The sequence below is a fragment of the Janibacter cremeus genome (assembly GCF_029395675.1).
Classification (GTDB): Bacteria; Actinomycetota; Actinomycetes; order Actinomycetales; family Dermatophilaceae; genus Janibacter; species Janibacter cremeus_A.
In genome coordinates, this window is the sequence record NZ_CP115184.1 from 2,161,914 (window position 1) to 2,383,623 (window position 221,710).

Here is a 221,710-nt window from a genome sequence, read left to right on the forward strand (position 1 = left end):
CGAGCCGGTTGCCGAGGCACTGCGCAAGACCGCGACCCCCTTCGGCGTCAACCACCTCGCGCAGGTGGCCGCCGTCGCGTCGTTGGAGGCGAAGGGGGAGCTGGACGAGCGCGTGCAGCGGCTCGTGGCCGAGCGGGCCCGGGTGGTCGACGGACTGCGCTCGGCCGGGTGGGACGTCCCCGCGACGCAGGCGAACTTCGTGTGGTTCCCGCTCGGGGAGCGCACCCCGGACTTCGTGGCGGCCTGCGACGAGGCGGGGCTGTCGGTGCGGCCGTACGGCACGGACGGCGTGCGGGTGACGATCGGCGAGCCGGAGGCGAACGACCGCCTGATCGAGGTCGCCGGGCAGTTCCTCCGGGGAGCCTGAGCCGGTCAGTCGTCGTCCGGCTCGGGCAGGATCCAGCTGAGGATCATCGCGACGATCGTGACGATGAGGGCACCGAGCACGGCATCCCACCAGAACTCCTCGATGACGAAGCTCAGACCCAGCGGCTCGGAGATCCACTCCGTCAGCTGCAGCAGGAAGGCGTTGACCACGAAGGTGAACAGCCCGAGCGTCAGGACGATCAGCGGGAACGCGAGCAGCTTGGCGATGGGCTTGACGACCGCATTGACCACGCCGAAGATCAGCGCCACCAGGACGATGGTCGCGAAGTTCGAGGCGAACGTCGTGCCGTCCTCGGCGAGGACGATGCCGTCGATGAGCCACGCGGCGACCCACAGGGCCACCCCGTTGACGGCCGTTCGGATGAGGAAATTGGTCATGCGGACAGCATGGCAGGTCACCGGAGGGTGACGTCCGCTACTTGTGGGTCACAACGAGCCCACACGAGCAGTCCGTGGGCCATACTTGCGCGCGGCTGGTGACGACCGGCGACGAAGGAGTGCGACACATGAGTGCCCAGGACCGACCAGGTCGGCGACGCGACGTCTGGGACGACGACGAGGACAGCACCTCGTCGAGTCCGGCCACCCCCGAGCCCACCACCGCCGAACGCTCGTCACTCGACGGGAGCACGGGCGAGGCCACCAGCCGCCGCACCCTCCACCGCGGCCGGCGCCGCCGCCTCCCCTGGTGGGTCGTGCTGCTCGTGCTCCTCCTCGTCGCACTGCTGTGCCTGGGCGGCGCGTGGTCCTTCCTGCGCGGCGAGGGGTCCGCCTCCTCCTCGTGCGGTGACCCGCTGGCCGTCTCCGCGGCGCCCGAGATCGCCGAGCCCCTCGAGGAGGCCCTGGAGAAGGTCGAGGGCGAGTGCACCGATTACCGCGTCAGCGCCGTCTCCGCCTCCACGGCCACCAAGAACATCAACGAGGGCATGGCGCCCGACGTGTGGGTCCCGGACAGCTCGACCTGGATCGACGCGATCGACCAGGAGACCACTCCCGGCCAGTGGCTCGAGGGCCAGTCCATCGCCTCCTCCCCCATCGCCCTGGCCGCCGGGTCGGAGACGGAGGGCGCGCCGAGCGAGGCCTCGACGTGGACGCGGATCATCGACGACGAGGGCGACCTGCAGATGGCCAACCCCGACGTCGACACGGCCAGCCGACTCGCCTTCCACGCCAGCCGCGTCGGCCAGCCCGCGCGGATCGGCCTGGAGACCGGCGAGCGCCTGATCTTCCTGTCGCGCTTCGCCGCTCCGTCGGTCAACAAGCTCTTCGAGGACTACGCGAGCGACCCGAGGAAGAACACCCCCTTCCCCGCGTCCGAGCAGGAGATCGCCACCTTCAACAAGGAGCACGACGACCTCCCGCCCCTGCGCGCGGTGATGCCCGAGAAGGGCACGCTGTCGCTCGACTACCCGTGGATCACCAACCCGGAGCTGACGGGCGAGGCCCTCGAGGCCGCCGACAGGGCACGCACCGAGCTCGGGACCATCGACGTGCGGGAGTCGCTGACGAAGGCCGGGTTCCGTGACGCCAACGGCCAGGACGGCCCGACGATCGCAGGGCAGGAGGCCGCCCCGGTCGAGGAGCTCGATGCGCCGGGCCGCAACGAGCGGGTCGCACTCGTCGAGCAGTGGGACATCATGCGCACGGACATGCGCATGCTCGCCGTCGTCGACGTCTCCGGCTCGATGCAGTGGGACAGCCCCACCCCGGGCAGGTCCCGCTGGGACGTCACCCAGGGTGCGCTCACCACCGGCACGGGCCTGCTGCCCGCCGGCAGCGAGGTCGGCGCGTGGGTCTTCAGCACCGACCGCAAGGGCGGCCGGGACTACGAGGAGGTCGCCCCGGTCAAGCCGATGAACTCCGCGCGCGGCAAGGGCACCCACCGGGACCACCTGGCCCAGCTCGTCGCGGACGGCGACAAGTGGCTCGGCGGGGACACCGCTCTGTACGACACGATCTGGGCCGCCCACCAGCAGATGGTCGACAGCTACGACCCCGAGTTCGTCAACTCGCTCGTCGTCTTCACCGACGGGGAGAACGACGACCCCAACGGCGGGCTGTCCCTGACCCAGCTGTTGAACAAGCTCGACGAGTCCTACGACGCGCAGCGCCCGGTCCGGGTCATCACGATCGGCATGGGCGAGGCCGACGCCTCGGCCCTGCAGAGGATCGCGGACGAGACCGGCGGCACCTCCTACATCGCCGAGACCCCGGAGGACATCGAGCGGGTGTTCGTCGAGGCGCTGCTCGCCCGCGGCTCGGGCTGATCCGCTCCCTACGCTCCTGCTCCACCTCGTGGGCATGTCCCACGAGGTGGAGCAGGAGCGTAGCGACGTCCACGACCGAGCGCGCGCACGAGATTCGCGTGTCGGCCCACGCGAAGGGGGGCGGCTAGGGTGACGCGGTGCGTCGCCTGAGGGCCCTGCTGGCCGACACCCGCCCCCTGCGGGTACCGGCGTACCGCAGGCTCTTCACCGCGCAGATCGTCACCGTGATCGGCGCCCAGCTGACGGTCGTCACGGTGCCGGCGCAGATCTACTCGATGACCGGGTCGAGCGCCTACGTCGGCCTGACGGGCGTCTTCGGTCTCGTGCCCCTCGTGATCTTCGGCCTCTACGGCGGCTCGCTCGCCGACCACGTCGACCGGCGGCGGCTGCTCACCTTCACCACGTGGGGCCTGATCGTCACCTCGTTCGTGTTCTTCCTCCAGGCCGCGCTGGGCAACACCAACGTCTGGCTGCTGCTGACGATCTTCTCGATCCAGCAGGCCTGCTTCGGCATCAACCAGCCCACGCGCTCGGCCGTGCTGCCGCGGATCGTCCCGCACGAGATGCTCCCGGCGGCCAACGCCCTGAACATGACCGTCTTCACCGGCGGCGCCATCGCCGGCCCCCTCGTCGGCGGAGCGCTCATCCCGGTCCTCGGCTTCTCGTGGCTCTACCTGGTGGACACCCTCTTCCTCTTCGCCACCCTCTGGGCGGTGATCTCCCTCCCTTCGCTCCCGGTCGAGGTGGTGGCCGGCTCCTCCCCCGGCCTGCGCTCGGTCATCGACGGCTTCCGCTACCTCGCGACCCAGCCGGTGCTGCTCATGTCCTTCGTCATCGACCTCATCGCGATGGTTTTCGGCATGCCGCGTGCGCTCATCCCGGAGATGGCCGACATCGACTTCGGTGGGCCGGCCGAGGGCGGGCTCGCCTTCGCGGTCCTCTTCGCCGCGATGCCGGCCGGGGCCTTCCTCGGCGGAGTCCTCTCGGGGTGGGTCTCGCGCGTGGAGCGGCACGGGCTGGCGGTCGTCGTCGCCGTCCTCGTCTGGGGTGGGGCGATGGTCGGGTTCGGCGTGGCGGTGGCCCTCGCGGACGGTCGCGCCGGCGGCTGGCTGGCCCTGGCCGTCGTGCTCTTCGCGGCCGGCGGTGCGGCCGACGTCGCGTCCGCGGCCTTCCGCTCGACGATGCTGCAGAGATCGGCGACGGATGCGATGCGCGGGCGGCTGCAGGGCGTCTTCATCGTGGTCGTGGCCGGCGGCCCGCGCCTGGCCGACGTCCTCCACGGGCTCGTCGCGAGCAGCCTCGGCGCGGCTGCGACGACGATCCTCGGCGGCGTGCTCGTCATCGTCCTCACCATGGCGGCGTCGGCAGCGGTGCCGGCCTTCGTGCGCTACCGGGTCGCGCGTGCGGGATGAGGACCCGCCGGGTGAAAACTCAGGAAGCACGCGTATCATCAACTACATCGTGTCGTACACCCTGCCGCGGACAGACCACGTGGATGCGACCCGACGATCGGGAAGGAGCCGGACATGCCCAAGAACGCGATACTGGGTGACCTCGAGCAGGCGATCATGGACGTGCTGTGGACCGACGGCGGGGCGCTGACCGTGCGGGAGGTCCTCGACCGCCTCACGGCCCGCGACCTCGCGTACACGACCGTCATGACCGTCCTCTCCCGCCTCGAGACCAAGGGCGTGACGACCCGCGAGCGCGATGGTCGCGCCTGGCGCTACCGTGCGGCGGCCACCCGCGAGTCGATGACCGCGCAGGCCATGCGCGGCCCGCTGGACGATCTGAGCGGCGAGGACCGGCAGGCCGCGATCCTGCACTTCCTCTCCGAGGCGAGCGCCGACGACCTGGACGCCGTGCGGGCCGCGATGGCCGAGGTGGAGGCGAAGGGGGATCGCCCGCGCCGTCGCCGCTGATGGGGATGCGGCAGACTCCACTGTGTGATCGCTGCACTGTTGCTGCTCTGCGCGGCAGCACTCATCGCCGTCCCGCACGTGCTCGTGCGGGCCGAACGGCTGCGCCGCAGCCCGCGTGCGGCGCTCATCCTGTGGCAGGCCCTCTCGCTGTCCGCGGTGCTCTGCCTGCTCGGCGCGGGGCCGATCGCGTGGCTGCGGCCACGACCACTGCCCCCGGTGCCGGGTGGTGTCGTGACCGCCCTGGCCACCATCGCCTCCCTCGGCGTCCTCATCCACCTGCTCGTGCGCACCCACGACGTGGACCGTCGGATCCGGACGGCGCGGGACGAGCACCGGCAGCTCGTCGACCTCGTCGGCCGCCACGAGGGCGAGCACACCCGGGTCCTGAAGTCCGAGCAGGTGGCCGCCTACTGCGTCCCGGGCGCCCGCTCGCGACTGGTCATCACCGACGCGCTCACCGCCCTGCCCAGTGACCAGCTGGCCGCGGTCGTCGCCCACGAGGAGGCGCACCTGCGCGAGCGGCACGACCTGGTCCTCGAGTTCTTCACGGTGCTGCACACCGCGACGCCGCGCTTCATGCGCACGGACGCCGCGCTGACGGAGGTGGCCCTGCTCATCGAGATCATCGCCGACCGGGCCGCGTGGCAGGAGGTCGGCGAGGTCTCGCTCGCGCGGGCGATCCTCTCCCTCGCCGAGGCGGCGGGCGAGCAGGTCCCCACGGGCATCTCCGCCGGAGCCGGTGCGGCGGCGACGAGGATCCGCCTCCTCCTGAGCGACGAGCCGGCGCCGTGGCAGACCCTCGCCCTCTACCTCTTCTGCGTCGCCGCGCCGACGACCCCACCGGTGCTGTCGGTGCTCGTGGCCGGCTGATTCGCCGGGCAAGTGCCCATGGCCCGGGCAGGGTCGTCGGCCATACAGTGATCGGCAGGCACCCACGGGGGGATGTCATGAACCAGAGAGGATCCACCATGCCCATCCACGGCACGCTGTTCCAGGAGTTCAAGGAGGAAGCGACCTCCGACCAGTTCTCGCTGCAGAACAAGAAGATGCTCAAGGTCCAGATGGGGCACGGCCCCGTCATGGCGAAGAGCGGCTCGATGGTCGCCTACCAGGGGGACGTCCGCTTCGCGAACAAGGGCTCGGGAGGCCTGGACAAGTTCATCAAGAAGGCCGTCACCGGCGAGGGCGTCGACATGATGACCTGCTCGGGGCAGGGCGAGCTCTTCCTCGCCGACTCGGCGAGCGAGATCCAGGTGATGTACCTCGAGAACGACATGATCTCGGTCAACGGCAACAACATCATGGCCTTCTCCGCGTCGATCGACTGGGACATCCACCGCATCCAGGCCCGCGGTGCGGCGATGACCGGCGGCCTGTACAACGTCACCCTCCGCGGCACCGGCTACGTGGCGATCACGACGAAGGGGGACCCGGTCGCCCTCGACGTCTCCGGTGCCCCGACCTTCGCCGATGCGCAGGTGGTCGTGATGTGGACGGCCGGCGTGCGGATGGACATCAAGGTCGACACGGGTGGCCTGAAGTCGATGATCCGCGGCGGCACCGGGGAGATGCTGCAGATGGCCTTCGGCGGCGAGGGCTACGTCCTCGTCCAGCCGGCGGAGTCGGTGGCCGACGGCGGGCACCAGCAGTCCTCGGGGAGCAGGGGCTCCGGCCTGAGCGACTTCCTCGGCGGCTGACCCACGCCGGCGAGGACTCCTCGTGCACGAACCCCGCTGCGCGCGCAGCGGGGTTCGTGGTCGTTGAGCGGGGTTCGCGGACGGTGAGCAGCCCTCCGTGACACGGCTCCCGACCACCCGCGTAGTATCTCTTACATCTTGTCGTACTAAGAGCCGTAGGAGATGCCGATGGACGTGCTCGAACTAGCTCGGTGGCAGTTCGCGATCACCACCGTCTACCACTTCTTCTTCGTGCCGGTCACCATCGGACTGTCCGCGATCGTCGCCTGGTACCACTCGCGGTGGATCCGCACCCGCAACGAGGAGCACCTGCGGATGGCGAAGTTCCTCGGCAAGCTCTTCACGATCAACTTCGCCCTGGGACTCGTCACCGGCATCGTCCAGGAGTTCCAGTTCGGCATGAACTGGTCGACCTACAGCCGCTTCGTCGGCGACATCTTCGGCGCCCCGCTCGCCCTGGAGGCGCTGCTCGCCTTCTTCCTCGAGTCGACCTTCCTGGGCCTGTGGATCTTCGGCTGGGGCCGGATCCCCGAGCGGCTGCACGCGGCGACGATGTGGATCGTGCACATCGGCACCGTCCTGTCGGCCTACTTCATCCTCGCGGCCAACTCCTTCATGCAGAACCCCGTCGGCTACCGGATCAACCCGGACACCGGCCGTGCCGAGATGGCCGACTTCCTCGCGATGCTGACCAGCCCCGTGCAGCTCGTCGCCTTCCCCCACGTGATCACCGCCTGCTACATGGTCGGCGGCGCCCTCGTCATGGGCGTCGGCGTGCACAAGCTCCGTCAGGCGAAGGGGGGCGCGCTCGCCGATCGCAGGATGTACCGCCACGCGGCCCGGCTCGGCGCGGTCGTCACCCTCGTCGCCGGCCTCGGCGTCACCATCAGCGGTGACGTGCAGGGCAAGGTCATGACCGAGGTGCAGCCGATGAAGATGGCGGCCGCGGAGGCCCTGTACGAGACCCCTCCGGAGGGTGAGTGCGCCCCCTTCTCCGTGCTGACCGTCGCCGGCCTCGGCGGGGAGGACCCGACGCACGTTCTCGAGATCCCCTGCCTGCTGTCCTACCTCGGCACCGGCAGCTGGGACGGCCAGGTGCAGGGCATGGTCGAGCTGGAGAACGAGTACCGCGCCTCCTTCGGCGACAGCGAGCTGACCCGGGCCGACACCTACATCCCCCCGATCGCGATGACCTACTGGAACTTCCGCCTGATGATGGGCGCCGGCTTCTTCGCCATGGCCGTCGGCGCGTGGGTGCTGTGGGCCACCCGCAAGGACCGGGCCCCGATGCAGCGCTGGGTGGGGCCGCTCATGGTCCTCGCGCCGATCGCGACCATCCTCGGCCACAGCTTCGGCTGGATCTTCACCGAGATCGGGCGCCAGCCGTGGGTCGTCTTCGGCGAGATGGCCACCCACACCGCGGTCTCCCCGTCCGTCGGGTCCACCGACGTGTGGATCTCGATGGGGGTCTTCACCCTGCTCTACGGGGCACTGGCCGTCGTCGAGGTCCGCCTCCTGCTCGAGTACATCCGCCGCGGCGCCGAGCCCTTCGAGGAACCCCGCCTCGTCACGGACGACGAGCCGCTCGCCTTCACCTACTGATCCAGGAGTCTCGCCATGGACCTCGTCCTCATCTGGTTCGTCCTCATCGCCGTCCTGTGGACCGGCTACCTCGTGCTCGAGGGCTTCGACTTCGGTGTCGGCATGCTGCTGCCCCTCCTCGCACGTGACCGGGGCCCCGGGTCCGCACCCGCGGTCCCCGGCCAGCGGTCCACGAGCAGCGAGGACCGCCGCCGCACCCTGCTGACCACGATCGGCCCCCACTGGGACGGCAACGAGGTCTGGCTGCTCACCGCGGGCGGGGCGACCTTCGCCGCCTTCCCGCACTGGTACGCGACGATGTTCTCGGGGATGTACCTGCCGCTGCTGCTCCTGCTCGTGACGCTCATCCTGCGCAACATGGGGCTGGAGTACCGGCACAAGCGCACCGATGCCGCGTGGGTGCGCCGATGGGACGTGGCGATCGTCGGCGGGTCGGTCATCGCCCCCTTCGTCGTCGGCGTGGCGCTGACCAACCTCGTCGTCGGGATGCCGATGAGCGAGCACCTCTCCGGCACAACGGCGTACACCGAGTTCTCCGGGTCGGTCCTCGACCTCTTCACCCCGGTCACGCTGCTCGGTGGGCTCGCCCTGACCGCGCTGTGCCTGACCCACGGCGCCCACTTCGTCGCGCTGAAGACCAGCGGTCCGCTGCGGCAGGAGTCGCGCACCCTCGCCAGGCTCGCGGGGGCCGTGGCGGCCGCGCTCTCGGTCGTGCTGCTCCTCGTCCTCGGCGCCGACCGCGGCACCGTGGCCTCGTGGGTGGCCGCGGGCGTCGCCGTCGTCGCGCTCGTCGTGGCGATCGCGGCCAACACGAAGGGGGCGGAGCGCCTCGCCTTCGTCGGCTCCTCCACGACGATCGCGATGGTCGTCGTCGGGTACTTCCTCATGCTCTCGCCCAATGCCATCAACGGTCGCGACGCCGGCCCGGCGCTCACGCTCGAGGCGGCGGCAAGCTCGTCGATGACGCTGACGATCATGACCTGGGCGGCGCTGGTCTTCACGCCGATCATGCTCGGGTACACCGTCTGGAGCTATTGGATCTTCCGGCGTCGGCTCTCGGTCGACCACATGGCCCGCCCGGACACCCGCACGGAGGAGATGGTGGGGTGAGGCCCTTCGACCCCCGGGTCCTCCGCGTCGCACCGGCCACCCGCGCACCGATCGCAGCGCTGGGTGCCATCGGCGTCGCCCAGGGTGTGGCGACGATCGCCACGGCGTTCGCCCTCGCGCACCTGGTGGTGGCGGTCGTCCGTGGCGAGCCGCTCGTGGGGCCGCTCGTGTGGACCGGGGGGCTCTTCGCGGTCCGTGCCGTGCTCGGGGCGCTGTCGGAGCGGATCGCCGCTGCTGCAGGGGCGCTCGTCGCCACGCAGCTGCGCGACCAGCTCCTCGACGCGTGGTCGCGGCGCACGGTCGAGGAGCGGCCACCCCGTGATCGGGCGCTGACCCTGGCGACGCAGGGCACGAGCGCCGTCGAGCCCTACATCGCGAAGTACCTGCCGGCACTCATCGCGGCCGCGGTCGTGCCGGCACTCGCCATCGGCTGCCTGCTGCTCGTCGACTGGCCGAGCGCCGTGGTGGTCATCCTCACCGTGCCGCTGCTGCCGCTCTTCGCCGCGCTCATCGGGGCGACGACGCAGGAGGACACCGACCGCAGGTGGCACGCGCTGAGCGACCTCTCCGGGCACTTCCTCGACGTGATGCGCGGCCTGCCCACCCTCGTCAGCTACGGCCGGGCGACGCGTCAGGTCACGACGATCAGCGCCGTCAGCCAGCGGCACCGGCGGGCGACGATGCGCACGCTGCGGCTGGCCTTCCTCTCCGCGGCCGCGCTGGAGCTGCTCGCGACGATCTCGGTGGCGATCGTGGCCGTCGTCGTCGGGCTGCGCCTGACCACCGGCTCGATGGAGCTGCTCGTCGCGCTGACCGCGATCCTCCTTGCGCCGGAGGCGTTCTGGCCGATCCGGCGGGTGGGTACCGAGTTCCACTCCGCCGCGGACGGATCGGCGGCCCTGTCGACGATCCTCGCCGAGCTCGAGGCGGGCGAAGGGAGGCCACACCTCCCTGCGGACACGCGGGTTGGTGCGCACGACCATGGGGAGGTGCGGCTGGTCGGGGTCGGATACGCCCACCCCGGCGCCGGGCGCCGGGTGCTCGGCGACGTCGACCTCACCGCCACCGGACCCGGTCTGACCGTGGTCACCGGGCCGTCCGGGTGCGGCAAGACCACCCTGCTCGAGGTCATCACCGGCACGCGCGCCCCGGACCGCGGCACGGTCGTCACGCCGCAGGTGCACCTGGTGACCCAGCGGCCCTTCCTCGGCGCGGGGACCATCCGCGCGAACCTCACCATCGGTGGCCCGCAGACCAACCAGGCCCTGTGGCAGGCGCTGCGCACGGTCGGCATGGACGGTGCCGTCGCCGCCCTGCCGGAGGGGCTCGACACCACCATCGGGGATGACGGCTTCGGCCTGTCGGCAGGGCAACGCTCCCGTCTCGTCCTCGCCCGTGCGCTGCTGTCGACCGCGCCCGTCGTGCTGCTCGACGAACCCACCGCCCACGTCGACCCCGACTCCACCGCCGTGCTCGGTGCCGTGATCACCGAGCTCGCCCGTACCCGCACGGTCATCGCCGTCAGCCACCAGCCCGAGCTGGTCAGCCGCGCGGACCAGCACATCGACCTCGGTGCGGTGGCGACCGACGCGCCCGGTGAGGCGGTGGTGTCCCGGTGATCCGCCCCCTTCGCCTCACGCCCGGGCTGCTCGTCGCCGGCCTCCTCGGCGGGGTCGCGACCGCCTCCGGCATCGCGCTCACGACCACCTCCGGGTGGCTCATCGTGCGCGCCGACGAGGGCCCGCAGATCATGCTGCTGCTCACGGCGATCGTCGCGGTGCGCACCTTCGGCCTGGCGCGGCCGGTCTTCCGGTACTGGGAGCGGCTGCGCAGCCATGACGCCGCCCTGGCCGACCTCGCCGAGGCGCGTACCCGCACCTATGCCGATCTCGTCCCGCTCACCCCCGCCCGGCTCGGCTCGCGCGGCCGCGCCGACGTCCTCACCGGCGTGGTCGACGACCTGACCGACGTCGTCGAGGCGTCCGTGCGCGTCACGGTCCCGGCGCTGTCCGCCCTGCTCGCGGGGGTCGGGGCGGCGGTGCTCACCGTGCTCGTCGACGCCCGGGTCGGTCTGACGCTCGCGGCGATGCTCCTGGCCACGGCCGGCGTCGCCGTCCTCGCCGACCGCCTCGAGGCACGCTCCCAGGCACGGGTCCTCGCAGCCCGCGCCGAGGTCGCCCGGGTGGCCCAGCTGACCACCGACCACGCCGACGAGCTGCGCTCCATCGGCGGCACCGACACCGCCACCGGGTGGTTGCGCACCGCGCACGAGGCGTTGCGCGACAGCGTTGCCCGTCAGTCCCGCGGCCGCTCGCTCAGCGCCGCCGCCGTGCTCGTGATCACCGGGGCGGCGACCCTGGCGAGCGCGGCCTTCGCCGCCACCTCGACGGCGAGCGACCCGGTCCGCGCCCTCCTCGTCCTCGCCCCCGTCGCCGTCGGCGAGACGCTCGGTGTCCTCACCGACGCCACCCGTGCGCTCGCCCGGGCCCGCGCCTGCGCGGAGCGCCTCGACGACCTGCGCAACCGGGTCCCGGCCGTGACCGACCCGGCCGGGGCGGACCCCCTTCGCGTGGAAGGGATCCCGCGGCTGCGGCTGAGCGGGCTCACCGCGGGCTGGCACCCCGGGCGCACCGACATCGGGCCGCTCGACCTCACCATCGGCCCCGGCGAGCGGATCGCGATCACCGGGCCGAACGGCAGCGGCAAGTCCACCCTCCTGGCGGTCCTCGCCCGCCACCTCGACCCGACGGCGGGCAGCTACACGGTCGACGGCACCGACGTCACGAAGGCCCCGTTGGAGGACGTGCGGGCACTCTTCGCCCTCGTCGACGACGAGCCGCACGTCCTCGCGGGCAGCCTCCGCGCCAACCTGGCCCTCGCCGCCCCCGAGGCCGACGACGCGCAGCTGGTCTCCGCCCTTCGCCGGGCAGGTCTCGGTGGGTGGCTCGACGACCTCCCCGACGGCCTCGACACCCGGCTGGGCGCCGGCGGCACCGGCGTCTCCGGGGGCGAGCGGACGAGGCTGTCGATCGCCCGCGCCATCGCCAGCGGTCGGCCGGTCATCCTGCTCGACGAGCCGGTCGCCCACCTCGACCACCCGACCGCCACGGCGGTCATCACCGACCTGCTCGAGCACGCGGGCGACCGCTCGGTGGTCATGGTGACCCACCACGGCGTCGGTCTGGAGCGGATGGACCGCATCGTGACCACGACGAGCGAAGGGAGGACCAGCCATGCCGAAGCACGCATCCCTGGGTGACCCCGAGCAGCGGCGGGTCAGTGCACGACGACGGTGGTCCCGAGGGGCATGAGGTCCTGCGACCAGATCAGGTCCATGGCCGGATTGCTCACGCGCGCGCACCCGTGCGAGGCGGGGTAGCCCGGGACCGACCCGAGGCCGTGGACGGCGATGCCCCGGTTGAAGTAGCGCGGCCGGTAGAGCGTGCCCAGCTTGGCCTCGTCCCACCCGTCGACGAAGCGGAAGACCGAGAACGTCCCGGGCCGCGTGGTCGCGATGGCAGGTGTGCCCTGCGAGGAGATGTACCGCTCCCCCGAGCCGGTGCTCGTGTGCAGGACGTACTTCACGGCGCCGCCGCGGACGACGAGCAGCACCTGGCGGGCGAGGTCCACCTCGATGCGGTTGGCGGGTCCACCGTGGACGGGCGGCCGCACGCCTCGCTCGAGCGCGGACAGCGTGCGCGGCCCGGCGAGGCCGTCGCGGCCCAGGCCGGCGGAGCCCTGCAACGCCATGACGGCCTGGGTCGTCAGGTGCCCGTAGCCACCGTCGGGGGTCCCCAGCCAGTACCCGAGGGAGGACAGCTGCCGCTGCAGCTCGAGCACCGCGGGACCGGAGTCGCCGGGGCGCAGGGTGGTCTCCTCGGGCGTGGGCTCCGGCGTCGGCTCCGGCGTGGGGGTCGGCTCGGGGCTCGGTGGCGGGGTCGACGGCTCTTGGGTGGGCGTCGGCTCGGCGGTGGGTGTCGTGGTGCTCGGCTCCGACGTCGTGGGCGTCGGCGTCGTGGGCGTCGGCGTCGTGGGCGTCGGCGTCGTGGGCGTCGGCGTCGGTGGGGCCGTCGGCTCGGGTGAGGTGGTCGTGGTGCGCGTGGAGGGCTGCGTGGAGGAGCTCGTGGTGGTGGACGACGAGCTGGTGGACGACGACGAGCTCCTCGTCGTCTGCTCGCTCGGGGACGTGCTCGTCGAGCTCGTCGGCTCGGGGTCGCGTGCCTCCGGCGCCCCCTGCGCGCCGCACCCCGCGAGCAGCGCTGCCGTCGCGAGCGCTGCCGCCGCCCTGCTGGTCCGCATCGTCATGTGTCCTCGTACCCCTCGTCCTCGTCCGCGTGCAGTCTCCTGACCCCGGACGCCCTCTCCCCCGCCCTTGTTGCGTGTCGCCGCAGACTGTGACCGTTGCGTGACCCGCGCCCACGGTCGGGGGCGAGCGGGGGCAGGGGCACGGTTCGCAATCCCCTCGTCGCGCACTATCCTCGCTACGCCGGTGTGTTACCGGGCTCACGCTCGGCGGCCCCGGCGCGAAGGACGACCGGCTCGGTGGACCCCTGCCGTGATCGTCGACAACGCCCTCGCCACACACGGGCTTGCCCCGAGGAGGACCACGCTGTGCTTGATGACCTGCAGATGACGCACTCGTCCCTGGACGTGAGCCTGTGATGAGCGACCTGCCCGCTGCCGGCGACTCCGGCTGGAGCGACCCCGACACGCTCGGCGCGATCCCTCCGGTCCGCACCATCACCTACTGCGGCCACTGCGGTGAGTCGGCATCGAAGAAGAGCCACGTGCTCTGCCGCCAGCGCCTCGAGCAGGGTCCGCCGCAGTACTGCCCGACCTGCCGGCGCCGCCTGACGGTGAACGAGACCGGGGAGGGCTGGGTCGCCCAGTGCAAGAAGCACGGGGAGACGTCCGGGACGATCACGCGGGCCTGAGGCAGACCAGTTCTGCATACTTGTGCCCTACCTCGTGTGGTGGGATGCATCCCGTGACATGAGGTAGGGCACAAGCCCCGACGCACGCGGGGCGAAGGGGGGAAGCCCCCCCTTCCCCCTGCTCAGCCGCGCGGACGGAATCACCCCAGCACCCCGGCGTTCGGTCAGATGGTTGAACTTGCTACTATTTTTGTTGAACCTTCATCTTCACTGACCACCCCACAAGGGAGCCTCGTATGAACGTCATCGTCCTCGTCGGCAGCCTCCGCGCCGACTCCACGAACCGCCAGCTCGCCCAGAACGCGATCGCCCAGCTCCCCGAGGGCAGCACCGCCCGGGTCTTCGACCGCGTCGCCGAGCTGCCGCACTACTCCGAGGACCTGGACGCCGAGGGTCGCGCCCCGGCCGTCGCCGAGGAGCTGCGCGGCGCCATCGCGGACGCCGACGCACTGATCGCCGTGACGCCGGAGTACAACGGCACCCTCTCGAGCGTCATGAAGAACGCCATCGACTGGGCCTCACGCCCCTACGGCCAGGCCTGCGTCACCGGCAAGCGCACCATCGTGCTCGCGGCCTCCGGCTCCCCGTACGCCGCGAAGTGGGCCCGCACCGACGCCGTGCGCGCCCTCCAGGGCGCCGGCGCCGACGTCGTCGAGGACACCTTCGGGGTGGGGACCTCCCACGAGGCCTTCGTCGACGGCACGCTGGTCGACGCCGAGGCCCTCGCCGAGCTGCGGGCCCTCGTCGGCCGCCTCGCCCCCGCCCCCGTCGCCTGACGCACCGCACCGCTTGACCGAAGGGCCGTCGTCCACCGCGGACGGCGGCCCTTCGGGTTGTCTGCCGCAGACGATTTTGCACCATCGGCGAGATAGTGCAGAATGCACTCCATGGCGAATAGTGCAACCCTGGGGCGTCGGCAGACGATCATCGCCGCCGCCCAGCGCCTGGCCGTCAAGCGCGGCTACTCCGGCTTTACCGTCGAGGACCTCGCTGCCGCGGTGGGGTGCTCGCGCCGCACCCTCTTCAACCACGTCTCCTCGAAGGAGGAGGCCGTCCTCGGCGTCCTCCCCGAGATCACCGAGGAGCAGGTCGGCGTCCTGCGCGCCGGCGGCCCGACCGGCGACCTCGTCGAGGACCTCGTCGCGACGATCATCGACTGCCTCGGCGGCGACGACGCGACGGCCGAGGACTGGCAGCGCCTCCAGGACGTCGTGCGCCGCAACCCCGAGCTGCTCGTGCGGGTCCAGGACCACCTCGACGAGCTGCGCGACTCGCTCGTCACCCACCTCGCCGCCCGCGACGGCGTCAGCGAGGAGCAGGCCCGCATCACCCTGTCCGTCACCGCCGCCGTCGTCGGCCTGGCCGTCGAGGGCCTCATCGAGGACCCCGGCGCCGGCAGCCTGCGCGAGCGCACCCACCACAACCTCGCCCTCGCCCGGGAGGTCCTCTCCCCCGCGGGCCGGCCCGGCACCACCGCGCGCCGCTCCACGCAGCCCGGCTGACCCCCTTCGTCCTCCTCCGGCCCCGACGACGTGGCCACCACCCACACGCCCCGAAAGGCACCCACCATGGCCCACGCCCTCTACCGGCTCGGGCGGCTCGCGCACCGGCGCTGGCCCGCCTTCCTCGTCGGTTGGCTCCTCGTCCTCGTCGCCATCGGCGGCGTCGCCACGACGATTGCCAAGCCGATGTCCGACTCCTTCACCATCCCGGGGATCCCCTCCGAGCAGGCCATGGAGCTGCAGCAGGAGCTCTTCCCCGGCGCCGACGACCCGCTGACGACCCCCGCGGGCACCGTCGTCGTGGCCGCCCCGGAGGGCGAGCGGCTCTCCGACCCGGCCAACGCCAAGGCCGTGGAGAACCTCCTCACCGAGCTGCGCCAGGTGCCGCAGGCGGGCGACCCGGAGCAGTTCGTCAACCCCGTCGCCGCGGACCAGGGCGTGACCCAGCAGTACCTCGCGGCGGCGCAGGAGAACGGCACGCCGAAGGAGGTCGCCGAGGCCAACGCCGCGGTCGTCTCCCCGCTGTCCGAGGACGGACGGGCCGGCCTGATCCAGTGGACCTTCGACGCGAAGTCGGTCACCGACGTCGAGCCGGCCACCAAGGACGCCGTCCACGCGGCCGTCGAGGACGCCCGCGACGCCGGGCTCGAGGCCGCCGCCACCGGGTCCGGCCTCCAGGGCATGCCCGAGATGGGTGTCACGAGTGAGCTCATCGGGATCGGCGTGGCGCTGCTGGTGCTCGTGCTGACCTTCGGCTCGCTCGTCGCCGCCGGCCTGCCGATCCTCACCGCGCTCGTCGGTGTCGGCACCGGCGCGCTCGGCGTCGTCGGCGCGACCGCCTTCTTCGACCTGTCGACCACCACCCCGATCCTGGCCACGATGCTCGGCCTGGCCGTCGGCATCGACTACGCGCTCTTCATCCTCTCCCGCTACCGCACCGAGCTGCGGGAGACGGGCGACCGCGAGCACGCGATGGGTCTGGCGGTCGGCCGTGCGGGATCGGCCGTCGTCTTCGCCGGCCTGACGGTGATCATCGCGCTCGCCGCGCTCGCCGTCGTCAATATCCCCTTCCTCACCGCCATGGGCCTGGCGGCCGCGGGCACCGTCCTCGTCGCCGTGCTCGTCGCGCTGACCCTGCTGCCGGCGATCCTCGGCGCGCTGGGCGGGCGCGCCTTCGCCGGGCAGATCCGCAAGGACCGGATCGTCGAGGAGGGCGCCACCACCGACAACGGCGGCACCCGCTGGGCCCGCGCCATCGGCGCCCACCCGGTCGTGGCCGTGCTCGTCACGGTCCTCGCCCTCGGCGCCCTGGCCATCCCGGCCAAGGACCTCAGCCTCGCCCTGCCGACCGACTCGACCGCCGCGGAGGGCACCTCCCAGCGCGAGGCGGGCGACCTCATCGCCGAGCACTTCGGCGAGGGCCAGGAGGCCCGCATGGCGGTCGTCGTCGATGCCCGTGAGGTCGAGGACCCGCGTGCGGCCGGCGCCGCCTTCGGCGAGGTCGCGGCCGAGCTCGGCGCGCTCGACGGCGTGGCCAACGCCCAGGTCGTCGGCGTCAACGAGTCCGGGCAGGGCGGGCAGGTGCTCGTCACCCCCACCACCTCGGCGAGCGACCCCGCCACCGAGGAGCTGCTGCACGAGGTGCGCGACCGGGTCCCGCAGTTCGAGGAGGCGACCGGCACGACGATCGGCGTCACCGGCCTCAACGCGATCCAGGTGGACGTCTCGGAGAAGCTCCAGGACGCGCTCGTCCCCTACCTCGCGGTCGTCGTCGGGCTGGCCTTCGTGCTGCTGATGCTCGTCTTCCGCTCGGTCCTCGTGCCGCTCACCGCGACGCTGGGCTTCGTCCTGTCGACGCTGGCGACGCTCGGGGCGACCGTGCTCGTCTTCCAGGAGGGCCTCTTCGGCCTCGTCGACGGGGCCCCGCTGATCAGCTTCCTGCCGATCCTGATGATCGGGATCGTCTTCGGCCTGGCGATGGACTACCAGGTCTTCCTCGTCACCCGGATGCGTGAGGCGTACGTCCACGGGGACAGCGCCCACGAAGCGGTCGTCGACGGCTTCCGCCACGGGGCCCGGGTCGTCACGGCGGCCGCGGTGATCATGATCTCGGTCTTCGCCGCCTTCGTGCTGCAGCCGGACAACCTCATCAAGTCGATGGGCTTCGCGCTGGCGACCGCCGTCCTGCTCGACGCCTTCGTCGTGCGCATGGTGCTCATCCCGGCGCTGATGTACCTGCTGGGTGACCGGGCCTGGGCGATGCCGCGCTGGCTCGACCGTCTGCTGCCCGATGTCGACGTCGAGGGCGAGGCGCTGACCCGGCGCACGAGCGCGGCACCGGCCGAGGAGAGGGTGCCGGTCTAGACCTCCCGTCGCCCCTCATCCGCTACGTGTGCAGGTGGAGGGCGGAGGGGGGCCCGACACAGGCTGCGACGTGGATACGATCGGGCGGAGGACCACCGAGGCGTCAGGAGGGGGTGAGGCGGTGCGCCGCACGCGTGTCGCGATCATGGGAGCCGGCAGCATCGGCTGTCATCTCGGGGGCTGGCTCGCCTCCTCCAGCGACGTCACCCTCATCGGTCGCGCCCCGATCATCGACGCCATCGAGCAGCAGGGCCTGACGGTCAGCGACCTCAAGGGCCGCAGCCGCACCGTGCCGCCCGAGCGCGTGACCCTGGCGACCGAGGCCAGCGCCGTCGTCGACACCGACTACGTGCTGATGACCACCAAGAGCAGCGGCACCCTCCGGGCCACCCGGCAGATCGCGCCGTACCTCGACCACGACTCGGTGGTCGTCTCCTTCCAGAATGGCCTGCGCGCCGCATCGATGATCGACGAGGCACTCGGCTCGGCCTTCCCCAGCCGAGCCTCCCGTCCGCTCGCGCTGTCGGGGATGGTCCCCTTCAACGTCGTGCGCGTCGGCGAGACCCACTGGGCGCAGACGGTCAGCGGGCGGATGAAGGTCAAGGACCACCCGCGCATCGACCCCTTCATCCGGGCGGCCCACGGCGCCGGCCTGCAGATCGAGGTCGAGCCGGACATGCGTGGCGTCCTCTTCGGCAAGCTCCTGCTCAACCTCAACAACGCCGTCAACGCCCTCACCGGTGAGCCGCTGGCGGTCCAGCTGCGCGACCGCGACTGCCGCACCGTGCTCGCCGCCTGCCAGGAGGAGGCCCTCTTCCTCGCCAAGCGGCTCGGCGTGAGCCCGGCGGGGATGACACCGCTGCCACCGGCCCTCGTGCCCACGCTGCTGCGCGCCCCGAACCCGGTCTTCGCCGGGCTCTCGCGGGCATCCCTCAAGGTCGCGCCGGAGGCCCGCTCGTCGATGGCCGACGACCTGGCCGCGGGGCGCCCCACCGAGATCGACGAGATGCAGGGCGCGGTCGTCGCGCTGGCCGAGACCCACGGCACCACCGCCCCGGTGTGCGCCCGGGTCGTCGAGCTCGTCCGCGAGGCCGAGGCGGCCGGTCCCGACCGCCGCCGCTGGACCGGCGCGGAGCTGCGCCGCGCCGTCGGCCTGTGAGAGGCCCCGAGGACCGCCGGGTCGATGTATCGGCGAGCGCCGGGCGACGCGCGGACGCATCGACCGAGGAGACGACCCCCGAGTGGTTCTCCCCGGCCTCGTGGGCGACGATGTCCTCATGACGTATCGGATCACGGTGGTGTGCACGGGCAACATCTGCCGCTCGCCGATGGCCGAGTTCGTGCTGCGGGAGCGCTTCGAGGAGGCCGGTCTGTCCGACCAGGTCGTCATCGACTCGGCCGGGACGACCTCGTGGGAGGAGGGCAACCCGGCCGACCCGCGCACGATCGACGCGCTGGAGCGGCACGGGCACACCGGCGACTACTCGGGCCACCGCGCCCGCGTCTTCGACCGGCGCTCCTTCACCGATGTCGACCTCGTCCTGGCCGCCGACCACGAGCACTACTCGGTGCTGCGCCGGCTCGCGGCCGTGCCCGAGGCCCAGTCGAAGATCCGGATGATCCGGTCCTTCGACCCCACGAGGCCCAAGGGGCACGCCCTGTCGATCGACGACCCGTGGTACGGCGACGACGCCTCCTTCGACCGCACCTACGCCGAGGTCGTCGCGGCCGCCGACGGCGTCGTCGACTTCGTCCGTGAGCAGCTCGCGTCGCGCGACTGAGCGCTCGCGCGCGACGCGCCACGTCCAGCGGGCGCCCAGTTTCGTGTCAGACGGGGCGGGTAGCCTCGCTCGCATGCCACGCCGCCGGACCGCCACTGCCGCAAGCGCGCTGATCGCGTCCGCGGCACTGGCCCTCACCGCGTGCGGCGGTGACGCCAACGGGGGTCCCTCGTCGAGCTCCCCCTCCGAGACCAGCTCTTCCTCGTCGACCAGCAGCTCGACCTCCTCGTCGCCGACCTCGACCACCCCGACCGACCCGGCGACGCCCGACCCCTACGCGATCAACTGCAACCTGATCCCGCAGAAGGTCGTCGACCGATGGACGACCGACGGTGAGCCCGGGACGGTCGAGGCCACCGATGACGGCTGCCGCGTCGTCAGCTCAAGCCCCGAGGGAGCCCTGATGGTCCAGTGGCGCTACCTCGACGTGCCTGAGTCCTCCGACGACCAGGACCTGGTGCAGGACGTGAGCGAGTCGAGCGAGGCGGTCGAGATCGAGGAGGGCGTCACCGCCGTGCGCAGCGACTCCGACGTCGACCCGACCCGCAAGACGCGGCTCTACGTCACCTTCGACAACGGCCGCACGCTCTACGCCGAGGCGACGGCGACCCTCGACCGGCCGCGGACCATGCCGGAGCTGCACCGCATGACGAGCACGGTCGTCAGGACCTACGCCGACCAGCCGCCGCTGCCCACCCCGCCGGTCGACCCGGAGTCCTCCACGACCTCGAGCTGACCACCGCGACGCGGTGCCGCGCCCGACCGGGCGGGGGTCCCCCTTCGCCTGATGGGAAGATGTGCGCATGCAGAGCCTCGCTGACGCCACCCCCCAGATCGCCCTCGGTGCGCTCGACGGCCGCTACCGGCCCGCCGTCGCCCCGCTCATCGACCACCTGAGCGAGCCGGCGCTGAACCGGATGCGCGTGCACGTCGAGGTCGAGTGGCTGATCCACCTGACGACCCACCAGGTCGTCCCGGGCGTGCGCGCCCTGACCGGGGACGAGCAGGCCGCGCTGCGGCAGGTGGTCGAGGACTTCGGCCCCGAGGACATCGCCGAGATGGCCGCGACCGAGAAGGTCACGCAGCACGACGTCAAGGCCGTCGAGTACTTCCTCAAGCAGCGCCTCTCCCGGATCGTGCCGGATGCCCAGGACAGCGGCCTGGCCGAGTTGATCCACTTCTGCTGCACCAGCGAGGACATCAACAACCTCTCCTATGCCCTCATGGTCCAGGGCGCCGTGACGCGAGTGTGGCTGCCGCGCGCCGAGGAGCTGGTCGCCGCCCTGGCCGCCATGGCCGACGAGCTGCGCGAGGTGCCGCTGCTCGCGCACACCCACGGGCAGCCGGCGACGCCGACGACGATGGGCAAGGAACTGGCCGTGCTGGCGCACCGCCTGCAGCGCCAGCTGCGCCGCATCCGCGGCGCGGAATACCTCGGCAAGCTCAACGGCGCGACCGGCACCTACGGCGCCCACCTCGCGGCCGTCCCGGAGGCGGACTGGCCGCAGATCTCGCACGCCTTCGTCACCCACCTGGGCCTGACGTGGAACCCGCTGACCACGCAGATCGAGTCGCACGACTGGCAGGCCGAGGTCTACGCCGACATCGCCCGATTCAACCGCGTGCTGCACAACCTCTGCACCGACATGTGGAGCTACATCTCGATGGGCTACTTCGCCCAGGTGCGCGGGCAGGGCACGGTCGGCTCGAGCACGATGCCGCACAAGGTCAACCCGATCCGCTTCGAGAACGCCGAGGCCAACCTCGAGGTGAGCAACGCCCTGCTCGATGTGCTCGCGACGACGCTCGTGCAGTCCCGCCTGCAGCGCGACCTCACCGACAGCTCGATGCAGCGCAACATCGGCACCGCCCTGGGCCACTCGCTGCTCGCCCTGGACAACGCCAGCCGCGGGCTCGCCGGCCTGGACGCCGTGCCGGAGGCGATGGCCGCCGACCTCGACGCCAACTGGGAGGTGCTCGGCGAGCCGATCCAGTCGGTGATGCGGGCGCTCGGGGCCCAGGGCGTCGAGGGGATGGACGAGCCCTACGAGCGGCTGAAGGAGCTCACCCGCGGTCGGCGCATCGGCCAGCCGGAGCTCGTGGACTTCGTCCGCGGCCTCGGGCTGCCGGCCGAGGTGGAGGAGCGGCTCGCGGCGATGACCCCGCAGACCTACATCGGCCTGGCGCCGAGGCTCGTCGACATCGTCCAGCAGGACAACGCGTGAGCGCCGCGCCGCAGACCCACAGCGACTCCGCCGTCAAGGAGATCGCCTACGTCGCGGTCTTCGCGGCGCTCATCGTCGCGCTGACGCTCTTTCCCGCGATCGACATCGGTCCGGTGCCGATCACGCTGCAGACCTTCGCCGTCGCGCTCGCCGCGATGGTCCTCGGTGCGCGTCGGGGTGCGCTGACCGTGCTGACCTACCTGGCGCTCATCGCGATCGGCCTGCCCGTCGCCGCGGGGTACGTCGGTGGGCTCGGGGTCTTCGCCGGCCCGACCGGTGGCTTCCTCGTCGGCTTCGTCCCGACGGCGCTCGTCGTCGGGGCCCTCGCGACGTGGGCCGTGCGCCGCGAGGTCTCGGTGCTGCGGCTCGTGCTCGCCGGGATCGCGGGGATGCCGGTGCTCTACGTCCTCGGCACCGCGTGGTTGATGGCGGTGACCGGGATGGGCCTGGGCGCGGCGCTCGGTGCGGCCGTGCTGCCCTTCCTCGTCGGTGACGTGGTCAAGAACGTCCTCGCAGCGATCGTCGCCGCCGGTGCCCTGCGCGCGCTGCCCGACCTGCGCCGCCGCTGAGTCGGGCCCGAGCCGATCCTGCGCCGATGAGCATCCGATTCGAGGAGGTCCACCTCGACCTCGGGGACCGCACGGTGTTGCGTGGGATCGATGCCGAACTCACCGAGCGACGGGTCGGCGTCATCGGAGCGAACGGCTCGGGCAAGTCGAGCCTCGCCCGCACGATCAACGCGCTCGTGCGGCCGACCCGTGGTCGGGTGCTCCTGTCGGGCCGGGACGTGGCGCAGGATCCGAAGGGGGCCCGCCGCGCCGTGGGTTTCCTCTTCCCCGACGCGACCTCGCAGATCGTCATGCCGACGGTGCGTGAGGACCTCGCGTTCTCGGTGCGGGGACTGCCCCGCGCCGAGCGCGAGGCGAAGGTCGAGACGGCACTGGCCGACGCGGGTCTAACCGACCACGCCGACCACCCCTGCCATCTGCTCTCCTCGGGTCAGCAGCAGCAGTTGGCGCTGGCCGCGGTGCTGCTCGTCGACCCGGAGATCATCGTCGCCGACGAGCCGACGACCCTGCTCGACCTGCGCAACCAGCGCGCGGCCCGGGAGCGCTTCGCCGCGCTGCGCCAACAGCTGGTGCTGGTCACCCACCACCTGGAGCTGCTCGAGAACTTCGACCGGGTGCTGCTGATCGCCGACGGGGTGATCGCTGCGGACGGGGCACCGGCCGAGGTGATCGGGCACTACGAGCGGATGATGGCGTGAACCTCGTCGGTGTCTACCGCTCCGGTGACTCGTGGGCGCACCGGCTGCCCGCCGGGGTGAAGGTCCTCGCGCTCGTCGTCGTCACGATCGGGGCGCTGCTCATCTCCTCGCCGTGGGTCGCGCTCGGGCTGCTCGCGGCCTCGTTGCTCGCACTGCTGTCGACCGGGGTGCGGCTGCGCGCACTGGCCAAGCCGCTGCGCTTCGTCGGCATCGCCGCGGTCGTGCTCGCCGCGATCATGTGGTGGCAGCAGGGTCCGGGCGCCGCGACCGTGACGGTCGGGCGGCTGCTCTCCCTCGTGCTGCTGGCGTGGACCGTGTCGTTGACCACCCGGGTGAGCGAGATGCTCGCCACCCTGCAGCGCGGGCTCTCCCCGCTGCGACGGCTCGGCGTCAACACCGAGGTCATCGGCATGACCATCGCCCTGGCCGTGCGCAGCGTGCCGCTGCTCATGGCGACCGTCGAGACCGCCCAGCAGGCGCGGCGGGCGCGCGGGCGCGGGTGGTCGATCACCGCACTCGGGGTTCCTGTTGTCGTGCGGTCGGCGCGTGTCGCCGAGGAGCTGGGGGATGCCCTCATCGCGCGGGGGTATGACCCGGGCGAGCGCCGTGTTGACTGAACGACCACCCAACGCACCCGGGTGGTGGCCCGCGGGCCGCCCGATGAGCCTCCAGATCAGCTGAAGGCGACCATCATCTTCAACGCGACCGGACCCAGCAGCACGATGAAGAGCACCGGCAGGATGCACAACATCAGCGGGAAGATCACCTTGACCGGGATCTGCATGGCCTTCTCCTCGGCACGTTGGCGCCGTTTCATCCGCATCTCGGCTGCCTGCGTGCGCAGCACGTCGACCACGGCGACACCGTAGGCGTCGGCCTGGATGATCGAGCGTACGAAACGGCGCAGGTCGGGTACATCGGTCCGCTGGGCGAGCGCGTCGTAGGCATCCCGGCGGGACTGTCCGAGCTGGATGTCCTGCAGGGTGCGCACCAGCTCCTCAGCCAGCGGCCCCTCCCCGTTCTTCCCGGCCCGGGCCATGGCGGAGTCGAAGCCCAGTCCGGCCTCGACGGCGATCATCATCTGGTCCAGGGTGTCGGCCAACGACAGGGTGATCTCCTCGCGTCGTTCCAAGCCGCGGCTGTACAACAGCAGCTCGGGCACGAAATAGCACACCAGCGTGACCGCGAGCCCCAGGACGATCAGGAGCGGCTTGCTGGTCACGAGCAGGGTGACGAGCACGCCGAAGACCGGGAGGACCGTCTTGACGACGAGGAGCCTGTCGAGCTGCCAGGCCGCCGGGCGCCCCGCCCGTCCGTGCAGCAGGTCCAACCGCCTGATGACCCCTGTAGGAGTGAGTCGGCGGGCGAGCACGGGAAGGGCAGCGGCGGCGGGCTCCCGCGCCCCGTCGTCCTCTCCATCGGCGTCCTCGGTGGGGAGGCCGCGATGGAGATTGGTCACGACGCGTCGGCGGGTCACGTCCGGGCCGGCCACCACGGTCCAGACGAGCACGCCCAGGCAGAGGCCGGTGACGACGGCGGTCAGCAGGATGATCGGTGGCATGCTCGCCCTCCTTCCGGGTCCATGACGGCCATCAGAACTTGATGCGCGCGGTCTTGCGGAGCCACACGCCTCCGATGACGAACATCACGAGCGACAGGGCGAGCAGCCCGTAGCCGAGGAGGCTCTGCGTGAACGGAGCCAGATACGCGGGGTTGGTGAGCCAGAGGAAGCTCGCGATGCCGACCGGCAGGGCCATGAGGACGTAGACGGACATCTTCCCCTCTGCCGCCAGGACCTTGACCTGACGGCGGATCTGGTTGCGCTCGCGGATGGTGTGGCCGACGCCGTCGAGCACGTCGGCGAGGTTGCCGCCCACCTCACGGTTGATGACGATCGCCTGCGTGACCCAGTTGAAGTCCTCGCTGCCCATGCGTTCGGCGGTCTCGTCGAGGGCCTCGTTGAGCGGACGGCCCACTCGCGTCTCGTTGATGATGCGGGCGAACTCGGTCGAGGTCGGCTCCTCGGCCTCGGTGGCGACGGACGCCAGGGCCTGCAGGAGGCTGTGACCGGCCCGCAGGCTGGATGCCATGAGCTGGAGGGAGTCGTCGAGCTGGTCGGCGAACGCGACCCGGCGCCGGCTCGCCAGGACGCGGAGCGCGATCTTGGCGATGAGGGGGGCCGACACGGCCAGCGGGAGGGCGAGCAGCGGGCCCCCCAGGAGCAGGCCGATCGTCGCGGCGACCAGGGCACCGATGCCCACCAGGAAGGCGAAGTCCTGGACTCGCGTGGTCAGTCCGGCGTTCTCCAGAGCGGCAGCGATGCTGTTGTCGGCGCCACGGCGGCGAAGGATCGTGTCGACGAGTTTCGTCGCCGTGTCGGTCGCACCGGTCAGGGCACTGGGACGCGCGCTCGGCGGTCGCCGCCGATCCCTGGGCAGGCGTGCCGGTCCGGGGCTGAGCAGCAGGTAGGTCAGCACGAGGAGCGCGAGGGCGAGGGCGATCACACCCGGCCCGGCGCCAGACGTCAGGACCCGGGTCACCGGTAGGCACCGCTCTGGGGTGCACCGAAGACGCTCGGCGACAGGGTGATGCCCAAGTCGGCGAAGCGGTCGGTGAAAGTGGGTCGGATCCCGGTCGGCACCGGCTTGCCGAGGAACCGGCCGGAGGCGTCCACGCCGGCTGAGTAGTCGAAGAGGAAGGCGTCCTGGAGTGTGACGGTCTGCCCTTCCATGCCCTGCAGCTCGGTGACCGCGGTGACTCGACGGGTGCCGTCGCGCAGACGGGTCAGCTGGACGATCACGTCGACCGCGGATGCGATCTGCTCGCGGATGGCCCGCAGCGGCAGGTCCATGCCGGCCATGAGCACCAGGGTCTCCAGACGCGCCACGGCATCACGAGGTGAGTTCGCGTGCACGGTCGACAGCGAGCCGTCGTGGCCCGTGTTCATCGCCTGCAGCATGTCCAGGGTCTCCCCGCCGCGGACCTCGCCGACGACGATGCGGTCGGGGCGCATGCGCAGCGAGTTGCGCACCAGCTCGCGGATGCTGACCTCGCCCTTGCCCTCGATGTTGGACGGGCGGCTCTCCAGGCGCACGATGTGCTCCTGCTGCAGCTGCAGCTCCACCGCGTCCTCGATGGTGACGATCCGCTCCCCCTCGGGGATGAAGGAGGAGAGCACGTTCAGCAGGGTGGTCTTCCCCGTGCCGGTGCCACCGGAGACGATGATGTTCAGCCGTGCCTCGACGCAGGCCTGGAGCAGTTCTGCCATCTCGTGACTGAGGGTGCCGAACCCGATGAGGTCGTTGACCTTGAAGGGATCCTTGGCGAACTTGCGGATCGTCAGCGTCGAGCCGCTGAAGGCCAGCGGCGGGATGACCGCGTTGACGCGGGAGCCGTCGGCCAGCCGTGCGTCGACCAGTGGGGAGGACTCGTCGATCCGGCGACCGACCCGGGAGACGATGCGTTCGATCACCCGCCGCAGCTGCTCCTCGGAGGTGAACCGCGCATCGCTGCGGGTGAGCTTGCCCTGGTGCTCGACGTAGACCATCTCCGGGCCGTTGACCATGATCTCGGTGACCTCCGGGTCGTCGAGCAACCGCTGCAGCGGGCCGTGGCCGAGGACGTCGTCCTGCACCTCGCGGATCAGTCTGCGGCGCTCGTCGCCGGAGAGGGGCACCTTCTCCTCCTCCACGACGTGGTTCAGCTCGGTGCGCACGATCTGGTGGAGCTGGTCCTCACCCAGCGAGGGGTCGTTGAGTCGGGCGCCGATCCGCTCGAAGAGGGTCGCGGTGGCGCGGTCCTTCAGCTTGGTGAGCGCATCGCCGCCCGCCGAGACGGTGGCCGGCGACGTGCGGGGGGACTTCCCCGGGGACGTCTTCCGGGGCGAGGCGGGCGCGGTCGTCGCCCGGGCACTCGTGTCCTCCGCGCGCGTCTTCGCCGGCTGGGCCATCGCCGGTCGTGGCACGGATGGCGGGGCGCTCTCGCTCCCGCTCGCGCTCGGGGGGCTCGGGGCCACAGGCGGGATCACCGGGCGCTGCGGAGCGGCGGCGGAGCCCGGGACAGCGGGCCGCCCGCCGCCCTGCTGGTCACGTGCGGCCTGCAGGCGTTCGGACAGGTTCATCGTCCTCTCCTTCGTCCGTGACGGGGCGGGCGCGAGTCGGGGTCCGGCTGCGCGGTGACGGTCTCCGGGATCGTGAGTCGCTCGACGAGGCGTCGCAGCTGCTTCGTCACGGGGTCGCGTCCCCCCGACTGCAGGAGCGGCACCCCCTTGTTGGTCGCGACCCGGGTGGCAGGCGATACGGGAAGCCGGAGGTCGACCTTGGTGCCGATCGTGGCCTCCACGTCCGCGACCGACAGCCCCCCGCGCTTGTCAGCGAAATTGACGACGACGTGCCGGGCGGGAGTGAGCATCCCGAGCTCTGCCAACGTGTCCAGCTCCTTGCGCAGGCCCCGCACGCCCGGCACGTCCATGCTGGTCAGCAGGACGTGGTCGGTGGTTCGGTCCAGCGCGGCGAGAGTGTGCTCGGACAGACCCGGAGCGGTGTCGACGACGACGTAGCGGAACTCGAGAGAGAGCATCTGCAGCAGCTGCGACACGTCCTCGCTCGTGATCGTGTCGGCCGCGGCGGGCGAGGGCGGACCGCAGATGACATGCAGGCCCGTCTCGTGGAGGGTCAGGAAGGTCTTGAGGACCATCGAGTCGCGTGCCGCCGAGCCGTGGACGACGTCGGCCAGGGTGAACTCCGGGGCCAGGTCCAGGGCGGTGGCGACATCGCCGAACTGCGCGTCGAGATCGACGAGGACGGTGGAGTTGGGGGCGGTGCGCGCCAGCCCGACGGCCAGGTTGGTGGCCACGGTGGTCTTGCCCACGCCCCCCTTGGGGGAGAGCACGCTGATCACCCGTCCCGTCGCCGGTGGGGCGTCCGAGCTCGCGGGCGCGACGGTGTGCGCGAGTGCCTGCGCTGCGAGCGCGGCCCGGTCGAGGACGGACTGGATCTCGGCGATCTCGGCCTGCGGGTGGAGGATGTCGCGGACGCCGGCGCGCATGGCGGCCAGCCCGAGGTCGGGCCCGTGCTCGGCGACCAGGACCACGGCGATCTGCGGGCACTGCTCGTCCAGCAGCGTCGCCAGGTCGAGGGCGTGATCCACGGCCAGCTCGGCGTCCAGCACCACCACGTCCGGTGCGGGGGCGCCGTCGAGCTGGGCGAAGAGGTGCGCCGGGTTGCTCGGCAGGGGCGCCGGAGGCAACGGGAGGAATGCCCCTCCGGTCGCGGCGCGGAACCGGGCCTCCAGGTCCGCGGAGGCGGTGGCCAGTGCGATGCGGGTCATTTGTACAGGCTCTCCCGCGTCGCAACGGCGGCGCCGCTGGCGTCAGCCTTCGCACCCTCCAGCGAGAGCCAGATGCGCTCGTACTCGGCCGCGTAGACGACCTTCTCCGCCGCAGGCGCGTCGAGTGCCAGCGTGACCAAGATGGTCTCGGCCGGCGGTGCGGCAGCCGCCGGCTCGGCGGCTGGCTCGGCTGCCGGGTCAGCCGGCGGGGCCACCCCTCCCTGAACCCTGGTCACGAGTACGTTGTGGTCCATCAGGTGGGTCTTGCCGTCTTGGGCCTCACCCTCGAGCGAGACGAAGATGCCCACCTTCTCACCGGCGAGCAGATGACCACCGACCACACGGGTGCGGTCCAACCGGACGGTGATCTGGTGCATCCCGGCGGGTGCCTCGACCTCCCCCGCCGCGGCAAGCGCGTCAGGCTCGACGAAGCGATGGGCCGGCAGCTGCTCGCCGGTCGCCAGCTCGGTCTCGACGACCTGTCCCGAGACCTCGTCCAGGGAGGACAGGGCACCGGGCGCCTTCGCGGAGGCCGGAACCGTCTCGAGGGCCACCCGATCGGCCAGCTGGCCGGCCGACGTGCCCTTGGGGATCTCCTCGGTGACCACGAGCACCTTGACGGGTTCGAGGTCGGACATGGCGCGCTCGTCCGCACCGGCCACGTAGGAGACGATGACGAGGGTGCCGATGATGGTCAACACGAGGGCCACTGCTGCGGCGAGAAGACGACGGGACACGGGGGCGTTCCTCTTATTCGGTCAGGGCGACGACGGCGGCACCGAGCGTCGGCGCTGTCATGCTGTAGTCGAAGGCGTCGGAAAGGTCCACGAACTGGGTGAAGTACCCCCGGATGCACCGAGCGTCACCGCTGCACGGAGCGTTCCACTTGTACTCGCCGTTGAAGCTGTACCCGGTGAGCCTGAAGGCCGCGTAGCCGTACACGCGGTACGTCGCGGATGAGCCCGTGCCCGTCGACTTGTCGAAGATGGGCAGGAGCACCGTGGTGTCGTGCAGGGCGACGAAGTCCTCGGGAGTACATCCGCTGGAGACCGAGACACCGGTGTCCGTCAGGAGGGTCTGGAGGATCACCGAGGTCGCGTTGCAGCTGGTGGACCCGTCGGTCTTGAGCCAGCCGAACCCGCCGGGCACGTTGCCGGACGGCCCCGGGCACGGCGTGGCGGCGCCACTGGTGCCGGACAGATAGATCGTGCGCGGCGTTGTTCCCGAGGGAATACCCCCGCCGGTCTGGCTGTCCCACTCGCAGTAGGACAGGGCCAGGGGCAGCATGGCGGTACCACCGCTCGGGTAGCCCCAGCCGGCCGAACTCTTGGCCGAGACCACGGCGCTGTCGTCCTGCCCGAGCACGGGGGCAAACCAGTGCTCACTCGTGCCTTGGTTGTTCACGGTGACCCGGCCGACGGTGGGGTCGAAGTGGGCAAGAGTCGCCGCGGGGTCCGCGTCGTTGCTGTTGGGGACGGCCAGCTCCTGGGCCGTCTGGGCGGGGTCGCCACAAGCCTCGCGCGCGCAGTCCTGGGCGATGGCCAACACGGCGGCGTCGGCGCCGGTCTGCAGCTGCTGGCGCTCGGCGTACATGGCGGCGACGTCGATGGATATGGCCGCGAAGCCGATCAGCGGCACCATCATCAGCGCCACGACGACGGCGACGGCACCGCGCTCGCGCTCCTCGCGCCGGATCAACCGTTGCATCGCATGGTTCCTTGGCCGGTGAGGGTGACGGTGAGCTGCTCGGGGAAGAGCATCAGGCTCAGCTCCTGGGTGATCGTGACGGTGGCCGTCTGCGCCATATCTGTGGTGGTGGCACAGGTCGTGGGGGTGACACCGATGTCACCGTCCGTCAGCGTCAGGAGCGGCGACGCCGAGGCCTTCGCCACGGCGCGGGCGTCGGTGGGGCTGTCCTGCAGGGCCATCACTCGGACACCGTCGCGGGCCGCGGCCGACAGCATGGTCTGGACGTGGTAGGCGCGCCCGAACTCCGCGATGCCGAGCACCAGGACCACCAGCAGCGGGAGCACAAGAGCGAACTCCACTGCCGCCACACCACGATCCTGCCGTCGAGATGTCATGCACCCTCCAGATGTGCGACCGGCGCAGCAGCCGCTGGCTGCTGCGCCGGTGACGGATCAAGCGGAGATCAGAGGACGGGCTCGGTCGTCCCACCCAGCTTGGTCCCGATCGTCGTGAACATGTCGTTCAACTCAGTTCCGAGAGTGGTGACCGCGACGATGATGACAACCGCGATCAGGCCGACGAGAAGCCCGTACTCGACGGCGGTGGCGCCGCGCTCCTTGCGACCCTCGAAGCGGTCGCCGACGAGCGTGTAGATGGTGGCCAGGTAAGCGGCTGCACGGTTCATGACTTTTCCTTCACTAGGTCTGCGGGTCGTCTGACCCGATCAGGGGGAGGCCCAGTTCCTGTGATGAACCAGCGCCACGAGAAGGATGGCAGATGATTGCCGTTCACGCAAACTCGCGCAAAGCACGAGTTTTCTCGTTGTGAATATATGCAGTGCCCTGGCCACTATGGCGGCGTGAAACCCGCACTCAGAGAACGACATTCGGATTCTGGTCGCGCGAGCCGCCACCGCAACATGGACCCCTCTGGTGTGCGCGACCGGCTCCGGTGCCGTAGGTTCCCTAGGGCCGACAATTTTGCAGATCAAGAAACTCCGCAGGCAGGGCACTTCGTGTATAGTAAGGAAATGGTCAAGGAAGAGCTGGGCCTCAGAGAGCTGAAGAAGCAGATGACCCGCGAGTCGATCGCGGACGCCGCGCTTCAGCTGACCCTGGAAAAAGGGCTGAGTGACGTCACGATCGAGGAGATCGCGCAGGTGGCCTTCGTCTCGCCGCGCACGGTGTCGAACTACTTCTCGTGCAAGGAAGAGGCAGTCGTGACCGCCGGCGGTGATGCCTCGACGGACCTGATCGAGGAGTTCGCACAGCGCCCGGAGGACGAGGCACCCCTTGAGGCCCTGCGCCAGGTGGTGACGAACTTCGTGGCCTCGACCACCCCCGAGGATCTGCGCCTGAGCGTGCAGAAGATGCAGCTGATCGACGACAACCCTTCCCTGCGCCCGTACCAAGTGGCACAGCACGCGCACATGGAGGAGCTCCTGCGCTTGAAGATCGCCGAGCGCACTGGTGGCGACGTCGACAGGGACCTCTACCCTTGGCTCGTCGCCGCTGCCGCCGTGACCGCCGTGACCGCCGCCATGCGGCTGTGGGCGAAATCGGACAGCTCGCCTGACGAGCTCACGCGGCTGGTGCAGACTGCCTTCACTCTGACCTCCGACGGCTTGGCATCGCCCACCCTCGGCGACTCAAGCGATCCTTCCAGCCACGTCGACTGACTGAGCCCAGTGGGGGCGCGTGTTATGCGTTCAGAGGTCACGAAGGACAAGGCGGAACCGTCGAGAACCTTCGGCTTGAGCTACAGCGCCCCACCCGAGCCGAACATGTTTTCCATCATTCGGATCGCACCGGGACCGATGATGACGACGAACATGGCCGGGAACATGCAGAAGAGCAGCGGAAAGAGGATCTTGACGGTGACCTTCTGCGCCTGTTCCTCGGCCTTCTGCCGGCGGACCACCCGCATCGACGAGGTCTGCTCTCGCAGAACCTTGGCGACCGGGATGCCAAGCCGGTCGGACTGCACGATCGCCGAGACGAAGTTCTTCACCTCCGGCAGCACGACCCGCTGCCCCATCGAGGAGAAAGCCTGAGCGCGGGTCTTGCCGAGTTGGATTTCGGACAGCACCCGGGCGAACTCCCCCGACAGCGGGCCGTCGGTGGTCCGGGCCACCCGCAGGATGGCTCCGTCGAAGCCCTGCCCCGCTTCAACGCATACCGTGAGCACGTCGAGGACATCGGCGAGGTCCTTCGAGGTGCGCTCCTGACGTCGCAGCGCCGCGTTGTACAGCAAGATGTCTGGCAGGTGGAAGAGCGCCGCCGCGAGGCCCACCGCCACCAGGACTCCGACTACGGTGAGGCCACCGAAGCTCAGTCCGAGGGCGAGCCCCAGCAGCAGGCACATCCCCTTGACTCCCATGATCCGATCGACCGTCCACGGCGGGGGATTCCCGGCGCGGTCCAGTCCGCTGGCCAGCCGGTCGACCCTCCCGCTCGGGGACAGCCGGCGGGCCAACCCGCGCGAACCGGCGAGCACGGGCCCGACGAAGCGCTCCGAGGCCGGCAGTTCGCTGCGCACGACCGACCTCGAGGACACCGTCCCCTCGATCAGGGCCAGGCCGCGTGCCACCCCGGTCGGTTCGGACGGTCGGAGCGTGAAGGCGAGCACCAGGACGAGGACGAGCAGGGCGAGCGCGATCATCGCGACCCCGACGAGAGCAATGGTCATGTCACACCTCGATCTTGACGACGCGGCTCATCCAGAAGATGCCGATGGTGATGCCTACGAGTGCTCCGATGGACATGAGCAGTCCGAAGGCAGTGGTCCACAGCAGTTGCACGTACTCGAAGTTGACCAAGAGCATGTAGAAGAAGAGTGCGAACGGCAGGGCGATGAGGATGTACGCCGACAGCCGCCCCTCAGCCGAGAGTGCCTTGACCTGGCGGAAGAGCACCTCGCGCTCGCGCAGCGTGTGGGCCGTTGTCTGGAGGGTCTCCGCGAGGTTGCCGCCCACCTCACGCTGGATCCGGATGGCCATGACCGCCATCGCCATTGACTGACTGCCCATGCGCTCGGCCAGCCGCTCCAGCGCGTCCGCGATGTCGGTACCGATGCGCGTCTCGGCGAGGGCGCGGGCGAACTCCTTGTCCACCGGGGGTGCGGAGTCCTGCGCCACGGCGTCCAGGGACTGCATCAGGCCGAACCCACTCTTCAGGCTCGTCGCGACGAGCACGAGGGAGTCAGGGAGGGCCCGCTCGAAGGCGCGAGCCCGGCGCGCAGCGAGCACCCGAAGCAGAACCTGCGGCACGATCAGCCCGACGACCAGACCGACGAGGACACCGACTAACCAGGGGCCCGGCAGGACCACCATGAAGACGGCGATCGCGACGATGATCGCCACGCCGCACAGCACGTACCACTCCCCCGCGCGCAGCGGCAGGTCGGCGCGGTTGACCAGCTGCATCGTGCGGGCGGTGGAGCCTCGCTTGGCCATCCGGCGCTCACCGAAGTCGACGAGTCGCTCACTGATCGCCTTGCTCTCCTCCCGCCCTTCCCTGCGGGACCACTGCTTGGCCGGGACGACGTAGGCATCGATTCCGGCGAGCCTCAGCTCGCGGCGGGATCGGACCGTCGGGGTGAGGGTTCCGAAGGCGAGCAGGAAGATCGCCGTGCCGATGGCGAAGGCACCGAGCCACGGCCACGGTGAGGATGCCAACCACCCGCTGGCGGCCGGTTCGGCGTGGGCGGGCACCGCCCCTGGCTCTGTCTCATCGGGTTGCGCTTCAGGTGACCCGTCGAGGGTGACCATCCGCTCGACGGCGAAGGGGTCACCGTTGGCGCTTCCTTCCAGTCGGACCACATGGCGACCGGACAGCTGCTCCGGGGTCGTGATCTCGAAGGGAGCCTGCGAGTTCAGCGCACGGGCTGCGCTCTGGAAGGCGTCACCGACCGCCTCGGCGTCGTCGGCAGCCAGGACCGACCCGTCTCCTGCCTCGGCGAAGCCGTCGAGGGCGTTCATCGTGTCCTTGTCCTCGGTCCGGAAGCGCACGACGTCGACGCGGACTCCGCGCTCGCGCACCGCCTTCGTGGCCTTGACCAAGTCGATCTTGGGTCGGGTACTGACCGTGTCGGCCCCATCGCTGAGCAGAACCATGCTGCGGTCGCCATCGTTGCCCAATGCCTTGGCCGCGGCGAGCACCCCGGCGTAAAGGCTGGTCTCGCCCCGCGCGGCGAGGCCGTTGACGATGCGCCGGACCTGCTGCCGGTCGGCGGAGGGCCTCAGGTCCACACCGGCGGTGTTGGCGAAGGTCGCCACCCCGACCTTGACGTCCTTCGGCACCTCGGCCAGGTAGGCACGCGTCGCCGCCCTCACCGTGGCCATCCCGTCGACACCCATCGACCCGCTGGTGTCGATGACGAGCATCGACGACCGCTGGACGCTCGTGGAGCTCGCGACGTCGGCGTCGCGCTCTCGCCCGTCGATGGTCGCGGTGAGACTCCCCGGGTCGACCTGGATGACCTCGGACCCGCGGAAGGTCAGCACGCCGGTCAAGGAATCACCTCGCGACTCGACGTCACTCATCGAGACGTCCGGAGCAGCGCTCGCCGAGGTGCCTGACAGGGCAGCGAAGACCACCGCAAGCACCATTGCGGCAAAGATGCGCTGGACGAGGCGGATCACGGGGTGATCCGCGCGAAGAGGTGTACCGGTAGCTCGACCCCCAGGTCGGCGAGCTCCTGGACGAAGGCGGGCCGGATGCCGGTGGGCACCAATTGTCCAAGGTAGCGACCGTGCTCGTCACGTCCGGCTGCATAGTCGAAGGTGAAGATGTCCTGCAGGGTGACCACGTCCCCCTCCATGCCGATCACCTCGGTGACGGCCACGATGCGGCGTGAGCCGTCCTTGAGCCGGGCCTGCTGGACGATGAGGTCGATGGCCCCGGCCACCTGCTCACGGATGGCCCTAATGGGCAGGTCGACACCCGCCATGAGCACCATTGTCTCCAGACGGGAGAGGCTGTCGCGAGGTGAGTTGGCGTGGGCGGTCGTCAGCGATCCGTCGTGGCCGGTGTTCATCGCCTGCAGCATGTCCAGGGCGGCGCCGTCGCGCACCTCGCCGACGATGATCCGGTCAGGGCGCATACGCAGCGCGTTGCGCACAAGATCGCGGATCGTGATCGCCCCGGTGCCCTCGATGTTCGCCGGGCGGGACTCGGTGCGCAGTACGTGCCGTTGGTGCAGCTGCAGCTCCGCCGCGTCCTCGATGGTGACGATCCGCTCATCGTCGGGCAGGAAGGAGCTGATGACGTTAAGCGTGGTGGTCTTGCCGGAGCCGGTACCGCCGGAGATGAGAATGTTCCGCCGGCCTCGTACGCAGGCCTCGAGGAAGTCGCGCACCGACGGGGACATCGTGCCCATCGAGATGAGGTCATTGTCGGTTAGGGGATCCTTCGCGAACTTGCGGATGGTCAGCATCGAGCCGTCGAGCGCGACGGGAGGCAGCAGCGCGTTGACGCGGGAACCGTCTGGCAGGCGGGCGTCGACCATGGGGCTGGACTCGTCGACGCGGCGCCCGACCCGGGAGACGATCTTGTCGATGGTGCGACGCAGGTGTGACTCGTCAGCGAAGCGCGTCCCGGCGGCGAGGATCTTTCCTTCCTTCTCGATGTAGATGTCCTCGGCGCCGTTGACCATGATCTCGGTGACCTCGGGGTCGCGCAGGTACGGCTCGAGGGGACCATGGCCGAGGATGTCGTCGGAGACGTCCTGGGCGATCTTCGTCCGATCGGCTTGGGACAGCGGGGTGTTCTCGGAGTCGATGACCTGCTGCAGGGTGTGGCGCACCTGGGTCGCCAGCTCCTGCTCGGACAGGTGCGGGTCGTACAGACGCGGCCCGAGCGAGGCCACCAGGGACTGGTGGACGCGGTCCTTGACCTCGGCGAAGGGGTCCTGACCCCGCCTGTGCGTCTTGGCCCGCCGTTCCGGGCTCGCCTGTCGAGGAACCTCGCCGGCCCGGGCACTACGGGCCTGATCCAATCGGTCGGCCAGATTGCTCATACCTTGCTCCTTCGCCGCCCGAGCCCGCGCCGCGGGCTCTCCTGGATCAATTCACCGAACCGGGTCCGCACCTCGCGGTCGGCCAGCTCCCGTATCGCCACGGCTGCCGGATTGCGCGGGTCCTGGACGACGATCGGGTACCCGCGGTTGGTTGCCTTGGGCACGCCGAGATCATTAGGGATGCTCGCCGAGATCGGTTGTTTCAGTGCCGTCTCGACCTCGTCACTGTCCAGTCCCACCTTGACCCCGGCACGATTGAGGACGACGACCCGGCTCTCTGCGGAGGCACCCAGGGTGTCGAGGGTGTTGATCGCCAGCCGCAGGTTCTTCACCGCCGGTATGTCGAGGGTCGCGACGAGCAGGGTGAGGTCACTGACGTCGAGAGCGGTGAGCACGTGCTCCGTGAAGGAGGGCGGAGTGTCCACGACGACGTACGCGTAGTGGGAGCGGGCCGTGCGCAGCAGCTCGAGGATCACGTCGGCCGGGACCCGCTCGGCCTCACCCGGATCACTCGACGGGGCGATGACGTCCAGGCCCGTGTCCTCATGGGTGGCCACCACCGACTCCAGACCCGCCCGGTCGAGGTGCCCTCGCATGGACACGAGGTCGCTCACCGTCCCGGAGGGAATCAGCTGGAGGCTGATCGCCACGTCGCCGAACATCAGGTCGAGGTCGACGAGAAGGGTTCGTGCGCCACTCGCCGCCAGGTGGGCGGCGACATTGGTCGACACTGTCGTCTTGCCGACCCCGCCCTTCGCCGAGAAGACGGTGATGACCTTGCCCTGACGAGAGCCGCCCGACCCCTCGCCTTCGTCGCCCTCCCGAACGAGCTGCGCGGTCAGCGCCTCGCTGCGACGCGCCGCCTCCGCCAGGGCCGTCTGGTCGTCGACCTGGACGACCTCGCGGATCCCGCTGCGCAGGGCCAGGCTCATGACGTTGACGTCCAACCGGTGGCGCAGCAGCAGAACCCCCACCTCGGGACGCTCGACGCGCAGTCTCTCGGCAAGCTGGCAGGCGGACTCGATGTCAATGTCCGCACCGATGACCACCATGCGGTGACCGACGCCATTCTCGGCGGCCTTGAGGATCGACGGGCCGTGCGACATCACCTCCGGTGACTCACCGAGGGCGTAGCGGTAGGTGTGGTGCGCCTCGGGATCGAAGTCCCACAAGATGGTCATTCCTGCACCTCCCTCAGCAGGTCACCCATGTCCTGGGGGAAGATCGTCATGTCGTTGGCGTGCGAGTCCTCGTCGATTTTCACGTCGGAGCCGCGCAGGCCTGCGTAGAGGGTGTACTCGGTGATGCCGTGTGCGAGTCGGGGGGCGTCCTTCGGCGTGACCGCAAGTGTGACGAGGAAGCTCGGCGCGTCTGCGGCTTGCTCGTCACCCTTCTCTCCCTCCTGCTCCTTCGGCGTGGACAGAGCCGTGTCGCCCATCGCGATAACTTGCACGTCCGGCAGGAGGACGGTCGTCCCCTGGACGTCGAGGTCGTTGAACGCCTTGGTCTTGTCCTCGTCGCCGCCGACGGCCTTGATCTTGTGGGTGGCGTACACCGCGATGTGCGTACCGGGGGTCACGAACTGTCCCACCCGAGCCGGATCGGACAGCTCGACGGACATCGCGATCATCCCGGAGGGAACGGTGATGGCCTTCTCCCCTGTCGGTGTGGTCCCGAATCGGTCATTCATGAGGAACTCACCCGGTTGCACGTCGGCGAGCGCCAGCAGCGAGCTGTTGTCCGGCCCGACCTCTTGCAGGGCGCCCGTGGGCAGTGCGCCGGCGGCGACGTTCGTCTTCGTAACCAATTCGGTGCGCACCGCGTCCTTGAGCGTCGTACCCGAGGGGACGAACTGTTCGGCGACATACACGGGCACCGCCTTTGCATCGGCGATCGCCCGGGCGTCGGACCCGCGGACGTAGTTGATGACGAGGCCGGCCCCGGCAAGGGCCAGCACGACCGCGACCAGCACGGCGATGACGCGACGGTTCATAGTGGACGCTCGCTCTCGTTCAGGATTGGTGGCATGGCCGACTCAGCCGGCGGGTTTGATGGCGACGACCCCGAAGTCCCCGTCCAGGGGATCTCCCGGGGGAGCGATGGATGGCGCGTCCGAGATTGTCCCGGTGACAAACCATCCGGTGAGGCACTTCTCCGAACCTGAGCAGTTGTATCCGCCCGGGAGTGAACTGCCACCACTGGTGTTTCCAGGGAATGAGTAGCCGCTGACGTAGAACTTGGCCCATCCCGCGAGGTGATACCACGTGTTGTTCCCACTCGTATCCGGATTCGTGGGGTCGCACACGCCCTCGGGCGTGGTTGGTGGGTCACCCACCGCGAGTGCCGCATCCCCGACGATGCAGTCGAAGATCGGGATGTCGATCACGGACTCGTGGAGGTTCGGCAACTCGCAGGGGGCGGGCACGTTGGCACCGACGTCGATGTGCACCCAGTCGTCATCGGAGACCTCGGTCTCGCAGGTGGAGCCGCCGTCCAGCCACCCGAAGCCACCGGAAGTGTCCTTACCGTTCCAGTCACAGTCGGAGTCGTCGTCCCCGGGGTCGTGCTGCTGGATGACGATTTCCCGAGAGGGGTCCGGCCACGGGTTGCTCGCGTCGTAGCCGGGCTTGGCGCCGACCGGACCGTTCGCGACGAAGTCATCACCGCTGTTGGTCTGCAGATCCCACTCACACGACGAGATCGTCAGGGGGAGTGAGGCAGAGTGCCCCACCGGGATCCCCCAGGCGGCTCGGGCGCACGCGCTGGTGCCCTTGTCGCCGGAGGCACTTCCGAGCAGCACGCGGGAGAAGGGCAGGAAGAGTTCGCTGTCGCCGCCATCCGTCTGGGTGGCCGAGTACGTCTCGACGTACGGGATGGCCGGCTCGGCAGCGAGCCAGTCCGGCAGCTCAGGGCATTCAGCGAGATCGTTGATGTCCCCCGCGGTGACGCAGTCGACCCCGTCGAGTGGGCCCACTTGGTCGGCGGTCCCGCGGGCACACACGCCGGGGGTGTATCGATCGGTGCGGTACCGGCCGGCGGTGTCGTGGGAGTTCGCGCCGAGCAGGTCCTCCACCTCAGTTGGGTCACAGTTGGTCGCGTCAGCGGCGCACTCGGACGCCAGCGCCAAGGACGTCGCGTCGGCGCCGTTCTGCACCTGGCGGCGCTCGAAGGTGAGATTGCCCAGGTCGATGCTGATCGCGAGCATCCCCAGCACCACGCTGCTGCCGACAAAGAAGGCGACGACGGTGACCGCGACGCCACCACGCTCCCCATCTGCGCGACTTCGGCTACGGAGCCGGTTGAGGACCGGGAGTCTCATCAGACTTCACACCTCATCGCGGCGGTGGACTCAGCGTCCGGAAGTGACGTGGCCGAGCCGCCGAAAAAGCTCATGGCCGGACCGAGGAGGATCCAGTCGAAGTCCGGATCCGCGACCGTGATCTCGATGGTCGTGCCGGCCCCGGCGCAGGCAGGGGCAGCAGGGTCCATGGTCAGGGCCGGGATCCCGGGGGCCGCCGCCTGGACACGCAGGAAGACATCCGCCTCCCCAATGACCGCCACCCGGACACCCTCACGTGCAGCGTTCGTCAGCTGGACTTCCTGGAGGAAGTACCGACCGAAGTCGACTATCCCTCCGATGACGAGCAGTAGAAGAGGGAGCATGATCGCCATCTCGACGGCGGCAGCGCCGCGCTGCTGCCACCCAGCTCGTGAAGTCGCTCGCATCGGAAATCCCCTCCGCATTCTTGCAGTCTTGATACCGGGGACCACCTGGCGCACAGGTCAGGGGATCAATGATTGGTGATGAAGGGACATCCGTGGCGGAGGCGCGAAGTAGCGGCACCTCCGCCACGGATCATGCCGGTAGCTCGATCAGGTGGTGAGCTCGGTGAGGACCGTGTTGAACTCGATCAGGAGCTGGTCACCGATGGCGGCAACAGTCCCGATGATGACCGCGGCGATGAGGGCGACCATGATGCCGTACTCGACGGCGGTCGCGCCCTTCTCGCGCTGGGTCATGAGGCTCTGGAGGCGAACGAAGATCTCGAGCATGGTCTTTCTCCTTCTTGAGGTGCCACGTGCCCGCGGCACCTGTGGCGTTCGAGTGGTTTTGCACGGAACTGCACTTGCATCCGACGCCGGGGACAACTGTCGGCGGTGAAGCAGGTGGGTGACCTTCGTGCCGACATCAAGGCAGCACTGGATCGCGGTCCGCATCCATCTCGAACCCCCCGGATCGAAACCTCACCATCGTGCTTTCCCCGTGAGTCCGATCCCCCACCAGAGACATTAAGGGAGAAGTAAGGATTGCACCAGACCTTTGCCAGAGAATTCGAAAAATTTCTCACCCGGTACCCTTGCCGGCGCGGATAGGGTGCTCGTGTGTCTGCGACCTTTGCCCTGATCGCCTCTCTCGCAACGGGAGCCGCCGTCGGGGTGGTGTTGCGGCCACGACTGGCGACGACGCGCTACCGCCTTGCGGACGAGCTGGACCTGCCCCGCCCCGCCTCCTGGTGGGTCGTCCCCGTGACCGCGGCGGTAACGGCACTCGTGTGGTGGGCCATCGCCCCCGGCCAGCCGATCGTCGTCCCGGCCGTCTACGTCCTGGCGGTGTGGACGATGGTCGTGCTGGCCTTCGTCGACCTCGACGTCCAGCGACTACCGGACGCGATCCAGCTGCCCGCATACCCGGTGCTGACCGTGCTGCTAGCGGTGTGCAGCAACGCGATTGGTGACTGGTCCCCCTTCGGCCGTGCCCTGCTGGCCGGGGTGGCGCTCTTCGTTCTCTTCCTCGTCCTGGCGATCCTGCCCGGTGGCGGGATGGGATTCGGTGACGTCAAGCTCGCCGGCCTGCTCGGGATGCTGCTCGGCTGGCTCTCCTGGACCCAGGTCATGTGGGCGACGCTGGCGACCTTCCTCATCGGTGGCGTCGTCGCCGCCGCGATCGTGCTCGTCTCGCGAAGGGGTCGAAGGCACGAATTCGCCTACGGCCCATCGATGCTCGTCGGTGCCGTCGGGGCGCTGGTCGCACCCGCCGTGCTGCGGCTCCTGCTCAGCTGACGCCTGCCCGGTGCCTACCGACCGGACGTGCGCTCGAAGCCTCGTCATCCGGCGCCATCCGCCCGTCGCCCGGCCACCAGATCCGGTTGCCGACGTCCGCGACGATCGCCGGCACGAGGATCGAGCGCGTGACGATCGTGTCCAGCAGGACACCGAAGGCGACGACGAAGGCGATCTGCGCGAGGAAGAGCAGCGGGATCACCCACAGCGCCGAGAACGTCGCTGCCAGAACGACGCCCGCACTCGTGATCACCCCACCAGTCACCGCGACCGCACGCGGGATGCCGCGTCGCGTGCCGACCGCGAGCGCCTCCTCGCGGGCACGGGTCATGAGGAAGATCGAGTAGTCGACCGCGAGCGCGACGAGGAAGACGAAGGCCAGCACCGGGGTCGACGGGTCGGCGCCCGGGTAGTCGAGGACGTGGTTGAAGAGCACCGCGGCCACCCCGAGCGTCGCGGCGAAGCTGAGCACGTTCACCGCGACGAGCATCAGCGCGGCGGCGACCGAGCGCAGCAACCCGATGAGGATCAGCGTGACGACGAGCAGGATCGCCGGGATGACGACCACGTAGTCGCGCTGGCTCGCGTTGTCGGTGTCGACGGTCGTCGCAGCGGCACCACCGACGAGGGCGTCCGGGCTGACCGGATCGAGCTCGTCACGCAGCTCCCGGACCGTCTCCCGGGCCTGGTCGGACTCGGAGCCGACGGTCAGCGGCGCGCTGAGCAGCACGTCGCTCGAACCCTCCTGCGAGGGCATCTCCTCGACGCGGTCGGCCACCTGCGGGTGGTCGGCCAGCACCCCCTTCGCCTCGGCCACACCGGACTCGGGGACGATCACCTGGACCGGCCGCTGGTCACCGCCACCGAAGTGCTCGTCGACGATCTCCTGCCCCTGCACCGACTCGACGTCCGTGGTGAAGAACTCCGCCTGCGTGATCCCCGAGGCGTTGAAGGTCGTGGCGGCACCCGCCGCGACGAGCAGCGCTGCGGCAGTGACGATCCATGTGCGGCGCGGACGGCGCGTGACCCGGTCCGCGACACCCGACCAGAGCCGGTGCTTGGGCTCGTCGCCCTGCTTGGGGATCGAGGGCCAGAAGGCGGCGCGGCCGAGCAGCGCCAGTGCCGCCGGCAGCAGGGTCAGGGCCGCGACCATCGCGCCGACGATGCCGAGCGCACCGATCGGCCCGAGGCTGGAGATGTTGCCGAGGTCGGACAGCAGCAGGCACAGCAGGCCGGCGATGACCGTCAGCCCGCTCGCCGCGACCGGCCCGAAGGTCTGCCGCCACGCGACGCGCAGCGCGGGCAGCGGGTCGGCGCGGTGCAGCTCCTCCCGGTAGCGCGCGACGAGCAGCAGCGAGTAGTCCGTCGCCGCGCCGACGACGAGGATGAAGAGGATGCCCTGGCTCTGACCGGACAGCTGGATCCAGCCGGCGTCGGCCATCGGGTAGATGATCAGCGCCGCGAAGGCCAGACCGAAGATGCTGGTCGTCAGCACGACGAAGGGCAGGATCGGACTGCGGTAGACCACCACGAGGATGATCAGCACGACCACGAGCGCGACGAGGAGCAGGATCCCGTCGATGCCCGCGAAGGCCTCCCCCAGGTCCGCGACGAACCCGGCCGGTCCGGTGACCGCGACCTGGGCGTCCACGTCCGGGGCGAGGTCGGCGCGCAGGGCCTCGACGATCAGCGTCGAGATCGCCGTCTCGTCGACGGTCTGCTCCGCCTCGGCCGCGTCGAGAGTCAGCGGGACCAGCACCGCCTCGCCGTCCTCGGCGGGGATGACCGGGACCTGCGACTCGGCGAGGTAGTCCCCGACCGTGCCCGGCACGTCCTCGATGCTCTGCTGCGGCAACTGCTTCGCCCAGCCCTGCAGCTCACCGATGGTGGCGCGGTCCACGCCGCTCTCGTCCTCGACGACCAGGAGGAGCGGCAGCGTGCTGTCGGCGCCGAACTCACCGAGCCGCGCAGCCACCTGCGTGGACTCGGCGTCGTCGGGCAGGAAGGAGGCCTGGTCGTTGTTCTGCACGCTGGTCAGCTGACCGACGAGCGGGCCCCCCACCCCGGCGACGGCCAACCACACGAGGAGGAGCACCCCCGCGAGAAGACGCGCCCTCCACCGTGACCCCGCCGCTGCAACCATGGACAAACCTTATACGACTGTTGAGGCTCGGCGCGACGAAGGGGGCCGCGCGGCCCCCTTCGTCCGCCGAGATCGGTCAGTCGATCGCCGAGAGCAGCGCGTCGGCCGAGGCCCGGTAGCCCTCGACCGTCGGGTGGACCCACTCCGGGATCTGGGCGCCCGGCGCGCCGACCGGGACCAACCAGGCGTCGCTGTTGTCCGGCGTCCTGCGCGGGTCGAGGCCGTGGGTGTGCCCACCCCACGCGGGCTTGACGTCGACGAAGGTGAGGTCACCGGGCCCGTCGAGGCTGGAGTCCAGCATCGCCATGGCCTCGGCCATCGCCCCGTCGCCCCGATCCTGGAAGGCGGCGAGGGCCGCACCCGCGTCGTAGGTCGGAGCCGCCTCCGGGATGCCGTAGCTGTCGGTGTTCAGCAGGAAGGGGTAGCCGAGCAGGTAGATGTCCGCCTTGCCGTTGGAGCGCTCGTGGACGGCGGCGAGCGCCGCCTCGATGTCGGTCTGCAGCTGGGGGATCCGGGCGTTCGCGGCGTCCAGGGACTGCTGGCAGGCGGCGGCGTTGCGCGCCGCCATGCACCACAGGACGATCGTGGAGAAGCCGACGTCGTTGCCGCCGATGGTGAGGAAGACCGCGTCGGTGTCCTTCGTGACCGCGTCGATCTGCGGTGCCGCGGTCAGCTGGCACTCGACCGTGGCGGTCAGGCCGCGGTTGGTGCCCGTGCCCTTGACCAAGGTGCTGTCGGTGATCGTGTAGTCGAAGTACCAGTCGTCCTGCGCGGGCGTGCCGCACAGCTGCTGCCTCTGCGCCTGGCGCAGCCAGTGGCGCTCGACGTTGGCGGCCCTGCCCGGCAGCTCGTAGGTGGCGGTGCGCGTGGTGGAGCTGCCCAGCGGACGCGGCTCGAGGATGTCGGCAACGACGGCGCCGCTGCACGCGACGTTGTCGTAGGCGGCCCCCATCTGCTCCGCGACGCGCGCGCCGTAGTTGTCCGGCGAGCGCCAGCACCTCTGGTCGGTGTAGGTGCCCGCGCCGTTGCCGGCGGAGTAGGAGTCGCCCAGCTGGACGACCTCCGGCTCAGGAGACGCGGCCGTCGCTGCGGGTGCGCTCACCCCCACGCCTGCGACGACAGCGGCGACGCACGTGGCGACGGACAGGGTGCGGCGAGTGCGCATGCGGACCTCCAGGGGGTGGGCCGGCCTCGTCGCCGGCACCGATTACCGCACGGTAGCCGCCCGGAGCCGTGGGGGCCACCCCCTTCGCCCTCCGACGACGAACTACTGCAGGCAGCAGTTCGTATCGTCTGCAGCACCTCGAGCTACGGCAGGCGATACCAGGTACTGCCTGCAGTAGTTCGTATCAGGGGAGGCGGACGAGGGCGCCCGAGTCCTCCTGCGGCAGGTCGCCCTGCTCCAGCGAGGCCGTGACGACCTGGCGGTTGAAGGTCGTGCGGCCGCCGCGGGTGGTGAGGAAGGCGGTGTCGGCGGCATCACGGCCTGTGGCGATGCGCACCATCGACTCGCGGGGGGCCAGGCGGGTGCCGTCGGTGATGTGCCAGGCGCCCTCGACCCACACCTCGGCCACGGCGTGGAAGTCCATCGGCTGCAGCCCCGGCGCGTACGCCGAGACCAGCCTGGAGGGGGTGCCCAGGGCCCGCAGCAGCGCGACGACGACGTGGGCGAAGTCCCGGCAGACGCCCTTCGCCTGCAGGATCGAGTCGATGGCGCCGTCCGTGCCGCGGCTCGACCCGGAGATGTAGGCCATGTGCGAGTGGACCCACTCCGTGACCGCCTGCACCCGCTCGACGCCGGCCTGCGTCGGGAAGAGCTGTGCGGCCATCGGCGCGAGCCGGTCGGACTCGGCGTAACGGCTCGGGCGGTTGAAGACCCAGCGGTCGGCAAGGATCTCCCGACCGACCTGCTCACCGGTGGGGCGGGTGATGTCCACCAGGGCGTTGTACGTGACCTCGAGCCAGCCGTCGCCGACCTCCTCGACCAGGTGCAGGCGGGTGCCGTGGCTGCCGGCCAGCTCGATCGGCTCGACCTGCCGGCCGGCTGCGTGGATGAGGATCTCCTCCTCGAGCACCTCGTGGGCGCTCGAGACGGCGAAGGACAGCAGCGCCTCACGCACGCCCCGGGTGCCGTAGGCGAACTTCGTGCCGACACGCGCACGAAGGGGGGTCGGGTCGGCGGCGACGATCGCGAGGTCGGTCATGGGTCAATAGGACGCCCCGCAGGGGGCCCGCGTCAAAGGGAGGTCGTTTCGAGGGCGGTCAGGCCGGCTCGGTCACGGCCAGCAGGGCGGACAGCGCCGCGAGTGCCTCGGGGTTGATCCAGTAGTAGACGTAGGTGCCGCGGCGCTCGCTGCCGACGATCCCGGCCTCGCGCAGCAGCCGCAGGTGGTGCGAGACCGTGCCCGACGACAGGTCGAAGGCCGGGGTGATCTCGCAGACGCACAGCTCGGGCTGGGCCGCGATCATCGACGCCATCCGCAGCCGGACCGGGTCGCCGAGCGCCTTGAAGACCGGTGCGAGCCGGGCCGCGTCATCCTCGGAGACGGGCGAGGTGGCCAGCCCGCAGCAGGTGACGGCCCGCTCCCGGGGCTCGGAGTCGATAGCGCTCATGCGGCTATCTTGACATACTTCAAACCAAGGGTCACGCTGTTCCTGTCACCTGATTCGACGGACATCAAAGCAGGAGCGGTCATGACACAGCAGGACACCCACGACGTCGTCCGCGACCGGTACGCCGCTGCGGCCCGCCAAGGACTCGACTCCCCCACGGGCGGGACGTCGTGCTGCGGCCCGACCGCCGAGTCGTGCTGCAGCCCGCAGGCGACCGACCCGATCACCGTCGGCCTCTACGAGGGGACGGACGCCCCTTCGGACGCCGCCCTGGCCGCCTCGCTCGGGTGCGGCAACCCGACCGCCCTGGCCGAGCTCGCCCCCGGTGAGGACGTCCTCGACCTCGGCTCCGGCGGTGGGCTCGACGTGCTGCTGTCCGCCCGACGGGTCGGACCGACCGGCACCGCCCACGGCCTCGACATGACCGACGAGATGCTCGAGCTCGCCCGACGCAACCAGGCCGAGGCCGGGATCGAGAACGCGCAGTTCCACAAGGGCACCATCGAGGAGGTGCCGATGGCCGCCGGCTCCGTCGACGTGATCATCTCCAACTGCGTCATCAACCTCTCCCCCGACAAGGACGCCGTGCTCGCCGAGGCGCACCGCGTCCTGCGGCCGGGCGGTCGCTTCGCGGTCTCCGACATCGTGCTCCTGCGCGAGATCCCGGACGCCCTGCGCGGCATCGTCGGCCTGTGGACCGGGTGCGTGTCGGGGGCGCTGCTCGACTCCGACTACGTGACCAAGCTCGGCGACGCCGGCTTCACCGACGCCTCCGTCGAGGTCACCCGTACCTTCGACCGGGAGGAGCTGCAGCGCATGTCCGACATGGTGGGCGAGCACCTCCCCGAGGGCTGGACCCTCGATACCATCATCGATGCGCTGGACGGGGCCTTCGCCAGCGCCTTCGTCCGTGCCCGCAAGGAGAACTGAGTGTCCGTCACCACCCACGAGGCGCCGGAAGCCGCGCGCCTGTCGACCCTCGACCGCTACCTCGCCGTGTGGATCGGTCTGGCCATGGTCGCCGGGCTGCTGCTCGGCCGGGTCGTGCCCGGCCTCGGCGAGGCGCTCAGCGCGGTCGAGGTCGACGGGATCTCGCTGCCGATCGCCCTCGGGCTGCTCGTCATGATGTACCCGGTCCTGGCGAAGGTCCGCTACGACAAGCTCGACACCGTCACCAGCGACCGCCGCCTGCTCGGGTCATCGCTCGTGCTCAACTGGCTCGTCGGCCCGGCCCTGATGTTCGCCCTGGCCTGGACCTTCCTGCCGGACCTGCCCGAGTACCGCACCGGCCTGATCATCGTCGGGCTCGCCCGCTGCATCGCCATGGTGATCATCTGGAACGACCTGGCCTGCGGCGACCGGGACGCCGCTGCCGTGCTCGTGGCGATCAACTCGATCTTCCAGGTCGTCGCCTTCGCCGCGCTCGGCTGGTTCTACCTCGCCGTGCTGCCGGGCTGGCTCGGCCTGTCCCAGACGGGCCTCGACGTCTCCCCGTGGCAGATCGCGAAGTCCGTGCTCATCTTCCTCGGCATCCCGCTGCTGGCCGGCTACCTCTCCCGCCGCATCGGCGAGCGCCGGTGGGGTCGGGAGCGCTACGAGGAGTCCTTCCTGCCGAAGGTCGGGCCGTGGGCCCTCTACGGGCTGCTCTTCACGATCGTGCTGCTCTTCGCCCTCCAGGGCGAGGCGATCACCTCCCAGCCGCTCGACGTCGCCCGGATCGCCGTGCCGCTGCTGGCCTACTTCGCGATCATGTGGGGCGTCGGGTACCTCACCGGACGCCTGCTGCAGATGAGCTACGAGCGCACCACCACTCTCGCCTTCACCGCCGCCGGCAACAACTTCGAGCTGGCCATCGCCGTCGCGATCGCGACCTTCGGCGCGACCAGCGGCCAGGCCCTCGCCGGTGTCGTCGGGCCGCTCATCGAGGTCCCCGTCCTCGTCGGCCTGGTCTACGTCAGCCTCGCGCTGCGACGGCGATTCCCGCACTCGTCACCCGAGGCGTCCCCCGTCCAGCAGCGCGCCCTGTCCGAGGAGTCCTCGTGAGTGCCGACGGCACCTCCCCCTACGACCAGATCGTCGAGGACCTGACCTACGCCTACGAAGGGGTCTTCTCCCCCGAGACGGTGGCCGAGGTCGTCGCGGAGGCCGGTGCGCTGCTCGGGCCGCGGGCGAGGATCACCCGGTACCTGCCGATCTTCGTCGCCCGGCAGGCCCGCGAGCAGCTGATGGCGGTGGCCCAGGCCGAGGGTCGGGTGGCCAAGCAGGTCCCCGAGCTCCTCTTCCTCTGCGTGCACAACGCCGGCCGCTCCCAGATGGCCGCAGCACTGGCCGAGCACCTGTCCGCCCGGCGGGTCCACGTGCGCTCCGCGGGCTCGGAGCCGGTGGACGAGGTCAACCCCACCGTCGTCGAGGCCCTCGCCGAGCGCGGAATCGACCTGACCACGCCCTACCCCAAGCCGCTGACGCACAGCGCGGTGCAGGCCGCCGACGTCATCGTCACCATGGGGTGTGGGGACGCCTGTCCGGTCTTCCCCGGCAAGCGCTACGAGGACTGGGACGTCGCCGACCCGGACGGCCAACCCCTCGAGGTCGTCCGCGACATCCGCGACGACATCCAGGCGCGGGTGACCACGCTGCTGCGCGAGGTGCTCGCATGACCACGACCCCCCACCATCCGGAGTCCCCGATGACCGATCGCTCCTCCGTCCTCTACGTCTGCGTCCACAACGCCGGCCGCTCCCAGATGGCCGCCGCGTACACGCGCGTGCTGTCCGAGGGCGCGGTCGAGGTGCGCTCGGCCGGCTCCGCACCGGCGGACTCGATCAACCCCGCCGTCCACGAGGCGATGCTCGAGGAGGGCATCGACCTGTCCGCCGAGTCGCCGAAGGTCCTGACCGCCGACGCGGTGCAGGCCTCGGACGTCGTCATCACGATGGGCTGCGGCGACGCCTGCCCGATCTTCCCCGGCAAGCGCTACGAGGACTGGGAGCTGGCCGACCCGGCCGGCCAGGGTGTCGACGCCGTGCGCCCGATCCGCGACGAGATCAAGGGGCGAGTCCGCGAGCTGCTGGCCTCCCTCTGACGAAGGGGGTCGGCCCCCTTCGTCAGTGCCCGTCGCCGAGGCGCCCGGAGAGCAGCTCGTGCCGGTCGGCCGAGGCCTGGTTGAGCCCGACGATCTCGACCCTCTTGCCGAGGCGCCCGTACTTCGCCTGCACGGCGTCGAGGGCGGCCACGGTCGACGCGTCCCAGATGTGGCTGTCGGACAGGTCGATGACCACGCGCTCGGGGTCGGCGCTGTAGTCGAACTGGTAGACGAGGTCGTTGCTCGTGGCGAAGAACAGCTCGCCGGTGACCTTGTACACCCGCACGTCCGGCTCCCCGTCACCGTCGACATCGGTCTCGGTGATCCGCTCGACGTAGGCGAAGTGCGCCACGCGGCGGGCGAAGGCGATCATCGCGGCCACGACGCCGACGATCACGCCGTAGGCGAGGTTGTGAGTCGTCACGGTGACGATGACGGTCAGGGCCATGACGACGGTCTCGCCGCGCGGCATCCGGCGCAGCGTGGCCGGCTGGACGCTGTGCCAGTCGAAGGTCGCGACCGAGACCATGATCATCACGGCCACGAGCGCGGCCATCGGAATCATGCCCACCAGCGGTCCGGCACCCACGACGAGGGCCAGCAGGAAGGCGCCGGCGAGGAAGGTGGAGATCCGGGTACGGGCGCCGGAGACCTTCACGTTGATCATCGTCTGGCCGATCATCGCGCAGCCGCCCATGCCGCCGAAGAAGCCGGAGGCCATGTTGGCCACGCCCTGGCCCCAGGTCTCGCGGGTCTTGTCCGAGTGGGTGTCGGTGATGTCGTCGACGAGCTTGGCGGTCATCAGCGACTCGAGGATGCCGACGAGGGCCATCGCCAGAGCGAAGGGCCCGATGATCTGCAGCGTCTCGAGGGTCAGTGGCACGTTCGGCAGGAACAGCTGCGGCAGCGACTGCGGCAGCTCACCCTGGTCGGAGACGTCCGGCAGGCTCCACCCGCCGGCCCACACCACGGCGGTGATGGCCACGATCGCGACCAGCGGCGCCGGCAGCACGGTCGTCACCCGGGGCAGGCCGACCATGATGAGCAGGCCCACCGCGACCATCGGGTAGACCAGCCACGGCACCCCCAGCAGGTAGGGCAGCTGCGCCATGAAGATGAGGATGGCCAGCGCGTTGACGAAGCCGACCATGACCATCCGCGGGATGAAGCGCATCAGCTTGGCCACGCCCAGCAGCGACAGCACGACCTGTAGGACACCGGCGAGGATGACCGTCGCGATGAAGTAGTCCATGCCGTACTCGCGGGCGACGGGCGCGATGACCAGCGCGATGGCCCCCGTGGCCGCCGTGATCATGGCGGGACGGCCGCCGACGAAGGCGATCGTCACGGCCATGATGAAGCTGGAGAACAGACCCACCCGCGGGTCAACCCCGGCGATGATCGAGAACGAGATCGCCTCGGGGATCAGGGCGAGCGCGACGACGAGCCCGGCGAGGATCTCTGTCCGCAGTCGGCGCGGGTCACGCAGCGCGGCCCGGGTGGAGGTCTCGCGCGCGCCCGCCTCGGGCACCGCCGAGAAGTCGGGGCCTGCGGGCACGGTTCGGGTGGAGGAGGTGGGCACAGAGGGGTCCTAGGGTCGACTGTCGTGGCGAAGGGGGTCGACGACCGTGTCGACCGGGGTGCGCCGCGGCGCACCGCCCGCGCAAGGGAAGACGGTCTGCGGCCGCAGCGCGTGGCCAACTCTACCGCAACGTTAGAGTGGTCCGGTGCCACTTCCCCGCCCCACCACCTGCCCGCATTGCGGCACCGAGGACGACGTCACCGGACGGGTCGACGACCACACCGGGGAGGTCGAGCTGACGTGCGGGGGCTGCGGCCGCTCCTGGTGGCGGGGCGAGCGCCGCTGCGCCAGCTGTGGCGGGCACGACCTGACCACCCGGCCGCAGGTGATGCGCCGCCACTCCCGCGGGAACCAGCTGTCGATCATGGGCTGGCGCGACGTCACCCTGTGCCGCGCGTGCGACGCCGCAGTGCTGGACACCACCCGCGACGATCACACCCCCATCCCGGAGGAGTACGTCTCCGCCGCCCTCATCGACGTCAACGCCGCGCCGGCTCCGCCCCCTTCGCCTCCTCCCGCGGTCCGGCCGAGGAGCTCCCCGGCGACCAAGCCCCCTTCGCGCGCCGCCCCCTCGCCGAGACCGCCATCGCGCCCTCCTGAGCCGGCCCCTCCTCGCCCACCCACGACCGTGCGGCAGGCCCTGGAGAGGTCCCAGACGACCCTGGCCGCTGACGGAGCGGCCCTCGACCCGACCGTGGTCCTGCTGCTGGGGCAGCGCCTGGGGCCCGCGACCCGACTGGACGGGCTGACTGCGGCAGGTCACGACCCGGCGTCGCTCCGCGCCTGGGCTGAGGGTCTGTGGGGTACCGGAGCCGGTGCGGCGAGCGCCCGTCGCACCCTCACGGCACTGGCCGACCACTGGCAGCGTGAGAGATGGACCACCACCGACATGGCCGCCGAGCTGCGGCCGCAGGAGGACGCATGAGCAACGAGGCGACCGCCGAGGCGTCACGACGGCGCACGTTCGCGGTGATCTCCCACCCGGACGCCGGCAAGTCCACCCTCACCGAGGCCCTCGCGCTGCACGCGCACGCGATCGCCGAGGCCGGCGCCGTGCACGGCAAGGGGTCCCGCCGCGGCGTGGTCTCGGACTGGAACGAGATGGAGCAGGCACGCGGGATCTCGATCACCTCGGCAGCACTGCAGCTGAGCATCGACGACGTCGTGCTCAACCTCCTCGACACCCCCGGCCACGCGGACTTCTCCGAGGACACCTACCGCGTCCTGGCCGCCGTCGACTGCGCGGTAATGCTCCTGGACGCCGCCAAGGGGCTCGAGCCGCAGACGCTCAAGTTGTTCGAGGCCTGCCGGGTGCGCCGCACCCCCGTGATCACGATGATCAACAAGTGGGACCGGCCCGGCCGCGAGCCCCTGGAGCTACTGGACGAGATCAGCGACCGGCTCGGCATCCACCCCACCCCGTTGAACTGGCCGGTGGGGATCGCCGGGGACTTCCGGGGCGTGACGGATCCGCAGACCGGTGGGATGACTGAGTTCACCCGCACCCCGGGAGGTGCCACGATCGCCGTCGGGGAGCCGCTGGACGCGCACGAGGCGGCTCGCCGCCACGCGGACGACTGGTACCGGGCCGCCGAGGAGTTCGAGCTGCTCACCGCCTCCGACCACGCCCACGACCAGGCGGAGTTCCTCGCCGCCCGGACGACACCCGTGCTCTTCGGTGCGGCGGTGCTGAACTTCGGTGTCGCCGAGCTGCTGCGCACCGTGGTCGACCTGGCGCCCCCACCGAGCGCGTGGACGGATGTCGAGCAGCAGCCGCGGCCGGTCGACGCACCCTTCTCCGGCTTCGTCTTCAAGGTGCAGACCGGGATGGACCCCGCCCACCGGGACCGGTTGGCGTTCATGCGGGTGTGCTCCGGGCGCTTCGAGCGGGGGGCGGTCCTGACCAACGCCCGCACCCGCCGCCCCTTCCAGACCAAGTACGCCCAGTCGGTCTTCGGGCGGGAGCGCAAGACCATCGACGAGGCCTGGCCGGGTGATGTGGTCGGGCTGGTCAACGCCCAGGCGCTGCGGGTGGGCGACACCCTGTACGACTCCCGCCCGGTCACCTACCCCGGCCTGCCACGCTTCACCCCCGAGCACTTCGCCGTCTTCCGGCCCCGCGACGCGGGCCGCGCCAAGCAGTTCCGGCGCGGGATCGAGATGCTCGACCAGGAGGGCATCGTGCAGGTCCTCGTCTCCGACCGGCGGGGCGCCCAGGCCCCCGTCCTCGCCGCGGTGGGACCGATGCAGTTCGAGGTCGCGGCCCACCGCCTCGAGCACGAGTTCGGCGCCCCGGCCAGCCGCGACCCGCTGCAGTACGGCGTCGCCCGCCGGACCACCCCCGAGTCGGCGCCGGTCGTCGACCGCCAGCGAGGCGCCGAGGTCCTCGAGCGCACCGACGGCGTGTCCGTCGCCCTCTTCACCGACAAGTGGCGCATGAGCACCATCGCCCGCGAGCTGCCGGCAGGTAGCCTTCCGCCCATGTTCGGTGACGACGACGGGGTGGACCCGTGAGCCAGGCCCATGTCCACATCGGTGAGGTGGTCACCCGCACCGGCCTGTCGCACCGCACCATCCGCTACTACGAGGAGATGGGCCTGCTGACCCCGTCCGCGCGGACCGAGGGCGGCTTCCGGCTCTACGGCGAGGCCGACATCGAGCGACTGCTGCTGATCAAGCCGATGAAACCGATGGGCTTCTCGGTCGAGGAGATGCGGCTGCTCGTGGACGCCCTCGATGTCCTCGCCGACCCCGACGCGAGCGCGGCGGACTCCTCAGCGGCCCGGGCGCAGCTCGACGCCATCCACGAGGACGCCCTCACCAGGGTCGCCGAGCTGAAGGAGGCCACGGCCCGCGCCGAGGCCTTCACCCAGCAGCTGACGCAGCTCTCGTCACCGGCCGCCGAGCACTGACCCCGGGGCCGCCCGACCTCCCGCCCCTCTCCCCATTTCGCAACTGCTTAGGCTCTTGCGGTGGGTGCCCCCGGGACTCGCCCCCTCAGACCCCCCGGTGCCCGGCGTCTTGGTTGACCTCCGCGGCCCGGATCTGCCGACTGCGGACCGCCAGGAGCGTCCCGCCGATCACGGCCGCGGTGAAGGAGCCCAGGAGCACACCGATCTTCACGTGCTCGTCCGCGACACCGCTGCTGCCGTAGGCCAGCTCGCCCACGAGCAGCGAGACGGTGAAGCCGATACCGGCCAGGAAGCTCGCCCCGACCAGGTCGCTCCAGCGAAGTGAGGCGTCCAGGCCGAAGGACGGCAGGCGGCTGAGCGCGAAGCTCGTGCCGACGATGCCGATCGGCTTGCCGATGACGAGACCGGCCATGATCCCCAGCGTGATCGGGTCGGACAGCGCGCTGCGCAGGCCCTCGACGCCGCCGACGGCCACCCCGGCGGCGAAGAAGGCGAACACCGGCACCGCCACGAGTGTCGAGACGAGCCCCCACTGGTCGGCCAGATGGGCGGTGAGGCCGTCGTAGATCGGCTCGCCGTCATCGGTCGTGCCCACCTGCACCCAGGCGCGCTTCGTGGCCAGCACCGGCACGGTGAAGCCGAGCAGCACACCGGCCACGGTGGCGTGGACGCCCGCGGCGTGCACGAGGGCCCACGTGATGACGGCGAGGGGCAGCAGCAGGTACCAGGAGTAGTGGCCCCGCTGCGCGAGGAGGGCGAAGAGCGCCAGCGGCACCACGGCCAGCAGGAGCCACTGCAGGTGCAGGCCCTCGGAGTAGACGACGGCGATGATCGTGATGGCGATGAGGTCGTCGACGATCGCCAGGGTCAGCAGGAAGACCCGCAGCGCCGGGGGCAGGAAGCGCGCGACGACGGCGAGCACGGCGACGGCGAAGGCGATGTCGGTCGCGGTCGGGATCGCCCACCCGCGCAGCGCCTCACCCCCGGCGGACATCGCGATGCCGGCGAAGATCAGCGCCGGGACGATGACGCCGCCGACGGCCGCGGCGATGGGCATGGCCGCCTGTCGCGGGTCCCGCAGCTTGCCGGCGACGAACTCCTCCTTCAGCTCCAGGCCGACCACGAAGAAGAAGATCGCCAGCAGGCCGTCTGCGGCCCACTCCCCCACCGTCAGGTCGAGGTGCAGCGCCGACGGACCGAAGGAGAAGTCACGGACGGCCTCGTACCAGCCGACGGCGGGCGAGTTGGCCAGGACGAGGGCCAGGACGGTGGCGCCGAGCAGCAGCGCGCCACCGAAGGCGTCGCTGCGGGCGCTCTCGCGCACACCCCGCCACAGCTCGTGGGGGGCGCGGCGCACGGGTAGGGACGGTCGGTTTTCGGGCATGGGGGAACTCAGCTCTCACGGGGTACCGGAATGGGCTACGCGTGCGTCGCCGTGGACGCGCGGCTCATGCCGGTGGCGGGCAGCCGGCGATCTCCCCGTGGGCGTTGGTGCCCCACTCGCTGGTCCAGCCGTTCGTGCCCGGGTGGCGCATGGTGCGCATCAGTGCCCGCATGCGTGCGGCATTCGCCTGCACGCTGTGGGTGGTCACTGGAGTCGGCACGTCCACGAGTCTACGGGGGACCCGAGCGGGCCGACGACGTCAGGACAGCGCGAGCGCCAGCACCTCTGCGGAGGGAATGGAGGTCAGCTCGGCCGCGTCGACGAGCAGCTTCGAGCCGCGCACCCCGGAGCCGATGACGACCTCGCCGGCGCCGGCCACGCCCTCGTCGACGAGGACCGGCCACGCGTACGGCAGCCCGATGGGGGTGATCCCGCCGTACTCCATCCCGGTCAGCTCGACGGCCTCGTCCATCGGGGCGAAGGAGATCTTGCGGGCGTCGATGTGCCGGCGCACGACGTTGTTGATGTCCGCCCGGTCCGTCGCCAGGACGAGGACGGCGGCGTACTTGGTCTCCCCACCCCTTCGCCCGACCACGACGACGCAGTTGGCCGAGTGCTCCGGCGAGGACTCGTACGCCTCGCAGAAGGCGGCGGTGTCGGCCAGCTCCGGGTCGATCTCCGCGACCCGGGCGGAGGGGACACGGCCGATCGCCGCGGCCACGGGGGGCGCCAGCCGGTCGAGGGCATCGGCAGCAGGGGTCCAGGTGAGGTTTCCGGCAGCGCTCATGGCACGACGGTAGCGCCGCACGCGAGGCCTGTTCACCCCCTCGACGGTCTGGGAGACTGGGGGCACTGGGTGCATGGCTCGCGGAGCCATTCGTCGTCTGGGGTGGTCGTCGTGGCGTGGCCGGAACGCATCGTTCTCGGGGTCATCGGGCGCCGCGCGGACGACCTCGTGCTCCTCTGGGCGTTCGGGCTCGCGCGCCGGTGGTCCGCCGAGCTGCACGTGATCGCCGGGTACCACCCTCCGGTGGGGATGTTCCCGCACATCGTCACCGCGCGTGAGCACGCCGATCGCCGGATGCTCGCGTGCCGCAGACTCACCCAGCGGATCCAGGAGGCGATCGACCCCGACCTCGCGCCGGGCCGGCCCGAGACCCTCGTGCTGGTCCCAGACAACCAGCTCGCCCACGCCCTCGTCACCCGATCACTGCAGGCGGACCTGCTCCTGCTCGGCCTCGCGCCCACACGCCGGTTGCTGCCCCAGCGACAGGAGGAACGCGCCCGCCGGATCGCCGAGCGTGCCCACTGCCCGGCCGATCTCGGGCCCGACCGCACCGTGGGCGATACGGTCAGGACATGAGCACAGCCGCTGATCGCGCCGGTACCCCCGCCCTCCCCGAGGACCTCATCGACGTCAGCCACGTCGTCACCGCCTACTACGCGGTGCAGCCCGACCCGGAGAACGTCGACCAGCAGGTCGCCTTCGGGACCAGCGGGCACCGCGGGAAGTCCGTGGCCGGATCCTTCAACGAGGCACACATCCTCGCGACGACCCAGGCGATCGTCGACGTCCGGCGTACGCAGGGCATCGACGGGCCGCTCTTCCTCGGGCGCGACACCCACGCCCTGTCCGAGCCGGCGTGGATCTCGGCGCTCGAGGTGCTCGCCGGCAACGACGTCACGGTGCTCGTCGACTCCGCCGACCGCTACACGCCGACCCCGGCGATCTCGCACGCCATCCTCACCGCCAACCGCGGCAAGGATCTCAGTGCGAAGGGGGTGGGCCTGGCCGACGGCATCGTCGTCACCCCCTCGCACAACCCCCCGAGCGACGGCGGCTTCAAGTACAACCCCCCGCACGGCGGCCCGGCCGACTCCGACGCGACCACCGCGATCGCTGACGCGGCGAACGCCCACCTGAGGGATGGGCTGCGGCAGGTGCGGCGCACCCCCTTCGCCCGGGCTCGGGCCGCGGCCACCGAGCACGACTACCTGACCGCCTACGTCGACGACCTGCCCAATGTCGTTGACCTGCAACGGATCAAGGACACGGGTGTGCGCATCGGGGCCGACCCGATGGGCGGCGCCGCCGTCGACTACTGGGGCGCGATCGGCGAGCGCCACGGGCTGGACCTCACCGTCGTCAACCCGCTCGTCGACCCGACGTGGCGCTTCATGACGCTGGACAAGGACGGGCAGATCCGCATGGACTGCTCCTCCCCCTCCGCGATGGCCAGCCTGATCGCCAGCAAGGACCGCTACGACATCGCCACCGGCAACGACGCCGACTCCGACCGGCACGGCATCGTCACCCCCGACGGCGGGCTGATGAACCCCAACCACTACCTCGCCGTCGCCCTGCAGTACCTCTACGGCGGTGCGCGTCCGGGATGGTCGAGCGAGCGGATCGGCAAGACGCTCGTGTCCAGCTCTATGATCGACCGCGTCGCCGCCGACCTGGGCAAGGAGCTGTGGGAGGTGCCGGTCGGCTTCAAGTGGTTCGTGCCGGGCCTGCTCGACGGATCGGTCGGCTTCGGTGGGGAGGAGTCGGCGGGGGCGTCGTTCCTGCGCTTCGACGGGTCGGTGTGGACGACCGACAAGGACGGGATCATCCTCGCGCTGCTCGCCTCCGAGATCACGGCGACCACGGGCCGCAGCCCGAGTCAGCACTACGCGGACCTCGTCGCACGCCACGGCGAGCCCGCCTACGCCCGCGAGGACGCCCCGGCCGACCGCGCGCAGAAGGCCGCGCTGAAGGCACTCACCCCCGACGCCGTCACCGCCGACTCGATCGCGGGCGAGGCGATCACCGCGAAGCTGACGCAGGCCCCCGGGAACGGCGCCCCGATCGGCGGGCTGAAGGTCGTCACCGAGTCGGCGTGGTTCGCCGCGCGCCCCTCCGGCACGGAGGACAAGTACAAGATCTACGCCGAGTCCTTCCGCGGGCCCGAGCACCTCACCCAGGTCCAGGCGGACGCGAAGGGGGTCGTCGACGCCGCCCTGCGGGGGGCCTCGGCGGAAGAGTGACGGCGTTGTGCGCGCTCGGCTGACGATATTTCGTGGGCCAGGCGTGCACATCGACGTCGGGCTCGGTCATGACCACGAAGGAGTGCGTCCAGCACCCGGGTCAGTCCGCGGGGAGCGACGGCGCGAGGACTACCGTGGGGTCGTGACTGCTGCATCCCCACTGACCGCGGCCGCCGTCGACGAGGCGGCCGCCCTGCTGGCCGAGTTCCTCCCGCCGACGCCGCTGCAGCGCAGCGAGCGCCTGTCCGCCGCGACCGGCGCCGAGGTCTGGCTCAAGCGCGAGGACCTGCAGCCGGTGCGGTCGTACAAGGTGCGTGGGGCCTTCACGCTCATCGCCGCCCTGCCCGAGGAGCAGCGGGCGAAGGGGGTCGTCGCCGCGAGCGCGGGCAACCACGCCCAGGGCGTGGCCTTCGCCGGGCAGCGGCTCGGGGTCCACTCGCGGATCTACCTGCCGCGCAACACCCCTCGCCAGAAGCGTGACCGCGTCGCCGCCCTCGGTGGGGACATGGTCGAGGTCATCGTCACCGGTGAGGTCTACGACGACGCCGCGGCGGCAGCGGTCGCCGACGCGGAGCGCACCGGCGCCGTCATCGTCCCCGCCTTCAACGCGGTGGAGACGATGGCCGGCCAGGGTGCGGTCGCCGTGGAGATCCTCGAGCAGCTCGGCCGCGCACCCGATGTCGTGACCGTGCCCGTCGGCGGCGGTGGCCTGCTGGGCGGCATGTCGACGTGGTTGGCCGCGCACGCCTCCGACACCCGTCTCGTCGGCGTGGAGCCCGAGGGCGCGGCCTCGATGGCGGCGGCCCTGGCCGCTGGGGCGCCGGTCACGCTCGAGGAGGTCTCCCCCTTCGTCGACGGGGCCGCGGTCCGCCGGGTCGGGGACCTCACCCACGCCGCCGTCGCCGCGACCGGGGCGGAGCTGACGACCGTGTCCGAGGGCGCGATCTGCGTCGAGATGCTGGACATGTACCAGACGGACGGGATCATCGCCGAGCCCGCGGGAGCCATGGCCACGACCGTCCTGGCCGACCTCGACCTCGCCCCGGGGTCGACCGTCGTCGCCGTCGTCTCCGGGGGCAACAACGACGTCTCCCGCTACGCCGAGATCGTCGAGCGGGCGCTGGTCCACGAGGGGCGCAAGCACTACTTCCTCGTCGACTTCCCGCAGGAGCCGGGGGCGCTGCGGCGCTTCCTCGACGACGTCCTCGGGCCGGAGGACGACATCACCTTCTTCGACTACATCAAGCGCAACAACCGCGACACCGGTACCGCCGTCGTCGGCCTCGAGCTCGGCGACCCGGACGACCTGCTGCCGCTGCTCGCGCGGATGGACACCTCCCCGCTGGGCATCGAGACGATCGCGCCGGACAGCCCGCTCTTCCGCATCATCGGCTGACACGAGATACCCGCCCGGGGTATGCTGGAGGTCGACCCACGACTCCCAGGAGGACCCATGGCCGGCTACAGCGGCAGCAAGGAGCAGTATCTCAAGCGGCTCGGCCGCGTCGAGGGCCAGATCCGCGGCATCGCCCGCATGGTCGAGGACGACACGTACTGCATCGACATCCTCACCCAGGTCTCCGCGGCGACCAAGGCGCTGCAGGCCGTCAGCCTCGGCCTGCTCGAGGACCACGTCGGCCACTGCATCGTCGACGCCGCCCGCGAGAGCGACGAGGCCGCGGCCGAGAAGGTCACCGAGGCCAGCGAGGCGATCGCCCGACTGGTGCGGTCCTGACCTCCCAGACGTCGCAGGAGCCTAGGCAGTTGCGATGGACGAAGGGGGCGACGCACCCCCTTCGCCTCCCCGAACCACCCCCTCCAGTCAGGACAATGACGACATGGACACCACCCCCTTCTCCCTCTGCGCCGGTGACGCCGCCGTGGCCACGGTGACGACCTGATGTCGACCGTGACCGACCCCCGCTCCGAGTCGACGACGGACGAGCACACCGTCGACCTGGCCATCACGGGGATGACCTGCGCCTCCTGCTCGGCCCGGGTCGAGCGCAACCTCGGCAAGATCGACGGCGTCGACGCCGTCGTCAACCTCGCGACGGAGAAGGCCCGGGTCAGCCACCCGGGGTCGGTGAGCATCGACGACCTGATCGCGACCGTGGAGAAGTCCGGCTACGGCGCCACGGTCATCGAGCCGGAGGCCCGTCTCACTCCCCCCAAGCACACCCCGGTCGCGCGCGCCGACCTCGCCCGACGGGCGATCGTCGCCGGCGCGCTCGCCGCCGTCGTCGTGCTGCTCGCGATGGGGCCGTGGAGCTTCCCCGCGAACCCGTGGCTGCAGCTGCTCGTGAGCACCCCCGTCGTGGCCTGGGCGGCATGGCCCTTCCACCGCGCGGCATTCGCCAACGCCCGCCACCTCGCGTCGACGATGGACACCCTCGTCTCGCTCGGGGTCAGCGCCGCCTACCTGTGGTCGCTCGTCACGCTGCTGACCGGCGCGGGGCAGGACGGGCACTACTACTTCGAGACCGCGGCGGTCATCACCGCCTTCCTGCTCATCGGCCGGTGGCTCGAGGCCCGCAGCAAGGACGAGGGGCGCTCCGCGCTCACCGAGCTGATGGACCTCGGGGCGAAGGGGGTGGCAGTCCAGCGGATCGACTCACGCTCCCGGGCGACCACCGAGGTCATCCTGCCGCTGGACGAGCTGCAGGTCGGCGACCACTTCATCGTCCGGCCGGGCGAGAAGGTCGCGACGGACGGCCGCATCATCGACGGCACGAGCTCCATCGACACCTCGCTCGTCACCGGCGAGTCCGTGCCCGTCGACGTTCGCTCCGGCGACCGGGTCGACGCCGGCACCGTCAACACCTCCGGGCGGCTGATCGTCGAGGCGACCGCGGTGGGCTCGGACACGACCTTCGCCGCGATCGTGCGGCTCGTCGAGCAGGCGCAGACCGGCAAGGCCGACGTCCAGCGCCTCGCCGACCGGGTGTCCGCGGTCTTCGTCCCCGCCGTCCTGGTGGTCGCGCTGCTGACCTTCGTCGGCTGGTGGATCGGTTCCGGGTCGGCGACGACCGCCATCGGGGTCGCCGTGACCGTGCTGATCATCGCCTGCCCGTGCGCGCTGGGCCTGGCCACGCCGATGGCGCTGCTCGTCGGGACCAGTCGCGGCGCGCAGAAGGGCATCCTCATCAAGGGCCCGCAGGTCCTCGAGGACACCCGCCGCATCGACACCCTTGTCCTGGACAAGACCGGCACGATCACCACCGGCATCGCCCAGGTGACCGACCTCGCCGCCGCCCCCGGGCTGCACCCGGCCGCCGTGCTCAGCGCGGCCGCGGCCGTCGAGTCCGGCAGCGAGCACCCGATCGCCCGGGCCATCGTGCGGCGCGCGCAGGACCAGGGCATCAAGATCCCGCGGATCACCGACTTCGAGAGCCTCCCCGGCTCCGGCGCGGTCGCCACGATCAAGGGCACCCGCGTCACCGTCGGCAAGTCGGACCTCTTCGACGAGGTGCCGCCGGAGCTGGCCACCCTCGAGCGTCCCGGCACGACCGTCTTCGTCGGGTGGGACCGCAAGGCCCGCGGGGCGCTCACCGTGGCCGACGAGGTCCGCGACACCTCCGGCGACGCGATCCGTGCGCTGCGGTCCGAGGGCCTGCAGGTGTGGCTGCTCAGCGGCGACGCCGAGCACAACGCGACCGCGGTCGCGGCGACCGTCGGCATCGACCCCGAGCACGTCATCGCCGGAGTCCGCCCCCAGGACAAGCACGACGTCATCGAGCGCCTCCAGGGCGAGGGCCGGGTCGTCGCGATGGTCGGCGACGGCGTCAACGACGCCGCCGCGATCGTGCGCGCCGACCTCGGGATGGCGATGGGCACCGGGACCGACGTCGCGATGGAGTCGGCCGACATCGTCCTCGTGCACGCCGACCTCGAGTCGGTCCCCCGCGCGATCTCGCTCTCCCGGGAGACGCTGAAGGTGATCAAGCAGAACCTCGGCTGGGCCTTCGGCTACAACATCGCCGCGATCCCGCTCGCGGTGGCCGGCCTGCTCAACCCGATGATCGCCGGCGCCGCGATGGCGATGAGCTCGGTCCTCGTCGTGCTCAACTCCCTGCGGCTGCGCAAGGTGCTGCCGGACGACTGAGGGGGCCGCCCCCTTCGTCGGGTGGATGTATCCGCGCGCGTCCCCACACGCGCGATTACATCGACCCGGCGGCAGGGCGGTGCAGGAGCAGGGCCACTCCACTGCCGAGGGAGACCACGCCCGTGGCGACCAGGAGCATCGTCATCCCCACGGCGGGAAGCAGCGCGCCGGCCACGGCAGGAGCAGCCACCGAGGCGACCGCGCCCACGACCAGGCACACGGTGAAGGCCGTCCCCGCACGCTCGGGGAGCACCTCGGCAGTCCACACCGCCAGGACCGCCGACCCGGTCATGTAGCCCACGCCGAAGACGCAGGCCGAGGCCGCCACGGCCGGCACGGAGTCACTCGCCAGTCCCAGCAGCGCCAACGCCGCGGCCACCGCCACGAGACACAGCGCCGCAACCCGGACACTGCCCAGGCGCTGCGCGAGAGTCCCGGTCATCACGGCCACCATGCCGGTCGTCCCCATCACGATGTACAGGACCGGCACGGCTCCAGTCGGGAGATCACTGCTCTCGAGGACTTCGGCGGCGTAGGTGAAGTAGACGACGATCGCTGCGAAGTAGACGAGCGAGTAGGCGATCGGCACCCGCAGCACCCGCACCGGCATGATGAGACCTCGCCACCCGGCTCGCGGGGTCGACGGGCTCCGCGGCGGCACCTGCGGGACCAGGCGCACGTTGACGACGGCCGCGACGACCGCGGCGAGGGCGATGCCCGCCCAGACCAGACGCCACGAACCCGCTATGGCGAGGACGGCCAGACCGCCGAGCAGGATCAGGCCCCCGCTGGTGCCGGTCGTGATGATCGCCAGGGCACGTGGCTGCAGGCGCGCGGGCACCGTCCGCGTCACGATGTCCGAGTACGGGGCCCAGGCCCAGCCGCCGGCGCTGCCGGCGAGGACGACGCCCACGGCGAGAAGCCACGGGGACTGCGCGACGGTCACGATCACCGCCCCGGCCGCACCGCTGACCGCACCGACGCTCGTCGGAGCGCGGGAGCCGCGGCGAGCGGCGAGCGGACCGGCGAGCAGCAGACCGGCCAGGTAACCGGCGAAGGTCGCGCTCGAGATGAGACCGAGCACCAGCTCGGACAGCTCCAGGTCCTGCTCGATGTCGGGCAGCGTGACCCCGAAGGCGTACCGGGCCATACCGAAGGTGACGCCCACCACCGCTGCCCCGGCCGCCCCGACCCGACCGGCCGACGACAACGCCACAACTTTCCCCTACTCCTCGCCGTACCGCCACGCCCCTCCCGGAGCCGCGGCTCGGACTCCGGCCTCACTCCCGTGCCGGTATTCCAGCTGGCCCCATGCCCCGTGACCCTCGGTCGATGCATCGTCGCGCCCGTGACGCCGACCACCTCGACCCTGCCGAGGTCAGATCTCGGCCTTCCACGCCTGGGTGATCGTCAGCTTGCCGGAGGTCTGCATCAGCGCCCGGCGGTAGATCCGCTCGGCGAGGAGGAGGACCGCGCCGGTCGCGAGGGCGAGCAGGCCGAGGCTGAGCACTCGTCGTCGAGCGGGACGTCGCCGACGCGGTCGGCCCAGGAAGCCACGCGGCCCGGCCGGTCAGAGGGTGACGGGACCGTGGGGGGTGTTGAAGGTGACCGACATCAGGCCGGGCGTGCCGTTGGGCGCGATGAAGTCGAAGTCGATGACCGAGGAGGTCTCCTCCGGGGGAAGGCCACCCAGCCAGTCGCGCACCCGGTCGGGGTCACCGGCGATCTGCAGCGACGCGATGGTCACCTCGGTCTCCGCCTCCTGCGACGGGTGCGGCGAGCCCTCGCCCCACTTGACGAAGAAGGGCAGCTGCGGGTCCGCGAGGGTGCCCTTGATACCGATCTGCTTCCACAGGAACTCGCGACCGTCGGCGAGGCGCCGGTTGCCGTTGACGGCCTGGCGGTCCAGGCGCTTCTCCACGGACTCCAGGTCGTCATCGACGCGGATGACCCAGCCCATCCAGCCGCCACCGGCCTCGGAGCGGGCCCGCACGACCTGACCGAAGGGGGCCTTGTCCGAGCTGGGGTGGTCGAGCACCTCGACGATCTCGACGTACCGCTCGTGCGCCAGCGGGAGGATCATGTTGCGGGTGCCGAAACGCGGATGCAGACCGCCATCCACCGGTGCGACCCCGAGGGCCCTACCAAGACGCTCGGCAGTGGCCTTGACACCGCTCTGGTCGGCTGCAAAGGAGACGTGGTCAACGCGCATGATGGCATCGTGACACAGGCCGCAATCGGGCCAGTAATCGGGTCGGTCAGACCGCCCGACGCTGGCGGACCGCCTCGTAGACGACGATGGCCGCCGACGTGGCGACATTGAGCGAATTGGCCTGCCCCACCATGGGAATCCGTACCCGGTGCTGCGCCCGGGCCAGGGCGGCGTCGGTCAGCCCGTACTTCTCCGACCCGACCGCGACGGCGACCGGGCCGGTGAGGTCGGCGTCCGTGTGGTCGACGTCGGTGTCCGGCGTCGTCGCGACCACGGCGACGCCGCGCTCGGCCAGCCACGTCCACGCCTCGTCGGTGCTCGCGGAGGCGACCGGGACGGAGAAGACCGTGCCCTTGCTCGAGCGGATGACGTTGGGGTTGCCCCAGTCGGTGACCGGGTCGGCGGCGATGACGAGGGCGACCCCGGCCGCGTCGGCGGTGCGGAGCATCGCGCCGAGGTTGCCCGGCTTCTCCACCCCTTCGCAGAGCAGGACCAGCGCCCCCTCGGGCAGGTCCACGTCGGCGAGCACGCGTCCGGGCGAGGGCACCCGGGCGAGGATCCCGTCCGGCCCCTCGCGGTAGGCGACCTTCTCGAACGCGGTCCGACCCAGCTCGACGACCTCCGCACCGGAGCGGCGGGCGCGCTCGACGAGCGCAGCCCCGGCACCGGGGTCGAGCATCAGGTCGGGGCAGTGGAAGAGGGCGTGCGGCACGACACCGGCGTCGAGGGCGAGCGTGGTCTCCTCGAGACCCTCGAGGAGCGTGGTCCCGGAGCTCTCGCGCACGCGGCGTCGGCGCAGCGTGACGAGGTCCTTCAGGCGCTGGTTGGCGGGAGAGGTGATGACGAGATCGGGCATGGCAGGCACCAGCATGCCGCACAATCGGGTGGTGGCTGCCGATCGTTCCGCTCCCGTCCGCCTCGTGTCGGCGGTGTTTGCCATGACGGGCGTGATGCTGCTCGTCGCGGCGGTCGGCGAGTTCCTCGTCGTGCCCTCCGACCGGGTGCGCGGGGTCGACCTCGCATGGGTCGAGCGGGCGAGGGGCTGGATCGACGGACGGCCCGCGCTCGAGGACGCCACCCTGCTGTGGGCCGACCTCAGCGGGCCGTGGGTCGTGCACCCACTCGTGCTGCTGCTCGCGGCCGGGCTCGTGCTCACCGGTCGGGCTCCCCGCCGGGCCCTGCTCGTCGTGCCCGTCGGGCTGGCGGGTTGGGCCCTGGGGTCATTGTGCAAGCTGCTCGTCGCCCGCCCGCGTCCGGAGCCGGACGCCCCGATCACGATGGTCGACAGCTTCTCCTACCCGAGCGGCCACGCCACCAACGTCGCCCTCGGCGCGGTGCTCGTCATCGCACTGCTGCGGATGGTGGCGCGGCGCTGGATCCGGTGGTCCGCGACGACGCTCGTCCTCCTCGTCGCGGTCCTGACCGTCCTCAACCGCCTCGCGCTCGGGGTCCACTTCGTCAGCGACGTCGTCGCCGGGGTCGCCCTGGGGACGGCCATGGGCGTGGTCGGGCTGTCGCTGACCGGTCAGATGCGCTGGTGCCGCGCCCGGGCGAAGAGGTAGATGCCGAAGGCGACGAAGCCCACGCCCACGGCGGTGATCAGGTACGGCCCGAAGGGCTCGTCCTTCAGGGACTTCAGCGCCCCGTCCAGACCGGCCGCCTCGGACGACTGGTGCTGCACGGCGGCGAGGACGAAGAAGGCCCCGACGAGGCCGAGGACGACCCCCTTCGCCGGGTAGCCGATCATCCCGAGGGCACGCGCCGGCACACCCGGGTCCTTCTCGAGGTCCTCGAGGAACTTGTGGGTGAGCCCCTTGTGCACGTGGTAGGCGCCGACCCCGATGATGACGACACCGATGGCGCCGACGAGCACCTGGCCGGCGGGCTGCGCCATGAGGGCGGTGGTGACGCCCTGGGAGGACTCCTCGGAGGACTTCGAGGAGCCCGAGCCGAGGGCGAACTGGGCCGCGGTGGCGGCCAGGACGGCGTAGACCGCGGCCTTGGCGACGGCCTTGCCCCGGTCGAGCCAGCCGTCACCCACCCCGGGTGCGATCGCGACGGTCAGCTGCCACACCACGAGTGCCAGCAGGCCGACGACGATGATCCACATCAGCAGGGCGCCGGCCGGGTTGCTCGCGAGCGTGGCGAGAGCACCGGACTGGTCGGCCGAGCCACCGCCACCCCACGCCAGCCGGGTGGCGGTGTACCCGATGACGATGTGCAGCAGCCCCGACATGAGGAAGCCCCATCGGGCCATGGCGTCCAGGACGGGGTGGTCGCCGACATCGCGGGCGACCCGGCGGGCTTCGTCGAGCCCTTGGTTGGCATTCACGAGGACATCATCCACCCGGGCGGCCCCGCGCGGAGCATCCGCTCAGAGGAAGGGTCGCAACGCGTCGACGAGGCCGTCCTCCGCGACGCGTCCGGTCTGCTCGTCGGCGGCGGCGACGACCTCGTCGGGCGCGTCGCCCATGGCGACCCCGCGGGCGGCCCACCGCAGCATCTCGAGGTCATTGCGCTGGTCACCGGCCGCGAACGTCAGGCCCGGCTCGACGCGCAGGGTGCGCCGGACGATCTCCAGGGCCGACCCCTTGGAGACGCCCTCCGGCGCGAGATCCAGCCACGCGGTGTAGCCGACCGCGTACTCCACACCGTGCAGACCGATCCGCTCGACGAGCTCGAGGAAGTCGTCGCTGTCCCCCTCGGGGTCGTGGAAGGTCACCCGGGTCGCCGGCTTGGCAACGAGCTCCTCCCACGGGACGACGACCTGACGACCCCAGAGCACGCCCTCGGGGTAGGGCCGGGCGACCTTGAAGCCGACACCCACCTCCTCGACGGCGGCCAGGACGTGAGGGGCGTGCTCGCGCACGAGGTTCATCGCGGGCTTCGGGTCGAAGGTCACCGTCTCCTCGATGCGGTAGCCCTGCGGCTCGGACGAGTCGAGGGCGATGGTCACGGCGCCATTGGAGCAGACCGCCATCCCCCGGTCGAGCTCGAGCATCTCCAGGACCGGGAGCGTCGCGATCACCGAGCGCCCGGTGGAGATGACGACGTGGTGACCGGCGTCGGCCACCGCCCGCACCGCCTCGCGGGTCGCCGGAGGCATCCGGCCGTCGTGCGTGAGGATCGTGCCGTCGACATCCAGGGCGACGAGGTGCGGCTCCATGCCACGAACGGTATCCGGCACGGCCCACTCCCCCGCGCAGCGCCCCACCACGGGCACCCGAGCGCGTGTCGGGCGGCCACCGACGAGAGTCCTTCCCGACGCTTGTGCCGTACCTCATCTGGTGCGATGCGTCCCACCACACGAGGTAGGGCACAAGCGTCGGGCGAAGGGGGTTGGTTGGTCGGTCACGCGGCGGAGCGGACGAAGGGGGTTGGTCCAGTCACACAGCGGAGTGGACGCAGGGGGTGGTGGTCCGACTCAGGCCGAAGTCCGGACTGTCACGACTCCGGTGCAACCGCTACGACACGAGTCCGGACTTCGCGCCAAGGACCGCCGCGCCCTGCGTCCGCGCAGCCGCCGCGCCCCGGCCGAATTCACCGGTTGACCGGTCACACGAGCAGGCCTCAGCCCCGCGCAGACCCGAGCTTCCAGTACCCGGAGAAGGTGATCGCCTTCTTGTCCATGCCGACCTCCTGCACCAGGTGCCGGCGCACCGAGGTCGCCAGGCCAGACTCCCCGCACGCCCAGGCGTAGTCGAGCCCGGCGGTCGTCGCCGGGTCCGCGACCAGGGCCGCCAGCACCGCGGTGCCCGGGTCGGCGTCGCCGCGCTCGTGCACGGTGACCTCAGCCGGCAGCCCGAGGCCGTCGAGGACGGACGCCGAGGGCACCTCGACGTGGGCGGTGACGCCGGCGCCCGGGCCGGGCAGCCCCCTTCGCTCCCGCTCCTCGAGGATCGCCAGGAGTGCGGGGACCGCGGTCTCGTCCGCGGCGAGGAGCTGACGCGGCGGCTCGAAGGCCGTGTACAGCGCTCCCCCGGAACGGAACCCGACAGGGTCGCCGACGGCCGCCCGCAGCGCCCAGGCCGACCCCGGCCCCGAGTCACCGTGCGTGACGATGTCGATGTCGACCTCCCCGCGCGAGCGGCGCAGCTCGCGGATCGTGTACCAGCGCAGCCCCGGCTGCTGCTCCGGCGGCATGTCGGCGACGGCGGCGCGCACGTTGACCCGCTCGCCGTCGGGCAGGTGCAGCCGCCCGTCCGCTCCCGGCACGAGCAGCCCGAAGTACTCGTCCGGCCCGGCGAGCTCGTACCCGGTGAACTCCGGCGCCGCGAGCGTGATCCGCCGCATCGAGGCGTTGAGCTCGCGCACCGCGGCTACGTTCGCCCGGAACTGCGCGTGCCCGGTGCGCTGGGCGACGTCGGCCATCGAGTTGCGGTACCAGACGCGCGCGGCGCCGAAGACGACGCGGTCCTTCAGCTCGGCGATCCTCATGACTGCTCCTGTGGTCGGGGGAGGACGACCGGGGTCCCGGTGTCCGGGTCGGTCAGGATCCGGCAACGCACGTCGAAGACCTCGCGGACGAGCTCCTCCGTGACCACCGCGCACGGGTCGCCCTGGGCGACGACCCGGCCCTCGCGCACGGCGACGAGATGAGTGGCGTAGCGGGCGGCCATGGCCAGGTCGTGCAGCACCATGACCACCGTGGTGCCCCGTGCGGCGTTGAGGGAGCGCACGAGGTCGAGCACCTCGATCTGGTGGGCGATGTCGAGGAAGGACGTCGGCTCGTCCAGCAGCAGGATGTCCGGCTGCTGGGCGAGGGCGAGCGCGATCCACACCCGCTGGCGCTGACCGCCGCTCAGCTCGTCCACGACGCGCTCGGCGAGACCGGTCGTGCCGGTCACCTCCATCGCCTCGGCGACGACCGCGTCGTCCTCACGGCTGGCCCGGCGCAGGATGCCCTGGTGGGGGTGGCGGCCGTGGGCGATCAGCTCGGCGACCGTCAGGCCCTCGGGCGCGACCGGTCCCTGCGGCAGCAGGCCGATGGTGCGGGCGACCGCCTTCGTCGGGGTCCTGGCCAGGTCGCGCCCGTCGAGGACGATCCTCCCCTCGCGGGCGGGCAGCAGCCGGGCGAGACCGCGCAGGAGGGTGGACTTGCCGCAACCGTTCGGCCCGACGATGGCGGTCACCTCGCCGTCGGGCACGTCGAGGTCGAGGCGCTCGACGACGGTGCGGTCGCGGTAGCCGAGGCTGACCGACTCGGCGCGCAGCCGGGCGGGCACGGGGGTCTCCCCCTCCGCCCGGTCGGCCACCGGCGTGACGGACGGGGTGTGCGTGTCGGCCGTCATCAGGTCTCCACTCGGGTTCGGGTGACGATGAGCCACAGGAGGAAGGGGGCACCGGCGAGGCCGGTGACGACGCCGACGGGCAGGTTCGCGCCGCCGGGCACGAGGTAGGCGCCGATGTGGTCGGCGACGACCACCATGAGCGCGCCGATGAGGGCGATGTCGACGAGGCGGGTGCGCCCCCCGTGCAGGCGGCGACCGATGGGGCCGGCGAGCAGCGCGACGAAGGCGATCGGTCCGCACACGGCGCAGGTGCCCGCGACGAGGAGGACGACGCCGAGCATCGCGAGCGCCCGGTGGCGGTCGACGGTGACACCCAGGCCGGCGGCGAGGTCGTCACCGAGCATCATCACGCGCAGCCGCCGGTGCAGCAGGAGCATCGCCGGCAGGGCCACGGCGGCGAGCACCGCGAGGCGGCCGATCTCCGTCCAGCTCGCGGAGGCGACCGACCCGGTCAGCCAGACCATCGCCTCGGACAACCGGTAGACGTCCGCACGCAGCAGGACCCAGTGGGTCAGGGCGACGAGCAGCGCGGAGCAGCCGACGCCGACGATGATCAGGGCGTGGGTGCCCCCCTTCGCTCCGCCGCTGCTCATGCCCACGAGGAAGGCGGCCACGGCCAGGGCACCGAGGAAGGCAGCCAGCGTGACGGCCGGCCCGGTCAGGCCGAGGACGATGAGCGAGAAGACCGCCGCGGTCGACGCGCCGCCGCTGATGCCGAGGATGTCGGGGCTGGCCAGGGGGTTGCGCATGAGGTCCTGCATGACCGCGCCGGCGACGGCCAGCGAGGCGCCCGCGAGCACGGCGGCGATCGCCCGCGGCAGCTTCGACTCCATGAGGATGAAGCCGGCGCCGGGGATGTCGGCGCCGCCGATGATCCGCAGCGTGTCCGGGACGGTGATCGTGTAGTCGCCGAGGGTGACCCGCACGACGAAGGCCGCGACGACGAGCAGCCCCAGGACCCACGTGCGGCGCAGCGCCCGCCGGGAGCGGTCACGCCGCACGCGGCGCACGAGCTGCGCGGTCGCGGACGTGGGGTCGGGGGCGGTGGTCAGCGTCATCGGCGCACCGCCCGACGGGCGAGGACGATGAGCACCGGGGCGCCGACGACCGCTGTCATGACGCCGACCTGGACCTCGCCCGGTGGGGCGATGACCCGGCCCAGGGTGTCGGCCGCGACGACGAGGGCGGGGCCCACCAGCAGCGAGCCGAGGAGCAGGCGGCCGTGGTCGGGGCCGCTGAAGAGCCGCAGCAGGTGCGGCACCGCGAGGCCGACGAAGGCGATGGGACCGGCGAGCGCGCACGCCGCCGCGGTGAGCAGCAGCGCCCCGGCGAGCGCCCCGCCCCGGGCGAGCACGACCCGCTGTCCCAGGGAGCGGGCGACGTCGTCACCGAGCGCCATCGCGTTGAGGGTGCGCCCGGAGGTCAGCGTGAGCACGAGCCCGACGAGGACGAAGGGGAGGACCGGCAGGATCAACCCGGCGTCCTTGCCGGCGACCGAGCCCACCTGCCAGTAGCGGAAGAGGTCCAGCGCGGTGTCGTCGGCGAGGAGCAGACCGACCATGATGCTCGAGCTGGCGGCCATGATCGCCGCGCCGGCGAGGGCGGTGGTCATCGGCTGGTGACGAAGGGGGACGGTCGAGGTGATCGCGTGGACGAGGACTCCCGCGAGGATCACCCCGAGCAACGCGGTCCACAGGTAGTCGACGACGCCGTCGAGGAGCCCGGCGCGGATGCCGATGACGACGAGCAGCGCTGCGCCGGCGTTGAGCCCGAGGATGCCGGGCTCGGCGATCGGGTTGCGGGTCAGGCCCTGCAGGACCGTGCCCGCGATGGCGACGCAGGCGCCGACGACGACCGCGATGAGGGTCCGGTCGACCCGGGCGGCGACGATGCCGGCGGCCGCGCCGTCACCCGCGTCACGGAACCCGGCGAGGACCTGGGCGGTGGGCAGGGACTCCGCCCCGACGAGTACCGACGCGACCGATGCCGCCGCGAGGAGGAGCAGGCCCCCCACCGCGACGGCACCCGTCCGCGTGGCACCGGTCATCGGCTCAGACGGCCTTCGCGGCGTCGGCCACCTCGGGCAGGAACTGCGTCACCGCGACCTCCATGGAGATCGGCGAGGGCGAGGACATCGTCATCGCGACGGAGTTGTCCGCGGAGGCGACGAAGCTGCCCCGCTCGATCGCCGGGATCCTCCCGAGCAGCGGGTCGTTCTTGATCGTGTCGACCTGCTTGTCGCTCTCGACATAGAAGATGACGACGTCGGCGTCGATGTCGCGTGCCTTCTCGGCGGAGACGGAGAAGAAGAAGGCGTCGTCCTTCGAGTTCTTCTTCACGATCGCTGCGTCCTCCATGCCGAAGCGGCGCAGCAACTGAGGGCGCAGGTCGATGCTCGTGTAGATGTCGATCTTGGACTTGTCGGTCGGGCTGAAGGAGAGCCAGGCGACGGACTTGCCCTTGACCTCGGAGTGCTCGGCCACCGCGTCGTCGATGAGTCGGTTGGTCTCGCCGATGAGCTTGCCGGCCTGGTCGGGGCGGCCGATGGCCTTGCCGATCATCGTCACGCTGACCTCCCAGGGCGTGCCCCAGGCGAGCTCGGGGTAGGCGACGGTCGGCGCGATCTTCGACAGCTTCTGGTAGTCCTCCTTGGTCAAGCCGGAGTTGACGCCGAGGACGAGGTCGGGGGTGAGCTTGGCGATCTCGTCGACCGGGATGCCGTCGGTGTCGTCGTAGCGCACGATCTTCGCGTCCGGGTCGATCTCCTTGACGGCCTCGTCGAACCAGTCGGTCGAGCCGTGCTGGTTGCCGCCCCAGGTGATCTTGGTGGCGCCGACCGGCAAAACCCCGAAGGAGGCGAGGACGTCGTGGTCGTTCCACCCGACCGTCGCGATGCGCGTGGGGGCCTCGGTGATCTCCGTCCTGCCGAAGGCGTGCTCGAGCGTCACCGGGAAGGCGCCGGGCTCCGCGGAGGCCGACCCGCCCCCCTTCGCTGCGGACCCGCTGTCGGCGGCGGAGCCGGTCGAGCAGGCCGAGAGGGCGAAGAGGAGTGCGGGGGCCGAGGTGATGACGGCACGGCGGTTCGGCGACATGGGCGTTCCCTTGGGGTGGACGACTAAGGAGGTCCTAACTTAGGACTGGCTTACCTTATACGCAACCGTTGTCCGCGAGGCAAACCCGTGCCGGTCGGCCCTTGGCGGTGGTGCGCGTCGTCGTCGGGCGGGCGCGCCCGGGGGCTCAGGCGAGGCCGAGGTCGGTCAGGCCGAAGACGTGCCGGTACTCCAGACCCGCCTCGGCGAACCGGTCGGCCGCGCCGGTGGCCCGATCGGCGATCGTGGCGACGGCGACCACCTCGGCGCCGGCCTCGCGGGCGGCGGTGGCCGCCTCGAGCGGGGAGGAACCGGTCGTCGAGGTGTCCTCGACGATGAGCACACGACGGCCCTCGATCGACGGGCCCTCGATACGCTGCTGCAGGCCGTGCGCCTTGCCGGCCTTGCGCACGACGAAGGCGTCCAGGCGCTCCCCCGTCGCCGCGGTGGCGTGGAGCATCGACGTGGCGACCGGGTCGGCACCGAGCGTCAGCCCGCCGACGGCGTCGAAGTCGAGGTCGGCAACCATGTCGAGCATGACCCGACCGACGAGCGGAGCGGCCTCGCCGTCGAGGGTGATGCGGCGCAGGTCGACGTAGTAGTCGGCCTCCGCGCCGGAGGAGAGGGTCACCCGTCCGTGGACGATGGCCTTGTCCTTGACGATCTCGAGCAGGCGGGCGCGGTCGGCAGCGATGTCAGTCACGGCCCGCAGTCTATGGCCGCGCTCCCGGGGCCTGCACTTCCCCACGGGGCGTGCGAAGGGGGCCGGAGACTCAGTCCTTGCGGTGCAGGGAGCGGACGCGCCGGCTGCGGACCAGGGCGCGCGGCAGGTGCCGCACGAGGGTGGCGACCGCCTTGTACTGGGGGCTCGGGACGGAGACGACGGCGCCGGACTCGGCGTCGGCGAGCGCCGCCCGCACGACGTCGGCCGCGTCGAGCCAGAGGGGGCCGGACCGCTCGCCCTTGTCGATGCCCGCCCGCTCGTGGAACTCCGTGCGGACGTACCCCGGCAGCAGCGCCGTCACCGAGACCCCGGTCCCCGCCAGCTGCCCCGCGAGCGACTCGCTGAAGGTGGTCACGTACGACTTCGCTGCCGAGTAGGTCCCGCTCGCGAGGTACCCGGCGACGGAGGAGACGTTGATGATCCGGCCGTGACCGCGCGCGTGCATCGTCGTCGCGGCCGCGTGGCTGAGCACGAGGACCGCGCGCACGAGCACGTCGAGCAGCTGCTCCTCGGCACGGACGTCGCTGTCGACGAAGCGCGAGCTCAGGCTGTACCCGGCGTTGTTGACCAAGAGGTCGACCGGTCGGGAGGGATCACGCAACCGCTCCGCCACCCGCTCCAGCGCCTCCCGGTCGGACAGGTCCGCCGGCAGCACCTCCACGGCCACGCCGTGGGCCGAGCGCAGCTCGGCCGCGACCGACTCCAGCCGCGCGGAGTCGCGGGCGACGAGGACCAGGGCGACCCCCTTCGCCGCCAGCTGCTCCGCGAACTCGCGACCGATGCCGGCGGTCGCCCCGGTGACCAGTGCGGTCATGCGCCGAGCGTGGCGTCGAAGAGTTCACGCAGCTCGGTGAAGTGCCGCTCGGCACCCACCTCCTGGTAGCTGGAGGTGTCACTCATCGTGAAGCCGTGCGGGGCGTCCGGGTAGACCGCGGTGCGGGCCTGCAGGCCGTGCTCGGTGAGCATCGCGTCCAGCCGGGCGATGTCCTCGGGCGGGTTCTTGTCGTCGTTGTCGGCGTGCCCGTAGACGAAGGCCGCCTGCGCGTCGACGAGCCTGTGGTGCGGGCTGTCCGGGTCGCTCGTCGCGATCATCGCACCGTGGAAGCCACCGCACGCCGCGACGCTCGAGTCGAGGCCGGCGGCGCGGGTCGCGAACTTCGCGCCCATGCAGTAGCCGGTGACACCGATCGGCCCCTCGGAGACCCCGTCGATCCCGCGCAGGGCAGCGATGTAGTGCGGCAGGTCGGCGTCGATGGCGGCGCCCGTGAGCGGCGCGAGGTACTCCCCGATGACCCTGCCGTACGCGGCCCGCTCCTCGGGGATGCGCAGGTCGGTGGTCGGGGTCGTCTCGGCGGCGGTGCCGGACCGGTACATCGTGTTGGGCGCGAGGACGATGTAGCCCCACGAGGCGATGCGGTCGGCCATGTCCTGGATGCGCTGGCGCAGGCCGATCGCGTCGATGAAGAGCAGCACACCGGGGTGCGAGCCGGCGTCGGGTCGGGCGATGACCGCCTCGGCGGTGCCCTCGGCGGCGGGGATCTCGATGAAGGGACGCATGGGTTACTCCTATGTCAAGCGGCGGCCGCGAGGTCGGTGTTCGCGGTGGCTTGGTTGGTGGTCAGGTGGTGGAAGACGACGCGTGCGAGTCGTCGTTTGAGGCAGCGCAGGGCTTCGCGGTTGGACATGCCTTCGGCCTTCTTCTTCTCGTAGTACGCCTTGCCCAAGGAGCCTTGCAGACGGACTTGGGTGATGGCGATGCGGTGCAGTGCGGCGTTGAGCTGACGGTTGCCCGAGCGGGTCATGCGCACCCGTCCGGCGGTGTTGCCCGACCAGACGGGGATCGGCGCGGCGCCGGCGTGCCGGGCGAAGGCTGCCTCGCTGTGGAAGCGTGACGCGCCAGCGGACTCACCGACCAGCTTGGCCGCGGTCAACGGCCCGACCCCGGGCATCGCCAGCAGCGTCGGCGCCGCCTGCGCGGTCAGGTCGGCGATGCGCTTGGCGTAGGTCTTGGCCCGGGCCGTCAGGGCGATGACGTCCTCGAGCTCTTCCAGCGCCAGCTCGGCCACGACCCCCTCGAGGGTGACCAGCCACGCGCGCAGCGCCTGCTGATGCTTGGCCAGGTCCAACGAGCGGGCCTTGGGCGCACGGGCCGGGTCCAGCTCGTGCACGCGCCACAGCAGCGAGTTGATCGTCGCTGTCCGTTGTGCCACAAGCGTTTCGCGGCGGTCGACCAACAGCTTCAGCTCCCGGGACGCCTCATCATGCGTAGCCACAGGAAGGCTGGGTTCACGCAGGTAGGCCCGCGCCACCGCCAAGGCGTCAATCGGGTCCGACTTGCCCCGCGTGCGCGCCACCCGACGCTGCTCGGCCATCATCTTCGGCGGCACCCGCACCACCTGCTGCCCGGCGGTGAGCAGGTCCCGCTCCAACCGAGCCGACATGTGCCGGCAGTCCTCGATCGCCCACACGATCTCGTCCCCGAACCGATCCCGAGCCCAGGCCAGCGCCTTGCGGTGGCCCTCGGTGACGGCCGGGACGGTCAGCTGCCCGACCTGCTTGCCGACCGGGTCGACCGCGACGAATGTGTGCGAACGCTTGTGGACATCGGCTCCAACAACAACCATGGTGGTTGCCTCCTTCACCTGATCAGTGACTGGACGGTTGGGCCGGTCGGCGGACACATCTCAGTGGGGGCGATGCCACGCTCCTATCAAGTCACGCCGGCCGGTCCTTCACACCAGGTGACGGCAGAACCCATGCTCATCAGCCCGAAGGCGACAACGAACCTAAGAGCCAGACACCCAGTGCTCAGGATCCAACCACCGCGTGAGCGGCACCATCACCCTGACACTGAGACCGAACCTAGGTCGCCTCGCCGTCGGTGGCTAGGGTGGCGCTCGTGCGTATCGCGACCTGGAACGTCAACTCCATCCGATCCCGAGTCGAGCGCGTCGAGGCCTGGCTGCAGCGCAGCGACATCGACGTGCTCGCCATCCAGGAGACCAAGGCCAGGGAGGACCAGTTCCCCCTCGAGCGCTTCACCGCGCTCGGGTACGAGGTCGCCCACCACGGCCTCAACCAGTGGAACGGCGTGGCGATCCTCTCGCGGGTCGGCATGGAGGACGTCGCCGTCGGCTTCGACGGCGACCCCGGCTGGGGGGACCCGGCGGCACCGGAGGCGCGCTCGATCGGTGCGACCTGCGGGGGCGTGCGCGTCTGGTCCCTCTACATCCCCAACGGTCGCGCCCTGGGCGACCCGCACATGGACTACAAGCTCGGCTGGCTCGAGCAGCTGCGCAAGCGCGCCGGCGACTGGGCCGCCGAGGGCACTCCCCTGGCGCTGTGCGGGGACTGGAACATCGCCCCGCGCGACGAGGACGTGTGGTCGATGGAGTACTTCGCCGACAAGACGCACGTGTCGCCGCCGGAGCGGGCGGCCTTCAACGCCTTCCTCGAGGACGGCTTCGTCGACGTCGTGCGCCCGCACGCCCCCGGCCCGGAGGCCTACACCTACTGGGACTACCAGCGCCTGGCCTTCCCGAAGCGACGCGGCATGCGCATCGACTTCGTCCTCGGGTCGGCGAGCCTCGCCGAGCGCGTCTCCGGTGCGGCCATCGATCGCGAGGAGCGCAAGGGCAAGGGCGCCAGCGACCACGCCCCGGTCATCGTCGGCCTCGACGGCGACGACGGTGCGGCAGCCGCCCGCGAGGCCAAGTGACTCCCGCACCGACGGCCCGCCGGGTGACCGTCGACTCCCCCGACGGCGCCCGCATCGCCGTCTTCGACCATGCGCCCGAGGGCGCCCCCACCGGCCCCACGGTCGTGCTCGCGCACGGCTGGTGCCTGACCCACGAGACCTGGGACCCTGTGGTCGCCGAGCTGCGGGCCCGGCAGCCCGACCTGCGGATCATCAGCTATGACCAGCCCGGCCACGGCCACTCCACGGTGGGCCTCGACCGCTCGGTCGACCTCGTCGACCTCGGCGCGACCCTGCGCGCGGTCGTCGAGAGCACAGCGCCCGAGGACGACCTCGTCCTCGCCGGCCACTCCATGGGCGGCATGACGATCATGGCGCTGGCCGGGCTCGACCCGGACCTCGTGCGCGAGCGGGTCCGCGGGGCCGCCCTCGTCGGGACGGCCGCACACCTGCCGGGCCGTCGGGGCATCCCCGGCGAGCGGCTCGCCATGGCCGTCCTCGGACGGCTGCCCGCGGGCTTCCGCGGCCTGCCGACGACACCGCGGCTGACCGCGGCCAACCTCTTCGGGGAGGACCCCGACCCGGGGGCGGTCCGCGCCACCGCCCGGATGACCAGCCGCACCCGCGCCAACGTCGTCGCCGACTGGTACCGGGCGATCATGGGACTCGACCTGCGGTCGGGACTGGCCCCCTTCGCCTCGATGCCGACGGAGATCATCACCGGCACCCGCGACCGGCTCACCCCGGTCTCAGCCGGTCGGCGCCTGGCGGCGCTGGTGCCGGGCGCGACCTTCCGGTCCGTGCCCGGCGTGGGTCACATGATCACCTACGAGGCGACGGACCTCGTCGTCACGCGGCTCGAGTCACTCCTCGACACCGAAGCCGCGAGCCAGCGCGCCTGACCCCTCGCGCCGCCGCAGCCCGAGCAGGGCGAGGGCGACGGCCGCGCCGAGGAGGGAGGCACCGGCGGCACCGAGGAAGACCGTGTGCACCTGCAGCAGCGCCGCGTCCAGCAACGCCTGGCCGTCGGTCTGCTGCTCGGGCGTCATCGCGGCCACGGCCTGGTAGTACCGGTGCAGTCCGACCCCGGTGAGCAGCGCGAGGCCGACCACCATCCCGACCATCCGGGCGACGACGACGAGGCTGCTCGCGGTGCCGTGGGCGTCCTGCGGCGAGTCGGCGAGCGCGGCATCGTTGACCGGGGCGAGGGCCATGCCCAGGCCGAAGCCGACGAGGGCGAGCGTGACCGTCGCCGAGACCTCCTCGAGCGAGCCGCGCTCCCACCCGGACATCACGAAGAGGCCGACCGTGCCGAGGACGAGCCCGATGCCCGCGGAGAGGCCGTCACCGACCCAGCGCAGGATCCAGCCGCCGACGAGTGCGCCGACGGGGACCGCGAGGAGGAACTTCACCAGCTGCATGGCCGCCTCGGTCTGCGACCCGCCCGTGGTCAGCCGGGAGAAGAGCGGGACGTCGACGACCACCGCGACGAGCGCGACGCCGACGAGGAAGGAGACGACCAGCGCCCACGGGGTGCGTCCGCGGACCGTGCCGCGGGGCACGAGCGGGTTCTCGGCGCGCCGGTGGCGCCAGACGTAGAGCGCGGCGCTGGTGACGGCGACCGGCAGGAGCGCGTAACCGAGCGGGCCGACCACCTCCGTCTCCGGGTCCGCGGAGGCGAAGGTGAGGATGATGCAGCCCAGTGCGGTGCCGAGCAGCAGGGCCCCCGGCAGGTCACTCACCCGCAACGGCGGCCACCAGCGGTCCCGCGTGATGACGACGAGCACGAGCAGCAGGACCGCCGTGACGACACCGATCGGGGTGAGCACGCGGCCGTCGCCGGTGATGGGGACGAAGGGGAGGCCGAGGACGACGTCGGTCGCCAGGGCGGCGGGGGCGGCGAGCGTGAGCCACAGCAGACCGATGGCCACGATCCCGAGCACCGTGGGGGCGAAGGGGGGTCGTCGCCTCTCCCCCGCGACCGCGGCGATCGCGATGAAGAGCAGGACGCCGAGGACGACGTTGAGCCAGAAGATCGCCCGCCAGTCGGCGACGACGAGGACGGCGGCGCCGAGCAGGGGCCCGAGGACGGAGCCCAGCTCCTGGACCGCCCCCACGATGCCCAGCGGCATGCCGCGGCGGCCCGGCGGCCAGAGGTCGGCCACCAGGGCGAGGGTGGCCGGCACGAGCCCGCCCCCGCCGACGCCCTGGACGACGCGTCCAGCGACGAGGACGTCGAGGTCGACGGCCAGGGCGGTCACGCCGGAGCCGACCACGAAGACGACGAGGCAGCCCAGCAGGATCCGCGAGCGCGGGATGAGGTCGGCGAGACGGCCGATGAGCGGAAGGACCGCGACGTAGCCCAGGAGGAAGCCGGAGATGATCGGGGCCGCGCGCTGCAGGTTGTCCAGGCCGAGGCCGACGCCGGCCATCATGTCGGTCAGCGCGAGGACGACGACATAGGTGTCCGCCGCGGCGAGGGCGACGGCCGTGGACGCCAGGGCCAACAGCGTGCGCGGGCGCGCGCCCAGGCGCGGGGACATCTCTGCCACGGGGGTGCCCATCACTCGGGCGCGGTGATCTCGACGTTCTTGCCGTAGTCCTTCAGGGCGAGGGCGAAGGTCGTCGGCTTCTCCTCGTAGAAGTCGCCCTCGATGACGACGGAGCGCAGCTCGCCGCTGTCGGGCTCGATGCCGTAGACAACGTCGAACTCGGTGGCGGACTCACCCAGGTTGAACAGGCGCTGGATGTCCTCCGCGGGGACGGTGCCGGTGTACTCCTGCAGCACGGTCTCGCCGTCGCGGACCTTCTCCCCGGCCTCGACATCGGTGCTGGTCTCCAGGATCTGGTCGACGCCGCTGCCGGCACGGAAGAACTCGGCCGGGTTGGGGGAGCCGAGGTCGGCCATGTCCACCCGGTTGAAGTCCTGGGTGAAGAAGGACATCCACGTCTCCTCGTCGACCGCAATGATCTCCACACCGGCCGAGTTGCCGTTGATGACGCCGGTGACCTGACCGCGGAACTTCGGGGTGGCCTCGTCGACGATCCCCGAGCCGGTGGCGGCGGAGACGCCGTTGCGGCCCTTGGGGATGGCCGACTGCTTGAGGTCGAAGGCGACGGTCCCGGCGTCGACGAAGGACTGCTGTGCCGTCGCGAGGGCCTCGTCGGGGGGCGTGGTCTCCTCGAAGACCGTGCACCCGCCGACGAGGGTCAGGGCAAGGGGGAGGCTGACCAGCACGGCGCGTCGTCGCATGCGCACACGCTAGCCCGTGGGCGGGGCCTGCCCGGGCGCCGCGCGCAGGACGTGATCACGCACACGGGCCAGCCGCGTCGTCGTCGCCGTCCGCAAGGCCACCGACGAGGCCGCGCGCAGGACCTGGGTGGTGGCGTGCCGCCGCCTGTGGAAGGCGCGGGGCGCCCCCTTCGCCCCGTGACGGTGGAGCATCCTCGCGAGGGTGACGGCGTCCCGGATGGCCTCGTTGGCGCCGCGTCCGAGGTTGGGCGCCATCCCGTGGGCGGCATCGCCGACGAGGACGAGGCCGTCGGCGGCGCTGCGTCGCAGGGGCGGTGCGAGCAGGATGCGCTGGACGTCCGCCTCGCCCCCGACCTGGGCCAGGACCCGCTGGAGAAGGGGGTCCCAGTCGCCGAAGCGGCCGGTCGCCAGAGCGAGGGCCTCCTCGAGGGGTGGCGCCTGGAGACCGTCGGCACGGCCCGTACCGACCGCGCAGAACCACGCGGCCCCGCGTGGGCCCGGGGTGATGCCGAAGAGCCCGCCGGGCCCCCACCACTCGGTCGGCCCCTCCGGTCGCGGCCCGGGCAGGTGGCCGCGGAGCACGATCCAGTCGGTGGCCACGGGGGCAGTGCCCGGGAAGGCGGACTGTCGACAGACGGAGCGCACCCCGTCCGCACCGACGACCAGGTCGGCGCCCACCTCGGCCGCGAGCGCGCGGGGATCGGTGACCTCGCGGGTGAAGCGGGTGACCCCGGGCGGAAGCGCGCTCTCGAGGGCGGCGACGATCTCCGGCCGCGGCGCGAACCACAGCTGCGGGGTGCGGTGCCTGACGAGGACCTGACCGGATGTGTCGCGGATGGTGCCGTGGTCGCAGGGGACCGAGGCCGCGCGGACCCGCTCCCCCATACCGAGGCGGTCGAGGTCGGCCATCGCACCCCGCCACAACGCCAGGACGGTCCCCGCCCCGGCGCGCTCCGGGCGCTCCTCGACGAGGGTCACCCGGAAGCGGCCCGGGTCGAGCGCTGCCGCCAGGGCCAGTCCGGCGATGCCGCCGCCGACGATCAGGACGTGTTCGCGAGGGTGCACGGCGTCGACGCTACCGAGATCAACGGCCCGGCCGACTCCACAGGCGGGGACATCAGCGCGCGGAGGCAATCGATCTCGTCAAAGCATGTTCACCGCTGCGACCGCTGGGTACGTTGGGCGTCATGCATCGACGCCTCTCAGCGGATGACTCCGCGTTCCAGCAACGCATGCGGGACTACTTCACGACCGAGTTCCCGCAGGACCTGCGCACCAAGGTCGCCGCAGGGGACAAGTTGTCCCCCGAGGACATCCGGCGCAGCCAGGCGACCCTCGCCGAGGCGGGGCTCGCTGTACCGGGCTGGCCGACCGAGTGGGGCGGCCAGGACTGGACCCCCCTGCAGAAACACATCTGGAACAGCGAGCTCCAGGCGGCCGGCGTGCCGCCGCCCCTGCCCTTCAACACGTCGATGGTCGGTCCGGTGATCGCCGCCTTCGGATCGGAGGGTCTCAAACGACGATTCCTCCCGAAGACGGCAACTGCCGAGATCTGGTGGTGCCAAGGATTCTCCGAGCCGGGCGCCGGCTCCGACCTCGCCTCGCTGCGGACGACCGCCGTCCGGGACGGTGACGAGTACGTCGTCACCGGGCAGAAGACCTGGACCACCCTCGGCCAGCACGCCGACTGGATGTTCGCCCTCGTGCGCACCGACCCCGATGCGCCGAAGAAGCAGGCCGGCATCTCCTTCCTCCTCCTCGACATGCGCAGCGAGGGCGTGACGGTCAGTCCCATCCGGACCCTCGACGGGGGCGTCGAGGTCAACGACGTCTTCCTCGACGAGGTCCGCGTCCCGGCGGACCAGTTGGTGGGCGAGGAGAACCGCGGGTGGGACTACGCGAAGTTCCTCCTGGGCAACGAGCGCGTCGGCGTCGCCAACACCGGCCTGATCAAGCGTTGGCTCGTCCAGCTCAAGGAGCACGCGCAACAGGTCCGCCTCGGCGACGGCACCCTGCTCGCCGACCCGGCCATCGCCGCGCGATTCGCCGAGGTCGAGGCCCAGCTGATGTCCGTCGAGCTGACCGCCGTCCGGGTCTCCGGAACGTCCGAGGACGGGCGTCCCGACCCGGCCTCGTCGATCCTCAAGCTGTGTGGCTCCCAGCTGCAGCAGGACGTCCTCGAGCTCGCCGTGGACATCAGCGGCCCCATGGCCCTGGTCTGGGACGCCCTCGACTCGGTACCCGAGTGGGCCGCGCAGAGCGTGCCCACCTACCTCAACTACCGCAAGGCCACGATCTACGGCGGATCCAGCGAGGTCCAGCGCAGCATCGTCGCCGGAACCATTCTTGGACTGAAGGGCTGACGCTGACCCATGGACTTCACCCCCACCGACGAACAGCAGGCGCTCGCCGAAGCCGTTCGGGGCACCCTCCGCCGCCATGCTTCCCTGGCCACCGGACGCGAGGAGTCCGCGGCTCCACCCGCCCACGACGAGACGTTGTGGTCAAGCCTGGTCGAGACCGGTGTCCCCGGACTCCTGTGGTCCGAGGAGGACGGCGGTCTTGGAGCAGGGATGACGGACCTCGCCGCCGCGGCGACCGCGATCGGACGTTCAGGGGTGCAGGTTCCCCTCGCCGAGTGCGTGGTCGCCGGCGCGCTCGTCCGGGCGCTCGCTCCGGCGGACGTGCGCCGGGAGGTTCTCGGCGCCGTGAGCGAAGGGAGCGCACTCCCGATCCCGGCACTCGCCGAGCCGCTGCGCGCGTGGTCGCCCGCGCCGACCGACGTCACCGCCTCCGAGGGGACCGGTTCGTGGACCCTCAGCGGCACCAAGGCGCCAGTGCGATACGCCCCGGCCGCCACCCACCTGCTCGTGTCCGCCGCCACCGAGTCGGGCACCGGCGTCTTCCTCCTCCCCTCCTCCGGTGGGACCGGTGAAGAGCTCGTCCTCGACAGCAGCCCCGCGACCCTGCTCGCCCAGGGCCCGTCGGCGGAGACCGCTCTGCGGGAGGCGCTCGCCCTCGGTGGGGTGGTCCTGTGCGCCGAGGCCGTCGGCGTCATGCAGGAGGCCCTGCGCCTGACGACCGAGTACCTCGGCACGCGAACCCAATTCGGCCGGACGCTGGCGAGCTTCCAGGCCCTCACGCACCGGGCCGCTGACATGTACGCCCAGCTCGAGCTCGCACGCAGTGCAACGCTGTACGCCGCAATGGCCGCCGACGAGCGCCCGCTCGACGTGGACCACGTCCTCCGGGCGCGGGTCGTGGTGGACGGTGCAGCGCGACTCATCGGCCAGGAGGCGATCCAGATGCACGGTGGCATCGGAGTGACCGCCGAGCACGCCGTCGGTCACCTCACCGCTCGGCTCACTGCGCTCACCCGCACCTGGGGCGACCGGCGCTCACACCTGGCCGAGCTCGCCACGCGGATCGACGACCACGAGGGCGTCGAGGTCTTGGCATGAGTCACGTCGATCCGACCAGGGAGGCGTTCGACCAGTTCAAGTCGCTGCCGCGCGACGAACCGATCCAGATGCTCAACCTGATCCGATACCGGGACAAGGCGGCCTACCCGGCGGGCCACGAGAACGCCGGGAAGGACTGGAGCGGCGCGGACGCCTACCGCGAGTACGGCCGTACGAGCGGTCCCGTCCTCCAGCGCGTCGGCGGACGGATCATCTGGCGCGGGAAGCCCCGGGTGACCTTGACCGGGCCGTCCGAGGAGCAGTGGGATGCCGGCTTCATCGCCGAATACCCCTCTGCAGCAGCCTTTTTCGCCATGATCTCCGACGAGGAGTACCAGCAGGCGGTCGTCAACCGAACGGCGGCCGTGGCGGACAGTCGCCTGATCAGGTTCGACCCGCGCGAGGGCGGGGCAGGCTTCGCGTGAGCGACGACGTTCGGCGCCCCCCACACGCTGGTGGAGGGCGCCGGACGGCCGTGTCCAAGGGGTCCGGGGACGGTCTCACCGCAGGGTGAGGCCCTCCCCTTCGTCATCGACGTCGACGACGACGGAGGAGCCGTCGCGCACGTCCCCGGCGAGCAGGGCGGTGGCCAGGCGGTCACCGATCTGCTTCTGCACCAGGCGACGCAGCGGACGGGCCCCGTAGGCGGGGTCGTAGCCCTTCTCCGCCAGCCAGCCACGAGCGGCCTCGGTGACCTCGAGCTCGATGCGACGGTCGGCCAGTCGTGCCGACATCTCGCGCACCTGCAGCTCGACGATGTGGCTCAGCTCGTCCCGCGTGAGGGCGTCGAAGACGACGATCTCGTCGAGCCGGTTGAGGAACTCCGGCTTGAACGCCTGCCGCACCATGCCCAGCACCGACTCGCGCTGCTCGGACGGATCGATGCTCGGGTCGGTGAGGAACTGGCTGCCGAGGTTGCTCGTCATCACGAGGATGACGTTGCGGAAGTCGACCGTGCGCCCCTGACCGTCCGTCAGGCGCCCGTCGTCGAGCACCTGCAGCAGGATGTCGAAGGTCTCGGGGTGGGCCTTCTCCACCTCGTCCAGCAGGACGACGGAGTAGGGCCGGCGACGCACCGCCTCGGTGAGCTGGCCCCCTTCCTCGTAGCCGACGTAGCCGGGAGGCGAACCGATGAGGCGCGCGACCGCGTGCTTCTCGGAGTACTCCGACATGTCGATGCGGACCATGGCCCGCTCGTCGTCGAAGAGGAAGTCCGCCAACGACTTCGCCAGCTCGGTCTTGCCGACGCCGGTCGGGCCCAGGAAGAGGAAGGAGCCGGTGGGACGGTCCGGGTCGGCGACGCCGGCACGGCTGCGCCGCACGGCATCCGAGACCGCACGCACGGCGTCGGTCTGGCCGACGAGCCGCGAGCCGATGATCGACTCCATGCTCAGCAGCTTCTCCGTCTCCCCCTGCAGCAGGCGCCCGGCGGGGATGCCGGTCCAGGCCGCGATGACCTCGGCGATGTCGTCGCTGCCGACGCGCTCCTTGACCATCGGCGACTCGTCGCTGCTGGCCGTCTGCGACTCCTGGGCCTGGGCCTCCTCGAGCTCCTTCTCCACCGTGGGGATCTCGCCGTACAGCAGACGCGACGCACCCTCGAAGTCACCCTCGCGCTGCAGCCGGTCGGCCTGCGTGCGCAGGTCGTCCAACCGCGACTTGAGCTCACCGACGGCGTTGAGACCGGTCTTCTCGGCCTCCCACCGCGCCGTCAGCGCAGCGAGCTCCTCGGACTTGTCGGCGAGGTCCTTCTGCAGCCGGTCGAGACGGTCGCGCGAGGCGTCGTCGGTCTCGTTCTTCAGGTGCAGCTCCTCCATCTTCAGCCGGTCGACGGCACGACGCAGCTCGTCGATCTCGACGGGTGAGGAGTCGATCTCCATGCGCAGCCGCGAGGCCGCCTCGTCCACCAGGTCGATCGCCTTGTCCGGCAGCTTGCGGCCGGTGATGTACCGGTCGGAGAGGGTCGCTGCCGCGACGAGTGCCGTGTCCTCGATCTCCACCTTGTGGTGCGCCTCGTAGCGCTCCTTGAGCCCGCGCAGGATCGCGATGGAGTCCTCGACGCTCGGCTCACCGACGAAGACCTGTTGGAAGCGACGCTCCAGCGCGGGGTCCTTCTCGATGTGCTCACGGAACTCGTCGAGCGTCGTCGCGCCGACGAGACGCAGCTCGCCGCGGGCGAGCATCGGCTTGAGCATGTTGCCGGCATCCATGGCGCTGTCGCCGCCGGCCCCCGCTCCGACCACCGTGTGCAGCTCGTCGATGAAGGTGATGACCTCGCCCTCACTCGACTTGATCTCCTCGAGGACGGCCTTGAGGCGCTCCTCGAACTCGCCGCGGTACTTCGCCCCCGCGACCATCGCGCTCAGGTCGAGGCTGACGAGGCGCTTGTCGCGCAACGACTCCGGCACGTCACCGTCGACGATGCGCGAGGCGAGCCCCTCCACGACGGCGGTCTTGCCGACGCCGGGGTCACCGATGAGCACGGGGTTGTTCTTCGTCCGGCGGGAGAGCACCTGGACCACGCGGCGGATCTCCGCGTCGCGGCCGATGACCGGGTCGAGCTTGCCGTCGCGGGCCGCGGCGGTCAGGTCGGTCCCGTACTGCTCGAGGGCCTCTCCCCCGTCCGCCGGGGTCTCCGAGGTGACCTTGCGGCCGGCGCGCAGCTCCTCGATCTTCGCCTCCATGTCCTTCGCCCCGCGCTTCTCGATCGCGGCGAGGTGGCCGGCCTCGGCCAGCGCGAGCAGGAGGATGTCGAGGGCGAGGTGGGTGTCCCCCTTCGACCGCATCAGGGTGTCGGCCTGCTTCAGCACGGCTCCGGTCTCCCGGCTGAGCGAAGGGGGCTGGGCGGCACCGCTCGTGGTGGGCAGGGAGCGCAGCGCGGCGTCGGCCTGGCCGAGCACGTGCGAGGCGCCGGTCCCGGCGGCCTGCAGCAGCGTGTCGCACTGCGGGGTGTCCAGGCGCACGAGGGCGCTGACGAGGTGGTTGGGGGTGACTTCGGGGTGTCCTTCGGTCTGGGCGGACCGCTGGGCGAGGGCGAGGGCCTCGGCGACCTTCGTCGTCGGCTGGAACTCCATGGTTCTCCTTCACGGCTGGTGGATCATCTGCACGGATCAACCGGATCAAAGTTGAGTCTATTCCGCTCAACCTTCGACGTGCAGCGGTACGGCCGGTGGTCGAGACGTGATCCACTTTACTCCGAGGCGTCGTAGTACTACTATCGGTAGTGGAAGGTCGGACGACCCTCCACCACCGCAGAATCCGAAAGGATCGTCATGAGCACCCACATCCCCACCCCGGCCCGGGAAGACGCTGCCGCCGACCGCGCGGTGCGCGGTGGCGCCACCCTCTTCAACGACGACGTCGTCCGCTCCGGCTTCGCCCGAAAGCTGCTGGCCGCCATGCGGATCCTCATCGGCTGGACCTTCATGTGGCCCTTCATCGACAAGCTGTTCGGTCTGGGTTACGGCACGGAGTCCGAGGCTGCGGTGATCAACGGCGGGGCCCCCGCCCAGGGCTACATGCTCAACGCCACGGCCGACAGCCCCTTCGCCGGCATGTTCACCTGGATGGCCGAGACCTTCGGCTCCGTCGCTGACGCGCTGTTCATGTTCGGCCTCTTCGGCATCGGCCTGGCCATGCTCACCGGCGCCGGCCTGAAGATCGCGGCCTGGGGCGGCACGATCCTGATGGCCTTCATGTACCTGGCGGCGCTGCCGATCGGTCAGGCGAACATGGGCTTCACGAACCCGGTCACCGACTCCCACTGGATCGAGGCGCTCGTCCTCCTCGTGGCGGCGTACACGCTCTCCGGTGACACCTGGGGCCTGGGCCGCTGGTGGGGCAGGAAGGTCGGCAACGGCTGGCTGCGCTGACCACCCGGCCCTCGGCCACCAGCCCGCCCCCGCTCACCGAGCGGGGGCGGGCTCGTGCGTGTCCCGGCGGCGGCTCAGCAGGTGGCGCTGATGTCGCTCGCGGACTCGCTCGTCTCGCTCGGGGACGGGGTCTCGGACGGCGTCGGGGTGGAGGTGGTCGGGCTGGAGGTCGTCGGCTCGGACGTCGGCTCCGGCGGGTCGATCGCCTCGTCGACCATCCGGTGGATCCGGTCGTAGTCGGGGTTGACGACGTCGATGTTGTCGTTGGTCAGCGGCAGCGACTTGATCGAGTCGCCCTCCTGGATCGTCAGCACCAGCTCGGCCCACTCGTCGAGGTCCTGCTCGGGGATGTCCACCCGGACGTTGTCCTCGAGCGTCGAGGCCAGCGCCGGGTACCGCATGAGCATCGACGTCGGGTTGACCTGGTTGAGCAGCGCCCCGACCATGCACCGCTGGCGGCGCATCCGGGAGAAGTCACCGTCCTGCGAGGCCGCTCGGGAGCGCGAGTACCAGAGGGCGTGGAAACCGTCGAGCCGCTGCACGCCGGGCTCGATCCACCCCGTCGTCCCGACGACGTTGCCGGCCGCGTCGAGCTTGCAGCCGATGCAGACCCGCTCCTGGACGTCGATCTCCACGCCGCCCATGGCGTCGACGAGCTGGGTGAAGCCCTCGAGGTTGACCACAGTCGTGTAGTCGACGTCCAGGTCCAGGATCTGGCTCACGGCGTCCTTGGTCACCGTCAGGCCCGGCTCCGGGCTGTCGGGGAAGAGGTCGGCGTGGTCCTCGCCCAGCGTCCAGACGAATTCCATGAGGCACTGGTCGCCGCAGTTGTACCCGTCCGGGTAGATCTCCGAGAGCGGGTTGCTCTCCGAGAAGGGGATGTCCTGCAGGTTGCGCGGAATGCCGAAGAGGACCGTCTCGCCCGACTGCGGGTCGATGCTCGCGACCATGATCGCGTCCGGTCGGGTGCCGATCCGGCCCTTGCCGGCGTCGGAGCCCAGGAGCAGCATGTTCACCCGGTCGGTGCCGGCCCACGGGTCCTCGCCACCGGCCGGTCCCACCGCGCCCTCGGGGCGCAGGGTGTCGAAGACATTGCCGATGAGGGAGTGCTGGATCGCGGCGTAGCGCACCGTCTGCGCCGCGGGCGCGATGACGAGCACGCACGCCAGTGCCGCGAAGACGATCATCGCGATCCTCGGCCGGCCGCTGGCGCCCACCGGCAGGTTGTCACGGGCGGTGGTGACGATGCCCCACACCCACACCGCGGCGGCGATGACGACGACGGGGATGACCACGGTGAGCGCGTTGCGGCTGACACCGACGGTGATGACGCCCATCAGGCCCTTGGCGAGCACGTAGATGATCGCGACGACCAGGGCCACGACGAAGCCGGCGAGGATGACCTGCCCGGTCCGGCGCCGGGTGCGCAGGAGCCCGAGGCCGGGGACGACGGTGCTGGCCGCCGTCAGCGTGTAGTAGCGCCGGGCCTGCCGCGCGGTGCGCCGTGCGTTGGCCCCTCGTTCCCCGAGGCCGAGATGGCGGCCCGCAGGCGCATGCCGAGAAGCCACACGTGCCACCCTTCGCGTTCGCTCCCGTGGACGGAGGCGTCCGTGGGCAGATTTCAACCGACATGGTGACACAACGGCGGCTCGCCGAGGTAAGTTCCACCCCGGCGGCCCGTCACACGGGGTCGGGGTCGTACCAGCCGTCGAACTCCTCGGCCAGCGCGGCGAAGCGCTCACGTGCTCCCTCGGAGGGAGCGGAGTCCCCGGCTCCACCCTCGACGACGTGGACCGCCCACTCGTGGTCCTCGCCGTCGTCCTCACCGGCGAGCGCCTCGCGCACGACCCGCACCTCGAGGTACCCCTCGTCGACGAGGTCGTCGGCGACGCGCTCGGCGTCGTCACGGTCGGGGAAGACGATGAGGTGCTCGGTCATGACCTCGATTTTCCCACGCGGGCCGCTCCCGGTGCCACGTCGCACGGGCGAGACCCCGGGGTGACCCGGTCTTTACAGCGCCCGGGAGACGTGGTCTGGTCAGGTCATGTCCCAGGAGAAGAAGCTCGACGTCGCTGCGCTGCGCGCGAAGTTCCCGTCCCTGTCCTCCGGCATCGCCCACTTCGACGGCCCGGGAGGCACCCAGACTCCGGCGGTGGTGGGCGAGGCCGTCGCCCGCACCCTGACCGGGCCGCTGTCCAACCGCGGCAGCGGCGTGGTCAGCGAGACGAACGCCGAGGAGGCGATCGCGGGCTTCCGCGGCGCGCTGGCCGATCTGCTCGGTGCCCGACCGGAGGGCATCGTCTACGGCCGCAGCGCCACCCAGATCACCTACGACATCGCCCGGACAGTGGCGAAGGGGTGGGGCCCGGGTGATGACGTCGTCGTCAGCCAGCTCGACCACGACTCGAACGTCCGCCCCTGGGTGCAGGTGGCCGAGGCCGTCGGCGCGACCGTGCGGTGGCTGCCGCTCGACCCGGCCACGGGCGACCTCGACCTCAGCGGCATCGACGGGGTGATCACCGGACGCACCCGGCTCGTGGCGCTCACCGCCGCGTCGAACCTCCTGGGCACGCAGCCCCGGGTGGCCAAGATCGCCGAGGCGGCGCACCGCGTGGGGGCGCTCGTCTACGTCGACGGCGTCCACCACACCGCGCACGCGAGCGTGGACGTGGCCGCCCTGGGTGCCGACTTCTACGTCTGCTCGCCCTACAAGTTCTTCGGGCCGCACTGTGCCGCGCTCGCCGCGGACCCCGGGCTGCTGGCGACGCTCACCCCCGACAAGTTGCTGCCCTCCACGGACGAGGTGCCGGAGCGGTTCGAGCTCGGGACGCTGCCCTACGAGCTGATGGCCGGTGCGACGGCAGCGGTCGACGTCATCGCCGACATCGCCCCGGAGGGTGGCAGCCGGCGCGACCGGCTGGTCCGGGCCCACGAGCTCGTGCGCGAGCATGAGGACCGCCTCCGCGAGAGGGTCGAAGGGGGCCTGGCCGAGCTGGGCGACCGCGTCACCGTCCACTCCGTGGCCGAGCAGCGCACCCCCACACTGTTCTTCACCTTCGCCGACCGGGATGCCGCAGAGGCCTACCGGTTCCTCGGCGAGCGCGATGTCCTCGCGCCGGCCGGGAGCTTCTACGCCTACGAGCCCTTCCGCGCGCTCGATCTCCCGGTCGACAGCGGGATGCGGGTGGGTCTGGCGCCCTACACCGACGACTCGGACGTCGACCGACTCCTGGCCGGATTGCGCGACTTCCTCACCTGAGGTGTACGCAAGAGCCCAAGCAGTTGCGAAGAATTCGACCTCCGGACCGCAAAAGCCTAAGCAGTTGCGAAGGGGGGGGTCGACCTCCGGACCGCAAAAGCCTAAGCAGTTGCGTAGGGGTCGCGGCCCGTCAGACCGATGAGGCGGTCCTGACGGGAGGCGTCGGCGGGGACCTCCACCGCCGGTCCGCACACCCCTTCGCCACGGATGGCCTCGCCGAATCCGGCGATGGACTCCGCGATCTGGTCGAGCTCGCGGTCGCTGAAGACGACCTCCGTCCCGGCCGTGCGGCCGATGTCCCACCGGTGCACGAGCAGGTCGAAGCCGAAGAACCGCTCGAAGGCCCCACCGACCGTGCTCGCCCCGAAGGGGGTCTCGTACGGGCGCTCGGCGAGGGTGTCGTCGGCGAGCTGGCGGGCGACCGCCTCGGCGTGCGTGCGCCACGCCGTGGACGCGCCCAGCGCCTCGACCCTCGGCGTCGGGTCGGGCATGTCGGCCCCGGCCTTCTGGAGGAAGTCGCGCTGGGTGTCGATGAGGTGCTGGACCACGTCGGCGCCCGTCCAGCCCTCGCACGGGCTCGGGCCGGCGAGCTGCTGCGGGTCGACGGAGTCGACGAGACGCATCAACGGCGTGTTCTTGCGGTCGAAGACGGAGGCGGCATCGCGAGGAAGGGGCATGGCCCCAGAGTGCCATCCCCGCGCTGGGCCCGACCCCGACGCCGCTCGTGAACGCCGCGCGAACCCTCGGCGAAGCCTGCGTCGAAGGGCTTGCCGCACGTCGCCGGACCGGGTGGCATGGACGCGACATGAGCGGCCTCCTCGTCGCGATCGGCGACTCCTTCACCGAGGGTGTGGGCGACCCGCACCTGCACTACCCCAACGGCCTGCGCGGCTGGCCCGACCGCCTCGCCCGCCAGCTGGGCAGGGCCGACCGGACGTGGCGCTACGCGAACCTCGGGATCCGCAGCAAGTTCCTCGACCAGGTCGTCGCCGACCAGCTCGAGCCGGCGCTGTCGATGCGACCGACGCACGTGACCTTCGCCGCCGGTGGCAATGACCTGCTGTCCCTGCGGGCCGATGTCGACGACATCATCCGTCGCTACGAGGCAGCACTGCAGCGACTCGTCGACGCGGACGCGCAGGTCGTCGTCTTCACGACCTTCGAGCCGCAGACGAGCCTCCTCCTCGAGCCCCTGGTGCGCCGCGTGCGCACCCTCAACGCCGCGGTGCGCGACCTCGCCGCCACGCACGGGGCCGTGCTCGTCGACCACACCCGCATGCGTGAGTTCGACCAGAGGTCGCTGTGGTCGCCGGACCGGATCCACATGTCGCGACAGGGGCACAAGCGGATGGCCGCGGCCGTCGCCGACGCACTGGAGGTGCCGCACACGCTCAGGCTGCGCGACCTGGTGCCCGGGAAGACGACCGGGTGGCGACACATGGCGCGCACGGAGGCGACCTTCGTCCGGGACGAGGTGCTCCCGTTGGTCCGACGCCGGCTCCGTGGCGAGTACGACGGGGACACCACGCGGCCGAAGTGGCCGGTGCCCATCCACCCGGCCGACGGGATGAAGCGGTTGGCCGCGGAGCAGGCCACCCTCGAGCGGCAGCGACGACCCCGGGACGCCGCCCTCCACGGCACCTGAGGACCTCGCGTTCGGACCCTGCGGCCGGGGATGTCAGGATGCTGAGGACACACGCCGGGTACGACGGACGGAGGCCTCGTGGAGGTCAGTGCAGGGATCTGGGCCGCGACGATCGTCCTGATCGCGGGTCTGCTGTTGTTCGACTTCTTCTTCCACGTGCGCAAAGCGCACGTGCCCACCCTTCGCGAGGCGGCGATCTGGTCGGCCGTCTACGTCGGCATCGCGATCGTCTTCGGCCTCGCCGTGCTCCTCCTCGGCGGGGGGAGCGCAGGAGGCGAGTACTTCGCCGGCTACGTCACCGAGAAGGCGCTCTCGGTGGACAACCTCTTCGTCTTCCTCGTGATCATGTCCAGCTTCGCGGTGCCGCGCGAGGACCAGCAGAAGGTCCTGCTCTTCGGCATCGTCTTCGCGCTCCTCGCCCGCACCGGGTTCATCTTCCTCGGCGCGGCCCTGATCAACACCTTCGCCTGGGTCTTCTACTTCTTCGGGCTGATCCTCATCATCACGGCCGGCAACATGCTGCGGTCCGAGTCGAGCAGCGACCATGCCGGCGACAACATCGTGGTCCGGCTGGCCCGCAAGGTCATCCACACCACCGACTACTACGACGGGGACAAGCTCTTCACCGTCGACGACGGCAAGCGGGCGATGACGCCGATGCTCCTGGTGATGGTCGCCATCGCCGGCACCGACATCCTCTTCGCGCTCGACTCGATCCCGGCGATCTTCGGACTCACCCAGGACGTCTACATCGTCTTCACCGCGACGGCGTTCTCGCTGCTCGGCCTGCGACAGCTCTACTTCCTCATCGACGGGCTCCTCGACCGGCTGATCTACCTCTCCTACGGCCTGGCCGGGATCCTCGTCTTCATCGGCGTCAAGCTGATCATCCACGCCCTCCACGAGAACACCCTGCCCTTCATCAACAACGGGGAGCCGGTCGACGTCGTGGAGGTCACGACAGGCCTCTCGCTCGGCGTCATCGTCTCGATCCTCGTCGTGACGATCGCGATGTCGCTCTTCAGCAAGGCCGGTCGGGCGCAGAACGCCATCGCGGGTGCTCGCCGGCACGCCACCGAGTACCTGGACCTCAACTACACGACCGACGCCGAGGAGCGCGAGCGCGTTTACCGGGCGCTCGTCGCCGAGGGCGCGCAGATCCGCGCGCTGGGCCCGAAGTACCGGCAGAAGGCGCGTGAGGAGGAGGAGCTGCAGCGGCTCATCGAGCGTGCCGTCGAGCAGCACGAGAGGGCCGTCGACGAGGGTCGGGAGTCCTCGCCCAGGCCGTAGCCCGGCGGGCCCGACCCACTCGACCCGGACGGCGGCATGCGGGTCGCGTCAGGGGTGGAAGACGTCCTCGATCGCGCAGTCGAAGGTGGCGGCGATCCGGAAGGCCAGCGGCAGGCTCGGGTCGAAGCGGCCGCGCTCGATCGAGATGACCGTCTGCCGGGACACGCCCAGCTCCTCCGCCAGGCGGGTCTGCGACCAGCCGCGCTGCATCCGGCGGTCGGCGAGATCGTTGTCCATCAGGCCTCGCGGCGGGAGAGGACCCTGTACCGCAGCGCGGTGTCGGCGCAGGCACCCCCGAGGAGGCCCAGCAGGACCAGTCGCCCCGGCACGTCGAGGTCGAGGAGCGAGGTGAGCGTCAGCGCGACGCCGACCGCGATCACCACATCGAGGAAGGCGCCGGCCGTCGCACGCTCCATCCATCGCGACTCGACGCTGTCCTCGACGTGAGCGTCGAACTCGAGGGGCCAGTGGGAGGAGTCAGCCGCACTTCGTATCGTCTGCAGCAGCTCGAGGTACGGCGGACGATACAAGCTGCTGCCTGCAGTAGTTCGTATCGACGGGCGAAGGGGAGTCAGTCCCGCCGGGTGTGCGGGCGCCAGACGACGAGGGCCTGGCCGGCGTTGCGGGGGCGCGGTCGCTGCCCGTGGCGCAGCGCGACGATGTCGCCCTGCGAGCCGACGGCGAAGAACCGGCGACCCTGGCCGAGCTCCTCGCGTGCCTCGGCGAGCTCCGCGTCGAGCTCCTCGACCCGGGCGCGCAGGGCGGCCACCTGGTGCTCGAGCTCGAAGATGCGCTGGATCCCGCCGAGGGAGACGCCCTCGTCCTGGGAGAGGCGCTGCACCTCGCGCAGCCGGGTGACGTCGGCGGCGCTGTACCGCCGTCCGCCACCACGGGTGCGCGAGGGGATGACGAGCCCCATCCGGTCGTACTGACGCAACGTCTGCGCGTGCATGCCGGCGAGCTCGGCGGCGACGGAGATGACGAAGACCGGGGACTCGTCGTCACCGCTCAGTCCCGAGATCCGGGCCATCGAGCTCACGTCCTCTCTGCGTCGGTCTCCCGCGGTCAGCCCCGCGCCGCGGACGCGAGGTCTGCGCGCGGGTCACCGGTGGCCGAGTCGCGCAGGACCTGGATGGCCTCGCGCTCGGCATCGCTGAGATCGGTCGGCACGACGATCTGCACCTTGGCGAGCAGGTCCCCCTTCGCCTTGGCGGTCGCCACCCCGCGCCCCTTGAGCCGCAGCACACGGCCGCTCGGGGTGCCGGGGGCGATCTTGACCTTCACGCTCGACCCGTCGAGGGTCGGCACGGCCACGGTCGCCCCGAGCGCCGCCTCGGCGAAGGTCACCGGCAGGTCGATCGTCAGGTTGTTGCCGTCGCGCCCGAAGACCGGGTGCGCCTGCACCGAGACGGTGAGGATCAGGTCGCCACGCCCGACGCTCGGGTCGCCGTGGGCGCCCTTGCCGCGCACGCGGATCTTCTGCCCGTCCTTGACGCCGGCGGGGATCTTGGCGTTGACCTTCTCGCCGTTGACGTCGAGGGAGATGGTGCGCCCCTCGACGGCGTCGCGGAAGGACAGCTGTGTCCGGGCGGTGAGGTCGGCACCCTTCTGCGGTCCACGGGGCGAGCGGAAACCGGCGCCCTGGCCACCGAAGCCGGCTGGCCCGGCGCCACCGCCGAACATCGAGAGGATGTCCTCCAGGTCCGGCTCACCGGCCCCGCCCCCGGCGAAGGGGGAGCCGCCCCCGGTGCTGTAGCGCATCCGGGAACCGCCCCCTCCCCCGCCGAAGGCGGAGAAGATGTCCTCGAAGCCCCCGTTGCCACCGGGGCCGCCCGCGGTGAAGCGGGCACCCCCGCCGGTCATGGAGCGGATCGCGTCGTACTCGCGCCGCTCCTCGGGGTCGGAGAGCACGGCATGGGCCTCGCCGATGTCCTTGAACTTCTGCTCGGCCGCTGGGTTCCCCTCGTTGCGGTCGGGGTGGTACTGCTTGGCGAGCTTCCGGTAGGCCTTTTTGATCTCGCTCGTCTCGGCGTCCTTGCTGACCCCGAGGACGGCATAGAAGTCCTTGTCCAACCAGTCCTGACTTGCCATGTTCTCCTCCTTCCGGGCTTCGGGTGGTTACTGCGGGTCGGCGACGGCGACGCGGGCCGCCCGCAGCACACGATCGCCCGCACGGTAGCCCGGCTGGAGGACCGTGACGACCGTCGTCTCGGTCGTGTCCGTCGGCAGGTCCGCGTCCTCCGGGTCCCACTCGGCGTGCATCAGTGCCTCGTGGACGTTGGGGTCGAAGGGCTCGCCCTTGGCCCCGACGCGCTCCAGGCCGTACTTGCCCAGCGCCTGCTGGAGCTTGTCGGTGATGGTGCGCACCGGGCTGCCCTCGGGCAGGTCCCCGTGCTGGTCGGCGAGCTGGATCTCGTCGAGCACCGGCAGGAGCGTCTCGAGGACGTCGTGCGCCGCACGGATCTGGATATCCGCCCGGTCGCGGTCCACGCGCCGCTTGTAGTTGACGTACTCGGCCTGCAGCCGCAGCAGGTCCTCGAGGCGCTCGGCCGCGAGGGCGGTGTCGGGGTGCACATCGGCCTCGGGGGTGTCCGACTCGGCCGGCGTGTCGTCTCCGTCGGAGGCCCCGCCGGGGGCGGCCCCGGAGGGTGCAGTCTCCTGCTCCTCCGGGACCACCTCGGCGTCGACCGGCTCCTCGGCCCGGGTGTCCGCGTCAGCGGTCACCTCGGGGTCGATCGGCTCGTTGGGGTCGGTCACTTCTTCTCCTCGGAGTCAGCGTCCTCGTCGACGACCTCGGCGTCGACGATGTCGTCGTCGCCCTCGGTCGAGCCCTGGTCGCCGCCGGTGTCGGCGCCGGGGGTCTCGCCACCGGCCTGGCCCTCCTCGGCGGAGGCCGCGTAGAGGGCGGCGCCCATCTTCTGGCTCTCCTCGTTGAGGGTGTCGACCTTCTTGTTGAGGTCCTCGACGCTGATCTCGGACTCGGGCTTGATGGCCTCCTTGAGGTCGGCGAGGGCGTCGTCGACGGGCTTGCGCTGCTCGTCGGTCAGCTTCTCGCCGGACTCGGAGAGGAACTTCTCCGTGGAGTAGACGAGGTTCTCCGCCGTGTTGCGGGCCTCGGTCTCCTCACGACGCTGCCGGTCCTCGTCCGCGTGGGCCTCGGCCTCCTTGACCATGCGGTCGATCTCCTCCTTCGACAGCGCGGAGCCGCCGGAGATGGTGATCTTCTGCTCCTGGCCGGTGCCGCGGTCCTTGGCGGAGACGTTGACGATGCCGTTGGCGTCGATGTCGAAGGTGACCTCGACCTGCGGCACACCACGCGGCGCCGGCGCGATGCCGGTCAGCTCGAAGGTGCCGAGGTTCTTGTTCTGCTGCGCGATCTCGCGCTCACCCTGGAAGACCTGGATGAGCACCGAGGGCTGGTTGTCCTCGGCGGTCGAGAACACCTCCGAGCGCTTCGTCGGGATGGCCGTGTTGCGCTCGATCAGCTTGGTGAACAGGCCGCCCTTGGTCTCGATGCCCAAGGACAGCGGGGTGACGTCGATGAGCAGAACGTCCTTGCGCTCGCCCTTGAGGACACCGGCCTGCAGGGCCGCGCCGAGCGCGACGACCTCGTCCGGGTTGACGCCCTTGTTCGGGTCCTTCTTGGTCATCTCCTTGACGAGCTCGCTGACCGCGGGCATGCGGGTCGAGCCACCGACGAGGACCACGTGGTCGATGTCGGAGAGGGAGACCCCGGCGTCCTTGATGACGTTGTCGAAGGGCTGCTTCGTGCGGTCGAGCAGGTCCTTGGTCATCTGCTCGAAGTTCGCGCGGGAGAGCGACTCGTCGAGGTGGATCGGGCCGTTGTCGCCCATCGACAGGTACTGCAGGTTGATGGAGGTGGTCGAGGAGGAGGAGAGCTCCTTCTTGGCCTGCTCCGCCGCGTCCCGCAGACGCTGCATGGCGATCTTGTCGTTGCTCAGGTCCACGCCGGTGTTGTTCTTCACCTGGGTGAGCAGGTGGTTGACGATGCGCTCATCCCAGTCGTCACCACCGAGCTGGTTGTCACCGGAGGTGGCACGCACCTGGATGGTGGAGAAGCCGTCCTCGGGGTCCTTGCCGACCTCGAGCAGGGAGACGTCGAAGGTACCGCCACCGAGGTCGAAGACGAGGATGAGCTCGTCCTCCTTGCCCTTGTCGAGGCCGTAGGCCAGGGCCGCAGCGGTGGGCTCGTTGACGATGCGCAGGACGTTCAGGCCCGCGATCTCGCCGGCCTCCTTGGTGGCCTGGCGCTCGTGGTCGTCGAAGTAGGCGGGGACGGTGACGACGGCGTCGGTCACGTCCTCACCGAGGTAGGCCTCGGCGTCGCGCTTGAGCTTCTGCAGCGTGCGGGCCGAGATCTCCTGGGCGGTGTACCTCTTGCCGTCGATCTCGTCGGTCGTCCAGTCGGTGCCGATGTGGCGCTTGACGGAGCGGACGGTGCGGTCGGCGTTGGTCACCGCCTGACGCTTGGCGACCTCTCCGGCGAGGACCTCGCCGCCCTTGGAGAAGGCCACGACGGACGGGGTGGTGCGCCCGCCTTCGGCGTTGGCGATGATCGTGGGCTCGCCACCCTCGAGGACGGCGACGGCAGAGTTGGTGGTTCCGAGGTCGATGCCAACGGCACGGGCCATGGGGGTGCTCCTTCGTGATCGCGGCGCCGAGGTGGTTGACCCCGGCGGAGTTGAGTTGTTGTCACTCAACTTAGATACCGGCTCACGGCTTGCGCAAATCGGAGGCTCAAAAGTTGAGTTCACTCGGCTCAACTATGGGCGAAGGGGGTTTGTTCCCGGCTCGAGGGATCGCGTCGACCCGCTGTGCGCGGCAGGCCCCCGGTGGGGTCGTGCTGTCTCCCGCGACCCGCCGCCGTTGCCGAGGTCGGCCACGCTGACGGAGAATCGGGGCGGGCCCCCACTTCCCGGGGGTCCGTCCGTACGGGGAGGTACGTCATGACGAGCACATCAACCCGCCGTCCGGCCGGGAGTGCCGGTCACGACGTGCGCAATGCCTGGCTGAGCGTGCTCCTGCTGCCGATCGCCTTCGGGCTGGCCTTCCTCATCGGTGAGGGCCTCATCGGGCTCTTCGGGTACCCCGTCGGCGACACGGCCGGCGAGGCACCGCTGTGGGCCATCCTGGCGGCGACCATCCCGGCCCTGCTGGTCTTCTGCCTACCGGCCCTCCTCTCCTCCTGGTTCGCCCGTCGGGCCGCCTCACACGGCGACCGCCGCGGGTGGGTACCGGCGACCCTGCTGGCCGTCGTCGCGCTGGCGTTCATCGCGATGAACGTCCTCGCCGGACTCGGTCTCGAGATGCAGTCGGGGTGACGGCGCCGAGGCCGGCGGCCAGCGCCTCGAGGCGGAGCGCGACCAGGACGCACATGACGCACCAGGGCAAGAGCGACAGGATCGACATCACCAGCCCGAGGACGCCGAAGGTCGAGGGGACGAGCATCAGCACCCCTGCCACGAAGGCCCACCACGCGACGGCACGCCCGAGCACCCGGGTGCGCAGCAGGGCGGTCGCGACCAGCAGCAGGGCGATCCCGTTGAGGATGTAGTAGGTCAGGAACGCCGTCCCCCGCCACGACGCCATCAGCACCTCCCCCGCAGCCAGGAGAGCCGGCCGGTCGGCGACGGGCGCAGCCGCGTGCTCCTGCGCAAGCAGCAGCATCTCGACGGACGGGTTGGAGGAGAGGTAGGCCGCCATGCCCAGGACGACCAGCAGCCCGGCGATCGCAGCCGTGGACCGGGCCTGCTGCCAGAGCACGACGACCAACGCCAGGTAGACCAGGGCGACCAGGACGTTGTTGAGGCCGTAGATCACGTCGAGGCTGACCAGGCCGAGCAAGGGACTGCGCGTCATGAGGTCGACGAACTCCGCGGCCGTGGCCGGTGGCGGGTGGAGAGCGAAGACGACGACCTGCACCAGGACGAGCACCACCGAGCCCAGCGCTGCGACGGCGCCGGTGCGCAGCACGCCCCGCCACGGAAGCAGGGCCTTCCGGGCGGCGACGATCTCGTCGTCCACGCACGCAAGTCTGGCACGGGCGGCGCACGGTCACTCGGGTGAGCGGCCCTCGTGCCGCTGGTCAGCGCGCGACGTAGATGGTGTTGCTCGACTGGCCGCCGGTGAGGAAGTTGGCGAAGGCCACCACGAGCGCGTCCACATGGTCGAAGACCCGCTCGAGCAGCCCGCAGAACTGCTCGTCGGGCGGGTCGTCCGACCAGAGCGCGAAGACCCCGCCGGGACGCAGGTGGGCGGTGAGCCGGCGCAGTCCGTCCTCGCTGTAGAAGGGGGCGTGGTCGGGGTGGAGCAGGTGGTGCGGGGTGTGGTCGATGTCGAGCAGCACCGCGTCGAAGGTCCGCCCCGGGGCGTCCGGGTCGAAGCCTGCCTCGGACGCCGCGAGCGCGAAGAAGTCGTCGTGCAGCAGCCGGGTGCGCGGGTCCCGCACGAGGTCGGCCGACTCGGGCAGCAGCTCGCGCTCGTGCCAGTCGATCACCTCCGCCATCGCGTCGACGACGACCATCGAGCGCACCCGCGGGTCCTCGAGCGCGGCCCGCGCCGTGCAGCCCAGGCCGAGGCCGCCGACGACCACGTCCAGCTGGTCCCCCTTCGCCTCGGCCAGCCCCAGCCGGGCCAGCTCGACCTCGGCGACCGTGAACAGGCTCGACATGAGGAACTCGTCACCGAGCTTGACCTCGTAGACTTCCACCTTGAGCGTCGGCTCGACCCGTCGGCGCAGGCTGATCTCCCCCCGGGGCGTCGAGCTCCAGGCGAGCTCCTCGAATCGTCGCATCGCCCCAGTCTGCCCCCTCCGGGTGTCGCGCGTCGGCGGCGGCGGAGCGGGTACGGCAAGGGGGCGACGTCATCGAGAGGAAGAGGATGAACGCGGAAGACGAGAGGGTGCTGTTCGCGACCATCGCGAGGGACCTGGCCAGCAAGACCTCCGAGCAGGCCATCCTCGACTCGGTCGTGGAGATGGCCGTACGACTGGTGCCCGGGTGCGATGACGCCGGGGTCATGATCATCACCAAGCAACACAAGGTCGAGACCCCCGCTGCCACCAGTCAACGGGTGCGTGACTCCGACGACGCCCAGGCCGAGCACGGCGAAGGGCCGTGCTTCGACGCCTCGCACGCGCACGAGGAGCGCAACGCGGCCTTCCACTGCCACTCGACGAGCGCCGATTCCCGGTGGCCCCGGTACCTGCCGCGGGCGCGGGAGCTGGGGGTGGGGAGCATACTCGGCTTCCAGCTGTTCAGCCACGAGCACACCTTCGGCGCCCTGAATCTCTACAGCGACCGGGAGCACGCCTTCAGCGCCGAGAGCGAGAACCGCGGGTGGGTCCTGGCCTCCCACGCCGCGGTCGCGCTGACCTCGGCACGCACGAGCCGGCAGCTGCACGCGGCCCTGGAGAACGCGCGCACGATCGGCCAGGCGGTCGGGATGGTGCGGGCCCGGTACGACATGTCGGAGGAGCAGGCGACCTCGGCCCTGCTGCGGATGTCGCAGGAGAACAACGTCAAGATGGCCGACCTCGCCCGGTCGGTGGTCACGGACGGCGTCCAGGCCCGCTGACACGGGCTCCCGGCGAAGGGAGACAATGTCGACATGGGTGCAGGACATGCTCACTCCCCGCCAGCCGATGACGCGGGGCACCCCGGGGACTTCCGCACGAAGCTCGCCATCGCCTTCGCGATCACGGCGGGCATCGTCGTGGCCCAGGCCGTGGGCGCCTGGGTCACCGGCAGCCTCGCGCTCCTGACCGACACGGCCCACGCCCTGACCGACGCCTCCGGGCTGCTGGTCGCCCTCATCGCCGGCACGCTGATGCTGCGACCGGCCGCCTCCACCCGGACCTGGGGGTACCGGCGGGTCGAGGTGATCGCCGCACTCGCCCAGGCGACCCTGCTCCTCGTCGTCGGCGCCTACGCGGCGGTCGAAGGCGTCCGTCGCCTCGTCGCCCCGCCCGAGGTGCCCGCCGGGGAGCTGCTCGTCTTCGGCATCATCGGCCTCGTCGCCAACGCCGTCGCCATCGGGGTCCTGGCGTCGAACCGGTCGGCCAACCTCAACATGCGCGCCGCCTTCCTCGAGGTGCTCAACGACGCCCTCGGCTCGGTGGGCGTGATCATCGCGGCGATCGTCATCGCGACGACCGGCTACCTGCAGGCGGACGCGATCGCGGGCCTCTTCATCGCCGCGCTCATCGTCCCGCGGGCGGTCAAGCTCCTGCGCGAGACCTCCAGCGTGCTGATGGAGTTCACGCCCAAGGGACTCGACCTCGACGACGTCCGCGAGCACATGCTGTCCGTGGAGCACGTGCGCGAGGTCCACGACCTGCACGCCTCCACGGTGGCCACCGGCCTGCCGACCCTCAGCGCCCACGTCGTCGTCGACGACGAGTGCTTCGCCGACGGGCACGCCGCCGAGGTGCTCGCCCACGTGAAGACGTGCGTCGCCGAGCACTTCGACGTCGCCATCCACCACTCGACCATCCAGATCGAGACGCCGTCGATCAGCGCGGCCGAGCCGCGGTCGACGAAGCACTGAGGTCCGTGTGCGCGTCCGTGGCACGGGAGGCCGCGGGCGGGCCGATAGCATCAGGCGACCCGTCCATGGACGCGCAGGAGGTGCGATGCGGACCCGGAGCGCCGAGATGCGCGCCACGATGATGACCGCGCAGGAGGCTGTGCCCTACGACGCCGACCCGGTCGCGCGCGAGCAGGGCAGCTCGGGGCGGCTGCAGTACTTCGACATGCACCTGGGCCAGCGCTTCGTGGACACGGGATCGATGCGGCCCTGACGACGACAGTGATCGGCGTGACGCGCAGCGCGGGGACCGCGACGGCGGTGGTGGCCGCCGTCGGGGCGGCCGCTCTCTGGGGCACCACCGGCACCGCGCAGGCCCTCGGCCCGGAGGGCACCCAACCGATCTCGGTGGGCGCCCTGCGCATCGTCGTCGGCGCGGTCGCCCTGGCGTTGCTGGCCGTCGCGGTCCGGCCCGGCGCTCCGGCCCCCCTGGCCGCCCAGCGGGTGCGGGTCCCCCAGCCGGTCGTCCTCCTGCTCGGCGGTCTCTGCGTCGCGGCCTACCAGGTGTGCTTCTTCGAAGGGGTCGCCCGCGCCGGGGTGGCGGTCGGCACCGTCGTGGCCCTCGGGACCGCGCCGCTGGCGACCGGTCTGCTCGGTCTGCTCCTGGCCGAGAGGCCGAGTCGTCGGTGGGGCCTCGCGACGGCCGGCGCCGTCACGGGAGTCGTCCTCCTCGTGACCGGATCGGCGGGGACGGGCGGGCCGATCGACGCGCTGGGCATCCTCGCCGCCGTCGGCGCGGGGCTGTCCTACGCGGGCTACACGGTCGCCGCGCGGACGCTCCTGCTGCGGGGAGTGCGGGGGCTGGTCGTCATGGCCGGGCTCTTCGTCGCCGGTGCGATCCTGCTGCTGCCGGCCCTCCTCTCGGCCGACCTGGCCTGGCTGCGCTCCCCGGCCGGGTGGGCGATGGTGCTGTGGCTCGGGATCGGCGCGACCGGTGTCTCCTACGTGCTCTTCCAGCACGGGCTGGCCCGGCTCTCCGCGAGCACGGTCGCCACCCTCTCCCTCGCCGAGCCGGTCACGGCCACGCTGCTCGGGGTGCTCGTCCTGCGCGAGAGCCTTTCCCTCCTGACGGGTGTCGGCATCGCCGTGGTCCTGCTCAGCCTGCTCCTCGTGGCGGCCCCGGCGCGCCGCCGCGGACGTCGCGTCGGCACGGTGTCGGCTCGGCCCCGGCCATGAGGACGGTCGCCTTCCACTGGAGCGGCGGCAAGGACTCTGCGCTCGCCCTGACCGCCCTGCTCGCCGACGACGGCGTCGTCGTCGACCGGCTGGTGACGACCGTCCACGCCGGCGGGGCCTCGACGGTGCACGACATCCCGGTCGACCTCCTGCAGGCCCAGGCGGGCAGCATCGGTCTGCCGCTGCAGACCGTGACGCTCCCGGGCCCGGGGCTGGACGGCTACGTCGAGGCGATGGACACGGCCGCGGTCGGGATGCGAAGGGAGGGCATCGACGCCTTCGCCTTCGGTGACCTGTCGTCCTCCGGGGTGTTCGACCACAAGCGCGCCCAGTTCGAGCCGCTGGGGATCGAGGTGCTCGAGCCGCTGTGGGGACTGAGCTCTCGCGAGTGCGTCGAGAGGTTCCTCGCGTCGGGCATCCGCGCCGTCACGGTGGTCGTCGACGCAGCCGTGCTCGGACCGGAGAGTCTCGGGGTCCCCCTGGACCACGGCTTCTTCGCGGGCCTCCCGGATGGGGCCGACCCGTGCGGTGAGCTGGGCGAGTTCCACTCCTTCGCGCACGACGGACCGCTGTTCCGGGCTTCGGTGGACTTCGTGCTCGACGCGCCCCACCGGGTCGAGCAGGAGATCCGCACCACCGACGGGGTGCGCACCTACGCCTACTGGCTGTCGACGCCCCGATCGCGTCGGTGACCCGAGCCCTGCGTCACCGCGTGCACCAGGACGCGCAGCTCCTGCTGCCGGACCGTGAAGGTCATCGGCGTCTCCCCGACGATGTCGCCGTCGGCGTACACGCGGTACCCGGTCGGCGACGTGACGTCGATGGTGCTCCCGCGATCGGCACGGATGTCGACGCCGTCGACGTGGGTGCCCCTGAAGTAGCGCGGCAGCAGCATCGGGTACTTCCACCGCGGCAGGCCCTCGACCGTGGTGACGTCGAGCTCGCCGTCGTCGAGGAGGGCATCGGGGTTGGCCCTCATGCCGGCGCCGTAGCGACCGGAGTTGCCGATGGCGACGCTCCAGCCGTCGAAGGTGCGGGCCTGACCGTCCGTCGTCATGGTGATCGACGTCGTGCGGGTCTCGAGGAGCGCGCGGGCGCCGCCGTAGGCGTAGACGAGCGCCGCCGGCAGCCAGGCCGGCGCCGCGTTGGCGTGGTCGTTGGCCCGGGAGTCGTACCCGACCGTCGCCACCCCGAGGAAGGGGGTCCCTCCCGCGAGGCCGACATCCACCCTTCGCTCGGTGGCCAGAGGAAGGGAGGATGTCGCCTGACGCAGGTCGCGCGACCCGCCGAGGGCGCGGATGAAGTCGCAGCCGCGTCCCCCGGGCAGCGGGGCGACGAGCGCGCCGGAGCGGATGGCTCCCTCGGCGACCCGGGCGACGAGACCGTCGCCGCCGAGGGCCACGAGCAGCTGGTCGTCGGGTTCGGCGGCGGCAGCGATCTGCACGGCGTGCTCGGCGGACTCCGTGACGGCCACGTCCACCGACCACCCGTGCGAGCGCAGGATGTCCGTGACGACCGGGATCATCGCCCTGGCCGCGCCGTTGCGGGCGGTGGGGTTGACCACGACGAGGGCGTCGGTCATCCCTCGTCGTCCGGGATGAGTTTGCCGGGGTTGAGTACGCCCGTCGGGTCCAGCTCGGCCTTGACGGCGCGCAGGATGCGGATACCCCCGTCGCCGATCTCGTCCCTCATCCAGGGGCGGTGGTCGGTGCCCACGGCGTGGTGGTAGGTGATGGTCCCCCCTGCGTCGATCATCGCCTGGCCCGCGGCGGTCCTGATCCGACGCCACTGGGCCAGTGGGTCGTCCTCGGCGGAGGCCATGACGGTGTAGTAGAGGGAGGCGCCACCGCCCTCGAGGTGCGAGACGTGGCACTGCACCCAGCCGCGTCCCGTGGCCGTGACGATCGCCGAGCGGACCGCGTCGTAGAGGTGCTCGAGGTTGTCCCACGTGGTCGCGGTCTCGACGGTCTCGACGAAGACACCGCGGTCCATGAGGTGGTCGCGCTGGTACGGGCCGCGGAACCTGCCCGTCATCCAGTGCTCGGCGATGGAGTCGGTCAGCCTCACGGCGCCGTGGCGCTTGAGGACCGCCGCGAGCTTCTTGCGGCGGAAGCGCAGCGTGGCCTTGTCGCGGTCCTCCAGCTGGAAGACCGCGAGGGCCGGCTCGCGCCAGCCGCGGGCGCGCACGCGACCCATCCCGGCCATCCCGGCCAGTCCGGCCTGCGCCATCACCGTCGTCGTCTCGTCGTGGTCGGACAGGCGGGCGACATCCGGCATGATCCCGCGGCCGAGCTCCTGCGCGAGGTCTCGGAAGGCGGCGAACCCGGTCGGGGTGTCGTGCAGCGCCCAGGACTCCTGGTGCTCGATCGTCGGCCGACGGGACAGCTGGACGGTCGCCTCGGTGACGACACCGAGCAGCCCCTCGCTGCCGATGACGAGGTCGAGGAGCTTCGGCCCGGCAGCGGTCTCGTTGGCCGGGGCCCGGCCACCGACGACCAGCTCACCGGTCGGGGTGGCCATCGTGGCGGAGACGACGTTCTCCTCGAAGCGGCCGTAACCCGAGGAGGCCTGCCCGGCACTGCGGGTGACGAGGTACCCACCGAGGGTGGCCTGCTGGTGGCTCTGCGGGAAGTGCCCCAGGGTCAGGTCGTGCTCCTGGAAGACGGCCTCGGCCTCGGGCCCGCGGACACCGGCCTGCACGACAGCGGTCTGGGACACCGGGTCGACCCCGCGCACCCTGTTGAGACGGCGCAGGTCGAGGCTGATGACCGCGGAGAACCGACCCCGCACCGGGTCGACGCCTCCGACGACGCTCGTGCCACCCCCGAAGGGGACGACGGCCACCTCGTGCTCGACGCAGGCGGCGAGGAGGCCGGAGACCTCCTTCGAGGTGCCCGGGAAGACCACGGCGTCGGGGGCCCGGGAGCCGTCACCGGTACGCAGCCGGTAGAGGTCCGCATAGCTCTTGCCGCCGGCATGCTCGACCCGGTCGAGACGATCGGTGGAGACGTGCTCGTCACCGACGACGGCGACGAGCGCCGCACGGGCGGCCTCGGTGAGGTGCACCTCGGGCAGCCGCACCTCCCCGAGCGCGACGGGTGGGGCGTCGTGGGCGGCGGGCTCGACCCTGCCGAGGAACTTCAGCAGCGGCCAGCCACCGGTCGGCAGCGGTCTGACCTGCCCCGGGTCACCCCACCCGTGCCAGACGGAACGCCGCGGGAGCTCGGTGAGATCTGCCATTGCGCCATTGTGCACAGCCCGTGACCTGCGGGGACCACGAAGTCCTCGCAATTCGGGGTTGACTGAACGCACAGTCAGGAGTGTACTGACTGAGTGAACAGTCAGTGGATCCCGTCATGAGTGCCGACGACCGCGAGGGGATCGTGCGCATCCGCGATGCCGCCATCGAGCTCTTCGGCGAGAAGGGCGTGGCCGGCACCAGCCTGAAGTCGATCGCCGCGCGCGCCGAGGTGTCGCAGGGGCTGGTGATCCACCACTTCGGGTCGAAGGCCGGGCTGCACCGCGCCTGCGACGAGCACGTGGCCCGACTGATCCGCAACAACAAGGAGACGGTCCTCGCCGGCGGTCCGCAGATGAATCCGTTGGCGGCCCTGCAGATGATGCAGGAGAGCCGCCCGCTGCTGCGCTACCTCGTGCGGACCCTGAGCGAGGGTGGCGAGCAGGTCGGCCGGCTCGTGGACGACATGGTGGCCGACGCCGAGGTCTACATGGCCGCGAGCGAGCAGGCCGGACTGCTCAAGCCGAGCAGCGTCCCCCGCGAGCGCGCGGTCGTCCTGGTCCTCTGGTCGCTCGGCGCCCTCGTCCTGCACGAGCAGCTCCACCGCCTGCTCGGCGTCGACTTCCTCGCCCCCGGCACCGACCCCGAGGACCTGGCCCCGTACTTCCGGCCCGTCATGGAGCTGTACACCCAGGGCCTGATCACCGAGGGCGCCTACAGCGAGATGGCCGGGCTCTTCGAGCCCCCCACCGACACCACCGCGACGGACGGGACGTCCGCCGCCGCAGACCACCAGGAGACGTCATGAGTTCCATGAGTTCCACCGAGGCAGTCATCTCCACGCACGGGCTCGTCAAGACCTTCGGCACGGTCCGCGCCCTCGACGGCCTGGACCTCGAGGTCGCTGCGGGCGAGGTCCACGGCTTCCTCGGCCCCAACGGTGCCGGGAAGTCGACGACCATGCGTGTCCTGCTCGGCCTGCTGCGTCCCGACGGTGGCACCGTGCGCATGCTCGGCGGCGATCCGTGGGACGACGCCGTCGAGCTCCACCGGCGCCTGGCCTACGTCCCGGGGGACGTCGCGCTCTGGCCGACGATGACCGGCGGCGAGGCGATCGACCTCTTCGCCCGACTGCGCGGCCACGTCGACACGGCGAGGCGCGAGGCGCTGTGCGAGCGCTTCGACCTCGACCCGTCGAAGAAGGCCCGCACCTACTCCAAGGGCAACCGCCAGAAGGTGGCGCTGATCTCCGCACTCGTCTCCGACGTCGACCTGCTCCTGCTCGACGAGCCGACCGCGGGGCTCGACCCGCTGATGGAGGTCATCTTCCAGCAGACGATCGCCGAGGCCAAGGCCGAGGGCCGCACGGTCCTGCTCTCGAGCCACATCCTGGCGCAGGTCGAGGCCCTGGCCGACCGCATCTCGATCGTGCGCCGTGGGCGGGTCGTCGAGTCGGGCAGCCTCTCCGACCTGCGGCACATGACCCGCACGACCTTCGTCGCCGAGACGGACCGGCCGGCCGACGAGCTCGCGACGCTCCCCGGGGTGCACGACCTCACCCGCGAGGACGGGCGCGTGCAGTTCCACGTCGACGGGGACCGCGTCCAGCCCGTCGTGCGGGCACTCGCCGATCTCGGGGTCCGCTCCCTCGTCGCCCATCCCCCGACGCTCGAGCAGCTGCTGATGCGCCACTACGGCGAGGACGCCACCGCCGGCGGTGCCGAGACGGAGGAGGAGGTCGGGGTCCGATGAGCACCGCGATCGAGGCGACCCGGGCGCCCAGCACCCCCTCCGCCCACCGGACGACCTTCGCCGGGACGGCGACCCTCGTCCGCCTCGGGTTGCGCCGCGACCGGGTCAAGCTGCCCGCGTGGGTGGGCGGGCTGGGCATCTTCGTCCTCTACATCGGCAACGCCCTGCCGCTCCTGGCACCCACGCAGGAGGACCTGGCCGCCCTGGTACCGATGTTCACCCAACCCGTCGGCCGGATGTTCACCGGGCCGGCGTTCGGGATGGACGACCCCACGTACGAACGGTTCTTCGCCGCGGGCTACACGCCCTACCTCTTCCTCCTCGCGCGCTGATGAACATCTTCCTCATCACGCGGCACACCCGCCAGGAGGAGGAGACCGGACGCGCTGAGCTCCTCCGCGCCAACGTCACCGGCCGCTACGCACCGCTCACGGCGGCCATCGTCATCGCACTCATCACGAACGCGCTCGTCCTCGTCGTGGTCTCGGGGCTGGCCATCACCAACGGCTTCGCCACCACGGGGTCCCTCCTCGTCGGGCTCGGCACCGCGCTCTCGGGCCTCGCCTTCGCCGGGGTCACCGCGGTCACCGTGCAGCTGAGCGAGTTCTCCCGTCCGGCCGCCGGGATGGCCGGAGCCGTGCTCGGCGCCGCCTTCGTCATCCGCGCCGTGGGCGACATGGCCGCGCCCGGCGGCAGCGCCGTGTCCTGGTTCTCTCCCCTGGCGTGGCCGGCGCAGACGGCGCCGTACGTGCACGACCGGTGGGCCCCCCTTCTCCTCCTCGTGCTCGTCGCGGCCGCCGGGACCACGGCCGGCTACCTCCTCCTGGGCAGGCGGGACTTCGGGGCCAGCCTGGTCGCCGTGCGGCCGGGCCGGCCGCACGCCCGTCCCCGCCTCGGCACGCCCTCGGGCCTGGCCCTCCGGCTCCAGCGCGGGGGATTCCTCGGGTGGGGCACCGGCATCCTGCTCCTCGGCGTCACCGACGGCGCCTTCGCCCAGGCGATGCTCGACGCCGGGGAGGACATGCCACCGGCCATGGCCGAGATGTTCAGCACCGACGCGCTGCTCGACGGCTACAGCTCCTTCCTGGGCGCCTTCGTCACCGTGCTCATCGCCGCCTACGCGGTCTTCGGGATGCGGACCCTGCGCGTGGAGGAGGACAGCGGTCGCACCGACACCGTCCTGGCGACTCCGATCGGGCGCACCGGCTGGCTCGGCTCCCACCTGGCGGTCGTGGCGGTCGGTGCCGTCGTCATCAGCGTGGTGACCGGCGTGTGCACCGGGCTCGCGGCGGCCGCCGTCACCGGTGACGCGGAGGTCATCGGCATGGTCACCGTCGCCCACGTCGCGCTCGTCCCCGCCGCGCTGGTCGTGGCGGGACTCGGGGCCGCCCTCTACGGCTGGGCGCCGCGCCTGGTGGCTCCGCTGTGCTGGGTCCTCGTGGTGTGGATGGGTGTCGTCGAGTTCTTCGGCGAGCTGCTGCAGCTCCCGGACGCTCTGGTCGCACTCTCTCCGCTGCACCAGCTCGCCAGCCCTCCTGTGGAGGACTTCACGGCCGGCCCCTTCCTCGTCGTCCTGGCCCTCGCCGTCGGCCTGGCCCTCATGGGACTGGTCGGTTTCCGCAGGCGTCAGGTCGACGTCGTCGGGTGAGCGGGCCTGCCCATCCGGACCAGGGCTCCCCGGGGGAACTCGCGGACCTCGTCGACGGCGAGCGTCCGCGGCAGCTCCAGCTCGGACACCTGCTGCGCCGAGCCGAGCTGGAGCAGTGCCGCACCGCCCGGGGCGAGGTGCCGATCGATGACCTGCACGCACCCACGGGCGATGTCCAGCCCGTCGGTGCCACCGTCGATGGCCTCCGGCGGGTCCTGCGGGTAGCGACCGATGTCGGACCGACGCACCCACGGCGGGTCGGCGATGACGAGGGCGAACTGCTCGTGCGGTGCGACCGCGTCCTCCAGCCGGCTGCAGCGCGCCTCGACCCGGTCGCTGATGCCCAGCAGGCCCGCGTTGAGCAGCACGTGCGTCGTCGCCGTCTCCTCACGGTCGACGGCCACGAGCGGCCGGTCGCTCTCGTGGACGGCGGCCAGGCCGATGTGGCCCGCTCCGGCGCACAGCTCCAGGACGGGACCGGGTGGCAGGGTCGGCAGCAGCTCGGCCGCCCACCTCGACTGGGCCGCGGTCCACTCGCGCGGGGTGAGCAGCCGCTCGTCGGTCGTCAGCCGCAGCCCGGCGAAGGTGAAGTCCACCCGCGCCATCAGCGACCGCTGCCCGAGGACCGCTGCGCGTTGAGCACCTTGTGGGTGCCGTCGCACCACGGCAGCCGGGCGGACGTGCCGCACATGCACATCGCGACCACGGGCCGGGTCACCTCGTGCTCGACACCGGCGGCGTCGCGCACCGTGTCCGCACCGCGGACCAGCACCGGGCCGTCCGGGCACCGCTGGACGGAGACCTCGCGGCTCATGCGGGCACCCCCACAGCGGTAGCGCGGCCCCACTGGGCCAGCTGCTCCCGCGCGGCGAGGGCGTCCAGCTCGAGGCAGGCGGCGACACCGAGGAGGACGTCGTCGTGCAGGTCGGGCTCGGCCGCGACGAGCGGGGCGCAGATGCTCCGCACGGCCAGCTGCTCGTGCACCGCATCGGCCTCGATGTGCTCCTCGTAGTACGTCGCCACCTCCTCCGGCAGACCGAGGCGTCGGGCGCCCGCGGTGATCCACCGGCACGGCAGCGAGCTGGTGGACTCGAAGGCCGCGAGGTGCCCCATCGCCGCCCCCCGCCACCGCCGGTTGACTCCGAAGAGGCTCATCGTCGTGTTGACCGCGAGCGTCGTGGCCCGCGCCTCGTCGACGTAGGCGCCGTAGGTGGGGTCCAGTCCGCAGGCCGCGAGCGCCTCGGCGAAGAGGCTGGAGTGCAGGGCCGCCGGTCGGCCCGCGCCGAACTCGTCGTACTGCAGCTCCGCGAGGGCCACCTTCGGCACGCCGTCGAGGCGCGGCACGACGAAGGCGTGCGGGTCGGACTCCTTCAGGTGGTAGATGCTGCGCTGGCGCAGGAAGTCGCGGAACTGGTCGGCATCCGCGTGGCGACGCAGGTGCTCGGCGAGGGACGGGCCGTCGTCGACGGCGAGCAGCGTGTCGATCTGGTCGACGAGGTCATCGCGCGCATCCACCTGCTCGAGCCGCTCGCGGGTGAGGTCGCGGACCGCCGCGAGATGGGCGGCCTCGAGCACGCGCCGGACCCGGATGACCTCCGGGTCCCACTCGAGGTCGGGGTCGACGTCGTCGAACCCTCGGTGGTGCAGCTCGAAGAGGCACCACAGGGCCAGCTGGACGTCCTCGTCCACCAGGACGTCGCCCGCCACCTCGGGCACGGGACCGGGTCGGTCCCCGCGCAGCATCCGGAGCACGTGCGCGCTCACCGCGCCGCGCTCCGTGGGCAAGGAGGTCACTCGTCCGCCCACCCCACACGGCGCTCGGCGTCCTCGACGACACCGAGGTCCTCGGCGTCCTCCGGGTCCGCGTCGTCGGTCCGCTCGTCGGGCGACGCCAGCTCCGCCTCCGGGGGCCCGTCCTGGTCCCGGATGGCAGCGGTCGAGGGCTCTCCCTCGCCCTGGATGCCGCCCTGCACATGATCCTTGTCGAGGCCGGTGGTCTCGGACACCTGACCCTGCTCCGGCGTCTCCTCGCTCGTCATCCTGACCTCCTTGCTCGGGAGCCCTCGTCCTACCCCGTTCCGGGGTGGACATTCCCCTGTGCAGGATAGTCGGGTGTCCCCCAGTGAGCCCGTCATCCGTCCGCGGCGACGCGACGACGTACCGCACCTGGCGCGGGCGCTGCTGGAGCAGCAGCGCGCCTCCGGTTACCCGCACCGCGACCCGCTCCCGTACTCGGCCGAGCAGTTCATCCTGCGGCCCGGGACCACGGCCGCGTGGGTGGCCGAGGTCGACGGGCTGCCCGTCGGTCACGTCGCCATCTCCCGTCCCGGGGACCCGACGTCGCTCGCCGACGGGGATGCCGCTGTCGTACGGGCGTGGATGGACGCCCACCGGCGCCCCCACGACGAGCTGGGTGAGGTCGCGATCTTCTTCACCGCCAGCTCGGCGCGGGGCAGCGGAGCCGGCACTGCGCTGCTCGCGACCGCGGTCGCGGCCCTGCGGGAGCGCGACCTCGCGCCGTGCCTGGACGTCGTCCCCACGAGCACCGGTGCGATGCGGCTCTACCGGCGCACCGGGTGGCAGGAGGTCGGCCGGGTCCGGCCGAGTTGGCTGTCCGAGGACGCACCCGACGTCATCGCCATGGTCCTCCCGGACGGCTCGGCCGGCGCCGGTTCCTGACCGGCCCCCGTCGCCGCCCCCGGTGCGTGCCGGCTCCGCCCGGCGGGCGGATGGCTACCGTAAGGGGCCATGAGCCGCAATGTCCTCGTCACCGGCGCCTCCCGCGGGATCGGCCGCGCGATCGCCCGGGCCTTCGCCGAGCAGGGTGACCGGGTCGCGGTCCACGTCCGCACGGCCCGGGGCGAAGGGGGAAAGACCCTCGCTTCCCTCCCGGGCACCGGGCACGCCCTCGTCACGGCCGACCTCGGCGACGCGCAGGAGGCCCGGGGGCTGCCCGCCGCCGCCGAGGCGGCTCTCGGCGGTCCGGTGACGGTGCTGGTCAACAACGCCGGGATCGCGACGACGCCCGCACTGCGACACCCCCCGGCCACGACGGACTCGGTCGCGTGGCAACGGACGTGGGAGGAGTACCTGCGGATCAACACCCTCGGGACCGCTCTGGTGACCCATACGATGACCGCGCGCCTGATCGAGCTCGGTCTGCCGGGCCGGGTCATCACGATCGGGACCCGCGGGGTGCACCGCGGCGAGCCGGACTTCCCCGCCTACGCCGCGTCGAAGGCCGCGCTGCACTCGATGGACGCCTCGCTCGCCGTCGCCCTGGCCCCGCACGGGATCGCCGTGGCGACCGTCGCGCCCGGCTTCATCGACACCGAACGGGTGGCCGACCGGCTCGCCTCACCGGACGGCGATGCGATCAGGGGGGACTCCCCCTTCGCCCGGGTCGGCCGCCCGGAGGAGGTGGCCTCCGCCGTGGTCTGGCTCGCCTCGCCCGAGGCCCAGTGGGCCTCCGGCGCCACGCTGGACCTCAACGGCGCCTCGCACCTGCGTCCCTGATCAGGGCACGTCCAGACCCTCGCTCGTGCGGAAGTCGGACTCCTCCGCGCTGACCAGCCCGAGGCGGGAGATGGGCCGGTCGCTGGTCACCTCGGCGGCCCAGGCGAGCGCAGTCATCCAGCGGTTGGCCGAACGCGGCAGCGAGGCGAGGTGGTACCCCCGGGCGGCGACCTTGGCCGGCCAGCCCGACAGCTCGATCCCGAAGGGGTTGGCGACGGCGTACTTCGGACCGAGGTCGACGACCAGGCCGAGGTCGCGGTGCTTGTAGCGCTTGCTGCCGCCGATGCCGAGGGTCGCCGCGACGTTGCGGGCGACGACCTTGCCCTGGCGCACCGCGTGCTGCGCCGTCGGTGGCGTGACCGCGTCCTTGTCCTTGCTCGCGAGGTCGGGCACCGCCGCGGCGTCGCCCGCAGCGAAGACGTGCGGGTGGCCCGGGACGGACAGGTCGGCGTTGACGACCAGCCGCCCCTTCTCCAGCGGCAGACCGAGGGTCTCGAGCACCGGTGCACCCGTGACGCCCGTGACCCAGGCGACCGTCCGCGTGCCGATGACGTCCCCGTCGGTCAACGTCGCCTGCTCTGCCGTCAGCTCCTCCAGGCTCGTGCCCAGGCGCACGTCGATGCCCCGGCCGCGCAGCGACTCCAGCGCGCGGTCGCCGAGCTTCTCCCCGACCTCGGGCATGACGCGGTCGGCCAGGTCGATGAGCACGAACCGGGCCTGGTCCAGCGGCTTACCGCGCTGGCGCGCGTGGTCCTCCGCGAGCGCGTGCAGCTGGGCGACCAGTTCGGTCCCCGCGTAGGACGCACCCACGACGACGACGGTGCGGCGGGCCTGCCGGACCTCCGGGTCGCTCTCGTGCTCGGCCAGCTCGAGCTGGTAGAGGAACTGCTCGCGCAGGTACAGGGCCTCCGCGACGGTCTTCAGCCCACGGGCGTGCTCGGCGACGCCGGGCACGCCGAAGAGCTTGGTCACCGACCCCGGAGTCAGGACCAGCCGGTCCCAGTGCATCTCCTCGTCCTCGGGGGCGCAGCCGCTGACGTGCAGCGTCCGTGCCTCCAGGTCCACACCGTCGACGCAGCCCGGTCGCAGCGACACGTCCGGCAGCTCATTGGCCAGCGGCACCGCCACGTAGCGCGGGTCGATGAGCCCACCGGCCACGTCCGGCAGCAGCGGGGTGTAGAGCATGTAGTCGTGCATCGAGACGAGCACCACCTCGGCGGGATGCTCGGCCCGACGCAGGCGTCGGGCCACTCCACGGGCCGCCTCGAAGCCGGCGAACCCGCTCCCGACGACGACCACGCGCTCGCGGCGGTCGGTGCTCGAGACGGTCACAGGGGACTCCCTTCGTCGTGGTCTTCCCTCCCGGCCTACCCACGCACGCGCGTTCCAATCCCCCACAATGGCGCGGTGACCACGACCGCTGCGCAGGACACCCGACGGCTGCTCGCCTGGCTCGGCGCCGGGCTCCTCGCCGGCGGGATGCCGGTGCACGAGGTCGAGGAGGACGTGCAGGAGGCGGCGGCCGCACTCGGCCACGAGGGCATCGAGGTCGCCGCCTCCCCGACCGGCCTGTGGGTCGCGCTCACGAGCGGGGACGCGGCGACGTTCGAGGGGGTCGACGGCGGGGTGCGGCTCGACCAGCTCGCCGAGGTGACGGCCGTCCACACCGCGCTCACCTCCGGCCTCCTCGACCCGGACGACGCGCTCGCCCGACTGGCGGTGCTGCGCCAGCACCCGCACCGCTACCCCGCCTACGGCCTGCCGCTGGGACTCTTCCTCATCGGCACCGGCGTCGCCCTCGTCCTGGCGCCCGCGTGGTCCTCGGTGATCTTCGCGGCACTGCTCAGCCAGGTGGTCGCCGGCCTGATGATGCTCAGCGGGCGCTCCCTCCTCGTCGGCACGCTGATGCCCTTCCTCGCTGCCTTCGCCTCGGCATTCGCGGCCTTCGGCGCGGCCGAGCTCGGCCTCGTCGACGCTCCCCTGTGGACGCTCGTGCCCCCGATCGCCGTGCTGCTGCCCGGCGCCCTCATCGTCACCGGGCTGACCGAGCTGTCCGCGGGGTCGATGGTGGCGGGGACGTCCCGTTTGGCCTATGGCGCCACCCAGCTGCTGCTGGCCACCCTCGGCGTGGGGGCAGCCGTCGCCGCGCTCGGTGTCCCGTTGTCCCGCATCAACGGCGAGCGGCCGGACGAGCTCGGCCTGTGGGCGCCCCTGCTCGGGCTGCTCTTCATCGCCGTGGGGATCTCCCTGCTCGAGTCCGTGCCCCCGTCCCTCGTGCCGGCCCTGCTCGTGACGATCCTGGCGACCGTGGTCGCGCAGGAGCTCGGGCGCGCGACGGGTCAGGGCGCGTGGCTCGGCGCCTTCCTGGGTGCCTGTGCCGCGAGCCTCGTCGCGACGCTGGTGGAGTTCGTCCGGCCGCGGGTGCCGCGGGTGGTGGCCTTCCTGCCGAGCTTCTGGCTGCTCGTGCCCGGGTCGCTCGGACTCGTGTCCGTCGCGCAGATCGAGTCCTCCCCGGCGGCCGGTGTCGTCGCCGCGGCCGAGGTCCTCGTCATCGTGGTGGCGATCGCGCTCGGGGTCATCGTCGGCGCGGGTCTCGCGCGCCCGCTGCGTGACGTCGCGCGGCGACTCGACCCCGTCCGTCGGCGTGTCGCGCGGCAGCTGGCCGAGCGGCCGGCCCGACGCCCCCGGAAACCGCGGGGCCGGGAGGAGTCGGCGCAGTGAACTGCCGCGCGACACCCATGACGAACAGGCGGTCACCGCTCGCTGCCACGACACGCCTCTTCGAGCTCGACCTGACGGCGTAGTGCGCGGTCGGCCCACGAAATACCGGGGGCCAGGCGTGCACAACGCCGTCAGGCGGGCAGTTGGGAGACTGTGCGAGTGCCCCCCTTCGACGCTGCTGCCCTCGGTGAGGGACTCCCCTTCGCCGAGGCCCTCGACGACCTGCGCGTCGCCGTCACCGACCGGGGCGTCGCAGTCGTGCAGGCACCACCGGGCAGCGGCAAGACCACCCTCGCCCCGCCCCTCGTCGCGGACTGCGTGCCCGGTCGCGTCGTCGTCACCGGCCCGCGGCGCGTCGCCGTGCGTGCCGCTGCGCACCGCCTCGCCCACCTCACGGGGACGGGCGTCGGTGAGCTCGTCGGCTACACCGTGCGCGGCGACCGGCAGCTGCGGCGGGGCGCGCGGATCGAGTTCGTCACGCCGGGCGTCCTCGTGCGTCGCCTGCTCGCCGACCCGGAGCTGACCGACACGGCCGCGGTCGTCCTCGACGAGATCCACGAGCGCGCCCTCGACACCGACCTGCTGCTCGGGATGCTCGCGGAGGTCCGCCAGCTGCGCGACCTGCCCCTGGTCGCCATGTCCGCGACGCTCGACGCCCCGGCCGTCGCTGAGGTCCTCGCCGACGACACCGGACCGGCACCGCTCGTCGACAGCCCAGGCGCGCTGTACCCCCTGGACATCCGGTGGGCGCCCTCCGCTGGTCCGCGCACCGACGTCCGTGGGGTCACGCGGGAGTTCCTCCACCACGTCGCCGCGACCACGGCCCACCACCACGGCGAGGGCGACACCCTCGTCTTCGTCCCCGGCGCCCGGGAGGTCGACCGGGTCGTCGAGGAGCTGCGCGGGCTCGTGCCGCGCGCCGAGGTCCTCCCGCTGCACGGGCGGCTCGGTCCTCGGGAGCAAGACCGGGCCACCGGCGCACGAGAAGAGAGCTCGTCACGGATCATCGTCTCCACCGATCTCGCGGAGTCCTCCTTGACGGTCCCCGGGGTCCGGCTCGTCGTCGACGCGGGGCTCTCCCGCGAGCCGCGCCGGGACGCCGCCCGCGACATGTCGGGGCTCGTGACGGTCCAGGCCTCCCGCGCCTCGATGACGCAACGGGCCGGCCGCGCCGCGCGCCTGGGCCCGGGCACCGCGGTCCGGCTGATCGAGGAGTCCGCGTGGGCTCGGGCGCCGGAGCACGTCACCCCGCAGATCACGACCGCGGACCTGACCGAGGCCGCGCTCACCCTCGCGGCCTGGGGATCGCCCCGGGGTGAGGCGATGCCGTTGCTGACACCACCCCCTTCGCCGGCCATCGCGGCGGCCGAGGCGACCCTCCGCGGGCTCGGCCTCGTCGACGACGACGGCCGGATCACCCCGGACGGAACCGCCGCCGCCCGCGTGCCCGCGGACCCACGGCTGGCCCGCGCCCTGCTCGAGGGAGCCCTGCTCGTCGGGACGAGATCCGCCACCGAGGTCGTCGCCGCGCTCGCCGACGACCTGCGCAGCGACGACGGCGACCTCGGCCGGCTGGTGGCCGACCTGCGCTCCGGTCGTGGCCGCGAGACCTCCCGCTGGCGCCGGGAGGTCGAGCGCCTGACCCGGCTCGTGCCCGCCGAGGGGGATGCATCCCGCTCGGACGCCACGGGTCTGGTCGTCGCCCTGGCCCACCCCGGGCGCATCGCCAGACGCGTCGGGGACGGCCCCAGTTACCTGCTGGTCTCCGGGACGCGTGCGGCGCTGCCGACGGGCAACCCCGTCCGCCACCACGAGTGGATCGTCGTCGCCGACGTCGCCCGGGCCGAGGGGCGGGTCGCGGCCGGCACCGGCGCCGTCATCCGGCTGGCCGCCGGCCTCACCCGGGAGGAGGCCGAGACCGCCGGAGCCGGGTTGCGAGTGCGTGAGACCCGGGCCGACCTCGGCGAAGGGAGGGTCACGGCCCGCGAGGTCGACGCCATCGGCGCCATCGAGCTCAGCTCCACCCCGGTCCGGGTGGACGCCGTGACGGGGGCGGACGCAGTGGCCCGCGCCCTCGCCGACCGGGGGCTGGACCTCCTCGCGTGGTCACCGACCGCGGCCGCGCTGCGCCGCCGGCTGGCCGTGCTGCACCACCACCTCGGCGACCCGTGGCCGGACGTCTCCGACGCCGCCCTCGCGGGACGGCTCGACGAGTGGCTCGGCCCCGAGCTGCAGCGGATCGCGACAGGGACGCCGATCGCGAGGATCGACCTGACCGACCCCCTTCGTCGACTGCTGCCGTGGCCCGCGGCGACGCGACTCGAGGAGCTCGCGCCGGAGCGGCTGCCGGTGCCGAGCGGGTCGCAGGTGGCGATCACGTGGCCCGCCCACGACGAGCCCTCTGCCGCACCGGTGGTGGCGGTGAAGCTGCAGGAGTGCTTCGGGCTCGCGGAGTCACCCCGACTCGTCGAGGGACGGGTGCCGGTGCTCTTCCACTTGCTCTCCCCCGCGCGGCGTCCGCTCGCGGTCACCGACGACCTCGCCTCCTTCTGGTCCGGGCCGTACGCGCAGGTGCGAGCCGAGATGCGCGGTCGATACCCCAAGCACCCCTGGCCGGAGGACCCGTGGACGGCGCCGGCCACCGGACGGACCAAGCGGCGGATGTGACTCGCGGGTGCGACGACACGCCACAGCCGCGCCTCAAACCCCTGCCCGACCACACTGGCGATGTCGGGGCCCGTCATGCGGCGCAGCCGCGGTCAGGCGAGCAGACGCCGAAGAACGATGCGGTACCCGGGTGCGACGAGGCGAGCGGCGAGTCGCTCCGCACCCGACAGGCGCGAAGGGAGCCACGGCAGCTCGACGTGCTGACGCCAGGTGATCCGGGTGCGGCCCGCGTCGGGGGTGAACGTCACCTCGATCCCACCAGCGATGACGGACCCGGTCTTGACCACGACGGCGCGGCCGGCCCCCGTGGTGGGCGGCTCCCATTCGACGACCCGCATCGGGTCGTCGAAGCCGAGTGGGCCGAGCCCGGTGCGGCCGCAGAACTCCGCGCCGACGCCGAGCCGCGTCGCGGGCGGAACGGTCCCGACCGTCGTCAGCGGGATGACGGCGGTGTGCCGGTCAAGGTCCCACACGCGCGTCCAGGCCTGCGCCGGAGCCATGGGGGCCTCGACCTCGACCACGAACTCACCGGCCACGTCCGCTCCCTCGCTCACACCGACACGTGCCCGCCGAGCAGGCCGCGCACGTAGGCGGCCTGGCCGATGTGCTGGGTGATGTCGTTGACGACGCTGACCAGCCGCACCCCGAGGGTGACCGGCTCCTCCCACGAGGTGTCGACGACCCAGTCGAGGTCCGCCTCCTTCAGGCCGCCCACCCACGCCACCGTCTGCGCGTGGACCTCCTCGACGTACCGGGCCAGCAGGTCGGCGGGGGCGCGCACCCGGGCCACCTGCGCGGAGGTGTGCCCGAAGCCGGTGTCGTCCTCGTCGAGGTCGAGGTCGAAGAACTCGATGAACCCCCGCGCGGCCCAGACCTGCTGGAGGCCGGCCGCGTCGGCGATGTGGTCGTCCTGGACGCGGTAGGCGTGCCAGACCAGCCACGCGATCGAGTTGGCGTCGGGCGTGACCCGGTGTGCCAGCTGGTCCTCGGTCAGACCGTCGACGACGGCGAAGGCACCGTCGCGCACGCGGTCGAAGGCGTCGATGAGCAGCTCTGCAGGTGTCATGTCCCGACGCTACGCCGCCGGCTCAGATGGCGCAGCCGTCGGGGCCGCACGCGTCGGCACCGGCACCGTCGACGACCTGGAGGGCGGGGGCGCGCTCACCCCAGGCCTTGTCGAGGACCTCGCGGAAGACCTCCGGCGGCTGCGCACCGGAGACCGCGTACTTCATGTCCACGACGACGAAGGGGACACCGGTCACCCCGATCCGGCGGGCCATGTCGATGTCGGAGGCGACGGCGGCCTTGTAGCGGCCGTCCGCGAGGGCCGAGCGGATCTCCCCTTCGTCCAGACCGACGGAGGTGCCGATGCGCACGAGGGTGTCGACGTCACCGATGTCCGCGGCATGCTCGAAGTGCCCGGAGAGCAGGGCCTCCTTGGCCTCGTCGCCGAGACCGCGCTCCCTGGCGAGGTGCAGCAGCTCGTGGGCGCGGGCGGAGTTGGCGACGACGAGCGAGTCGAAGTCGTAGGCCAGCCCCTCGCCCGCGGCCTGCTCGGCCACGTGCGCGAACATCTGCTCCACCTGCTCGGCGGCCATCCCCTTGCGCGAGGAGAGGTACTCGACCTCGGTGCCCTCGTAGTGCTCCGGCAGGGTCGGGTCGAGCTGGTAGCTGTGCCAGGTCACGCCCACCTCGTCCCGGTGCGGGTAATCGGCCAGCGCCGTCTCGAGGCGGCGCTTGCCGATGTAGCACCACGGGCAGGCGATGTCGGACCAGATGTCGATCTGCATGTCCGCAGCAACAGCGGGTGGGCCTGAAATCATCCGCCTCATCCCCATCAGTGACCAGTCAAGGTCTCCTGCGCGCGCACCCACGGGAGGATCGCGAGCGCCGAGATGACCCCGCTCAGCGCGAAGGCCCAGCCCCACCCGGCGTAGTCGACAACGAGTCCGACGAGGATCGGGCCGCCGATCCCGCCCGCGTCCTGGCACATCTGGTAGCCCGCAAGCACCTTGCCGCCGGAGCGGTGGTTGCCCACGACATCGGCGACGCTCGCCTGCTGCGCCGGGTTGAGCAGGCCGGCCCCGGCACCGAGGACCGTGGAGAGCACGAGGATGAGCACCAACCCACCGGACAGACCCATCGTGCCCATACCGAGGGCGCTCAGTGCCAGACCGATCATGATCGGCGGACGGCGTCCGACCGTGTCGGCGAGGCGACCGGAGAACTGCAGGGTCAGCGCGGTCGCGCCCGCACCGACGGCGAGCGCGACACCGGCGGCCCAGGTCTCGCCGACGACGGCGACGGCGAAGAGCGGCAGGACGGCGACGCGGACGCCGAAGTTCGTCCACCCGTTGGCGAAGGCGGAGACCATGGCCGCGCGGTAGGCGCTGTTGTGCCGCGCCTCGCGCACGGACATCGGCGGCAGGTCGGCCTTCGTCGGGTCGGGTCGCATGTGCGCGCCCCGCAGCATCACGCCGACGAAGCCCGCCGCGATGAGCAGCGCGATCCCGTAGACCACGAAGGGCACCCGCATGCCGAACTCACCGAGGAGGCCGCCGATGACGGGTCCGATGACGCCACCGATGAGGAAGGCGCTGCCGTACAGCGACGAGACCTTCCCACGGATCACCGGCGGGGCCATCCGCACGAGCAGGGCCATCGCCGAGACCGTGAACATCGTCGAGCCGATGCCACCGAGGGAGCGGAAGATCAGCAGCTGCCAGTACGACTGCGCGAACGCGGAGGCACCCGTCGACACCGCGACGATGATCAGCCCCATGAGGTAGACCGGTCGCTCGCCCAGCCTGGTGACCAGCACGCCTCCCGCGGGCGCGAAGAGCAGACGGAAGAAGGCGAAGGCGGAGACGATGACCGTCGCGGCGGCGACCGTGACATCGAAGCTCTGGGCGAACTGCGGCAGCACCGGGGAGATCAACCCGAAGCCGACGGCGATGACGAACGCCGCGGCCACCAGGACGAGGATCTCCCGGGGGACGGGGGGTCGCTCCTGCACGGTCGCGGCCCGGGTAGTCACCCTCGGTACTCTGCCATCCGCCGGATGGTGCGACGAATCACCGCCCGTGCGGCCACTGCCGGGACCGTGGGGACAGCAGTGCGGGAGCGACCGCACCCGGGTCGCTCCCGCACCGTCGAGGGCGCTGGGCGCCTACTTCTTGTGCTGGTCCTCGTGCGGCATCACTGTGACGGCGCAGCGCGCGTGGGTGACGACGTGCTGGCTCACCGAACCCAGCAGCATCCCGGTGAAGCCTCCGTGGCCGCGGCTGCCCACGACCACGAGCTGCGCATCGTGCGATGCCTCGACGAGCACCTGCGCCGGGTGCCCCCGCACGCTGCGATGCTCGATCTGCGCGTCCTCCCCCAAGGTGGTGCGGATGGTCTCGGCCAGCATCTCGCGGGCCTCCCCCTCCACGGACTCGGCTGTCTCCCAGTTGGTCATCGCCATGTACCCGTAGACGGGCTCCAGCTGCCAGGCGACGAGGCCCACGAGGGGTGCGTCCACCAGTCGGGCGTACTCCGCCGCCCACGTCAGCGCCCGGACGGAGTCCGCAGACCCATCGATGCCGACGATGATCGGTTCCACTGCCATGTCGCCCCTCCTGCCGTGTCGTGACGAAGGTGTGCACCTCCGTCGGGTCGGAGCCGGCCCTGCCGATCCCATCGGATCGGAACCACCCGCCCGGTATCAATACTACCGCACGTAGTAGGGGTGGGCCAGCGAACCGCTCCTACTTCTTGGTCTTCTCGTGCGGCAGGACGGTGACCGGGCACCGCGCGTGGGTGACGAGGTGCTGGCTCACCGAGCCCAGCAGCATGCCGGTGAACCCACCGTGCCCACGGCTGCCGACGACGATGAGCTGCGCATCGTGGGAGGCGCGGACCATCACCTCCGAGGCGTTGCCGTGCTCGACGCGCACGTCGGCCTGCGCGCCGTCGCCGAGCGCCTCGCTCACGACCTTGTCGGCCACCTCACGGTGCTTCTTCTCGACGGCGGTGTGGTCCCACTTGCTGGAGAACGTCTCGTCGTAGAGCGTGGTCACCTCCCAGGCGATCACGACCTGGAGCGGCGCCCCGACGTACTTGGCGTACTCCGCCGCCCACTTCGTGGCCCGGACGCAGTCCTGGGACCCGTCGACTCCGACAATGACTGGCTTGGCGTCCATGTGGCTCCATCCATCCTGTAAGGATCCGCGATCACGAGAGGATCTGCGTCGGTCGACGCGTTATCAGCCTAGAGCCGGACGAGGCTCCAGCGGGGGGTTACGCCGCCCCGGATTCGCGCCCGATCGGCCGCCGTACGACGAGCCGGCCGAGCGTCCACGTCACGAGGTAGGACATGACGAGCCCGGCGGTCATGGCGGTAGCGAAGCTCAGCAGGAAGGGGTTGCCGAGCGGGTCGCCGAGCCGGTGGAGCACGATGCCGACGAGTCCCTCCGGGTTGGTGAGCACGTCCCAGGAGTTGAACCGCGGGAATCGGCCCAGGTAGATCCCGACCGACGACAGCGCCAGCGAACCGATGGCCAGCACCCACCCGGCCACTGCCCCGAGTCGCGACCCCACCACGTCGTGCACCAGCAGCAGCGAGGCCATCCCGAGCAGCAACCCGGTACCGGCGAAGGCACCGATGAGCAGGGCGTCGAACCACACCGGCGCACCCGGGATCGCCCCGAGGTGGATGAAGTCGGTGAGGATGTACGGCGCATTGGGCAGGAAGAGCAGCCACACCACACCCGGGACCGCCAGGAGCCACCCCGGCGCCCGCACCCGGTTCAACAACACGAGGACGAGCGCCACGACGTACGGCACCCAGGCGAGGAAGAGGTTCCAGCGGAGGAAGGCGAAGGCAGGCGCCCCCGTCATCTCCGCGCGCACGTCCTGCAGGCCCGAGGCCAGCAGGGAGCCGGCCCCGAGCAGCGCCGTGAGGCCGATGATCCACGGCAAGGGGCGTGGGACAGAGGTCATCGGGAGAGAATCTAGGCGATCCGGCTGGGAGACCGGGCGGTGGTGGCTGGACGGTCGCTGGACGCTCCGGCGATCCCGTGGTGTGCGCGGCCGGGCGGTGGGAGGGTGGACGCACCCGACCCGCGAGGAGCAGCGATGACCGACGACCAGAAGACGATCCTGCACGCGGCCCTCCGGGGCCAGCGGGACGCCCTTCGCCTCAAGCTGGAGGGGTTGTCCGAGCGGGACGCACGACTCCCCCGCACCCCCACCGGCACCAATCTGCTCGGTCTGTACAAGCACGTCGGCTCGTGCGAGCTGGGCTACTTCGGGGAGACCTTCGGCCGGCCGAGCGACCTGCCGCAGCCGTGGGACGCGTCGGGGGTCTCGGTGGAGGACGACACGGACCTGTTCGCGACCGAGGACGAGTCGATGGCCGAGGTGGTCGAGTGGGTCGAGGCCTGCTTCGCCCACGCGGACGCGACGATCGAGGCGCTGCCCCTCGACGCGTCCGGATCGGTCCCGTGGTGGCGCCCCGGCAACACCGTGACGCTCCAGCAGATCCTCGTCCACCTCATCCAGGAGGAGGCCCGCCACGCCGGCCAGGCCGACATCCTGCGCGAGGAGATCGACGGCGCCACCGGCTACCGCGCACCCGGCGACAACCTGCCGGAGCTCGACGAAGGGGGCTGGGCCGCCCGCCATGAGCGCCTCACCCGGATCGCCGAGGCCCACGGCTGACAGGATCGGCGTCATGGACCTGGCCGAGGCGGTGGACGAGCTCTACGGGGCGCCACTGGCGGACTTCGTCGCCGTGCGCACCCGACTCGTGGCACGGGCCAAGGAGGAGGCGCCCGACCTCGTCGGTGAGCTGAAGACCCTGCGCAAGCCGACCGTCGTCGCGTGGCTGCTCAACCGGGTCGCCCGCACCGAGCCGGAGGTGGTCGCCGACCTGCTCGACCTCGGCGAGCGGATGCGCACCGCCCAGGCGAAGGGGGACGGAGCCGCCCTCTCCGCGGCGAGGCCGGAGCGCCGCGAGGCGATCGAGGCCCTCGTCGCGGCGGCCCGCCGGTGCGGGGAGGAGACGGGCACGTCCTTCGGCGGGAGCGCGGTCGACGGGGTCTCCTCGACGGCGGTGGCCGCTCTCGCGGACCCGGCCAGCGGGGACGCTCTCGCGTCCGGACGGCTGCTGCGGCCGCTGGCCTACGCCGGTTTCGGCGAGGTCGAGCTCGACGACGCGGTGGCGGTGCTGCGGCTCGTCCCGCCGTTGCCGGAGGGCGAGGACGACCCAGAGGGCACGGAGGGCGACGAGCTCGAGGACGCGGAGGCCGAGGACGGCGAGAAGGGCGAGGATGCCCAGGAGGCAGAGGACGTCCAGGACGCCCACGCAGCGGCGGAGGCCAAGGCGACAGCCGATGCAGCGGCGGAACGCGCGCGCGAGCGTGAGCTCGCCGAGGCCAGGGAGAGCCTGCGGGAGCACGAGCGGGCCCTGGGCGCCGCGCGGCTCGCCCACTCAGAGGCGCTCGCGGCCCTCGAGGCGGCCGCCGCCGACGTCGATCGACTCGAGGAGGAGGTCGCCCGGGCCACCGAGAAGGTCGCCGACCTCGAGACACGCCCGCACGACTGACATGCACGAATTCGCTTTCAGCGCAAGAGATAGTTGTTCACATGAGCACCACGAGCACCACGCCGTCCACCTCGGGCCCCACCGCCCTGCCGTCCGTCTCCCGGGCGCGCACCGTTCCGGCCGAGGACCTGGAGGCGATGCTCGCGACGGATGACGACGTGGTCGAGACCGCGCTCATCCCCACCCTCGCCTTCCGTGACGCCGTCGAGGAGTCCGCCTCCCCCGGCAAGGACCCGGTCGCGTCCACGACGCAGGCCGTCGGCGCCACGACCGCGGCCCGGGTGGCCACCGTCCCGACGATCGACGCCGCCCCGGCCGAGGCCGAGACCGTGCCGGAGAGTGACCTCGAGCGGGTCGTCCCCCCGGTCGGACACAGCCTGCGCAGCCGTCACGCGTCGCCCGAGTCCATCGCGGCGGTCCGCCGCAACCTCATCGCCGTCTGTTGCGTCGTCGTCTCCGTGGTCGCCATCGGCATCGCCGTCGGCCTCGTCGGGGGCTGGATGGCCATCGCGGCCTACGCGCTGCTCGTCGTCGTCGCGGCCGCTGCGCTGCGCCGCGCCAACGCGCGCTACGCCCCCCGCCACAGCCGTTACACCGCACGTCACGCCTGAGCCCCGGCAGGGCACGAAGGGGGACCCCATCGCTCTCGGTGGGGTCCCCCTTCGTCCGTCGGGGGTGGCGCAGGGGCACTGCCCCGGCGTCACCGGATGAGGTCCGCTACCGCGACCGGCGGTGCGCCGAGGACCTCCTCCGCCCGCAGGACGGCCGCGGTGCGCGACGACACGTCGAGCCGCTCGAAGATGTCCCGCAGGTGGGTGCGGACGGTGCCCTCCGAGATCCCGAGTCGACGACCGATCTGGTGGTTGGTGCGCCCGAGTCGGACGTGGCCCAGGATGTCGACCTGGCGCCGGGTGAGCCCGGGAGTCGTGTGCTGCGCCGCCTGACCGCGCGCGAAGGCCCGGGCGATGTGCGGTCGCAGCAGCTGCAGGTAGAAGCGATCCCGCTCGGTGAAGCCCGACCCTCGCCCTCGGCTGAAGAGCAGGCGCAGCGTGCGTCCCGGGCCGCCGTCGGGCAGCACCATCATCATCTCGTGCTCCACGGGGAACTGCGCGAGGTACTCGACGTACATGGGCGAGGCGTGGTACTCGCGATCGGACTCCACGTCCCCGGTCAGCGTCACCGACGCCAGGTCGCCGGTGCGGTCGCACAGGCTGCACGGTGACCTCCAGTAGTGCTGCCAGAACGGATCGTCCTCGGCATCCGCCTGCGCAGGGAAGAGGGTCGTCCGGACCCCGTCGTACTCCTGCTGCCAGGCGTGCGCGCGGGCCACCGAGTCCATCCGGTTGAAGCTGATGAGGTCACAGGGGGCCAGCTGGTAGAGAGCCTCCAGGAGCGGGGTCGGCAACCCGACCTCACCGGTCACCACCTGCAGTGGCTCAGCCATGAGCAGGAGGTCGCCCTCGGTCGTCAGTGTGCTCATGCCGCGCCTCCCCACGAGTGCCCCACCACTTTTCAGTGTCCTCCTCGCGCCGGTCCGGCACCACGCAATTCCGCAGATGGTGCGCCGACCGGCACAGGCGCACGCTCGAAGAGCGATGCACGGTGCGTCGCTCGGGAAGCAAGGGACACGATCATGAACAGGCACAGTCCAACCAAGGGCATCATCACCGCCGCGGCGCTCGTCGGGCTCGTGCTATCGGGGGCCACCTCCGCCCAGGCGCGCGAACCGGAGCTCCACGGCATCGACCCTCCCCCGCCGTCGGTGGTGGCCGCGGGTGTCGCTGCGGCGGCCTACGACGCCTCGCTCGGCCAGAGCGGCGCCGCAGCCGCGCCGAGTCACCGGGTCGAGCTCGTGGCCAAGGGGTCGGCGAGAAGCAACCGCACCACCGTCGCGGCGAAGATCCACATCCCGCCGGGCGGCGGTGTGGACTGGCACACGCACCCCGGGCAGGTGTACGTCATCGTCGCAGGGGGCGGGGAGCTGACCCTTCTCACCACGGGCTGCCGGCGGCTGAGCCAGCCCACGGGTACGGCCTTCCAGCCGCCCCGGTCGGCGCACACGGCCCGCAACTACTCGGACGAGCCGTTGACGCTCGTGGCGACCTTCGACATCCGTGGCCCGAAGCCGACCGTCATGGTCGATCCGGGACGGGACGCGCAGCTGGACGAGCGGTGCGGCCTCGAGGAGTGAGCCGGTTACGACGGGGCCTCGTCAGCTGCTCGGCAGCGCGGCGGGGCCTCGTCGGCTGCCCGGGCAGCCCCGGCAGGGGCCCTCGTCAGCTGCTCAGCAGCGCGGAGAGGGTGCCGCCCAGCTCGGTGGCGCGGTCGGTGGCGTCCTCGTCGACGTCGCCGAGGACCTCGAGGACCTCCGCCGCCTGCTTCCACTCCAGCGCCGAGACGATCGAGGTAACCGCGCGGACGGCGCCGGTGACGTCGTAGCGGCCGTGGACCCACAGCCCGAAGGGCCGCTTGGCGGTCGGCCCGGCCTGTCCCTCCCCCGCGCCCCCGGAGTCGTCGAGGGCGCCGCCGACCTGGAGGAAGGTCGAGTCGAAGAAGTGCTTGAGCGCCCCGGACATGTAGCCGAAGTTCGCCGGCGTCCCGAGCAGGTAGCCGTCGGCGGCGAGGACGTCGTCGGCGGTGGCCTCGAGCGCGGGGATCACCTCCACCTCCACCCCCTCGATGTCGGGGTGTCGCGCGCCCTCGAGCGCCGCGTCGAGCAGCGCCTTGGTCGAGCGGGTCGGGCTGTGGTGGACGACGAGCAGGCGTGCCATGCCTCCATCGTGCCCTCTGTCGCGCCGTCGGTCGAGGACGGAGCGGGCGAAGGGGGCGGGTGTGGCCCGGCTCAGGCCGAAGCCCGCACTGTGCACCCGGGTGACGGCTGCAACCGGTCGTGCGGGCTTTGCGCCAAGGGCCGCCCCGCGTCCTTCGACCGCGAAGTCAGGACAGCACGACGATGGCGATCGGCACGCACGCCAGGAGGACGACGAGCGTGTCCCCCAGCCGCCACGGGGCCCGGGTCGCCCAGGTCCGGCGCCCGGCCGAGGCGAACCCGCGCGCGTCCATCGCGACCGCGAGGGTCGCGGCCGAGCCGAGCGAGCGCAGCAACATCCCCATCGTGGAGGACCACAGGTACGCGACCACGCTGCGCGGGTGCCGCCAGCTGACGCCCCGGCCCCGCAGCCGTCGCGCCCAGCCGACCTCGGTCCACGCCGCCCCGAAGGACTGGATCCGTTGCAGGGCAGCACCGATGGCCACGACCGGCCGGGGTGGCAGCCGCAGGCGCTGGCCGAGGTGGTCGGCGAGGTCGTCGGGGTCGATGAAGGCGAGGGTGATCGCCGACGGCACGACGATGACGAGCATGCGCGTCGCCGCCGAGAGCGCGTCGCCGACGTCCTGGGTGCCGAGCAGCCACGTCGACCAACCGACGCCGAGGCCGCCGAGCAGCGCGGGCACGAGGCGGATCGCCAGACCACGCCAGCGGCCGGCGACGGTCCAGCCGCGTCCGGTGCCGGGGATGTTCGCGAGGCCGACGAGTGCGCCGAGCGTGAGGAAGGCGAGGACGACGAGCGACGTCCGCCACCCCGGCGAGAGCACCGCCGCGACGATCGGCAGGGCGGCAGCGGCGAAGAGGGACAGCGGCCCGCACGCCGAGAGCACGGCCCGCGGGCGTGGCGGCGCCTCGCGCGGCGGCGGGGGCAGGACCGTGTGCACCTCGTCCGCGAGCCGGACGAGGTCGGGGTCGTGCGTCGCGGTGACGACCGCCCCGCCCCGCTCACGGTGGGCGGCCAGCAGTCCGACGACGGCCGCCCAGGTGCCGCGGTCCTGCCCGACCGTGGGCTCGTCGGCGAGGACGACCCCGGGGCCGTGGGCCAGTGCCGCGGCAACCGCCAGGCGGCGCTGCTCACCACCGGAGAGCGTCTGCGGGTCGGCCCGCTCCAGGTGGGCCAGGCCGAGCGCCTCGAGGAGGTGACGGGCCCGTTCTTCGTCCTGCGTGCCGAGTGTGCGGCCGGTGAGCATGACCTCTTCGAGGACGGTGCGCGCGAGCAGCGCGCTGGAGCTCCACTGCGGGACCCAGCCGAGGCGGCCGGCGACCTCCTCGGCCGGCAGGTCCGCGACGTCGCGCCCGTCGTGCGTCACCACCCGGCCTGACGAAGGGGGCAGCAGCCCGGCCGTCGCCGCCAGCCAGGTGCTCTTGCCGCCGCCGCTGGGCCCGACGAGCGCGGTGGTCCGGCCTGCGGTGGCGGTGAGGGTCTCGTCCGTGGCCAGGGCGGTCATGACCTCCGTGCTGCCGTCGAGGCGGGTACGACGCCGCTCGACGCGCAACGGCTCGGCGGTGACGAGGGCGGTGCCCGCGGGCTGCGGCCGGTGCACCGGCCCGAGGTCGATGGCCGCCGGCTCCGGCGCAGGGGCACCCGGGACCCAGATGCCGCCGGCCACGAGCTCGTCGTGGTGCTCGGTGAGCACCCGTCCCGGGGCGCCGTCGTGGCGGATGCGGCCGTCGACGTCGAGGACGACGATCCGGTCGACGAGGTCGACCCAGGGCCCGATGCGGTGCTCGACGAGGACGGTGGTCAGCCCCTCGCCGGCGGCGATGACGGCATCGCGTACCTCCGCGCCGGTCGCATCGTCGAGCATCGCGGTCGGCTCGTCGAGCAGCAGCAGGGACGGTCGCAGCGCGAGGGCCCCGGCGAGGGCGAGGCGCTGGGTCTGCCCGCCCGAGAGGGTGTGGGTCGGCGTGTCCAGCGGCAGGTGGCCCAGGCCGACCCTCTCGAGCGCAGCCGTCACGCGCGGTGGCATCTCCTCCGCGGGCAGGGCGATGTTCTCCAGGCCGAAGGCGACGTCGCGGCCGACCGTGGCGGCGACGGTGCCGGAGCCGGGCTCCTGCAGGACCAGCCCGACCGACCCCGGCCGCTCGCCCGGTGCGTGCCCGTCGAGGCGCACGGTGCCGGAGAGGTCTCCCGAGTCGACGGTGAGCAGCAGACCCGCGAGGGCCCGCAGCAGGGTGGACTTGCCCGACCCGCTCGGGCCGACGAGCAGCACCCGCTGGCCCGCGGGCACGGTCAGGTCGAGGTCGCGCAGCACCGGCTCCCGACGGCCCATCGGGCGCCAGGTCAGGCCGCGGACCTCGACCGCACCGCCCTCGACGGGTGGGGGTGTGCGCGCGGAGGACTCCTCGGCGGGCACACCCCCACCCGGCGGAGCGGGCGGGCGACGTGTCACGGTCACCGCGGTCAGACCGCCCTCTGCTCCAGGACCTCCTGGCCCGGCGGGAAGGGGTTGAGCGCGCCGGCTCGGGCGAGCGCCCGGGTGAGCAGCCAGCCACCGAGGCCGGCGATGACGATGCCGGAGACGACCATGAGCGGCAGGTAGGCCAGCTTCCACGTCCAGGTCCAGTCGGGGAAGTAGGTCCCGATCTCGTAGAGCCACTCCAGCGGCGCCGAGAGGGCACCGGACAGGAGGGCGACCATCGGGCCGAAGGACGCGTAGGCGAAGATCGCGAAGGCCAGCTCGGCGCCGATGCCCTGGGCGAGGCCGGAGACGATCGTCGTCACGCCCCACTGGTTGCCGAAGAGCGCGGAGACGGTCGCGGCGATGAGCTCGCAGGCCAGGGCCGCGCCGGGACGGCGGATGACGAGCCCCCCGACGATGCCGGCGATGAACCAGAAGCCGACGAAGAGACCGAAGAGCGGCTGGAAGGCCAGTCCGAGCGCGGAGATCGGGCCGTTGTAGAGGAGGCCGTAGCCCCAGTAGGCGACGCCGAAGGCGACGCCGAGGAAGGCGACGGTCAGCAGGTCGACGGTGCGCCAGCCCATCAACGGACGGGTGGCGCGGACGGTGCCGGCACGGACGTGGTCCGTCGGCTTGGTGGTGGTCATGTGGGTGCTTCTCCTGTGTCGATGAACCCACAGGGAGGGTTCCCGTCGCCGATGACCGCGGCCCGGGGACCTCGGCATCGACGAGGGCCCTTGAGACTCGACTCCCTACGCCGGTGCGAACCGGATCAGGTACGAGGGTCTGCGGTTGCCCGCACTCTCAGCGCTGTGCGCTCCCCTGTCGTGCCCCTCCAGCATACCCGCTGTGCGCGCGATGGCCAGTGCTCGCGGCCCGTCCTGTGGCAGTGTTGTGCACGACGAGTACTTGGCGCGGCACCCGCTGCGCCTTCCCGAGACGAAGGGACGACCGACGTGGGCAACATGGTCTGGAAGCTGCTCGGCACGGGGTCGGCGATCGTCGCCGGCATCGTGTCGAAGAAGGTCATCACGATCATCTGGAAGAAGGCCGGTCACGACTCCGAGATCGACCCGACCAATCCGGACATCCCGTTCCGCGAGGCGCTGGCCTACGCGGCCCTGGCGGGGGTGGCAGCAGGTCTGGCCAGGACCTTCACCACCCGCCAGGCAGCGGCGATCTACCAGCGCTCGGCGGGCCACCTGCCCAAGCCGATGCGCGAGGACATCGAGGAGGAGCTGAGCGAAGGCGGTCGCAACGCCGACGAGATCAGCAAGCACAGCCGCAAGCGCTCCTGACGTGCGGGGCATCTCGATCACCAAGCCCGGGGACGCCGACGTCCTGCAGGCCACCGAGGTCGACGACCCCCGCCCGCAGTCGGGGCAGGTCGTCGTCGACACGGTCGCCGCGGGGGTCAACCGGGCCGACATCATGCAACGCAAGGGGCTCTACCCCCCGCCGAAGGGGGCCTCCCCCCTTCCCGGTCTGGAGGTCTCGGGCACGGTCCGCGAGGTCGGCCCCGACGTCGAGGGCTGGTCCGTCGGCGACGAGGTCTGCGCGCTCGTCGACGGCGGCGGCTACGCCGAGCAGGTCCTCGTGCCGGCCGCCCAGCTGCTGCCGGTCCCCCGGGGTGTCTCCGTGCGCGATGCGGCCGGGCTGCCCGAGGTGGCCTGCACGGTCTGGTCCAACGTCTTCATGACCGCGAACCTGCAGCCGGGTGAGGTCTTCCTCGTCCACGGCGGCTCCTCGGGCATCGGCACGATGGCGATCCAGCTGGCCAAGGCCGCCGGAGCCACGGTCGCCGTGACCGCCGGCACCGAGGAGAAGCTGGCCTTCTGTCGCGAGCTCGGCGCGGACATCGCGGTCAACTACCGCGAGCAGGACTTCGTCGAGGAGGTCCGGAGCGCGACCGACGGGCACGGCGCGGACGTCATCCTCGACGTCATGGGCGCGAAGTACCTGCCCCGCAATGTCGACCTCCTGGCAACGAACGGCCGGCTGGTCGTCATCGGACTCATGGGCGGTCGCACGGGTGAGCTCGACCTCGGGAAGATGCTGAGCAAGCGTGCCGCCGTCATCGCGACCTCGCTGCGGGCCCGTCCGCCCGAGGAGAAGGCCACCATCGTCGCCGCCGTGCGCGAGCACGTGTGGCCACTCATCGACGACGGCGCTGTCCGCCCGATCATCCAGGGCACCCACCCGCTGGACCGGGCGGCCGACGCGCACCGTGAGCTCGAGGCCAGCGGCCACATCGGCAAGATCCTGCTCACCCCCTGACGCGCAGGAGCCCAAGCAGTTGCGAGGTGGGCACCTCCCCCTTCGCAGGAGCCTAAGCAGTTGCGAGGTGGGCGCCTCCCCCTTCGCAGGAGCCTAAGCAGTTGCGGGGGTGAGGTGGCCGTCGTCGAGGCGCCAGACCGCGTGGGCCACCTCGGCGACCTCGGGGTCATGGGTCGCCAGCAGGACGATCCCGCCACGTCGGGCGACCTCCTGCAGCAGCGCGACCACCCGCTCGCGGGTGTCGTGGTCGAGCTCGGAGGTGGGCTCGTCGGCGAGGAGGAGCACACCCCCTTCGTCCAGGCGAAGGGAGGCCAGGGCCAGTCCGCGGGCGACGGCCACCCGCTGGCGCTGCCCACCGGACAGCTCCTCGGCGAGGTGGCTGCCGTGCTCTCCCAGGCCGACCGCCGCGAGCGCCTCGTCGGCCCGCCTCATCGCATCGGCGCCGGCCGTCCCGGCCGCCAGGAGCGGGACGGTGACGTTGTCGCGGGCCGTGAGCACCTCCGCCAGGGCGCTGCCCTGCGGGATGAGCACGGCGCCCGCCGCCCGGGCCGACTCCTCGTCCTCGAGGGTCCGGGCGCCGAGCGACACGGTGCCGTCGGTCCGGTCGGGCGCGAGCAGGCCCCCGACGGCCCACAGCAGTGAGGTCTTCCCCGCACCGGAGTGGCCCGTGACCGCGGTGACCTCCCCGGCGCGGGCGGTCGCGTGGACGTCGCCGAGCGCGCTCACGTCGCCGTAGGCCACCCCCAGCCCCTCGATCACGAGGTCGGCGGGTGCCTGCCCCGTGGCGGGCCGCGCCCGCGTGGTCCGCCTCACCGTTCCTCCTCGCCGGGCATCAGCAGCCACCCGTTCTCGCCCCGGTGCACCCGCACCAGCGTCCCGGGAGGGAAGGCGTCCAGCGCCGGCGCCGGCAGGGGCAGCGAGCCGTCCGCGGCGACGACGGAGTACTCCTCGCCACTGCGGCCCTCACCCCCGACACGCCCGTCCCGGATGGTCACCGTGCGCGGGAAGGCCCGCGCGACGTCCGGGTCGTGGGTGACGACGACGACCGTCGTGCCGAGCGTGCGGCCGATCTCGGCGAGGGCCTCGAGGACGACGTCGCGGGACTCGTGGTCGAGCTGGCTCGTCGGCTCGTCCCCGAGGAGCAGACCGGGGCCGCCGGCGAGGGCGACTCCGAGTGCGGCCAGCTGCTGCTGCCCGGGGGTGAGCCGATCGAGCTTCTCGTCCGCGACGTCGGTCAGCCCGAGGAGGGCGACGAGGTCGTCCACGGCCGGGACCTCCCGGCCGCTCCGGCGGGCCGGCTGCTGCGCGAAGTCGATGTTGCCCCGGGTGCTCAGCCACGGCAGGTGATTGCGCTCGGCACCCTGCAGGATGATGCCGACGTCGCCGGCCCGGAAGGCGTCGATCTCGGCCTCCGTCATCGCCGACAGCTCGTGGTCACCGATGTGGATGCGTCCCGCGCTGGGACGCAGCAGCCCGCCGAAGAGCGCGAGCAGGGTCGACTTCCCCGCGCCGCTCGGACCGAGCAGCGCGATCCGCTCCCCCGCCGCGACGGTGAGGTCGACCCCGGAGAGTGCTGCCACGTCGTGGCCCTCGGCCCGGTAGATGTGCACCAGTCCGTGGGTGCGCAGCGGCAGCCCGGTCATGACGCCCCGCCCCTGACGGCGGCGGGGCTGACCCGCCGCGCCACCGCGGCCGCGATGACCAGGGCGAGGACGAGCAGCACGACGGCGACCCCGGCCGTGGCGGCGAGCACGGCCGGCCACGCCGGCGAGAGATCGAGCCCGGGGACGGCGGCCGGTTCGGTGAAGAAGGGGATCGACGGCAGCGCGATCCGCGCACCGACCAGGGCGGTGCCGGCCCCCAGCAGCACCCCGACGGCCACGCCGGCCATGTGCTCCGTGCGCAGGGCGCGGGCGATGTCACGGTGCGGGACGCCGCTGATCCGCAGGGCAGCGAGGTCGCGGACGGCGGCCCGCCACCCGGTGATGGCGAGGACCACCAGCACGAGCGCGGCGAGGAGCACCGCCAGGACGCCACCGATGAGCGCCAGCTGCAGGCCCCACCCGGAGGCGGACTCGTCGAACGCCCGGTCGGCCTCCTGCGTGGTCGCGATGGAGCGGACCGTCACGCCGTCGTCGGCGAGCACCTCGCGCACCCGCTCCAGGGCCGCGGGCGAGGCATCGGCGAGCCAGATCCGGCTCTCGGCGCGGGTCGCCAGCTCGCCGCTGACGCGGGCCAGCGCGGGAAGGGAGAGCAGCACCCCCCGATCGGTCACGGACGGCAGCGCCGTCACGTGCCGAGCGACCTCGATCTGCGTCTGGCCACCGGCGACGTCGATGACCTCGCTGACGTCGCCGACCGCGAGATCGTCGGTCGAGACGATGGCGGGAAGGGGGTGGGGCACGTCGGTCACGGACGTCGAGACGTCCGCACCGTCGGCCGCGCCGACATCGAGGCGCAGCGTGTCCCCCTTCGTGCTCGTGTCGACACCGAGGCCGCTCTCGTCGCGGCTGGAGCTCCACGTGCCCTCGCCGGTCACGGGGAGCGGCTCACCACCGACGGCCAGGTCGGTGACGCTGACAGTGCCGTGCACCTGCGAGCCGGTCGACCCCGAGACGGCCAGGGTCAGACCGGCCAGCCGGCAACGGTCGGAGCAGAAGAGGGAGGTGTCGACCTCGGTGCGCCCCTGCGCCTTCGGGCCGAGGGTCGCCAGGGCGGTCGAGCGCCGGCTGCCGTCGGGGGTGGTCATCTCCACCCGCAGCTCGGGCGGCTCGCTGCTGTCACGGGCCTCGAGGTCCCACTCGACGGTGGCCGTCGTCGGACCGGCCGGCAGGATGATCGGCTCCTGCTCGGGGAGCGCGAGCGCGTCCAGGCCGGCCGCGGGCACGGTCGAGGGGTGCGCCACTCCCGGCAGCCGCTCCGGGTCGACCGCGATCGTCGCCGCCGACGTCTCGCTGTGGGGGCGGATCACGGCCACGGGGGCGGCCTCGATGCCGACCTCCTCGAGGGTGTCCGCTGCGGCCATGAGCGCCGGCGCGGTGGCCGTGGTGACGGTCACGACCGCGGGCGCCCCCGTCTCGAGCTGGGCCCGGGCGAGCCGGTTGTGGTCGGCGACCACCACCGCATCGGCGCCGAAGACGGCGATGGCCGAGGCCACGGTCGTCACGACGAGCACCCGACGTGCCGCCGGGCGACGACCGATGCCGCGTCCGGAGATGACCGCGGCGACCCGCCCCCGGCGCACGGCCGCACGGGCCCGGCGCGCGGCGATCCGGGGGACGAGGCGCGCCGCGAGGACCCCGACGGCGACGGCCAGCAGGGTCGGCGTCGCCAGTGCGGCCAGGCCGCTGAGGGCACCGATCGCCAGCCCACCGACACCGAGGAGGGCGAGGACGACGACCACGACGTCGACCACGAGCGAGCTCCCGGCGGACCGGGGCCGGACGGAGCGCAGGAGGTCGTTGACCGGCTCGCGCAGCACCGGACGGGCCGCGAGGTACACGGCCAGCACGGAGACGGCGAGCGCCCCCAGGAGCCACGGGAGCACGCTGACGGGGACCTCGAAGGGCATCCCGCTCGGCAGCATCACCGCTCGCACGGCCACCGCGAGACCGAGCGCGGCGACGAAGCCGAGGGGCAGACCGAGCAGCACCGGGATCGTCAGCTCGGTCAGCAGCAGCCGCCGGGCACCGGAGCGCGAGCGCCCGCGCAGACGGACCAGGGCCACGTCGTGCCGCCGCTGGTCCACGGCCGCCTGGGCCACGAGGAAGAGGACGAGGACGGACAGCAGCGCCAGCTGGACCATCACGAAGGGGACGATGACCGCCGTCTGGCCCCGGCCGGTGCTGATGCCGTCGACGAGCTGCCGGACGGAGTCGTCCACCCGCAGCTCGGGATGCTCCTCCCCGAGACGCGCCGCTGCGGCGGCGGCCCGTGGCATCGACTCGAGCGTGGCCGCATCGGCATCGAGCGGCAGGACCACGCTCGCGACGGCCCGCGGCAGCGTCTCCGCGAACGTCGACTCGGCCGTGAGGAAGTCGTCGACGCCCGGCACGTGGTCCATGTCTGTCTGCGGCACCCCGGACTTGCCGTCCGGACGGTCACCGAGCCAGTAGCCGGGAGCATCCCGCGCCACCTCGTAGACGCCGACGACGGTCAGTCCGACGGGCGGCGGGTCGGGCTCGAACCGGGTGTACTTCTCCTGGCCGATCTCGAAGGTCGTCCCGGGCTGCCACCCCCAGGCCTTCGCATCCGGGCCGGAGACGATGATCTCGCCGGCCGCCGACGGGCAGTCGCCCACGATCTCGAGGTGGTCGCACACCCCTGTGCGGGAGCGCAGCACCATGGGCGAGGGCTTCTTGCCCTCCTGCGGGACGACCGTGGTGCCGTGCCGCATGGCCTCGATCGGCTCCTCGGACACCCTCGTCAGGTCACGCGGGAGGAGCTCGGTGACCTCCGAGGGCAGGGTCGTGCGCTGCTCGGACGTGCGGCCCCGGGTGATGGCCGTGGCCGACACGACGGGGCCGGCCTCCTCGACGGCGACCCGCAGCAGACCCTGGTCGACGCTGCGGGCGAAGACGGGGGCGAAGACCGCGCACGTGGCCACCAGTGCCGACACGAGGGCAAGGGCGATGACCTGCCCTGTGCGGTGCCGCAACGCTGCCCACATCGACGTGGTCCCCTTCCGTGCCGCGCGCAACCTTATGCAGTCGGCGCGGGTTTGTGGAGCGGCGCGCCCCTCCGAGTGCCCGCCGGTCGATGTATTCCGGCGTCCTCGCACCCGTGTGATTTGAAGGGACATGCCTGACAGGTATGTGAAGAGACATCGCTGACAACCGGGGGCTCGGTAGCGGCCCGGAAGATGGGCTGCATGAGTCAGCAGGCGGTCTCGGTGGAAGTTCGGTTGGCGGTCGGTGCTCACGCTGTCTTGGAGGATGCCTCGGGGACCTCGGTGAGCGAGCTGTGCAAGCAGCAGGGCATCTCGCGGGATACGTACTACCGGTATCGGCGCCGGATGCGCGAAGAGGGCGTTCAAGGTTTGATCCCGCGCTCGAGGCGGCCGAACAACTCGCCCAGGGCCACGGACGCTGACACGGTCGCGGCGGTGCTCGACAAGCACGACGAGCTGGTTGCAGAGGGCTGGGACGGCGGGGCCATGTCGGTGCACGATTGGCTCACCCTGGCGGGCGTGGAGGTCCCCTCGGCGCGCACCTGCCACAAGATCCTGACCGACCACGGGCGCACCGAGCCGACACCGTCCAAGCGGCCCAAGTCCAGCTACCGCCGCTTCGAGGCGATGAAACCCAACGGGGTGTGGCAGCTGGACGGGCACGAGGTCAAGCTCACCGAGGGCAAGGGCGTCGTGCTGCGCTTCCAGGACGACCACTCCCGCATGCTGATGGCCTCACGCGCCGCCAGCGCCGAAACGGGCGAGGACACCTGGAAATGCATGGTCGCCGCTATGGACCGCCACGCAAAGCCGGCGTTCATCCAGTGCGACAACAGCACGGCCTTCACCGCCCGGCTGATCAAGGGCGGGGGCTACTCCATCCTGGAGGCTCGCCTGCACCGCATCGGGGTCGGGATGATCAACTCCAGCCCCAAGCACCCGCAGACCAACGGCAAGAAGGAACGCGAGTGGCAGACGCTGGAGCAGTGGCTCAGAGCGCGTGAGCGCGCCACGGACCTACCCGAGCTGCAACGCCTGCTCGATGCCTACGACCTGATCTTCAACACCGAACGCCCGCACCAGGGCATCGCCGGAAGCACGCCCGCGCGGCGCTACGCAGCCACCGACAAGGCCCTTCCAGACCCTGAGCAGCTCAAGGAACGCCAGTTCGTGCGTGAGGTCACTCTGCCCCCGGCCGGGTACTTCGACCTGCCCGGAGCCCGGGTCAGCCTCGGCGTCGCCTGGGCCGGCGCGACCCTGCACTACCTCATCGACCAGGACCACGCCGTCCTCTTCCACGAAGAACGCATCCTGGGACACATCCAACTCGACCCGGACAAGATCACCACGCCCAAAACCGGCCGCACGTACTATCGAGTCGAAGCACGCCCCTGACTGTCAGACATGTCCCTTCACGACTGTCCGACATGTCCCTTCACAGGACACGTCCTCGCACCCGCGGGAATACATCGACCCAGCCACATGGGGACGCGAAGGGGGGTGGCTCGGTCAGTCCCCCAGCTCGGCTCCCATCGCCCGGCCCGCGGAGCGACCGGAGAAGATGCACCCGCCGAGGAAGGTCCCCTCGAGCGCGCGATAGCCATGGACGCCGCCGCCTCCGAAGCCGGAGGCCTCGCCCGCGGCGTACAGGCCGCGCACCGGCTCGCCGTCGTGGCCGAGGACCCGTCCGGACAGGTCGGTCTCGAAGCCGCCGAGGGTCTTGCGGGAGAGGATGTGCAGCTTCACGCCGACGAGCGGGCCCTTCTTCGGGTCCTGCAGCTTGTGCGGCGGGTAGGCGCGCTTGGAGATCTTGTCCCCGATGTAGGACCGGGCCACGCGCATGGCCGCGATCTGCGCGTCCTTGGAGTAGGCGTTGTCGAGCTGGCCGTCGCGCTCGTCGAGCTGGCGCTTGACGTGGGCGGCGTCGAGGGCCGGCTCGCCCTCCTCGAGGAGATCGTTCATCCTCTCCACGAGCTCCTCGGCGGTTTCGGCCATGACGAAGTCGGCGCCCTTGTCCAGGAAGTCCTGCATGGACGGGGTGACGTCGGCCAGCGACCGCTTGCGCAGGACCCCCCGGACGTCCTTGCCGGTGAGGTCGGCGTTCTGCTCCGAGCCGGACAGGGCGAACTCCTTGCCCGCGACCGAGCGGTTGGTCACGAACCAGCTGTGGTCGTGGCCGGAGCGGCGCAGGTGGGCGAGCGTGCCCAGGGTGTCGAAGCCGGGCAGGAGCGGCGCGGGCAGGCGGTCGCCGTTCGCGTCGAGCCACATCGAGCTGGGTCCGGGGAGGATGCGGATGCCGTGACCGGGCCAGATCGGGTCCCAGTTGCGGATGCCCTCGACGTAGTGCCACATCCGGTCGCGGTTGATCAGCCGGCCACCGGCCTCCTGGGTGATCGCGATCATCCGCCCGTCGACGTGCGCGGGGACGCCGGTGACCATGTGCTTCGGCGGGGTGCCGAGGCGCTCGGGCCAGTTCTCCCGGACGAGGTCGTGGTTGCCCCCGATGCCGCCCGAGGCGACGAGGACGACGGGCGCCCGCAGCTCGAAGCCGCCCTTCGGGTCGCGGTTGGTCGCCACACCCCGCTCGGCGCGGTCCTCGGCAAGATGGACACCGCGCACGCCGACGACAGTCCCCCCTTCGACGATGAGCTCGTCCACGCGGTGGCGGTGCGCGTAGGTGACCAGCCCGCGGGCGCGGGCCTCCTCCACACGTCGGGCGAAGGGGGCGACGACCCCCGGTCCCGTGCCCCACGTGATGTGGAAGCGGGGTACGGAGTTGCCGTGCCCGTGTGCCGAGCCGTCACCGCGCTCGGCCCAGCCGACGACCGGGAACCAGCGCATCCCCTGCTCGTGCAGCCACGAGCGCTTCTCGCCCCCGGCGAAGTCGAGGTAGGCCCTCGCCCACTCGCGCGGCCAGTGGTCCTCGTCGCGGTCGAAGCCGGCGGTGTTCATCCAGTCGGAGTACGCGAGCTCGGCCGAGTCCTTGATGCCCAGACGGCGCTGCTCGGGGCTGTCGACGAAGAACAGCCCGCCGAAGGACCAGTGCGCCTGCCCCCCGAGATTGGCCTCGCTCTCCTGGTCGACGAGCAGCACCTTGCGCCCCGCGTCGGTGAGCTCGGCAGCGGCAACGAGTCCGGCGAGCCCGTGGCCCACGACAATGGCATCAGCATCCATGGGGTGACACTAAACTCATTACTGTCGGGTAGCAATGTCGCCGGACTGCGCGCTGACAGCGTCCCCGCGGGCGGGGGAGACTGGGTCATGGACGCGGCCCGGTTCGAGACCTTCGGCATCTCCCACCTGGTGATGATCGGCGTCTTCCTCGCGGGGATCTGGCCGATGGTGCTTCTCGGCAGACTCACCCGACACCGGCCCCGGCAGGTCAGTCGCTGGCTCGCGGTGGGCCTCGTCGCCGCCATCCTGCCGCTGCAGGTGCTCGACCACCTGCCCGGCAACTTCCAGCTCGGTGTGAGCCTGCCGCTGCAGCTCTGCGACCTGGCCGCGGCCGTCGCGGTCGTCGCGCTGTGGACCCGGCGCCACACAGTCGTCTGCGTCACCTACCTGTGGGGGCTCCTGCTCGCCCCCCAGGCCCTGCTCACCCCGGCGCTGTCGGCCGACTTCCCCGATCCACGGTTCCTCGCCTTCTGGGCGATGCACATCTTCGTCGTCTGGGCCGCGGTCTTCCTGACCTTCGGCCTGGGACACCGACCGGACTGGCGCGGCTACCGACGCACGGTACTCATCACCGCCACGTGGATGATCCTCATGTACCCGGTGAACGTGCTGCTCGGGACGAACTACGGGTTCGTCAACCGCAAGCCGTCGACAGGGTCGATCCTCGACCTCTTCGGCCCGTGGCCGTTCTACCTCCTGGTCGAGGTCGTCCTCGTGGCCACCGTGTGGGCCCTGATGACCTGGCCGTGGACCCGGCGACGGCCGCTCGAGAGCCCAGCGCGCGCCATCGAGCAGAGGTGACCGGCCGGCGAACGGGAGAACCTGCGCGAGCCGAGCCACCACCTTCGGGCTGGCCTGACCACGCTCCATCGGGTGCGCGACCTACAGTGACCCCGTGCGATGGACAGCAGCTCTTCGTCCCGCTGCGGCGGCCCTCCTCGTCGCAGCGGCGAGCCTCACCGGAGGGGCGGCCGTGTCGGCGCTGTGGCCGGTCTCCGTGGAGACCGACTACTACGCCGCCGACGTGCGCCTGTCCCCCTCCTGGGACCAGCACTCGACCATCGGCACCGACACGGTCGTCGGCAGCGTCTCCGCCGAGTTCGCCGGATTCGCGCCGGGGATCCGTGTCGAGCCGCGGATCAAGCCGGAGATCACCGACCTGGTCGAGTCGGGCAACCTCGGCCTGTCCACGCTCGCCCTGAACGACGCCGACCGGGAGCGCCTGATCCGGGAGGCGGCCATTGGGGTCGGTCTGCGCTTCCTCGGCGGCGCCGTCCTCGGGACGGGCCTGGTGGTCCTCGGTGCAGGCCTGTACCGCCGGGGTCTCCCCGACCGCCGCCAGGTCATCGGCAGCGTCCTCGTCACCGCCGTCGCGTGCGCCGGTGTCGGCATCACCGCGCAGCGCTCCTACACGCCCGAGCGGCTCGAGGCGCTGCACTCCACCGGTCTGCTCGAGATGGCCGTCGCCAACCGCGGGATCCTCGGCGACGTGCGCACGCGCGCCGACCAGGCCACCCCCTACGTGCGCAACCTGCTGGCGCTCTCCACCGCGGTCCAGGCCGAGTACGCGCCCGCCGAGATCCCCGACGAGAGCGCGCTGAAGGTGCTGCTCGTCTCCGACATCCACGCGGCCAACCAGTACGCCCTGATGCGCACGATCGTGCGGGAGCAGGGGATCGACGTCGTCATCGACTCGGGCGACCTGATCAACTTCAGCCAGGTCGTCGAGGCGCGGCTGACCAACCTCTACCAGGGCATCGCCTCCCTCGGGGTCCCCTACGTCTTCGTCCGGGGCAACCACGACGCCATCTCCCCCGACGACACCGCCCTGCTCGACCGCCTGGCCGAGCTGGACAACGTCGTCCTGCTCGAGCCGAAGCCCGGCGACTACCAGCAGGTGACCGTCGGGGGGCTGCGCATCGCGGGCTTCAACGACCCGCGCACCTTCGGCAACCCGGCGAGCGAGGAGATGGCCCAGCGGGAGCGGGAGGCCCGAGACGCGTGGGTCGAGGCCCTCGGCGACGGGCGGGTGCCCGACCTGACCGTCGCGCACAACCCGATCTCCCTCGAGGACGCCCCCGGTCGCCTGCGGATCAACGGCCACATGCACGTCCCGGAGGTCGACGGCAACCGCATCCAGGTCGGCACCTTCACCGGTGCCGGGACGTTGCGCCACTTCACGTGGAACACCGACGGCGAGCTCCTCGGCCAGCCGAGCGCCTTCGACGTGCTCACCTTCGACTCGCAGTGCCGGGCCGGGCGACTGACCCGCTACGAGTACCGCGCCGTCATCGAGGGACAGCCCAGCTTCGACTCGGTGTCGGTGATCAACGCCGGCCGGATCGCCGAGGACCCGCAGGAGGGGCGCACCTGTGGCGGCGACTCCGTGGCGGTGGAGCCGTTCCCGACCCCCTGACCCACCCCCTTCGCCCCGGTCGCGGCCTGCTCAGCACGACGAACCCCCGCTCCGCAAGGGTCTCGGACTCCTGCGAAGCGGGGGTTTCTCGGGTGACCCGATGATCGTGGTGCCCCCCGGCCGGGCTCAGATGCGCGGGAACGCCGGCGGGTGGACCTTGGCCATCTGCTCCAGCACCCGCACGACCTGGCAGGAGTAGCCGAACTCGTTGTCGTACCAGACGTAGAGGATGCAGCGGTCGCCGGCGGTGATCGTCGCGCGGCCGTCGACGATGCCCGCGTGGCGGTTGCCGACGAAGTCGGTCGAGACGACCTCGGGGCTGTCGACGAAGTCCAGCTGCTTGTGCATCTCGCCGTACAGCGAGGTCTGCCGGAGGTAGTCGTTGAGGGCGTCGACCTCGACGGGCGTCTTCAGCGTGAGGTTGAGGATGGCCATCGAGACGTTCGGGGTGGGCACGCGGATCGCATTGCCGGTGAGCAGGCCCTCGAGCTCGGGCAGCGCCTTGGCCACGGCCTTGGCGGCCCCGGTCTCGGTGAGCACCATGTTCAGGGCGGCGGAGCGACCGCGGCGCTCGCCCTTGTGGAAGTTGTCGGTGAGGTTCTGGTCGTTGGTGAAGGAGTGGACCGTCTCGATGTGCCCGCCGACGATGCCGTACTCGTCGTTGACCGCCTTGAGCGTCGGGACGATCGCGTTCGTCGTGCAGGACGCGGCGGAGACCACGCGGTCGTCGTCGCCGATCATCGCGTCGTTGATGCCCGTGACGATGTTGGGCACCGAGCCCTTGCCCGGCGCGGTGAGCAGCACCCGGGAGACGCCGGGGCACTGCAGGTGCTGGGACAGGCCCTCCTGGTCGCGCCACCGGCCGGTGTTGTCGACGACGATCGCGTCGGAGATGCCGTACTGCGTGTAGTCGACGCTCGTCGGGTCGTCGGAGTAGATGACCTGGATGAGGGTCCCGTTGGCCAGGATCGTGTTCTTCTCCTCGTCGACGGTGAGCGTGCCGTCGAAGGAGCCGTGCACGGAGTCGCGGCGCAGGAGGCTGGCGCGCTTGACGAGGTCGTTGGCGGCGCCCTTGCGCACGACCACGGCGCGCAGCCGCAGACCGTGCCCGGCACCGGCGTGCTCGATGAGGATGCGCGCCAGGAGCCGGCCGATGCGGCCGAATCCGTAGAGGACGACATCGGTCGTCCCCTGCCCGTCGCCGCCGGCGCGACCGATGACGTCGGCGAGCTCGCCGCGCAGGAAGTCCTCGAGGGGCACGTCGTCACCGGTCTCCAGACGACGCTTGTGCAGACGCGCGATGTCGACGGACGCGGGGCCGAGGTCGAGGGTCGCGAGGGCCTCCAGCACCGGGAGGGTGTCGTCCACCGTCATCTCGACGTCGACGCGACGCGTGAACCGGTGGGCCTTGAGGATGTCCGTCGGCGACTGACCGAGGAGCGTGCGCCCGTGGATCGAGGTGACCACGCCGTTCTCCCGGTAGAGACGTCCCACCAGGGGGATCATGGCCTCGGCCTTGGCCTGCCGGTCGGCCCAGTCGGAGAGGTGGTCGTCTGCGGTGGTGCTCGTCTGGTGCATCGTCGTCATGGGGCCAGACAATAGCCGCGGGCCGGGGCCGATCCGTCCCCGGGTCGACCCCCGGGACGAGGGCCGGGCGAAGGGGGCCGCACCCGTCAGTCGGGGGTCGTCACCGTGAAGAGCGCCTGCTGCTTGGGCGCCCCGTTGCAGGTGAGGACGTGGGCCTCGCTCATCGTGCGGGTCACCAGTCGGCTGTGGACCGAGCCGGCCAGGTCGACGTCCACGCGCCACGTGCCGGAGCCGAGGTCGGTCGCGGTCGGCTCGGCGACGTCCGCGAGCCGGGCGCCCGGCACCGAGCCGAGCACGTCGTGCACCGCGACCTGGACGACCGGGGCCCAGCAGCTGCGGCCACGCCAGCGCTCGAGGTCGACCTGTCCGTCGAAGTGGTCCAGCACGACCCGCGGGGCGCTGTCGCCGTCGAGCTGCCCGTACATCGAGCCCTCGGGCAGCAGGGCGGTGTTGCCGGCGAAGCGGTCCCCGCCCAAGTGGGTGGTCTCCCAGACGGCCCCCGGGAGGGCGTCGTCGAGCACGGCGGCGACGACCCGCCCGTCGATGGCGCAGCAGACGTCCTTGCGGGCGTGGGTGCACACGAGGACGAGGGGCTCCTCGGTCGGGTCGGGCAGGTCGTCGAAGCGCCCGGCGAGCTCGACGAGGTCCCGGGGCGTCCGCCAGGTGGAGCGACCGATGAGGCCGCGCCGCACGTCGACGAGGAAGACCGGCTGCAGCCCGTCCGCCTCGACCAGCGGGCCCTCGAGCCGGCCGTGCCGGCGCACCAGCTGCAGGCGGGCGCCGAAGCGGTTCAGCTGGGCGGACAGCTCCCCGGCCACCTCGGTCAGCGGGTCCGCCTCGATGGGCTTCGCCGGCCACGGCCCGGAGTGCCCGACGACGAACCAGTAGGGGGCGGGCACCGCCGTCCCGACAGGCACGTCCCCTCGCTCGCGGGCGGCGAGCGAGCACCGGAAGCGGGAGTCTGCGGGAGTGCTCACGTCGTCGACCCTAACCGGCGCCCGGGAGCCCGGGCAGGGTCCCCACCCCGGCGAGGAGCAGGCGACGTGCGAGCGCGTCACCCAGCTCCACGGGCTCGCCCTCGAGCCAGCGGCCCACGATGCGCGCCTCCTCCTCGTCCAGCCGCAGTCGGCCGGCCCGGGAGAGCAGCAGGTGCGTCTCGCCGGCGCGCTCGATCCGGGCCGCGAGGTGCGACCGCGGTCGCAGTCGCTCGCCCAGCGCCTCGTCAGCGGCGGTCACGGTGGCGACCGGGGGGACCGGCGCGGGTCGTTGGCCCGCCCGGTGGCGTGCCGCCAGGGTGCGGGCCACCCGGTGCACGTCGACGTCGGCCAGGGCGTCGAGGAGAGCGGTGCGCACCTGCTCCACCTCGTCCCCGATCTCGTCCGCATCACCGACGTCCACCCCGGGCGGCAGGGAGGTGCGCTGCTCCGCTCGGGCGAGGACCTCCCTTCGCGCCTGGTCGAGGAGGGCCTCGGCGAGGTGGCCGCGGTGCCACACGTGCACCCCGACGGTCGCGTGCGTGCTCACGCCGCCCAGCGCGGTGGCGGCGTGGAGCCAGCCACGGGGGACGTAGAGGGTGTCGCCGGGCCGCAGGGTGACCTCGAGGTGGGGGCGGTCCGACGAGACGTCCGCGATCGCCTCGGCGCGCTCCTGCCACGGTTGGTCGCGAAGGGGGTGGGTCAGCACCGGCGGGTGGAGGCGCCACCGCTTCTCCCCCGCGATCTGCAGGACGAAGACGTCGTGGACGTCGTAGTGCGCGGAGAAGCCGGTGCTCTGCGCGGGGGTGACATAGGCATTGACCTGCACCGGGTGCCCGAGGTCGGCGGCGAGCTGCTGCGAGAAGTCCAGCAGGGGCGGATGGGTGCGGTGCAGCCCCTGCAGGACGAGGGTGTGCCCCTCGGCGAAGAGCCGCAGCAGGGCGGTGTCGTCGAGCTGGTCGCTGATCGCCGCGCCGACTCCTCCACCGCGGGTGAAGTCGGCGTCGGGCAGCGTCCGCCCGTCCCGTGCCACCCGCAGGAAGGGGGTGCGCAGCCCGCGCCGGGAGAGCAGGTCGTCCACGTCGTCGGTCCCGAGCAGGTCGGCGAACGACGCGGGCAGGGACTCCGCCGGGACGTGCCGGGGCTCCCGGCCCCAGATCTGCGCGAGCCGGTCCGGATCGAGGTCGGTGATGCGACGGAGACCGGTGCACCTCGTCGATGCACCGGCCCCGGGGGTGTCGTTCACTCAGGCACTGCCGTCGGCGCCACCGTCGCCGGCAGCACCATCGGCGCCACCGTCGCCGGCACCGCCATCAGCGCCACCGTCGCCAGCAGCGCCATCAGCGCCACCGTCACCGGCACCGCCATCAGCGCCACCGTCGCCAGCAGCACCGTCAGCGCCACCGTCACCGGCACCACCGTCCGCGCCACCGTCACCGGCAGCACCGCCGTCAGCGCCACCGTCACCGGCACCGCCATCAGCGCCACCGTCGCCGGCAGCACCGTCGGCGCCGCCGTCGCCACCGGCTGCGAGCGGCTGATCGGTCGGCATCCCACCGATCGTCTCGTCGGACATGTCCGGAGTGTCCTGCGGAGGCTGCGTCATGGTGCTTCTCCTTTGCTCTCGGTGGGCGGTACGGATGCACCGCCGTCATCCCCATGTCTACCCACGCGGCGCCCCCGGCAAAAGCCCCCGGGAGTCCTCGGTCCGCGTGGAGCCTGCCCGGCAGCGGTTACTGTCGTGTCATGACCTCCCCCACCGACCGGCGCGAGTACGACATCGTCCTCGTCGGCGCGACCGGCTTCGTCGGACGCCTCACGGCGGCCCACCTGCGCGACCACGCACCCGAGGGCCTGCGGATCGCGCTCGCCGGGCGCTCCCGGCCCAAGCTCGACGCCGTCGCGGCCGAGCTGGGCGGCGCCGCCGGCTCGTGGCCCCGGCTGATCATCGACGTCAACGACCCCGCAGCCTGTGCCGACGTCGCCCGCTCCACCCGTGTGCTCGTCACCACGGTCGGGCCCTACGCCAAGTACGGCTACGAGCTGGTCAAGGCCTGCGCGCTGGCCGGCACGCACTACGCGGACCTGACCGGCGAGGTCCTCTTCGTCCGCGACACGAGCGAGGCCTTCCACGACGTCGCCCACCGCAGTGGAGCCAGGATCGTCCACTCCTGCGGCTTCGACTCCATCCCCTCCGACCTCGGGGTCCTCGAGACCGCGCGGGTGGCGGCCGAGGAGGGCGCCGGGGAGCTGACCGACACGGTCCTCTACGTGCGCAGCCTCAAGGGCGGCCTCTCCGGCGGGACCATCGACTCGATGCGCCAGCAGGCGATCGCCGCACGGGAGTCCCTCGAGGCGCGCCGTGCGATGACCGACCCCTACGGCCTCAGTCCGGACCGGGCGGCCGAGCCGACCCGCGCCGAGCGGGCCGAGGTCGGGGCGACGGAGGCGCCGCAGGGACGGCTGAGGCGCTTCGGTTCCCGTCTGCCCGTGCGCCGCACGGACGACGGCCACTGGACCGGCCCCTTCGTCATGGCCTCGTACAACACGCGCATCGTGCGCCGGAGCAACGCCCTGCTGGACTGGCGGTACGGCCGGGCCTTCCGCTACCACGAGGTGAGCGACTTCGGGACGCGCAGGGCCGCCCCCTTCGCCGCCACCGGCATGACCGCCGGACTGCTCGGCCTCGTCGGCGGCATGTCCTTCAGGCCGACCCGCGCGCTCCTGGCCAAGGCGCTCCCGTCACCGGGCGAGGGTCCGGACGAGGAGTCGCGGGCGAACGGCCGCTTCCGGATGGAGGTCGTGGCCACGACGACGAGCGGGGCGCGCTACGCGACGACCGTCGCGGCCGACGCCGACCCCGGTTACAGCGGGACGGCGATCATGCTCGGGCAGTCGGCCCTCTGCCTCGCCGAGGACGACCTCACGAGCGAAGGGGGCGTGCTCACCCCCGCGGTCGCGCTCGGCTCCGCTCTCGTGGACCGCCTGCGCGAGCACGACTTCGTCATCGAGACCCACCGCGTGGTCTGACCGCGCATGACGCGCTGCCCGACGGGTACCGGTCGGTCATGATCGGATTCCTCGTCGCCGGACTCATCATCGGCGCCCTCGCCCGCCTCATCAAGCCGGGCAAGCAGAACCTGGGCATCCTGGCCACCCTCGGGCTGGGACTGGTCGGCTCACTGATCGGTGGCCTCATCGCCCAGTTCTTCGGCACCGGCAGCATCTGGGAGCTCAACGTCCTCGGCTTCGTCCTCGCCGTGATCTCCGCCGTGCTCCTCATCGGTGTGGCGGAGTCGATGGTGGGTGGGCGCCGGGCGCACCACTGAGGCTCGCCCGGGCCCACCCGGATCCACCCCGCGGTCAGCCGTCGAGGCGGGCCCGGGGCACCGGGTCGTCCGTGCCCTCGAGGCGCACGTCGCGGTGCCACGACTCGGTGCGATAGCGCGTGGTCCACCCCATCGACTCGTAGAGACCGTCGGCTCCGGTGGGGCTGTCCGCGTCGACCTCGAGGGAGACGCGGTTGCGGCCGCGTCGGGCGGTGTCGGCGAGGACCGTGTGCAGCAACGCCTTGGCCACACCTCGCCCGCGCGCCAGGCGGTGCACGCCGATGTAGTCGATGTAGGTGCCCTCGGCCCCGCTCTCGTCGGGCGGCAGCACGAGGGCGGCGACCGCCCCTCCGGGGACCCACTGGCCCTCGACGTCGATCTCGGCGATCCACCAGTGGTCCCAACGGTGGCCGGGAGCCTCGCGCAGCCGGGCGAGGAACTCCGGGAAGGACTCCCGGTAGGAGTTGAAGTGGTCCGCGAAGGACTCCTCGATCATCCGGTAGACCGCCTGCAGGTCGGCCGCCACGGGGGTCCCGTCCTCGCGCTTGGCGATCCGACGGGCGACGACGCCCTCACGGTGGTGGGTCTCGACGAGGTACTCGTCACGCGGCCGGCGGTCCCGGGTCATCTGCGGCCAGGTGCGGGCGAGGCGGTAGCCGGCGGGCTCGAGCAACGAGCGCAGCCGGTCGTCCGCCTCGTGCACGGAGACGTCGAGCCGGGTGCCGCCGAGCCCCCGGCCGCGCGCGATGGTCAGGGCGACCTGCTCGGCCCAGCTGAGCAGGATGGTGGCGAGGTGCTGCTCCTGCTCGCGGCTCAGCTCGGGGTCGGCGGTGAGGTCGACATTCGTCCGACCGGCGGCGCGGTCGTGGACCCGGGCCCACACGCGGATGCGACCCTCGGGGTCGAGCACGACGACCTGGCGACGCGTCCAGGCGCCCTGCCCGACGGCCTCACCGGCGACGACGTCCGCCTCGACGGTGCCGGAGCCCTCGACCTCGCGCTTCTCCGCGCGGACGAGGTCGACGATCTCCTCGACGTCGGCCTCCTCCGGGGCGCGGCTCGTCCAGCCCTCGGGCAGACCCTGCGGGACGATCGGGAGGAAGCCGGCTCGCGGATTCTCCGTCATCGCACGGCCTTCCTGCTGCGCGGCAGGTACTCGGGCGCCCCGCCCCTGGTGTTGGCCTGACGGGCGCGCTGGGTGTTCGCGCCGAAGAGCAGCCCCAGCTGCTCGATGCGCTCCTGCGCGAACGTGGCCCGTGGGCCCTTGTGCCACGTGCCGTCGAAGATCCGCTTGGTGCTGGCGAGCGCGTCCGGCGAACGCTCGGACAGCTGGGCGGCCAACGCCGTCGCGGCGGCGACGGGGTCGAGCGCGAGGTCGGTGACCAGACCGAGCTCCCGGGCACGCTCCCCGGAGAACTTCTCCGCCGTCATCGTCAGCTTCTTGGCGACGTCGATGCCCACGAGCTGGGAGAGGGCGTGCACGCCCGACATGTCCGGGATGATCCCCCACTTGCCCTCGAGGACCGACCAGGTCGCCTCGGGGTGGGAGATGCGGAAGTCGGCCGCGAGGGCGATCTGCAGGCCCCCACCGAGGCAGTGGCCGTCCACGGCGGCGATGACCGGGACCGGGATGCGACGCAGCGCCCACGCCGCCTCCTGGAAGGTGTTGGTCCCACGCCAGGGGCGGGGGACGAACCGGGAGATGATCCCCTTCTGGTCCTTCATCGCCGCGCCGAAGTCGAGTCCGGCGCAGAAGGAGTCGCCCTCCCCGGAGACGATGACCGCGCGCAGGTGGCGGTCGGCGCGCAGCCCGTGGGCCGCCGTCACCAGGTCGTCGAGCATCTCCAGGGTGAGCGCGTTGAGCTTGTCGGGTCGGGCCAGGCGCAGGTGCGCGACACCGCCCTCGATCGTGGTCGTGACGTGGCGAGGCATGCGCCCCAGCCTAGGCGTCCGCGATCGCTGCGAGGAGTTCCGTCAGGATCTGGGCGGTCTCGGCGGCGGTCTCGGAGGACCCGGAGACGAGGACGCCGTTGCCGTCCACGACGCCCACGCACTGGTGGTTCGCGCTGGTGCTCAGCTTGCCGCAGGTGATGTCCCCGTGCTTGGAGGTGTCCTCCCAGATCCGGTCGTAGAAGCCGTCGACCTGGTCGCGGGGGATGGCGACGACACTCAGCGCCTCGTCATCGCCCTTCCGGTAGATCGCCAGGGTGTCCGTCGCGCTGTCGCTCTTGGTCCACTCGCCGAAGGAGTCCGGGAAGGCCACCGACGGGATCGGGCCGGTGGTCGACGGGGGCGACGAGGTCGGTGAGGCCGCGGTGGAGCTGGTGTCCGGGGAGGAGCTCGTCGTGCTGCTCGTGCTGCTCGTGCTGCTCGTGCTGCTCGTGCTGCTCGTGCTGCTCTGTGAGGAGGTGGTGCTCGTGGTGGACGTGGTCGAGGAGGTCGACGTGCCGCTCGTGCTGCTCGTGCTGCTCGGGACCGATGTGGACTCCGAGGACGGGCTCGTCACCGACTCCGTCGCGCCGCTGTCGTCGTCCTTGGTCAGCAGGAAGCCTCCGATGCAGCACAGGAGGACCACGACGAGCACGGTGCCGCCGGCGATCGCGACGAGGGCCCCGGTGGTGATCCCCTTGCGCGGTGGCGGCTGCGGGTCCGGCCGCTCCTCGTGCCACGACCCACCGGGTGGTTGTCCACCGCCCCATCCGCCGGAAGGCGGGGTCGGGGTGGAACCGGTGGGTGGGTACGCCATGACATGCATGGTCACACAGGACGCGACGCGTCGGTGGCACCTCCCCGTGCCGGCGCCGCGTGTCCACCGGCCGACATGACGACGCAGGCGGGACTCTCCCCTGCTGAGTCCCGCCTGCGTCTGCCGTGACTCCCCTGCGAGCCACGGGCCGGTGGTGGCCGGCGATTCCCCTGTCGCCTGCCTCCACACCACAACCTATGGCCGAAGTCACGGGGAGGTCGATGGGGAGAATTACCCATGTCGTCCGGGGGCTCACCGGAGGGTGCGAGGGGGCCCGCGGCCCCCTGGGGGCACTGCGGTCGTCAGTTGCTCTCGAGGAGCACCTTGAGCCGCTGGAGGGTCCCGGCCATGCCCTCCGTGAGCTCGCGGTCGAAGTCGGCGACACCGCCGAGGACCTTCTCCTGCAGCAGGCGCGAGACCTTCGTCGTGCCGTTCGGCGCCTCTCGGCGGTGGACCACCCGGGTGCCGGTGGCCGTCGGCGCCAGCTCGAAGGACCAGGTGCTCGCGTTGTCCTTGATGCGGAAGGCGTAGTCGCGCACCGGGTCGAAGCGCACGACCTTCGCCCGGGTCGGCCACACGAGCGGGCCGCGGCGATTGATGTTGACCGTGCGGGTGCCGAGCCCGACCGGAGCGGTGCCGACGACGTGGGTGCGCATCACCTGGTCGCTGAGGCCGCCCAGCGCGCGCGGGTCGGTGATCACGGCCCACACGGCCTCCGGCGGTGCGGCGATCTCGGTCTCGGTCTCCAGCAGCGGTGCGTTCGTGGTTGTCATGTGTCGAACCCTATGCACGGACGCCCGCGCCGCGGGGGTGGTCGTGACCGGCCCCACCGCGTGAGCAGGGGGCCCCACGTCCCGAGCGATGCCGCGAGGACCCCGACGCTGGGGGAGGATGTGCGGCGTGCCCCTCCCTTCGCCCTCACCGGTCGAGCACGGTCGACCGACCACGCTCGCCCTGGCGGCCCTCGTGCTCGGCGGCATCGGGATCGGGACCACCGAGTTCGTGACCATGGGGCTGCTCCCGGAGATCGCGGAGGGCATCCACACCACGATCCCCCGGGCCGGGCACACCATCTCCGCGTACGCCATCGGCGTCGTCGTGGGCGCTCCCACGATCGCCGTCCTGGGCAACCGGCTGCCGCGGCGCGAGCTTCTCGTTGGGCTGATGCTCCTCTTCGCGCTGGGCAACGCCGCGAGCGCGCTGGCCCCCGGCTACGGCACGCTCATGCTCTCCCGCTTCGTCGCCGGGATCCCGCACGGCGCCTTCTTCGGCATCGCCTCGATCGTCGCCTTCGACATCGTCGCGCCCGGTCGCGGCGGGTGGGCGGTCAGCCGGATCATGCTCGGCATCCCCATCGCCAATGTCGCCGGAGTGCCGCTGGCGACCGCGTTGGGGCAGCAGACCGGCTGGCGCTCGGCGTACTGGCTCGTCGCGGCCATCGGCCTGCTGACCGCGGCGCTCGTCAGCGTCCTCGTCCCCCACCAGCCGGGCGATCGCGAGGCCCGGATGCGCAGCGAGCTCGCCGCCTTCCTCGACTCGCAGGTGTGGCTGACCCTGCTCATCGGCGCCATCGGCTTCGGCGGTGTCTTCGCGATGTACTCCTACATCTCCCCGATCCTGCGCAACCAGACCGGTCTGCCCGCGGACGCCGTCCCGATCTACCTCTTCGTCTACGGCATCGGCGGGCTGCTGGGCACGATCGTCGCCGGCCGCCTCGTCGACCGCTCGGTGCTGCACACCCTCGTGTGGTCGACGGTCGCGACGGGGGCGAGTCTGGCCGCCTTCGCGTGGGCCGCGGACTCGGCGATCCCCGCGGGGGTCGTCCTGCTCCTCGTGTGCATCTCCGTCTCGGCCTTCGTCCTCGCGCTCCAGCTGCGACTGATGGAGGTCGCCGGCAGGGCGCGCACCCTCGGCGCCGCCGGCAACCACGCCGCCCTGAACATCGCCAACGCCCTCGGCGCGTGGCTCGGTGGCGTCGTCCTCGCCGCCGGGTGGGGCTGGCGTGCACCGTCGCTCGTCGGCGCCGGCCTGTCCGTCGCGGGACTGGTCATCCTGCTTCTCTCGCTGCGGATCCACCGCGGCCGCACCACCCTCGACTGAGTTGTCCCACCCCCTTCGCCCCGCGCCAGTCGCGCGACGGGCCGGTGGGGCAGCCGGCATCCTCCAGTGGCTCCGCTCCTGCTCCACCACACGGGCAGTGCCCGCGAGATGGAGCAGGAGCGTAGCCGCCGGGACACTTCGGAAACCGTCGTCGTCGCGCTCTGCACCGCACAATAGGGTCCACCCCATGAGACACCCCGACATCCGGCCGGCGACTCCCGGCGACCTCCCCGACATCCTGCGGCTCGTCCGGGAGCTCGCGGTCTACGAGAGGGAGCCGGACTCCGTCGAGGCGACCGAGACCGACTTCGCGGCCGTCCTCTTCCCCTCCGAGGGCACTCCGACGGCCTTCTGCCACGTCGTCGAGGCGGACGAAGGGGGGACCCCTCGCGTCGTCGGGATGGCGCTGTGGTTCCTCACCTTCTCCACCTGGACCGGGCAGCAGGGCATCCACCTCGAGGACCTCTTCGTCGAGCCGGAGCACCGCGGCTCCGGACTCGGCAAGGCACTGCTGGTGCACCTCGCGCAGATCGCGACGGAGCGCGGGTACCGGCGGCTGGAGTGGACGGTGCTGCGGTGGAACGAACCGGCCATCGCCTTCTACGAGTCGCTCGGCGCGACGCCGCAGGTCGAGTGGGAGACCTATCGGCTCGACGGGGACGCGCTGACGCGCGTGGGCGCGCCGACGCCTACCGTGGCGTGATGGCCCGCGACAAGACCGTCTCCGACAGCATCGTCATCGACGCCGACCCCCTGACCGTCTACGCGGCCGTCAGCGACGTCACCCAGATGGGCCGGTGGAGCCCGGAGAACCTCGGCGGCACCATCGAGCACGCAACGGGCCGCCCCGGGGGGCTCACGGTCGGCACCTCCTTCGTCGGCGCCAACCGGCGCGGCCCGGCCGAGTGGGTCACCGGGTGCGTCGTCACCGCCGCCGACCCGGGCCGAGGCTTCACCTTCCGCGTGCACCGCATCGGTCTGCGCACGCCCCGGGTCCGCGCGAGGATCGCCACCTGGGACTACCGCTTCGAGTCCGTCGAGGAGGGGACCCGCGTCACCGAGACGTGGACCGACGACCGCCCCTGGCCGGACGGTGTGGCACGGCTCTTCGACAAGGTCGCCACCGGCGGCAGCACCTTCGCGCAGTTCCAGGCGGGGAACATCCGACGCACCCTCGACCGGTTGAAGAGCGAGCTCGAGAGCGACCACCGGAGCGACCCGGCGCAGGGCTGAACCCCCCTTCGCGTCCCGGGTGAGGTGGTCCGCGCCCACGCGGGCGGCACCCTCCGCCGGCCGTGTCGAACGGCGGTCCCGACCGCGCAGCGGAACCGCTGCGGACGCGGGGCGCCGTCGGTGCCATAGTGGGCGGGTTGCAGACGCCGCAAGGAGGCCACCGGTGATTCAGTACGTCCACATGTTCAGTGACGGCGACAGGGACCAGAAGGACCTGCTCGGCGGCAAGGGAGCCAACCTTGCCGAGATGGTGAAGCTGGGCCTACCCGTCCCGCCGGGCTTCACGATCACGACCGAGGCGTGCCGCGCCTACCTGTCCGAGGGACGCGTCCCGCCGGAGGTGCGCGTCGAGGTCACCCAGCGCCTGCGTGACGTCGAGGACCTCATCGGCCGCACCCTCGGTGACTCCGAGGAGCCGCTCCTGCTCTCCGTGCGCTCCGGCGCGAAGTTCTCCATGCCCGGGATGATGGACACCGTCCTCAACGTCGGCCTCAACGACGACACCGTGCACTCGCTGGCCTCCTTCTCCGGTGACGAGCGCTTCGCCTGGGACTCCTACCGCCGCCTGATCCAGATGTTCGGCAAGACCGTGCTGGACGTCGACTCCGAGAAGTTCTCCGACGTCCTCGACCGGCACAAGGAGGAGGCCGGGGTCACCGCCGACGTCGACCTCACCGCCGACCACCTCAAGCAGATCGTCGCCGAGTACAAGCAGATCGTGCAGGACGAGACCGGCGCCCCCTTCCCGCAGACGCCGCGCCGTCAGGTCGACCTGGCCATCGAGGCCGTCTTCCGCAGCTGGAACACCGAGCGGGCCAGCCTCTACCGCCGCCGCGAGCGCATCCCGGACGACCTCGGCACCGCCGTCAACGTCCAGGCCATGGTCTTCGGCAACCTCGGCGACACCTCCGGCACCGGCGTCTGCTTCACGCGCGACCCCTCCTCCGGCCACTCCGGCATCTACGGCGACTACCTGCCCAACGCGCAGGGCGAGGACGTCGTCGCCGGTATCCGCAACACCCTCGCGCTCACCGACCTCGAGGACCGCGACCCCACCGTCTACCGCGAGCTGCGTACCGCGATGCGCCGCCTGGAGACGCACTACCGCGACCTGTGCGACATCGAGTTCACGGTCGAGCGCGGCCGGCTGTGGATGCTGCAGACCCGCGTGGGCAAGCGCACCGCCGGCGCCGCCTTCCGCGTCGCGACCCAGCTGGTCGACGAGGACCTCATCACCATGGACGAGGCGCTCGAGCGGGTCACCGGCGAGCAGCTCAACCAGCTGCTCTTCCCGCAGTTCGACCGCGATGCCGAGCGCAGCCTCATCGCCGTCGGCATGGGCGCCTCGCCCGGTGCCGCCGTCGGTCGCGTCGCCTTCGACAACGACAGCGCCGAGGCCGCCCAGGCCGGCGGTGACTCCGTGATCCTCGTGCGCCGAGAGACCTCCCCCGAGGACCTGCCCGGCATGATCGCCGCCGCCGGCGTCCTCACCGCCCGGGGCGGCAAGACCTCGCACGCGGCCGTTGTCGCCCGTGGCATGGGCAAGTGCGCGGTCGTCGGCGCCGAGGACCTCGTCGTGGACGTGGCAAAGAAGCAGATCCGCGTCGGCGAGCACGTCATCAACGAGGGCGACACGCTCGCCATCGACGGCAAGACCGGTGAGGTCTTCCTCGGTGACGTGCACGTCGTCGACTCCCCCGTCATGACCTACATCTCCGAGGGCATGGACGCCGCGCTGGCGATCGCCGACGACGACGAGACCAAGGAGCTCCTCGACGCGGTCCACCGCCTGCTCACCCACGCCGACGCACGGCGCAGCCTGCGGGTGCGCGCGAACGCCGACACCGGCGAGGACGCCCAGCGCGCCCGTGACCGCGGCGCCGAGGGCATCGGCCTGTGCCGCACCGAGCACCAGTTCCTCGGTGAGCGGCGTCATCAGATCGAGCGCGTCGTGCTCGCCGACACCGACGAGGAGCGCGACGCCGCACTGGCGGAGTTGCTGCAGCCGCAGATCGCGGACTTCATCGACCTGCTCACGGCGATGGACGGACTCCCGACGACGATCCGGCTCATCGACCCGCCGCTGCACGAGTTCCTCCCCGACCTGACCGATCTCTCCGTCAAGGTCGCCCTGGCCGAGGAGCGCGGCGAGACCGGCGAGGAGGTCGACCGGGCCCGCAAACTGCTCGACGCCGTGCGCTCGATGCACGAGTCGAACCCGATGCTCGGGCTGCGCGGCGTGCGCCTCGGGCTGAAGATCCCGGGCCTCTTCGCGCTGCAGATCCGGGCGATCGCCGAGGCGGTCGTGCGGCTGCGCGAGGAGGGCAAGGACCCTCAGCCGGAGATCATGGTCCCGCTCATCGGCTCCAACCGTGAGCTGGTCATCGTCCGCGCCCAGGCGGAGAAGATCATCGCCGAGGTCGCCGAGGCCCACAACCAGTCGCTGGACCTGCCGATCGGCTGCATGATCGAGCTGCCGCGTGCGGCCCTGACGGCCAACCGCATCGCCCAGACGGCGGAGTTCATCTCCTTCGGCACCAACGACCTCACCCAGACGACGTGGGGCTTCTCCCGCGACGACGTCGAGACGGCGTTCTTCCCGAAGTACCTGGAGAACGGCGTGCTGACGATCTCCCCCTTCGAGACCCTCGACGCCCTCGGCGTCGGCGAGCTCGTGCGCATCGGCGTGGAGAAGGGCCGGGACACCAATCCCGACCTCAAGACCGGTGTCTGCGGTGAGCACGGTGGCGACCCCGAGTCGATCCACTTCTTCCACAACGCAGGCCTCGACTACGTCAGCTGCTCGCCCTTCCGCGTTCCCGTCGCGCGTCTCGAGGCCGGGCGTGCGGTCGTCCTCACCGACGACGTGGGGACGAAGTAGTCGGGTTGCCGCACCTGCCCCCTGTTTATCGGGTCACCCGATAAACCCCCGGTTCGCACGAGTTTCTTACTCAGGCGAACCGGGGGAAAGTCCAGCTGAGTCGCGCGGAACGGGGGAGTTCGCGCCCCGAGCCACATGACGAAGGGGGCTGCGCACCGTGCGGTGCGCAGCCCCCTTCGTCGATGGTCGGGTCAGACCCGGCCGGTCATGGCGAGAAGCAGGAAGACCAGGGATCGCCGTCAGGACGACGGTGCCCAGGACCGCGCCGAGGACCGCGGTGCCACGCAGCAGGGTCCGCGGGCGCCACGCGGGACGGACGAACATGCTCTCGCTGGGATCGCGTGCGGGCACCCGTACCGTCAGCAGCACCGAGACCGCGACGACGACTGCGGGGACGAGGACCATCGGCACGAGCGAGGGCCTCCCGGTCGACAGCTGCGTGAGCAGCTGGCTCCCCCAGGACCAGCCGTTGGCGCGCGTCGACGCCTCCCACACCGACCACCCGATCAGCCAGGTCAGCAGACCCGTCACCGGCAGCAGGAGGGCGGCCGCGACGAATCGCGCCCATCCCAGCCCACGCCACGCACACCACGTCACGATCCACAACCCGTGGACGAGGACCAATGCCGTGCACACGAGCACCAGCCGGGTCCCCGCAACAGGATCCCAGTTGGCCGGGTCCATCCGAAGCCGGCGAGCGCCGCCCAGAGGGCCGCGGCAGCAGCGAGGACGAAGGCGAGGCCGCTCCCGGCGATGATCACTGCGACGGGTTTCAGGACCTGCACACCGGCGACCCTAGCCGCGGCAACCCGATCGGACACGACGAAGGGCGCCGCACCGGGATCCGGTGGCAGCGCCCGTGACGAGGGATGGGGTCGGGCCGGCTGGCGCCTCCTCCCGGCGATCGATCAGCGCGTGGAGAGCGAGGGGCGGAAGCGGTCACTCATGCGGTGGTCATAGGGCGCGTGGTGGGCGTGCTCCTGGTCGTGCTCGGCCGCGCGTCGGGGGGCGTGCTTGACCGCGGTCGCGGGGCGGAGGGCGGCCTTGGTGCTCATCCAGAACTTCTTCATGACCGCAATGCTGCTGAGTTCAACTATCCTTCTCAAATTCAGCGTTTCGGCAGATCGTCCAGTTTTCCTTCATTGTTGTCTAAGATCCTCCGCATGGTCGATGCACATCGCGTGAGGATCTTCCTGTCCGTCATGGCCTCGGGCTCGGTCAACGCCGCTGCCGAGCACCTCGGGATGTCCGCATCGGCGGTGAGTCAGCAGATCGCGGCGCTGCAGAAGGAGACCCGGCTCACACTCTTCACCCGCGACGGCCGCGGCATCGCCCCCACGCCGGCGGCCCACACGCTCGCGCAGGAGAGCGAACCGCTGATGTCGGAGCTGAAGCGCATCGACGCGGTCGTCGCCGACCTGCGCGAGGGAGCGACCGGCTCGCTGGAGATCGGGTACTTCGCCTCGGCCGGGGCCCGGTGGATGCCGCAGCTGGCCAAGCGCATCCAGGCCAAGATGCCCGAGCTGACGCTGCGCATGGTGCTCACCGAGGGCTACCCGGTCGGTGAGTCACCGCCGGTGGACATCGACGTCGTCCCGGCCGACCCGACGACCTCGGTGCGCCCGGGTCACCTCGTGACGCCCCTGATGACGGATCACTTCGTCGCGCTCGTGCACGCAGACCACCGGTTGGCCGCCCGGCGTCGCGTGGAGATGTCCGAGCTCGCCGACGAGAAGTGGATCAGCAACGACATCTCCGCGGGGATCACCCAGGACATGGTCGACCGGGCTTGTCGCGCAGCGGGATTCCGTCCGCGCTACACGGTCGAGGCGCAGGACCACTACACGGCCACGGCCTTCGTCGCCGCCGGCGTCGGCATCACCGTGCTGCCGGACCTGGCCAGCCGGTCCCTGCCCAGGACGGTGCGGCGGCTGCGCCTGACCAAGCCCAACCCGGTGCGCGACATCGTCGCCCTCACCGCACCCGTCGCTCGGTCGAACGAGGCGGCCGGGCTCGCGGTCGACCTGCTCCAGCAGATCGCCGCCGCCTCCGCCCGGCGGCGATGATCCGCTCGTCCACAACCCATGGCGAAGGGCGGTGACCGTCCCCACCTTCGTCCGGCCGGCGTGGTCGCGCTGCCCCCTGACTGGGACCGTGGACCAGGAGTCCGGAGACACGACGAAGGGACGAGGATGACGGCATTCGGGATCGAGCGCGACCTCGAGCAGGACGTCCGGCGGATGGCCGACCTGACCATGGCGGCGGCCTCCGCGTGGTCCGACGGCGACACCCGCCGATCGAAGCGGGCCGTCGGCGGGATCATCGGCGCGACCACGTCCCCGTACGACCGCGCGGCGTTCGGCTGGGCGGTCACGAGCATCCTGCACGAGCGCCTCAGCATCGCGTGGGAGGGGTACTGGCAGCCCGTCGACATGGACCGTCTGGTCGCTCGAACGCTGAAACGACCTGAACGTGACCTCCTCGGCGATGCGATGGTCCACCACTTGACGCAGTTCGCACCCAGCACGGTCGATCCCGAGTGGCGGGAGCAGCTGGAGGCCCTCGGCGCGCGCGTCTGGTGGCCCGCGCACCAGAGTTACCTCGAGGCACGTGGGGAGGACGAGGACTGGCACGCGCTCGTCACGAGCAGTGCCCGGCTCATCGCCACGATCTGGCACGTACCCCAGATCGAGAGGATCGGCCCCCGCCCGGGCGAAGCCGCACCGGAAAGCGGCTCGGCGAGGGTGCGGGACGTGGACCCACGCATCCTCGAGCGGGTGCGCCGCCTCTTGGCGAAGGCCGAGTCGACGACCTACGAGGCGGAGGCAGACACCTTCACCGCTGGCGCGCAGTCATTGATGGCTCGGCACAGCATCGATGCCGCCGTGCTGGCCGCGACCGAAGCCGGCTCAGCCGCCTCGGGTCCGGGCGCACGGCGGCTCGGCGTGGACAACCCCTACGAGATGCAGAAGGTCGTGCTCCTCGACAAGGTCGCCGATGCAAATCGATGTCGCACCGTCTGGAGTCGCGATCTCGGTTTCGTCACCCTCATCGGCCACCGGGAGGACCAGGTGGCCGTCGAGACCCTCTTCACCTCACTGCTCATCCAGGCCACGAGCACCATGACCAAGCAGGGCAGCCGCACCGACCGCGCCGGGCGCTCACGCACCACGGCCTTCCGGCGTTCCTTCCTCGCGGCCTATGCCGTACGGATCGGCGAGCGGCTCCGTGAGGCCACCGAGTCCGAGGTCCGCACGATGTCGGAGGAGCTCGGCGCGACTGCGGGCAACGGTCGTGAGCTGGTGCCGTTGCTGGAGGAGCGGCGAGCAGCCGTCGACGACGCCGTGGACGAGATGTTCCCGGCCCTGACGACGCGACGAGGTCCGTCGGTCACCGACGCCGAGGGCTGGGACTCCGGCACGGCCGCGGCCGACCGGGCATCACTCTCCGGTGCGGAGGCCGTCGAGGGGTGACTACTCGGCCCAGGCCCTCTCCACCAGCTCGCGGAGCACGGCGTGGTCGATGTCGGACATCCGCTTGACGTAGACGCACCCCTTGCCGATGGTGTGCTTTCCGAGCCGCTCGAGCAGGTCCGCATTGGACCCGTAGAACGTCAGCCCGTACAGCGTCAGTGCCGCCTTGCGCGGGGCCAGGCCGATGCGGAACCACTCCCGCTCCTTGCCGTCGGCGGTCGTGTACGGCTGGGTGCCGAATCCGATCATCGACGGCCCCCAGACGACCGGCTCGACCCCGGTGATCTCGCGCATGAGCGCGAGCGCCTCCTGCGCATCCGTCCGACGACGCTCGTCGGCCACCGCGCCGATGACCTCGTCGGCCGAGGCGTCGGTGGGCCTGGTCTTGCGGTCGTCAGTCATAAGCGGAGCCTAGATCGCGATCGTCCTCCTAGACTGGCTCGAGGAGGGTGCAGCACCTATGCCAGACAACAGATCCGCGCCTCGCCCGCTCCGGGTGGCGATCATCGGCTCGGGACCATCGGGGCTCTACGCTGCCGACGCCCTGACCAAGCACGACGAGGTCGAGGTCAGCATCGACGTCTTCGATCGGCTGCCGGCCCCCTTCGGACTCGCCCGGTACGGGGTCGCCCCTGACCACCTGAGCCTGCGCTCGGTGCGCAACACCCTCGAGACCGTGCTCGACGACCCCGCCGTGCGGCTGCTCGCCAATGTCGAGGTCGGTACGGACATCGGCGTCGAGGAGCTGCACCGGTTCTACGACGCGATCGTCTTCACCTACGGCGCGGCGACCGACCAGCGCCTGGAGATCCCCGGTGAGGACCTGGACGGCGCCATCTCCGCCACGGAGCTGGTCAACTGGTACTGCGGACACCCGGACGCTGCGGGCGAGCGCGTGGAGGCCGCGATCACGGCAGCGACGTCCGCCGTGGTCATCGGTGTCGGCAACGTCGCTGTCGACGTGACGCGCGTGCTGAGCAAGACCGCGCCCGAGCTCGACCACACGGACATGCCCCAGCACGTGCTCGACCTGCTGGCGGCGAGCAGCATCACGAGCGTCACCGTGCTCGGGCGCCGCGGCCCGGCCCAGGCCGCCTTCACGACCAAGGAGCTCAAGGAGCTCGGGGAGCTCGCCGGGGCCGACGTGCTCGTGGACGCGCACGACCTCGCGCTCGACCCCGTCAGCGAGGCCGACATCGAGGGTGAGCGGCGCCGGGAGCGCAACCTGGAGGTCCTGGAGGAGTGGTCCACGAGGACGCCGGCCCGAGGCCGCCGCACGATCCGGCTCCGGTTCTTCTCCCAGCCGGTCGAGATCATCGGACCGGACAGGGTCACCGGAGTCCGCGTCGAACGCACCCGGCTCGACGCGGACGGCTCACTGCGTGGGACAGGTGAGTACACGACGATCGATGCCGACCTCGTCGTGCGGTCCGTGGGCTACCAGGGGATGCCGCTTGCCGGTGTCCCCTTCGACGAAGCCCGTGGCGTCGTGCCCCACGACGAGGGCCGCGTCGTCGACGACGGCACCGTCGTCCCCGGGGAGTACGTCGCCGGCTGGATCAAGCGCGGACCGACCGGCATCATCGGGACGAACAAGAAGGACGCCACCGCGACGGTGCACTCGCTGATCGCCGATGCGCCGCAGCTCCCACGTGCGGCCCAACCCGATCCGGACGCGGTGACCACCCACCTGTCGGCCCGCGGCGTCCGCTACGTCGACGTCGACGGGTGGCACGCGATCGACGCCGCCGAGATCGCGCTCGGGGAGTCGAAGGGCCGCCCCCGGACCACCCTGCACGACCGGGAAGCGCTCCTGGAGTCGGCGCGGCGAGGCGTTCGCGACTGAGGCAGGTACCGCGACCGTGGGGACGTCCGCTCAGCGAGCGGTCGGACGCAGGTCGTGGTGCACCCACACGTTCGGTTCGACGTAGACCGCGTGGTCGCCCGCGACGTCGACGTGCACCGGGGAGAGGCCCCCTTCGACCTCGACCGAACCATCCACGTCGAAGGGCAGCCCGGTCCACTCCCGCCACTGCGCGAGCGTGCCGGGGATGACCATCGACAACGGCGCCACGCCGATGATCCGGCCGCCGAGGCGCGCGTGCACCCGCAGCCAGGGGTCGGTGGGCAGCCCGTCCTCGCGCACGCGGCGGGCGTACTCGTCTGCGGGAGTGCGGGGTTCGAGTGCCTTGCGCGTCGGCCGGACCGGCCCGACGAGGTCACGCGTCCCGAGCTCGGCGAAGCGTTGGCGCGCCTCGAAGAGCAACGGCCCGCTCAGCCCCTGACCACGCCGCTTCGGCGCGACCCGCGCCTCGATCAGGCTCACGGTCGTCAGGTCGGGGGTGACCCCCTTCGCCACCATGCGCTCGGCGTACTGCATCGCGTGGTCCCACCCACGCGGCGGCAGGTGCGCCACGTCCGCCTCGAGCGGCACCGCGTGCAGGCGCGCCACGGGCTCGTCGCCGTCGAGGACCACCAGGTGCAGCTGCGGGAAAGCCTCCACCGCGACGTCGTACGCGAAGAGCGAGGTCGGATCCTCGAGCATGAACGGCGGCCAGTCCCCCGGGATCGCCCAGAAGGCGTCGACGAGGTCCGGACGCTCGGCGAGCGAGTACGTCTGCATGGGGACATCCAAGGCGAAGGGGGCGTGGCGTGCCAACGGTTTTCGGCGAGTGGCTTCGAGGCTGCGGCCGCGGACGGCCTCGCACCTCAGCCAGCGTGGGGTGACCGCGGACGGCCTCGCACCTCAGCCAGCGGAGTAGCCGAGCTCGGGATGAAGTGCGCTGCCGTGGGTAGGGTCAACGCATGACGGATCGCGACTTCCGCAACCTGTACCGCCACGGCTTCGCGCGGGTGGCCGCGTGCACGCTGCCGGTGAGGATGGCCGACCCCTTCGCCAATGCCGAGGCAACGCTGGAGCAGGTCCGGCAGCTCCACGACGACGGCGTTGCGGTCGCGATCTTCCCCGAGCTTGGGCTGAGCGGGTACGCCATCGACGACCTCCACCTCCAGGACGTGCTCCTGCGTGACGTCGAGGCCGCCCTCGTCCACCTCACCCGAGCCACCGCCGACCTGATGCCGCTGATCGCGGTGGGTGCCCCCCTTCGCCACCGCAACCGCCTGTACAACTGCGCGGTGCTCATCCACCGCGGCGAGGTCGTCGGCATCGCCCCGAAGTCCTACCTCGCCAACTACCGCGAGTTCTACGAGAAGCGGCACTTCGCCTCCGGCGCGGGGATGGTCGACGAGTGGTTCCGGCCGACCTTTGCCACGGGCGAGGACGCCGACCTGCTCGACGGGGTCCCCTTTGGCACCGACGTCCTCGTCCACGTCGACGACGTGCCCGGCCTCGTCGTCCACGCCGAGGTCTGCGAGGACCTGTGGGTGCCGGTCGGTCCGAGCCAGGAGGCCGCCCTCGCCGGCGCGACCGTCCTGCTCAACCTCTCCGCCTCCCCCATCACCGTCGCCCGGGCCGACGACCGCCACCTCATGGCGCGTGCGGCCTCGGTGCGGTGCCACGCCGCCTACCTCTACGCCGCCGCGAGCGAGGGCGAGTCCACCACCGACCTGTCGTGGGACGGCCAGACCATGGTCTACGAAGGGGGCGACCTCCTCGGCGAGTCCGAGCGCTTCCCGTCCGGTCCCCGAGCGACCGTCGTCGACGTGGACGTCGACCGGCTGCGGCAGGAGCGGCTGCGGCAGGGCAGCTTCGACGACAACGGCGTGGCCCTGGGCGTCGCGACCGCCGACAACCCCTGGCGGGAGGTGCACCTCGAGCTCGACCCGCCGACCGGCGACCTCGGGCTGCGCCGGCACGTCGACCGCTTCCCCTTCGTCCCCGACGACGAGGCCCGACTGGCCCAGGACTGCTTCGAGGCGTACAACATCCAGGTCTCCGGCCTCGAGCAGCGGCTGCGCGCCATCGGCGGCGACCGCTGGCAGCCGAAGATCATCCTCGGCGTCAGCGGCGGCCTCGACTCCACCCACGCCCTGCTCGTCGCGGCCAAGGCCATGGACCGCCTCGAGCGGCCGCGCACCGACATCATCGGCATCACGATGCCCGGCTTCGGCACGAGCGACCGGACCAAGAGCAACGCGGTCGACCTGATGGAGACGCTGGGCATCACCTCGGAGGAGATCGACATCCGGCCCGCCGCCACGCAGATGCTGCGCGAGATGGGGCACCCCTTCGGGCTCGACCCGGACGCGGAGCACGACGACGAGGTCTACGACGTGACCTTCGAGAACGTCCAGGCCGGCCTGCGCACCGACTACCTCTTCCGCCTCGCCAACCAGCGCGGCGGGATCGTCCTGGGCACCGGTGACCTGTCGGAGCTGGCCCTGGGCTGGTGCACCTACGGCGTCGGTGACCAGATGAGCCACTACGGGGTCAACGGCGGCGTGCCCAAGACGCTCATGCAGCAGCTCGTCCACTGGGTGGCCGACTCCGACCAGCTGCCGGAGGTCTCCGACACGCTGCGCTCCGTCCTCGGCACCGAGATCAGCCCGGAGCTCGTCCCCAGCCAGGCCGGTGAGGGACCGCAGTCCACCCAGGACCAGATCGGCCCCTACTCGCTGCAGGACTTCACGCTCTACTACGTGCTGCGCCGCGGGTACCGGCCGAGCAAGATCGCCTTCCTCGCGGAGCAGGCGTGGTCCGATGCGGCGAAGGGGGCGTGGCCCGTCTCCGTCCCCGAGGAGGACCGCGGGGCGTACGACCTCGCGACGATCCGCCGCTGGCTCGTCGTCTTCGTCGAGCGCTTCTTCGCCAACCAGTTCAAGCGCTCGGCGCTGCCGAACGGCCCGAAGGTCCTGCCCGGCGGGTCGCTGTCGCCGCGCGGTGACTGGCGGATGCCCAGCGACGTCTCCGGGGCCCGCTGGCTGGCCGAGATCGAGGACGAGGTCCCCCGGGCCTGACGCACGAGAGAGGGCGGGTGGTCACCGTCCGAGGGACGACCACCACCCGCCATGTCACGAGTACGTGTGCTGGGGGCCTACTTGATGCCGACCGAGGGGCTGCCCTCGGCCGTGTCGCCCCGCTCGAAGGTGTAGCTGCCCTTGCCCATCTTGGTCATCACGATGCCGGCGACGATCGCCAGCACGGCGAGGACGGCGGCGATGATCCCCAGGACGGCGCTCAGCAGCAGGACGGCCAGGGTCCCGATGCCGCCCGACAGGATCCCGAGGGTCATCACGGTCCACCAAGCGGGGTTCTGCGCGTGGCCGAGCTCTTCGACAGAGTGCGGACGGTCCTTCGGGGGGCGCGGAAGGCGAGGGTGCTTGCTCATGGCGCCATCATCCCACGACGCTGCCGCCCCGGGCCACGGCCCGCCACCATGGACCGGAGGGCGTTGCGCGGCTACGGTGAAGCACCGCACTACATCTGACGAAAGGTGGCCCCGATGGCCGTGTCCCCCCGGTTGCGACGGGCCGTCGCAGGCTCGCGGGACACCGTCAGGACGCACCCGCCCGGCACCGGGATGGGATGGGCCGACCACACCTTCCCCCACCTGCCGGGGCGCCGGCCCATCGTCGGGGACGTCTTCGCCAAGGGCCACGACCCGACGAAGCCGGTGCAGAACATGCTGACCTTCGCGCGGGACCTCGGACCGATCTACGAGCTGCTCGCCCTGGGCCGCAAGTTCGTCTTCGTCGCCGGCGTCGACCTCGCCGGTGAGCTCTGCGACGACACGCGCTTCGTCAAGACCCTCGCCCCCGGCGTGCACGACCTGCGGATGTTCGTCGAGGACGGGCTCTTCACCGCCCACACCGACGAGCCGAACTGGCGCCTCGCGCACGACCTGCTCCTCCCGACCTTCGCCAAGCCGGCGATGCGCCGGTACCACGACGTCATGGTCGAGACGACCGACGAGCTCATCGGCGTCTGGGACGAGGCCGCTGACGCCGGGCGCAGCGTCGAGGTCTCCCCCTGGCTGACCAAGCTCACCCTCGAGTCCATCGCGCGCGCGGCCTTCAGCCACACCTTCCGCAGCTTCGAGACCGAGGAGGTCGACCCCTTCGTCACGACGTTCGTCGCCTCCATGTCCTACGCAGCCGGCCGGTCCGACCTCGCCTCGATCCCGCTCGTCGGTCGGCGCCTCGTGCGCCGGCGCGATCGCCGGGCGCTCGACCGGCACCGCTACATCGACGACCTGCTGCGGCGGATCGTCGCCGAGCGCGAGGCGAGCGGTGAGCACGTCGAGGACCTGCTCGGGCGGATGATGGACGTGCCCGTCGACGAGGACGGGACGATGCTCGAGGCGCGGAACGTGCGCCACCAGATCCTCACCCTCCTCGTCGCCGGCCACGAGACCACCTCCGGCACCCTCTCCTTCGCGCTGTACCACCTCACCCGCGAGCCGGAGGTGCTCGCCCGGGTGCGCGCCGAGCTCGACGAGGTCCTGGGCACGGACCCGACGGCGACGCCGACCTTCGAGCAGGTGCCCAAGCTGCGCTACCTGCGCCGCGTGGTCGACGAGACCCTGCGGCTGTGGCCGACGGCGCCCGGCTTCGCGCGCTCCCCGCGGGAGACGACGGTCATCGGGGCGGACGGCTCGGCCGGCGTGCCCGGCGGCCTGACGATGACGCCGGAGGACTCGGTGCTCGTCTTCCTCCCGCAGCTGCACCGCGACCCGGACGTGTGGCCGGATCCGGAGCGGTTCGACCCCGACCGCTTCCTGCCGGAGCACAACCGCGCCCGCCCCGCCCACGCGTACAAGCCCTTCGGCACCGGCGAGCGCGCCTGCATCGGCCGCCAGTTCGCCCTCCACGAGGCAGTGATCGTCCTGGCGAAGCTGCTCCACCGCTTCGACCTCGTGCCCGAGCCCGACTACGAGCTGACGATCACCGAGCGGCTGACGCTGATGCCCGTGGGCTTCCGGGTGGGGCTGGTCCGGCGCTGAGGAGCGGGGTGGACGTGGGCTCGCCGGTCATTCGTCCGCGTGTACACCTCCACCCGGGTTCAGCCCAGGTCGCGCCGGATCACCTTGCCGTTGGTGGTGCGCGGCAGCGCCTCCACGACCCGCACCTCGCGGGGCCGCTTGTAGGCGGCCAGCTGCTCGTCGGCCCGGGTGAGCACGCGCTCGCGGACCGTCGCCCCATCAGCCGGCGGCTCGGTCGGCACCACCCAGGCGCAGACGAGGGTCACGCCGTCGCCGACGTCCAGGGGCGCGACCGCGACCTCGGCGACACCCTCGACGTCGGAGAGTGCGTCCTCGACCTCCACCGGTGAGATCCGGTAACCCATCGCGGTGATCACGTCGTCGCAGCGCCCGTGGTAGGTCAGGTACCCGTCGGCGTCGAGGGAGGCCAGGTCGTTGGTGACGAACCACTCGCCGCGCATCACCTCGAGGTTCTCCTCCGGTCGGCGCCAGTACCCGAGCATCACGCCGGGGTCGTCCCGGTGCACGGCCAGCCGTCCTGCCCGGCCCTCGGGCAGCGGGGTCGGCTCGTCGATCCGGTCCGGGTCGAGCACGGCGATGCGCCGGCCCGGCTGGGCGCGACCGGGGCTGCCGGGCCGCACCGGCACGTCCGGCCCGCTCGAGACGAAGGTCGAGACCTCGCTCATCCCGAGCGACTCGTACAGCGGCACCCCGGTCCGCTCGGTCCACTCCCGCCACAGCGCCGACGGGAGCGCCTCGCCGGCCACGAGCGCCGCCCGGAGCGAGGACAGGTCCCACTCCCCCGGATCGCCGTGACGCAGCAGGTGCCGGTAGACACCGGGCACCGCGGCGAGGTGCGTCGCACGGTGGGCCTCGACCAGCCGCGGCCAGAGCAGCCGGTCGCGGGGGCCGTCGTGGACGACCGCCGTGGCGGCATTCGCCCAGGGGTCGGTCAGGCCGACGCCGAGGGTGTACGTCCAGTTCAGCGCGCCCGCGTGCACCATGACGTCCCCCTCCGCCAGGCCGTACCAGCCGCGGTACATCGGGCGCCTCCCCCACGCACTGCGATGGGCGTGGGTGACCCCCTTCGGCCTGCCGGTGGTGCCCGAGGTGTAGGTGATGAAGGCGGCACGGTCGGGATGGCCGACATCGTGCTCGGCGCGCTCGTCACCGGCGACCCACTCGGCGATCGTGTGCGCGGTGACCGTCGGGACGTGCGGTGGCACGGTGAGCGGCAGGTCCTCGTCGAGGGCGACCGCCTTCGCGCCGCTGTCGGTCAGGAGGGCGGCGGCCTCCTCGCCGGTCAGCTGGGCGCTCGTCGGGACGGCGACGAGTCCGGCGGCGACTGCCCCGAAGAAGACGAAGGGGAACTCCGCGCGGTTGCCCATCCGCAGCAGCACCCGGTCACCGCGCTCGAGGCCGAGCCCGAGCAGACCGGCCGCGACCGCACGGACGGTGTCGTCGACCTGCGCGAAGGTCCACGTCGAGTCGTCGCCGGGGCCGGAGTGGACGACGACGAGAGCCGGCCGGTCGGGTGCGCGCTCCGCGGGGTCGGCGACGCAGTACTGCGACATGCCGAAGGGGGCGGGAGTCGCCTCTCCCTCGATCGGCTCGACGGGCCAGCGGCTCACATCTCCTCGTGGGTGTCCGGGTCCGCGTCGAAGAGGCGGCCGTCGGGGCGGCCGAGCGCGGTGATCGCCTCGACCTCCGCGTCGGCGAGGTCGAAGCCCAGCACCTCGAGGTTGCTCGTCTGGCGCTGCGGGTCCGCGGACTTCGGCAGCGGGAGGGCGTCCAGGTGCAGGTGCCACCGCAGCACGACCTGGGCCGGCGTGACCCCGTGGGCCCGCGCGGCGGTCGCGACCGGCTCGGCCGTCAGCAGGTCGCCCGCGCGACCGATCGGCGCCCACGACTGGGTGGTGATGCCGCGCCGCTCGTTGTCGGCGCGCTGGTCGGCCTGGGGGAAGAAGGGGTGCAGCTCGATCTGGTTCGAGGCGGGCGTGACGCCGGTGGCCTCGATGATGGCGTCAAGGTGGTGGGCCTTGAAGTTGCTCACGCCGATCGAGCGGACGAGCCCCTCCTCCTTCGCCTCGACGAGGCGCTCCCACGCGCGCACGAAGTTGCCCTGCGAGGGGTTGGGCCAGTGGATCAGGGCGCTGTCGACGAAGTCGAGGTCCATCACCTGCAGCGTCGTGCGCAGGCTCTGGTGGGCGCTGCGGTGGTCACGGCCGGGGATCTTCGTCTGGATGAAGACGTCCCCCCGCTCGACCCCGCTGGCCCGGACGGCCTCGGCGACCTCGCGCTCGTTGCGGTAGTTCACCGCCGTGTCGAGGAAGCGGTACCCGGCCTCGAGCGCGGACACCATGGCCCGCACACCGGCGTCGCCGCGCAGGGGGTAGGTGCCGAATCCGACGACCGGGACGGAGATGCCGTCACCGAGGGTACGAGTGGGGAGCTCAGCCATACCCCCAACGTAAGGGACGAGAGCGGGTTGCGCCGAGGGCGTTCCGCGAGGTGGTTTCGAGGCTCCTCGCTGGAGCTCGTCACACCTCAACCACCGGTGGTGAAGGTGGGAGGCCGCCCGCGACCGACCCTCGAAACCACCCTCAGCCTCACCCACCGGTGGTTGAGGTGGGAGGCCGCCCGCGGCCGACCCGCGAAACCACAGTCAGCCGTCGACGAGGGCGAGCAGCTCCCCCTTCGCCGTGAGGTACTCCGCCTCGAGCTGGTCGACGAGCTGGGCCACCGGGAGGACCTCGGTGATGCCGGCGACGGAGTGCCCGGCGCTCCACACGTCACGCCACGCCTTGGGCGCGACGGTCGAGCTGGTGCTGCGCGGCTCCTCGGTGTGCGGGTTGGTCACGTGCGAGACGTCGACGGCGTCCGGGGCGGGGAGGTTGTCCGGGTCGAGGCCGGCCTCGATGATGCTGCGGCGCAGGAAGTTCGCCGGGATGGTGCTGATCGAGGGCGTGTAGACGATCTCCTCGGCGCCGGAGTGCACGAGCATCTGGCGGTACTCCTCGGAGGCGATCGACTCCGTCGTCGCGAGGAACCGCGTGCCCATGTACGCCAGGTCCGCTCCGGCGGCCTGCGCCGCGAGGACATCGCGACCGGTGCTCAGCCCGCCACCGAGGATGAGCGGTCCGTCCCAGACGCGTCGCACCTCGTGGAGGAGGGCGAAGGGGTTGATCCCGCCCGCGTGCCCACCGGCACCGGCCGTGACGAGGATGAGTCCGTCGACGCCGGCCTCGGCGGCCTTGGTCGCGAACTTCGCGTTGGTGACGTCGTGGAAGACGAGCCCGCCGTAGGAGTGGACCGCGTCGACGACGTCCTTGGCCGCGCCGAGGCTGGTGATGACGACCGGCACCTCGTGCTCGACGATCTTCGCCAGGTCGGCCTCGAGGCGCTTGTTCGTGCGGTGGACGATGAAGTTCACGCCGTACGGGGCGGGCTCCCGGGCGGACGTGTCGGACTCGCCGGGCACCGCCAACGCGGTCTCGATCTCGGTCAACCAGGCGTCGAACTCCTCGGTCGTGCGCAGGTTCAGCGCGGGGAAGGTCCCGAGCACACCGGCACGGCAGGCGCCGATGACGAGGTCGGTACCGGAGCCGAGGAACATCGGCGCGGAGATCACGGGCAGGCGCAGACGCCCCTGGAGCTGCGTAGGCATGGTCATGGGGTCATCTTCACAGCCCCGGCCCCGCGACTCGAAGGGGGGTTCAGCTCCGCTTCGCCGCCAGGGCCATGGCCCGCCCCATGGGTGACCAGTACCGGCCGGGGGTGACGCGGGCGAGGACGTCGAGACCCTTGGCGTCGTTGCCGATGAGCACCCGTGGTCGCCGCGCCACCGCGGCCTCGATGATCTCCTCGGCGGCCTTGTCCGCCGGGTAGCGCAGGACCTTGGCGAAGTCGGCCTTGCCCTGCGCGGCCTCCGCCGGATCCGTCCCCGCTCCGACGCGGGCATTGGCGGCGATGTTGGTCCGGATCCCGCCGGGGTGGACGACGGTGACACCGACCGGGTGGCCCTCCTCCTCCAGCTCCGAGCGCAGTGACTCGCTGAATCCGCGCAGCCCGTACTTGCTCGTGGAGTACGCCGTCTGGCCGGGCGGGCCGACGAGCCCGAAGAGACTGGAGAGGTTGACGACCTGCCCCTGGCCGTTCGCGAGCATCAGCGGCAGCAGCGCCCGGGTGAAGCGGATCGGCACGTGCAGGTTGATCTCGAGCAGCCAGTCGAAGTCGTCGGCGCCCACCTCGTCGAAGCGACCCCCGAGGGCGACGCCGGCGTTGTTGAAGAGCATCGTCACACCGGGGTGCTCGTCGCGCACCCGGGCGATGACCGCGTCGGCCGCGGGCCGGTCGGCGAGGTCGACGACGTGGCTCGTCACGGTCGCGCCCGGGGTCTCGCGGCCGATCTCCTCGACCACCCGGCGCAGACCGGTCTCGTCGCGGTCGATGACGACCACGTCCGCGCCCCGGCGGGCGACGCCCTTCGCCAGGTGCTCACCCATGCCGCCGGCGGCGCCGGTGACGACCGCGGTCCCGCCGAGGACGGCCAGCTCCGGCCGCTTCATCGGACCGGCTCCGGCACGCGGTCGCCCGGGGAGGCGTCCTCGTTGCTCGAGCTGCCCGGCAGGGGCAGCTCCTCCGGTGCCTCCGCGCCGACGGGCAGCCGGGCCCCCTTCGCCCCGGTCGGCACGAAGTGCATGTCCCGCGTGACGTCCGCGCGACGGAAGGCGATCTTGTCCTTGAGGTAGTTCTGCGGCATGGTCCACGGCACCCGGTCACCGACCTTGGGGAACTGGGAGATCACCCGCTGCACGTAGCCGGACGTGAGGTCGAGGATCGGCCCGGCGGTCATGCCATCGGGCGCGACGGGGACGGCCACGCCGAGGCCCCGGTCGCGCATGTGCCGCACGAGCCGGGCGACGTAGCGGCTCACGAGGTCCGCGCGCAGGGTCCACGAGGCGTTGACGTAGCCGACCGTCATGGTGAGGTTGGGGACGCCGGCGAGCATGAGGCCCCGGTAGGCGAAGCGCCGGGCCAGCGGCACCTCCTGCCCGTCGACGACGAAGTGGATCCCACCGAGCGCCTTCATCAGCAGCCCGGTCGCGGTGACGATGATGTCGGCCTCGACGACCCGGCCGTCGGTGAGGCGGATGCCCTCGGGGACGAATCGGTCGACGTGCCCGGTGACGACCGACACCCGGCCGCGGCGGATCTGCGCGTACAGGTCGCCGTCCGGCACCGCGCACAGGCGCTGGTCCCACACGTCGTACGGCGGGTCGAAGTGCTCGTCGATGACGTCCTGGGGCAGGAAGCGGCGCAGGTTGCCCTGGACGATCTTCTTGGCTGCCTTCGGGTTCCGCCGGGAGAGCTGGTAGAGGAAGGTCTGCAGGGCGAGGTTCTTCACGCGCGTCGCGGACTGCACCGCCTTGGGGCCCAGACGTCGTCGCAGCAGCTGGACGAAGGGGTCGACCGACGGCTGGTCGAAGACGTAGCTCGGGGTGCGCTGCAGCATCGTCACGTGCGCGGCCGTGTCCGCCATCGCGGGTACGACGGTGACGGCCGTCGCGCCGGAGCCGATGACGACGACCCGCTTGCCGGTGTGGTCGAGATCCTGCGGCCAGAACTGTGGGTGGACCACCTGCCCGGCGAAGTCCTCGACACCCGCGAAGCCCGCGTCGTGCGTCTGCTCGTAGTCGTAGTACCCGCTGCCGAGGTGGACGAAGCCGGCGCGCACCCGCCGCGGGCCGTCGGTGGTCTCGAGGTCGACCGTCCACTCCTGCTCCTCGCTCGACCACGTCGCGGCGGCGACCCGGCAGCCGGTGTGGACCAGCTCGGCGACCCCGGTCTCCTCGGCGGTCTCGCGGATGTAGTCGAGGATGTCCGCACCGTCGGCGATGGCCTTGCGACCCGTCCACGGCCGGAAGGGGAAGGACAGCGTGAACATGTCCGAGTCCGAGCGCACCCCCGGGTACCGGAAGAGGTCCCACGTCCCGCCGGTCACCCCGCGGGCCTCGACGAGGGCGAGCTCGATGTCGGGGTTGGCCTCGCGGATGCGGTGCGCTGCACCGATCCCGGACAGGCCGGCGCCGACGACGAGGACGTCGACCCGCTCGGGCAGCTCGCGGGTCCGGGGCTCTGTGGTCATCCTCGACCTCTCTTCGACGGGGTTTCTCACGAGTAACATACGCCGTCGGAGCGACGCAGGCCATTCGCCCCCATCGACCCCGAGACGGAGTCGACGAAAGGTGGAGTGATGGGCGCACGCCTGCTCCTCGGGCCGGAGCGATGTCCGCGTGAACCACTAGGTTGTCGCCCACTGGCTCGCGCCCGGTCCCGTCGTGGGGGTGGAGTGCTGGGTCGACGAAGGGGGAGAACTGCCATGAGTGGGAACGTCGCGGACGAGAGCGAGCCGCTGGCGGTGAAGCGGATGAGGCTGCGCTACGCAGGGACGTGCAGTCGGTGTGGGACGGAACTGCCGGCGAAGGCCGACGCTGTTTACGAGCGTGCCACGAAGACCGTGCGCTGTGTCGACTGTCCCGTGACGATCGACCCGCCCGACCCGAACACGGAGGCCGTCACCGCGGCAAACCCTTCGATACCGACCGAGCAGCCCGGCGCCGGTGTCGCGGGGTCATCGGCTCGACGTGAGTACGAACGGCGCAGAGTCAAGGACGAGGAGCAGATCCGCCGCAAGTGGGGCCGCCTGGGAGGCATCGCAGTCGCTCTCGCGGATGAGAGGCAGGAGACGAAGGCATGGGCCAGCGGCGCCGTGGGTGAAGAGCTGCTCGGCCACCGGCTCGATTCGCTGGCCCGGGACCGTGTCGCGGTCATGCACGACCGCCGCATCCCGAGGACGAGGGCCAACATCGACCACATCGCCGTCACCTCCGCCGGCGTCTGGGTGATCGATGCCAAGCGCTACAAGGGAGCTCGACCAGAGCTGAGGGTCGAAGGCGGCATCCTGCGACCCCGGGTGGAGAAGCTCCTCATCGGACGTCGTGACCGCACGCCGCTCGTGGACGGCGTGCTCAAGCAGGTCGGCCTCGTCCAGGACCTGCTCGGGGAGGGCGTCCCGGTCACCGGCGCACTGTGCTTCATCGAGGCGGACTGGCCGCTGATCGGTGGGTCGTTCAGTACCCGCGGAGTACACGTGCTGTGGCCGAAGCGACTGGCACACCGTCTGACCGAGCAGGAGGGCGTGCTGGATGTGGCCGCGGTCCGCGACCTCGTGGCCGGCCATTTTCCGCCCGCCTGAGACGAGCTGCCTGATCCGACGGGAAGGGGGTCAGCGCTCCGGAACGCGCAGCAGGCAGGCTCCCGGCTCGGCGAAGGGGGTCAGCTCGGCCGGCTCGTCGTCGTCACCACGGCGCAGCGTCCCGTCGACGAGGCCGAGGTGGACCTGGCAGATGACGTCCGGGTTCTCGACGGCGAGGTCGAGGAGCGGGCAGGTCGTCAGTCGCACGGTCGCGCCGTCGCGGACCGGTCCGAAGCCCAGGTCGGCGAGGGTGGAGTCGAGGTGCTCACGCTCGGTCACCGTGGTCCCGGGTGCGGCCAGCCGCTCACCCCAGGCGCGCCCGATGCGCCGGGCACGGTCACGCACCTGCGGGCCGCCCTCGCTCGCGACGAGGTCCGCGGCGAAGGCACCGGCGAGCGCGCGGTACTCGTCCACGCGCACCCCCGGCCGCGGACCGGCCTCGTACAGCACGGCGGGGCGACCACGACCCTCGGAGGGAGCAGTGTCGGCCGTGACGAGGGACCGCTCGAGCAGCTGGGTGAGGTGACTGCGGACGGTGTTCTCGTGGGAGCCGACGCTGGCGGCGATCTCGGTGACCCGCATGGGTCGACCACCGGCGCGCAGGGCCTCGAGCACCTGCCGCACCGCGGCCCCGAGATCGCTCGGGTCTGCCTCCGGTGCCGGCTCCGGCCCAAGGTTTGTATTTTCCACGAGACCTAATGTAGTAATTTGGGGGGTGATCGGGCAACTCCCTTCCCCGACCCGAGCCGACGCCAAAGGAAGCACCATGACGATGAACCTGCCCATGGTGGAGGAGATCCCCGCGCTCGACGTGCGACCCATCCCCCACTCGATCCGTCACGCGACCGTCATCGGTGCACTCTCGGCGATCGGGCCGGGCCGCTCCCTGGACCTCGTCGCGCCCCACGACCCCCAGCCGCTGCTGCGCCAGATCGAGGGTCTCGAGCCCGGCACGTGGACCGTCGACTACCTCCAGGAGGGCCCCGAGGCCTGGACGTTGCGGTTGACCCGAGTCGAGTCCTGACCGTCGATGTGCTCCTACTGCGGGTGCCGCTCCATCGGCATCATCGGGCGCTTCAGCACCGAGCACGACGAGCTGATCAACGTGACCGGTCTGCTGCGCCGCGCCGTTGCCGCCGGCCGCACCGACGAGGTCGCCGGGCTCGTCGATGATGTCGAGCACCTGCTCCATCCGCACACCGATGCGGAGGAGGTCGGCCTCTTCGCCGTGCTGCGCCGCGACGAGGACTTCACCGAGCACGTCGACGCCCTGTGCGGCGAGCACGTGGACCTCGACGGCCTCCTCGCCCGCATCCGCGCCGGTGAGACCGAGCTGGTCGACCGGTTCGACACCGAGCTGCGTTCGCACATCCAGCGCGAGGAGAACGGCCTCTTCCCCGCCTCCCTGACGACTCTCGGTGGGGCCGAGTGGGAGGAGGTCGACGAGCTGACCGCCGCCGCCTCCCCGGTCTCCCCGCTCAGCTCGCCATGACATCCCTCGCGCCCTCGCCCCAGCCGGCACCCAAGGCCCGGCCGAAGGGGGGCGCCTGGGCGATGCGGGACCATCCCGGTCTCCTGTGGATGATCACCGCCGTCATCACGGCGGCCGTGCACCCCTTCGTCCCGGACGCGACCTGGCTGATGGTGCACATGGTCGCGCTGGGTGCGCTCACCCACTCGATCATGGTGTGGAGCACGCACTTCACGGTCAGCCTGCTGAAGAACCACCCCGACATCGACGTGCGCGCCACCCAGAACCGGCGACTCGTCCTGCTCCACCTCGGCATCATCGGGGTGCTGGTCGGCGTGCCGACCACGTGGTGGTGGCTCACCCTCGCCGGTGCCGGCGCCGTGGTCGTCGCGGTCGTGTGGCACGGGTGGCAGCTGGTGCGGCGCCTGCGCGGCGCCCTCCCCGGACGGTTCCGCATCGTCGTGCACCACTACCTCGCCTCGGCGGCCTTCCTCCCCGTCGGCGCGACCCTCGGCGTGCTCCTCGCCCGCGGGTACTCCGAGGAGATGCACGCGCGGATGACGCTGGCGCACTCCCTCGTCAATGTCCTCGGCTGGGTCGGCATCACCGTCGCCGGCACCCTGATCACGCTGTGGCCGACGATCCTGCGCGTACGCATGGACCCGGCCGCCGAGCAGCGCGCCACCCAGGCCCTCCCCGGCCTCGTCGCGGGTCTCTCCCTCGCCGTCGTCGGCGCCCTCGCCGGGTGGCGCTGGGTGCTGCTCGTGGGCGTCCTCGGCTACCTCGTCGCCCTGCTGTGGACGGGTCGCTCGCTCCTCGCGCCCGCCCGGGCCAAGCCGCCGATGCACTTCGCGTCCTGGTCCGTGGCCGCCGGCGCCGTGTGGTTCCTCGTCGGCATCGCGATGATCGCCTGGCGCGTCGCCACCGCGCCCGACATGACCGCCATGACGGTCGGTTACGGCCGGGTGGCCGCGGTGCTCATCGTCGGTTTCGGCCTGCAGGTGCTCTGCGGCGCCCTCAGTCACCTGGTGCCTGCGGTCATCGGCGGTGGCCCGAAGGTCGTGCGTGTCGGGATCCAGGCCTTCGACCGGATGGGCATGACCCGGATCGTCATCATCAACGTGCCGCTCGCGCTCTCGCTCATGCCGGTCCCCTCCGGGACGCGGGTCGTGCTGACCACCCTCGTGCTCATCGGGCTCGCGGCGTTCATCCCGATCCTGCTCATCGCCGTCAAGCGCGTCGTCGTCGCCCGTCGGGAGGCGGCGACCTCGACCCCGCACCCGCGCCGTGACCTCGAGCTGGGCCGGTCCGAGGCCGCCCGGGTGCTCGATCCCCCCTTCCCCCGCACGCAGCTGATGGCCGGCGTCACGCTCGTGGCACTCGCCCTGGCCGCCGGGCCCGTCCTCCAGCCCGTGCTCGACGGCGGCAGCGGCGCGGTCGCGGCGCCCGGGACGAGCGTCGCCCCGACGGGCGAGACCACGACGGTCGAGGTCGTGGCGCAGGAGGACATGTCCTTCTCCCCCTCCAGCATCGAGGTTCCGGCCGGTGACCGTCTGGTCATCGAGCTGACCAACGAGGACGACGGCACCGTCCACGACCTCTACCTCGACGACGAGACGAGCACCCCCCGACTGGCGAAGGGGGAGAGCGCCACCCTCGACGTCGGCATCGTCGGCGACGACCGGGAGGGCTGGTGCACCGTCTCCGGCCACAAGGCCATGGGGATGACCTTCGACATCGCCGTCATCGGCGGCGCGACCGCCGGCGACGCCCCGTCGCAACCCGGCGCGACGGACGGGTCCACGGACGCGGACGCGCACAGCACGCCCGGCGAGACGAGCGGTGGGGACGCCCTCGCCCTGGATCCGGGCGAGAAGTGGCCCGAGGACCACGAGGCCTACGACGCCACCCTGCCGCCCCTGGGCGACGAGACGACTCATCGCGTGACGCTGCGGGTGCAGGACGTGGAGATGGAGGTCGCGCCCGGCGTCACGCAGACGCGCTGGACCTTCGGCGACACCGCGCCCGGGCCGGTGCTGCACGGTCGGGTCGGCGACACGTTCGTCATCACGCTCGTCAACGACGGCAGCATCGGGCACTCGATCGACTTCCACGCCGGGGCCCTGGCTCCTGACCGCCCCATGCGCACGATCGCCCCCGGTGAGGAGCTGACGTACACCTTCACCGCCGAGCGCGCGGGGATCTGGATGTACCACTGCTCGACGATGCCGCTGTCGACGCACATCGCCAAGGGCATGCACGGCGCGGTGGTCATCGAGCCCCCGGACCTGCCCGAGGTGGACCGCTCCTACGTGCTCACCGCATCGGAGATCTACGGTGACACCGCGGACGGGACGCCGGCCGCCACGACCTTCAACGGGAGCGCCTTCCAGTACGACGCGGACCAACTGACGGCGAAGGTCGGTGAGCGGGTGCGCTTCTGGGTGCTCGACGCCGGACCCAACGGTCCGATGTCCTTCCACGTCATCGGTGGTCAGTTCGACACCGTGTGGCGGGAGGGCGCCTACACCGTCGGCGGACCGGATCAGGTGGGCGGGCCGAGCACCGGGTCACAGGCCCTCGGGCTGCTGCCGGGTCAGGGCGGATTCGTCGAGCTGGCCTTCCCGGAGCCGGGGCACTACCCCTTCGTCAACCACGTGATGAGCGCCGGGGAGAAGGGCGCGCACGGCATCGTCCGCGTGCGCTGAGCCGGGCGCCGACGAGCAATCCCAGGACGCGGAAATCGACTCCGGACGTGGATATTGCCGCGTCCGGAATCGATTTCCGCGTCCTGCTTCGATGCCGGCGTGTCAGCCGGCCGGGCGCTGCGTTGCGGCGGACTCCCTCGCCTCGCTCGAGACCCGATTGATCGTCGCCGCGATGACGTCGACGACCAGCTCCGGGTGGTCGTGCTGCGGGCAGTGACCGCTGTCCGGGAGGGTCACGTGCGTGGCCCCGGGCAGGCGCGTGCGTGCGGTGTGCGCCTCGGACGGCAGCAGCAACCGGTCCGTGTCACCCCAGGCGACCGTCGTGGGGACCTGCACGTCCTTGGTGAAGCGCATGAAGGTCGCTCGGAAGAAGTGCGGCCAGAACCCCTTCGACCGGCGCAGGTTGAGGGTGTCGCCGACCGCGGCCTCGACCGTGACGGTCTCGGGGTGCGTGTACAGCGAGCGGAAGGCGATCCTGCGGAACCACGCGTGGGCGGCCAGCCTCCGGTGCACCGCCTCGGGGAGGTGGCTGCCGACCTTCATGAAGAGCAGGTTCACCGCGATGTTGGGCAGGTGGTGCACGGGGAAGAAACCCGCCGGGGAGATCACGGTGGCCGTTCGTGCCGCACCGGTGTGGGCGAGCTCGAGGGCGACGGCCCCACCCAGGGAGTTGCCGACGACGTGCGGCCGGTCGATCCCGAGCGAGGCGAAGAGCCGCTCGAGCTGCTCGGCGGTGCTGCACATCGTGTACCCGTCCGGCCTCGTCGGCGTCGGTGAGGTCCCGTGACCCGGCAGGTCGACGACGTACACGTCGTACCCGCGGTCGTTGAGCAGCTGCGGCACCGCGCCCCAGGCCTGGCGCCGGTGACCGATCCCGTGGATGAGGGCGACGGGCTCGCCCGCCCCCGCGAGGTGCGTGTACTCGATGGTGCTCTTCATGGACGAAAGGTTACCCACGAGTCACCCACCACACCAGAGCATCCGGCAGCGCCGTCGAAGGCCACCGAGGCGGGCGGGCGACGGGAGGGCGGTCCGACTCAGGCCCCGACCCGGACCGTATGACCAGGTGGGCGATCCGCCCACTGCGTCCGGGTCGGGCGCCAAGGGCCGGCCTTGCGTCGTCCGCTCGCCGGACCGCCCCCCTTCGCCCCGCCGTGGTCTCGAGGCTCCTTCGTCGCACCTCGACCGACGTGGGACCTCAGTCCTCGGTCGGGTCCGCGTCCTGGTCGGCCTTGGTCGCGTGGACCGTGCCGTGGACGTGCTCCGGCGGGGAGTAGAGCGAGTACACCTTCAGCGGCACGTCACCGATGTTGGTGATGTTGTGCCACTGACCGGCGGGGACCATGACGATGTCGTCGTCGCCGACCTCGCGGTCGAAGGACAGGTCGTCCTTCGACGGACCGAGCTGGGCGCGACCGTGGCCCTCCTCGATGCGCAGGAACTGGTCGTGGTCCTCGTGGACCTCCAGGCCGATGTCGTCACCGGGCGCGATGGCCATGACGGTCAGCTGCATGTACTTACCTGTCCACAGGGTGGAGCGGTAGTTGGAGTTCTGCAGCGTCGCGTCCTCGATGTTGACGACGTACGGTGCGGGTCCGTGGTCGGACAGATCGATCTGCTCGCTCATGATGGGTCTCCTTGTCTGTGGGCTTCGAGGCTCGGCTGCTGACGGCCTCACACTTCAGCCCACGAGGGTGTTGGTGGGTCAGGCGCTCGCGCCCACGGAGTCGGGGACGTCGATCTGGTCCCCGGCCTCGATCGGCCCGTCGGCGACCTTCGTCGCGGCCATCGCGGCGTCGTCCGAGGGTGCGCTGGTGCGGATCAGGTGGTCGAAGGCGCTCAGCGAGGCGGTGGAGCCGGCACCGAGCGCGGTCACGATCTGCTTGTACGGCTCGGTGGTGCAGTCGCCCGCGGCGAAGACGCCGGGGAGGTTCGTCCTGCCGACACCATCGATGACGATCTCGCCGCGCTCGCTCAGCTCGACCGCGTCACCGAGCCACTCGGTGTTGGGGAGCAGACCGATCTGCACGAAGACACCCTCGACGTCGAGCTGCTCGGGCTCGCCACCGTCGCGCGGCTCGACCGTGATGCCGGTGACCTTGGCGCCATCACCGATGACCTCGGTGGTCTTGGTGCCGAGGCGGACGTCGACGTTGGGCAGCGAGCGCAGCTTGCGCTGGAGCACCTCGTCGGCGCGCATCTCGTCGAGGAACTCGATGAGCATCACGTGGCCGACGACGCCGGCGAGGTCGATCGCGGCCTCGACGCCGGAGTTGCCACCGCCGATGACGGCGATGTCCTTGCCCTTGAAGAGCGGACCGTCGCAGTGGGGGCAGAAGGTGACGCCCTTGTTGCGGTACTCCTCCTCGCCGGGGACGCCCATGGTCCGCCAGCGGGCGCCGGTGGCCAGGACGACCGTCTTGCCGGAGAGGGCGGCGCCGTTGGCGAGGTCGAGCACGGTCAGGCCGTCCTCCCCCTCGCTCAGGCCGGCTGCCTGCTGGCTGCGCACGAGGTCGATGTCGTACTCGGACATGTGGCGCTCGAGGTCGGCCGCGAGCTTCGGACCCTCGGTGTGCGGGACGGAGACGAGGTTCTCGATCGCCATGGTGTCGAGCACCTGGCCGCCGACCCGGTCGGCGACGAGCCCGGTGCGGATGCCCTTGCGCGCGGCGTAGATCGCGGCGGAGGCGCCGGCGGGGCCGCCTCCGACGACGAGGACGTCGTAGGGGTCGCGGGAGCTGAGCTCCTCGGCGGCGCGCGCGGCGGCGTCGCCACCGGACAGCTCGTCGACCTTGCCGACGATCTCGGCGAGCTCCATCCGGCCGGAGCCGAAGAGCTCACCGTTGCGGAAGACGGTGGGGACGGCGAGGACGCCACGGTCCTCGGCCTCGGTCGGGAAGACCGCCCCGTCGATCGCGACGTGCGTGATGCTCGGGTTGAGCACGCTCATGAGGTTGAGTGCCTGGACGACGTCCGGGCAGTTCTGGCAGCTGAGCGAGAAGAAGGTCTCGAAGGTGTGCTCACCCTCGAGGGAGCCGATCTGGTCGAGGACGTCCTGGGAGGCCTTGCTCGGGTGGCCACCGACCTGCAGCAGCGCGAGGACCAGCGAGGTGAACTCGTGACCCATCGGGATGCCCGCGAAGCGCACGGACACGTCCGGGGATCCGGTCCGGGTGATCGCGAAGGAGGGGACGCGCTCGTCGCGCTCGGCACCCTCGGCGACACGGCGGGTGATCTTGTCGCTCATGCCTTCGATCTCGACGAGCAGCTCGTCGAGCTCGGTGGACTTGGCGCCGTCGTCGAGGGTCGCGACGAGCTCGATCGGCTCGCGGAGGTTCTCGAGGTAGGCCTTGAGCTGGGTGGCGAGGTTCGGATCGAGGGCCATGGTGCTGCGACTCCTGTGGGACGAAGGGGGCGTGCGGGGGTGTGGACGAGGGGTGGCGCGCGGTGGCGCGCCACCCCTCATCCGAGATGCGTCAGGTCGATCAGATCTTGCCGACGAGGTCCAGGCTCGGGGCGAGCGTGTCGGCGCCCTCTTCCCACTTGGCCGGGCAGACCTCGCCCGGGTTGTTGCGCACGTACTGCGCGGCCTTGACCTTGCGCACGAGCTCCTTGGCGTTGCGGCCGATGCCCTCGGCGGTGATCTCCATGAACTGGATGACGCCGTCCGGGTCGACGAGGAAGGTGCCACGGTTGGCCAGGCCCTCGTCCTCACGCAGGATGTCGAAGTTGCGCGAGATGGTCGCGGTCGGGTCGCCGAGCATCGGGTAGGTGACCTTGCCGACCGCGTCGGAGGTCTCGTGCCACGCCTTGTGCGTGAAGTGCGTGTCGGTCGAGACGGAGAAGACCTCGACGCCCAACTTCTTCAGCTCGCTGTCGTACTCGGCGGCGAGGTCCTCGAGCTCCGTCGGGCAGACGAAGGTGAAGTCGGCCGGGTAGAAGAAGAAGATCGCCCACTTGCCGGCGATGTCCTTGTCGGAGAAGTCCTTGAACTCACCGTTGATGTAACCGGTGGCCTCGAAGGGCTGGATCTGGGTGTTGATGAGGGACATGCGTTGGTCTCCTGTGCATCTCTCGGGTTTTCGGGTTCCGTGCACGCGTTCTCTCTGGAGAACCTCGTGTTCTGGAATGACTCCAGACTAATGGAGATGGGGAGGGACTGCAAATCCCGTCCACCCCCTTCGTCCGGATCCGCTCAGGTGTGCTGGATGGTCTTGAGGGACAACGGCTTCCTCGCTCGGCGCGAGAGCTCCGAGGTCTGCGCGAGGTACAGCTCCGCGCACGCGAGGGCGTCGGTCAGGGGCTCGTGGGCGCGGTAGCGCGGCAGGCCGTAGCGCTCCCGCGCCGCCCACAGGCGCAGCTCCCCGGGGTGCAGCTCCGGATGGGCCTCGAGGCGGCCGGCGAGCACCCGCCGCTGGAGCGCGAGGGTGTCTACGGCGGGCGTGACGAAGGGCGCTCCCCACACCCGTCGGCACGCGGCGTCGAGGAAACCGATCTCGATCGCGGCATGGTGGGCCAGCAGCACCCGGCCACGCAGCACCCGGAGGATCTCGGCGAGGACGGTGACGGGGACGTCCCCCCGGGCGATCGCGTCGTCGGTGAGCCCGTGCACCGTCGCGGACTGCCCGACCTCCATGCGCACGCCGAGGACGCGCCGCCCGGCGCCCGAGAGGTCGATCGACCTGCCGTCGACCGGCACCCAGCCGACCGCGAGCACCCGGTCGCGCTCCACGTCCAGGCCGGTGGTCTCGACGTCGAGAGCGAGCAGCGGCAGCTCGTCCAGGCGGGTACCCGGGCCGACGAAGGGGGCGGACAGGTAGTCCCGCAGCGGGCCGGGTGGGGCCGCGGCCAGGGCTGCCTCACGGCGCCGCTGCGGCGAGCGGCCCAGGCCGAGTCTCATGAGTAGCGCACGGACGGATCGCTGTGGACGAGCGCCTGCTGGGCAGAGCGGATGACGTGGAAGGCCTCGCGGAGCGAGCGCTGCTCGAACGCGCTGAGGTCGCTCGGCCGCACCCGGGAGTCGGGGCGGCTGCCGCTCGCCGCCTGCGCGGCCTGGTGCACCAGCCGCACGTGCGTGATGAAGTCCAGCGCGTCGACCAGGCTGGCGGCCAGCGACGGGCTGAGCGAGCCGGTACGACCGGCCGCGAGCAAGCGGGAGCGCGTGTTGACCGAGACCAGCCCGGTCCGCAGGGCGTGCACCCGGGCGACGTCGACGATCGAGCCCACTCCCCCGCGCTTGAGGTCGAGGGTGTCCTTGTGCTCGCCCGCCTTGGCCAGGACGAAGCCGCGGAAGAACCCGAGCGGGGGCTCGTTGGACACGGCCTCCTTGCCGAGGTGGGCGAGGAAGTTGCTCCCGCCGGGGGCCAGCTGGGTGATGTCCTCAGCGAGGCGGGCGTGCAGGCTCTCGTCGCCCAGCAGCGGTCGCGAGTCGAAGAAGATGCTCGCCTGCAGCACCGCGTCGGGGACCGGCGCGGTGATCCAGCGGCGGTACTCCCGGCGCCAGCCGGTGAGTCGCTGGCGCCAGCGCGGGTTGCTCGCCATGACGTCGCCGGAGCAGCGGGGGTAGCCGGCCGCCTCGAGCCCCGCCACGACCTCGTCGGCGAGCGCGGCGATGTACTCCTCGGCCCCCTCCGGGGCGTCGTCGGCGATGATCACGGCGTGGTCCTGGTCGCTGCCGAGCGCCTGCTCGTGCCGGGCCCGGGAGCCGAGCACCATCCAGCAGTACCGTGGCGGCGACCCGTGGCCCCGGGCGGCCAGCCGCTCCTCCGCCAGCGCGATCAGGCGGCGCTCGACGGCATCGCCGACGGTCGTGACGACACGGGTGATGTCCGCCGCGCCGACGTCCTGGCCGACGAGCTGCTCGACCAGGCGCGGGGTCCGCCGCGCCAGCGCGACCACGCCCGCGACCTCGCGCTGCTTCGTGATGTCACCGACGATGTGGACCACGTTGACCCGCTCCAACCGCATGAGGTCGGTCGTCGTCACCACCCCGACGGGCTGCCCACCGTCGACGACGGGGAGGTGGTGGACGGCACGCTCCGTCATCGTCATGAGCAGCTCGAGCGCGGAGGCCTCGGCAGGCGCGACGACGGGGTCGGCGGTCATCACCGAGGACACGGGCCCGGCCGGGTCCACCCCCGCGGCCACCACGCGCCGGCGGAGGTCCCGGTCGGTGAGGATCCCGATGACCTCACGGCCCTCGACGACGAGGAGGCTGGAGATCCCTTCGTCGGTCATCACCACGGCCGCGTCGGCGATGGTGACGTGGGGCGGCACGGTGACCGGTGGTCGACGGACGAGGTCACCGGCCGAGGTGCGCAGGATGGCCTCCCCCGCCGCGTTGGTCATGGTCGCCGATGCGGCCGACCGCAGGCGGTCCGCCCGCTCGGCGTCGAAGTGGTCGGCGAAGTCGGGGTACTCGCTCGAGAGCTCGTGGAAGACCGCCCCGGGGAGGTGCAGCGCCAGCGTGTCCTCGATCGCCACGACGTCGAAGCGCGAGGGGTTGCCGCCGACGAGCGTCGTCGACCCGGCCGTCGTGCCCTCCGCCCCCCGGTTGACCAGTCCACCGTCGGCATCACGGATCTCGATCGCACCGGACCGTACGACCATCAGGTCGTGATTGTCGACGCCGACGGCCATGAGGCTCGTCCCGCGACGGTGGTAGCGCACCGCCATCCGCGCCGGCAGGGTTCGCCGGACCCGCTCCGGGAGGGCATCGAAGGGAGCGTGCTCCGCGAGGAAGTCAGCGACCTCGGCCAGCTCGACGTCGACCATGTCCTCATCGTGTCAGGTCGCAGGCCTCCGCGGCTTCGTTCCCACGACCACGGAGCAGCAGGAATTTCTCCGGGGGGTGACCGGGAGGTCAGGAGGATTTCGCGGGGGAGCCAGCATTTCCCCCTTCCATCACGGAATCGGTCATCTCACATCACGGACACGCTCGTCCTGCGCCACGGTCGGACCGGGCCGGACACCCCGGCCAGGTCGACATCAAAGGAGATGGCATGAACCTGCGTAGCTCACTCAGCATCACCGGAGCGCTCATCGGCGCGAGCGTGGTGCTCGCCCCCATGGGGGCGGCCGCCCCGTCACCCGGGGACCCCGGGAGCCCGAAGAGCATGGCGGTGCCGCTGACCGAGTACGTGATGGAGCGTGACGGGAAGAGCCGGGCCCGGGCCGAGAAGTACCTCGAGACCAAGGACGAGAAGCAGCAGGCCCTGCAGGCGCTCAAGGAGCGCGGCGTCGACGTCGACGGGGCGTGGTTCGAGGGGACCCAGCTCGTCGTGGGCGTTCCCCGCGCCGACGCCGCCGAGGTGCGTGCCGCGGGACTGCGGGCGAGCACCGCCACGTCGCAGAGCGAGCTCGACGCGATCGCCGGGACGGTGCTCGAGCGCGCCGGCAAGGACTCCGGGCACGTGCTGACCGTCGGCGCGAACCTGCCGGATGGGGTCGTCGACGTGCGCGTCACCGAGGAGGCCCCCCGCGGGCTCCGCCAGCGGCTGGACGCCATGGAGAAGGTCTCCGTGAGCACGGGCGAGGCGCTGTCCACCCAGGCCGACGTCGTGCCCGGTCGGATCATGGACCTCTCCCCCGGGACCAACTGCAGCCTCGGCTACCCCGGGCGCCTGTCGAACGGGAACAACGTCCTGCTCACCGCCGGCCACTGCGTCGAGGGCATGCCGTCGATCCTCGACACCAACGGCACGCACATCGGCGAGGGCGTGCACACCCGCTTCCGCAGCGGGCACGGCAGCGTGGACATGGGCCTGATGGACATCGACTCCGAGGACACCGGGGTCCCCTACGTCGACAGCCGCGGCCACTCCGGCTACTACGGCGTGCGGGGCATGAGCAAGAACCCGATCGGCTCCGAGCTCTGCAAGGCGGGGAACACGACCGGGTGGACCTGCGGCCAGATCAAGGCCTACAACCGCACCGTCAACTACGGCGGGACCGTGGTCTACGGCCTGGCCGAGGCGAGCGTGTGCACCGAGGGCGGTGACTCCGGTGGCGCCTACATCGGCGTCGGCAACCTCGCCCAGGGCATGACCTCCGGCGGGCCGGTCGGCGTGGAGTGCGGCTGGAACCGTGGTTACAGCGCCGGGTCGTACAGCTTCTTCCAGCCGGTCGTCGATGCCGCGAACTACTACGGCGTCACGATCGACACGGTGGGCTGACCGAAGGCGGCGACGGGGAGCCCGGCCCGCGTCGGGCTCCCTCGCGTCCGGACGGGACGTGCCCGCCGACGTCACGACTCCTGTGTCAGCGGTCCCCGCACGAAGCTGTCACCGGAGTGCTGCGGCTGGTCGTCGAAGTCCTCACGCGAGATGTCGACGACGACGTACCCGTTGTCCAGGAGCGAGCGGGAGATGGGGAACGAGGCCGTCGACCTCGAGTCCTCGAGCACCCCGACCGAGACCATGCGCTCGCCGTCACTGTTGATCAACCACACCTCGGCGTACCCGTCGGTGACCTCGACACCGGGAGCCGTGACCTCGAGGACGAGCCGCCCCCCACGCTCGTGGACCGTGGCCGAGCCACGCTGCTCCTCCGTGTCCAGGGTGGCGAGCTTGGCGGTCGCGACGGTGCGCTCCGCCTCCGACCCGGAGGATCCGAGTCGCTCGGCGACCACGCTGCCGACCGCCCCGAGGAGCACGCCCGCGGCACAGGCGGCGGCGAGCCACACCACCGCCGGACGTCGTCCGCGGCGCGATCGCGCACCGGTGGCGGAGGTCAAGGGGACCACATTCGGGTCCGTGACCGCTCGTGGCCGGTCCGCCGCGTCGACCTCGTCAGCGGCGATCGTGTCCGCGATCCGTGACCAGACCTCGTCGGGTGGGGTGATCAGGTCGATCCCGCTCGACTCGCGCGTCACGTCCATCGTGCGGTGCAGCGAGTCGAGCAACGGCCCGCAGTCGGTGCAGGCCCGCAGGTGCTGACTCTCCCCGGTGGACGCTGCCTCGCCCAGGGCGAGGTCGACGAGTCGCTCCTCGGTGAGGTGCTCGTGCGGGGTCGTCGGGACGTGGGTCATGCCGTCACCTCCTCGAGGCGGGAGCGCAGGTGCATCAATCCTCGGCGGACGTGGCTCTTCACCGTGCCGAGTGGGAGCTGGAGGGTGTGCGCGATGTCCTCCTGGCGGCGGTCCTCGAGGATCGCCATCCTGATGATCGTCGCCCGTGGGTCGCCGAGCGCCTCGAGCGCGTCGGCGATCAGCACGCGATCCGTCGCATCCGACGGGTCCGGCGCCGGCCGGGCGGGCTCGCGGCTGAAGACCTGCTCGTCGCGCGTACGACGGGCCCGGATCGCGTGGTGATCGGCGCAACGACGCCGGGTGACCGTGGCGAGCCAACCGGCGAGGGAGCCGGAGGAGGCATCCAGGGACTCCCTTCCCCGCCACAGTGCGACGAAGACCTGCTGGGTGATGTCCTCGGCGTCGTGGTGCTCACCGACGGACCGCAGGGCGATGGTGTGGACGAGTGGGCCGAAGCGGCGATAGGCGTCGGCGCGGGCGATGCGACGCAGGAGCTCGTCGTCAGCCGTCGCTGCTCGCGGGTCAGCCTCCACCTGACCCACCATAGGCGAGCACCTCCGGATCGGTGATGCGCATCGCCACGGCGATGACGTTGTCCTCGTAGCTGCTCGTGCTCGGGTCCCACTCCCCGCCACAGCTGACGAGGTGCAGTCGCGGCGGCCCGGATCGGTCGAAGAGCGCATTGAGATCGAGGGCCTTCTTCGCGTGGTTGTCGACACGGGTGACGGCGTACACGAGGACTTCGTCGCCGACGGCGACCCGGATGTGCTCGCCCCGCTCGAGCTCTGCCAGGCGCGAGAGCGGACCGATCTCGCCCTCGGTGTCCGTGTGCGCCGCGATCACGCTCGCGCCGCTCGCCGCGGTGGGCGCCGGCCCGAACCGGTACCAGCCCGCGGTGTCGGGGTCCTCGGGGATCTTCATCGCGTCCTGCCGGTCCACGCCGACCGGCCGCACTGGCAGCGAGGCGTCGAGGGACGGGAGCGTCACCCGAGTGGGCGTGGGCGCCGCCTCCACGGCCGTCGACGGTGCGGCGGACCGCGTCCCGGGGGTGACTGCGACGTCCGGGGCCTGCTGCTCGCGGGGCTTCACCGCCACCGGCGAGGGCGTGAGCGCCTGTGTCGTGTCGGTGGGGTCCTCGAGTCGGGGTGGTGACGATGCCGAGTACACGCCATGGGTGAGCAGGGCCGCCAGGAGGGCGGTCACCGTGATGATGGCCGCCCTCCTGCCGTCCGAGCGGGTGGTGGTGCTCACCTCAGACGCGGGCCGTGGCCCGCCGACGGGTCACGACGAACGCAGCGGCACCGGCGAGCAGGGCGGCGGCCCCGGCTGCGCCCACGGCGCCGTAGGAGCCGGTCTCCATCTGTCCACCGGTACCGCTCGGCACCCCGCTCGGGGAGCTGTGCATCCCGTCGACCTCCTGCACCGCGAGCTGGAGGTTCTCGTCCTCGGCCGAGCCCCAGGCGTAGACGATCGTGTTGGTGCCTTCCTTGAGCGTGACGTCGGCCGGCCCGATCGCCACGTCCTCGGTCCCGGCGAGCACCACGTCCGCGCTGATGCTCCCGGCGGGGACGTCGGCCATGGCCTCGTTCGGGTTGGTCAGGTCGGAGAAGGCGACCTCCCCGTCGGCGCGGACGTCGACGGCGGGCGCGGCCGCCGTGTGCCGCACGGTCAGTCGGGCGTCACCGGGCTCGGTGGCGCTCGTGTCGTTGGCGAAGGGGGTCAGCACCGGAGCGCCGTCCGCGTCGAGGTGCGCCGCGACGGTGACGTTCGTCCCCGCGGTGACCGCCACGTCATCGGCCTCGATGACGGCCTCACCGTCGGCACCCGCCCCGGCGGCGGTCACCTTCAGGTCGTACTCACCTGCGGGCAGGGGCATGGGATCGGTGATCGTGCCGGGCTCGAAGCCCTCGAGGAGGACGTCGCCGTTGGCGTAGACGTCGACGGTGGCACCGGGGACGCCGTGCAGGATGCTCACGGTGGCGTCCTCGGCTGCGTGCGCGGGAGCGCTGAGCACGGTGGCGAACCCGGTCGTGAGGGCGGCGATGGCAAGGGGGCGGCTGAGTCGCATGACAAGCTCCTGATCTGGTGGTCGCGGGCGCAGGAGTGCGTCCTGTCTGCTTCTTCTGCGCCCACCCCCCTCAGGGATGCACTTCGCCGAAACTTTTTTCCGGATCACTCAGCGCGAGTGGGTGAGCCGACCCCCGACGAAGGTCGCCAGGGGGCGCATCTGCCGCAGGTGGGCCGCCTGCTCCGCCGTCGCGTGCAGGTCCTCCCGCGCGGGGTCCTCCCCGAGGAGGACGAGGTCCCCCGGGCCGCCGACCTCGATCGCGGTGATCCCGTCGGTCGAGGCCGCGAGCGCCTCCTGCGGGGTGAGCGCCTGCTCGGGCGCCCACGGCTCCCGCTCGTCGGCGCTGCGGTGGACCGCAGCGGCCATGGCCAGCCACGGGTCGAGAGGGGCGACCGGCGCATCAGACCCGAGACGAAGGGGGACCCCCGCCTCCGCCATCCAGCGCAGGGCGAAGCACCGCTCGAGACGGTCGGGCCAGAGGTCCTCGGTCGAGTCACGGTCGTCGAGCAGGTGGGCCGGCTGGACGCTGGCGACCAGCCCGAGCTCGGCCATCCGGGGCAGCACCTCACGGCGGACGAGCTGGGCGTGCTCGATGCTGCCGCGGGCACCGCTGGCCGCGAAGGCGGCGACGGCGTCCACCAGGGCCGCGTCACCGATGGCGTGGACGGCTCCGACGAGGCCGTGGGCGTGGGCGCGGGAGAGCAGCCGGGTCAGCTCCTGCCGGTCGACGTTCTGCTTCCCGCGCGGGTCACCAAGCGAGGCGTCGGTGAGGAAGGGTTCGCAGCACCACGCCGTGCGGGTGTTGAGCGAGCCGTCGCTGATGATCTTGAGCGGGCCCATGGTGACCATGCCGGCCTCGTCGAGGACGTCGCCGGAGCGTGCCCGGGCCGCGATGACGTCCTCGAGACCCTCGGGGTAGGTGCAGGTGCGCACGTGCAGGCGATCGAGCCCCGCGGCGGTGCGCCAGGGCCACGCGGTGCGGCCCGACTCGAACTCCATGTCGACGATGCCGACGACACCCCTGGCCGCGGCGTCACGCATGGCGGCGTCGATGGAGGCGTGCACGTCCCGGGGGTCCTCGGGCAGGTCGCTCAGGTGGGTGTAGATCGGGAACCAGTCGTCCTCGTCGAGGTGGCCGGGCCGGTGCGGGCGGCCGAGCGCACGGAAGGCCGCGCTGCTCAGCCACCCGGCGTGGCAGTCCCCGGAGATGAGGACGACGGGGTGGTCACCGGCGACCGCGTCGAGCTCGGCAGTCGTCGGCAGCCGGTCCCAGTCGGTGATCCGCCAGCCGAATCCCTGCACGACCGCGCCGGGCTCGAGGTCGGTCTCGGCGATGTGCCGCGCGATCCGTGCGGTGACCTCCTCGGGACCGGAGGCGTCGGAGACGTCGACGCGCCGGGTCATGGCCGCCCACTGCCCGAAGTGCACATGGGCGTCCCAGAGCCCGGGGACGACGAGGGCGCCTCCGCCGTCGTGGACCTGGGCGCCGGAACGGCCCAGACGGGGGGCGATCTCGGCGATGACGCCGTCGCGGACGCGGATGTCGACGGGGTCGCTGCCGGGGTGGAGTCTCACGCCCGTGAGGAGGGCGTGCGGGTCCTGAGGGGCCATGCTCGAAACTGTACGGCGCTGCCGATACCCTCCGGGCATGCACCTTCTCGTCGTCGCGGCCATCGAGGCCGAGGCCGCCCACGTCCCCGAGGACGTGGAGGTCCTGGTCACGGGGGTCGGCAAGACCCTCGCGGCGGTGGCCGTGACCCGGGCGATCTGCGAGCACCCGCGAAGGGAGGAGCTCACCGTCGTCAACGTCGGCACCGCCGGGGCGTTGCGCCGGGACGTCACTGGTCTCCACGAGATCGGGACGGTCGTCAACCACGACCTGTCCGCCGAGCCGATCCGACAGCTCGGGCTCGACCCGCGCGAGGTCATCGAGCTGCCCGGCGAGCACGAGACGGTGCTCGCGAGCGGCGACCTCTTCGTCACCGACCCCGCGGTGCGCGATGCCCTCGCCGAGCGGGCCGGCCTCGTCGACATGGAGGGCTATGCGATCGCCCTCGCCTGCACCGAGCTCGGGGTGCCCGTGCACCTCGTGAAGATGGTCAGCGACAACGCCGACGAGACCGCCCACGACTGGTCGGCGGCCGTCGACGGTTGCGCCCGTGAGCTCGCCCGCTGGCTGGAGGACTTCCTCGGGCGGTGACGAGCAACGTCCGGGCTGCTCGGTTCGGGTCCCGGCCCCCGGCCGGGAAGAGTTCGGCCGTCGCCGACGTTTCCCGGGACATGAGCACCCCCATCCACGGCTACGAGCGGTACGAGCGGGCGAAGGCGTTCTTCGCCGAGGCCGAGTACCTCGCGGCCGCGCGCGAGCTGGAGGACTTCTTCACCGACGTGGCTGCCGCCCGCGCCGAGCAGGAGAGCGTGTCCTACGCCGACGACCCGGTCGGCCACGGCACGGCCGAGGTGCACCTGCTGCTCGCTCGCGCCTACTTCCACTCCGCGCAGCTCTCCCGCGCGGAGTCCGCGGCCCGCCGGGTCCTCCACGAGGCCCCGGACGACCCCTACGCCCATCTGCTGCTCGGCCGCACCCTGCAGCGGGCGGGGCGACCCGACGAGGCGCGGGGCCCCCTTCGCCTGGCTGAGCTGCTCGGTGGTTACGCGACGTCGTCCGGGTCCGCCGAGGTCACCGATCCCGGCTCCTGAGAGCGCGCGCGCAGCATCTCGCGGAGGTCGTCGATCTTCGCCGCGGTGATGACGATCCCGTAGGCGAGCGAGGTCCATCCGACGAGCGCGGCGACGAGGCTCGCGATGAGCAGGCCGGTGACGTCCTCCCCCGCCGGTGGCCACATCGCCCACGGCAGCCATCCGGTGGCGAAGATGCCCAGGGCCGCGAGGACCCCGAGCACGACCGTGCCGGTGACGAGCGGCGGGACGGGGTCCTTGTCGACGAGGCCGCTGAGGTGCGGCTCCTCCCGGCGCGCGGCCGTGCGTCGACCGGGACCCCGGTTCCCGATCGGCATGGTCAGCCCGCGCTCGGGTGGGTCATGTCGGCCGGCACCACCCACGCGTCGAAGTCCTCGCCGCTGATGTCCCCGGAGGCGATGGCCGCCTCGCGCAGGCTCATGCCCTCCTTGTGCGCCTTCTTGGCGATGGCCGCGGCCTTGTCGTAGCCGATGTGGCGGTTGAGAGCCGTGACGACCATGAGGTTGCGCTCGAGGTTGCCCTCGATGACCTCGGTGACCGGCTCGATGCCCACCGCGCAGTTGGTGTCGAAGGAGACGCAGGAGTCGGCGATCAGCCGGATCGACTCGAGGACCGCGTGCGCCATGACCGGCTTGTAGACGTTGAGCTGGAAGTTGCCCTGGCTGCCCGCGAAGCCGACCGTCGCGTCGTTGCCGAAGACCCGCGTGGCGACCATCGTGATCGCCTCCGCCTGGGTCGGGTTGACCTTGCCCGGCATGATCGAGGAGCCCGGCTCGTTCTCCGGGATCGCCAGCTCGCCGATGCCGTTGCGGGGGCCGGAGGCGTACCAGCGCACGTCGTTGGCGATCTTCATCAACGCGCCCGCGAGGGTGCGCAGGGAGGCGGAGACCTCGACGAGCGCGTCGTGCGCCGAGAGGCTGGCGAAGAGGTTCTCCGCCTGGGTGAAGTCGTAGCCGGTCTCCTCGCTGATCTTCCTCGCGGTGAGGTCGCCGAACTGCGGGTGGGCGTTCAGGCCGGTGCCGACCGCCGTGCCGCCGATGGCCAGCTCCCGGGCCCGCTCGTCGGCGTGCCGCACGGCATCGAGCGCGAAGTCCATCTGGGCGACCCAGCCCCCGATGACCTGGCCGAGGGTGACCGGGGTGGCGTCCTGCAGGTGGGTGCGGCCGACCATGACGACGTCGTCGTACTGCCTCGCCTTCGCGGCGAAGGTGTCGCGCAGCTGCTTCACCGAGGGGTACAGGCGCTCGTTGAGGTCGAGGACGATCGCGATGTGCATCGCCGTCGGGAAGGTGTCGTTGCTCGACTGGCCTCGGTTGACGTGGTCGTTGGGGTGGACCGGCGCCTTGCTGCCCATCTCGCCGCCGGCGATCTCGATGGCGCGGTTGGAGATGACCTCGTTGGAGTTCATGTTGGACTGCGTGCCCGAGCCGGTCTGGAAGACCACGAGCGGGAAGTGCTCGTCCAGGTCACCCCTGATGACCTCGTCCGCGGCCTGCGTGACCAGGTCGGCGACCTCCTGCGGCAGCTCGCCGAGCTCGGCGTTGGCCAGGGCGGTCGACTTCTTCAGCGTGCCGAGCGCGCGGACCATCGAGCGGCCCCAGACGAAGGTGTCACGACCGATGTCGAAATTGCCCAGCGAGCGCTGCGTCTGCGCGCCCCAGTACTTGTCCGCGGGCACCTCGATGGTGCCCATGCTGTCCTTCTCCGCACGCGTCTCAGTCATGCGGCACACGCTACTCGGCCGCCCCCGGCGTCCCGAGCGAGCCCTGCGGCGTGGTGCACGCCCGGCCACGCGGATTCCCGGAGGCGGGCGCTCGCACCTCCGTCAGGTGCGAGCGGTGAGCATGCGCGTGCCGCTCCCGCGCGCCTCGAGGCCCGCGAGGGCCGAGTCGAGGTCCGCCTCCACGACGATCTCCGCCAGGCTGGCCGCGGACATGAACCCGGCGTCGGCGATCCCGCGGAGCGTGTCCAGCAGCGGCGTCCAGAAGCCGTCGGCGTCGAGGAAGCCCACGGGCTTGTCGAGCAGCCCGATCTGGCGCCACGTCCACACCTCGAAGATCTCCTCGAGTGTGCCCATGCCCCCCGGCAGGGCGAGGAAGGCACTCGTGAGGTCGGCCATGAGCGCCTTGCGCTCGTGCATGGAGGCGACGACGTGGACCTCGGTGAGGCCCCCCCTTCCCCACTCGCGGTCGATCATGAACTCCGGGATGACCCCGATGACCTCACCACCGCGCTCCAGCGCGCCCTGGGCGAGCGCACCCATGAGACCGCTCCCCCCGCCGCCGTAGACGACGCCGATGCCGCGTCCGGCGAGGTCGGCCCCGACCGCGTGGGCGAGGTCGACCCACTTGGGGTCGTTGCCGGTGGTGGAGCCGGTGAAGCACGTCAGTCGCTTGATCACCCGATGACGATACGGGGCGCGGAGGTCATCGCAGCGTGACGACGGACAGCAGCCGGGTGAGTCGCGCCGCCATGTCCTGCGCCGAGTGCTCCTCGTGGTCCTGCCACCACCGCACCGTCTCCTCGACGATCGACTCCCAGATCCGGTCGAGCAGGTCGTGGTCGAGCGGGTCCTCGAGCCCCGCGGCGGCCAGGACGTCACGCGTGCCGACCGTCCCCATGGTGCGCAACTGCCTGCGGTAGTCGGCCGCGAGAGCGGCGGCGGGCGACCCCTCGGGCAGGGTGTCGTCCTTGATCAGGGCCCAGGCGTGCCGGTGCTCGGCCATGGCGCCGAAGATCGCCGTGAAGGTCTCCTGCGCGCGCCGGCCCGGGTCGTCCGCCGTCTGCGCCGCGGCGATCGAGACGATGAGCCCGGGCCCCACCTCCTCGAGGCAGGCCGCGGCGAGGTCGGCCTTGGAGCCGAAGACGTTGTGCACCATGGACTTCGAGACGCCGGCTCGCTCGGCGACGTCGGCCATCGAGGCGCTGGCGTAGCCCCGCCGCCCCAGCTCCTCGACGGCCCCGTGCACGAGCTGCCGCCTGCGCTCGGCGCGGGCGACGCCCTTCGTCCCGATCTCGCCCATCCGCTCCTCCTGTGCTCGGCCACATCTTGTCACCGACCGGAACTGACTCTATGGTCAGTTCATCCGCGCACCGCACGACACAGGAGTCGTCCATGGCACGACCTGACCTCACCGTCCTGGCGATCCCGGCCTTCGTCGGGGCGATGGGCGCCGAGCTCTGGTGGCAGCGCCGCAATCCCGCTCCGCCCGGGACGAGCCGCGCCGGCGACTACGAGCTGGGCGACACCATCGCCTCCCTGACGATGGGCGTGGGGAGCCTGCTCGCCCCCTTCGTCGCCGGCCCGATGGTCCGCCGGCTCGCTCCCGGCCGGACGAAGGGGGGCACCACCCTCCTCGCGGTCGGTGCCGTGGCAGGGGTGGTCACCACGGTCGGGGACGTCCTGCGCCGACGCCGCGAGCACGGGGGCGACCTGCCGGAGGCCGGCACGCTCCCCTCGCAGCCGACGCCGACGACCGTGCGCTCACGGGTCGACGCGCTCCGGCTGATGACCTCGGGGGCGGCCGTGGCCGCCGTGGGCTCGACGGCCATCGCGGCCGCCTCGGTGTGGTCGCTGCAGACGAGCGCGACGCGGCTGGGCCGGCTGACGCCGGTCTCGGCGCAGCGCGGGGCGGTGACCTATCTGGCCGCGATCGCCGCGTGGGACTTCCTCTACTACTGGAACCACCGCCTCTCCCACGAGTCGCGCTGGCTGTGGGCCGTCCACGTCGTCCACCACAGCAGTGAGCGCTACAACCTGTCCACGGCGCTGCGCCAACCGGTGGCCGAGGCCTTCACGATGGCGGTTCCGTTCGGCGCCCTCGCCCTGGCCGGGATCCCGCCGCGGTACATCGAGGACGCGCGGGCGATCAACCTCATCTACCAGTTCTGGATCCACACCGAGGCGATCCGCTCCATCGGATGGCTGGAGAAGGTGCTCAACACCCCGAGCCACCACCGCGCCCACCACGGCAGCCAGCGGCAGTACCTCGACATCAACCACGGCTCGATCCTCATCCTGTGGGACAAGCTCTTCGGGACCTTCGAGCCGGAGGTCGAGCCGGTGCGCTACGGGCTCACGCGGAACATCGAGACCCTCGACCCGGCCGTGATCGCGACGCACGAGTGGCGCTCGATCGCGGCGGACATCGCGGGTGCCGGGACGTGGCGGGAGCGGTACGGGTACCTGCTGCGCGGGCCGGGGTGGGCATACGAGCCGGGTCGCGCCCGGATCAGCTGATCGGTTGGGCGAGGATCGCCCGCAGCCGCCCCACGACCTCCTCCGACCCGTCGAGCTCCGGCTCGGCGCGGCCGTTGCGGTGCCACAGCCACAGGTCGAGCTCCTCGGCAGTGCCGATGACGCGCGCATGGAAGGAGTCGTCCCGTGCGCTGGTGTGGTCGTGGCCGAGCACCTGCACGTCGTCGAGGTCGTGGTCCTCCTGCGTGGCCGGGTCGTGACCGGTGAAGCGGCCCAGGGCGAGGACGACCCGGTGGCCGGTGTCGGTGATGTCGACGGCGACCCGGGTGCCGTCGTCGGCGAAACGTCCCCACGACGGCAGCCCCCCGTACATCACCTCGAGGCACTCGACGACACCGTCGGTCGCCAGCTGCGGGTCCAGCGGGGTCCGGGCGCCGGCCGCGAGCTCCGCGTCGACCCGGTGGATGAGCGCCTCGTGCGCCTGCCGGCGCATCGTGAAGGCAACCGTGTGGAGGCTGGTGTCCGACGCCCACGACCAGCACCCGTCCGCCGGGTCCGCATTGCGCAGGCGCCGCACGAGGTCGTCGTGGGCACGGTCGAGGGCGGCGACGATCCCGTGGCGGTCCGCGGGGCGCTCCGGCTGCGGGTAGTCCTCCGGCCCCTCCGGACGGTTGGCGACGATCCACGCCCAGAAGTGCTGGACGTCCCCTCCGCCGAGGTGCCACAGCAGGTCGTCGACGTCCCAGCCGGGGCAGCTCGGGACCGGCGTGCCCTCGGGCAGGTCGACGAGCACCTCCCGGAAGCGTCGTGTCTCCCGCTCGATCGCTGCGAGGTAGGTGTCCATCGGCAGCCAGTGCCGTTCCGGATGGGGCTTCATGGGACGACTCTTCCACTGTTCCCCCTCGGTGCGTGGCGTAGCGGGAACCACACGAAAAGGGGACGCGTCCCCCCTTCGCACACGGCAGAATCGTGTGGGTGACCACCACCGTCTTCCTGCACGCGCATCCCGATGACGAGGCGAGCGGCACGGCCGGGTCGATGATCCTCACCTCCCGGGCCGGGCACCGCGTCGTCCTCGTCTACGCGACCTTCGGCGAGCACGGCACCGTGCCTCCGGATCTGGCCGAAGGGAGGTCCCTCGCCGACCACCGCCGCACCGAGGCGATGGCCTCGGCCCGGATCACCGGCGCGGCCCGGGTGGAGTGGCTCGGCTACACCGACTCGGGGATGAGCGGGTGGGAGCAGAACGCCCACGCGACCTCCTTCCACGGGGCCGACCTCGACGAGGCTGCCGGGCGGGTCGCGGCGGTCCTCGACGAGGAGGACGCGGACATCCTCGTCGGCTACGACTGGCACGGCGGCTACGGCCACCCCGACCACGTGAAGGTCCACCACGTCGCCCACCGCGCCGCGGAGCTGGCCGCCCGCCGCCCCCGGGTCCTGGAGAACACGATGAACCGGGACCGCCTGCGCGAGCAGCTCGCGGCAGCCCGGGAGATGGGTCTCGACCCGGGCTTCGACGCGGACGCGCCGATGGACGACGGCAACCTCATCGGACTGCCGCAGAGCGAGATCCACCACGCGGTCGACGTCACCGAGGTGATCGCGGACAAGCGGGCCGCCCTCACCTGCCACGCCTCCCAGGTCGACGTCCAGCAGATGCTGGCCATGCCGCCGGAGGTGTATGCCGAGGCCTTCGGCACCGAGCACTACGCGGAGCCGGGGCGACCACCGGGGATGGCGAGCAGCCTCCCCTTCGCCTGACCCCCGCCCAGCGTCAGCGCAGAGCGACCCGGACCCGACCGTCCACGGCGGCGAAGGCGACGTCCGCGAGGGACCCGACCACCAGGTCGGCCCGGGCCAGCTCGTTCGTGGTGGTCGTCGTCGTCACCGCGAGCACGGTGCACCCGGCCGCCCTGGCGGCATCGATCCCGCTCGGCGCGTCCTCGCACACCAGGGCGCGCGCGGGGTCGACACCCAGACGCTCGGCCGCGAGCAGGAACGGGTCCGGGTGCGGCTTGCCCCGCTCGACGTCCTCGACGGTCACGAAGCCGGCCGGCACGTCGATCCCCGCCGCCGCGAGGCGGGTCTCCGCGAGCGCCCGCGTCGCGGAGGTGGCGATGGCGAAGGGGGTGGGGGGCTCGGCCCCGGACAGCACCGCGATCGCCTCGAGGACGCCGGGCAGGGCAACGATGCCGGTGACGTCGGCGATCTCGAGCTCCTCGATCCGCGCGAGCGCGTCCCGCGCTTCGAGGTGCGGGCCGACCTGCTCGATGATGGCCGCCGCCGGCATCCCGTGGAAGCCGCGCAACCGCTCCGGGTCGATCCCGTGCTCGCGCGCCCAGCGCACCCACGAGCGCTCGACGGAGGCGCTGGAGTCGACGAGCGTGCCGTCGTTGTCGAAGATCACGGCGTCGAAGGTGCGCTCGAGCACGGCGGCGGAGGAGGTCATGCACCCAAGTCTCCGTCACTGCCACGATGGCCCCATGATCGACCCGACCGACCGACGACACCTGCTGCGGGCCGTGGAGCTGGCGGAGGAGGCGCTCGACGCCCACGACGAGCCCTTCGGATCCCTCCTGGTCACCGCCGACGGCATCGTCCGCCTCGAGGACCGCAACCGGGTCTCGGGCGGTGACCACACCCAGCACCCCGAGTTCGCCATCGCCCGGTGGGCGGCGCAGCACCTGACCCCGCAGGAGCGCGCGGCGGCCACCGTCTACACCTCCGGCGAGCACTGCCCGATGTGCGCCGCCGCCCACGGCTGGGTCGGCCTGGGGCGCATCGTCTACGCGAGCAGCTCCGCGCAGCTGGCGCAGTGGGCGGACGAGCTGGGCCTGCCGCCCGCCCCGGTCGCGACGATCCCGATCACGACGATCGTCCCCGGCGCCGTCGTCGACGGCCCGGACGAGGAGCTCGCCCGGCAGGTGCGTGCGCTGCACGCCCGCCGGGTTTGACGCCTCCTCGCTGGGTCGATGTATTCGGGCGCGTGCTGACGCGCCCGAATACATCGACCCGACGGCGGCGAGGGCCACCTGCCTAGAGTGGGCTCGACACGGGAGGTCACGCATGTACGCCACATCCTCGTCCGCACCGGAGCCACCACCCCCGCCGGCCATCGGGCCGGCCTCGCGCGGCCTGTGGCTCATGGGCAGCGACGTGGACCTGGCCCGGCGACTGGCCCGGTCGGGATTCGACTGGATCGCGCTCGACGCCCAGCACGGCGCCATCGACCGCTCCGCACTGGTCGACCTCGGCCGTGCGCTCGGTGACGTCGGGACCAACTTCGTCGTGCGCGTCCCCGGGGTCGACCACTCGTGGATCGGCGCCTCGCTCGACGCCGGGGCCGCCGGGGTGGTCATCCCCTCGGTGACCTCGGTCGACGACGCGCAGGCAGGGGTCCGCGCGACCTTCTACCCCCCGCTCGGCGAGCGCAGCTGGGGTCCGCTCACCCCGATGTGGGACGGCTACGCCCCGGACGCCGAGCGGGCGAACGCCCACGTGCAGTGCGCGGTGATGATCGAGACCGCCGGCGCGCTCGAGGCGGTCGAGGAGATCGCCGCTCTCGACGGGGTGGGCCTGCTCTTCCTCGGCCCCGTCGACCTGTCGCTCTCCCTGGGGGTGAGCGTCGACGAGCTGCTCGCCGACGACTCCCCGACCGGCCCGGTGCCGCGCATCCTCGCCGCGGCCCGGCGCAACGGCAGCGACGTCGCGGCCTTCGCCGGCGACCCCTCACGGGTCCCCGCGCTGCGCGCCCTGGGCATCGACCGCGTCGCCGTCGCCACCGACATCGCGCTCGTGGCCCTGGGCGCCGAGCGGGTGCTCGACCTGACCTGACCCCGGCTGGGTCGATGTATTCCGGCGCCTTCAGGCACGTGTGATTTGAAGGGACATGCCTGACAGGTATGTGAAGAGACATCGCTGACAACCGGGGGCTCGGTAGCGGCCCGGAAGATGGGCTGCATGAGTCAGCAGGCGGTCTCGGTGGAAGTTCGGTTGGCGGTCGGTGCTCACGCTGTCTTGGAGGATGCCTCGGGGACCTCGGTGAGCGAGCTGTGCAAGCAGCAGGGCATCTCGCGGGATACGTACTACCGGTATCGGCGCCGGATGCGCGAAGAGGGCGTTCAAGGTTTGGTCCCGCGCTCGAGGCGGCCGAACAACTCGCCCAGGGCCACGGACGCTGACACGGTCGCGGCGGTGCTCGACAAGCACGACGAGCTGGTTGCAGAGGGCTGGGACGGCGGGGCCATGTCGGTGCACGATTGGCTCACCCTGGCGGGCGTGGAGGTCCCCTCGGCGCGCACCTGCCACAAGATCCTGACCGACCACGGGCGCACCGAGCCGACACCGTCCAAGCGGCCCAAGTCCAGCTACCGCCGCTTCGAGGCGATGAAACCCAACGGGGTGTGGCAGCTGGACGGGCACGAGGTCAAGCTCACCGAGGGCAAGGGCGTCGTGCTGCGCTTCCAGGACGACCACTCCCGCATGCTGATGGCCTCACGCGCCGCCAGCGCCGAAACGGGCGAGGACACCTGGAAATGCATGGTCGCCGCTATGGACCGCCACGCAAAGCCGGCGTTCATCCAGTGCGACAACAGCACGGCCTTCACCGCCCGGCTGATCAAGGGCGGGGGCTACTCCATCCTGGAGGCTCGCCTGCACCGCATCGGGGTCGGGATGATCAACTCCAGCCCCAAGCACCCGCAGACCAACGGCAAGAAGGAACGCGAGTGGCAGACGCTGGAGCAGTGGCTCAGAGCGCGTGAGCGCGCCACGGACCTACCCGAGCTGCAACGCCTGCTCGATGCCTACGACCTGATCTTCAACACCGAACGCCCGCACCAGGGCATCGCCGGAAGCACGCCCGCGCGGCGCTACGCAGCCACCGACAAGGCCCTTCCAGACCCTGAGCAGCTCAAGGAACGCCAGTTCGTGCGTGAGGTCACTCTGCCCCCGGCCGGGTACTTCGACCTGCCCGGAGCCCGGGTCAGCCTCGGCGTCGCCTGGGCCGGCGCGACCCTGCACTACCTCATCGACCAGGACCACGCCGTCCTCTTCCACGAAGAACGCATCCTGGGACACATCCAACTCGACCCGGACAAGATCACCACGCCCAAAACCGGCCGCACGTACTATCGAGTCGAAGCACGCCCCTGACTGTCAGACATGTCCCTTCACGACTGTCCGACATGTCCCTTCACAGGACACGCCTTCAGGCACGCCCGAATACATCGACCCGGCGGCAGCGAGGGGCTGATGGGCCGTCTACGCTCGTCCCCCGTGACCGAACCCACGGACCGGCCGGGTGTCGACCCCGACGACCTGGCCACCACCCTTCGCGTCCTCGGGATGCTCCACGAGCTACCCGCGGGCCACGAGGACGTCGCCACGGTCAAGCGCGCGGCAGGGACGATGTACAACCGCGTGCGCAAGGCCCGCCGACGCGAGGCGCGCCGGGCCGAGCGGGCGCCGAAGGTCGCCCACGACACCGCGGTGCTCGAGGCGACGGCGACCGGCTCGCCGATGCGCATCGACGACGAGACGAAGGGGGTCACCCTCACCTCGTCCGTGGCCGGCGGACGCCGCTTCGCCGGCGAGCTGCAGATCCCCCGCGGCTGCTACGTCTGCCACGAGAAGTACACCCTCGTCGACAGCTTCTACCACTGGTTGTGTCCCGACTGCGCTGCCGCGAGCCACACCCGCCGCGACCAGGGCACCGACCTGCGCGGGCGCCGCGCGCTGCTCACCGGCGGTCGCGCCAAGATCGGGATGTACATCGCCCTGCGCCTGCTGCGCGACGGCGCGGACCTGACGATCACGACCCGTTTCCCGCGGGACGCGGCGCGGCGGTTCGCGGAGCTCGCCGACTCCCCCGAGTGGATCGAGCGGCTGACCATCGTCGGGATCGACCTGCGTGACCCGACCCAGGTGGTCGCCCTGGCCGACGAGGTCGCTGCCGCAGGGCCGCTCGACATCCTGATCAACAACGCCTGCCAGACGGTGCGCCGCTCCCCCGGCGCGTACTCCCACCTCGTCGAGGGCGAGTCGCAGCCGCTGCCGAGCGGTGGCCCCAGCCCGACGATGCTCTCCTTCGACCGGGTCAGTGAGGCCCACCCCGCCGCGCTCGTCGGCACGCTGGGCGAGCACCCGGTGCCGCACGCGGACGTCGCCGCCCGGTCGGCGGCGGACATGACGCGTCTGGCCCTGCAGGCCGGTGGCGCCAGCCTCGAGGCGCACCGGGCCGGCACCGCCGTCGACGCCGGCGGGCTGCTGCCGGACGTCGTCACGACCAACTCGTGGAAGCAGACCGTCGACGAGGTCGACCCCCTCGAGCTGCTCGAGGTGCAGATGTGCAACTCGGTCGCGCCCTTCCTCCTCGTCTCCCGCCTGCGCCCGGCGATGCGGGCGGCCGTCGAGCGGCGGCGGGAGCAGCTCGCCCACAGGGACACCGCCCGGGCCTACGTCGTCAACGTCTCGGCGATGGAGGGGCAGTTCTCCCGCCGGTACAAGGGCGCCGGCCACCCGCACACCAACATGGCCAAGGCCTCGCTCAACATGCTCACCCGCACCTCCGCGGGCGAGATGTACACGAGCGACCGGATCCTCATGACGGCCGTCGACACCGGCTGGATCACCGACGAGCGACCCCACCACGAGAAGCTGGCGATCGCCGAGGAGGGCTGGCACGCACCGCTGGACCTCGTCGACGGAGCCGCCCGCGTCTACGACCCGATCGTGCGCGGCGAGCGCGGCGAGGACCTCCACGGCGTCTTCCTCAAGGACTACGAGCCCCACCCCTGGTGAGGTGGTGGTACAACGGTTTTGTTTGGTCCCGCCCACAACGGGGAACAAAGAGGGCTACGGTGAGGACAGTCACACCTGCGGACGAAGGGAGCGGTGGCCATGGCCCCGAAGGATTCGACGTTCTTGGGCTGGCCCGTGCTGCGGCAGCTGGCCTCCGGAGACTTCCTCGGCCGCGGCAACGCGGTCACCTCGCGCCGGACCCGTGAGGTCGAGGCGCGCACCACGACCGCCGACCGCGTCGTGCAGAGCGTGTGCCCCTACTGCGCCGTCGGCTGCGGGCAGCGGGTCTTCGTCAAGGACGAGAAGGTCGTGCAGATCGAGGGGGATCCGGACTCACCGGTGAGCCGTGGGCGGCTGTGCCCCAAGGGCGCGGCGAGCGAGCAGCTCGTCAACTCCCCCTCCCGCCAGACGCACGTCCTCTACCGCGCGCCCGGCGCCTCGGAGTGGCAGCGGCTCGACCGGGACGAGGCCATCGACATGGTCGCCGACCGGTACCTCGAGGCCCGGGCCAACAAGTGGCAGGAGTTCGACGACAAGGGACGACGCCTGCGTCGGACCATGGGGATCGCCTCGCTCGGGGGAGCCACCCTCGACAACGAGGAGAACTACCTCATGAAGAAGCTGTTCACGGCTTCCGGGGCGATCCAGATCGAGAACCAGGCCCGTATTTGACACAGCGCAACGGTTCCCAGTCTGGGATCCTCGTTCGGCCGAGGCGGCGCCACGCAGTACCTGCAGGACATGGCCAACTCGGACTGCATCATCATCCAGGGCTCCAACATGGCCGAGTGCCACCCGGTGGGCTTCCAGTGGGTCTCCGAGGCCAAGGCCCGGGGGGCGCGGATCATCCACGTCGACCCCCGGTTCACCCGCACGTCGGCGATCGCGGACACGCACGCCGCGATCCGGGCGGGCACGGACGTCGTCCTGCTCGGTGCGCTGATCAACCACGTCCTGAGCAACGACCTGTACTTCCACGACTACGTCGTCAGCTACACCAACGCAGCGACGCTCGTCAGCGAGGACTTCCGCGACACCGAGGACCTCGACGGCGTCTTCTCCGGGTACGACCCGGAGACCGGCAAGTACGACATGACCTCGTGGGGCTACGAAGAGGGGTCGGAGCCGCCGAGCGAGTCCGATCCGGGCGACAAGGTCGGTGGACCCGAGTCCGAGCACGGCGGGACGAAGGCGTCGCGGGCAGCCGGTGACCAGCACGGCGGTGCGGGGCCGACGCTGGAGAACGGCTCCGTCACTCGTGACGAGACCCTGCAGCACCCGCGCACGGTCTTCCAGCTGCTCAAGCGGCACTACCAGCGCTACACGCCGGAGATGGTCGCGGACGTCTGCGGCATCCCGGTGGAGCAGTTCCACGAGATCGCCGACGCACTGACCGCCAACTCCGGACGTGAGCGCACGACGTGCTTCGCCTACGCCCTGGGCTGGACCCAGCACAGCCTCGGTGCCCAGTTCATCCGCACCGCGGCGATCCTCCAGCTGCTCATGGGCAACGTGGGCCGCCCCGGTGGCGGGATCATGGCCCTGCGTGGGCACGCGAGCATCCAGGGCTCGACCGACATCCCGACGCTCTTCAACATCCTGCCGGGATATCTGCCGATGCCCATGGTCGGTCAGCACGACACCCTCGAGGACTACCTGGCCAGCATCGCCAGACCACAGCAGAAGGGCTTCTGGACCGAGGCCAACAGCTACACGGCGAGCCTGCTCAAGGCGTGGTGGGGCGACGCCGCGCAGCCGGAGAACGACTTCTGCTACGACTACCTGCCCCGGCTGACGGGCGCCCACGGGACCTACCAGTCGGTCATGGCGATGCTCGACGACGAGGTCGAGGGCTACTTCGTCGTCGGGCAGAACCCCGCCGTCGGGTCCGCCCACGGCAAGATGCAGCGGATGGCGATGACCCACCTGAAGTGGGTCGTCGTGCGCGACTTCCAGCTGCTCGAGTCGGCGACCTTCTGGAAGGACTCCCCCGAGATCGCCACCGGTGAGCTGCGGACGGAGGACATCGACACCGAGGTCTTCTTCTTCCCCGCCGCCACCCACGTGGAGAAGTCGGGCACCTTCACCCAGACCCAGCGCATGCTCCAGTGGCACCACCAGGCGGTGCAGCCGCCGGGCGACGCACAGAGCGAGCTGGAGTTCTTCCACGAGCTCGGGGTGCGCATCCGCGAGCGCCTCGCCGGGTCGACCGACGAGCGCGACCGTCCGCTGCTCGACCTCACCTGGGACTACCCCAAGGACGAGCACGGGGAGACCGACGCCGAGGCCGTCCTGAAGGAGATCAACGGCTACCACCTCACCGGGGAGAAGGCCGGGCAGCTGCTCGACAAGTTCGCCGACATGAGGCCCGACGGTTCCACCGCCGGTGGGTGCTGGATCTACACGGGCGTCTTCGCCGGCGGGGTCAACAAGTCGGCCAACCGCGTGCCGGGCCAGGAGCAGGACGAGGTCGCCAAGGAGTGGGGCTGGGCCTGGCCGATGAACCGGCGGATCCTCTACAACCGCGCCTCCGCGGACCCGGAGGGCAAGCCGTGGAGCGAGCGGAAGAAATACGTCTGGTGGGACGAGGCAGAGGGGAAGTGGGTCGGCAAGGACGTCCCCGACTTCCCCGTCGACCGGGCGCCGTCGTTCCGTCCCGGCCCGGACGACAGCGGTCCGGGGGGACTGGCCGGTGACGACCCGTTCATCATGCAGTCCGACGGCAAGGGCTGGCTCTTCGCGCCCAAGGGCATGGTCGACGGGCCGCTCCCGACGCACTACGAGGCGCAGGAGTCACCCGTCGCCAACCCGCTCTACACCCAGCAGAGCAACCCGAGCCGTCTGGTCTACCCGCGCAAGGACAACCTGTGGAGCCCCTCCGGCACCGACCCCGGAGCGGAGGTCTACCCCTTCGTCTTCACCACCTACCGGTTGACCGAGCACCACACCGCCGGCGGCATGAGTCGGTGGCTGCCGTACCTGTCGGAGCTGCAGCCGGAGATGTTCTGCGAGGTCTCCCCCGAGCTGGCCGAGCAGCAGGGCCTGGTCCACGGCGATTGGGCGACGATCATCTCCGCGCGCAGCGCGATCGAGGCCCGGGTGCTCGTGACCGAGCGGATGACGCCGCTGACGATCAAGGGCCGCACCGTCCACCAGATCGGGTTGCCCTACCACTGGGGCGTCGGCCGTGACGCCGTCGTGGAGGGTGACGGCGCCAACGACCTGCTCGGCGTGGTGCTCGACCCCAACGTGCAGATCCAGGAGTCGAAGGTCGGCTCGTGCGACATCCGACCCGGGCGCCGGCCACGCGGCGAGGAGCTGTTGCGGCTCGTCGCGGAGTACCAGTCACGGGCGGGCACGACCGTCGAGACGAGCAATGAGCGCGTCAACGAGGTCTCCCCCGAGATCCGCGAGCGCCGTGCCGCCTCCCGGAAGCAGGATCCGATGGAAGGAGACCAGTGATGGGGTACCTCGACCGCCAGCTCGCCGGGCGGACCAACCCGGCGGAGGACGCCGGGTGGCAGGACGCGCCCAGCCGCAAGGGCTTCTTCACCGACACCTCGATCTGCATCGGCTGCAAGGCCTGCGAGGTGGCGTGCAAGGAGTGGAACGGCATCCCGCTGGACGGTCTGACCATCAGCGGCAACTCCTACGACAACACCGGTGACCTCGGCGCGAGCACATGGCGCCACGTCGCCTTCGTGGAGCAGAGCCAGGACCGCATCCAGGCCGCCCGCGAGTCCGGCAAGCGCCTCGTGGACCTGGGGATGCCGAGCATCGGGACACCCGAGCCGGCGCCCGAGCCCGCCGGCGCGCAGCCGGCCGGGTACGGCACGCTGCCGGCGCCGATCGAGGGGCACGGCCCCGCGCTGTCGGACATGCTCGACGAGAAGGCGAACGTCGAGGCCGGCGGCACCGGGGACTACGGACTCACCGTGGACGGTGTCCCCATCGTCGGCCCCGTGCCCGAGTTCCGCTGGCTGATGTCCTCCGACGTGTGCAAGCACTGCACCCACGCGGGTTGCCTCGACGTCTGCCCCACCGGCTCGCTCTTCCGCTCCGAGCACGGCACCGTCGTCGTCCAGGACGACATCTGCAACGGCTGCGGCTACTGCGTCGGGGCGTGCCCCTTCGGCGTCATCGAGCGACGCACCGACGACAGCGTCAGCGTGACCGCGGACGCCCACGTGCCCAACGTCGGCGTCGCCCAGAAGTGCACGCTCTGCTACGACCGCCTCGCGCACGACCAGACACCGGCGTGCGCCCAGACTTGCCCGACGACCTCGATCAAGTTCGGCGCGCACGAGGACATGGTCGCCTCTGCGAAGGAGCGGGTCGTCCAGCTGCACGAGCAGGGCTTCACCGAGGCCCGGCTGTACGGGGCCAACGAGGACGACGGCGTCGGCGGGACCGGCTCGGTCTTCCTCCTGCTCGACGAGCCGGAGGTCTACGGCCTGCCGCCGGACCCGGTCGTCCCCACCGCGAAGCTGCCCGAGATGTTCCGCACCGCGGGAGTCGCCGGCCTCGGCCTGCTGGGCGCCGCCGCGCTCGCCTTCATCGGGAGCAAGTCGTGACCACCTCCCCTTTTGACAGCTACCGCCCCCCGGAGACCGGACGTCGGCGCCGGCGCGCCTCGGGCGTGCGTGGCGCCGTCAGCGGTGCCACCCGCGAGGTGGCGAAGGGGGCCCGCCGCAGCTGGATGAACCGCGAGGGCGGGGGCCAGCGCGAGGCGCCGGCCGTCCCCGACGCCGAGTTCTCCAGCTACTACGGGCAGCCGGTGGTCAAGCCGGTGCCGTGGGACCACCGCATCTCCGCCTACCTCTTCGTCGGTGGCATCGCCGGCACGTCGGGGATCATCGCCGCGGGCGCGGCGGCCACCGGCAACGAGCTGCTGCGCCGCAACTCGCGGCTGACCTCGATGGTCACCGTCGGGCTGAGCGGCGTGGCGCTCGTCGCCGACCTCGGTCGTCCGGAGCGCTTCCTCAACATGCTGCGCACGGTCAAGCTGACCTCCCCGATGTCGGTCGGCACGTGGATCCTGTCCGGTTACTCGGCCTTCGCCGGGGTGACCACCGCGACCGAGGTGCTCGGCATGCTGCCGGCGCGCGGCCCCCTTCGCTCCCTCGCGCGGGTCCTCGCCCCGTTGACGGCCCCCGCCACGGTCGGCCAAGCCCTGCTGGGAGCGCCCCTGGCGGCCTACACCTCCGTGCTCCTGTCCGACACCGCCCACCCGGTGTGGCACGAGAGCCGACGGCAGCTGCCCTTCGTCTTCGTCGGCTCCGCCGCACTGGCCTCCGGTGGGGTGCAGATGCTGCTCGCTCCGGCCGGCCACACCGGCCCGGCCCGCAGGCTCGCGCTGCTCGGTGTGGGGACCGAGCTCCTGGCGATGCACCGGCTCGAGGAGCACCTCGCACAGCTGCACATCGACGAGCCGCTCACCTCCGGCAAGGGCGCGGGCAAGCTGCGGCTGGCCAGGGCGCTCACCATCGCCGGCGGCGTGGGGACCCTGCTGGCCGGACGCAGCCGGCTGGCGGCGCTCGCCGCGGGCGCCGCGCTGACCACCGCATCCGCCCTCACCCGTGCGGGCATCGTCGAGGCGGGCATCGAGTCCGCCAAGGACCCCCAGTACACGGTCCGGCTCCAGAAGGACCGGTTGGAGGAGCGCCGCAGCCGGGGCGTCGTCCACGACAGCGCGGTCACGGTCAGGTAGGTCCGCAGAACCAGGTCGCAGCACCCGAGCAGTGGGAGGTCCCATGAGTACGGTCGGAACCACGCACGAGTCCGAGTCCACGTCCAGTCGCGCCGGCAACCGCTGGATCGTCCTGGCGGGTGGTGTCCTCGTCCAGCTGACGATCGGCGCCGTGTACGCGTGGAGCACCATGGGCCGCGCCCTGAACGATGAGCAGTCGGCCTTCGACCTGACGAAGGTGCAGACGGCCATCCCCTTCGAGGTGGCCATCGGGATGCTCTTCCTCGGCACCTTCCTCGGCGGTCGGATCCAAGACCGCAAGGGCCCGCGCGTCGTCGCGCTCTCCGGTGTGGTCCTCTACTCGATCGGCATCATCCTCGCCGGCTTCGCGCGTGACACCTCCGACCTGTGGCTGCTCATCCTCGGGTATGGCGTGCTCGGCGGCTTCGGCCTCGGGCTCGCCTACATCGTGCCGATCGCGATGCTGCAGAAGTGGTTCCCGGACAAGCGTGGTCTGATCACCGGTGTCGCCGTCGGCGGGTTCGGCTTCGGCGCGGTGATCACCTCGCCGATGATGAACCGGCTCATCTCCGGCATGGAGGGCTACCAGGCCGAGCCGACCAAGGCCTTCCTCTGGCTCGGCGGCGCCTATCTGGTCTTCGGGCTCCTCGGCGCCTCCGTCTTCAAGAACCCACCGGCGGACTACGTCGCGCCCGGCGCGGCCAAAGCCAACGGGCAGGACGACCCGAACAAGGAGGAGCAGGCCAAGAAGGCCGCTCGCGACTTCACCCAGCAGGAGGCCCTGAGCACGCCGCAGTGGTACCTGCTCACCCTCATCCTCACCGTCTCGGTCACCGCGGGCATCTCGCTGATCTCGGTCGCCGCCGACGCCGCGACGAGCGTGGCCGGCTTCAGCGTCGCGGCGGCCGCGACCCTCGTCGGCATCATGGGTCTCTTCAACGGTGCCGGTCGGATCGTCTGGGCGGCGGCCTCGGACAAGATCGGCCGCAGGCCGGCCTTCGTCGGCATCCTGGGCCTGCAGGGTCTGGCGCTGCTCGCGCTCCCGCACGTCGGCAACGTGGTGCTCTTCTACATCCTGGCCGCGATCATCTACACCTGCTACGGAGGCGCCTTCGGCACCATGCCCGCCACGGCCGGCGACTTCTTCGGTCTGAAGCACTCCGGCGGTATCTACGGGCTGATGCTCATCGGGTGGTCCATCGGTGGCATCGTCGGCCCGCTGCTCATCTCCTGGCTGATCGGGCCCGACGGGCGCTACACGCTCGGCTTCACGGTGATGGGCATCATCGCGCTGGTCGGCGTGATCATCCCGATCATCGCGCGCCCGCCGAAGGCGCGGCGCTGACAGCACTGCCGTGCTCGATCACTCCCGGACGTCGGCCGGGCCGTCCGTCAGGGGCAGCCCGGCCGCGGCCCAGGCCTCGACGCCTCCGATGACGTCGGTCGCGTCGACGCCGAGCGCGCGCAGGGACGCCGCCGCCAGTGACGAGCTGTAGCCCTGACGGCACAGGACGCTGACCTGCACCCCGGTGGCTGCCTCGGGGATGCGGTGGGGGCTCGTCGGGTCCAGCCGCCAGCCGGGACCACGCAGTTGAGGGGGCCGGCTGGGCTCCAGCGGACGAAGGGAGGGTGTGGTCCGACTCAGGCCGAAGTCCGGACCACCTTCGAGAACGGTCGCTGCCAGGGCGACGCGTCCGGACTTCGCGCCAAGGACCACGCGCTTCCTTTGTCCGCGGCCAGCAACGGAAGGAGCCGGTCGGCCTCGCTCACACCACCTGGACGAGCGCGCCGCCCGGGAGCGACCCGGCGGCGACCGTCTCACCGACGACCGGGGCACCCGGGACCTCGCCGACGACGAGCAGCCCACCGGACGTCTGGGCGTCCGCGAGCAGGATCAGCTCGTCCTCGCTGATGCCGTCGGCGCGGAGGTACGGACGCACCCAGTCGAGGTTGCGCTTCGAGCCCCCGGGCACGTGGCCGGCCGCGAGCGCCTCGCGGGCTCCGGCGACGTAGGGCACGGCAGCCGCGTCGATCCGGGCGGCGACGCCGGAGGCCCGCGCCATCTTGTAGAGGTGCCCGAGCAGGCCGAAGCCGGTGACGTCCGTCGCCGCGCGCACCCGGGCGGCGAGCGCGGCGCGGGCGGCGTCTCGGTTGAGGGCGGCCATGGAGGCGATGGCCTCCTCGCTGCGCTCCCCCGTCGCCTTGTGCCGGTTGTTGAGCACGCCGACCCCCAGGGGCTTGGTCAGGCTGATCGGCAGCCCCGCCTCGGCGGCGTCGTTGCGCATCATCCGGTCGGGGTCGGCAGTGCCGGTGACCGCCATGCCGTAGATCGGCTCGGGGGCGTCGATGCTGTGCCCGCCGAGGACCGGGCAGCCCGCCTCGGTGGCCACGTCGAGCCCGCCGCGCAGCACCTCGCGCAGGTGGTCGGTCGAGATCAGCTCGCGCGGCCAGGCGACGAGGTTGATCGCCATGACCGGCTCACCACCCATCGCGTAGATGTCGGAGATCGCGTTGGCTGCGGCGATGCGGCCCCAGTCGTAGGCGTCGTCGACGACGGGCGTGAAGAAGTCCGACGTCGACAGCACGGCGAGGCCGCCCTGGACGCGCACGGCGCCCGCGTCGTCACCGTCGTCGAGCCCGACGACGACGTCCGCACCGGGCGGGCTCGCGCCGTGCAGCCCGGCGACGATCTCCTCGAGCTCACCGGCGGGGATCTTGCAGGCGCAGCCACCGCCGCGCGCGTACTGGGTCAGGCGTACGGGCTCCATATCGAGAGGCTAGGCCACGGCATGAGCCGCCGGTACCCGGGTACGAGGACCGCATGAGCGACAAGGACACCGTCGAACGCCTCCTGCGCGATCACGGAACCACCTACTCGGAGGAGGCGGGGATCCGTCTGCGGGACACGCCGGCCCCGCTGTTCCAGCTGCTCTGCCTGACCCAGCTCTTCTCGGCGCCCATCGGTGCCTCCGTCGCCGTGGCCACGATGCGCGAGCTGCTCGGGGCCGGGTGGACCACCCCGGAGCACCTGCTCGACTCGACGTGGCAGGAGCGGGCGGACGCGCTCGGTCGCGGGGGCTACCGCAGGTACGACGAGAGCACGGCGACGTACCTGGCGGAGATGGCCCAGCTGCTGCAGGAGCGGTGGCGGGGGGACCTGCGCCGGCTGCACGAGGCGGCCAATGACGAAGGGAGCCTGCGTTCCCTGCTCGAGGAGTTTCCCCGCGTCGGCCCGACGGGGTCGGGGATCTTCTGCCGTGAGGTCCAGGCCGTCTGGCCCGACCTGCGGCCGCAGGTCGACGACCGGGTGCGCCAGGGCGCCGGAGCGCTCGGTCTGCCCACCGACCCGGAGAAGCTCGCCGCGCTCGTCGACGGCGACGACCTCGCCCGGTTGACCGCCGCCCTGGTCCGCGTCGACCTCGACGACTGACCCCGACCCCGCGCCGGAGCAGCGGCCCCCGGCGACGGGCGCGAAACGGTGCGGTACCCGAGGGCCCGCCCCCACCTGCGAGGTCCTATGGTGGGCCGTGGAGGCGTCTGGGTTCCTGGTGGTCCCCCCGGTCTTCAACACCGGTGAGGCCGAGCATCTCGGTCTGGCGGGTTCGATTCCCGTCCGTCTCCGCCACGCATTGCCCGTGTCACGACGTGTGCGCCCGTGCGACGCCGCGACGTGACACGGGCGCGCAGTGCAGGACACAGGCCCGACCAGTCCCGGACGAAGGGAGCGCGAGGTGACCACGATCGACCCTCGTCGGGCGATACCCCGCACGGACGCGCTCCTGGCAGAACCCCCCTTCGTCGCAGCCGCCGCGCGACTGGGCCGCTCGACGGTGCGCACCGTCGTCAACCGCGCCCAGGACCGCGCCCGCCGCGGGGAGATCGCCCCGGGGGACGTGGCGACCACCGCCCTGGCCGGCCTCCCGACTCGGGCCTCCTCGCTCACGCCCGTCCTCAACGCGACCGGCGTGGTCATCCACACCAACATCGGTCGAGCGCCCCTCTCCCCCGGCGCCGTCGAGGCCGTCGTCGACGCCGCCGGCTACGTGGACGTCGAGATGGACCTGGCCTCCGGTGCCCGCAGCCGACGCGGCGCCGGTGCGCTCGCCGCGCTGCGCGAGGCCGTCCCCGACGCCGGCGGTGCGCTCGTGGTCAACAACGGCGCCGCCGCGCTCGTCCTCGCGACGACCGCCCTCGCCGCCGGCAAGGACGTCATCGTCTCCCGCGGGGAGATGATCGAGATCGGCGACGGCTTCCGCCTGCCCGACCTCATCGCCTCGACCGGCGCCCGGCTGCGTGAAGTGGGCACGACCAACCGCACCCACCTGCGCGACTACCTCGACGCGATCGGCCCGGGGACCGGATGCATCCTCAAGGCGCACCCGAGCAACTTCCGGGTCGACGGCTTCACCACGGCCGTCGGGTACGAGGAGCTGCGCGGTGCGGTGCGCCCCGACGGCTCGCCCGTCCCGCTCGTCGCCGACATCGGTTCCGGCCTGCTCGCCCCCGACCCGCTCCTGCCCGACGAGCCGGACGCGACCACCGCCCTGCGACAGGGCGCGACGCTCGTCACGGCGAGCGGCGACAAGCTGCTCGGCGGGCCCCAGGCGGGCCTCGTCCTCGGTGACGCCGACGTCGTCGAGATCCTGCGTCGACACCCGCTCGCCCGGGCGCTGCGCATCGACAAGCTGACCATCGCCGCGCTCGAGGCGACCGTGCGCGGGCCGGCGACACCTGTGACGGCGGCGCTGCACGCGAGCGCCGACGAGCTGCGCCCCCGGGTCGAGCGCCTGGCCACCGGGCTCGGCCGCGGCGTCGTGGCCGTCGAGGGGCGGGTCGGTGGCGGCGGCGCCCCCGGGGTGCCGCTGCCCGGCTGGGCGGTCGAGATCCCCGTCGCCGCGGTCGAGCGACTGCGCACCCCGCCTCCCGGTGTCCCTGCCGTGCTCGCCCGGGTCGACGAGGGCCGCGGCCTGATCGACCTGCGCTGCGTCCCCGCCGACCGCGACGGTGACGTGGAGGCGGCGGTGCGCACCGCCCTTCGTGATGGGTCGGACGCGCGGCCCGGGGCCGGCGAGCCGCCCCCTTCGTCATGAGGCGGGTGCTGGCGACGGCCGGGCACGTCGACCACGGCAAGTCCACCCTCGTGCGGGCACTGACCGGACGCGACCCGGACCGGCTGGCGCAGGAGCGCAGACGCGGCCTGACCATCGAGCTCGGCTACGCGTGGACGACGCTGCCGAGCGGGGCCGAGGTGGCCTTCGTCGACGTGCCGGGGCACCAGCGGTTCGTCGGCACGATGCTCTCGGGTCTCGGGCCCGCGCCGACGGTGGTCTTCGTCGTCGCCGCGGACCAGGGGTGGCAGGCGCAGAGCAGTGAGCACCTCGCGGCGGTCCGGGCGCTGGGGATCACCGACGGGCTGCTCGTGCTCACCCGGTGCGACCTCGCCGACGCCGACCAGCGGGCAGAGGTGCGCTCCCAGGCGACCGGGCGGCTCGCGGCGGCCGGCCTGGACGTGCCGGTCTGCGAGGTCTCCGCCGTGACCGGCGACGGACTGGACTCGGTGCGTGACGGGTTGGACGCGCTCGTCGACCGCATGCCGAGGCCCGATCCCGACGCGCCGGTGCGGTTGTGGGGCGACCGGTCCTTCTCGATCTCCGGGGCGGGCACGGTCGTCACCGGCACCCTCGGCGCGGGCACGCTGCGCAGCGGTGACCGGCTGACCCTCCTCGACCACGGCACCACCCGCGGGGTGACCGTGCGCGGGCTGCACAGCCAGGACGCCGCCCGCGAGCAGGTCGGGCCGGTCTCCCGGGCCGCGGTCAACCTCCGCGGGGTGGAGGCGGACACCGTGGGCCGCTCGCTCGTCCTGCTCACCCCGGATGCCTTCGAGCTGGCCGACGTCGTCGACGTCGCCCTGGCTCCCGTCGACGAGGACGAAGGGGGTCCCCCCGGCGGACCGGACCGCTCACCCCCGCAGGTGGCGACGCTGCACGTGGGGTCCGCGGACGTCAGCGTGCACGTGCGTCCGCTCGGTGCCGGGTTCGCTCGGTTGACCTCGGGGGTGGTCCTGCCGTGGCGGGTGGCCGACCGGGCGATCCTGCGGGACCCGGGCAGCCGCCGGCTGTGGTCCGTGCGGGTCGTCGACGTCGACCCCCTCCCGTTGGCTCGCCGGGGCGCGGCCAGCCGGCGCGCCGAGGCGTTGTCCACCGGGGACCCGGCGGCCGTGCGGCTGCGCTCACGGGGCGCCGACCGGGTGGACGTGCTGGGCCGGCTGGGTCTGACCGCCCCCTCCGGCGCCGTCCGGATGGGCGACTGGCTCGTGGACGGGGCCACCCTGGCCGACTGGCAGGCGCGCCTCGTGACGGCCGTCCGGGAGCACCACCGACGCGAGCCGTTGAGCGCCGGGATGCCGGTGGCCGAGGCGGCCCGCCACCTCGGGCTGGCGGCGCACCTGCCGACCGCGCTCGGTCACGAGGCCGTGCGGACGCTCATCGGTCCGGCCGGCCTGGCCCTCACCGACGGGAACGTCCACGACCCGGCGGCGGGGGGACTCGGCGCCGCGGAGGCGGGCGTCGCGGCCGTCGAGGAGAGGCTGCGGGCGACCCCCTTCGTCGCTCCGGAGCGCGGTGAGCTGGCCGACCTCGGGCTCGGTGCCACCGAGCTCGCCGCCGCGGCCCGGCTCGGCCGGCTGCTGCGCCTGCCCGACGACGTCGTCCTGCTGCCCGACGCACCGGCTCGGGCCATGCGGGTGCTCGCCGGGCTGGAGCAGCCCTTCACCCTCAGCGCAGCGCGGCAGGCCCTCGGCACGACCCGACGGACCGCGGTGCCGCTGCTGGAGCATCTCGACGCTCGCGGCTGGACCCGACGGGTCGACGGGAGTCTGCGCGAGGTCGTGCGCTAGTCACTGGCCGGACAGCACGTCGCCCGGCCTGCAACACCCCCTGCGGGCTGCAGACCGGACGACGTGCGCTGACTCCGCTGCCGGTCGGAGTCAGCAGTGGCGCTGGCTGACCGTGGTGATCAGCCGGCGGCCAGCTCGAGCGTGGTCCGCACCGGGACGCCGTTGGTGAGGTTGTCCGCGACGGGGCAGTGCGTCGCCACGGCCTCCTCGAGACGGCGGTAGTCGGCGTCGCTCTCCGGGCCGGTGAGGGTGACCTCGAGGTCGATGCCCCGGAAGCCCGGCCGCACGCCCTCGGCGGTGCCGAAGAAGCCCCGCAGGTCGATGTCGCCGGCGAGCGCGACGTCCACGCCGTCCAGGCGCAGGCCCAGCTTCTCCGCCCACACCTGGTAGGTGATGACCGTGCAGGAGGCGAGGGCGCCGAGCAGGTGCTCGACCGGGTTGGCACCGAGGTCGGTGCCACCGAGGCCGGCCGGCTCGTCGATGGTGAAGGTGTGCTGACGCGCCGAGAGGGTGACCTCCGTGGCCGTGCCGCGCACGAGGGAGCCCGTGAGCGAGGTGGTCAGCAGGTTCGGGTCGTTGGTGGTCTCGTCGATCGTCTGGCTCATGGCATGACTCTTTCGTCCAGGGCTCAGGTGAACCCGCGCTTGACACGGCCGGTCGACCGCGTCCAGGTCCTCACCCGGGGCACCCCACCGAGGGTGGAGGGTTGCCGCCCAGCAAGCCGGGGCTTCACGCTGGGACTCATGACCAAGACATAACGTCACATACTGCGACCCATAATGTCCAGTTATGAGTCGGGGGGTCCGGCATCCGGACGCCGGGGGGTCAGGTCGACCGTGAAGAGCGGCAGGAAGAGCTGCGCGAGCGGTCCGATGGCCACGGCGTAGAGCACGGTGCCGACACCGACGACACCGCCGAGGAGCCACCCGACGGCGACCACGCTGACCTCGAGCCCGGTGCGCACCAGTCGGATCGAGCGCCCGGTCACCCGCGCCAGTCCGGTCATCAGGCCGTCACGCGGGCCGGGACCGAACTGCGACCCGATGTACATGCCCGTCGCGATGCCGTTGAGGACGACACCGCCGACCAGCAGCGCGATCCGCCACCCGAGGGCCTCCGGCGCCTGCAGGAGGGAGAGGACGAGGTCCGCCGACGGGCCGATGAGCAGGGCGTTGCCGATCGTGCCGACGCCCGGCTTCTGGCGCAGCGGGATCCACCCCAGGAGGACGAGCAGCGAGACACCGATGACGATCGTCCCGAAGGTCAGCGGGACGTGCTTGGCGACGCCGACGTGCAGGACGTCCCACGGGATCTGCCCGAGCGTGCCGCGGATGACCATCGCCATCGACGCGCCGTAGAAGAAGAGCCCGACGAGCAGCAGCGGCAACCGAATGCCGAGCCGGCCCGCACGCAGCTGGGCGAGGGGGCCGATGTCGGCGAGCTCGCGGTTGCGCACGCGCGGCGGCGCCTGCGGGGGCGGTGGGTCGGGGAGCGGCATGGCCCCAGTCTCGCCCACGACCCGGGGTGGGCGCTCAGGACCCGTCGTCGGGCTCCGGGCGAAGGGGGGACGGGGCGCTGCTGAACCATCCCCGGCTGTGGACCGGGCAGCGGTCCTCCTCGTGGGCCCGGGCACCGGCCGGGCCGCCCACGAGCGCGCGGCTCGCCCAGCGGATGCGACGGCGCAGGAGGACCACGAGCAGCGCGAGCGAGAGGACCAGCGGCGGCCACAGCGGGCTCGGGCCGAAGTCGGGCGGGAGGTCGTACCCGCCGTCCCCGAGACCGGCGGCGCGCTCGAAGTGGTTGCGCGACAGGGGGAAGATCAGGCTGTCGACGTAGTACGCGGTCGGCAGCGCCAGTGGGCCACCGACGACCGTGGCGACGGCCCACTGGTCGACGTGCCGGGACTCGTGCCGCGCGATCGCCTCGACCAGATCCGGTCTGGCATTGGTGTCCGACCCGAACCGCACGTAGGACTCCTGGCCGGGCAGCGGGACGCCGGATACGTCCAGCTGGCCGATCCAGCTGACGAAGACGTCCCCGACGACGCTTCCGCCGCCGTGCGCGGTCGGGTCCGGGGGGAAGGCCACGAGCACCGCCGACCCCGAGCAGTGATCCATCCCCGCCGCCCGCGTGCCCAGGAGCATGACTCCGCTGACCGGTGCGTTGATCACGGCGCGTGTGCGTCCCCACAGTCCCGGCACCGAGTCCGGGGTCGGCGTCTCGGCCACCACCTCCTCGGCTCCGCTGGCGAACCGGGCACTGCACTCGTCCTGGACCGCCAGCTGCGTGCGGGCCGCCGCGCCGACGAGCAGCAGCGCCCCGAAGCCCGCGACGACGACGGTGCCGACCCGCTGGCGACGGCGGCAGGCCGTGCATGCCGCCGCGCGCCTGCGGCGGCGACGGCGCACGGGGGGCAGTAGCCAGAGGAGGCCGAGGACCCCGAAGCACAGCAGGAGCGCCGCACCCCGGACCGACCGGAGCACCCACGAGCGTGAGGAGGAGTCCGCGACGTGGCTCCCGCCCTCCATGGCGTCTCCCCTTCATGAGGCCGCTCCCGACGGCGGCTGCTCATGAGATTACCCCGCTGGCCGGGGCCCAACCGGAGCGCAGGGACCATCGTCAGTCGCCGACGACCCTCTTGCCGCGGGCGACGACCTTCTTGTCCGGTGCGAAGACGACCGACGGGTCCTTGTCCGCGTAGTCGAACTGGTTGAGGAAGTAGCGCATCGCGTTGATCCGGCCACGCTTCTTGTCGTTGGACCTGATGACGATCCACGGGGCGTGCTTGGTGTCGGTCCGCTCGAACATCGCCTCCTTCGCCTCGGTGTAGGCCTCCCACTTGTCGAGGCTCTCCAGGTCCATCGGTGAGAGCTTCCACCGGCGGACCGGGTCGATCTGCCGGATGGCGAAGCGGGTGCGCTGCTCCTGCTGGGTCACCGAGAACCACAGCTTGGTCACGTGCACGCCGGCCTCGGCGAGCATCCGCTCGACCTTGGGCGCCTGGTCCATGAACTCCTCGTACTGCTCGTCGGTGCAGAAGCCCATGACCCGCTCCACGCCGGCACGGTTGTACCAGGAGCGGTCGAAGAGGACGATCTCACCGCGCGTGGGCAGGTGCCGGATGTAGCGCTGGAAGTACCACTGCCCCTCCTCGCGCTCGCTCGGCCTGGTCAGCGCCACGACCCGGGCCCCTCGGGGGTTGAGGTGCTCGGTGAAGCGCTTGATCGTCCCGCCCTTGCCGGCCGCGTCGCGTCCCTCGAAGAGGAGGACGAACCGGCGTCCGGTGTCCTGCGTCCAGTACTGGAACTTCAGCAGCTCGATCTGCAGCAGGTACTTCTCGACGTCGTAGTCGTTGCGCGTCATCAGCTCGTCGTAGGGGTAGTTCTCCCGCCACGTCTCCACCGCCTTGCCGTCCGGGGCGATGAGCTGCGGGTCGTCGCCCTGGTCGTCGCGGACCGTGTACCCCTCGGCCGTGAGCCGGTCGATGTACTCCCGGAGATTCTGCTGCATGGTTGACCAATACCACGTCTGGATGTCGCGCGGGTGTGCGCGCACGCGATCGGGTGGGGCCGTGGGCCCCCTGCTTCAATGACGTCATGGAGCAGCACCGCAGGTACTGGGAGGACACCTACCTCTTCGAGGTCGACACCGAGGTCGTCGGGGTGCGCGAGGAGCCCGCACCCGGCATCGCGGTGCGCGACGGCATCGTCCACCCGAAGGGGGGTGGCCAGCCCGACGACGTCGTCACCGTGGACACGCGAGCGGCCTCGGTGAGCAAGGAGACCACCACCGTCTGGCTGCACCCCGAGGGTGCGCTCCCGGCCGTCGGTGACGTGGTGCACGTCGCGATCGACCCCGTGGTGCGCCGCCGCCACGCGGCGCTCCACTCCGCGGGGCACCTCCTCGACGCCTGCGTCCAGCCCCTCGGCTTCGTCAACGTCGGGCTGAGTCACACCCCGGACCAGGCCTTCCTGCTCTACGACGTCGACGGTGGCACCCTCCCCGACGGCGAGGAGGCCAAGGCCGCCCTGATCGAGGCCGTCCTCGCCCGGGCCGGCGAGCTAGTCGCCGCCGACCTGCCCTACGGGGCCGAGGTCGACGCGGAGGGGGTGCGCCGGGTGACGATCGAGGGCCTGCAGACCGACCCGTGCGGAGGCACCCACGTGCGCACCACGGGTGACCTCAC

Annotated in this window: 221 protein-coding genes, 1 tRNA gene, 2 pseudogenes and 2 riboswitches (2 of these 226 only partly in view); of the genes and pseudogenes, 103 read left to right on the top strand and 121 right to left on the bottom strand. The window is 71.7% G+C overall.

Going from position 1 to position 221,710, the window contains the following annotated elements:
* Positions 1-367 carry the end of a histidinol-phosphate transaminase gene (hisC, locus tag O9K63_RS10150; protein WP_277237558.1) on the top strand. The gene continues 710 nt to the left of window position 1, outside the view, so the window shows 367 of its 1,077 coding nt (coding positions 711-1,077); its start codon lies beyond the left edge, outside the window; the stop codon is at positions 365-367.
* 5 nt (positions 368-372) lie between these two features.
* On the opposite strand, the gene O9K63_RS10155 is transcribed toward hisC, so the two are convergent.
* On the bottom strand, positions 373-765 hold the full coding sequence (locus tag O9K63_RS10155; protein WP_277237559.1) for a phage holin family protein: 393 nt from the start codon (positions 763-765) through the stop codon (positions 373-375).
* 128 nt (positions 766-893) lie between these two features.
* Between O9K63_RS10155 and O9K63_RS10160 the strand changes: the two genes are divergently transcribed.
* From O9K63_RS10160 to cydC, 9 genes are all read left to right on the top strand, one after another.
* On the top strand, positions 894-2,654 hold the full coding sequence (locus O9K63_RS10160; protein WP_277237561.1) for a substrate-binding domain-containing protein: 1,761 nt from the start codon (positions 894-896) through the stop codon (positions 2,652-2,654).
* 137 nt (positions 2,655-2,791) lie between these two features.
* Positions 2,792-4,066: an MFS transporter gene (locus tag O9K63_RS10165; protein WP_277237562.1), complete on the top strand. Its 1,275-nt coding sequence runs from the start codon at positions 2,792-2,794 to the stop codon at positions 4,064-4,066.
* Between the two features lie 114 nt (positions 4,067-4,180).
* On the top strand, positions 4,181-4,576 hold the full coding sequence (locus O9K63_RS10170) for a BlaI/MecI/CopY family transcriptional regulator (RefSeq protein ID WP_277237564.1): 396 nt from the start codon (positions 4,181-4,183) through the stop codon (positions 4,574-4,576).
* A 24-nt stretch (positions 4,577-4,600) separates the two neighbouring features.
* Entirely contained in the window at positions 4,601-5,446 is an 846-nt protein-coding gene (locus O9K63_RS10175) for a M56 family metallopeptidase (protein WP_277237566.1), read from the top strand.
* Positions 5,447-5,544: 98 nt separating this feature from the next.
* Complete coding sequence (locus O9K63_RS10180) at positions 5,545-6,273, top strand: AIM24 family protein (protein WP_277237567.1); 729 nt, start codon at positions 5,545-5,547, stop codon at positions 6,271-6,273.
* Positions 6,274-6,441: 168 nt separating this feature from the next.
* Positions 6,442-7,875, top strand: coding sequence for a cytochrome ubiquinol oxidase subunit I (locus O9K63_RS10185; RefSeq protein ID WP_277237569.1), 1,434 nt, complete (start codon positions 6,442-6,444; stop codon positions 7,873-7,875).
* A 15-nt stretch (positions 7,876-7,890) separates the two neighbouring features.
* Positions 7,891-8,985: a cytochrome d ubiquinol oxidase subunit II gene (gene cydB, locus O9K63_RS10190; RefSeq protein ID WP_277237571.1), complete on the top strand. Its 1,095-nt coding sequence runs from the start codon at positions 7,891-7,893 to the stop codon at positions 8,983-8,985.
* Positions 8,982-10,604, top strand: coding sequence for a thiol reductant ABC exporter subunit CydD (gene cydD, locus O9K63_RS10195; protein ID WP_277237572.1), 1,623 nt, complete (start codon positions 8,982-8,984; stop codon positions 10,602-10,604). The genes cydB and cydD overlap by 4 nt, the downstream gene beginning before the upstream one ends.
* Entirely contained in the window at positions 10,601-12,244 is a 1,644-nt protein-coding gene (gene cydC, locus O9K63_RS10200) for a thiol reductant ABC exporter subunit CydC (protein WP_277237573.1), read from the top strand. The genes cydD and cydC overlap by 4 nt, the downstream gene beginning before the upstream one ends.
* Before the next feature lie 17 nt (positions 12,245-12,261).
* On the opposite strand, the gene O9K63_RS10205 is transcribed toward cydC, so the two are convergent.
* Positions 12,262-12,825, bottom strand: coding sequence for a L,D-transpeptidase family protein (locus O9K63_RS10205; RefSeq protein ID WP_277237574.1), 564 nt, complete (start codon positions 12,823-12,825; stop codon positions 12,262-12,264).
* Positions 12,826-12,868: 43 nt separating this feature from the next.
* Between O9K63_RS10205 and O9K63_RS10210 the strand changes: the two genes are divergently transcribed.
* The 12 genes from O9K63_RS10210 to O9K63_RS10265 all read left to right on the top strand — a co-directional run bounded on the left by O9K63_RS10210 (position 12,869) and on the right by O9K63_RS10265 (position 23,675).
* Positions 12,869-13,333, top strand: coding sequence for a hypothetical protein (locus tag O9K63_RS10210; protein ID WP_277237575.1), 465 nt, complete (start codon positions 12,869-12,871; stop codon positions 13,331-13,333).
* A gap of 313 nt (positions 13,334-13,646) precedes the next feature.
* Positions 13,647-13,919: a hypothetical protein gene (locus tag O9K63_RS10215; protein WP_277237576.1), complete on the top strand. Its 273-nt coding sequence runs from the start codon at positions 13,647-13,649 to the stop codon at positions 13,917-13,919.
* A 236-nt stretch (positions 13,920-14,155) separates the two neighbouring features.
* Positions 14,156-14,695 (top strand): NADPH-dependent FMN reductase, encoded by a 540-nt coding sequence (locus O9K63_RS10220; protein WP_277237577.1) that lies wholly within the window; start codon positions 14,156-14,158, stop codon positions 14,693-14,695.
* 111 nt (positions 14,696-14,806) lie between these two features.
* Complete coding sequence (locus tag O9K63_RS10225; RefSeq protein ID WP_277237578.1) at positions 14,807-15,421, top strand: TetR/AcrR family transcriptional regulator; 615 nt, start codon at positions 14,807-14,809, stop codon at positions 15,419-15,421.
* 66 nt (positions 15,422-15,487) lie between these two features.
* On the top strand, positions 15,488-17,785 hold the full coding sequence (locus O9K63_RS10230; protein ID WP_277237579.1) for an MMPL family transporter: 2,298 nt from the start codon (positions 15,488-15,490) through the stop codon (positions 17,783-17,785).
* 121 nt (positions 17,786-17,906) lie between these two features.
* On the top strand, positions 17,907-18,944 hold the full coding sequence (locus tag O9K63_RS10235) for a 2-dehydropantoate 2-reductase (RefSeq protein ID WP_277237580.1): 1,038 nt from the start codon (positions 17,907-17,909) through the stop codon (positions 18,942-18,944).
* A gap of 118 nt (positions 18,945-19,062) precedes the next feature.
* Entirely contained in the window at positions 19,063-19,566 is a 504-nt protein-coding gene (locus tag O9K63_RS10240) for a low molecular weight protein-tyrosine-phosphatase (RefSeq protein WP_277237581.1), read from the top strand.
* A gap of 73 nt (positions 19,567-19,639) precedes the next feature.
* Complete coding sequence (locus O9K63_RS10245; protein WP_277237582.1) at positions 19,640-20,302, top strand: hypothetical protein; 663 nt, start codon at positions 19,640-19,642, stop codon at positions 20,300-20,302.
* 67 nt (positions 20,303-20,369) lie between these two features.
* Positions 20,370-21,791, top strand: a complete 1,422-nt coding sequence (purB, locus tag O9K63_RS10250) for an adenylosuccinate lyase (protein ID WP_277237583.1) — start codon at positions 20,370-20,372, stop codon at positions 21,789-21,791.
* Entirely contained in the window at positions 21,788-22,360 is a 573-nt protein-coding gene (locus tag O9K63_RS10255; RefSeq protein ID WP_277237584.1) for a biotin transporter BioY, read from the top strand. Before purB ends, O9K63_RS10255 begins: the two co-directional genes overlap by 4 nt.
* Positions 22,361-22,386: 26 nt before the next feature.
* A complete protein-coding gene (locus O9K63_RS10260) occupies positions 22,387-23,058 on the top strand; it encodes an energy-coupling factor ABC transporter ATP-binding protein (RefSeq protein WP_277237585.1) in 672 nt (223 codons plus the stop codon).
* Positions 23,055-23,675, top strand: a complete 621-nt coding sequence (locus tag O9K63_RS10265) for an energy-coupling factor transporter transmembrane component T family protein (protein WP_277237586.1) — start codon at positions 23,055-23,057, stop codon at positions 23,673-23,675. Before O9K63_RS10260 ends, O9K63_RS10265 begins: the two co-directional genes overlap by 4 nt.
* Before the next feature lie 56 nt (positions 23,676-23,731).
* Here the strand turns inward: O9K63_RS10265 and O9K63_RS10270 are convergent, their stop codons facing one another.
* From O9K63_RS10270 to O9K63_RS10305, 8 genes are all read right to left on the bottom strand, one after another.
* Positions 23,732-24,619: a type II secretion system F family protein gene (locus O9K63_RS10270; protein ID WP_277237587.1), complete on the bottom strand. Its 888-nt coding sequence runs from the start codon at positions 24,617-24,619 to the stop codon at positions 23,732-23,734.
* Positions 24,620-24,650: 31 nt separating this feature from the next.
* Positions 24,651-25,598: a type II secretion system F family protein gene (locus O9K63_RS10275; protein ID WP_277237588.1), complete on the bottom strand. Its 948-nt coding sequence runs from the start codon at positions 25,596-25,598 to the stop codon at positions 24,651-24,653.
* Positions 25,595-27,178: an ATPase, T2SS/T4P/T4SS family gene (locus O9K63_RS10280; RefSeq protein WP_277237589.1), complete on the bottom strand. Its 1,584-nt coding sequence runs from the start codon at positions 27,176-27,178 to the stop codon at positions 25,595-25,597. The genes O9K63_RS10275 and O9K63_RS10280 overlap by 4 nt, the downstream gene beginning before the upstream one ends.
* Positions 27,175-28,386: an AAA family ATPase gene (locus tag O9K63_RS10285; RefSeq protein WP_277237590.1), complete on the bottom strand. Its 1,212-nt coding sequence runs from the start codon at positions 28,384-28,386 to the stop codon at positions 27,175-27,177. The genes O9K63_RS10280 and O9K63_RS10285 overlap by 4 nt, the downstream gene beginning before the upstream one ends.
* Positions 28,383-29,123: a Flp pilus assembly protein CpaB gene (gene cpaB / locus O9K63_RS10290; protein WP_277237591.1), complete on the bottom strand. Its 741-nt coding sequence runs from the start codon at positions 29,121-29,123 to the stop codon at positions 28,383-28,385. Before cpaB (O9K63_RS10290) ends, O9K63_RS10285 begins: the two co-directional genes overlap by 4 nt.
* 13 nt (positions 29,124-29,136) lie before the next feature.
* Positions 29,137-30,093, bottom strand: a complete 957-nt coding sequence (locus O9K63_RS10295) for a Tad domain-containing protein (RefSeq protein ID WP_277237592.1) — start codon at positions 30,091-30,093, stop codon at positions 29,137-29,139.
* Positions 30,081-30,470 (bottom strand): TadE/TadG family type IV pilus assembly protein, encoded by a 390-nt coding sequence (locus O9K63_RS10300; RefSeq protein ID WP_277237593.1) that lies wholly within the window; start codon positions 30,468-30,470, stop codon positions 30,081-30,083. Before O9K63_RS10300 ends, O9K63_RS10295 begins: the two co-directional genes overlap by 13 nt.
* A gap of 68 nt (positions 30,471-30,538) precedes the next feature.
* Entirely contained in the window at positions 30,539-30,760 is a 222-nt protein-coding gene (locus O9K63_RS10305) for a Flp family type IVb pilin (RefSeq protein WP_277237594.1), read from the bottom strand.
* Positions 30,761-31,105: 345 nt separating this feature from the next.
* On the opposite strand from O9K63_RS10305, the gene O9K63_RS10310 reads away from it, so the two are divergent.
* Complete coding sequence (locus tag O9K63_RS10310) at positions 31,106-31,753, top strand: TetR/AcrR family transcriptional regulator (RefSeq protein ID WP_277237595.1); 648 nt, start codon at positions 31,106-31,108, stop codon at positions 31,751-31,753.
* Positions 31,754-31,833: 80 nt separating this feature from the next.
* On the opposite strand, the gene O9K63_RS10315 is transcribed toward O9K63_RS10310, so the two are convergent.
* The 8 genes from O9K63_RS10315 to O9K63_RS10350 form a co-directional block, all read right to left on the bottom strand.
* Positions 31,834-32,736, bottom strand: a complete 903-nt coding sequence (locus O9K63_RS10315; RefSeq protein ID WP_277237596.1) for a type II secretion system F family protein — start codon at positions 32,734-32,736, stop codon at positions 31,834-31,836.
* A gap of 28 nt (positions 32,737-32,764) precedes the next feature.
* Positions 32,765-34,717, bottom strand: a complete 1,953-nt coding sequence (locus O9K63_RS10320) for a type II secretion system F family protein (RefSeq protein ID WP_277237597.1) — start codon at positions 34,715-34,717, stop codon at positions 32,765-32,767.
* A complete protein-coding gene (locus tag O9K63_RS10325) occupies positions 34,714-36,093 on the bottom strand; it encodes a CpaF family protein (protein ID WP_277237598.1) in 1,380 nt (459 codons plus the stop codon). The genes O9K63_RS10320 and O9K63_RS10325 overlap by 4 nt, the downstream gene beginning before the upstream one ends.
* Entirely contained in the window at positions 36,090-37,274 is a 1,185-nt protein-coding gene (locus tag O9K63_RS10330; protein ID WP_277237599.1) for an AAA family ATPase, read from the bottom strand. Before O9K63_RS10330 ends, O9K63_RS10325 begins: the two co-directional genes overlap by 4 nt.
* Entirely contained in the window at positions 37,271-38,086 is an 816-nt protein-coding gene (gene cpaB, locus O9K63_RS10335; protein WP_277237600.1) for a Flp pilus assembly protein CpaB, read from the bottom strand. Before cpaB (O9K63_RS10335) ends, O9K63_RS10330 begins: the two co-directional genes overlap by 4 nt.
* Before the next feature lie 42 nt (positions 38,087-38,128).
* Positions 38,129-39,412 carry a pilus assembly protein TadG-related protein gene (locus O9K63_RS10340; RefSeq protein WP_431190316.1) on the bottom strand — a complete coding sequence of 428 codons (1,284 nt, stop codon included), beginning with the start codon at positions 39,410-39,412 and terminating at the stop codon, positions 38,129-38,131.
* Positions 39,412-39,819 carry a TadE/TadG family type IV pilus assembly protein gene (locus tag O9K63_RS10345; RefSeq protein WP_277237602.1) on the bottom strand — a complete coding sequence of 136 codons (408 nt, stop codon included), beginning with the start codon at positions 39,817-39,819 and terminating at the stop codon, positions 39,412-39,414. The genes O9K63_RS10340 and O9K63_RS10345 overlap by 1 nt, the downstream gene beginning before the upstream one ends.
* Positions 39,820-39,966: 147 nt before the next feature.
* Positions 39,967-40,146, bottom strand: a complete 180-nt coding sequence (locus O9K63_RS10350; protein WP_277237603.1) for a Flp family type IVb pilin — start codon at positions 40,144-40,146, stop codon at positions 39,967-39,969.
* A 330-nt stretch (positions 40,147-40,476) separates the two neighbouring features.
* Between O9K63_RS10350 and O9K63_RS10355 the strand changes: the two genes are divergently transcribed.
* Positions 40,477-41,154, top strand: coding sequence for a prepilin peptidase (locus O9K63_RS10355; protein WP_277237604.1), 678 nt, complete (start codon positions 40,477-40,479; stop codon positions 41,152-41,154).
* Here O9K63_RS10355 and O9K63_RS10360 read toward each other — a convergent pair.
* The 4 genes from O9K63_RS10360 to O9K63_RS10375 all read right to left on the bottom strand — a co-directional run bounded on the left by O9K63_RS10360 (position 41,147) and on the right by O9K63_RS10375 (position 45,910).
* Positions 41,147-43,297 (bottom strand): MMPL family transporter, encoded by a 2,151-nt coding sequence (locus O9K63_RS10360; RefSeq protein WP_277237605.1) that lies wholly within the window; start codon positions 43,295-43,297, stop codon positions 41,147-41,149. The genes O9K63_RS10355 and O9K63_RS10360 overlap by 8 nt on opposite strands.
* A 76-nt stretch (positions 43,298-43,373) precedes the next feature.
* The gene (locus O9K63_RS10365) at positions 43,374-44,462 is read right to left on the bottom strand and encodes an SGNH/GDSL hydrolase family protein (protein ID WP_277237606.1); all 1,089 of its coding nucleotides are present in this window, start codon (positions 44,460-44,462) and stop codon (positions 43,374-43,376) included.
* Positions 44,463-44,646: 184 nt separating this feature from the next.
* A complete protein-coding gene (locus tag O9K63_RS10370) occupies positions 44,647-45,501 on the bottom strand; it encodes a transglutaminase-like domain-containing protein (RefSeq protein WP_277237607.1) in 855 nt (284 codons plus the stop codon).
* Positions 45,502-45,559: 58 nt separating this feature from the next.
* Complete coding sequence (locus O9K63_RS10375; protein WP_277237608.1) at positions 45,560-45,910, bottom strand: ArsR/SmtB family transcription factor; 351 nt, start codon at positions 45,908-45,910, stop codon at positions 45,560-45,562.
* 81 nt (positions 45,911-45,991) lie between these two features.
* Here O9K63_RS10375 and arsM point away from each other — a divergent pair, with 81 nt between their 5' ends.
* Genes arsM through O9K63_RS10395 form a run of 4 tightly spaced genes read left to right on the top strand, consistent with a single transcriptional unit; the run spans position 45,992 to position 48,992 of the window.
* Positions 45,992-46,840, top strand: a complete 849-nt coding sequence (gene arsM / locus O9K63_RS10380) for an arsenite methyltransferase (RefSeq protein ID WP_277237609.1) — start codon at positions 45,992-45,994, stop codon at positions 46,838-46,840.
* Positions 46,841-47,953, top strand: a complete 1,113-nt coding sequence (gene arsB / locus O9K63_RS10385; protein WP_431190317.1) for an ACR3 family arsenite efflux transporter — start codon at positions 46,841-46,843, stop codon at positions 47,951-47,953. It abuts the gene before it with no gap.
* Positions 47,950-48,567, top strand: a complete 618-nt coding sequence (locus O9K63_RS10390) for an arsenate reductase ArsC (RefSeq protein WP_277237610.1) — start codon at positions 47,950-47,952, stop codon at positions 48,565-48,567. The genes arsB and O9K63_RS10390 overlap by 4 nt, the downstream gene beginning before the upstream one ends.
* 29 nt (positions 48,568-48,596) lie before the next feature.
* Positions 48,597-48,992 (top strand): arsenate reductase ArsC, encoded by a 396-nt coding sequence (locus O9K63_RS10395; RefSeq protein ID WP_277242305.1) that lies wholly within the window; start codon positions 48,597-48,599, stop codon positions 48,990-48,992.
* Positions 48,993-49,014: 22 nt separating this feature from the next.
* On the opposite strand, the gene O9K63_RS10400 is transcribed toward O9K63_RS10395, so the two are convergent.
* Positions 49,015-50,550 (bottom strand): SulP family inorganic anion transporter, encoded by a 1,536-nt coding sequence (locus tag O9K63_RS10400; RefSeq protein WP_431190318.1) that lies wholly within the window; start codon positions 50,548-50,550, stop codon positions 49,015-49,017.
* A gap of 352 nt (positions 50,551-50,902) precedes the next feature.
* Here O9K63_RS10400 and O9K63_RS10405 point away from each other — a divergent pair, with 352 nt between their 5' ends.
* The 3 genes from O9K63_RS10405 to O9K63_RS10415 are packed head-to-tail and all read left to right on the top strand — an operon-like array spanning position 50,903 to position 53,486.
* Positions 50,903-51,499 (top strand): hypothetical protein, encoded by a 597-nt coding sequence (locus O9K63_RS10405; RefSeq protein WP_277237611.1) that lies wholly within the window; start codon positions 50,903-50,905, stop codon positions 51,497-51,499.
* Positions 51,496-53,088, top strand: coding sequence for a peptide chain release factor 3 (locus O9K63_RS10410; RefSeq protein ID WP_277237612.1), 1,593 nt, complete (start codon positions 51,496-51,498; stop codon positions 53,086-53,088). The genes O9K63_RS10405 and O9K63_RS10410 overlap by 4 nt, the downstream gene beginning before the upstream one ends.
* Positions 53,085-53,486, top strand: coding sequence for a MerR family transcriptional regulator (locus tag O9K63_RS10415; RefSeq protein WP_277237613.1), 402 nt, complete (start codon positions 53,085-53,087; stop codon positions 53,484-53,486). Before O9K63_RS10410 ends, O9K63_RS10415 begins: the two co-directional genes overlap by 4 nt.
* 85 nt (positions 53,487-53,571) lie before the next feature.
* On the opposite strand, the gene nhaA is transcribed toward O9K63_RS10415, so the two are convergent.
* The 3 genes from nhaA to O9K63_RS10430 all read right to left on the bottom strand — a co-directional run bounded on the left by nhaA (position 53,572) and on the right by O9K63_RS10430 (position 55,657).
* Positions 53,572-54,870: a Na+/H+ antiporter NhaA gene (gene nhaA, locus O9K63_RS10420; RefSeq protein ID WP_277237614.1), complete on the bottom strand. Its 1,299-nt coding sequence runs from the start codon at positions 54,868-54,870 to the stop codon at positions 53,572-53,574.
* Between the two features lie 64 nt (positions 54,871-54,934).
* Complete coding sequence (locus O9K63_RS10425) at positions 54,935-55,090, bottom strand: hypothetical protein (RefSeq protein ID WP_277237615.1); 156 nt, start codon at positions 55,088-55,090, stop codon at positions 54,935-54,937.
* A gap of 39 nt (positions 55,091-55,129) precedes the next feature.
* Positions 55,130-55,657 (bottom strand): YbaK/EbsC family protein, encoded by a 528-nt coding sequence (locus O9K63_RS10430; protein ID WP_277237616.1) that lies wholly within the window; start codon positions 55,655-55,657, stop codon positions 55,130-55,132.
* 111 nt (positions 55,658-55,768) lie between these two features.
* On the opposite strand from O9K63_RS10430, the gene O9K63_RS10435 reads away from it, so the two are divergent.
* From O9K63_RS10435 to O9K63_RS10460, 6 genes are all read left to right on the top strand, one after another.
* Positions 55,769-56,233 carry a universal stress protein gene (locus tag O9K63_RS10435; RefSeq protein WP_277237617.1) on the top strand — a complete coding sequence of 155 codons (465 nt, stop codon included), beginning with the start codon at positions 55,769-55,771 and terminating at the stop codon, positions 56,231-56,233.
* Entirely contained in the window at positions 56,230-57,900 is a 1,671-nt protein-coding gene (gene pgm, locus O9K63_RS10440) for a phosphoglucomutase (alpha-D-glucose-1,6-bisphosphate-dependent) (protein ID WP_277237618.1), read from the top strand. The genes O9K63_RS10435 and pgm overlap by 4 nt, the downstream gene beginning before the upstream one ends.
* A 142-nt stretch (positions 57,901-58,042) precedes the next feature.
* Positions 58,043-59,296 (top strand): threonine ammonia-lyase IlvA, encoded by a 1,254-nt coding sequence (gene ilvA, locus O9K63_RS10445; RefSeq protein ID WP_277237619.1) that lies wholly within the window; start codon positions 58,043-58,045, stop codon positions 59,294-59,296.
* A 57-nt stretch (positions 59,297-59,353) separates the two neighbouring features.
* Positions 59,354-59,635 carry a metal-sensitive transcriptional regulator gene (locus O9K63_RS10450; RefSeq protein ID WP_277237620.1) on the top strand — a complete coding sequence of 94 codons (282 nt, stop codon included), beginning with the start codon at positions 59,354-59,356 and terminating at the stop codon, positions 59,633-59,635.
* A gap of 34 nt (positions 59,636-59,669) precedes the next feature.
* The gene (locus tag O9K63_RS10455; protein ID WP_277237621.1) at positions 59,670-59,801 is read left to right on the top strand and encodes a hypothetical protein; all 132 of its coding nucleotides are present in this window, start codon (positions 59,670-59,672) and stop codon (positions 59,799-59,801) included.
* Positions 59,801-62,005, top strand: coding sequence for a heavy metal translocating P-type ATPase (locus tag O9K63_RS10460; protein WP_277237622.1), 2,205 nt, complete (start codon positions 59,801-59,803; stop codon positions 62,003-62,005). The genes O9K63_RS10455 and O9K63_RS10460 overlap by 1 nt, the downstream gene beginning before the upstream one ends.
* A 55-nt stretch (positions 62,006-62,060) precedes the next feature.
* On the opposite strand, the gene O9K63_RS10465 is transcribed toward O9K63_RS10460, so the two are convergent.
* The 4 genes from O9K63_RS10465 to O9K63_RS10480 all read right to left on the bottom strand — a co-directional run bounded on the left by O9K63_RS10465 (position 62,061) and on the right by O9K63_RS10480 (position 65,073).
* Positions 62,061-63,173 (bottom strand): MFS transporter, encoded by a 1,113-nt coding sequence (locus O9K63_RS10465; RefSeq protein WP_277237623.1) that lies wholly within the window; start codon positions 63,171-63,173, stop codon positions 62,061-62,063.
* Positions 63,174-63,383: 210 nt separating this feature from the next.
* Positions 63,384-63,515, bottom strand: a complete 132-nt coding sequence (locus O9K63_RS10470) for a hypothetical protein (RefSeq protein ID WP_277237624.1) — start codon at positions 63,513-63,515, stop codon at positions 63,384-63,386.
* Between the two features lie 60 nt (positions 63,516-63,575).
* Entirely contained in the window at positions 63,576-64,217 is a 642-nt protein-coding gene (locus tag O9K63_RS10475; RefSeq protein ID WP_277237626.1) for a VOC family protein, read from the bottom strand.
* 46 nt (positions 64,218-64,263) lie between these two features.
* Positions 64,264-65,073, bottom strand: a complete 810-nt coding sequence (locus O9K63_RS10480) for a TrmH family RNA methyltransferase (protein WP_277237628.1) — start codon at positions 65,071-65,073, stop codon at positions 64,264-64,266.
* 82 nt (positions 65,074-65,155) lie between these two features.
* Between O9K63_RS10480 and O9K63_RS10485 the strand changes: the two genes are divergently transcribed.
* Positions 65,156-65,779 (top strand): phosphatase PAP2 family protein, encoded by a 624-nt coding sequence (locus O9K63_RS10485; RefSeq protein ID WP_277237630.1) that lies wholly within the window; start codon positions 65,156-65,158, stop codon positions 65,777-65,779.
* Here O9K63_RS10485 and O9K63_RS10490 read toward each other — a convergent pair.
* The 11 genes from O9K63_RS10490 to O9K63_RS10540 all read right to left on the bottom strand — a co-directional run bounded on the left by O9K63_RS10490 (position 65,743) and on the right by O9K63_RS10540 (position 75,963).
* The gene (locus O9K63_RS10490) at positions 65,743-66,549 is read right to left on the bottom strand and encodes a DUF1206 domain-containing protein (protein WP_277237632.1); all 807 of its coding nucleotides are present in this window, start codon (positions 66,547-66,549) and stop codon (positions 65,743-65,745) included. The genes O9K63_RS10485 and O9K63_RS10490 overlap by 37 nt on opposite strands.
* A gap of 42 nt (positions 66,550-66,591) precedes the next feature.
* Complete coding sequence (locus tag O9K63_RS10495; RefSeq protein ID WP_277237634.1) at positions 66,592-67,383, bottom strand: HAD family hydrolase; 792 nt, start codon at positions 67,381-67,383, stop codon at positions 66,592-66,594.
* A gap of 404 nt (positions 67,384-67,787) precedes the next feature.
* Positions 67,788-68,654: a siderophore-interacting protein gene (locus tag O9K63_RS10500; RefSeq protein ID WP_277237636.1), complete on the bottom strand. Its 867-nt coding sequence runs from the start codon at positions 68,652-68,654 to the stop codon at positions 67,788-67,790.
* Positions 68,651-69,508 carry an ABC transporter ATP-binding protein gene (locus O9K63_RS10505; RefSeq protein WP_277237637.1) on the bottom strand — a complete coding sequence of 286 codons (858 nt, stop codon included), beginning with the start codon at positions 69,506-69,508 and terminating at the stop codon, positions 68,651-68,653. The genes O9K63_RS10500 and O9K63_RS10505 overlap by 4 nt, the downstream gene beginning before the upstream one ends.
* Positions 69,508-70,566: a FecCD family ABC transporter permease gene (locus O9K63_RS10510; protein ID WP_277237638.1), complete on the bottom strand. Its 1,059-nt coding sequence runs from the start codon at positions 70,564-70,566 to the stop codon at positions 69,508-69,510. The genes O9K63_RS10505 and O9K63_RS10510 overlap by 1 nt, the downstream gene beginning before the upstream one ends.
* Positions 70,563-71,555 (bottom strand): FecCD family ABC transporter permease, encoded by a 993-nt coding sequence (locus O9K63_RS10515; protein ID WP_277237639.1) that lies wholly within the window; start codon positions 71,553-71,555, stop codon positions 70,563-70,565. The genes O9K63_RS10510 and O9K63_RS10515 overlap by 4 nt, the downstream gene beginning before the upstream one ends.
* A gap of 4 nt (positions 71,556-71,559) precedes the next feature.
* Positions 71,560-72,600, bottom strand: a complete 1,041-nt coding sequence (locus O9K63_RS10520; protein ID WP_277237640.1) for an ABC transporter substrate-binding protein — start codon at positions 72,598-72,600, stop codon at positions 71,560-71,562.
* 145 nt (positions 72,601-72,745) lie between these two features.
* Entirely contained in the window at positions 72,746-73,300 is a 555-nt protein-coding gene (gene pyrE / locus O9K63_RS10525; RefSeq protein WP_277237641.1) for an orotate phosphoribosyltransferase, read from the bottom strand.
* A gap of 70 nt (positions 73,301-73,370) precedes the next feature.
* On the bottom strand, positions 73,371-74,135 hold the full coding sequence (locus tag O9K63_RS10530) for an SDR family NAD(P)-dependent oxidoreductase (protein WP_277237643.1): 765 nt from the start codon (positions 74,133-74,135) through the stop codon (positions 73,371-73,373).
* Positions 74,132-74,878, bottom strand: a complete 747-nt coding sequence (locus O9K63_RS10535; RefSeq protein ID WP_277237645.1) for a dienelactone hydrolase family protein — start codon at positions 74,876-74,878, stop codon at positions 74,132-74,134. Before O9K63_RS10535 ends, O9K63_RS10530 begins: the two co-directional genes overlap by 4 nt.
* Before the next feature lie 14 nt (positions 74,879-74,892).
* Positions 74,893-75,963, bottom strand: a complete 1,071-nt coding sequence (locus O9K63_RS10540; protein ID WP_277237647.1) for an IS110 family transposase — start codon at positions 75,961-75,963, stop codon at positions 74,893-74,895.
* A gap of 257 nt (positions 75,964-76,220) precedes the next feature.
* On the opposite strand from O9K63_RS10540, the gene O9K63_RS10545 reads away from it, so the two are divergent.
* Together O9K63_RS10545 and O9K63_RS10550 are read left to right on the top strand one after the other, a co-directional pair.
* A complete protein-coding gene (locus O9K63_RS10545) occupies positions 76,221-77,039 on the top strand; it encodes an exodeoxyribonuclease III (protein WP_277237648.1) in 819 nt (272 codons plus the stop codon).
* Positions 77,036-77,920: an alpha/beta fold hydrolase gene (locus O9K63_RS10550; protein ID WP_277237649.1), complete on the top strand. Its 885-nt coding sequence runs from the start codon at positions 77,036-77,038 to the stop codon at positions 77,918-77,920. The genes O9K63_RS10545 and O9K63_RS10550 overlap by 4 nt, the downstream gene beginning before the upstream one ends.
* Here O9K63_RS10550 and O9K63_RS10555 read toward each other — a convergent pair.
* The 3 genes from O9K63_RS10555 to O9K63_RS10565 are packed head-to-tail and all read right to left on the bottom strand — an operon-like array spanning position 77,882 to position 81,336.
* The gene (locus tag O9K63_RS10555; protein ID WP_277242307.1) at positions 77,882-79,561 is read right to left on the bottom strand and encodes an MFS transporter; all 1,680 of its coding nucleotides are present in this window, start codon (positions 79,559-79,561) and stop codon (positions 77,882-77,884) included. The two genes, O9K63_RS10550 and O9K63_RS10555, sit on opposite strands and share 39 nt — an antisense overlap.
* A 20-nt stretch (positions 79,562-79,581) precedes the next feature.
* Complete coding sequence (locus tag O9K63_RS10560; protein ID WP_277237650.1) at positions 79,582-80,271, bottom strand: LppX_LprAFG lipoprotein; 690 nt, start codon at positions 80,269-80,271, stop codon at positions 79,582-79,584.
* A 9-nt stretch (positions 80,272-80,280) separates the two neighbouring features.
* Positions 80,281-81,336: an FAD-dependent oxidoreductase gene (locus tag O9K63_RS10565; protein ID WP_277237651.1), complete on the bottom strand. Its 1,056-nt coding sequence runs from the start codon at positions 81,334-81,336 to the stop codon at positions 80,281-80,283.
* A 122-nt stretch (positions 81,337-81,458) separates the two neighbouring features.
* Between O9K63_RS10565 and O9K63_RS10570 the strand changes: the two genes are divergently transcribed.
* Genes O9K63_RS10570 through O9K63_RS10580 form a run of 3 tightly spaced genes read left to right on the top strand, consistent with a single transcriptional unit; the run spans position 81,459 to position 84,157 of the window.
* The gene (locus tag O9K63_RS10570) at positions 81,459-82,634 is read left to right on the top strand and encodes an acyl-CoA dehydrogenase family protein (RefSeq protein ID WP_277237653.1); all 1,176 of its coding nucleotides are present in this window, start codon (positions 81,459-81,461) and stop codon (positions 82,632-82,634) included.
* A 9-nt stretch (positions 82,635-82,643) separates the two neighbouring features.
* The gene (locus O9K63_RS10575) at positions 82,644-83,732 is read left to right on the top strand and encodes an acyl-CoA dehydrogenase family protein (RefSeq protein WP_277237655.1); all 1,089 of its coding nucleotides are present in this window, start codon (positions 82,644-82,646) and stop codon (positions 83,730-83,732) included.
* Positions 83,729-84,157 (top strand): DUF1330 domain-containing protein, encoded by a 429-nt coding sequence (locus O9K63_RS10580; RefSeq protein WP_277237657.1) that lies wholly within the window; start codon positions 83,729-83,731, stop codon positions 84,155-84,157. The genes O9K63_RS10575 and O9K63_RS10580 overlap by 4 nt, the downstream gene beginning before the upstream one ends.
* Before the next feature lie 75 nt (positions 84,158-84,232).
* Here O9K63_RS10580 and clpB read toward each other — a convergent pair whose 3' ends face one another.
* Positions 84,233-86,806, bottom strand: a complete 2,574-nt coding sequence (gene clpB / locus O9K63_RS10585; RefSeq protein ID WP_277237659.1) for an ATP-dependent chaperone ClpB — start codon at positions 86,804-86,806, stop codon at positions 84,233-84,235.
* A gap of 198 nt (positions 86,807-87,004) precedes the next feature.
* On the opposite strand from clpB, the gene O9K63_RS10590 reads away from it, so the two are divergent.
* A complete protein-coding gene (locus tag O9K63_RS10590; protein WP_277237660.1) occupies positions 87,005-87,604 on the top strand; it encodes a DoxX family protein in 600 nt (199 codons plus the stop codon).
* A gap of 74 nt (positions 87,605-87,678) precedes the next feature.
* On the opposite strand, the gene O9K63_RS10595 is transcribed toward O9K63_RS10590, so the two are convergent.
* The gene (locus tag O9K63_RS10595; RefSeq protein ID WP_277237661.1) at positions 87,679-89,172 is read right to left on the bottom strand and encodes an LCP family protein; all 1,494 of its coding nucleotides are present in this window, start codon (positions 89,170-89,172) and stop codon (positions 87,679-87,681) included.
* A 112-nt stretch (positions 89,173-89,284) separates the two neighbouring features.
* Positions 89,285-89,542 (bottom strand): ribonuclease E inhibitor RraB, encoded by a 258-nt coding sequence (locus tag O9K63_RS10600; RefSeq protein WP_277237663.1) that lies wholly within the window; start codon positions 89,540-89,542, stop codon positions 89,285-89,287.
* Between the two features lie 106 nt (positions 89,543-89,648).
* Here O9K63_RS10600 and O9K63_RS10605 point away from each other — a divergent pair, with 106 nt between their 5' ends.
* Positions 89,649-90,863: a cysteine desulfurase-like protein gene (locus tag O9K63_RS10605; protein ID WP_277237665.1), complete on the top strand. Its 1,215-nt coding sequence runs from the start codon at positions 89,649-89,651 to the stop codon at positions 90,861-90,863.
* Positions 90,864-90,964: 101 nt separating this feature from the next.
* Here the strand turns inward: O9K63_RS10605 and O9K63_RS10610 are convergent, their stop codons facing one another.
* Positions 90,965-91,540, bottom strand: coding sequence for a TIGR03086 family metal-binding protein (locus O9K63_RS10610; protein WP_277237667.1), 576 nt, complete (start codon positions 91,538-91,540; stop codon positions 90,965-90,967).
* A 128-nt stretch (positions 91,541-91,668) separates the two neighbouring features.
* Here O9K63_RS10610 and O9K63_RS10615 point away from each other — a divergent pair, with 128 nt between their 5' ends.
* Both O9K63_RS10615 and O9K63_RS10620 read left to right on the top strand, forming a co-directional pair.
* Positions 91,669-92,508 carry an SGNH/GDSL hydrolase family protein gene (locus O9K63_RS10615; protein ID WP_277237669.1) on the top strand — a complete coding sequence of 280 codons (840 nt, stop codon included), beginning with the start codon at positions 91,669-91,671 and terminating at the stop codon, positions 92,506-92,508.
* 78 nt (positions 92,509-92,586) lie between these two features.
* Complete coding sequence (locus O9K63_RS10620; protein ID WP_277237671.1) at positions 92,587-93,798, top strand: TerC family protein; 1,212 nt, start codon at positions 92,587-92,589, stop codon at positions 93,796-93,798.
* 48 nt (positions 93,799-93,846) lie between these two features.
* On the opposite strand, the gene O9K63_RS10625 is transcribed toward O9K63_RS10620, so the two are convergent.
* The 6 genes from O9K63_RS10625 to dnaK all read right to left on the bottom strand — a co-directional run bounded on the left by O9K63_RS10625 (position 93,847) and on the right by dnaK (position 98,450).
* Positions 93,847-94,035, bottom strand: coding sequence for a helix-turn-helix transcriptional regulator (locus O9K63_RS10625; protein WP_277237673.1), 189 nt, complete (start codon positions 94,033-94,035; stop codon positions 93,847-93,849).
* On the bottom strand, positions 94,035-94,214 hold the full coding sequence (locus O9K63_RS10630) for a hypothetical protein (protein WP_277237675.1): 180 nt from the start codon (positions 94,212-94,214) through the stop codon (positions 94,035-94,037). The genes O9K63_RS10625 and O9K63_RS10630 overlap by 1 nt, the downstream gene beginning before the upstream one ends.
* A 155-nt stretch (positions 94,215-94,369) precedes the next feature.
* Positions 94,370-94,828 (bottom strand): heat shock protein transcriptional repressor HspR, encoded by a 459-nt coding sequence (locus tag O9K63_RS10635; protein ID WP_277242308.1) that lies wholly within the window; start codon positions 94,826-94,828, stop codon positions 94,370-94,372.
* A gap of 35 nt (positions 94,829-94,863) precedes the next feature.
* Positions 94,864-95,889 (bottom strand): DnaJ C-terminal domain-containing protein, encoded by a 1,026-nt coding sequence (locus O9K63_RS10640; RefSeq protein ID WP_277237677.1) that lies wholly within the window; start codon positions 95,887-95,889, stop codon positions 94,864-94,866.
* A 27-nt stretch (positions 95,890-95,916) separates the two neighbouring features.
* Positions 95,917-96,555, bottom strand: a complete 639-nt coding sequence (locus O9K63_RS10645) for a nucleotide exchange factor GrpE (protein WP_277237679.1) — start codon at positions 96,553-96,555, stop codon at positions 95,917-95,919.
* Positions 96,552-98,450, bottom strand: a complete 1,899-nt coding sequence (dnaK, locus tag O9K63_RS10650) for a molecular chaperone DnaK (protein ID WP_277237681.1) — start codon at positions 98,448-98,450, stop codon at positions 96,552-96,554. Before dnaK ends, O9K63_RS10645 begins: the two co-directional genes overlap by 4 nt.
* 315 nt (positions 98,451-98,765) lie before the next feature.
* On the opposite strand from dnaK, the gene O9K63_RS10655 reads away from it, so the two are divergent.
* Positions 98,766-99,140 carry a hypothetical protein gene (locus O9K63_RS10655; RefSeq protein ID WP_277237683.1) on the top strand — a complete coding sequence of 125 codons (375 nt, stop codon included), beginning with the start codon at positions 98,766-98,768 and terminating at the stop codon, positions 99,138-99,140.
* Here the strand turns inward: O9K63_RS10655 and O9K63_RS10660 are convergent.
* Both O9K63_RS10660 and O9K63_RS10665 read right to left on the bottom strand, forming a co-directional pair.
* Positions 99,088-99,843 (bottom strand): hypothetical protein, encoded by a 756-nt coding sequence (locus O9K63_RS10660; protein ID WP_277237684.1) that lies wholly within the window; start codon positions 99,841-99,843, stop codon positions 99,088-99,090. The genes O9K63_RS10655 and O9K63_RS10660 overlap by 53 nt on opposite strands.
* A gap of 61 nt (positions 99,844-99,904) precedes the next feature.
* Positions 99,905-100,612: a spermidine synthase gene (locus O9K63_RS10665; RefSeq protein ID WP_277237686.1), complete on the bottom strand. Its 708-nt coding sequence runs from the start codon at positions 100,610-100,612 to the stop codon at positions 99,905-99,907.
* A gap of 86 nt (positions 100,613-100,698) precedes the next feature.
* Here O9K63_RS10665 and O9K63_RS10670 point away from each other — a divergent pair, with 86 nt between their 5' ends.
* The 5 genes from O9K63_RS10670 (at position 100,699) to O9K63_RS10690 (ending at position 104,273) form a co-directional block, all read left to right on the top strand.
* The gene (locus O9K63_RS10670; RefSeq protein ID WP_277237688.1) at positions 100,699-101,394 is read left to right on the top strand and encodes a GAF and ANTAR domain-containing protein; all 696 of its coding nucleotides are present in this window, start codon (positions 100,699-100,701) and stop codon (positions 101,392-101,394) included.
* A 33-nt stretch (positions 101,395-101,427) separates the two neighbouring features.
* On the top strand, positions 101,428-102,366 hold the full coding sequence (locus O9K63_RS10675; RefSeq protein WP_277237689.1) for a cation diffusion facilitator family transporter: 939 nt from the start codon (positions 101,428-101,430) through the stop codon (positions 102,364-102,366).
* Positions 102,367-102,451: 85 nt separating this feature from the next.
* Positions 102,452-102,619 carry a hypothetical protein gene (locus O9K63_RS10680; RefSeq protein ID WP_277237690.1) on the top strand — a complete coding sequence of 56 codons (168 nt, stop codon included), beginning with the start codon at positions 102,452-102,454 and terminating at the stop codon, positions 102,617-102,619.
* Positions 102,620-102,636: 17 nt separating this feature from the next.
* Complete coding sequence (locus O9K63_RS10685) at positions 102,637-103,581, top strand: DMT family transporter (RefSeq protein WP_277237691.1); 945 nt, start codon at positions 102,637-102,639, stop codon at positions 103,579-103,581.
* Positions 103,578-104,273: a hypothetical protein gene (locus tag O9K63_RS10690; protein ID WP_277237693.1), complete on the top strand. Its 696-nt coding sequence runs from the start codon at positions 103,578-103,580 to the stop codon at positions 104,271-104,273. The genes O9K63_RS10685 and O9K63_RS10690 overlap by 4 nt, the downstream gene beginning before the upstream one ends.
* Here the strand turns inward: O9K63_RS10690 and O9K63_RS10695 are convergent.
* Positions 104,240-105,163, bottom strand: coding sequence for a diacylglycerol/lipid kinase family protein (locus tag O9K63_RS10695; RefSeq protein ID WP_277237695.1), 924 nt, complete (start codon positions 105,161-105,163; stop codon positions 104,240-104,242). The two genes, O9K63_RS10690 and O9K63_RS10695, sit on opposite strands and share 34 nt — an antisense overlap.
* Positions 105,160-106,821, bottom strand: coding sequence for an FAD-binding oxidoreductase (locus O9K63_RS10700; RefSeq protein ID WP_277237697.1), 1,662 nt, complete (start codon positions 106,819-106,821; stop codon positions 105,160-105,162). Before O9K63_RS10700 ends, O9K63_RS10695 begins: the two co-directional genes overlap by 4 nt.
* 116 nt (positions 106,822-106,937) lie before the next feature.
* On the opposite strand from O9K63_RS10700, the gene O9K63_RS10705 reads away from it, so the two are divergent.
* The 4 genes and pseudogenes from O9K63_RS10705 to O9K63_RS10720 all read left to right on the top strand — a co-directional run bounded on the left by O9K63_RS10705 (position 106,938) and on the right by O9K63_RS10720 (position 110,219).
* A complete protein-coding gene (locus O9K63_RS10705; protein WP_277237699.1) occupies positions 106,938-107,627 on the top strand; it encodes a TetR/AcrR family transcriptional regulator in 690 nt (229 codons plus the stop codon).
* Between the two features lie 119 nt (positions 107,628-107,746).
* A pseudogene (locus tag O9K63_RS10710) lies at positions 107,747-108,571 on the top strand (ATP-binding cassette domain-containing protein); the annotation flags it as partial.
* A complete protein-coding gene (locus tag O9K63_RS10715; RefSeq protein WP_277237701.1) occupies positions 108,568-108,903 on the top strand; it encodes a hypothetical protein in 336 nt (111 codons plus the stop codon). The pseudogene O9K63_RS10710 and the gene O9K63_RS10715, both read left to right, overlap by 4 nt.
* Positions 108,903-110,219 carry an ABC transporter permease gene (locus tag O9K63_RS10720; protein WP_277237702.1) on the top strand — a complete coding sequence of 439 codons (1,317 nt, stop codon included), beginning with the start codon at positions 108,903-108,905 and terminating at the stop codon, positions 110,217-110,219. Before O9K63_RS10715 ends, O9K63_RS10720 begins: the two co-directional genes overlap by 1 nt.
* On the opposite strand, the gene O9K63_RS10725 is transcribed toward O9K63_RS10720, so the two are convergent.
* Genes O9K63_RS10725 through O9K63_RS10740 form a run of 4 tightly spaced genes read right to left on the bottom strand, consistent with a single transcriptional unit; the run spans position 110,198 to position 112,258 of the window.
* Positions 110,198-110,824 (bottom strand): RsmD family RNA methyltransferase, encoded by a 627-nt coding sequence (locus O9K63_RS10725; protein WP_277237704.1) that lies wholly within the window; start codon positions 110,822-110,824, stop codon positions 110,198-110,200. The genes O9K63_RS10720 and O9K63_RS10725 overlap by 22 nt on opposite strands.
* Positions 110,824-111,033 carry a CDGSH iron-sulfur domain-containing protein gene (locus tag O9K63_RS10730; protein ID WP_277237705.1) on the bottom strand — a complete coding sequence of 70 codons (210 nt, stop codon included), beginning with the start codon at positions 111,031-111,033 and terminating at the stop codon, positions 110,824-110,826. Before O9K63_RS10730 ends, O9K63_RS10725 begins: the two co-directional genes overlap by 1 nt.
* Positions 111,030-112,013 (bottom strand): iron-containing redox enzyme family protein, encoded by a 984-nt coding sequence (locus O9K63_RS10735; RefSeq protein ID WP_277237706.1) that lies wholly within the window; start codon positions 112,011-112,013, stop codon positions 111,030-111,032. The genes O9K63_RS10730 and O9K63_RS10735 overlap by 4 nt, the downstream gene beginning before the upstream one ends.
* A complete protein-coding gene (locus O9K63_RS10740; RefSeq protein ID WP_277237708.1) occupies positions 112,010-112,258 on the bottom strand; it encodes a hypothetical protein in 249 nt (82 codons plus the stop codon). Before O9K63_RS10740 ends, O9K63_RS10735 begins: the two co-directional genes overlap by 4 nt.
* A 73-nt stretch (positions 112,259-112,331) precedes the next feature.
* Between O9K63_RS10740 and O9K63_RS10745 the strand changes: the two genes are divergently transcribed.
* On the top strand, positions 112,332-112,898 hold the full coding sequence (locus O9K63_RS10745; RefSeq protein WP_277237710.1) for a GNAT family N-acetyltransferase: 567 nt from the start codon (positions 112,332-112,334) through the stop codon (positions 112,896-112,898).
* 69 nt (positions 112,899-112,967) lie between these two features.
* On the top strand, positions 112,968-113,735 hold the full coding sequence (locus tag O9K63_RS10750) for an SDR family NAD(P)-dependent oxidoreductase (RefSeq protein WP_277237712.1): 768 nt from the start codon (positions 112,968-112,970) through the stop codon (positions 113,733-113,735).
* On the opposite strand, the gene O9K63_RS10755 is transcribed toward O9K63_RS10750, so the two are convergent.
* Positions 113,736-115,067, bottom strand: coding sequence for an NAD(P)/FAD-dependent oxidoreductase (locus O9K63_RS10755; protein ID WP_277237714.1), 1,332 nt, complete (start codon positions 115,065-115,067; stop codon positions 113,736-113,738).
* Positions 115,068-115,142: 75 nt separating this feature from the next.
* Between O9K63_RS10755 and O9K63_RS10760 the strand changes: the two genes are divergently transcribed.
* The gene (locus tag O9K63_RS10760; protein ID WP_277237716.1) at positions 115,143-116,456 is read left to right on the top strand and encodes a threonine/serine ThrE exporter family protein; all 1,314 of its coding nucleotides are present in this window, start codon (positions 115,143-115,145) and stop codon (positions 116,454-116,456) included.
* 159 nt (positions 116,457-116,615) lie between these two features.
* Positions 116,616-119,123: an ATP-dependent helicase HrpB gene (gene hrpB, locus O9K63_RS10765; RefSeq protein WP_431190319.1), complete on the top strand. Its 2,508-nt coding sequence runs from the start codon at positions 116,616-116,618 to the stop codon at positions 119,121-119,123.
* Positions 119,124-119,215: 92 nt separating this feature from the next.
* On the opposite strand, the gene O9K63_RS10770 is transcribed toward hrpB, so the two are convergent.
* From O9K63_RS10770 to O9K63_RS10800, 7 genes are all read right to left on the bottom strand, one after another.
* Positions 119,216-119,677 carry an SRPBCC family protein gene (locus O9K63_RS10770; RefSeq protein ID WP_277237720.1) on the bottom strand — a complete coding sequence of 154 codons (462 nt, stop codon included), beginning with the start codon at positions 119,675-119,677 and terminating at the stop codon, positions 119,216-119,218.
* Complete coding sequence (locus tag O9K63_RS10775; protein WP_277237721.1) at positions 119,674-120,189, bottom strand: mycothiol transferase; 516 nt, start codon at positions 120,187-120,189, stop codon at positions 119,674-119,676. The genes O9K63_RS10770 and O9K63_RS10775 overlap by 4 nt, the downstream gene beginning before the upstream one ends.
* A gap of 22 nt (positions 120,190-120,211) precedes the next feature.
* Positions 120,212-120,913 carry a DsbA family oxidoreductase gene (locus O9K63_RS10780; RefSeq protein ID WP_277237723.1) on the bottom strand — a complete coding sequence of 234 codons (702 nt, stop codon included), beginning with the start codon at positions 120,911-120,913 and terminating at the stop codon, positions 120,212-120,214.
* Between the two features lie 47 nt (positions 120,914-120,960).
* Positions 120,961-122,160: an MFS transporter gene (locus O9K63_RS10785; protein ID WP_277237725.1), complete on the bottom strand. Its 1,200-nt coding sequence runs from the start codon at positions 122,158-122,160 to the stop codon at positions 120,961-120,963.
* Between the two features lie 132 nt (positions 122,161-122,292).
* Positions 122,293-122,733: a universal stress protein gene (locus O9K63_RS10790; RefSeq protein WP_277237726.1), complete on the bottom strand. Its 441-nt coding sequence runs from the start codon at positions 122,731-122,733 to the stop codon at positions 122,293-122,295.
* A 139-nt stretch (positions 122,734-122,872) separates the two neighbouring features.
* Positions 122,873-123,307 carry a universal stress protein gene (locus O9K63_RS10795; RefSeq protein WP_277237728.1) on the bottom strand — a complete coding sequence of 145 codons (435 nt, stop codon included), beginning with the start codon at positions 123,305-123,307 and terminating at the stop codon, positions 122,873-122,875.
* Between the two features lie 97 nt (positions 123,308-123,404).
* Complete coding sequence (locus O9K63_RS10800; protein WP_277237730.1) at positions 123,405-124,106, bottom strand: DUF1361 domain-containing protein; 702 nt, start codon at positions 124,104-124,106, stop codon at positions 123,405-123,407.
* A gap of 135 nt (positions 124,107-124,241) precedes the next feature.
* Between O9K63_RS10800 and O9K63_RS10805 the strand changes: the two genes are divergently transcribed.
* The 3 genes from O9K63_RS10805 to O9K63_RS10815 are packed head-to-tail and all read left to right on the top strand — an operon-like array spanning position 124,242 to position 126,323.
* Positions 124,242-124,826 (top strand): DinB family protein, encoded by a 585-nt coding sequence (locus O9K63_RS10805; RefSeq protein WP_277237732.1) that lies wholly within the window; start codon positions 124,242-124,244, stop codon positions 124,824-124,826.
* A 13-nt stretch (positions 124,827-124,839) separates the two neighbouring features.
* Positions 124,840-125,712 (top strand): hypothetical protein, encoded by an 873-nt coding sequence (locus O9K63_RS10810; protein ID WP_277237733.1) that lies wholly within the window; start codon positions 124,840-124,842, stop codon positions 125,710-125,712.
* A 41-nt stretch (positions 125,713-125,753) separates the two neighbouring features.
* Positions 125,754-126,323, top strand: coding sequence for a hypothetical protein (locus tag O9K63_RS10815; RefSeq protein ID WP_277237735.1), 570 nt, complete (start codon positions 125,754-125,756; stop codon positions 126,321-126,323).
* 89 nt (positions 126,324-126,412) lie between these two features.
* Here the strand turns inward: O9K63_RS10815 and O9K63_RS10820 are convergent, their stop codons facing one another.
* Positions 126,413-127,192 (bottom strand): helix-turn-helix transcriptional regulator, encoded by a 780-nt coding sequence (locus tag O9K63_RS10820; protein WP_277237736.1) that lies wholly within the window; start codon positions 127,190-127,192, stop codon positions 126,413-126,415.
* A 153-nt stretch (positions 127,193-127,345) separates the two neighbouring features.
* On the opposite strand from O9K63_RS10820, the gene O9K63_RS10825 reads away from it, so the two are divergent.
* Positions 127,346-127,903, top strand: coding sequence for a cupin domain-containing protein (locus tag O9K63_RS10825; protein WP_277237738.1), 558 nt, complete (start codon positions 127,346-127,348; stop codon positions 127,901-127,903).
* A gap of 85 nt (positions 127,904-127,988) precedes the next feature.
* Here O9K63_RS10825 and O9K63_RS10830 read toward each other — a convergent pair whose 3' ends face one another.
* The 3 genes from O9K63_RS10830 to O9K63_RS10840 all read right to left on the bottom strand — a co-directional run bounded on the left by O9K63_RS10830 (position 127,989) and on the right by O9K63_RS10840 (position 131,588).
* Positions 127,989-128,483, bottom strand: coding sequence for a flavodoxin family protein (locus O9K63_RS10830; protein WP_277237740.1), 495 nt, complete (start codon positions 128,481-128,483; stop codon positions 127,989-127,991).
* Positions 128,484-128,649: 166 nt separating this feature from the next.
* Positions 128,650-130,896, bottom strand: coding sequence for an ATP-binding cassette domain-containing protein (locus O9K63_RS10835; RefSeq protein WP_277237742.1), 2,247 nt, complete (start codon positions 130,894-130,896; stop codon positions 128,650-128,652).
* 47 nt (positions 130,897-130,943) lie between these two features.
* A complete protein-coding gene (locus tag O9K63_RS10840; RefSeq protein ID WP_277237744.1) occupies positions 130,944-131,588 on the bottom strand; it encodes an ECF transporter S component in 645 nt (214 codons plus the stop codon).
* Positions 131,589-131,673: 85 nt separating this feature from the next.
* A riboswitch (TPP riboswitch) is annotated at positions 131,674-131,775 on the bottom strand.
* Between the two features lie 131 nt (positions 131,776-131,906).
* Between O9K63_RS10840 and O9K63_RS10845 the strand changes: the two genes are divergently transcribed.
* Together O9K63_RS10845 and O9K63_RS10850 are read left to right on the top strand one after the other, a co-directional pair.
* Entirely contained in the window at positions 131,907-132,239 is a 333-nt protein-coding gene (locus tag O9K63_RS10845; RefSeq protein WP_277242310.1) for a DUF4235 domain-containing protein, read from the top strand.
* 1 nt (position 132,240) lies between these two features.
* Positions 132,241-133,218: an NAD(P)H-quinone oxidoreductase gene (locus O9K63_RS10850; RefSeq protein ID WP_277237746.1), complete on the top strand. Its 978-nt coding sequence runs from the start codon at positions 132,241-132,243 to the stop codon at positions 133,216-133,218.
* 93 nt (positions 133,219-133,311) lie between these two features.
* On the opposite strand, the gene O9K63_RS10855 is transcribed toward O9K63_RS10850, so the two are convergent.
* Genes O9K63_RS10855 through O9K63_RS10865 form a run of 3 tightly spaced genes read right to left on the bottom strand, consistent with a single transcriptional unit; the run spans position 133,312 to position 137,887 of the window.
* Positions 133,312-134,031: an ABC transporter ATP-binding protein gene (locus O9K63_RS10855; protein WP_277237748.1), complete on the bottom strand. Its 720-nt coding sequence runs from the start codon at positions 134,029-134,031 to the stop codon at positions 133,312-133,314.
* Positions 134,028-134,861 carry an ABC transporter ATP-binding protein gene (locus tag O9K63_RS10860; protein ID WP_277237750.1) on the bottom strand — a complete coding sequence of 278 codons (834 nt, stop codon included), beginning with the start codon at positions 134,859-134,861 and terminating at the stop codon, positions 134,028-134,030. The genes O9K63_RS10855 and O9K63_RS10860 overlap by 4 nt, the downstream gene beginning before the upstream one ends.
* Positions 134,858-137,887 (bottom strand): FtsX-like permease family protein, encoded by a 3,030-nt coding sequence (locus O9K63_RS10865; RefSeq protein ID WP_277237752.1) that lies wholly within the window; start codon positions 137,885-137,887, stop codon positions 134,858-134,860. Before O9K63_RS10865 ends, O9K63_RS10860 begins: the two co-directional genes overlap by 4 nt.
* 201 nt (positions 137,888-138,088) lie before the next feature.
* Between O9K63_RS10865 and O9K63_RS10870 the strand changes: the two genes are divergently transcribed.
* Positions 138,089-139,282, top strand: a complete 1,194-nt coding sequence (locus O9K63_RS10870; protein WP_277237754.1) for an integrase core domain-containing protein — start codon at positions 138,089-138,091, stop codon at positions 139,280-139,282.
* A 114-nt stretch (positions 139,283-139,396) separates the two neighbouring features.
* Here the strand turns inward: O9K63_RS10870 and O9K63_RS10875 are convergent, their stop codons facing one another.
* Positions 139,397-141,061 carry an FAD-binding dehydrogenase gene (locus tag O9K63_RS10875; protein ID WP_277237756.1) on the bottom strand — a complete coding sequence of 555 codons (1,665 nt, stop codon included), beginning with the start codon at positions 141,059-141,061 and terminating at the stop codon, positions 139,397-139,399.
* Positions 141,062-141,148: 87 nt separating this feature from the next.
* Here O9K63_RS10875 and O9K63_RS10880 point away from each other — a divergent pair, with 87 nt between their 5' ends.
* Both O9K63_RS10880 and O9K63_RS10885 read left to right on the top strand, forming a co-directional pair.
* Positions 141,149-141,862: a TIGR02206 family membrane protein gene (locus O9K63_RS10880; protein WP_277237758.1), complete on the top strand. Its 714-nt coding sequence runs from the start codon at positions 141,149-141,151 to the stop codon at positions 141,860-141,862.
* 94 nt (positions 141,863-141,956) lie between these two features.
* Positions 141,957-143,477 (top strand): metallophosphoesterase family protein, encoded by a 1,521-nt coding sequence (locus O9K63_RS10885; protein ID WP_277237760.1) that lies wholly within the window; start codon positions 141,957-141,959, stop codon positions 143,475-143,477.
* Positions 143,478-143,603: 126 nt separating this feature from the next.
* On the opposite strand, the gene O9K63_RS10890 is transcribed toward O9K63_RS10885, so the two are convergent.
* The 4 genes from O9K63_RS10890 to O9K63_RS10905 all read right to left on the bottom strand — a co-directional run bounded on the left by O9K63_RS10890 (position 143,604) and on the right by O9K63_RS10905 (position 147,562).
* A complete protein-coding gene (locus tag O9K63_RS10890) occupies positions 143,604-145,064 on the bottom strand; it encodes a glyceraldehyde-3-phosphate dehydrogenase (protein ID WP_277237762.1) in 1,461 nt (486 codons plus the stop codon).
* Between the two features lie 86 nt (positions 145,065-145,150).
* A complete protein-coding gene (locus O9K63_RS10895) occupies positions 145,151-146,041 on the bottom strand; it encodes a sucrase ferredoxin (RefSeq protein ID WP_277237764.1) in 891 nt (296 codons plus the stop codon).
* A gap of 10 nt (positions 146,042-146,051) precedes the next feature.
* Positions 146,052-147,284 (bottom strand): cupin domain-containing protein, encoded by a 1,233-nt coding sequence (locus O9K63_RS10900; RefSeq protein ID WP_277237766.1) that lies wholly within the window; start codon positions 147,282-147,284, stop codon positions 146,052-146,054.
* Complete coding sequence (locus O9K63_RS10905) at positions 147,281-147,562, bottom strand: hypothetical protein (protein WP_277237767.1); 282 nt, start codon at positions 147,560-147,562, stop codon at positions 147,281-147,283. Before O9K63_RS10905 ends, O9K63_RS10900 begins: the two co-directional genes overlap by 4 nt.
* Before the next feature lie 222 nt (positions 147,563-147,784).
* Here O9K63_RS10905 and O9K63_RS10910 point away from each other — a divergent pair, with 222 nt between their 5' ends.
* Positions 147,785-149,068: a saccharopine dehydrogenase family protein gene (locus O9K63_RS10910; protein ID WP_277237769.1), complete on the top strand. Its 1,284-nt coding sequence runs from the start codon at positions 147,785-147,787 to the stop codon at positions 149,066-149,068.
* Positions 149,069-149,106: 38 nt separating this feature from the next.
* Positions 149,107-149,367 (top strand): GlsB/YeaQ/YmgE family stress response membrane protein, encoded by a 261-nt coding sequence (locus O9K63_RS10915; RefSeq protein ID WP_277237770.1) that lies wholly within the window; start codon positions 149,107-149,109, stop codon positions 149,365-149,367.
* A gap of 34 nt (positions 149,368-149,401) precedes the next feature.
* On the opposite strand, the gene O9K63_RS10920 is transcribed toward O9K63_RS10915, so the two are convergent.
* From O9K63_RS10920 to O9K63_RS10935, 4 genes are all read right to left on the bottom strand, one after another.
* Positions 149,402-150,493 carry a GNAT family N-acetyltransferase gene (locus O9K63_RS10920; protein WP_277237772.1) on the bottom strand — a complete coding sequence of 364 codons (1,092 nt, stop codon included), beginning with the start codon at positions 150,491-150,493 and terminating at the stop codon, positions 149,402-149,404.
* Complete coding sequence (locus O9K63_RS10925; RefSeq protein WP_277237774.1) at positions 150,490-151,299, bottom strand: crotonase/enoyl-CoA hydratase family protein; 810 nt, start codon at positions 151,297-151,299, stop codon at positions 150,490-150,492. Before O9K63_RS10925 ends, O9K63_RS10920 begins: the two co-directional genes overlap by 4 nt.
* Positions 151,300-151,309: 10 nt before the next feature.
* Positions 151,310-152,113, bottom strand: coding sequence for a hypothetical protein (locus O9K63_RS10930; RefSeq protein ID WP_277237776.1), 804 nt, complete (start codon positions 152,111-152,113; stop codon positions 151,310-151,312).
* Between the two features lie 302 nt (positions 152,114-152,415).
* Positions 152,416-152,886 carry an SRPBCC family protein gene (locus O9K63_RS10935; RefSeq protein WP_277237778.1) on the bottom strand — a complete coding sequence of 157 codons (471 nt, stop codon included), beginning with the start codon at positions 152,884-152,886 and terminating at the stop codon, positions 152,416-152,418.
* A 127-nt stretch (positions 152,887-153,013) separates the two neighbouring features.
* Between O9K63_RS10935 and O9K63_RS10940 the strand changes: the two genes are divergently transcribed.
* The 4 genes from O9K63_RS10940 to ppdK all read left to right on the top strand — a co-directional run bounded on the left by O9K63_RS10940 (position 153,014) and on the right by ppdK (position 158,327).
* Positions 153,014-154,213 (top strand): MFS transporter, encoded by a 1,200-nt coding sequence (locus O9K63_RS10940; RefSeq protein WP_277237780.1) that lies wholly within the window; start codon positions 153,014-153,016, stop codon positions 154,211-154,213.
* A 187-nt stretch (positions 154,214-154,400) separates the two neighbouring features.
* A complete protein-coding gene (locus tag O9K63_RS10945; protein WP_277237781.1) occupies positions 154,401-154,916 on the top strand; it encodes a GNAT family N-acetyltransferase in 516 nt (171 codons plus the stop codon).
* A complete protein-coding gene (locus O9K63_RS10950) occupies positions 154,916-155,446 on the top strand; it encodes an SRPBCC family protein (protein WP_277237782.1) in 531 nt (176 codons plus the stop codon). The genes O9K63_RS10945 and O9K63_RS10950 overlap by 1 nt, the downstream gene beginning before the upstream one ends.
* 181 nt (positions 155,447-155,627) lie before the next feature.
* Positions 155,628-158,327: a pyruvate, phosphate dikinase gene (gene ppdK, locus O9K63_RS10955; protein ID WP_431190391.1), complete on the top strand. Its 2,700-nt coding sequence runs from the start codon at positions 155,628-155,630 to the stop codon at positions 158,325-158,327.
* Positions 158,328-158,393: 66 nt separating this feature from the next.
* Here ppdK and O9K63_RS10960 read toward each other — a convergent pair whose 3' ends face one another.
* Both O9K63_RS10960 and O9K63_RS10965 read right to left on the bottom strand, forming a co-directional pair.
* Positions 158,394-159,011: a hypothetical protein gene (locus O9K63_RS10960; protein WP_277237784.1), complete on the bottom strand. Its 618-nt coding sequence runs from the start codon at positions 159,009-159,011 to the stop codon at positions 158,394-158,396.
* A gap of 224 nt (positions 159,012-159,235) precedes the next feature.
* On the bottom strand, positions 159,236-159,397 hold the full coding sequence (locus tag O9K63_RS10965) for a hypothetical protein (protein ID WP_277237786.1): 162 nt from the start codon (positions 159,395-159,397) through the stop codon (positions 159,236-159,238).
* A gap of 93 nt (positions 159,398-159,490) precedes the next feature.
* On the opposite strand from O9K63_RS10965, the gene O9K63_RS10970 reads away from it, so the two are divergent.
* Together O9K63_RS10970 and O9K63_RS10975 are read left to right on the top strand one after the other, a co-directional pair.
* Positions 159,491-160,393, top strand: a complete 903-nt coding sequence (locus tag O9K63_RS10970) for a LysR family transcriptional regulator (protein ID WP_277237787.1) — start codon at positions 159,491-159,493, stop codon at positions 160,391-160,393.
* Positions 160,394-160,519: 126 nt separating this feature from the next.
* Entirely contained in the window at positions 160,520-161,800 is a 1,281-nt protein-coding gene (locus tag O9K63_RS10975) for a DUF2786 domain-containing protein (RefSeq protein ID WP_277237789.1), read from the top strand.
* On the opposite strand, the gene O9K63_RS10980 is transcribed toward O9K63_RS10975, so the two are convergent.
* Entirely contained in the window at positions 161,801-162,202 is a 402-nt protein-coding gene (locus O9K63_RS10980; protein ID WP_277237791.1) for a DUF1801 domain-containing protein, read from the bottom strand.
* 58 nt (positions 162,203-162,260) lie between these two features.
* Here O9K63_RS10980 and O9K63_RS10985 point away from each other — a divergent pair, with 58 nt between their 5' ends.
* A complete protein-coding gene (locus O9K63_RS10985) occupies positions 162,261-163,646 on the top strand; it encodes an FAD/NAD(P)-binding protein (RefSeq protein ID WP_277237793.1) in 1,386 nt (461 codons plus the stop codon).
* 30 nt (positions 163,647-163,676) lie between these two features.
* On the opposite strand, the gene O9K63_RS10990 is transcribed toward O9K63_RS10985, so the two are convergent.
* Positions 163,677-164,423, bottom strand: a complete 747-nt coding sequence (locus tag O9K63_RS10990; protein ID WP_277237795.1) for an N-acetyltransferase — start codon at positions 164,421-164,423, stop codon at positions 163,677-163,679.
* Positions 164,424-164,605: 182 nt separating this feature from the next.
* On the opposite strand from O9K63_RS10990, the gene O9K63_RS10995 reads away from it, so the two are divergent.
* Positions 164,606-166,717: an NAD(+) synthase gene (locus tag O9K63_RS10995; RefSeq protein ID WP_277237797.1), complete on the top strand. Its 2,112-nt coding sequence runs from the start codon at positions 164,606-164,608 to the stop codon at positions 166,715-166,717.
* Positions 166,718-166,794: 77 nt separating this feature from the next.
* Here O9K63_RS10995 and O9K63_RS11000 read toward each other — a convergent pair whose 3' ends face one another.
* On the bottom strand, positions 166,795-167,088 hold the full coding sequence (locus O9K63_RS11000) for a hypothetical protein (protein ID WP_277237799.1): 294 nt from the start codon (positions 167,086-167,088) through the stop codon (positions 166,795-166,797).
* 114 nt (positions 167,089-167,202) lie between these two features.
* Here O9K63_RS11000 and O9K63_RS11005 point away from each other — a divergent pair, with 114 nt between their 5' ends.
* Positions 167,203-168,702 (top strand): cytochrome P450, encoded by a 1,500-nt coding sequence (locus O9K63_RS11005; RefSeq protein WP_277237801.1) that lies wholly within the window; start codon positions 167,203-167,205, stop codon positions 168,700-168,702.
* A gap of 59 nt (positions 168,703-168,761) precedes the next feature.
* On the opposite strand, the gene O9K63_RS16865 is transcribed toward O9K63_RS11005, so the two are convergent.
* The 6 genes and pseudogenes from O9K63_RS16865 to O9K63_RS11030 form a co-directional block, all read right to left on the bottom strand.
* The gene (locus O9K63_RS16865; RefSeq protein ID WP_431190392.1) at positions 168,762-169,184 is read right to left on the bottom strand and encodes an AMP-binding enzyme; all 423 of its coding nucleotides are present in this window, start codon (positions 169,182-169,184) and stop codon (positions 168,762-168,764) included.
* A pseudogene (locus tag O9K63_RS11010) lies at positions 169,182-170,255 on the bottom strand (class I adenylate-forming enzyme family protein); the annotation flags it as partial. The gene O9K63_RS16865 and the pseudogene O9K63_RS11010, both read right to left, overlap by 3 nt.
* Before the next feature lie 53 nt (positions 170,256-170,308).
* Entirely contained in the window at positions 170,309-171,142 is an 834-nt protein-coding gene (locus tag O9K63_RS11015; RefSeq protein WP_277237804.1) for an aldo/keto reductase, read from the bottom strand.
* Between the two features lie 204 nt (positions 171,143-171,346).
* Positions 171,347-172,354 carry an NAD(P)H-dependent flavin oxidoreductase gene (locus O9K63_RS11020; RefSeq protein WP_277237806.1) on the bottom strand — a complete coding sequence of 336 codons (1,008 nt, stop codon included), beginning with the start codon at positions 172,352-172,354 and terminating at the stop codon, positions 171,347-171,349.
* Between the two features lie 43 nt (positions 172,355-172,397).
* Positions 172,398-173,249, bottom strand: coding sequence for an SDR family NAD(P)-dependent oxidoreductase (locus tag O9K63_RS11025; RefSeq protein WP_277237808.1), 852 nt, complete (start codon positions 173,247-173,249; stop codon positions 172,398-172,400).
* Complete coding sequence (locus O9K63_RS11030) at positions 173,246-174,829, bottom strand: flavin-containing monooxygenase (protein ID WP_277237810.1); 1,584 nt, start codon at positions 174,827-174,829, stop codon at positions 173,246-173,248. The genes O9K63_RS11025 and O9K63_RS11030 overlap by 4 nt, the downstream gene beginning before the upstream one ends.
* Positions 174,830-175,063: 234 nt before the next feature.
* On the opposite strand from O9K63_RS11030, the gene O9K63_RS11035 reads away from it, so the two are divergent.
* Entirely contained in the window at positions 175,064-175,939 is an 876-nt protein-coding gene (locus O9K63_RS11035) for a nuclease-related domain-containing protein (RefSeq protein ID WP_277237812.1), read from the top strand.
* A gap of 30 nt (positions 175,940-175,969) precedes the next feature.
* Here O9K63_RS11035 and O9K63_RS11040 read toward each other — a convergent pair whose 3' ends face one another.
* Positions 175,970-176,629 (bottom strand): helix-turn-helix transcriptional regulator, encoded by a 660-nt coding sequence (locus tag O9K63_RS11040; protein WP_277237814.1) that lies wholly within the window; start codon positions 176,627-176,629, stop codon positions 175,970-175,972.
* A 76-nt stretch (positions 176,630-176,705) separates the two neighbouring features.
* On the opposite strand from O9K63_RS11040, the gene O9K63_RS11045 reads away from it, so the two are divergent.
* Genes O9K63_RS11045 through O9K63_RS11055 form a run of 3 tightly spaced genes read left to right on the top strand, consistent with a single transcriptional unit; the run spans position 176,706 to position 180,118 of the window.
* Positions 176,706-176,963, top strand: a complete 258-nt coding sequence (locus tag O9K63_RS11045; protein ID WP_277237816.1) for a DUF2249 domain-containing protein — start codon at positions 176,706-176,708, stop codon at positions 176,961-176,963.
* A gap of 6 nt (positions 176,964-176,969) precedes the next feature.
* Complete coding sequence (locus O9K63_RS11050; RefSeq protein WP_277237818.1) at positions 176,970-177,431, top strand: hemerythrin domain-containing protein; 462 nt, start codon at positions 176,970-176,972, stop codon at positions 177,429-177,431.
* Positions 177,428-180,118 carry a multicopper oxidase domain-containing protein gene (locus O9K63_RS11055; protein ID WP_277237820.1) on the top strand — a complete coding sequence of 897 codons (2,691 nt, stop codon included), beginning with the start codon at positions 177,428-177,430 and terminating at the stop codon, positions 180,116-180,118. Before O9K63_RS11050 ends, O9K63_RS11055 begins: the two co-directional genes overlap by 4 nt.
* Before the next feature lie 102 nt (positions 180,119-180,220).
* Here O9K63_RS11055 and O9K63_RS11060 read toward each other — a convergent pair whose 3' ends face one another.
* The 6 genes from O9K63_RS11060 to O9K63_RS11085 form a co-directional block, all read right to left on the bottom strand.
* Positions 180,221-181,057 (bottom strand): alpha/beta fold hydrolase, encoded by an 837-nt coding sequence (locus O9K63_RS11060; protein ID WP_277237822.1) that lies wholly within the window; start codon positions 181,055-181,057, stop codon positions 180,221-180,223.
* Between the two features lie 259 nt (positions 181,058-181,316).
* Positions 181,317-181,745 carry a cupin domain-containing protein gene (locus O9K63_RS11065; protein ID WP_277237823.1) on the bottom strand — a complete coding sequence of 143 codons (429 nt, stop codon included), beginning with the start codon at positions 181,743-181,745 and terminating at the stop codon, positions 181,317-181,319.
* A 78-nt stretch (positions 181,746-181,823) separates the two neighbouring features.
* Positions 181,824-183,503 (bottom strand): alkyl hydroperoxide reductase subunit F, encoded by a 1,680-nt coding sequence (ahpF, locus tag O9K63_RS11070; protein ID WP_277237825.1) that lies wholly within the window; start codon positions 183,501-183,503, stop codon positions 181,824-181,826.
* A 100-nt stretch (positions 183,504-183,603) separates the two neighbouring features.
* Positions 183,604-184,170 (bottom strand): alkyl hydroperoxide reductase subunit C, encoded by a 567-nt coding sequence (gene ahpC / locus O9K63_RS11075; protein ID WP_277237827.1) that lies wholly within the window; start codon positions 184,168-184,170, stop codon positions 183,604-183,606.
* Between the two features lie 143 nt (positions 184,171-184,313).
* Positions 184,314-185,018, bottom strand: coding sequence for an exonuclease domain-containing protein (locus O9K63_RS11080; protein ID WP_277237828.1), 705 nt, complete (start codon positions 185,016-185,018; stop codon positions 184,314-184,316).
* Positions 185,015-186,892, bottom strand: coding sequence for a DUF294 nucleotidyltransferase-like domain-containing protein (locus O9K63_RS11085; protein WP_277237830.1), 1,878 nt, complete (start codon positions 186,890-186,892; stop codon positions 185,015-185,017). The genes O9K63_RS11080 and O9K63_RS11085 overlap by 4 nt, the downstream gene beginning before the upstream one ends.
* Before the next feature lie 227 nt (positions 186,893-187,119).
* Between O9K63_RS11085 and O9K63_RS11090 the strand changes: the two genes are divergently transcribed.
* Positions 187,120-188,292, top strand: coding sequence for a S1 family peptidase (locus O9K63_RS11090; protein WP_277237832.1), 1,173 nt, complete (start codon positions 187,120-187,122; stop codon positions 188,290-188,292).
* Between the two features lie 71 nt (positions 188,293-188,363).
* Here the strand turns inward: O9K63_RS11090 and O9K63_RS11095 are convergent, their stop codons facing one another.
* The 5 genes from O9K63_RS11095 to O9K63_RS11115 all read right to left on the bottom strand — a co-directional run bounded on the left by O9K63_RS11095 (position 188,364) and on the right by O9K63_RS11115 (position 192,825).
* Complete coding sequence (locus O9K63_RS11095; protein ID WP_277237834.1) at positions 188,364-189,146, bottom strand: anti-sigma factor; 783 nt, start codon at positions 189,144-189,146, stop codon at positions 188,364-188,366.
* Complete coding sequence (locus O9K63_RS11100) at positions 189,143-189,679, bottom strand: RNA polymerase sigma factor (protein WP_277237836.1); 537 nt, start codon at positions 189,677-189,679, stop codon at positions 189,143-189,145. Before O9K63_RS11100 ends, O9K63_RS11095 begins: the two co-directional genes overlap by 4 nt.
* The gene (locus tag O9K63_RS11105) at positions 189,669-190,397 is read right to left on the bottom strand and encodes a class F sortase (protein ID WP_277237838.1); all 729 of its coding nucleotides are present in this window, start codon (positions 190,395-190,397) and stop codon (positions 189,669-189,671) included. The genes O9K63_RS11100 and O9K63_RS11105 overlap by 11 nt, the downstream gene beginning before the upstream one ends.
* A gap of 1 nt (position 190,398) precedes the next feature.
* Complete coding sequence (locus O9K63_RS11110) at positions 190,399-191,214, bottom strand: DUF4397 domain-containing protein (RefSeq protein WP_277237839.1); 816 nt, start codon at positions 191,212-191,214, stop codon at positions 190,399-190,401.
* A gap of 108 nt (positions 191,215-191,322) precedes the next feature.
* A complete protein-coding gene (locus O9K63_RS11115; RefSeq protein ID WP_277237841.1) occupies positions 191,323-192,825 on the bottom strand; it encodes an amidohydrolase in 1,503 nt (500 codons plus the stop codon).
* Between the two features lie 37 nt (positions 192,826-192,862).
* On the opposite strand from O9K63_RS11115, the gene O9K63_RS11120 reads away from it, so the two are divergent.
* On the top strand, positions 192,863-193,414 hold the full coding sequence (locus tag O9K63_RS11120) for a nucleosidase (protein ID WP_277237843.1): 552 nt from the start codon (positions 192,863-192,865) through the stop codon (positions 193,412-193,414).
* 80 nt (positions 193,415-193,494) lie between these two features.
* Entirely contained in the window at positions 193,495-193,914 is a 420-nt protein-coding gene (locus tag O9K63_RS11125; protein WP_277237845.1) for a tetratricopeptide repeat protein, read from the top strand.
* On the opposite strand, the gene O9K63_RS11130 is transcribed toward O9K63_RS11125, so the two are convergent.
* From O9K63_RS11130 to O9K63_RS11145, 4 genes are all read right to left on the bottom strand, one after another.
* Positions 193,866-194,231 carry a hypothetical protein gene (locus O9K63_RS11130; protein ID WP_277237847.1) on the bottom strand — a complete coding sequence of 122 codons (366 nt, stop codon included), beginning with the start codon at positions 194,229-194,231 and terminating at the stop codon, positions 193,866-193,868. The genes O9K63_RS11125 and O9K63_RS11130 overlap by 49 nt on opposite strands.
* Before the next feature lie 2 nt (positions 194,232-194,233).
* Positions 194,234-195,637: a class II fumarate hydratase gene (gene fumC / locus O9K63_RS11135; RefSeq protein ID WP_277237849.1), complete on the bottom strand. Its 1,404-nt coding sequence runs from the start codon at positions 195,635-195,637 to the stop codon at positions 194,234-194,236.
* Positions 195,638-195,739: 102 nt separating this feature from the next.
* Entirely contained in the window at positions 195,740-196,315 is a 576-nt protein-coding gene (locus O9K63_RS11140; protein WP_277237851.1) for a TIGR00730 family Rossman fold protein, read from the bottom strand.
* A 25-nt stretch (positions 196,316-196,340) separates the two neighbouring features.
* Complete coding sequence (locus tag O9K63_RS11145) at positions 196,341-196,937, bottom strand: TetR/AcrR family transcriptional regulator (RefSeq protein WP_277237853.1); 597 nt, start codon at positions 196,935-196,937, stop codon at positions 196,341-196,343.
* 92 nt (positions 196,938-197,029) lie between these two features.
* Between O9K63_RS11145 and O9K63_RS11150 the strand changes: the two genes are divergently transcribed.
* Positions 197,030-198,154: a sterol desaturase family protein gene (locus O9K63_RS11150; RefSeq protein WP_277237855.1), complete on the top strand. Its 1,125-nt coding sequence runs from the start codon at positions 197,030-197,032 to the stop codon at positions 198,152-198,154.
* Here O9K63_RS11150 and O9K63_RS11155 read toward each other — a convergent pair.
* Positions 198,147-198,989, bottom strand: coding sequence for a maleylpyruvate isomerase N-terminal domain-containing protein (locus O9K63_RS11155; protein WP_277237857.1), 843 nt, complete (start codon positions 198,987-198,989; stop codon positions 198,147-198,149). The genes O9K63_RS11150 and O9K63_RS11155 overlap by 8 nt on opposite strands.
* Positions 198,990-199,087: 98 nt before the next feature.
* Between O9K63_RS11155 and O9K63_RS11160 the strand changes: the two genes are divergently transcribed.
* Positions 199,088-199,876: a PIG-L family deacetylase gene (locus tag O9K63_RS11160; protein WP_277237858.1), complete on the top strand. Its 789-nt coding sequence runs from the start codon at positions 199,088-199,090 to the stop codon at positions 199,874-199,876.
* Between the two features lie 13 nt (positions 199,877-199,889).
* On the opposite strand, the gene O9K63_RS11165 is transcribed toward O9K63_RS11160, so the two are convergent.
* On the bottom strand, positions 199,890-200,564 hold the full coding sequence (locus O9K63_RS11165) for an HAD family hydrolase (RefSeq protein WP_277237860.1): 675 nt from the start codon (positions 200,562-200,564) through the stop codon (positions 199,890-199,892).
* A gap of 34 nt (positions 200,565-200,598) precedes the next feature.
* On the opposite strand from O9K63_RS11165, the gene O9K63_RS11170 reads away from it, so the two are divergent.
* From O9K63_RS11170 to O9K63_RS11205, 8 genes are all read left to right on the top strand, one after another.
* Positions 200,599-201,069 (top strand): nucleoside deaminase, encoded by a 471-nt coding sequence (locus O9K63_RS11170; RefSeq protein WP_277237862.1) that lies wholly within the window; start codon positions 200,599-200,601, stop codon positions 201,067-201,069.
* 112 nt (positions 201,070-201,181) lie between these two features.
* Positions 201,182-201,949 carry an HpcH/HpaI aldolase family protein gene (locus O9K63_RS11175; RefSeq protein ID WP_277237864.1) on the top strand — a complete coding sequence of 256 codons (768 nt, stop codon included), beginning with the start codon at positions 201,182-201,184 and terminating at the stop codon, positions 201,947-201,949.
* Positions 201,950-202,075: 126 nt separating this feature from the next.
* Positions 202,076-203,269 carry an integrase core domain-containing protein gene (locus O9K63_RS11180; protein ID WP_277237866.1) on the top strand — a complete coding sequence of 398 codons (1,194 nt, stop codon included), beginning with the start codon at positions 202,076-202,078 and terminating at the stop codon, positions 203,267-203,269.
* Between the two features lie 99 nt (positions 203,270-203,368).
* Positions 203,369-204,916 carry an SDR family NAD(P)-dependent oxidoreductase gene (locus O9K63_RS11185; RefSeq protein WP_277237868.1) on the top strand — a complete coding sequence of 516 codons (1,548 nt, stop codon included), beginning with the start codon at positions 203,369-203,371 and terminating at the stop codon, positions 204,914-204,916.
* Between the two features lie 99 nt (positions 204,917-205,015).
* Positions 205,016-208,378: a formate dehydrogenase gene (gene fdh, locus O9K63_RS11190; RefSeq protein WP_277237870.1), complete on the top strand. Its 3,363-nt coding sequence runs from the start codon at positions 205,016-205,018 to the stop codon at positions 208,376-208,378.
* Complete coding sequence (locus O9K63_RS11195; RefSeq protein ID WP_277237871.1) at positions 208,378-209,490, top strand: 4Fe-4S dicluster domain-containing protein; 1,113 nt, start codon at positions 208,378-208,380, stop codon at positions 209,488-209,490. The genes fdh and O9K63_RS11195 overlap by 1 nt, the downstream gene beginning before the upstream one ends.
* On the top strand, positions 209,487-210,626 hold the full coding sequence (nrfD, locus tag O9K63_RS11200) for an NrfD/PsrC family molybdoenzyme membrane anchor subunit (protein WP_277237873.1): 1,140 nt from the start codon (positions 209,487-209,489) through the stop codon (positions 210,624-210,626). The genes O9K63_RS11195 and nrfD overlap by 4 nt, the downstream gene beginning before the upstream one ends.
* A gap of 43 nt (positions 210,627-210,669) precedes the next feature.
* On the top strand, positions 210,670-211,971 hold the full coding sequence (locus O9K63_RS11205) for an L-lactate MFS transporter (protein ID WP_277237875.1): 1,302 nt from the start codon (positions 210,670-210,672) through the stop codon (positions 211,969-211,971).
* 18 nt (positions 211,972-211,989) lie between these two features.
* Here the strand turns inward: O9K63_RS11205 and O9K63_RS11210 are convergent, their stop codons facing one another.
* A complete protein-coding gene (locus O9K63_RS11210) occupies positions 211,990-212,343 on the bottom strand; it encodes a rhodanese-like domain-containing protein (RefSeq protein WP_277237877.1) in 354 nt (117 codons plus the stop codon).
* Between the two features lie 49 nt (positions 212,344-212,392).
* A complete protein-coding gene (gene selD, locus O9K63_RS11215) occupies positions 212,393-213,394 on the bottom strand; it encodes a selenide, water dikinase SelD (protein ID WP_277237879.1) in 1,002 nt (333 codons plus the stop codon).
* 53 nt (positions 213,395-213,447) lie between these two features.
* On the opposite strand from selD, the gene O9K63_RS11220 reads away from it, so the two are divergent.
* From O9K63_RS11220 to selB, 4 genes are all read left to right on the top strand, one after another.
* Positions 213,448-214,056 (top strand): endonuclease, encoded by a 609-nt coding sequence (locus O9K63_RS11220; protein ID WP_277237881.1) that lies wholly within the window; start codon positions 213,448-213,450, stop codon positions 214,054-214,056.
* Between the two features lie 99 nt (positions 214,057-214,155).
* A tRNA-Sec gene (locus tag O9K63_RS11225) sits at positions 214,156-214,251 on the top strand.
* A 106-nt stretch (positions 214,252-214,357) separates the two neighbouring features.
* Positions 214,358-215,716, top strand: a complete 1,359-nt coding sequence (gene selA, locus O9K63_RS11230) for an L-seryl-tRNA(Sec) selenium transferase (protein WP_277237883.1) — start codon at positions 214,358-214,360, stop codon at positions 215,714-215,716.
* The gene (selB, locus tag O9K63_RS11235; RefSeq protein WP_277237884.1) at positions 215,713-217,524 is read left to right on the top strand and encodes a selenocysteine-specific translation elongation factor; all 1,812 of its coding nucleotides are present in this window, start codon (positions 215,713-215,715) and stop codon (positions 217,522-217,524) included. Before selA ends, selB begins: the two co-directional genes overlap by 4 nt.
* 119 nt (positions 217,525-217,643) lie before the next feature.
* Here selB and O9K63_RS11240 read toward each other — a convergent pair whose 3' ends face one another.
* The 4 genes from O9K63_RS11240 to ppk2 form a co-directional block, all read right to left on the bottom strand.
* Entirely contained in the window at positions 217,644-218,129 is a 486-nt protein-coding gene (locus O9K63_RS11240; protein ID WP_277237886.1) for an OsmC family protein, read from the bottom strand.
* 30 nt (positions 218,130-218,159) lie between these two features.
* A riboswitch (SAM riboswitch) is annotated at positions 218,160-218,273 on the bottom strand.
* A 38-nt stretch (positions 218,274-218,311) separates the two neighbouring features.
* Positions 218,312-219,022, bottom strand: a complete 711-nt coding sequence (locus O9K63_RS11245) for a YczE/YyaS/YitT family protein (RefSeq protein WP_277237888.1) — start codon at positions 219,020-219,022, stop codon at positions 218,312-218,314.
* Between the two features lie 34 nt (positions 219,023-219,056).
* Positions 219,057-220,052 carry a hypothetical protein gene (locus tag O9K63_RS11250; RefSeq protein ID WP_277237890.1) on the bottom strand — a complete coding sequence of 332 codons (996 nt, stop codon included), beginning with the start codon at positions 220,050-220,052 and terminating at the stop codon, positions 219,057-219,059.
* A gap of 91 nt (positions 220,053-220,143) precedes the next feature.
* Positions 220,144-221,034, bottom strand: coding sequence for a polyphosphate kinase 2 (ppk2, locus tag O9K63_RS11255; RefSeq protein ID WP_277237892.1), 891 nt, complete (start codon positions 221,032-221,034; stop codon positions 220,144-220,146).
* An 86-nt stretch (positions 221,035-221,120) separates the two neighbouring features.
* On the opposite strand from ppk2, the gene O9K63_RS11260 reads away from it, so the two are divergent.
* Positions 221,121-221,710: the 5' portion of a hypothetical protein gene (locus O9K63_RS11260; protein WP_277237894.1), read on the top strand. It continues 73 nt past the right edge of the window; only the first 590 of its 663 coding nucleotides appear in the window; its start codon is at positions 221,121-221,123; the stop codon falls past the right edge of the window.

Excerpts from the sequence above, each read along its gene's own strand:
- O9K63_RS10155 (WP_277237559.1), bottom strand. The coding sequence starts at position 765 with ATGACCAATTTCCTCATCCGAACGGCCGTCAACGGGGTGGCCCTGTGG.
- O9K63_RS10160 (WP_277237561.1), top strand. The coding sequence starts at position 894 with ATGAGTGCCCAGGACCGACCAGGTCGGCGACGCGACGTCTGGGACGAC.
- O9K63_RS10170 (WP_277237564.1), top strand. The coding sequence starts at position 4,181 with ATGCCCAAGAACGCGATACTGGGTGACCTCGAGCAGGCGATCATGGAC.
- O9K63_RS10180 (WP_277237567.1), top strand. The coding sequence starts at position 5,545 with ATGCCCATCCACGGCACGCTGTTCCAGGAGTTCAAGGAGGAAGCGACC.
- O9K63_RS10185 (WP_277237569.1), top strand. The coding sequence starts at position 6,442 with ATGGACGTGCTCGAACTAGCTCGGTGGCAGTTCGCGATCACCACCGTC.
- cydB (WP_277237571.1), top strand. The coding sequence starts at position 7,891 with ATGGACCTCGTCCTCATCTGGTTCGTCCTCATCGCCGTCCTGTGGACC.
- O9K63_RS10215 (WP_277237576.1), top strand. The coding sequence starts at position 13,647 with ATGAGCGACCTGCCCGCTGCCGGCGACTCCGGCTGGAGCGACCCCGAC.
- O9K63_RS10220 (WP_277237577.1), top strand. The coding sequence starts at position 14,156 with ATGAACGTCATCGTCCTCGTCGGCAGCCTCCGCGCCGACTCCACGAAC.
- O9K63_RS10225 (WP_277237578.1), top strand. The coding sequence starts at position 14,807 with ATGGCGAATAGTGCAACCCTGGGGCGTCGGCAGACGATCATCGCCGCC.
- O9K63_RS10230 (WP_277237579.1), top strand. The coding sequence starts at position 15,488 with ATGGCCCACGCCCTCTACCGGCTCGGGCGGCTCGCGCACCGGCGCTGG.
- O9K63_RS10240 (WP_277237581.1), top strand. The coding sequence starts at position 19,063 with ATGACGTATCGGATCACGGTGGTGTGCACGGGCAACATCTGCCGCTCG.
- O9K63_RS10245 (WP_277237582.1), top strand. The coding sequence starts at position 19,640 with ATGCCACGCCGCCGGACCGCCACTGCCGCAAGCGCGCTGATCGCGTCC.
- purB (WP_277237583.1), top strand. The coding sequence starts at position 20,370 with ATGCAGAGCCTCGCTGACGCCACCCCCCAGATCGCCCTCGGTGCGCTC.
- O9K63_RS10260 (WP_277237585.1), top strand. The coding sequence starts at position 22,387 with ATGAGCATCCGATTCGAGGAGGTCCACCTCGACCTCGGGGACCGCACG.
- O9K63_RS10270 (WP_277237587.1), bottom strand. The coding sequence starts at position 24,619 with ATGCCACCGATCATCCTGCTGACCGCCGTCGTCACCGGCCTCTGCCTG.
- O9K63_RS10280 (WP_277237589.1), bottom strand. The coding sequence starts at position 27,178 with ATGAACCTGTCCGAACGCCTGCAGGCCGCACGTGACCAGCAGGGCGGC.
- O9K63_RS10285 (WP_277237590.1), bottom strand. The coding sequence starts at position 28,386 with ATGACCCGCATCGCACTGGCCACCGCCTCCGCGGACCTGGAGGCCCGG.
- O9K63_RS10295 (WP_277237592.1), bottom strand. The coding sequence starts at position 30,093 with ATGCAACGGTTGATCCGGCGCGAGGAGCGCGAGCGCGGTGCCGTCGCC.
- O9K63_RS10300 (WP_277237593.1), bottom strand. The coding sequence starts at position 30,470 with ATGACATCTCGACGGCAGGATCGTGGTGTGGCGGCAGTGGAGTTCGCT.
- O9K63_RS10305 (WP_277237594.1), bottom strand. The coding sequence starts at position 30,760 with ATGAACCGTGCAGCCGCTTACCTGGCCACCATCTACACGCTCGTCGGC.
- O9K63_RS10310 (WP_277237595.1), top strand. The coding sequence starts at position 31,106 with ATGGTCAAGGAAGAGCTGGGCCTCAGAGAGCTGAAGAAGCAGATGACC.
- O9K63_RS10315 (WP_277237596.1), bottom strand. The coding sequence starts at position 32,736 with ATGATCGCGCTCGCCCTGCTCGTCCTCGTCCTGGTGCTCGCCTTCACG.
- O9K63_RS10325 (WP_277237598.1), bottom strand. The coding sequence starts at position 36,093 with ATGAGCAATCTGGCCGACCGATTGGATCAGGCCCGTAGTGCCCGGGCC.
- O9K63_RS10330 (WP_277237599.1), bottom strand. The coding sequence starts at position 37,274 with ATGACCATCTTGTGGGACTTCGATCCCGAGGCGCACCACACCTACCGC.
- cpaB (WP_277237600.1), bottom strand. The coding sequence starts at position 38,086 with ATGAACCGTCGCGTCATCGCCGTGCTGGTCGCGGTCGTGCTGGCCCTT.
- O9K63_RS10340 (WP_431190316.1), bottom strand. The coding sequence starts at position 39,412 with ATGAGACTCCCGGTCCTCAACCGGCTCCGTAGCCGAAGTCGCGCAGAT.
- O9K63_RS10345 (WP_277237602.1), bottom strand. The coding sequence starts at position 39,819 with ATGCGAGCGACTTCACGAGCTGGGTGGCAGCAGCGCGGCGCTGCCGCC.
- O9K63_RS10350 (WP_277237603.1), bottom strand. The coding sequence starts at position 40,146 with ATGCTCGAGATCTTCGTTCGCCTCCAGAGCCTCATGACCCAGCGCGAG.
- O9K63_RS10360 (WP_277237605.1), bottom strand. The coding sequence starts at position 43,297 with ATGGTTGCAGCGGCGGGGTCACGGTGGAGGGCGCGTCTTCTCGCGGGG.
- O9K63_RS10365 (WP_277237606.1), bottom strand. The coding sequence starts at position 44,462 with ATGCGCACTCGCCGCACCCTGTCCGTCGCCACGTGCGTCGCCGCTGTC.
- O9K63_RS10370 (WP_277237607.1), bottom strand. The coding sequence starts at position 45,501 with ATGACCGACCTCGCGATCGTCGCCGCCGACCCGACCCCCCTTCGTGCG.
- O9K63_RS10375 (WP_277237608.1), bottom strand. The coding sequence starts at position 45,910 with ATGAGCGCTATCGACTCCGAGCCCCGGGAGCGGGCCGTCACCTGCTGC.
- arsM (WP_277237609.1), top strand. The coding sequence starts at position 45,992 with ATGACACAGCAGGACACCCACGACGTCGTCCGCGACCGGTACGCCGCT.
- O9K63_RS10395 (WP_277242305.1), top strand. The coding sequence starts at position 48,597 with ATGACCGATCGCTCCTCCGTCCTCTACGTCTGCGTCCACAACGCCGGC.
- O9K63_RS10405 (WP_277237611.1), top strand. The coding sequence starts at position 50,903 with ATGCGCCGCCACTCCCGCGGGAACCAGCTGTCGATCATGGGCTGGCGC.
- O9K63_RS10410 (WP_277237612.1), top strand. The coding sequence starts at position 51,496 with ATGAGCAACGAGGCGACCGCCGAGGCGTCACGACGGCGCACGTTCGCG.
- nhaA (WP_277237614.1), bottom strand. The coding sequence starts at position 54,870 with ATGCCCGAAAACCGACCGTCCCTACCCGTGCGCCGCGCCCCCCACGAG.
- O9K63_RS10430 (WP_277237616.1), bottom strand. The coding sequence starts at position 55,657 with ATGAGCGCTGCCGGAAACCTCACCTGGACCCCTGCTGCCGATGCCCTC.
- pgm (WP_277237618.1), top strand. The coding sequence starts at position 56,230 with ATGAGCACAGCCGCTGATCGCGCCGGTACCCCCGCCCTCCCCGAGGAC.
- O9K63_RS10450 (WP_277237620.1), top strand. The coding sequence starts at position 59,354 with ATGGCCGGCTACAGCGGCAGCAAGGAGCAGTATCTCAAGCGGCTCGGC.
- O9K63_RS10455 (WP_277237621.1), top strand. The coding sequence starts at position 59,670 with ATGGACGAAGGGGGCGACGCACCCCCTTCGCCTCCCCGAACCACCCCC.
- O9K63_RS10460 (WP_277237622.1), top strand. The coding sequence starts at position 59,801 with ATGTCGACCGTGACCGACCCCCGCTCCGAGTCGACGACGGACGAGCAC.
- O9K63_RS10475 (WP_277237626.1), bottom strand. The coding sequence starts at position 64,217 with ATGCGCGTTGACCACGTCTCCTTTGCAGCCGACCAGAGCGGTGTCAAG.
- O9K63_RS10480 (WP_277237628.1), bottom strand. The coding sequence starts at position 65,073 with ATGCCCGATCTCGTCATCACCTCTCCCGCCAACCAGCGCCTGAAGGAC.
- O9K63_RS10485 (WP_277237630.1), top strand. The coding sequence starts at position 65,156 with ATGACGGGCGTGATGCTGCTCGTCGCGGCGGTCGGCGAGTTCCTCGTC.
- O9K63_RS10495 (WP_277237634.1), bottom strand. The coding sequence starts at position 67,383 with ATGGAGCCGCACCTCGTCGCCCTGGATGTCGACGGCACGATCCTCACG.
- O9K63_RS10500 (WP_277237636.1), bottom strand. The coding sequence starts at position 68,654 with ATGAGGATCGCCGAGCTGAAGGACCGCGTCGTCTTCGGCGCCGCGCGC.
- O9K63_RS10505 (WP_277237637.1), bottom strand. The coding sequence starts at position 69,508 with ATGACGGCCGACACGCACACCCCGTCCGTCACGCCGGTGGCCGACCGG.
- O9K63_RS10510 (WP_277237638.1), bottom strand. The coding sequence starts at position 70,566 with ATGACGCTGACCACCGCCCCCGACCCCACGTCCGCGACCGCGCAGCTC.
- O9K63_RS10515 (WP_277237639.1), bottom strand. The coding sequence starts at position 71,555 with ATGACCGGTGCCACGCGGACGGGTGCCGTCGCGGTGGGGGGCCTGCTC.
- O9K63_RS10520 (WP_277237640.1), bottom strand. The coding sequence starts at position 72,600 with ATGTCGCCGAACCGCCGTGCCGTCATCACCTCGGCCCCCGCACTCCTC.
- O9K63_RS10530 (WP_277237643.1), bottom strand. The coding sequence starts at position 74,135 with ATGACCGCACTGGTCACCGGGGCGACCGCCGGCATCGGTCGCGAGTTC.
- O9K63_RS10535 (WP_277237645.1), bottom strand. The coding sequence starts at position 74,878 with ATGCGTCCCTTCATCGAGATCCCCGCCGCCGAGGGCACCGCCGAGGCG.
- O9K63_RS10555 (WP_277242307.1), bottom strand. The coding sequence starts at position 79,561 with ATGTCCCCGCGCCTGGGCGCGCGCCCGCGCACGCTGTTGGCCCTGGCG.
- O9K63_RS10560 (WP_277237650.1), bottom strand. The coding sequence starts at position 80,271 with ATGCGACGACGCGCCGTGCTGGTCAGCCTCCCCCTTGCCCTGACCCTC.
- O9K63_RS10570 (WP_277237653.1), top strand. The coding sequence starts at position 81,459 with ATGCATCGACGCCTCTCAGCGGATGACTCCGCGTTCCAGCAACGCATG.
- O9K63_RS10575 (WP_277237655.1), top strand. The coding sequence starts at position 82,644 with ATGGACTTCACCCCCACCGACGAACAGCAGGCGCTCGCCGAAGCCGTT.
- O9K63_RS10580 (WP_277237657.1), top strand. The coding sequence starts at position 83,729 with ATGAGTCACGTCGATCCGACCAGGGAGGCGTTCGACCAGTTCAAGTCG.
- clpB (WP_277237659.1), bottom strand. The coding sequence starts at position 86,806 with ATGGAGTTCCAGCCGACGACGAAGGTCGCCGAGGCCCTCGCCCTCGCC.
- O9K63_RS10590 (WP_277237660.1), top strand. The coding sequence starts at position 87,005 with ATGAGCACCCACATCCCCACCCCGGCCCGGGAAGACGCTGCCGCCGAC.
- O9K63_RS10600 (WP_277237663.1), bottom strand. The coding sequence starts at position 89,542 with ATGACCGAGCACCTCATCGTCTTCCCCGACCGTGACGACGCCGAGCGC.
- O9K63_RS10605 (WP_277237665.1), top strand. The coding sequence starts at position 89,649 with ATGTCCCAGGAGAAGAAGCTCGACGTCGCTGCGCTGCGCGCGAAGTTC.
- O9K63_RS10610 (WP_277237667.1), bottom strand. The coding sequence starts at position 91,540 with ATGCCCCTTCCTCGCGATGCCGCCTCCGTCTTCGACCGCAAGAACACG.
- O9K63_RS10615 (WP_277237669.1), top strand. The coding sequence starts at position 91,669 with ATGAGCGGCCTCCTCGTCGCGATCGGCGACTCCTTCACCGAGGGTGTG.
- O9K63_RS10625 (WP_277237673.1), bottom strand. The coding sequence starts at position 94,035 with ATGGACAACGATCTCGCCGACCGCCGGATGCAGCGCGGCTGGTCGCAG.
- O9K63_RS10630 (WP_277237675.1), bottom strand. The coding sequence starts at position 94,214 with ATGGAGCGTGCGACGGCCGGCGCCTTCCTCGATGTGGTGATCGCGGTC.
- O9K63_RS10635 (WP_277242308.1), bottom strand. The coding sequence starts at position 94,828 with ATGGCCCGGATCTCGGGACTGAGCGGTGACGACGAGTCCCCGGTCTTC.
- O9K63_RS10640 (WP_277237677.1), bottom strand. The coding sequence starts at position 95,889 with ATGGCAAGTCAGGACTGGTTGGACAAGGACTTCTATGCCGTCCTCGGG.
- dnaK (WP_277237681.1), bottom strand. The coding sequence starts at position 98,450 with ATGGCCCGTGCCGTTGGCATCGACCTCGGAACCACCAACTCTGCCGTC.
- O9K63_RS10655 (WP_277237683.1), top strand. The coding sequence starts at position 98,766 with ATGACGAGCACATCAACCCGCCGTCCGGCCGGGAGTGCCGGTCACGAC.
- O9K63_RS10665 (WP_277237686.1), bottom strand. The coding sequence starts at position 100,612 with ATGCGACGATTCGAGGAGCTCGCCTGGAGCTCGACGCCCCGGGGGGAG.
- O9K63_RS10670 (WP_277237688.1), top strand. The coding sequence starts at position 100,699 with ATGAACGCGGAAGACGAGAGGGTGCTGTTCGCGACCATCGCGAGGGAC.
- O9K63_RS10675 (WP_277237689.1), top strand. The coding sequence starts at position 101,428 with ATGGGTGCAGGACATGCTCACTCCCCGCCAGCCGATGACGCGGGGCAC.
- O9K63_RS10680 (WP_277237690.1), top strand. The coding sequence starts at position 102,452 with ATGCGGACCCGGAGCGCCGAGATGCGCGCCACGATGATGACCGCGCAG.
- O9K63_RS10690 (WP_277237693.1), top strand. The coding sequence starts at position 103,578 with ATGAGGACGGTCGCCTTCCACTGGAGCGGCGGCAAGGACTCTGCGCTC.
- O9K63_RS10695 (WP_277237695.1), bottom strand. The coding sequence starts at position 105,163 with ATGACCGACGCCCTCGTCGTGGTCAACCCCACCGCCCGCAACGGCGCG.
- O9K63_RS10700 (WP_277237697.1), bottom strand. The coding sequence starts at position 106,821 with ATGGCAGATCTCACCGAGCTCCCGCGGCGTTCCGTCTGGCACGGGTGG.
- O9K63_RS10705 (WP_277237699.1), top strand. The coding sequence starts at position 106,938 with ATGAGTGCCGACGACCGCGAGGGGATCGTGCGCATCCGCGATGCCGCC.
- O9K63_RS10715 (WP_277237701.1), top strand. The coding sequence starts at position 108,568 with ATGAGCACCGCGATCGAGGCGACCCGGGCGCCCAGCACCCCCTCCGCC.
- O9K63_RS10720 (WP_277237702.1), top strand. The coding sequence starts at position 108,903 with ATGAACATCTTCCTCATCACGCGGCACACCCGCCAGGAGGAGGAGACC.
- O9K63_RS10725 (WP_277237704.1), bottom strand. The coding sequence starts at position 110,824 with ATGGCGCGGGTGGACTTCACCTTCGCCGGGCTGCGGCTGACGACCGAC.
- O9K63_RS10730 (WP_277237705.1), bottom strand. The coding sequence starts at position 111,033 with ATGAGCCGCGAGGTCTCCGTCCAGCGGTGCCCGGACGGCCCGGTGCTG.
- O9K63_RS10740 (WP_277237708.1), bottom strand. The coding sequence starts at position 112,258 with ATGACGAGCGAGGAGACGCCGGAGCAGGGTCAGGTGTCCGAGACCACC.
- O9K63_RS10750 (WP_277237712.1), top strand. The coding sequence starts at position 112,968 with ATGAGCCGCAATGTCCTCGTCACCGGCGCCTCCCGCGGGATCGGCCGC.
- O9K63_RS10775 (WP_277237721.1), bottom strand. The coding sequence starts at position 120,189 with ATGACACCTGCAGAGCTGCTCATCGACGCCTTCGACCGCGTGCGCGAC.
- O9K63_RS10780 (WP_277237723.1), bottom strand. The coding sequence starts at position 120,913 with ATGCAGATCGACATCTGGTCCGACATCGCCTGCCCGTGGTGCTACATC.
- O9K63_RS10790 (WP_277237726.1), bottom strand. The coding sequence starts at position 122,733 with ATGGCAGTGGAACCGATCATCGTCGGCATCGATGGGTCTGCGGACTCC.
- O9K63_RS10795 (WP_277237728.1), bottom strand. The coding sequence starts at position 123,307 with ATGGACGCCAAGCCAGTCATTGTCGGAGTCGACGGGTCCCAGGACTGC.
- O9K63_RS10800 (WP_277237730.1), bottom strand. The coding sequence starts at position 124,106 with ATGACCTCTGTCCCACGCCCCTTGCCGTGGATCATCGGCCTCACGGCG.
- O9K63_RS10805 (WP_277237732.1), top strand. The coding sequence starts at position 124,242 with ATGACCGACGACCAGAAGACGATCCTGCACGCGGCCCTCCGGGGCCAG.
- O9K63_RS10810 (WP_277237733.1), top strand. The coding sequence starts at position 124,840 with ATGGACCTGGCCGAGGCGGTGGACGAGCTCTACGGGGCGCCACTGGCG.
- O9K63_RS10815 (WP_277237735.1), top strand. The coding sequence starts at position 125,754 with ATGAGCACCACGAGCACCACGCCGTCCACCTCGGGCCCCACCGCCCTG.
- O9K63_RS10820 (WP_277237736.1), bottom strand. The coding sequence starts at position 127,192 with ATGAGCACACTGACGACCGAGGGCGACCTCCTGCTCATGGCTGAGCCA.
- O9K63_RS10825 (WP_277237738.1), top strand. The coding sequence starts at position 127,346 with ATGAACAGGCACAGTCCAACCAAGGGCATCATCACCGCCGCGGCGCTC.
- O9K63_RS10830 (WP_277237740.1), bottom strand. The coding sequence starts at position 128,483 with ATGGCACGCCTGCTCGTCGTCCACCACAGCCCGACCCGCTCGACCAAG.
- O9K63_RS10840 (WP_277237744.1), bottom strand. The coding sequence starts at position 131,588 with ATGACCACCACCAAGCCGACGGACCACGTCCGTGCCGGCACCGTCCGC.
- O9K63_RS10845 (WP_277242310.1), top strand. The coding sequence starts at position 131,907 with ATGGTCTGGAAGCTGCTCGGCACGGGGTCGGCGATCGTCGCCGGCATC.
- O9K63_RS10860 (WP_277237750.1), bottom strand. The coding sequence starts at position 134,861 with ATGACCGGGCTGCCGCTGCGCACCCACGGACTGGTGCACATCTACCGG.
- O9K63_RS10865 (WP_277237752.1), bottom strand. The coding sequence starts at position 137,887 with ATGTGGGCAGCGTTGCGGCACCGCACAGGGCAGGTCATCGCCCTTGCC.
- O9K63_RS10870 (WP_277237754.1), top strand. The coding sequence starts at position 138,089 with ATGAGTCAGCAGGCGGTCTCGGTGGAAGTTCGGTTGGCGGTCGGTGCT.
- O9K63_RS10875 (WP_277237756.1), bottom strand. The coding sequence starts at position 141,061 with ATGGATGCTGATGCCATTGTCGTGGGCCACGGGCTCGCCGGACTCGTT.
- O9K63_RS10880 (WP_277237758.1), top strand. The coding sequence starts at position 141,149 with ATGGACGCGGCCCGGTTCGAGACCTTCGGCATCTCCCACCTGGTGATG.
- O9K63_RS10890 (WP_277237762.1), bottom strand. The coding sequence starts at position 145,064 with ATGACGACGATGCACCAGACGAGCACCACCGCAGACGACCACCTCTCC.
- O9K63_RS10910 (WP_277237769.1), top strand. The coding sequence starts at position 147,785 with ATGACCTCCCCCACCGACCGGCGCGAGTACGACATCGTCCTCGTCGGC.
- O9K63_RS10915 (WP_277237770.1), top strand. The coding sequence starts at position 149,107 with ATGATCGGATTCCTCGTCGCCGGACTCATCATCGGCGCCCTCGCCCGC.
- O9K63_RS10920 (WP_277237772.1), bottom strand. The coding sequence starts at position 150,493 with ATGACGGAGAATCCGCGAGCCGGCTTCCTCCCGATCGTCCCGCAGGGT.
- O9K63_RS10925 (WP_277237774.1), bottom strand. The coding sequence starts at position 151,299 with ATGCCTCGCCACGTCACGACCACGATCGAGGGCGGTGTCGCGCACCTG.
- O9K63_RS10930 (WP_277237776.1), bottom strand. The coding sequence starts at position 152,113 with ATGGCGTACCCACCCACCGGTTCCACCCCGACCCCGCCTTCCGGCGGA.
- O9K63_RS10935 (WP_277237778.1), bottom strand. The coding sequence starts at position 152,886 with ATGACAACCACGAACGCACCGCTGCTGGAGACCGAGACCGAGATCGCC.
- O9K63_RS10945 (WP_277237781.1), top strand. The coding sequence starts at position 154,401 with ATGAGACACCCCGACATCCGGCCGGCGACTCCCGGCGACCTCCCCGAC.
- O9K63_RS10950 (WP_277237782.1), top strand. The coding sequence starts at position 154,916 with ATGGCCCGCGACAAGACCGTCTCCGACAGCATCGTCATCGACGCCGAC.
- ppdK (WP_431190391.1), top strand. The coding sequence starts at position 155,628 with ATGTTCAGTGACGGCGACAGGGACCAGAAGGACCTGCTCGGCGGCAAG.
- O9K63_RS10960 (WP_277237784.1), bottom strand. The coding sequence starts at position 159,011 with ATGGACCCGGCCAACTGGGATCCTGTTGCGGGGACCCGGCTGGTGCTC.
- O9K63_RS10965 (WP_277237786.1), bottom strand. The coding sequence starts at position 159,397 with ATGAAGAAGTTCTGGATGAGCACCAAGGCCGCCCTCCGCCCCGCGACC.
- O9K63_RS10970 (WP_277237787.1), top strand. The coding sequence starts at position 159,491 with ATGGTCGATGCACATCGCGTGAGGATCTTCCTGTCCGTCATGGCCTCG.
- O9K63_RS10975 (WP_277237789.1), top strand. The coding sequence starts at position 160,520 with ATGACGGCATTCGGGATCGAGCGCGACCTCGAGCAGGACGTCCGGCGG.
- O9K63_RS10980 (WP_277237791.1), bottom strand. The coding sequence starts at position 162,202 with ATGACTGACGACCGCAAGACCAGGCCCACCGACGCCTCGGCCGACGAG.
- O9K63_RS10985 (WP_277237793.1), top strand. The coding sequence starts at position 162,261 with ATGCCAGACAACAGATCCGCGCCTCGCCCGCTCCGGGTGGCGATCATC.
- O9K63_RS10990 (WP_277237795.1), bottom strand. The coding sequence starts at position 164,423 with ATGCAGACGTACTCGCTCGCCGAGCGTCCGGACCTCGTCGACGCCTTC.
- O9K63_RS10995 (WP_277237797.1), top strand. The coding sequence starts at position 164,606 with ATGACGGATCGCGACTTCCGCAACCTGTACCGCCACGGCTTCGCGCGG.
- O9K63_RS11000 (WP_277237799.1), bottom strand. The coding sequence starts at position 167,088 with ATGAGCAAGCACCCTCGCCTTCCGCGCCCCCCGAAGGACCGTCCGCAC.
- O9K63_RS11005 (WP_277237801.1), top strand. The coding sequence starts at position 167,203 with ATGGCCGTGTCCCCCCGGTTGCGACGGGCCGTCGCAGGCTCGCGGGAC.
- O9K63_RS16865 (WP_431190392.1), bottom strand. The coding sequence starts at position 169,184 with ATGCTCGGGTACTGGCGCCGACCGGAGGAGAACCTCGAGGTGATGCGC.
- O9K63_RS11015 (WP_277237804.1), bottom strand. The coding sequence starts at position 171,142 with ATGGCTGAGCTCCCCACTCGTACCCTCGGTGACGGCATCTCCGTCCCG.
- O9K63_RS11020 (WP_277237806.1), bottom strand. The coding sequence starts at position 172,354 with ATGACCATGCCTACGCAGCTCCAGGGGCGTCTGCGCCTGCCCGTGATC.
- O9K63_RS11025 (WP_277237808.1), bottom strand. The coding sequence starts at position 173,249 with ATGAAGCGGCCGGAGCTGGCCGTCCTCGGCGGGACCGCGGTCGTCACC.
- O9K63_RS11030 (WP_277237810.1), bottom strand. The coding sequence starts at position 174,829 with ATGACCACAGAGCCCCGGACCCGCGAGCTGCCCGAGCGGGTCGACGTC.
- O9K63_RS11035 (WP_277237812.1), top strand. The coding sequence starts at position 175,064 with ATGAGTGGGAACGTCGCGGACGAGAGCGAGCCGCTGGCGGTGAAGCGG.
- O9K63_RS11045 (WP_277237816.1), top strand. The coding sequence starts at position 176,706 with ATGACGATGAACCTGCCCATGGTGGAGGAGATCCCCGCGCTCGACGTG.
- O9K63_RS11050 (WP_277237818.1), top strand. The coding sequence starts at position 176,970 with ATGTGCTCCTACTGCGGGTGCCGCTCCATCGGCATCATCGGGCGCTTC.
- O9K63_RS11055 (WP_277237820.1), top strand. The coding sequence starts at position 177,428 with ATGACATCCCTCGCGCCCTCGCCCCAGCCGGCACCCAAGGCCCGGCCG.
- O9K63_RS11060 (WP_277237822.1), bottom strand. The coding sequence starts at position 181,057 with ATGAAGAGCACCATCGAGTACACGCACCTCGCGGGGGCGGGCGAGCCC.
- O9K63_RS11065 (WP_277237823.1), bottom strand. The coding sequence starts at position 181,745 with ATGAGCGAGCAGATCGATCTGTCCGACCACGGACCCGCACCGTACGTC.
- ahpF (WP_277237825.1), bottom strand. The coding sequence starts at position 183,503 with ATGGCCCTCGATCCGAACCTCGCCACCCAGCTCAAGGCCTACCTCGAG.
- ahpC (WP_277237827.1), bottom strand. The coding sequence starts at position 184,170 with ATGTCCCTCATCAACACCCAGATCCAGCCCTTCGAGGCCACCGGTTAC.
- O9K63_RS11080 (WP_277237828.1), bottom strand. The coding sequence starts at position 185,018 with ATGAGACTCGGCCTGGGCCGCTCGCCGCAGCGGCGCCGTGAGGCAGCC.
- O9K63_RS11085 (WP_277237830.1), bottom strand. The coding sequence starts at position 186,892 with ATGGTCGACGTCGAGCTGGCCGAGGTCGCTGACTTCCTCGCGGAGCAC.
- O9K63_RS11090 (WP_277237832.1), top strand. The coding sequence starts at position 187,120 with ATGAACCTGCGTAGCTCACTCAGCATCACCGGAGCGCTCATCGGCGCG.
- O9K63_RS11095 (WP_277237834.1), bottom strand. The coding sequence starts at position 189,146 with ATGACCCACGTCCCGACGACCCCGCACGAGCACCTCACCGAGGAGCGA.
- O9K63_RS11110 (WP_277237839.1), bottom strand. The coding sequence starts at position 191,214 with ATGCGACTCAGCCGCCCCCTTGCCATCGCCGCCCTCACGACCGGGTTC.
- O9K63_RS11115 (WP_277237841.1), bottom strand. The coding sequence starts at position 192,825 with ATGGCCCCTCAGGACCCGCACGCCCTCCTCACGGGCGTGAGACTCCAC.
- O9K63_RS11120 (WP_277237843.1), top strand. The coding sequence starts at position 192,863 with ATGCACCTTCTCGTCGTCGCGGCCATCGAGGCCGAGGCCGCCCACGTC.
- O9K63_RS11125 (WP_277237845.1), top strand. The coding sequence starts at position 193,495 with ATGAGCACCCCCATCCACGGCTACGAGCGGTACGAGCGGGCGAAGGCG.
- O9K63_RS11130 (WP_277237847.1), bottom strand. The coding sequence starts at position 194,231 with ATGCCGATCGGGAACCGGGGTCCCGGTCGACGCACGGCCGCGCGCCGG.
- fumC (WP_277237849.1), bottom strand. The coding sequence starts at position 195,637 with ATGACTGAGACGCGTGCGGAGAAGGACAGCATGGGCACCATCGAGGTG.
- O9K63_RS11145 (WP_277237853.1), bottom strand. The coding sequence starts at position 196,937 with ATGGGCGAGATCGGGACGAAGGGCGTCGCCCGCGCCGAGCGCAGGCGG.
- O9K63_RS11150 (WP_277237855.1), top strand. The coding sequence starts at position 197,030 with ATGGCACGACCTGACCTCACCGTCCTGGCGATCCCGGCCTTCGTCGGG.
- O9K63_RS11155 (WP_277237857.1), bottom strand. The coding sequence starts at position 198,989 with ATGAAGCCCCATCCGGAACGGCACTGGCTGCCGATGGACACCTACCTC.
- O9K63_RS11165 (WP_277237860.1), bottom strand. The coding sequence starts at position 200,564 with ATGACCTCCTCCGCCGCCGTGCTCGAGCGCACCTTCGACGCCGTGATC.
- O9K63_RS11170 (WP_277237862.1), top strand. The coding sequence starts at position 200,599 with ATGATCGACCCGACCGACCGACGACACCTGCTGCGGGCCGTGGAGCTG.
- O9K63_RS11175 (WP_277237864.1), top strand. The coding sequence starts at position 201,182 with ATGTACGCCACATCCTCGTCCGCACCGGAGCCACCACCCCCGCCGGCC.
- O9K63_RS11180 (WP_277237866.1), top strand. The coding sequence starts at position 202,076 with ATGAGTCAGCAGGCGGTCTCGGTGGAAGTTCGGTTGGCGGTCGGTGCT.
- O9K63_RS11185 (WP_277237868.1), top strand. The coding sequence starts at position 203,369 with ATGGGCCGTCTACGCTCGTCCCCCGTGACCGAACCCACGGACCGGCCG.
- O9K63_RS11195 (WP_277237871.1), top strand. The coding sequence starts at position 208,378 with ATGGGGTACCTCGACCGCCAGCTCGCCGGGCGGACCAACCCGGCGGAG.
- O9K63_RS11205 (WP_277237875.1), top strand. The coding sequence starts at position 210,670 with ATGAGTACGGTCGGAACCACGCACGAGTCCGAGTCCACGTCCAGTCGC.
- selD (WP_277237879.1), bottom strand. The coding sequence starts at position 213,394 with ATGGAGCCCGTACGCCTGACCCAGTACGCGCGCGGCGGTGGCTGCGCC.
- O9K63_RS11220 (WP_277237881.1), top strand. The coding sequence starts at position 213,448 with ATGAGCGACAAGGACACCGTCGAACGCCTCCTGCGCGATCACGGAACC.
- selB (WP_277237884.1), top strand. The coding sequence starts at position 215,713 with ATGAGGCGGGTGCTGGCGACGGCCGGGCACGTCGACCACGGCAAGTCC.
- O9K63_RS11240 (WP_277237886.1), bottom strand. The coding sequence starts at position 218,129 with ATGAGCCAGACGATCGACGAGACCACCAACGACCCGAACCTGCTGACC.
- O9K63_RS11245 (WP_277237888.1), bottom strand. The coding sequence starts at position 219,022 with ATGCCGCTCCCCGACCCACCGCCCCCGCAGGCGCCGCCGCGCGTGCGC.
- O9K63_RS11250 (WP_277237890.1), bottom strand. The coding sequence starts at position 220,052 with ATGGAGGGCGGGAGCCACGTCGCGGACTCCTCCTCACGCTCGTGGGTG.
- ppk2 (WP_277237892.1), bottom strand. The coding sequence starts at position 221,034 with ATGCAGCAGAATCTCCGGGAGTACATCGACCGGCTCACGGCCGAGGGG.